The sequence below is a fragment of the Burkholderia sp. M6-3 genome (assembly GCF_050858985.1).
GTDB lineage: Bacteria > Pseudomonadota > Gammaproteobacteria > Burkholderiales > Burkholderiaceae > Paraburkholderia > Paraburkholderia caledonica.
The window spans coordinates 229,031-459,716 of record NZ_CP110090.1 but is presented as its reverse complement, the minus strand read 5'-3'; the positions used below and the strand labels follow the sequence as shown (position 1 = coordinate 459,716).

Here is a 230,686-nt window from a genome sequence, read left to right as displayed (position 1 = left end):
CATGAAGTGCTGGTCGATCACACGGTGCGCGAACGCAGTGAGATGAAACAGCAACGGGCTCGAAATGTTGTACGGCAAGTTGCCGACAATGCGTAGCGACGGCTCGTCGCCCGGCGCGGCGAGCGAGCCGAAGTCGAACGCGAGTGCGTCGCCGGCGTGCAGCTGTAGCAGCTCGCCGAACTTGTTCTTCAGACGCCCGATCAGATCGCGGTCCAGTTCGACCGCGTGCAAGGGCGCCTCGGGCGTCGCGAGACGCTCGATCAACGGTTCGGTCAGTGCGCCGAGCCCCGGCCCGATTTCGACCATGCGCTGGCCGCGCTGCGGCCCGATCACATCGACGATCGAATCGATCACGCCCATGTCGACCAGGAAGTTTTGCCCGAAACGCTTGCGCGCGATATGACCTTGGTGCCGGCCCTGCTGCTGTCTGCTGGTGGACATCGAAGAAACGCTAAAGAAAGAAAACTGCCTGGAAATGATTACGCGCGAGGCGCCGATGTGACGTTGAATCAGCCCGCGCGGCGATGTTGCGCCATGAGAACGGCTGTGTCGATGGCGGCGATCAGGCTGCCCGCATCCGCGCGGCCCGTGCCGGCGAGATCGAGCGCGGTCCCGTGATCGACCGACGTGCGGATGATCGGCAAGCCAAGCGTGACGTTAATGCCTTCGCCGAACGTCGCGTATTTGAGCACCGGCAAGCCCTGATCGTGGAACATCGCGAGCACGCAGTCGGCCTGGTCCAGATAACGCGGTTGAAACAGCGTGTCCGCCGGGTACGGTCCGCGCGCGTCGATACCTTCAACGTTCGCGAGCTTGAGCGCCGGCGAGATCACGTCGATCTCCTCGCGACCAAGATAACCGTTCTCGCCGGCATGCGGGTTCAGACCTGTAACGAGAATGCGCGGCGCGGGCAACCCGAAATGATGCCGTAAATCGTGATCGATAATCCGCAGCGTTTCGACGATACCCTCCACCGACAGCGCGGACGAAACGTCCTTCAGCGGCAGATGCGTAGTGGCGAGCGCAACCCGCAACGGACGCTCGCCGGTGCCCGCCAGCATCATCACCACGCGCGGCGTGCGCGTGCGCTCGGCGAGATACTCGGTGTGGCCGGTGAATGGCACGCCCGCGTCGTTGATGGTGCTCTTTTGCAGCGGCGCGGTAACGATCGCGTCGAATGTGCCGGCCATTGCGCCGTCGATTGCGCTGTCCAGCAGATCCAGCACGTAGCGTCCATTGGCCACGTTGAGCTTGCCCGCGACAGCCGGCGCACCGAGCGGCCGGTGCTGCACCCGAATGTGCGACGCGTCGGCCACGAGCGCCGGCCAATCTACCCCGACTGAGCGCGCCCGTTCCGCGACAAGAGCCGCATCGCCCAGCACGGTGAACCGCGCGCCGGGCCAGTGTGCCGCCGCGCCCGCAAGCGCCTGCGCGGTCAGCTCCGGACCGACGCCGGCGGGTTCGCCCGTCGTGATCGCGATCTGCAACGGCAAGCTGGCTGACGGGGCGGCGGAATTCATGAGATTTATTGAACGCGAGACAGATCGGGCTTTACTTCGACGTAGGCGGTGTCGCGCAGTTCGCGCAGCCAGTCGGCGTAAGCCTGCTCCGCCTTGCGCTGACCGATGGCCTGGCGCGCAAGATCCATTTGCTGCGCGATGGAGCCTTCAGACTCGCGGCGTTCCAGCACCTGAATCAGGTGATAGCCGTATTCGCTGCGCACCGGGTCGCTGATCTGACCGTCCTGCAAGGTGTTCATCGCGCGCTCGAATTCCGGTACCGTCTCGCCGGGGCTGATCCAGCCCAGGTCGCCGCCTTGCGACGACGAACCGTCTTGCGAATACGTGTGGGCAAACTTCGCGAAGTCGCCGCCCGCAGCGATTTCCTTCTTGATTTCGAGCAGCTTCTGGCGCGCTTGCGGCTCGGACATACCGTCGCCCACGCGCAGCAGGATGTGCCGCACGTGCGTTTGCACGAGCTTCGGCGCGTCCGAACTCGTGCCCTGACCGCTGCGACGGTCGACGAGGCGCACGACTTCAAAGCCGTCGTTGGTGCGGATCACTTCGGGATTGACCTCCCCCGGACGCAATGCCGAGGCGGCCTTGACGAATTCCGGCGGCAGCTTCGACGGCGCGGCAAAACCCATGTCGCCGCCCTTCGATGCGTCCGGCGCCTGCGAATTCGATTTCGCGAGCTTCTCGAAGTTTGCGCCGCCCTTGGCTTCGGCGAGCAATGCCTCGGCCTTCTTCTGGGCCGCTTCAATATCCGTTTCCGGCGCGTTCAGCGGCGCCTTCAGGAAAATATGTTGCATGTGCAGGTCGCTCGTCGCGCCGGCATTCGGGCCGCGCTGACTGGCGATGTAGTTCGCGACTTCAGCGTCCGAAACCGTGACCTTGCTGTCCACTTCCTTTTCACGCAGACGCGAAAGCGTGAGCTCGGTGCGCGCGTCGCTCGTGAAGGTGGCCCAAGGCACGCCTTGCGCCTCGATCCGCGAGCGGTACACGTCGAGCGACAGATTGTTCGCCTGTGCGAGCCGCTCCAGCGTTTTCTGCACCGCTGCGTCGTCGATAGTGATGCCGTCTTCTTTCGCCTTCTGCAACTGGATGCGCTCCAGCACCATCTGGTTGAGCACCTGCTGACGCAACTGATCGGCCGGCGGAATCGGGGCGTTCTGCTGGCTCAGACGGCGGGTAATCAGGCCCACGCGCTCTTCGAGCTCACGCCGTGTGATGACACCGTTGTTGACCACTGCGGCGATCGTGTCGACGGTCTGGCCGCCGCGGTTGCCGCCCAGCGCCTGCGCCTGTACCGGCGCAACCGACAGGAAAGACGCCGCGGCGGCAAGACCTGCCGCGAGCGTTGCCAAGCGAAGCTTTTTCATGATTGCCACAGATACTCCAATGATGTCGGGCACGCCTGGCCCGTCTTTTCGCATTCGATGAACGACCGGGCGAGCGTCATTCGTAATTGATGAACCGCGACTCGGGCGGCGGCGGAGGCGGCAGCGGCGTGTAGCCCGCCACGCTGCTGCGGAACGCGGAAATCAGCCCGTTGTCGACGCTCGACAAGCCCTTGAACGTCAACTGCGCGAGAAAACGCGTGCTCGACTGATGCTGCCCCGACGTATTCAGGCCGTTTGCGTAGCGCTGGATACCCGCGCCGAGCGTCCAGCAGTCCGCGTCGTATTGCAAGCCCACGAGCCCGTCGACGATCCGATGCCCGCCCAGATCGTAATTGAACCGCCCGACCCCGAATACCCGATGCGTGAGCGGCCATTGCCCCGACACCAGTACCTGATTGATAGGCTGGTTTTCCAGCGTGGTGTTCGCACGCGTGTAGCGATACCCGACGTTGAGCACCTTGCCGGTCGCCGGACTGAACCCGAAACCGACGCTCGTCTTGACCAGCTGATTGTTGTCGGCATTATATTGGAACGCGGTTTCCGACGCGAAACCAGCCCCGAGCTTGAGCGACGCGCCGACGATCAAGTCTGAATGCGTGGCTTGCGTGCTCGTCTGATTCGGGAGCAGCGTGACACGCTGATCCTGGAAGTAGTACTGCTGCGCGATCACGAAACGCGCGCGTTCGTCGCCCGTTGCCGGATTGATGAAGCGCGTGGTGATGGCCGCGGTCAGACGGTTCGCGTCCGCAATGCGGTCGTTGCCGACGAAGGTGTTCGGCGTGAAGATTTCCGCGAGCCCGAAGTCCGATTCGGCGGTGTCGAAGAGCGGCGCCGACTCCTGATTGCGATACGGCGTGTACACGTAATACAGGCGCGGCTCGAGCGTCTGGATGTAATCCTCGCCGAAGAGCCGGACCGAGCGGTCGAAAATGAGCCCGGTGTCGAAACTCAGCGTCGGGATAGATTCAGTGAAATTCTTCGGCGTGCCGACCGGCACGTCGCTGCTGATGTTGCGCAGGTTATACGACGCGAAATGCCACTGCACCTTCGGCGTGACGAAGTAGCCGGGCCCGACGACCGAGTACGCGATGTACGGGTTGAACACCACCCGCTGACCTTCGGTCATGTCCGCGGTCGTGATGCGGAAGTTCGTATAGTCCGCTTCGGCGCCGAAGTCGAACCCACCCACGTTGTACTTCGAGTACTTCACGTTCAACTGCGGCTCGCGGCCATACGGCGCGACCGACGGCGTCAGCGTCTGCCAGTGCTGCTCGCGCGCGAGCACCGACCACGGGCCGTTGTTGTACGTCAACCCGGCTTCCTGTTGATACAGGAGCTGGGTGCCGTTCATGAACTGATTGACCGACGACGACAGGTCTTCCGGATACGTGTTGTCCGAAACCTTGTTGTAGTAGATATAGCCGCCGAACCCGTTGCCGAAGTTCTGGTTGTGCTGGATGTACAGCGCGTAGCGGTTCGTTTTGGTCAGCCGGTCGTTCGGCAGGAACTCGCCGGTGATCGACCCGGAATACGTGGGCGACAGATAGCGGAACGTGCTCTGCAACTGCACACCGCGCTTCGAAATGATGCGCGGTGTGACCGTCAGATCGCGATTTGGCGCGATGTTGAAGTAATACGGCACCGACAGTTCGAAGCCGTTCGTCGAACTGAGCGAAAACGTGGGCGGCAGGATACCGCTACGCCGCTCGCCGGACAGCGGAAACGACAGCCACGGCGACGCGAAAACCGGCACGCCCTGGAAGAACAGCACGCCGTTGTGGGCCACGCCTTCGTCGGCGCCGGTGTCGAAGTCGAATTCACTGCCCTTGATGTACCACGCCGGATCGTCCGCGCACGCGCAGGCGGTGTAAGTACCCTTGGTGAACACCGAGCGCTCGTTATCGAGCAGGTCGACGCGCTCCGCACTGCCCGAGCCGCCCGTTACGTTGAAGTGGTACTTCGGCGCGGTCATGAAGCCTTCGCTCGAATCCACGCGCATGTGCGCTTCGGGTCCGGCGAACGTGGTGCCGTTGTTGTTCATGCGGACCTGGCCGTATGCGTCGGCCATGTCCGTGTCCTGATCGTAATGGAGCGCGTCGGCCTTGATCACGACAGTATTGCGGCGCACTTCAGCCGAGCCCTTGACGGCCATGTCCTGATCGGTCGTGCCGTTGGTCGAATCGCCGAGGACGAACGTGGCCGGCTTCTGCCCCGGCTGCAGCACATGATCTTCGAGTTGCGGGGCGAGCTGCATGCCCCAGGGCGGGTCGATGGGCTGCGGCTGCGCGGCCTCGCCCGCCAGTTGGGCGTGAGCGAGCGCGGGCATGAGACCCGGAACGGCGATCAACGCCGCGACGAGCCGCCTTTTGCGCGGCACCGCGGCACAAGAGGGAATCGTTTGGGAAAGCTGTCTAGGCGGCATGTATCGTTTGGCGAATCGGCCCGTCCGTCAGCTTCTGCAGTCACGATCCACCGCCTGCACACCACGACCGTGACAGTCGGCTGCACATCAATATTTACAATCTTCGAACGGTGAGGCGGGCGGTAAAGCGGAATACGCGAAAGCTGGCGTGAGTCGCGTCAAAAAAGTCGTGGGGTATTATATGGCAAGACGTTGCCCCCCTGAATTTGCCGCCGGTTTTCATGACGCTGCCCCCTTCCCAAGACTTCACACACCATCCCGCCGACCGCCGCCTCGAACTGCTCGAGGCCTGGCTGCAAAGCCACGCGGCGCGCTATGCGCTCGATCTCCGCACGCTCGCGCCGGCTTCGTCCGACGCCAGTTTTCGCCGCTATTTCCGGCTCGCCGGTAAGGCGGCGCAAGGCGAAAGCGCCGCGACGCTGATCGCGGTCGACGCCCCTCCGCCCGAAAAGTGCCGAGAATTCGTGCAGGTCGCGCATCTGCTCGGCGACGCCGGCGTGCACGTGCCGCGCGTGCTGGAGGCCGACTTCGACGCCGGGTTCATGCTCGTCACCGACCTGGGCACCGAGGCGTACCTCGGCGCGCTCACCGCCGCGCAAAACGACAACGACCCGCGCCGCGCCCGCACGTTGATGCGTGACGCACTCGACGCGCTGATCCGCTGGCAGCTCACGTCGCGCGAAGACGTGCTGCCGCCGTTCGACGAAGCCTTCCTGCGCCGAGAGATGGAGTTGATGCCCGAGTGGTTCATCGGCCGGCACCTTGGCCGCGAAGTGGACGACAACACCCGCGGCCTGCTCGACCGCACGTTCGCATTGCTGATAGCGAGCGCGCGGGCGCAGCCGCAAGCGTTCATGCTGCGCGATTTCATGCCGCGCAATCTGATGGTTTGCGACGCGCCGAATGCGGCGAGCGAAGCAAGTCCCAAAGCCAATCCCGGCGTGCTCGACTTCCAGGACGCGGTGTACGGCCCCATTACCTACGACGTCGCATCGTTGCTGCGCGACGCGTTCCTCAGTTGGGACGAGGAGTTCGAGCTAGATTGCTTCGTGTATTACTGGGAGCGCGCAAAGAAAGCCGGCTTGCCCGTCGATCCAGATTTCGGAGAGTTCTACCGCCAGATCGAGTGGATGGGACTGCAACGGCATATCAAGGTGCTGGGCCTCTTCTGCCGCATCAATTACCGCGACAGCAAACCGCACTACATGACAGATCTGCCGCGCTTCATCGGCTATGCGCGCAAGGTAGCCGAGCGTTATGCGCCGCTGCGTCCGTTCGCGAAGCTGCTCGACGATCTCGAAGGCCGCTCGAACGAAGTCGGCTACACGTTCTGACCCAACACAATGTCTCTGAAGAAAGCGATGATTTTCGCCGCGGGCCGCGGCGAGCGCATGCGTCCGTTGACCGACGCGTGTCCCAAGCCTTTGCTCGAAGTAGGCGGCAAACCGCTGATCGTGTGGCAGATCGAGCGGCTCGCCCGCTCGGGCTTCGAGACGATTGTCATCAATCATGCGTGGCTCGGCGAGCAGATCGAAGCCGCGCTTGGCGACGGTTCGCGCTGGCATGTGCAGTTGCGCTATTCGCCCGAGCAGGAAGCGCTCGAGACGGCGGGCGGCATTGTCAACGCGCTGCCGCTTATCGAAGATAACGGCGCGAGCGAGGTGTTCGTAGCAGTAAGCGGCGACGTGTACGCGGATTTCGACTACCGCGCATTGAATGCGCATGCGCAGGCAATGAAGTCGCTGCAGGAGCCCGGCATGCATCTGGTCATGGTGCCGAATCCGGCGTTCCATCCGAACGGCGACTTTGCGCTCACGGGCGGCGTGTTGTCACTCGACGCCGAGCCGCGCTTTACGTTCGGCAATATCGGGCTCTACGACACACGCATGTTCCGCGATCTCCCGCGCGGTACACGGCGCGCGCTCAAGCCGTACTACCGCGAGACGATCGCGCGCGGTCTCGCGACTGGCGAGCTATACGAAGGCCTGTGGGAAAACGTCGGAACGCCGGCGCAGCTTCAGGCGCTGGATCAGCGGTTGGTCGAGCGCTGAGCGACGCCGCGAGGGCACGCTCCAGCTACGCGCCGCCAGCCGCGTCACCCCTCGCCATTGCCCGCCCCAACAATCTCGGCCGACTCCGGGGCTTCGGCCGCGCGTTGCTGCTGCAACGCCCACATCTGAGCGAAGAGGCCATTCGCGCGCAACAGTTCGGCGTGCGTACCGCGCTCGACGATGCGCCCCTTGTCCATCACGATGATCTGCTGTGCGTGCACCACCGTCGAAAGCCGGTGCGCGATGATGAGCGTCGTACGTTCGCGTGCGATCTGATCGAGCTCGTGCTGGATGGCGCGCTCGGAACGCGAGTCGAGTGCCGACGTGGCTTCGTCGAACAACAGGATCGGCGGGTTCTTCAGGATGGTCCGCGCGATTGCGACACGCTGCTTCTCGCCGCCCGAGAGCTTCAGCCCACGTTCGCCGACGGGCGTGTCATATCCTTTCGGCAGTCCTTCGATGAACTCATGAATGTGCGCGGCGCGCGCCGCCGCGATCACTTCGTCGCGCGTCGCAGAAGGCCGTCCATAAGCGATGTTGTAGTAGATCGAATCGTTGAACAGCACCGTGTCCTGCGGCACGATGCCGATCGAAGCGCGCAGCGAAGCCTGCGCCACGTCACGAATGTCCTGACCGTCGATAGTAATTGCGCCGCCCGTCGCGCGGTCCAGGTCATAGAAGCGGAACATGAGCCGCGCAAGCGTCGACTTGCCCGAGCCGCTATGGCCGACCACCGCCGTGGTGGTGCCGGCTGGAATCGTAAAGCTCACGTCGTGCAGAATCTGCCGCGCCGGTTCGTACGAGAAGTTCACCCGGTCGAAGCGCACTTGCGCGCCGCTCACTTGCAACGCGGGCGCGTCGGGAAGGTCCGGCACTTCCTGCGCGGCCCCGAGGAGCGTGAACATGCGGTCCATGTCGGTGAGGCTTTGCTTCAGTTCCCGATACACCACGCCAAGAAAATTCAGCGGAATATAAAGCTGCAGCATGAACGTGTTGATCAGCACGAGATCGCCGAGCGTGAGGCGTCCAGCCATCACGCCTTCGGTCGCGCGCCACAGAATGAACACGAGCCCCGTGCCGATAATCGCCTGCTGTCCAAAATTCAGCGCCGACAGCGAACGCTGTGACTTGATAGCAGCCGTGCGATAGCGCTTCAGGTTTTCGTCGTAGCGGCTTGCTTCCCACTCTTCATTGCCGAAGTATTTGACGGTCTCATAGTTGAGCAGCGAGTCGATTGCGCGCGAGTTCGCTTTCGAATCGAGTTCGTTCATCGTGCGGCGAAAATGCGTGCGCCACTCGGTGACCTTCACCGTGAACACGATGTACACCGCAAGCGCCACGAACGTGACCACCGCGTAATACGCTTCGTATTTAACGACGAAAAACCCGAGCACGAGCCCGACTTCGACGAGCGTCGGCAGAATGCTGTACAACGAATAGGAAATGAGCTGCGTGATGCCGCGCGTGCCGCGTTCGATGTCGCGCGACATGCCGCCCGTTTGCCGGTCCAGATGAAAGCGCAACGACAAGCCATGCAGATGCCGGAACACCTTGAGCGCAAGCTGCCGCACCGCGCTTTCGGTCACTTTCGAAAACAGGATTTCCCGCAATTCGGTGAAGAGCGACGTGGAAAGCCGGACCACCGCATATGCGACCACCAGCAAGCCGACGCCGCCGAGCAGTACGATGCCCGGCGAATCGTGCGCGCGGCCGAGTGCGGTCAGATGCTGCACCGACGCGAGGCTGTCGACGATACGCTTCATCACGATCGGCACGCCAAGATTGGCAATCTTCGCGCCGATCAGGCAACTGAGCGCGAAGATCACGCGCCACTTATAGGTCGCAAGGTAAGGCAGCAGCGACAGGATCGTCTGCCAGTCGTTGCGCGGTTGGGTGGAGATGGGCGAGGGTTCTGACGGAAGCGAGCGGCGCATGGATTCGGCTGGGGAGGAGGTGGAAATGCCGGAGTTCACAGCGGTACGCCGGCCATTGTGTGCACGTGGGCACGTTGCCTGGCGGCGCAACCTCGCTGGGCGCTTTCCCGTACAATTCCTGATCTTCCTATTGTCGCAGAAGCCGGCCGGCGCCGCTTTTCGTGGGCTATCCGAGCATTCGGTCGAAGGCGGACCGGGCGGGCTTGCCGTCTGGCGATGTCCGCAGCTCGAATGAAGCGGTTGCCGCGTAGTCCACCTGCTGGGCGGGCCGACAGAGCCAAACAGATCAACACGCGTTTCCAGGGTACCAATGACCGATATTCTCCAACTCCCGCAAAAGCCTTGCGCACTGCGCGTCATGCCGCAACCGTCGGACGCGAACGTTCACGGCGACGTGTTCGGCGGCTGGATCATGGCGCAAGTGGACATTGCCGGTTCGATTCCGGCGAGCCGCCGCGCGAATGGACGGGTCGCGACCATCGCGGTCAACTCGTTCGTGTTCAAGCAGCCAGTGTTCGTCGGCGATCTGCTGAGCTTTTACGCGGACATCGTCAAGACGGGCAATACGTCGGTCACCGTTTCCGTCGAGGTCTACGCGCAACGTATGAGCCTCACGGAAGATCTCGTCAAGGTAACCGAGGCGATCCTTACCTACGTCGCTACCGACAGCGACCGCCGTCCGCGCGCGCTGCCCCCACTCGATTGAACTCGACCGGGTTCACTGAGGCTTAATCTATTGCCCTGAAGCGCGCCATGCCGCACCGGCGGGCAGATGCACTGCCCCGGGGAGCGCCCGCGCATCGCGATAAAACTTCTATCGGGAGCAACATGAAACTGATCGGAATGCTGGACTCGCCTTACGTGCGCCGGGTGGCTATCTGCATGAAGATGCTGAAGCTGGATTTCGAACACGCGCCCATTTCCGTATTCAGTACCTACGACCAGTTCGCGGCCATCAATCCGGTTGTCAAGGCGCCGACGCTCGTCGCCGACAACGGCAAGACGGTGATGGATTCGACGGTGATCCTTCAATATCTGGCGTCGCTCGCCGGTCCCGGGCAGCGGCTATTTCCGTCCAATCCCGACGACTGCCTGCGCGCCGCGCGCCTGACGGGCCTCTCGCTCGCCGCGTGCGACAAGACGGTGCAGCTCGTCTACGAACGCAATCTGCGGCCGGTGGACAAGCAACACGAGCCGTGGATGGAGCGGGTGCGCGGGCAGATGCTCGCCGCGTATGCCGAGCTCGAACAGGAAGCCGCGGCCGCGCCGTTGCCAACCGAGGCGGACCGCTTCGGCGCGGCGGAGGTGACGCTCGCGGTCGCGTGGAACTTCACACAGGCGATGCTGCCGCAGATGGTGAGCGCCAGCGCGCATCCGCATTTGCAGGCATTTTCGGCTGCGGCGGAGCAGTTGCCGGTTTTCGCGAGCACACCGGCAGTGTGAGATCAGCGGCGCTAACGCAGGCGTAGGTGTATCGCGAGCGATCCAGCAGCAGCGAACGAACGCGCCGCCGCATCAAACCAGCGCGAGTTCGCGCGCCGCGCCGCCTTGCATCAAGTCGTAAATTGCCTCGGTGGACAAAGGCTTCGCGAAGTAGAAGCCTTGCATCTCGTCGCAAGCACGCTCCTTCAGGAAGTCGAGTTGCGCCGACGTTTCGACGCCTTCGGCTATCACCTGCAACTTCAACGAATGAGCGAGCGCGATGATGGCCGAGGTAATCGTCTCGTCGTCGCCGGATATGCCGATGTCGGACACGAACGAGCGGTCGATCTTCAGCCGGTCCACTGGAAAACGCTTCAGGTAGCTGAGGCTCGAATAACCGGTGCCGAAGTCGTCGATGGCAAGGCCAATGCCGAGCGCGTGCAGCTCGTTGAGCATAGACACCGCTTCTTCGGCGTTGCGCATGATCGCGCTCTCGGTCAGTTCCAGTTCGAGGTATTGCGGCTCGAGGCCGGTCTCGTCAAGCACCTGCATGACGAGTTTTGCAATATCGCGCTGCTGGAACACGCGCGCCGACAGGTTGACCGACACACGGGCCGGCGGCAAGCCAAGGTCTTGCCAGGCCTTGTTTTGACGGCACGCCTCGCGCAGCACCCACTCGGACAGCGGGCCGATGAGACCGCTTTCCTCGGCAACCGGAATGAACGACGATGGCGGCACGAGCCCCACTTCAGGATCGCGCCAACGCACCAGCGCCTCGGTACCGACGATCTGTCCGCTGTCGATATCGACCTGCGGCTGATAGTGCAGCAGGAACTCGTTGTCGCGCAGCGCGCGGCGCAAGCGCCTTTCGAGATTCAGACGCGCGCCCGCGCTCGCGTTCATCTCCGGCTGATAGAACTGGAACGTGTTGCGGCCCATGTCCTTCGCGCGATACATCGCGAGGTCCGCCTTTTTCATCAGCGTTTCGGCATCGTCGCCGTCTTGCGGGAACAGACTCGCGCCCATGCTGCACCCGACGTACAGCTCCGTGCCATCGAGCCAGACCGGCTCCGAAATCGAAGCACGCACGCGCTCCATCCACGCAATCAGCGATTGTTCGTCGACAGTATCCGTCATCACGATCACGAACTCGTCGCCGCCGTGACGCGCGACCGTATCGCTCGTGCGAGTGCAGCGTGCGAGCCGCTCCGCCACGACACCGAGCAGCCGATCGCCCACGCTGTGGCCCAGGCTGTCGTTGACGTTCTTGAAACCGTCGAGGTCCATGAACACCACCGCTACGCCCTTGTGCTGCCGCTGCGCGACGATCAGCGCATGCTGCAGACGGTCGCGCAGCAGATTGCGGTTCGGCAGGCGCGTAAGGCTGTCGTAGTTGGCCTGATATTCGAGCTGTTCCTGATAGCGCATCAGGTCGGTGACGTCGTTGATCACGCCGATGTGATGCGTAATCACGCCTTCCGCGTTCGGCACGGGCGCAATGAACAGCTGATTCCAGAACAGCGCGCCGTCCTTGCGATAGTTGCGCACCACCGCGCTCACTTCGCGATTCGCGGCGAGCGCCTTGCGGATCGACGCAACGCCTTCCTGCTCGCGATCGTCGCGTTGCAAGACCCGGCAATCGTGGCCGATCACCTCGGCGGGATCGTAGCCTGTGATCCGCATGAACGCAGGATTCACGTATTCGATCAGATTGCCCGACGGCGAGGGCGCCGTAATCAGAATTGCGTTGACGCTCGCGTCGAGCGCGCGGCTTTGCAGACGCAGCGCGAGATCGGCGCGCTTGCGCTCCGTGATGTCGGTGTATGAGCCGAGCACGCCGATCACGCGGCCTTCGCCGTCGGTGAACGGCAGCTTGCTCGTCACCGTCGTGCGATGCACGCCGTCGATCACCATATCGACCTCGAAGTTCATCTTCGGCACGCCGGTGTCGATCACTTCCTTGTCGTGCGCGCTCAGCAGTTCGGCGAAGGCGCGCCACGGCATGTCGGCGTCGCTCTTACCGACCACCTGCTCTGGATACGCGAGGCCGCCGTCACGCGCGAACGCCATGTTGCAGCCCAGATAGCGTGACTCCAGATCTTTCCAGAAAATGCGCTGCGGAATGTTGTCGATCACCGCTTCGAGCATCTGATTGGAACGCTGCGCCTCGGCTTCGGCGTTGATCTGTTCGGTGACGTCGTCGGCGAGAACGAAAAACGCGGCGCGTCCCATGAAGTTCAGCGCGTGATACGAGATGTCCGCGCTGATGGTCGAGCCGTCCTTGCGCCGGTGATGCCAGATGCCCGCCATCGTGCGGCCGTGCTGCACGCTGTCGGCGCGCTGCAGATGCGACTCGAGGCGCGCGATCTCCACATTCGGCCGGATCGCGCGAATCGTCATGTCGAGAAACTCGGCCTCAGAATAGCCGTATTGCTGAATCGCCGCAGAATTGACGGCGAGAAAGCGCAGCGTCTCGCGGTCGAAGATATACATGGGCACCGGATGATCGTCGAACAGGCTGCGAAAACGCTCGTCGTTGCGGCCAAGCGCCCGCGCGCTGTGCAGCTTCTTGCGCGCACTGCTTTCGCGCACGCCGAAAGTGAAAATGAGGAGCGCACTGCCCGCGATCATGGTCACGACCAACATGAACATGGCGTGCTTCGCCCGTTTTGTCGAAGCCGCGAGCGACTCTTTGAACGCACGGTTTTCGGCATCGCGCAGCGCGGCTAGGCCCGCTTCGACACGTTGCAGCCCGAGCCCGACATGCATATACGACGCGGCCGCCCATGCGCGTGACGCGGCCGGTTCGGCGGCATCGCCGCCCCGCAGCGCATCGTCGATGTCACGTTGCAGCGCACGGCTGTCGGCGTCGACCTGCGCGAGCGTGGCGAGCATGGCCGGCTCGCCGGCAAGTTCGTCGCGCAACTCGCGCTGAAGACTGGCGAGCGTAGCGCTCATCGTCGCGGCGGCGTTTCCCGGCGACGGTTCAGCGGACGCTTCGAACCGCGCGAGCGCGGCGAGACCGGCGTCGAGCGCCGTCTGGTAGGCGTCGAGACTCTGGCGAACATGCGTCGAATGCAGCATGCGGGCGTCGGCGTCGCGCTGCCCGCCGATCTGCAGATACGCGACGAACACGTTTGCGCCGAGCGCGGCGGCCACGACCGCGATATTGATCAGCAGCCGCTTCGAGATGAAATGGGTCATGGGTTCCGAACGTCGATCGTTCTTCAGGCGGGAGCGCGAGGCCGCTTCCGATGCGTCCGGCCGCATCGATGCGAGATCTTTTACGCGCCAACCCATGGATAACGGCAGCGTTCGGAACAGGTTGAGGGTTGGGAGTGAAAAAAATTTCGGTGGTGGGGCTGGGTGGTGGGTTCCGGTTGGCCGTGTCTGGCCGCTCTGGCCGGCCGCGCCTAGCCGGCCGCACCTAGCCGGCCGCGCCTAGCCGGCCGCGCCTAGCCGGCGGCACCAAATTCCTTCATCGCCGGGATGAAGTCGTGGTTGATTTCCTGCTTGCGCGAAAGCTTGGCCAGCACGTAGCGCTTGAACGGATCGAGCTGCCCCCACAGCGCGGCGCTCGGCGCCGCCAGGCCGGCCTGTTTCGCCTGACGCAGGACGCTCTCGGGCACGCCGTCCGTGTTGCGCCAGGCTGGCGCCTCGTCGGGCGTAAACCACTCCGGCTCGACGTTCGCGTGAGTGCGCAACATTTCAAACAGCGCGTGATCGAAGTTGGGCTCGATCTCCGCGTCGTCCTCGACGGGGAAACGTGCGAGCAGCTTGCGGTCTTCAAGCGGCAGCATTTGCCACTGCGCGAGCGAAATGCGCAGGCCGAAACGATCGAGATTGAAGCGAACCGACATCGGGATGTAAGTGAAATTCTCCGACGACTTCACCTCGAAGTTGAACAGCAGCGGTGCCTCGTTGAGTCCCATGACAGTGTTCCTCATTGTTGACGGGCAACGCACAAGCCCGGCTTGAGGTATTTTAGAACCTTATTCGCACACCGGCGGCGCAGTCCGGAACGGTGCGCGCAGCATAAATGGAGTGAATCAGCTTGAACGAACTGGAAACAGCCGGCCAGCCAGGCGCGGTGGAGCGTCAGGTGCATCGCCATCGCGGTGCGGCGGTCGAAACGGTCACCGACCACGTCGGTCAGGAGTGGCCGGTCGCGCTCGTCTTCAACGGCATTTCGCATGCGGTGATGATGTGCACCCCGCGCGACCTCGAAGCGTTCGCGGTGGGCTTCGCGATTTCGGAAGGAATTGTCGGGCGTGGCAGCGACATTCAGGACATCGAGGTCGAATTGCATGACGACGGCGAATTGCCGCACGCCGAAGTGCAGTTGCAGGTCGTGCAGCAGGCGTTCGTCGCGCTGAAGGAAAAGCGCCGCGCGCTCGCTGGCCGCACCGGATGCGGCGTGTGCGGCATCGAAAGCATCGACTTGCTCGATCTGAAACCCGAACGCGTGCCGGACACTGGCTTTCTGCAGCGGCTCGCGCCGGACGCGATTGCTCGCGCCGCTCGCGAGTTGCCGCAGCATCAGGCGCTCACGCGCCTCACGGGCGGCTTGCACGCCGCCGCATGGTGCGACGCGGCGGGCTCGATACGCTACGCGTTCGAAGACGTGGGCCGCCACAATGCGCTCGACAAACTGATCGGCCAACTCGTGCTCGATCGCGTGGATACGAAAGAGGGCTTCGTGTTCCTGTCGAGCCGGGCGAGTTACGAGCTCGTGCGCAAAGCTGCTCGCGTCGACGTGCCGATGGTCGCGACGATCTCGGCGCCCTCGTCGCTTGCAATTGCGATTGCCCGCAAGGCGGGCGTGCGGCTCGTCAGCTTCTGCCGTGAAACGAGTTACGTCGATTACGACACCGCGCAGCCGTCACAAAACTGAGCAGCCGCTCAGTCGAATTGCCGGAAGTCAGGCTTGCGCTTTTCGAAAAATGCCTTGAATGCCTCGCGCGCTTCGGGCGCGATCAGCATCTTGCCGAAATGTACGGCTTCTTCCGACATCTGCGTTTGCAGTTCCTGGTGGCTCGCGCGCTTCATCAGACTCTTCGTCACCCGCAATGACGACGCAGGCAGCGCGGCCAGCTTCGCTGCCTGCGATGCCGCGAACGCATCGACTTCCGCAGCCGGCAGTACGCGGTTCACAAAGCCCATGCGCTGTGCCTCCGCGACGTCGAACGCCTCGCCGAGAAGCAGTTTTTCAGCTGCCGCCTGGTAGCCGGCGACGCGCGGGAGCAGCAAGCTCGACGCCGCTTCCGGGCACAACCCGAGTTGCGCGAACGGCAACGAGAAGCTGGCGGAATCGGCGGCATAGACAAGATCGCAATGCAGCAGCAGCGTCGTACCGATGCCCACCGCCGGCCCCGCCACTGACGCGACCACCGGCTTCTCGGCCGAACTGATTGCACGCAGGAACTGGAACACCGGCGCGTTTTCGCCCATTGGCGGCGACTTCATGAAGTCTTCGAGGTCGTTGCCGGCGCTGAAGATGTTCGCGCTGCCGCGAATCAGGATCGCGCGCACCGACGCGTCGCCTTGCGCCTGTGCCAGCGTGTCGGCCATCGTTTGGTACATTGCCGCCGTGATTGCGTTCTTCTTCTCCGGCCGGTTGAAGGCAATTGTCAGCACGCCATTTGCGCGCTCGACCAGAATATCCGTCGTCATTTTGTCTCCTCGACTGCTGCGGAAACTGCTGGAAAACTGCTGCTGCGAATGCGAAAACGGTTCGCAAGCGGCAAGCCTGCGAACCGTTCTGCGCGCCTTAACGGCTTGCCGCTAACACCGGCGGGGGCTGTGTCACAGTCGCTCGATAATGCCGGCTGCACCCATGCCCGTGCCCACGCACATCGTGACCATGCCGTACTTGTAGTTGCGACGGCGCAGGCCGTGCACGACCGTGGACGCACGAATCGCGCCCGTCGCGCCGAGCGGATGACCCAGCGCGATTGCGCCACCAAGCGGGTTGATCTTCGACGGATCGAGACCGAGGTCCTGAATCACCGCGAGCGACTGCGCGGCGAACGCTTCATTCAGCTCGATCCAGTCGATGTCGTCCTGTTTGAGACCTGCAGCCTTCAGCGCCGCCGGAATCGCTTCCTTCGGCCCAATGCCCATGATTTCCGGCGGCACGCCTCGCACCGCGAAGCTCACGAAGCGTGCGAGCGGCGTCAGATTGAATTGCTTCAGGATCTTTTCCGACACGACGATCAGCGCGCCCGCGCCGTCCGACGTCTGCGAGCTGTTGCCCGCCGTCACTGAGCCCTTGTTCGCGAACACCGTGCGCAGCTTCGCAAGACCTTCGAGCGAAGTGTCCGGGCGCGGGCCCTCGTCGAGCGCGACTTCACGCGTTTTGACGCGCACTTCGCCGGTAGCCAGATCCGGGAAGCGTTCGGTGATCGTGTAAGCGGCGATTTCGTCGTTGAACTCGCCGGCTTGCTGCGCGGCGATTGCGCGGCGATGCGATTCGACCGAGAACGCATCTTGCGCTTCGCGGCTGATCTTCCAGCGCTCCGCGACTTTCTCCGCGGTCAGGCCCATGCCGTACGCGATGCCGACGTCTTCGTTGCGATCGAAGATGTGCGGCGACAGCGACGGCTTGTTGCCCATCATCGGCACCATGCTCATGGATTCGCAGCCGCCCGCGATCATCGCGTCGGATTCACCCACGCGGATGCGGTCCGCGGCCATAGCGAGCGCGGTCAAGCCCGACGCGCAGAAGCGGTTCACCGTGACGCCGCCGACCGAATTGGGCAAACCGGCCAGCAATGCGCCCATCCGCGCGACGTTCAAGCCCTGTTCCGCTTCGGGAATCGCGCAGCCAACGATGGCGTCTTCGATCACCTTGGTGTCGAGCCCAGGCACCTGAGCAACGGCCGATCTGATCGCGTGAACCAGCAGTTCGTCGGGGCGCGTATTCTTGAACATGCCGCGCGGCGCCTTGCCGATCGGCGTACGGCTCGCGGCGACGATGTATGCGTCTTGCAATTGCTTTGTCATTTGAAGCTCCAATGTAGGCGGCGGTGACGCTTTCGCGCTTACTCCCGCCCCATGCAAATGTATTTGCGCTAGTCGCTCAATTCCGCACCGGCTTGCCGGTCTGCAGCATGCCCATGATCCGTTCCTGGGTCTTCTGCGTGCCCAGCAGATCCACGAATGCGCGACGCTCCAGATGCAGCAACCATTCTTCGTCGACGAGACTGCCTGCTTCGACGTCGCCGCCGCAGACGGCTTCCGCGATACGGCTCGCGATCAGGAAATCGTGCTCGCTGATGAAGCGCCCGTCGCGCATGTTCACGAGTGAAGCCTTGATCGTCGAGATCGCCGAACGTCCGGCGACCGGCACTTGCGTGACGCGCAGCGGCGGACGATAACCCGCACCGGCCAGCGCGCGCGCTTCTTTCTTCGCGACGTCGAGCAACTCGAACACGTTGAAGACGATCGTGTCGGACGGCTTCAGATAACCCATTGCGCGAGCATCGAGCGCGGAGGCGGAGACCTTCGCCATCGCCGCATTTTCGAACGACTTCTGCACGAACTTCAGCAGGTCGTTGGTCGCGCCGACTTGCGTCGCGGCTTCCGCTGCGCGCAGCGCCGCTTCCTTGAGGCCGCCGCCCGCGGGCACCAGACCCACGCCGACTTCGACCAGACCGATATAGCTTTCGATGTGCGCGACCCGCTTCGCGCTATGCAGCAGCAGTTCGCAGCCGCCGCCAAGCGCGATGCCCGACACCGCGGAAACGACCGGCACGCTCGCATACTTCACGCGCAGCATGCCTTGCTGGAATTTCTTCACGAACGGCTCGATGCCCTTCGCGCCGCCCATCATGAACGCGGGCATCGCTTCTTCAAGGTTGGCGCCCGCGGAGAACGGGCCGCCCGGTGTGCCGAGCTTCAGCGATGTCGGCTGCCACACGACGAGACCTTTGTACTCTTTCTCAGCTAGTTCGATTGCCTGCGTGAGACCGTCGATCACCGACGGTCCGATCGTGTTCATCTTGCTCTTGAACGACACGATCAGCACGTCGTTTTCGCCGGCGCGGTCGTCCACCCAGGCGCGCACGGCGTCGGTTTCGAACAGCGTCTTGCCGTAGGTCTTCGGGTCAGCCGCCGTTTCGCCGACGAGCGGTGCACGAAACACCTGCCGGTCATACACACCGAGCGAAGAGCGCGGCACGAAAGTCTTCGAAGCGGGCGACCATGAACCTTCGTTCGTATGCACGCCGCCCTTCTCGGCGACCGGGCCGTCGAGCACCCACGACGGCAGCGGCACGTTAGAAAGCGCCTTGCCCGCTGCGACATCTTCCTGCACCCATTCGGCGACCTGCTTCCAGCCCGCAGTCTGCCAGCCTTCGAACGGGCCTTCGTTCCAGCCGAAGCCCCAGCGGATTGCCAGATCGACGTCGCGGGCGTTATCGGCGATCGATTCCAGATGCACGCCGATGTAGTGGAACACGTCGCGGAAAATCGACCACAGGAACTGAGCCTGCGGATGCTGCGATTCGCGCAACAGTTTGAGGCGCTCGGCCGGCGGGCGCTTCAGGATGCGGCCGACCAGTTCGTCCGCCTTCGCACCGCCATCCACGTAGTCGCCCGTTTTCGGGTCGAGCACCTTGATCGCCTTGCCTTCTTTCCGGTAGAAGCCGCCGCCGGTCTTCTGACCGAGTGCGCCCTTCTTCACGAGTTCGGCGAGCACGGTCGGCGTTTCGTAGACGGGGAAGAACGGATCGTCCTTCAGGTTGTCCTGCATCGTCTTGATGACGTGCGCCATTGTGTCCAGACCGACCACGTCAGCGGTCCGGAACGTGGCCGACTTCGCACGGCCGAGACGCGAGCCGGTCAGATCGTCCACTTCGTCAAAACGCAGGCCGAATTTCGCGGCTTCGGTAACGACGGCGAGAATCGAGAAAATGCCGACGCGATTCGCGATGAAGTTCGGCGTGTCCTTCGCGCGCACGACGCCCTTGCCGACCACGCTCGTCAGGAACGTTTCGAGCTGATCGAGAATTTCCGGGCGCGTCGTCGCGGTCGGAATCAATTCCACCAGATGCATGTAGCGCGGCGGATTGAAAAAGTGCACACCGCAAAAGCGCGCCTTCAGCTCGTCCGCGAAACCTTGCGAGAGTTCGGTGATCGACAGGCCCGACGTGTTGGTCGCGAATATCGCGTTCGGCGCGATATGCGGCGACACCTTCTTGTACAGGTCGTGCTTCCAGTCCATGCGCTCGGCGATCGCTTCGATCACGAGGTCGCATTCGGCAAGCTTCTCGATGTCGTCGTCGTAATTCGCCGGCTGAATGTATTGCGCGTCGTCTTTCACGCCGAACGGCGCCGGCGACAGCTTCTTCAGATTCTCGATCGCCTTCAGCGCGATTGCGTTCTTCGGACCTTCTTTGGCGGACAGGTCGAACAGCAGCACGGGCACCTTGGCGTTGATCAGGTGCGCGGCGATCTGCGCGCCCATCACGCCGGCGCCGAGCACGGCTACCTTGCGAATGATCAGATTGCTCACGTCGTTCCTCCGGGGAGTTATGCGGTGTCGCGAATGTGTCGGCTGGTTCGCGACATGTGTGGCTGGCGAACGCGTCGCGCTGTTCGAATGAGCGCGACGCGTTCCGTGAGATGGCTTAGAACAGCGCTTCTTCGACTTCCATGAGCGGCTTCGAACCTGCGCGCGCCTGACGGATCGTCATGGCCGTCTCAGGCAGCAGCTTCGCGAAATAGAAGCGCGCGGTGGCGAGCTTTGCCTTGTAGAACGGATCACCCGACGCTTCCTTGTCCAGCGCGATGCGCGCCATGCGCGCCCAGAAGTACGAGAACACGAGATGGCCGACAGTGCGCAAGTACGGCACGGCAGCGGCGCCGACTTCGTCCGGGTTCTGCATGGCCTTCATGCCGATTTCCATGGTCAGCTTCTGCACCTTTTCGCCGATGTCGGCGAGCGGGTTGATGAATTCCTGCATTTCCGGCTTCACGCCTTCCGCTTCGACGAACTCCGTGACGAGCTTGCCGAACTTCTTCATCTTCGCGCCCATGTCGCCGAGAATCTTGCGGCCGAGCAGGTCGAGCGCCTGAATCGCGTTCGTGCCTTCGTAGATCATGTTGATACGCGCGTCGCGCACGTACTGTTCCATGCCCCACTCAGCGATGAAGCCGTGGCCGCCGTAGATCTGCATCGCGTGATTCGTGCCTTCGAATGCGTTGTCCGACAGGAACGCTTTCAGGATCGGCGTGAGCAGCGCGACGAGGTCGGCGGCTTCCTTACGCACCGGTTCGTCGGCGTGCGACAGTTCCTTGTCGATGTGCAGCGCGGACCAGTACGAGAACGCGCGCGCGCCTTCCGCATAGGCCTTCTGCGTGAGCAGCATGCGACGCACGTCGGGGTGCACGATGATCGGATCAGCGGCCTTCTCGGGCGCCTTCGGGCCGGTCAGCGAACGCATCTGCAGACGCTCTTTCGCGTACGTCAGCGAGTTCTGATACGCAACTTCGGTGAGGCCGAGACTTTGCATGCCGACGCCAAGGCGAGCCGCGTTCATCATCACGAACATCGCGTTGAGGCCCTTGTTCGGCTCACCGACGAGCCAGCCCTTCGCGTTGTCGAGATTGATCACGCAGGTCGCGTTGCCGTGAATGCCCATCTTGTGTTCGATGGAGCCGCACTTCACGCCATTGCGTTCGCCCGGCTCGCCAGCTTCATTCGGAACAAACTTCGGCACGATGAAAAGCGAAATGCCTTTGGTGCCCTTGGGCGCATCCGGCAAACGCGCGAGCACGAGGTGGACGATGTTCTCCGCGAGATCGTGTTCACCGCTGGAGATGAAAATCTTCGTACCGCTGATCGAGTACGAACCGTCGCTGTTCGGCTCGGCCTTGGTGCGCAGAATGCCGAGATCGGTGCCGCAATGCGGTTCGGTCAGGCACATCGTGCCGGTCCACACGCCGGAGACGAGCTTCGGCAGATAGCGCTGCTGCAACTCGGGCGTGCCGTGTGCGTGCAGACATTCGTAGGCGCCGTGCGAGAGACCCGGATACATGGTCCACGCCTGATTCGCCGAGTTCAGCATTTCGTACAACGCGTTGTTGACGAACGCGGGCAGCCCCTGGCCGCCGTATTCCGGATCGCAGCCTAGCGCCGGCCAGCCAGCCTCCACATACTGCTGATAGGCTTCCTTGAAGCCTTTCGGCGTGGTGACGACGCCGTCGCCGACGTACGTGCAGCCTTCCTGGTCGCCGCTGTGATTGAGCGGGAACAACACTTCGGAGCAGAACTTGCCGGCCTCTTCGAGCACGGCGTTGATCGTCTCCGCGTCGAGATCCGCGTGCTTCGGCATCTGCTTGATCTCGGCTTCGACGTTGAGCAGTTCGTGCAACACGAATTGCATGTCGCGCAGCGGCGCGGCGTACTGTCCCATGACTCTCTCCAAAGTTTGACAAGAAGCCAGGCCGTTAGCGCGAGTGCGTCACGCGGAGGTTTGTTCGCGTTTTCGCCGCTGAACCTTGTTCAGGTTCGCGGTGTGCACTAACGGCTTTCGCTCTGATACGAAACAATCAATTTTTCCAGCGCGGCCCACGTGAGACGCACCGCATCCGGCAGATGCAGGAAGCGCGCGTCGTGATGCAGACCGAGCGTGAAGCTGTACAGTTCGAAGAGCATCAACTGCGGGTCCGTATCGGCACGCAAATGCCCTTCCTCTACCGCCTGCGAAATCGCGCGAGTCAGTGCCGCGCGCCAGATCGTCACGCTCGACACAAGTTGCTCGCGCACCTGGCTATCCGCGCGGTCGTCGTACTCGACGGCGCCGCTGATGTAGATGCACCCGGTCGTGACTTCCTGAATGCGCTTCTCGATCCAGCGGGAAATCATCGCTCGCAAGCGCGGCAGTCCGCGAGGTTCGCGCAGGCTCGGAAAGAACACCTCGTCTTCGAAACGACGGTGATACTCGCGCACCACTTCAACCTGCAAGTCTTCGCGAGATCCGAAATGCGCGAACACACCGCTTTTGCTCATCTGCATGCGCTCGGCCAAGAGGCCAATCGTCAGACCTTCAAGTCCGTCGCGGCTTGCGAGATCAAGTGCTGCATCGAGAATCGCGACTCGCGTCTGTTCGCCTTTTCGCATAGCTTTTTTACCGTTCTAATGTGACCGAAATGAAAATCGAACGGCCGTACTATTATTGAGTGGCGCCGTCCGCGAAACAAGGACTTTATTAGAAACCGGTTTCTAACCAGGTTTCAATTCTGCGACATCTGGCAATCGGAGGAAGCTGATTTTTTAGAGGCGTTCGCCTTGAGGCAATTGTTGCCCGAGGGACGCCCGTTTGATTGCTGCTTCCGTTGCCGTTTTCGCCGTAAGGCCGGCATGATGCCGTACAAACGCCGCCATCAGGAAGGGGCGGGCGCGATGTCGGCGATGTCTTGGGCGATGAGCGCGTGCGCCACGATTGGGGCCATCGATTCGGCCCCTTCAATCGTAGCCGCCCACCGTGAGCAGCTTCATCACCGCCCGGTAGGTCGTGTAGGCGAGCCAGTTGAGCAGGCGTTCGCCGGCCGGACGCGCATCGTAGTGCGCTTCGTCGATACGCCGTGCGTCTTTGAAGGCGGCCAGAATCGCTTCGCGAAGCGCGTCGATCGACGGATCGTTCACGAGCACGACATTGGCCTCGTTGTTGAGCATCAGGCTCAGCGCGTCGAGATTGGACGAACCCACGGTCGCCCAGTTCGAGTCGACCACCGCGACCTTGCCGTGCAGTAGGGTTTTCTCGTACTCGGCGATCTGCACCCCTGCTCTAAGCAACGCGCGGTAGAGAAACGGCACCGCGTAATCGAGCGCCTTGAATTCCTTGCGCCCGATGATCAGTTTCACCACCACGCCCCGCCGGGCCGCATACACCAGCGCGCGGCGGAGCTTGCGGCCCGGCATGAAGTACGGGTTCGCCAGCAGCACCTCCTCGCGAGCCTGGCCAATCGCCGTCAGATACGCCTTTTCGATCGCCCGGCGATTGATCAGGTTGTCGCGTGCGACGAAGGCCACACAGGGTTCGCCGCCCGCCCACAACTCCTCGTTGCGGCGTCGGCGGCGACGTCTCAGGTTGCCGAGCGACGCTGCCGTCTTCGGAGTCAGATCCGGCTCCAACGAATCGAGCGGCCGATGACCGACGCGAATCCGGCGCCACTGCACTTCGAAGGCCTCGCGGATGTCGCTGACCACCGGCCCGTGCAATTCCACCGCGAAATCCCAGCGTCGATAGGGCAGCCTTTCGCCGTCGTTCTCGTAATCGTCGACGATGTTGATGCCGCCGCAGTACCCGAATTGATCGTCGATCACGGCGAGCTTGCGATGCGTGCGCGAAAAGCCGAAGCGCCCGAAGATATGCGGGTTGTAGATCCGATGCTCGATGCCCGCGCTGGCCCACTCGTCGAACATCGACAGGCGTGCAGTGCCGATGCCGTCGGTAATCACTCGCACGCGCACGCCGCGCGCCGCCGCTCGCAGCAACGCTGCGCCGACCGACTGGCCGGCCTCGTCATTGCAGAAGATATAGGTTTCGAGAACGACGTCGCGCTCCGCGGCATCGATGCGCTCGATGAGCGCGCTGAAGTACTCGCCGCCCGAGCGCAGCAGCTTGACGTCGTTGCCGCTCGTGAAGCGGTAGCGCTGCCAATAGCGGCGGCCGAGCAGCGATTGCCGCAGGCGGGCGAAACGGCGTGCGCCGCCGACGCTCATCCGCGAGACTCCGAACGCTCGCGCAGCCTCTTGGGCAATTGCAGAATCGCATCCGCATTCGACGAAGAGAAACAACGCGACGCCGCCTCTTCATATGGCAGCCAGAGAAATGCGGTGTGTTCGCGCGGCGCCAATGTCACCTCGAGTTGCTCGGGCACTTGTACGCTGAACCAATGCTCGGTGTTATGGATCACGCCTTCGCCGTAACGATGCAGGAACTGCGGATAGATCTCGTACTCGATCGAGTATTGCCAGTCGAACAAGGCGCTCTCCGGCACCAGTGTGCTGCCGATCACGATGCCCGTTTCTTCGGCCACTTCACGGATCGCCGTCTCGGCGAGCGGCTCATCGAGCCGGTCTTTGGAACCCGTCACCGATTGCCAGAAGCCCGGAATATCGGCGCGCTCGATCAACAGCACGTCGAGCGAGGGCGTATGAATGACGACAAGTACGGACTGCGGGATCTTTGGCGGTTTCGGCATGGCGTGGAAACTGGGCGCAACGCTTGCGCGGTACATGTCGGCGAGTGGTCCAATGAGCGAGCAGAAGCTGTTGCATGGACTGTAACGCAAAAAGCAAAAAAGGCGCGTGACGCGCCTTTCTCGTTTTGCTATTTCATCAAGCGTATCTTGCTCGACGTTCCTTATGCTAGCTTGCGTGCTAGCCCGCGTTGCCGTTCACAGGCAGCCGCGGGTCGCCTCGATTACGCCTTCGGTTCCGGCGTACGCAAGCGGATGTGCAACTCGCGCAACTGGCGCTCATCCACTTCGCTCGGCGCTTGCGTGAGCAAGTCTTGCGCGCGCTGCGTCTTGGGGAACGCGATCACGTCGCGGATCGAGTCGGCGCCGGCCATCATCGTGACGATGCGGTCCAGGCCGAACGCAATGCCGCCGTGCGGAGGCGCGCCGTATTGCAGCGCGTCGAGCAGGAAGCCGAACTTGGCTTGCGCTTCTTCCGCGTTGATCTTCAGCGCGCGGAACACCTTGCTCTGCACTTCTTCACGATGAATACGCACCGAGCCGCCGCCGATTTCCCAGCCGTTCAGCACCATGTCGTAAGCCTTTGCGAGGCAGCGCGCCGGGTCCGTTTCCAGATACTCGAGGTGCTCGTCTTTCGGGCTCGTGAACGGGTGATGCGCGGCGACGTAGCGGTTGTCTTCCTCGTCGTATTCGAACATCGGGAAGTCGACCACCCACAGCGGCTTCCAGCCCGATTCGACGAGGCCGTTTGCCTTGCCGAATTCCGAGTGGCCGATCTTCAGGCGCAGCGCGCCGAGGCTGTCGTTCACCACCTTCGCGCGGTCCGCCGCGAAGAAAATAATGTCGCCGTCTTGCGCGCCGGTGCGCTCGATGATCGCCTTGACCGCTTCGTCGTGCAGGTTCTTGACGATCGGGCTTTGCAGGCCGTCACGGCCCTTCGCCACTTCGTTGACCTTGATCCACGCGAGACCCTTGGCACCGTAAATGCGCACGAATTCGGTGTAGCTGTCGATGTCGCCACGTGAAAGCTCGCCGCCCTTCGGCACGCGGATCGCCGCGACGCGGCCGTCTTTCGTATTGGCCGGCGTGCTGAACACCTTGAAGTCGACGTCTTTGACCGCGTCGGTCAGGTCGGTGAACTCGAGCTTTACGCGCAGGTCCGGCTTGTCCGAACCAAAGCGGCGCATGGCTTCCGAATACTGCATAACCGGGAATTTCTCTTCCAGCTCGACGCCGATCGTTTCCTTGAACACGTGACGGATCATCGCTTCGAACAGATCGCGGATTTCCTGTTCCGACAGGAACGAGGTCTCGCAGTCGATCTGCGTGAATTCCGGCTGACGGTCGGCGCGCAGGTCTTCGTCGCGGAAGCACTTGACGATCTGGTAGTAGCGATCGAAGTTCGCCACCATCAGCAGCTGCTTGAAGAGCTGCGGCGATTGCGGCAGCGCGAAGAACTGGCCGGGGTTGGTGCGCGACGGCACCAGGTAGTCGCGAGCGCCTTCCGGCGTGCTCTTGGTGAGCATCGGCGTTTCAATGTCGACGAAGCCCTGCGCGTCCAGATACTTGCGCACTTCGATCGCGACGCGGTAGCGCAGACGCAGGTTGTGCTGCATCTGCGGACGGCGCAGGTCCAGCACGCGATGCGTGAGACGCGTGGTTTCCGACAGGTTGTCGTCGTCGAGCTGGAACGGCGGCGTGATCGACGCGTTCAGCACGATCAACTCATGGCACAGCACTTCGATCTTGCCGCTTTTCAGCGCGGCGTTCGTCGTGCCTTCCGGACGGCTGCGCACCACGCCCTTGATTTGCAGACAGAATTCGTTGCGCACGCCTTCGGCTGCCTTGAACATCTCCGCGCGGTCCGGGTCGCAGACGACCTGGACGAGGCCTTCGCGATCGCGCAGGTCGATGAAGATAACGCCGCCATGGTCGCGGCGGCGGCTTACCCAGCCGCACAGCGAGACGGTTTGGCCCAGCAGTTCTTCGGTCACCAGACCGCAGTATTCAGATCTCATCGACATGATGTTTGACTTTCGTTTTGCATTAGTTGAACGGCGCGCCGCAGCTGAACACTGCGTGAAACGTTGCGCGCCGGCATTACAGCGGAGGCTCGACTGTCGTGCGGCGCACCGGCGCCGGCGGCGCGGACGGCGCCACCACGCCCATCGAGACGATGTACTTGAGCGCGGCGTCGACGGTCATGTCGAGTTCGATCACTTCGCTCTTCGGCACCATCAGAAAGAAGCCGGACGTTGGGTTCGGCGTAGTCGGCACGTAGACGCTGACGTGATCTTCCTTCAGGTGATTGATCACGTCGCCACCCGGAATTCCGGTGAGAAACGCGATCGTATAGGAGCCACGGCGCGGATATTCGATCAGAAGCGCCTTACGAAAGGCGTTGCCGCTGCTCGACAGCAGCGTGTCGGACACCTGCTTGACGCTCGTGTAGATCGGTCCGACCACGGGAATGTGCGCGACGACGACTTCCCACCACTTCACGAGCTTCTGCCCGACGAAGTTCTGCGTCAGCAGGCCGACGACAAAGATGAACGCCAGTGTCAGCACCGCGCCGAGACCCGGCAGCCGGAAGCCGAACACACGCTCCGGTTGCCATGCGCGCGGCAGCAGCAACAGCGTCTGGTCCATCGTGCCGATGATCAGACCGAGCACCCACAGCGTGATGGCCAAAGGCACCAGCACCAGCAGGCCAGTCAGAAACACCGATTTGAGTGTCGTTTTTTTCGTCGTCATGTGTACCGCCAGAAAGCCGCGCCGCCAAAGCGCTGCGCGGCGTGTGCGCCGCCCCCGAGGGCGGCAGTCCCACTAGGCGCTGCCTGAACTGCTAGCGCCTGCGCTAGCCGCCGGCGCCGCAGCGGGCGCGGCCGGCGTGGCGGCTGCGCTGCTGGCCGTGGCCGTGTCGGATTTCGCGGTGCCATTGCCGGCAGGTGCGGCAGTCCCGGCCGGGCTGCCGTTGGACGCACCGTCTGCGTCCGCCTTCGCCGGCGCGCTCGTGCCGCTATTGCCGCCGCGGAAGTCGGTCACGTACCAGCCGGAGCCCTTCAACTGGAAGCCCGCGGCCGTGACCTGTTTCCGAAAAGTGTCTTTCCCGCATTCGGGACATTGCGTCAACTGGGCGTCGCTCATCTTCTGAAGCACGTCTTTCCCGAAGCCGCATGACTCGCAACGATAAGCGTAGATCGGCATGACCTGTTCCCTACTGAAATCTTGTAAACGCTTGCAAAGCCTTGAATTATAGCCGCAAACGATAACGCTCCCCGCATTTTGGGGATAAGCGTCCGACGCGACCGCCGATGCGCCAGATGAGGGCGGCTATCGGGAAAATCAAGGGCCGCGCTGACGCCGGAAGCGCGCTACACCTCCCGCACGTAGCCGCTTCCAGTTGCCGCCATAGCCGCCCGCCGATTCCCCTCGCACCACGCTCACGCGCGGCGGCGCCAGGTTAGCCAGCGCTCGCGCCCCGCGAATACGGCGATCGAATCGGCCACGGGTTCGTCTTCGAGCAGTTCGAAAAAAGGCGTCAGCAGCGCTTCCAGTTCGCCACGCACGATGCCGAACGGCGGCCCCTTCGGCGTCGTGCCGAAAAAGAAGAATCCGGCGAGCAACGCGCCCGCCGGCAACAGATCCGCCATTCGACGCGCATAGTCGACGCGCCGCGCCAACGGCAACGCGCAGAGGAACGCCCGCTCGTAGATCCACGCCGGCCTGAACGGAGGCTCGTAGGTGAAGAAATCGGCTTCTTCCACGAGTTCTGCATGTTTCTCGCCCAATTGCGCCCGTGCCGCCGCGACCGCTGCCTGCGAGAAATCGATTGCCCGAACCGGGCTGCCGTGCTCTGCCAGCCAGGCGGCTTCATATGCGCTGCCGCAACCCGGAATCAGCACCGCCTCTCCGGTGTGCCGGCTCGCAAACGACTGAAACGCCGACGGCACACCCGCCTGATCCCACGGCATGAAATGCTGCTCGAACCGCTCGTTCCAGAACGCCGGCGAATTCGGATCACGGTTTTCGAAATCGGGGACTGGGGATTGGGTAGTGTCGCTCATCACGCGCCTCGCAAACTTATTAACTGCCGTAAGCCAGCGCGAGGACCACACGCGCAAGCGCCGCGCCGACGCCGACCGCTACGCCAAACAGCAGCAAGCCCTGCAGCAGCCGGTTAGTACGCTTCTGTTCGAGCAGGATCTGCCGGATCATGTCGTCGTTGCCGACCCGTCCGTGATCGTGCCGCTCGGCCAGCACATGATGGATCAGGCGCGGCAACTGTGGCAGCGTCTTGCTCCATTGCGGCGCTTCGATCTTGAGCCGCTCGTACCAGCCGCGCAGACCGATCTGCTCGTTCATCCAGCGCTCGAGATAGGGCTTCGCCGTTTTCCACAAATCCAGTTCGGGATCGAGCGATCGGCCGAGACCTTCCACGTTGAGCATGGTCTTTTGCAACAGCACCAGTTGCGGCTGAATTTCGACGTTGAAGCGGCGCGACGTAGAAAACAGACGCATCAGCACCTGACCGAGCGAGATGTCCTTCAGCGCGCGGTCGAAATACGGCTCGCACACCGCGCGAATGGCGCTTTCGAGTTCCTCCACGCGCGTGGTCGGCGGCACCCAGCCCGATTCCAGATGCAGCGTCGCGACTCGGTGGTAGTCGCGCTTGAAAAACGCGAGGAAATTTTGTGCGAGGTAGTTCTTGTCGAAGTCCGACAGCGCCCCGATGATCCCGAAATCCAGCGCGATATAACGGCCGAAGTGCGCCGGATCGAGGCTCACCTGAATGTTGCCAGGGTGCATGTCCGCGTGGAAAAAGCCGTCGCGGAACACCTGAGTGAAGAAAATTTCGACGCCTTCGCGCGCCAGCTTCGGGATATCCACGCCCGCCGCGCGCAATGTATCCACCTGGCTGATCGGCACGCCGACCATGCGCTCCATGACGAGCACGGTTGGCGTGCAGAACTCCCAATACATTTCCGGCACGAGCAGCAGATCGAGCCCGGCGAAGTTACGGCGCAACTGGCTGCCGTTGGCCGCCTCGCGCATCAGATCGAGTTCGTCGTGCAGGTACTTGTCGAATTCAGCGACCACCTCGCGCGGCTTCAGGCGCTTGCCGTCTGCCCACAAACGCTCGGCCCACACGGCGATGTCGCGCAGCAACGCGAGGTCCGAATCGATAACAGGCAGCATGTTCGGACGCAGCACCTTCACAGCGACGGCCTTGCCGGCATGCTGCCCGGCCTTCACCGTCGCGAAGTGCACCTGCGCGATGGACGCGCTCGCCACAGGCACCCGCTCGAAATCGTCAAACAGCACGTCGACAGGCGCGCCCAACGACTTTTCGACCAGCCCTATCGCCACCGCCGAATCGAACGGCGGCACCTGGTCCTGAAGCTTCGCAAGTTCGTTGGCGATATCGACCGGCAACAGGTCGCGCCGCGTCGACAATACCTGCCCGAACTTGACGAAGATCGGCCCGAGGCTTTCAAGCGCGAGCCGTAAGCGCACGCCGGGCGGCGCGTCGAACTTGCGGCCGATCGTGGTGATACGCAACAGCATGCGCACGCGCCGGTCGTTGACGCGGCCGAGCATCATCTCGTCGAGACCGAAGCGGATAACCGTGAAAAATATCTTGAGGAAACGCAGAAAACGCATGGTTGTGCCCGGTGACTAGCGCGTGCCGCGCAACGTGGCGGCGCCGCCCGGCACAACTGCGCCGTGGGCTTCGACCTTCTGTTCAAGACGCTGGATACGTTTTTCCACTCGCGCCAACGCGTCGCGGGCCCGCGCCAGCTCGGCATTGAAGTCTTCCAGCGCGGCGCGGCGCACGAGCTGGGGATTCTCGTCGAGCAGATACTCGGTGGCCGTATCGAGCAGATTGCGGCCGGTGCGCTGGACATGTTCACCGACGGTGCGCACGATCGACGCAACGCGCCACGCGGGGCCGTCGCCGATCAGCTTTGCGAGATCCTCTTCCGGCTCCCAGCGCAAATGCTCGGCAAGATGGGCAATGACCGTGGCGAACTCCGCGTCGCCTTCAATCTTCACGTGTTTCATGACGGCCGCCTGGCCGCCCTGCACGAAAGCAGGCAACGCGTCGGACGGGACCGAGATGGTCACGTCGAACTGTTGTGCGTCGCTTGCGCCGAGCGTAGTCAGATAGCCGTCCGGCTGCACCAGCAGCATCAGCACGACAGGTGGCGACGACAGTCTGGCGGTCCTGCCCGCATAAGGGGCGAGGCGCTCACGGGCCCACGATTCGCGGGCGAGCAGATGATTGACAGCAGCAGCGAAAGGCTTGGCGGCGAGGGTCATTGAAAGTGGCAAGAAAAAACCCGCGCAAGCGAGTGCTCGCGCGGGTTCCTATTGTAACGTCCGTTCGCTTCGCGGCTTGCTCGGCCGAACGGCTAACTGCGGGCCGGCCGCAGGCCAACGTTGCACGCGGACGCGGGCCAAGCAGCGCCGCGAGCCCGCGCCATCTCAATGCTGCGCGAGCTGCTGAATGCCCGCCAGCAGCCAGCCTTCGCCCGGACGGTTCGCCTTCGACAGGTTCCACACTTCGACGAACGGCTGCGCCGCCGCACCCGGCGTTTCGCGAATCAGGCCGGAGAAGCGCACGCTCGCGAAGTATTCGTTCGCACGTTCTTCCACGCCCAACAGATCGGCGTTGAGCTGAACGACGTCTGTCTGATTCGTTTCGGCGCCGCGTGAAGCGAGGTCGACGCGGATCTCCGCGAACATTTCCGGCGTGGTGAATTCGCGGATATCGTCGATATTGCCGACGTCCCACGCGGCCTGCAGACGAACGAAGTACACCTTCGCGTTACGCAGGAACGCTTCGGAATCGAAGCCCGCCGGCACACTCGGCGTTGTATTGATGGACGGCGTGGTCAGCGGATTGCCCTGCGGTTCCAGATACGAGCCCGTAGGCGGCGCGGTGTAGCGCGGCTCCTGCGTATAACCCGTGGCACCCGAATTCAGCGACGGCGACTGACCTGCGTAAGCCGGCTGCGACGTATCGCGCTTGCGGCCCATGAAGCGGCGGATCAGCCAGATGCCGACCATGGCGAGCAACGCAATGACGATGATATTGGCCATTGCGCCAGCAAACGCACCGCCCAGACCGAAGTGCGACAGCAGTGCTGCGATACCCAGACCGGCCGCCAGACCCGCGATCGGGCCGAGCCAGCGCGACCGGTTAGGTTGCGGGGCAGGCGCCGGCGCAGGTGCGGGCGCCGGTTGCGCGCGCTGCATGCCCTGCAGATTGGACGGGGAAGGCTGCGACGGCGCAGCTTGTTGCTGAACGGTGTTCGACTGACGGCCAAAACTACGGCCACCGCCCATGCGGCGAGCTTCCGCATCGAGCGAGGCGACGGAGCCGGCCACGATCAGGCCGACCATCGCGATCAGTCCGATTCGTCTCGCCAGCGACCGCTTCACCTTACGGGGAGATAACACGGCTGAATCGGACATTTTGGCACTTTCCTTTAAAAACGATGGGTTAGGAACCCTAGTATTTGGTCCCCACATGTAAAGCTACCACGCCAGCTGACAAATTGTAATATTTGACGCCGTCAAGGCCGGCTTGTTCCATCATTGTTTTCAAGGTTTCCTGATCCGGATGCATCCGGATCGATTCCGCGAGGTAACGGTAGCTTTCCGCGTCTTTCGCAAAGCGCTCGCCAAGCCACGGCAAGACCTTGAACGAATAGACATCGTAGGCTTTTTTCAACGGATCCCATACCTTCGAGAATTCGAGAACGAGCAGACGGCCTGCCGGCTTCAGGACGCGACGCATTTCCGCCAGCGCAACGTCCTTATGCGTCATATTGCGCAAGCCGAATGCCACGGTCACGACGTCGAAGTAATTGTCCGGGAAAGGGATCTTCTCGGCGTCGCAGAGCAGCGCCGGCGTGATCACGCCCTTGTCGAGCAAACGGTCGCGGCCTACGCGCAGCATGGATTCGTTGATGTCCGTGTGCCAGACCTCGCCGGTTTCGCCGGCCTGCTTTGCAAACGCTTTGGACAGATCGCCCGTGCCGCCCGCGATGTCGAGCACCTTGTAGCCCGGCCGCACGTTGGCTTGGGCGATCGTGAACATCTTCCACGCCCGGTGCAATCCGCCCGACATCAGGTCGTTCATCAAGTCGTAGTTGGCGGCAACCGAGTGGAACACGCCCGCCACCTTCTGCGCTTTTTCCTGTTCGTCGACCGATTGAAAGCCGAAGTGGGTTTTGCTCATCGCGCTTGTCCTTTCGCGTATTCTCAAATGTTGCGCCGCATCAGTGCAGCGGGTCAGGCGAATCGTATCAGTGACGGTGGCCGTGCGCAGCGCCAGGTGTAGGCATTGGCGCGTCGCGGTCGACGCCCGCCGCCGCGAGTCTGTCGAGATACGCGCGCCAGAGTTCGTCCTGACGCCGCGCCATGTCATAGAGCAGGTCCCACGAATAGATGCCGGTGGAGTGCCCGTCGGAGAATGTCGGCTGGATCGCGTAGTTGCCCACGCCCTCGATCATCGTGATCGTGACGTCGCGCTTTCCGGTTTGCAGCGTTTCCTGGCCGGGGCCGTGGCCCTGCACTTCCGCCGACGGCGAATACACGCGCAGCAGTTCGAACGGCAGCCGATACGATTCGCCGCCTGCGTACTGCAGTTCCAGCACGCGCGACTTGGAATGTACGACGACACCGGTCGGCACCGGGGTATCGGGAGTCAATCCGCTCATCATGGCCTCATTAGAAAGCGCCGCCGCACCACAAGTCGCCTTTGAAACGGCGCGGCGCGAAGGAATGGTTAGTGGCGCTCAGCCAAGAGCCTGTTCGATTTCCTGGCGCACCGCTTCGCGCAACAGGGTGGCTTGTGCACGGCGTGACGACAGCATTGCCTCGGACACCGTGCGCTGACGCGGCGCCCAGATGGGCAGCGGGAAATGCGCGTCGTTCGAGAAACGCGGAATGACGTGCCAGTGCACATGCGGCACCTGGTTGCCGAGGCTCGCGAGATTCACCTTGGCCGGATGCAGGATGCGCCGCATTGCGCGCTCCACGGCGTACACAGCCTTCATCACGCGATCGCGGCCAGCAGCGTCGAGGTCCGAGAACTCCGCCACATGCTCATTCCAGATCACGCGGCAAAAGCCAGGGTAATCGTGTTCGTCGGCAAGGACGACGCGCAAGGTGTCGTCCTGCCACAGCACATCGCCGCCATCTTCACGGCAAAAAACGCAGTCCATCGTCGTCCTCAGGCAAAAATCGTCAGTCGTGCCATTAAACCAGCACGCGCTCGATTCCGCCATTGTTCGCCCGCTGCACGTAGTCGACCATCCAGTCTTCTCCGAGCACATGACGCGCCATTTCGACGACGATGTAATCAGCCTCGATGCCCGCGTCTTCGTTGTAACGCGACAAGCCTTGCAGACAGGACGGGCAGCTCGTCAGGATCTTCACGTCGGTAGCGCCCTTGGGCTGCGGACCGTCGCCGGCCTTCAGCACCGAGCCGTTCCCCGCGCCCGCCGTGCCGGCCGATGCATTGGCCGGGTTGATCGCGTTCGCGCCGGCTTCGGCGAGCAGAGGAATGCCGCGCAACTTCGCAGCGCCCTTGCGGATTTCCTCTTCCTTGCGGAAACGCACCTGCGTCGAAATGTCAGGACGCGTGACCGCGAGCGTGCCCGACTCACCGCAGCAGCGATCGTTCTTCTCGATCTTGTAGCCGTCTTTCTCGGAACCCATCAGCGAGTTGACGAGTTTGACCGGATCCATGGTCTTGATCGGCGTGTGGCAAGGGTCGTGGTACATGTAACGCACGCCGTTCACGCCGTCGAGCTTCATGCCCTTTTCCAGCAGGAACTCGTGAATGTCGATGATCCGGCAGCCCGGGAAAATCTTGTCGAATTCATAACCGGCGAGCTGGTCGTAACACGTGCCGCACGACACCACCACCGTCTTGATGTCGAGATAGTTCAGCGTGTTCGCCACACGGTGAAACAGCACGCGGTTGTCGGTGACAATCTGTTCGGCCTTGTCGTACTGCCCGGAGCCGCGCTGCGGATAGCCGCAGCACAGGTAGCCCGGCGGCAACACCGTTTGCACGCCCGCTTCCCACAACATGGCCTGCGTCGCGAGGCCGACTTGCGAGAAGAGCCGCTCGGAACCGCAGCCGGGGAAGTAGAACACCGCTTCTGTATCGGCCGTGGTCGTCTTCGGATTGCGGATGATCGGGACGATCTTGTTGTCCTCGATATCGAGCAACGCGCGCGCGGTTTTCTTCGGCAGATTGCCCGGCATCTTCTTGTTCATGAAGTGGATCACCTGCTGCGTGACCGGCGGTTTGCCGACGGTTGCGGGCGGGTGCGCCGTCTGCTTCTTCGCAAACTTTTTCAGCACGTCGTTGCCGAGGCGCTGCGCCTTGTAGCCGATACCCATCATCGCCGTACGTGCGAGGTTGATGGTCTGCGGATTCGTTGCGTTGAGGAAGAACATGCCGGCCGCATTGCCCGGATTGAACTTCTTCTTGCCCATCTTGCGCAGCAGGTTGCGCATGTTCATGGTCACGTCGCCGAAGTCGATCTTCACCGGACACGGCGTCACGCATTTGTGACACACGGTGCAGTGATCGGCGACGTCGTTGAACTCGTCCCAATGCTTGATCGACACGCCGCGGCGCGTCTGCTCCTCGTACAGGAACGCCTCGACCAGCAGCGAAGTCGCAAGAATTTTGTTGCGCGGGCTGTACAGCAGGTTCGCGCGCGGCACGTGCGTTGCGCACACCGGCTTGCACTTGCCGCAGCGCAGGCAGTCCTTGATCGACTCGGAAATCGCCCCGATGTCGGACTGCTGCATGATCAGCGATTCGTAGCCCATCAGGCCGAAGCTCGGCGTGTAGGCATTGCGCAGATCGGCGCCTTCGAGCAGCTTGCCCGCGTTGAAGCGGCCGTGCGGATCGACGCGCTTTTTATACGCGCGGAATTCGCCGATTTCGTCGTCGGTCAGGAATTCGAGCTTGGTAATGCCGATGCCGTGCTCGCCGGAAATCACGCCGTCGAGCGAGCGGGCGAGCTTCATGATGCGCGCGACCGCCGTGTGGGCGTCCTGCAGCATCTCGTAATTATCGGAGTTCACCGGCAGGTTCGTGTGCACGTTGCCGTCGCCCGCGTGCATGTGCAGCGCGACGAACACTCGGCCGCGCAGCACCTGCTTGTGGATCGCCTGTGCTTCGTCGAGGATCGGCTTGAATTCGCCGCCATTGAAGATCTGCCGCAACTCGGCGCGAATCTCCTGCTTCCAGGACACGCGGATGGTGCGGTCCTGCGTGACGTCGAACACCGTGGCGCCGGCCTGTGTGTCGACGCGGTCGGCAAATTTCTCCGCGAGCGCTTCGTAGCCCAGACCGACCAGATAGTGCTGCGCTTCACGCAACGACAGATCGAGCTTGTCGCGCAGGAATTCCCAACGCGTGCGGACGCGCTTCAGCAGATCCAGCGCCTGCTGAACGCGGTCTTCCAGCAGTTCCGCACTCGGGATTTCATTGGCGTCGTCGCTCTTGCCGAGCGGCAGCTTGCCAGCCTGGAAGAACGCTTCGAGCGCGTCGACCAGTTGAAGCTTGTTCTTGATCGACAACTCGATGTTGATACGCTCGATGCCGTCCGTGTACTCGCCCATGCGGTCTAGCGGAATCACCACGTCTTCGTTGATCTTGAACGCGTTCGTGTGCTTTGCGATTGCGGCAGTACGGCTGCGGTCGAGCCAGAAGCGCTTGCGCGCCTCGGCGCTCACCGCGACGAAGCCTTCGCCGCTCTTGCCGTTGGCCATGCGCACCACTTCGGACGTGGCTTGCGCGACCGCGTCCGCGTCGTTGCCGACGATGTCGCCGATCAGCACCATCTTCGGGAACGCGTTGCGCTTGCTCTTGGTCGCATAGCCGACCGCGCGCAGATAGCGCTCGTCGAGGTGTTCGAGACCGGCGAGAATCGCGCCGCCCTGCTTCGACGTTTCGAACAGGTAGTCCTTGATTTCGACGATGCTCGGAATCGCCTCGCGCGCCTGGCCGAAGAATTCAAGGCAGACGGTGCGCGTATGCGCGGGCATCTTGTGCAGCACCCAGCGTGCGGACGTGATGAGACCGTCGCAGCCTTCCTTCTGCACGCCGGGCAAGCCGGCGAGGAACTTGTCGGTGACGTCCTTGCCGAGCCCTTCCTTACGGAAGACGCGACCTTTGATGTCGAGCGACTCGGTACGCAGCAGCTTCTCTCCCGGCGCATGGTTGCCGTCGAACCATTTCAGTTCGAAGCGCGCGACCTCGATATCGTGAATCTTGCCGAGGTTGTGATCCAGACGCGTGACTTCGAGCCAGTTGCCTTCCGGGTCGACCATGCGCCACCAGGCGAGGTTGTCGAGCGCCGTGCCCCACAACACTGCTTTCTTGCCGCCCGCGTTCATCGCGACGTTGCCGCCGACGCAAGACGCGTCGAGCGAGGTCGGATCGACGGCGAACACGAGCCCGGCCTGTTCGGCCGCCTCGGTCACGCGCCGCGTGACCACGCCTGCGCCCGAAAAAATGGTCGGCACCTTGCGGTCGACGCCCGGCAGTTCGGTCATTTCCACCGCGCCGAGCTGTTCGAGCTTTTCGGTGTTGATCACGGCGGAGAACGGCGTGAGCGGAACTGCGCCGCCCGTGTAGCCGGTGCCGCCTCCACGCGGAATCACCGTCAGCCCGAGCTCGAAACACGCCTTGATCATGCCGGCAATCTCGGCTTCGGTATCCGGCGTGAGAACGACGAACGGATACTCGACGCGCCAGTCTGTCGCGTCGGTCACGTGCGAAACGCGGGACAAACCGTCGAACTTGATGTTGTCTTTTTCGGTGACGCGGCCGAGCACCTTCGTTGCGCGGCGACGCAGATCGTAAGTCTTCTGGAATTCGCTTTCGAATTCGTCGACGGCGCGGCGCGCGGCCTGCACCAGCGTTTCGACACGCGCGGCACGGTCGACGCCCGCTTCATCGCCATGTTCGATCAGATCGGCGCGGCGGCGCTTCTCGATCTCCGACAGACGGTGATGCAACGCCTCGATCAGCATTGCGCGCCGTTTCGGGTTGTCGAGCAGATCGTCCTGCAAATACGGATTGCGGCGCACCACCCAGATGTCGCCGAGCACTTCGTACAGCATGCGCGCCGAGCGGCCGGTGCGGCGCTCCGCACGTAGTTCGGCAAGCGCCGCCCATGCGTCGTCGCCTAGCAGGCGGATGACGATCTCGCGGTCGGAGAACGACGTGTAGTTGTAGGGAATTTCGCGCAGGCGCGCTTCGGGATCGGCGACCACCGCAGCGGCGGCTCCGTGCGGATCGAAAACTTGAGGTGCGTTCATGTTTGGACGACTCGGTGGGTCAGTCCTGCGCGCTCATGGCGAGGCGCCGGCTGACGGTGCGCGTGGGGCGCAATGCTTGGAAATCTTCTTGGGGAGCGAAGCGCCACCGACGGCCTGCCCACGTCGGTCGCTTCGCGGCGCTCAGATACAGCTACACGATCGTGCGTGGCGGACAAGACGCTCCGCCGCGGGACAAGACTCACGCGGGGCGGGCATCAAGTGGGCGATCCGAGGCTGCCAGTGCATCTTCCGATCCTTATTCCAAAATGGAATTCTACCGCATCGGCCCGCCACGCGTTGCAGGCGGAAATCGGAGCGCGGCGGGTTCGACGGCGCCCAAGCCGCGCTGCGGCGCGGGCCGCGCGGCGTCGATGGTCCTCTATCGATCAGGCGACTTTTGTCATCATCAGCCAGAAGATGCCGACGAACGCAAAGAACGCGGCATGCGGGATGCTGACCGGCTACAAGGAACAGCGATCCACGGAGCTCATGATGTCCGACTCCGACACGAAGAACGCCGAGCATATCGAGCAGCAACCGGTGCCCGGCCATACCGAGAACATTCCCAGCGACGGCTCGGACGACCGGCGCGACGGGGAATCCGGGACTCATCGCCTGGAAGACGTCGCACCGGACGCGGGCCCCGACACGAAACCCGGCACGCCGCCCGGCACGCAAAGCGACGCCGACCGCACGCGCTCGCCGGACTGAGCACGACTTTCACCGATCAACATGACCAGGAGCCAATGATGACCAGCGAATCCGCCCGCCCGACGCCGCCGCGTCAAACGCCCAACGACCCGACTGCCGGCGACCGTCGCCTGTCCGACGAACAGAAGCAATCGGCCAGGAACGAACCCGCGCCGCCTAAGCCCGGTGGCGGCGCGAACCTGCCCGACCCGAAGGAAGTCGGGGAAGCCGGCTGAATCACATCTGCGACACGAAATCATAAGGAGAATCGCGATGGCAACCAAGCAACCCGCCGCATCCGCGGCGCTTCGGGCCACGTTCAGGCTGTTCGCCAACGGCGAGCGCGTCATTGCGCAAAATCCCGACGGCAAGCTGATCGACGTCGGCGCCATGGAAACGAAAGGCGACCGCTACACCGTGCGGCTCGACGTCGATCCGCTGGACCTGCAACCGTCGCATTCGGTCGACGCGGCGTTGCGCGCCGTCTCATCGCAGCTGAACTTCGATTACCTCGATGGGCTTTTCACGAGCGAGGGCCCGGTCGAATTTCACGGCGACCTGTTCGCGCTGCCGCATGTCGAATGGCAACTCGACGAACCGCTGCCGCGCGAACTCACCGACGGCAGGCCGCCGCATATCTTCTAGACCGCGCGCGGCGGGGCGCTGCCCGGCGACCTGTCAGGGCAGTGCGTGCGGCGTTGGCGCTATCATTGATGCTTTTCCGCCTTCCAGAGCGCATCGCGCCACCCGCATGGCCTCCCACGACTATCTGAAGAAAACCCTCACCGCACGCGTCTACGACGTGGCGCGCGAGACCGAACTCGAACGTGCGCCGCAACTGTCGGCGCGCCTGCGCAATCCGGTCTATTTGAAGCGCGAGGACAACCAGCCGGTGTTCTCGTTCAAGGTGCGCGGCGCGTACAACAAGATGGCGCATATTCCCGCCGAGGCGCTCACGCGCGGCGTGATCACCGCGTCGGCGGGCAATCATGCGCAGGGCGTCGCGCTATCTGCCGCGCGCATGGGCGTGAAGGCGATCATCGTCGTGCCGGTCACCACGCCGCAGGTCAAGGTCGACGCGGTGCGCGCGCACGGCGGCCCGACCGTCGAAGTCGTGCAGTTCGGCGAGTCGTATAGCGACGCCTACGGCCACGCAGTGCAACTGCAGGAAGAGCGCGGGCTGACCTTCGTGCATCCGTTCGACGACCCGTATGTAATCGCCGGGCAAGGCACGGTTGCCATGGAAATCCTGAGCCAGCATCAGGGCCCGATTCACGCGATCTTCGTGCCGATCGGCGGCGGCGGACTCGCGGCGGGTGTCGCGGCGTATGTGAAATCGGTGCGTCCCGAGATCAAGGTGATCGGCGTGCAGACCGACGACTCGTGCGCGATGGCCGCATCGCTGAAAGCCGGCGAGCGCGTCACGCTAAACGAGGTCGGCCTGTTCTCCGACGGCACCGCGGTGAAGCTCGTCGGCGAAGAAACCTTCCGCCTGTGCAGCGAATATCTGGACGACGTGCTGCTCGTGGACACCGACGCGCTGTGCGCCGCGATCAAGGACGTCTTTCAGGACACCCGCAGCGTGCTCGAACCGGCGGGCTCGCTCGCTGTGGCGGGCGCCAAACAGTATGCGGAGCGCGAAGGCATCGAGAACCAGACGCTGATCGCGATCACCTCGGGCGCGAACATGAACTTTGACCGCATGCGTTTCGTGGCCGAGCGCGCGGAAGTGGGCGAGGCGCGCGAGGCGGTGTTCGCGGTGACGATTCCCGAAGAGCGCGGCAGCTTCAGGCGCTTTTGCGAACTGGTCGGCACGCGCAGCGTCACGGAATTCAATTACCGGATCGCGCAGGCCGAGTCCGCGCACATTTTCGTGGGCGTGCAGATCAGGAACCGCAGCGAATCGGCGCAGATTGCGGGCGCGTTCGAGGCGCACAACTTTGCCACCGTCGATCTGACGTTCGATGAACTCTCGAAGCAGCACATTCGTTACATGGTCGGCGGCCGCTCGCCGCTCGCGCACGACGAGCGGCTATTCCGCTTCGAGTTTCCCGAGCGGCCGGGCGCGCTGATGAAGTTTCTTTCGTCGATGGCGCCTGACTGGAACATCAGCCTTTTCCACTACCGTAATCAGGGCGCGGACTACAGCTCGATTCTCGTCGGCATTCAGGTGCCGCAGACGGACAACGCGGAGTTCGAGCGCTTCCTCGCCACGCTCGGTTATCCGCATTGGGAAGAGACGCACAATCCGGTGTATCGGCTGTTTCTTGCCTGAAGTTCTGGATTAGAACGCGCATATGGCTCTCTCGCTTGTCGACAAACTGGTGGTGGCGATATCGTCGCGCGCACTCTTCGATTTCGAAGAAGAGAACCGCGTGTACGAAGAAGGCGACCTACAGACGTATGAAGCGCTGCAGCGCGACCGGCTGACGGTGCCCGCCAAACCTGGCGTCGCGTTTCCTCTGATCCGCAAACTGCTGGCGTTGAACACAGGCGGTCATCATGTGGAAGTGGTGATCCTGTCGCGCAGCGATCCAATCAGCGGACTGCGCGCATTTCATTCGTGCCGCGAACACGGGCTCGCCATCGAGCGCGGCGTCTTCACGCGCGGCCGTGCGCCGTTCGGATATCTGAAGCCCTTGAACGCGTCGCTGTTTCTCTCGGCTAATCAGGACGACGTGCGCGACGCGCTGGCCGCAGGTTTCCCGGCTGCACGCGTCCTGCCGGAATCGGCGAAAATGGCGAGTAAGTATCCGGACGAAATCCGCATTGCTTTCGACGGCGACGCGGTTCTGTTTTCCGACGAAGCCGAGCGCGTGTTTCAGAAGGACGGCCTGCGGGCGTTCGTCGGCCACGAGACGCACAACAAGGATTTGCCGCTCGCCGACGGGCCGCTCAAACCCTTGCTCGAAGCGCTTCACCGGCTGCAAAAACTCGCGGATCAAGCCGCGCCCATGCATATTCGTACGGCATTGGTGACGGCCCGCTCGGCGCCCGCGCACGAGCGCGCGATCCGAACCCTGATGGCCTGGAACATCGAAATCGACGAAGCGATGTTCCTCGGCGGCCTCGACAAGAGCGCATTTTTGCGCGAGTTCGAGCCGGACTTTTTCTTCGACGACCAAATTGGCCATTGCGAATCGGCCCGCGTCGTGACGGCGACCGGGCACGTGCTGAGTGGCATCGTGAATGCATCATGACACCCGAACAATCACCGCTGGGTAAGGCTTCCACTTACACCGAACAGTACGACGCCTCGCTGCTCTTTCCGATTGCGCGCAGCAACGCACGCGACGCGATCGGCATTGGCGCGCAACTGCCGTTCTTCGGCACGGACATCTGGAACGCGTATGAATTGTCGTGGCTGAATCAGCGCGGCAAACCGCAAATCGCGGTGGCGACCTTCTTCGTGCCCGCCGAGTCGCCGAACATCGTCGAGTCGAAGTCGTTCAAGCTTTATCTCGGCTCGTTCGCGCAGACTGCATTTGAGTCGATCGACGTGGTGCGCGATACGATCAGGCGCGATGTGTCCGCGTCTTGCGGTGCGACCGTTTCGGTTTATCTGACTGCGCCACACGATTTCGGCAAATTACAGATGGAAGAATTCGAGGGCATGTCGCTCGACCGGCTGGACCTGGACACGGACATCTACCACCCCGACGCCTCGCTGCTGAAAGCAGCGCTAGACGAAGCGCCTGTCGAGGAGACGCTGTTTTCGAATTTGTTGAAGTCGAATTGTCCGGTGACCGGCCAACCCGATTGGGGCAGCGTGCAGATTCACTACGTCGGCCCGCAGATCGATCACGCGGGCCTGCTGCGCTACATCATTTCGTACCGTAATCACACGGGTTTTCACGAGCAGTGCGTCGAGAAAATCTTTATCGATGTTCTGAAGGCGTGCAAGCCGGTCAAGCTCGCGGTCTATGCGCGTTATACGCGGCGCGGCGGGCTCGATATCAACCCGTTCCGCACCAACTACAACCTGCCGATGCCGGACAACATGCGGCTCGCGCGTCAGTAAGGCAGCGCGGTATCGCCGCGGGTTCTCACAGTCACGCGACCGCGGCGAATCCGATGCTTTACGCCGTCGGCTTCTTGTATGCGACGCAATCCACTTCGACCTTGCAGTCGATCACCATCGACGAAACGACACATGCGCGCGCCGGCGGATTGTCGCCGAAGTATTCGCGGAACACCTTGTTGAACGACGCGAAGTCGCGCGGATCGTCGAGCCACACGCCGCAGCGGACCACATGCTCCGCGCCGTAGCCTGCTTCCTTCAGAATCGCAAATACGTTCTGGATCGCCTTGTGCGATTGCTCGACAATTCCGCCGTTGATCACTTCGCCGTTTTCCATCGGCGTTTGCCCAGAAACGAACAGCCAGCCATCCGCTTCGACTGCACGCGCAAACGGCATATGTTGACCGCCCGTTCCCTTCCCGCCTTCAACGCCATATCGCTTCATCGTCATGCTCCTTAAAAGTTGGGCGCGCATGCTCGTTGCAGCGCGCGCCCTGGTAGATCGTTCGATCGGATAATCAGAATGCGCCCTGCGCGTCGCCTTTCGACGCCGCGCCGCGCGCGACGAAGTGCCCGGCGCGGTCGCCCGTCACTTCGCCGTTGCGGTAAGTCAGCACGCCGTTCACCCATACTGCGTCGATGCCGTCGGCCGCCTGTTGCGGCTGTTCGAACGTCGCTGCGTCGCGCACCTTGGCCGGGTCGAACAGCACGAGGTCGGCGTGATAGCCGATGTGCACCTCGCCACGTTGCGCAAGCCCGAAGCGCCGCGCCGACAGACTCGTCATCTTGCGCACCGCTTCTTCGAGCGGCAGCAAACCAGCGTCGCGCGCGTAATGGCCGAGCACGCGCGGAAACGCGCCCCACAACCGCGGATGCGGCAACGGATCGTTCGGCAAGCCATCCGAGCCGACCATTGTCGCGGGATGCGACAGGATGCGCCGCACGTCTTCCTCGGACATGTTGTGATAGACCGCGCCCGCGGGCTGCAGGCGCTTACCCGCTTCCTGCTGCGTAACGCCCCACTCGGCCGCAATCTCTTTGACGAGCTTGCCGGCCATTTCCGGATGCGGTTCCGACCACGTAATTGTGATGTCGATGTCGCCGGTGACCTGCTTCAGGTCGAGCGTCGACGAACTGCGGTTGTACGGATAGCAATCGCAGCCGATGGGCTGCATGCGCCGCGCGCCTTCGAGCGAGTTCAGCACTTCGGTGCTGCGTCCCCAGTTTGACGGGCCCGCGCATTTCAGATGCGAGATGATCACCGGCACGTGCGCGTGACGGCCCACGCGATACGCCTCGTCCATCGCGTCGAGAATCGCGTCGAACTCCGTGCGCATATGCGTGGTGTACAGCGCGCCGGCGGCGGCAAGCGGTTCGGCAAGCGCCATGACTTCTTCGGTCGGCGCGGCGAACGCGGAGCCGTAGGCGAGCCCCGAACTCAGTCCGAGCGCGCCGTTGGCCAGCGCTTCTTCGAGTTGCGCGCGCATGCCTTCGATCTCTTGCGGCGTGGCCGCGCGGTCGAGCCGGTCCATCTGGTTGTTGCGCAACGCGGTGTGCCCGATCAGCGCGCCGACATTCACGGCCGGACGCGCCGCGTTCACGGCTTTCACGTAGTCCGCGAAGCTCGGGTACTGGAACGCGTCGCGCTCGCCAAGCAGATTCATCGGGTCGGGTGGATCGCCCTTCAGCGCAACCGGCGACGCGCTAATGCCGCAATTGCCGACGATCACCGTCGTCACGCCTTGCGTGATTTTCGGCAGCATTTGCGGCGAGCGGATCACGTGCGTGTCGTCGTGCGTGTGAACGTCGATGAAACCCGGCGCCAGCGCCCGGCCTTCGGCCTCGATCACTTCTTCGGCGAGCCAGTTCGACAGATTGCCGATCGCGACGATGCGCCCGTCGCGGACCGCGACGTCGCGCTCGACAGGCGGCGCGCCTGTGCCGTCGTACAGCTGCGCGCCAACGATCAGCGTGTCGGCGGCTTCGGGATGCGAGTGCATGAATCAGTCTCCTAACGGTTGTCGATCGCCGCCGCCGCGGTGCGTGTCGAGCGCGTGCTTCATGCGGCGTAGCAATTCGCGGCTCTCGTCACCTTGACTGACGGCAAGTTCGGTGACGAGCACATCGAGTGCCATCATCATTGCGTAACGCGACGACGACGGCTTGTAAATGAAGTCTGTCTCAAACGCGACGATCGGAATGACCCAGTCGGCCAGCTTCGCCAACGGCGACGCCGGGGCGGTCAGTGCGATCACCGTTGCGCCGTAGCTGCGCGCGATCTTGCAGTTCTCTACCATCTCCGGCACGCGGCCCGTGGTGGACAGCGCGATCACGACGCTGTCGCGCGACACAGTGCTCGCGACCATGCGCTGCAACAAGCCGTCCTGATAAGTGGCCGCAGGCCGGCCCAGCCGCACCAGTCTAAAACGCATTTCGTCGGCGAGCGCGGTCGAGCCGCCGCCCATGCCGAACACATAGATCATGCGCGCGGCCCGCAGCGCTGCTGCGGCGCCCCCAAGCGGCGCCTGGCGCAACAGTTGATGATTGTGCGCGAGCGCCGTCTGCAATTCGTCGAACACGCGGGTTGCGATGTGCTCGGGCGCGTCGTTCGCGGTGCCCGGCTGCAAGAAGCGCTGACCAACGGCCGCCGCCTGTGCTAGCCGCAACTTCAGTTCGCGGACGTCGCGGCAGCCCACCGCCTTGGCGAACCGCGTGACGGTCGCGACGCTCACCTGCGCCTGCTGCGCGAGCGCGCCGATGCTGGCGCGCGATGCGCTCATCAGATCGTCGAGGATCAGCGCGGCGACTTTGCGTTCAGCCGAACGCAGCCCCGGCGCGCATTCGGCGATGCGTGCGACGATGTCGAATGCCAGCGGTTCGGCGGTTGAGTTCATTGCAGCCCGGTGAGCACCGCTGCCAAGGCTCGCAACGGCTGCAGGTAAATCACAGCACGAGTGCGGGCCCTGGCGTGGTACTAAATAACATTTCTTCGCCCATCGTACTTTCGGTAACATGTTAAAGTCAACTTCGATGCAATTTAACCGGACGATGGAGCAGGAGACATGAAAGTTACAAACTATCAGGGCGCTACGATTGATCCTTATAGCAAGGGCTTGGGCATGGTTCCGGGCGCCAGCATCCAGCTCACAGATGCTGCGCGTCTCGAGTGGAATCTGCTGAACGAAGACGTGAGCCTGCCCGCCGCTGTGCTCTACGCCGATCGCGTCGAGCACAATTTGAATTGGATGCAGGCGTTCGTTGCCGAATACGGCGTCAAGCTCGCGCCGCACGGCAAGACGACAATGGCGCCGCAACTGTTCCGCCGTCAGCTGGAAACCGGCGCGTGGGGCATCACGCTCGCCACCGCGCATCAGGTTCGCGCGGCTTATCACGGCGGCGTCTCGCGGGTGCTGATGGCGAATCAGCTGGTTGGCCGCCGCAACATGATGATGGTCGCCGAGCTGCTGAGCGATCCGGACTTCGAGTTCTTTTGCCTCGTCGATTCAGTCGATGGCGTCGAGCAGTTGGGGCAGTTCTTCAAGTCTGTGAAAAAGCCATTGCAAGTCCTGCTCGAGCTCGGCGTGGTGGGCGGCCGCACGGGCGTGCGCGACGAAGCGCAGCGCAACGCGGTGCTCGAAGCAATCGCGCGTTATCCCGATGTGCTCAAGCTGGCCGGCGTAGAGCTATACGAAGGCGTGCTGAAGGAAGAACACGAAGTCCGCGAGTTTCTGCAAAGCGCGGTCGCGGTCACACGCGCGCTCCTCGACGAAGGACGTTTCGATCGCACGCCGGCTATCCTGTCGGGCGCGGGTTCCGCATGGTACGACGTGGTCGCCGAGGAATTCGTGAAGGCGTCGGAGACAGGCAAGGTCGAGGTCGTGCTGCGTCCCGGCTGCTATCTGACACATGACGTCGGCATTTACCGCAAAGCGCAGACCGATATCTTCGCGCGCAATCCGGTCGCGAAAAAGATGGGCGAAGGCTTGCTGCCTGCATTGCAATTGTGGGCCTATGTGCAGTCGATTCCCGAACCGGATCGCGCGATCATCGGTCTCGGCAAGCGTGACTCCGCATTCGACGCGGGCCTGCCCGAACCGGCCCGCCATTATCGGCCGGGCAATCCGGCGCCGCGCGACATAGCGGCGAGCGAAGGATGGGAGGTTTTCGGCCTGATGGATCAGCACGCGTACTTGCGGATCCCCGCGGGCGCCGATGTGAAAGTCGGTGACATGATCGCGTTCGACATCTCGCACCCGTGCCTGACTTTTGATAAGTGGCGTCAGGTGCTGGTGCTCGACTCCGCTTATCGCGTTACCGAGGTGATCGAAACGTTCTTCTGATTGTTCTGGTGTTTCGAGGGCGGCGAGCGGCGTTGGGATGGGACCCGCCGCTTGGGCTCTTAACTGTCTGCTCGCTGCGTCAATCGACAACCGTCAAGCACGTTGCTTCACGGCGAGCCGATCGACCGGCGGCTGCCTGTCGTCAGCAGTGACGTCGTCGGTTGCTTCTCCGGCGTTTGCTGCCGACACCACTTCGCCAATTCTCGCCTCCAGCATTTTCAGCGCGCCGGACAGCGCGTTCAGCGCATCGTCCGGCAGCGCGGCCATTGTGTCGTGCAAAAAAGCGTTGCGGCGCGGCAAGCTCGCTTCGGTTGCGGACAAGCCCGCTTCGGTCAGGCGTACGTTGGTCACGCGGTTATCGCGCGAGTCCATGCTGCGCGCGATCCAGCCCAATCCTTCGAGCGCTTTCAACTGGCGGGTCAATGCGCCGGGATCGACCCGCAAGCGTTCCACAAGCCGCTTCTGCGACGACTCGCCAGACTGCTCATGCAGCGCGAGCATGATGCGCCAGCGCGGCAGCGGATGGCCGACTTGCGCCTCGAACGCCGACATGAACGTACGGTACGTGCGTCCAAATTGCTGCATGACGGCTATGCGGTCCTGTTCTTCCATGATGGTTCAGTGAAACTCAAAAGCTGAAATCAGTCGGCGTGAATCACCGGCTCCAGTTTGCGCTGAAGCTTGATCGGCGGAACACGGCGGCTTTGCCATACCGACACCACGGCGATGATGGCCGCCATCGCCAAACCTAAATGAATTGCGGCGACGAGCGTTTCGCGCGCGCTCTCCAGAAGCATGGCACCGTTGTGCCCGGCTTGTGCGAGCTCGCTGAGCAAGCGTGCCTGTGCTTCGTGATTGATCAGAATCTGTGGATCGCCCAGGTCTGAGAACCATTGCGATGCGCGCTCGCTGTCAAGCGCGCTGCGCACGCCGCTCGCGTACATATGACTGACGAGCGTTCCGGTGAGCGCCGTGCCGATCATGCCGCCGATCATCCGCAGCGATTGCAGCAGCGCGGTTGCGATGCCGAGATGCTCGCGACCGGCCGTCTGCTGCGCGAAGATCGTCAGGTTCGGCATCACGAAACCGAGGCCGAGCCCGCCGAGCACCATGAACGACATGAGTAGCCACTGCGGCATGGAACGGGTTGCGACGACCACGCCCAGACACGCGAGCGCGAGCAGCGCGAAGCCGACATACAGCATCAGATTCGGATTGCGCACGCGCGAAATGACGCGCCCGTTGGTAATGCTGCCGATCGTGATGAACACGACGAGTGGCGTGATGACGAGGCCCGCCTCCTTCGGCGACATGCCAAAGCCGCCCTGGAACAGCAGCGGCGCGTAGAAGAGCAGCGAGAACATCGTGAAGCCACCGAGCACCGCCAGCGTAAATAGCGCGGCGAGACTCGGATTGCGGAACATGTCGACGGGAAGGATTGCCGTTGGGCAGCGCTTCTCCCATTGCCACAGTGCATACGCCGAGGCGATGCTCAGCACGAGCAACGCGCATGCGCTCAATGTGAACCCATGCTTCGGCAGCAATTCGACGAACAGTTGCAGCGAGCCGAGCGCCACCGCGATCAGCACGGCGCCGGGCCAGTCGAGCCGCATCTTGCCTTCATGCTCCACATGTCGCAGATGCGGCAGAAAGCGCCACACGAAGAACAGCGACAGCAGGCCGACCGGCAGATTCACGTAGAAGACGGAGCGCCAGCCGTAGTACTGCGTCAGGAAGCCGCCAAGCGATGGACCGATAGCATTGGCAATGCCGAATGCCGAACTCATCAGCACCTGCCAGCGCAGACGCACGACGGAGTCCGGAAAAAGATCGGCAATACACGCGAAGGCTGTGCCGACCAGCATGCCGCCGCCGATGCCCTGCAAGCCGCGGGCGAGAACGAGAAACAGCATGTTGTTCGCGACGCCACACAACACGGACGCGCCGGTGAACACGATGATCGACGCGATCACGAAGGGCTTGCGTCCGTAATAGTCGCCGAGGCGCCCGAAAATCGGCACGGTGATCACCGACGTGAGCAGATACGACGTCGCGACCCACGCATAAAGCTCGAAACCCTTGAGTTCGGCGACGATCGTAGGCAGCGCGGTGCCGACCACGGTCTGGTCGAGCGCGACCAGCATGGTGACGAACGAGATGCCGAGCATCGCGAGAAGCGATTCCCGGAACGGTAAGACTTGCCCACTCGAATGGTGGGCTGCGGTGTGCACGGCCATTTTTGATGGAGCAACAGTTGACTCGTCAAACGATTGGGAATCATACCATGCGTTCGCGCTCTAAGCAGGACGGTCCGGCGCGCGACGCGGTGCCCCGATTGACCTGAAGAACGCACATAAACGACGCCAGGGAGGCACATGCAGCCGAGTTCGCTCGCAACACAATCGTTGTCCGACGAGGACCTCCGCGCGCTGCGACGCGCGAAACACAAGTTGGAAAGTCCTGCGCTGGCAATGAAGCTGGCAAGCATCGTCGGGGCGCCGCTAGAGAAGCTGATTTCGCGCATGCCCGCGTTTGCAAACGAAAAGGTCACGGACGCGACCGAACTGGCGTTGCGCAAGTGTCTGTCGATTGCGATGCGCACGCTCGGCCGGCGCGACAGCGCGTCGCCTTTGGTTGTGCCGGACAAACCGAGCAACTTGCTGCACAAGTTCGCAGTGGCCACGACGGGCGCAGCCGGCGGCGCGTTCGGCCTCTTTGCGCTGCCCGTCGAATTGCCCGTGACCACCACGCTGATGTTTCGCTCGATCTGCGATATAGCGCGCAGCGAGGGCGAGGATCTGACGGCTGTCGACACCCAGCTGCAGTGTCTGACCGTGTTGGGCATGGGGGGCACATCCGCCTCGGACGACGACGCCGACTTCGGCTACTTCATCATGCGCGGCGCGCTGGCGCAGGCGGTGTCGAAAGCGTCGTCGGAAATGGCAACGAAAGGATTCACCGCACACGGTTCGGCCGCCTTGGTGCGCCTGCTGCACTCGATCGCCGCGCGCTTCTCGGTGCAGGTCAGCGAACAGATCGCCGCGAAGTCGATTCCGGCGATCGGCGCCGTGCTCGGCGCGATGGTCAACACTGTGTTTATCGACCACTTCCAGCAGGTCGCGCATGGCCATTTCACCGTGCGGCGGCTCGAACGGCAATACGGCGAGCAGACAGTAAAGGCCGCCTATCAGACTATCGACGTCGCCCTGGATGCCTGAGCCGCATTGGCCGCGCGGCTCGTCACACGCCCAACGAAGGCCGCTGCGCGATCGAGCGCACGGTTCCCCTCGGGGATGAACGGCGCGAAGATGGGCCACACATGCGGCATCTTCTTCCACACCTCGAGTTCACAATCGACGCCGGCCGCGCGCGCGTTAGCGGCCACGCGCCGCGAATCGTCGAGCAGCACCTCGGTGCTGCCCGCCATCATGAAGAGCGGCGGCAAGCCGCGCAGGTCCGCATAAACCGGCGACGCATACGGATGCGTGGCAGGCATATCGCCCAGATAGACTTTCGCTGCTTTCGCAATTGCCGGTCCGCTGAACATGGGATCGGCGCCGTCGTTGTCGACAATGCTGGCGCCCGTTGCCGCGAGGTCGGTCCACGGCGAGAACAGCACGGCGCCTGCGGGCATTGGATCGCCCGCGTCGCGCAGCGCGACCAGCGTAGCGAGCGCAAGACCGCCGCCTGCTGAATCGCCGGCAATCACAATCGATTCGGGTGCCGTGCCTTCGGCAATCAGGTAACGGTAGGCGGCAGTCGCATCGTCGAGTGCCGCTGGAAAGCGATGTTCAGGCGCGAGGCGGTAGTCGAGGGAAAAGACCGGCGCGTTCGCGCGGGTTGCGAGGCCGAAGACAATCGAGCGATGAGTGCGCGACGAGCAGAAGTAATAGCCACCGCCGTGGAAATACAGCACCGTGGGTCGCGCGCCAATCGAGGGCTCGCCGGAGCGCTCGATCCATTCGCCACGCAGCGGTTTGCTGTCCGCGCCGTCCAGCTCCCGAAGACGCCAGCCACGCGGCACGTTTGGCGACCACGCTCGCTTCGCGGTCAATGCGCGCGCTTTCTCGACATCGATATGCGGCTTCAGGGTTTGAGGGCGAAACTGCCTGCGCAAAAACCAGCACGCGACTACGCTTTGCCAACTCATTGGGACATCCTCCCTGGAAAATGTCCCACCATGGTACGTGCGTGGCCGCCATGCCGGTGGACGGCGGCTTCTAATTTTGTTGAAGGCCGCGGCGCCGCGTTAGCGACGCGCCGCTTCAGGGATTTTCTTACCTAGTTGGCGGGCATCACTTGCCCACGAATTTCGCCCGTCGGGTTTTGCGCGGTATGAATGTTGAAGTACCACTGGCCCGCCAGCAAATCGGTTACCTGCTGCTCGGTGAGGGCGGCAGCCCCTTTCATTGGACTTGCGAGCGCGCCTTTGTCGATCGGCACCTGGACCTTTGCATTTTGTCCGACCGGCGCCGGGCCGTGAAAATGCGCGGCAGTTACTGGGCCGCTGAGGCCTTCATAGCTGACGGTCCATTGCAGGGATTTCGTCGACGTATCGAACGTTGCGTTCAGCGTGCCATGCCCGTGACTGACACGCGGCGGCACTTCGCTTGAAGGTTCGAGAGCCGCTTTTAGCGCGACCGTGTCCGCAAACGCGACACCCGCCGTTACGGCCCACAACACCACAGCCAGGTTGAGTTTTTTTAGCGTGATCATGGTCTTCTCCGACTAGATGTGCCGCCGCGCCGACACCTCGGCCACGCGCGAAGCCATCACATACTAGTGCAAATCTTCGAAAGGCGTTCATGGCGGACGACGCGCCCGTCTGCGCGCCTAAATCACGCCGTTGATTTCGCTTGTAACGAATTTCCAAACAATTATTTGCAGATTCTGCACTGAATCATCCGCGTTTTCCCGAGTATGCTTTGGGCTCGCGAGAAGTGACTCCTTCATCGAGGGATGTCTCCAAATCTTTAACGCGGCTTCGGCCGCGTTTTTTTTCGTCCGTCGATTGCGGTGCGGGCGAGCAACGCTGCTTTGGGCGTTGATCCAGCTAATGGCCGCGCTCAGGCGAGCAATGCCGCCTGGTGTTCGATGCCGTCAAGCATCGCGTTGCATTTGTCGATCACCGCGAGTCCGTTATAGCGCACGCGCTCGGGTCCGTCCGAGATATCGCGACGATATTCGTCAAGCACGCTAATGAGCGGCGGGTATTGCAGTACGCTCGCTGCGCCCGCTACCCGGTGAAGCCACTCGCGCACGCGCACAGTGTCCGCGTCTTCCAGCAACAACGACAGTGCCTGAATGTCTTCGCGCACTGAAGAAACGAACGAATCGAGCAACGCCTTGACTGTCGATTCACTACCCCATAATTGCGTCATCTGATTCAGGTCGACCGGAACGAAGGCCGGGGCGCCCGCCGCCGACGAGTCTGTCGCCTCCTCGATATCAGCGCTATCCGCCGGTGTTGTCTGCCGTGCGCTGTCAATGCCGAACCAGCGGCTCAGATATTCACGCAACGTTGCGAGGCGCGTCGGCTTGACGAGGTTGTCGTCCATGCCTACCTCGCGGCAAAGGCTCAGATCTTCAGGCGCCGTGTTGGCTCGGCAGACGGTCTGAGCGGCCTTGCTCGCGCTCACGTTCCCGGATACGCCGCGTCAGTTCATAGCCAGATACGTTGGGCATATGGCAGTCCGTGATCAGACATCCGTAACTGGTGTGTTCGAGCGCGGCTAGCGCTTCGGCACCGTCGTTCGCGACGTCGCACGCGAAACCGAGCAGCGCCAGTTGATGGCGAATGAGTTCCTGATTTACCGGATGATCTTCAGCGACGAGAATCAGGCGGCCACTCGCGATCGCCCGCTCCCGGTCCGGCGGCGCGGTGATGTTTTCATGCGTGCGCGGCACGCCGACCGACGGCGCCGGTGCGGACTGAAGGCCCGTCATGGCCGCAGCACACGCAGCACCGAGTCCGCGCCACGATATCGGATTGATGCTCAGGCGAACGTTGTCTTCGAGAATGCGGTAGCCCGTAGGCTTCGGCTTTTCGGTGAGGGATATCACACGGAGCTTGCCTGTGACGTTGGCGGGCAGCACCACGTCCTCGCTCACGAAGAGCACATGCACGCCGCTTAGCGCGGCGCGGCAACGCAACTGCGCAAAGTCGGCCGGAACCCGACGCAGCTCTAATCCCAGCGCTTTTCCGAAGTCGACGAGAGCCTGACCGACTCGCGCGTCGATAGTCGCCACGAGACAACGCTTGCCGCGCAAACCGCTCACCGAGTAATGCTGCGTTTCGACGGCCATGCTGAGCCGCACCGTCATGCGCGTGCCGCGGTTCAGTTCGCTGTCGAGCGTGAGCGATCCGTTCATCAGTTCGATCAATTTGCGGCAGATGGTGAGGCCAAGGCCCGTGCCGCCGAAGCGACGCGTGGTGGACGACTCCGCCTGGACGAACGGTTCGAACAATTTCGCCTGCACGTCCGCCGCTATGCCGATGCCGGCGTCCTCGACGACCATCTCGATTGTCTGAACATCGCCCTTTTGCGCGAGCACCGCCACGCTCACGTCTACTTGACCTTCGGGAGTGAATTTGATCGCGTTGCCGAGCAGATTGAACAGGACCTGACGAAATCTCACACTGTCGCCCTGCAGCGTGGCCGCCACGTCCGATGCAATATTCACCCTAACTTTCAGGCCCTTCTCATGCGCGCGGCCCGCTAGCAAGCCGACGGCGTTGTCGACCAGTTCGCGCAAGTCGATAGGCTCTGCTTCGATGGTCAACCGTCCCGCGTCGATTTTCGAGTAATCGAGCAAGTCGTCGAGAATTTGCAGCAACGCGCCCGCCGACTCGTGGATCATGCCGAGCATTTCGCCCTGATCCGCGTTGAGCGGCGTGCGCTCGAGCACTTCCACAAGCCCGAGTACACCGTTCATAGGAGTGCGGATTTCGTGACTCATCATTGCGAAGAAGTCGTCTTTCGCGCGCGACGTCGCTTCAGCCGCATCTCGCGCGCGGGCAAGTTCTTCGGCGCGCGCATGCTCGATGCTCGCGTCGACCCAGTAGCCGCTCCAAACGACGCTTGCGTCCGCTTCGCGACGCGGCACCAGTTCCGCTCGCGCCCACTTGACGTTCGAATGGCAGCGCATGCGGAATTCGATCAGCACCGGCGATTCAAGACGAGCCGAGCGTTCGAGTTCCGCAATGACGAGCGGACGGTCTTGCTCGTGGATACGGTCGAAGTCGGCATGATCGCGGCTGCCCGCCAGCCCGCTGCCGTGTCCGAGCAAGAGCTTCGCGTCCCCACCGATCTAAGGAAACGAATAAGCACCGTCTGACGTGCGGCGCAGTTGGAACACCACGGCCGGCAACGAGCGCGTGACGTCGAAGAGCCTCCGCTCGGTGTCGCGCGCGCATCTCCGCACGCCGTATGTTGGTGATGTCGACCATGGTGCCGAGTACGCAAACCGGCTCCCCGTCGTTGCCGCGACAGATGCTCGTCCAGAAAAGACCGTGACGCACATCTCCGGCACGGGACTCGAACTGCAGCTCGACCTGGGCCATGTCGCCGCCTCGCAGCAGGTCACGGGTCATATCGGCGAGTACCCGGCTGTTGGCCTCGCCCCATGTGTGAACCTCCATCGTGCTGCGTCCGATAACCGCCTCGCGGCTTAGCCCGCACGCTCGCTCATACGCGCCATTGACTGCGATGTAGCGGCCTTGCAGATCCTGGGCGACGAGTGGATAGAGCACCATCTTCATCATCGTTTCCTGGAAATTCAGCTGCAGCGCGAGCTCGCGCTCGGTCTCCTTGCGGCGCCTGACTTCGCGTTGCAAAAGCAGATAGGCGCGCAATGTAACGAGCAGTACCGAGGCGATGCCGATCAGCACAGGCAGCAGACGCACTGCGGAAACGCTCCATGTACCGCCTTCCGGCGTGTCGCCGGTCACCCATTTCTGCCGGATGCGCTGCTTTTCCGCTGGCGGCATTGCTAACAACGCGCGGTCGATCAGTTCGGCGAGCAGACCCAGGTCCGGACGCACAGCGAAGTCGAGGGCGTCGGATTTGCCCACTGTGCCGACTACCTTCAGCACGCCGGTGTATTGCCGCTTGAGCACAATGTCGACGGCTGCCACGTTTTCCACGACGACATCTGCTTCGCCGGAAGCGACCATGCGCAGCGCGTCGTCAAGGCTTGGCGCAGTTGCGAGGTGGTCTTTCGGAATGCCCTGGAATGCGAGCGGGTCGACCCCGGCAACGTGAGAGGACACCACGACGCGCCGCGCGGCGAAATCGTTGAGTGAGCGGGCGGCCGGCTCGTCGTCGCGGCCCACCATTACCAGCGGATAACTTTCGTACGCATGGGTATGACGTGCCTTCTGGAGACGCGGGTCGTTACTCGAGCCCGTGGTGAGAATCGCCAGTTCACCGCGCTGGAACGCGTCGATAGCGGACGGCCAGTCGGGCTGCCGCGCGCGGTTGAACACGACACCCAGCGTGCGGCTCAGGTACGCGAGGTAGTCGGCGGTCACGCCGGCAGGACGGCCCGATGCATCGACATAGCTGAAAGGCGGCCAGTTGCTGTCGAAGCCCACCTGCAACGGCGGAAGCGAACGAAGCCACGCCTGCTCCTGCTGCGTCAGTTCGAGACGGGATGTGGCGGGCTCCGGCTTTGCATCGAAATTGCCTGAGAGCCAGCGGACCCGAATCGCCGTGTCGTCGGTCTGGTTCATCGAGGCTAATGCGCGGTCCAGCCGGTCACGCAAGGCCACCTGACTCCGCGGCACGCCAAAGCGCAGTTCAGCGGAGCGAGTGCTTTCCTCGAAGGCGACGCGCAGATTGTGGAACTCTTCTGTCGCAAGCGCATATTCGACGACTGGTGTGAAACCCATGTATGCGTCCGCGTCGCCATCGGCGACGGCAGCGAGCGCCGCGTGCGTCGATGTGAACACGCTGATGCGGGCGCGCGGGAAGCGCTCGCGCAACGACCGCTCAAGCGCAAAGCCTTTCTCTATGGCAATGGACGCGCCCGCAAGACGCGCCGGTCCTTCGTAAATGTCGCCGTCCCTGCGTACAACCGTTGAGGTGGACGCTCGAAAATACGGCGCGGTGAAACTGACACAGCGCTCCCGCTCCGGCGTGCGCGCGAGACTCATCAACAGATCGACGTTGCCCGCGCAGGCGGCGGCAAGTAGCTGCAGCATGTCGGGATATGGCTTTGCCTCGATCGCAACACCCGGCCCAACCAGTGCACGCAGATAGTCGACGCTCAGTCCTGTGAGTTGCCCGTTTTGCAGCGCGTCGAATGGCAACCAGCTATCCGCAAGTACGCCGACGGTCAACTTCTCTGGGAAGGCACTAACGACCCGGCTGGAACCGGACTCCACGAAAGCGCGGCCGGCAGCCGCCACTTGAGTCGCGGCCAATAAAGAGAGCCCTGCCAGCACGCACGCCGACACGCGCCGCCGCACGCGCGCTATCGCAGCGCGTTGGAAACGTGTGACAAGGAATGAGAAAAACGTCACGGCACAACTCACGCGGCTTCGCTGTGGCCATCGGCGAGCGCGCCCGCGGCCTGGTCGGACCTGCCACTGAGGAACGAGAACACGAAGCCGGCGACGACGCCGCCGGACATAGGCGCCGCCCAGAATAGCCACAATTGGTCGAGCGCCCAGTCACCCACGAACAGCGCTTGCGCCGTGGAACGGGCCGGGTTGACCGAACCGTTCGTGACCGGAATCGACACGAGGTAGACGAGCGCGAGGCATCCGCCGACGACCATTGGTCCGCCCGGCTTCGTCTCGTACCGTGCGGCTACGAGAAGGCTCGCCATCACGAATGCAAACGACAGCACGAACTCAATGGCCAACGCCGAGTGCAACTGATAGTCGGAAGGAGAGTGATCGCCAAAGCCATTAGCCGCGAATTCGCTCGCACCGATCTCGAAGCCCGGCCGGCCGCTCGCCACATAAACAAGCAGTGCTCCGGCGACGACTCCACCAACAATCTGCGCGGCAATGTAGGGCAACAGGTCTTTGACCGGGAATCGTTGTGCGGCAGTGAAACCTACCGTGACAGCGGGATTGAAGTGAGCGCCCGACGTGTCGCCAAACCAGTAGCTCGCGGTGGCAAGCGCGAGACCGAACGCGAGTGATACCTCGAGCACGCCGTAGCCTTGCTGAACGGCGCCGGTATTCAATACGATGCTGCCGCAGCCGATGAACACCAGCCATGCCGTACCCACGCTCTCGACCAACAACCGCTTACCTAGCACGGCCATGCCGCCTCCCCGTCGCTATACAAAGCGCATGGCGCTATGCAATTTCCGCGAACATCTGCCTGAACTTCCCCAGCTTTGAGCGGCGCCGTCTCAAGACATAACTGTTCTAAAGAGGCCAACGTCAGCAAAAGCCGAAGCTAATTCAGAACTATGGAGTGGCAAGGTCTCCCGACCAATCAGAAGAGTCCTAATTTCGGGACCGTGAGTTGCCGGTATATATGCGCAGCGTTACCGAGTGTTAAATCAAGCCAATCTGCCGTGCGTAGACAATAAGATCGGACTCCGTTTCGAGGCCTAGCTTGCGCATTGCGGTACGCTTCTGAGTGCTGATTGTCTTACCGCTGCGCTGCAACCGTTTCGCGATTTCGTGTACCGCGACACCCTGCACATAAAGCTGGAATATCTCCCATTCGCGCGCACTCAAAACGCTGGCGCGCAGTTGCGGCGGAGTGTCAGTCGTTTCCATCGCAATGCGCACGTGCTCCGACAGATACACCCCTCCTGTCAACGCTGCCTGGATTGCGTCGATCAATGCAGCCGTCGTGTCGCGTTTATCAACTATCGCGCTGACGCCAACATGCAGCAGCCCCGACAGCATATGCGCATGACAAATCATGGTGAGCACAACGACAGCGGGATGCGCATGTCCTCTCAATACCCTTCGTAGGAAAGGAACAGCGTTGCTCGCTCCGTCCAGACCCGGCATGCCAATGTCGGAGATGACGATGTCGCATTCGCAGACGTCGAGCAGTTCGGCAAGGTCATGCGTGTTGCAGGCCTCGCCAACAACTTCGATATGCGGCGTGGCGTGCAACAACCTCCTCACGCCGGCGCGAACGCAGTCGTGGTCGTCCGCCACGATGACGCGGATCTTGTCTTTCATATTTTTTGTTGTCTTATCGATTGGCATGTCCAGTACAAGATGTACTTCCCCGGACAACACCAACACATCTTATGTTTGTCACGCCGGCCCGGCGCGACCTCGTGTGTTCTTCAGCGCCCTTCGACGCGGGCCTCGGTTACCACGCCGTGCTCAACCGCAAAGCGAAATAGCTCAGCGTCGCTGTGCAACGCCAGCTTGCGCATGGCGGTGCACTTTTGCGCACTAATTGTCTTCACACTGCGCCCCAGCCGCCCGGCAATTTCAGTGACGCCGAATCCCGACGCGTACTGCGTGAACACTTCAAGCTCGCGCCGCGACAACACCGAACGAACGAAGTCGAGCCGTTGCATTGCCGTGGCGTCCGCAATGACTGCGCGCACGGCGGGCCCGAGATAGCATTCGCCCGCGAGCGCGGTGATGATCGCCACGTGAATCAGGTCGATGCGGTCACGCTTACTGATAAGCGCGTGAACGCCGAGCGAGATCACGCTTTGCAGCGCTGTTGCCTCGGTCTCCATGGTGAGCACGACGAGGGCCACGTCGGGGTAGCGGCTCCTGAACTGCCGCACCGCGTCGATCCCACTGCCATCTGCGCCGCCTGGCATGTAGAGGTCCATGAGCACCAGGTCACAACCGGTTCGGTCGACCTCGGCAAAGAGATCGGTTGCATCGGTCGCGCGGCCGACCACCTCCATATTCTGGTAACCGCCCATCAAGTTCTCGATTGCAAACAGGACGAGCGGATGATCGTCCGCGATGATCGCCCGGACCGGCGTGCTTATTTCAGCGGTGTCGCCCATCGTCTATCTCTCCTCCATATCCTGACTCCCTATCACCATCTCACTCCAAACCGGCCCTGCCCCATCATCAGACATTGTGGCGGCGTTAAACATAAGATCGCTCCGAAATAACTTCAATAACTCGGCCAATTAATTTACTTAGATATGCGATTCAAATTTAAGAATTTCACCAGCTCGAACGCACGAGAATAAACCAGGATCATTAGTAACGCCAAGTTTTACCATTGCTTCACGCTTTTGCCGACTAACGGTGCGGCGATGACATCCGAGAGTGGCCGCAATTTCAGCAATAGAACGTCCGTCGACGAACATCCTGACGACCGTCTTCTGCATTACCGACAGAGGGAGCGCGAGCGGCCGTTCGCACCCAGCTTCGGGCGGCGTTGCGAGAAGTGCGGCGATTGAGTTGCCGATGTATGGCTCACTGCTTTCATGCTGCTCGATCGCACGCCACAACTCGTGCATGGATTCAGTTTTGCCGAGCAAGCTCACGGCGCGCTCCGATGCGAGTACCCGGAGCAACGCAGAATTGGTCGTCGTCGACATCACGACGATGCGCAGTCGCGGCCACTCAGCGTGGATCTGTCGGATCAGGCTCAGTTCGTCTTCCAAGGCGGCGCCGGGATCAGGCATCGACAGGTCGGTAATCAGCACGTCACATGGCGTGCGCCGCAGCAGTTTGATTAACGACGTCGGGCTGACGGCCTGGCCGACGATGGCGACACCGGCTCTGGTTTCGAGCATAGCTCTAACGCCAAGCAGAACGAATGGATGATCATCCGCGAGAATGATTCGGAGGTTCACTAGATTGATCTCGTTTGTTGTAGGAATAGTCGTCAGATACGCAGGACAAGTCGACATGCTCCGCACCTGCGTCGACGCGCAATCGTTTTTAATCATCGCGCGTCGACGCGACCATAAAATCATCGCGGTGCGCGAAACGAAAATCGGAGTGTTCCGAATCAAGTGTTGAATTCACCGGCAAATACGGTGCACGGACAACAAAAAGCCCCCAATTATTCAAAATGAATAAATTGAGAAAATCGGCGCGGCAAGGTTCGCGGGGAAATCACGTCTGAATTAACCTTGCCCGCGCGGCATTTCGATAAAACTCGTGCAAAGACTGCATCGCGCTCGCCGGCAATCGTCAAGCCGTGTCACAGGCGCGCGGCGCGCGTGTGGTGACCTCACGCAGTGCGCGCGGAAAAACCGGCACCGCGATCAACGCGCAGAAACTTGCCACCGCCCACACCATCGGCCATGACCCGAGCGATAGCAGCGACGGAATCGCGAGCGGCGTCAGGAAAAGCGAGAGGAAAACGCAGGTATTGCCGAGCGCCAGCGCAGTGCCGGCGCGGCTCGTTCCGGCGAGCATCGCGAGTTCGGTGAAGGCGACGCCGTGCCAGGCGGACGCACACACCCCGCCAAGCACGATGATCGGCACGAGAAACATCGTCATCATTGTCGTTGGGGTGTGCTGCATGCCGGCGACACCGCTCATGAGAGTGAGCGCAGCGAACAGCACCGCCGTCAGCAGACTGCAGCCGCGCATGTATGCCCGGCGATTGCCGCGCTGATCCGTCCACCGGCCGCTCCAGATACGGGCGATGGCAGCGCCTGCCTGCACCGCGGCCATCGCGACGCTGATTGTCAACACGGCGGCGCGTCCGAAGTCGTGGAGGAATACGGTTCCGAACGTGATCACGGCGAGTTGCGGCACGCAAAGCGCACCCGCGCCGAGTGCCACGCGCCAGATGCGGGCGTCGCGCAGCGGCGAGCGACTACGGGCACGCGCGCCGTTTATATCGTTTGCACTGCTCATGCCGCTTGCGCCGTTTACGCTGCTTGCACCGCTCGTACCGTTTGCGCCGCTCACACCGCTCACACCGTTCACACCATTCGCGCCGTTCACACCATACGCACCACCCACACTGCCCACAGCGCCCGCACCATTCGCCCCATGCCCGCCGCAGACATACGCCGCGCGCACATCGCCATTCTCGACATGCGTCGGCTCCTGCAACCAGCGCCATGCCAACCCCGCGGTTATCGCGCAACTCAGCGCCAGCAACGCATACACACTGACGAAACCGAATCTCGTTGCAAGCGCCGGCAGCAACAGCGCGCCGAGTCCGCCACCTGTCGGGACAGCCGTCTGGCGAATGCTCATGGCCAGTCCGCGCTCGCCCTCGCGAAACCACGCCATTACCGCGCGGCCGCTCGAACCGTTGACGCTGCCGCCGAGCAAACCGACGAGCAACAGGCCGAGGGCAAGCGTCGTCACGCGAGGCACATGCGACCCGGACGGTGCTGCGAACAACGCGAGGCCGGCCAGCGCCGCGGCGGTGGACAGCAGACCCAGCAGCAACACGCGACGGTCGCCCCACCTGTCGGTCAAGAGCCCCCACGGCAATTCACTCACCGCGATGCCCAGGCCGAGCATGCCCAGCACAAGCCCGAGCCCTTCATTGCCGAGGTGATAACCCGCGCGCAAGTAAACCGCCGTGGTCGGAATACCCGAGAATGCTGCCGAAAAGCTCGCGTTGGCGGCAAAGCCCACGCCCAATACCTTCCACCGGTGGCTCGCCCCCAAGCCGCCCTTTATCCCGGCGCCTGCCCGTAGTGCGTTTTCCATGTTTCCTCCGCAATGAATTCGGAGGTATCCTACGGCGGCGCCTTCCATCGGAAAAGCCGGAAATGCAGATGTCATCCATCGGGTAAAACGAAACATGAGTCAGCGCGGATTCGACCTCACGCAACTACGGACCTTCGTCGCCGTCGCCGAGTCGGGCAGCGTTTCAGCGGGTGCGGAGCGCGTGTTCCTGTCTCAATCGTCGGTGAGCGAGCAGTTGAAAAAACTCGAGGAGCGTGCGGGCCAGCCGCTCTTCGTGCGCAGCAAGCAGGGCGTGAGCGCGACGCCCGCGGGCAGCCGCCTGCTGGAGCATGCGCGGCGCATCATCGCGATGAGCGAAGCAGCGTTCGAAGACCTCCAGGGCCGCTCGCTCGATGGCGAACTGCGCATCGCGATTACCGACTACTACCGCCCGCACGACATCGCTCGCATCCTCAAGACGTTTTCGGAGCAGCACCCGCGTCTGAAGCTACATGTCACCGTACTGCCGAGCGCCGTGATCGACAGCAGCGCCGGCGACGACGCATCGTTCGACATCGGCCTCTCGTTGCGGCTCGTCACGGGCAACTCTCGCGCGTCGAGCGGGCGCAGCAGCGCGCAGAGCACCGTCGTGCGGCGCGAGAAATTGCTGTGGGCAAGCGCATCAGATGCGAGCCCGCGCCCGGTCGCGCCGTATCAACTGGTGCTGTTGCCGTCGAGTTGTCAGTTGCAGCGCTTCGTCGTCAAGCTGCTCGACGAAAACAAGGTGCCTTATGTCGTGTCGCACTCCGCCTCGGGCGTAGCCGGATTGCAGCTCGCGTTGAAGGCCGGACTCGGCATCTCGTGCCTGAACGAATCATCGATTGGAGCAGGTGTGGTCGCATGCCCACCGGGCATTGGCCTACCCGCATTACCCGCCGTCGAGTTTCATTTGCTGCCCGGGCGGATCGGCGAGAGCGAACGTGTGACCAATGCGCGCACCGCGTTGATGAGGCTCTTCAATTGACTACATCAGACCATCACATTCGTGCGCTAACGTCCATTTGCATGCGGCGTGAATAGAAGTGTTGAAAGCGTTCTGAACGCCGCCTATGATGATCAGAGACGAAGTCGGCCAGCCTTATTGTTTCGCCATTGACGCTCCGAATGGATTGCTGCAGTCTGCCATATGCAGTCGGACATCAACGCGCCGATCCAGCCACGGGAAAGCTGCCGTCCTTCGCGCTTACGTGTGTCAACGCGTTCTTTGACGAGCCATTGAATCGCAGCGGCGAACCAACGTTTCGCCATCCACTACAAGTGCACTTCCATTTGCAGTTTGCGCTGTCGCGATAGAGAAAAAAGGTAGACCCGCTGAGCATGGCGAACCAGGCTGGAAGTGAATCCAGCCATCAATGCGGGCGAAGCAGATCGACAAAAGAAGGTTCCCCAGCGAGGCCCGATGTGCATCGTAGACCTATGGGATTTGCGCTTCTGTTCGTGCTTTACGTCTTATGGAACGGCACGGCGCTCGCGGCTACCAGCGCGCCCGGCCCCATGCCCTCGGCCATGGACGAACGCGTGCGCGCCTGCACCTCCTGTCATGGCGTGCAGGGCCAAGGCCTCAACAACGATTACTTCCCGCGCATCGCCGGCAAACCGGCCGAATATCTGTTCAATCAGCTAACCGCGTTTCGCGATGGCGGCCGCACCTATCCGCCGATGGGTTATCTGGTCGCGTTTCTCCCCGACGACTATCTGCGCAAGATCAGCCAGTACTTCGCCGATTTGCAGCCGCCCTATCCGAATGCCGATCAATCGAACGTCGCGCCCGCGGTGCTCGCCGCGGGTCAGCGACTCGTCATGCAGGGCGACCCGGCGCGCAAGATTCCCGCGTGCATCGCATGTCACGGAGCGCGCATGACAGGCCAGCAACCTGGCATTCCCGGTCTGCTCGGTTTGCATGCGAGCTATATAGCCGGGCAGATGGGAACCTGGCGCTCCGGCACACGTCACGCGCTCGCGCCGGATTGCATGCGTTCAATCGCCGTGAAGCTGACCGACAAGGACATCACCGCCGTCTCGACCTGGCTTGCGCGGCAACCGCGTCCGGCCGACCCGCGGCCCGTGCCGGCGTCCGCGGAGCGCTTGCCTCTCGCATGCGGGAGCCAACCGCAATGAAAACGATACTTCGTTCGCTGCGCGTGCTCTCACGTAAGTTGCACAGCCCGCTCCTGCCACTGGTTGCCGCCGCAGCGCTGGTGACCGGCAGCGCGCCACTGCCCTCGCTTGTCGCCGAAGCTCGCGCCGCCGACAGCACCACAGAAGCCAAGGCCAATACCTCCGTCGACAACCGCACGGACATCGTCAAGCGCGGTGAATACCTTGCGCGCGCAGGCGACTGCGTGGCCTGCCACACCGCACCTCGCGGCAGACTGTTCGCCGGCGGCCTCGCGATGGAAACGCCGTTCGGCACGCTCTATTCGCCGAACATCACGCCAGATGCGCAGTACGGCATCGGCACCTGGAGCGAAGACGCGTTCTTTCGGATGATGCGCACCGGCATCACGCCGGACGGCAAGCTGCTCTATCCCGCCATGCCGATCGCACAGTACACCAAGGTCACGCGCGAGGACTCGAACGCGATCTTTGCTTATCTGAAGTCGATTGAACCAGTGCGTGAAGCGAACCGGAAACACACGCTGCGCTTTCCGTACAACCAGCGCAAACTGCTCTACGGCTGGCGCACGCTGTACTTCCGCGAAGGCGAATTCAAGCCCGATCCGACCCGCTCCGTCGAATGGAATCGCGGTGCGTATCTCGTGGAAGGGCTCGGGCACTGCACGATGTGCCACACGAAGATCAACATGCTCGGCGGTTCGTCACAAAGCGAGCAGTTTGCCGGCGGGCTGATTCCGGTGCAGAACTGGTACGCGCCGTCGCTCACTTCCGACAAGGACGGCGGACTCGGCGACTGGAGCATCAAGGACATCGTCGACCTGTTGCAAGCGGGCATTTCCGATCGCGGCGCAGTGTACGGCCCAATGGCCGAAGTCACTTATCACAGCCTTCAATACATGACCGACGAAGACGTCAAGGCAATGGCGGTCTACCTGAAGACGTTGCCCGACAATCCCGGCCGCAAGTCCGGGCCGACAGCGCCGACCGCCACCAACGTGTTCGCGCTCGGTGAAAAGATCTACGCCGACAAGTGCGCGCTGTGTCATGGCGCAAAAGGCGAAGGACAGTTGCAGCACTATCCGCCGCTCGCGGGCAACCAGTCGATCGAAATGAACTCCGCGGTCAATCCCATTCGCATCGTGCTGAACGGCGGCTTCCCGCCTGGCACGAAGCGTAATCCGGAGCCCTACGGCATGCCGCCTTTTGCGCAGGAACTGAACGACACCGACGCGGCCGCCGTCATTACGTATATCCGCACAGCGTGGGGCAATCATGGGATGCCGGTCACCGCCCGCGATGTCAACGAACTGCGCAACGCGCCGCTGCACTAGCCGCCGCACCGGCAACAGGAGAAGCCCTAGATGGAAGCGAACGATACGCGCGCCGCGCTCCCTCCCACCGACGACGAAGTAGAACGCGTGGTCGTCGCGGGTCCGCATGGTGCGATCGCCGTCGCAGGCGTGGCCACGCTGATCGTCATGGCGATCTGGTTCGGCTTCTACTTCCTCGTGTTTCTGCCGCGCGGCGTCGTGCACTGATCATGTCCACTCATTCCCCCGACTCCCAACACCAACCGGGCAGCGGCCACACCGTCGCGCTGCGCGCCGAGCGCCGCTGGGCGATCTTCGTCGGCGCGCTGATCGTGCTGATGCTGGCCGTGATCGTGTACTCGGGGCTCCATTGGGCGATGATGCCGCCATCGCGCGTGGAAACGATCGACCCGTCCCGCCTGCAACTGTCGGGCGAATTCGTCGAAGACAATCTGGGCAGCGCGGTCGAGCCCGACGGCTCCGTGGTCGTGCGATTCATCGCACAGCAGTACTCGTTCACGCCGCAATGTCTGCTCGTGCCCGCCGACACCCCTGTCACGATCCGGACCACCAGCGCGGACGTCGTGCACGGTCTGCTCGTCACCAACACCAATATCAACACGATGGTCGTGCCCGGCTACGTGGCTACGTTGAGCACGCGCTTCGACGCGCCCGGCGATCACACCATGCCCTGTCACGAGTTCTGCGGCTTTGGCCATCAAGCCATGTGGGCGCATGTGAAAGTGATCGACAAAGCCGCCTTCTTCGAGCAGGCCCGACAATCACGGAGGCTGAGCTGTGTTTCACGCTAAGCGACTCGTTCTCGCGCATTTCTGGCTCGCCTTCATCGCGTTTATCGTCGCGCTGTTTCTCGGCGCCTGGCAGATGCTCGTGCGCAGTCCACTCGCGCCGTGGATCGGCGACCCCGAGCTGTACTACCGCTCAGTCACCGCTCACGGTTCAGTGATGGCCTACGTGCTGCCGACCCTGGTGTCGATGGGCTTTGGCTATGCAATCGTCGAGCTGGCGCTCGCGCAGCGCCTCGCGGGCCTGAAGTGGGCATGGGCCGCATTCATCATGCTGGCGGTTGGCGCGGTGATGGCGATGGTGCCCGTAGCGCTCGGCAAGGCCTCGGTGCTCTACACGTTCTATCCGCCGATGATCGGCAGTCCCTTCTATTATCTCGGCGTGGTGCTAGTGGTAGTCGGCTCGTGGATCTGGGTCGCGCTGATGCACGTGAACCTCGCCATATGGCGTCGCGCGAACCCCGGAAAGCCGGTGCCGCTCGCGATGTTCGCCAATGTCGCCGGCGCCTATCTATGGGCATGGACGGCCGTCGGCGCGGCGCTCGAAATCCTGCTTCAGATTTTGCCGGTTGCTTTTGGTCTCAAGAATACGATCGACGCCGGCCTGTCGCGTGTCCTGTTCTCGTGGACTTTGCATGCCATCGTCTACTTCTGGCTGATTCCAGCCTATATCGCGTACTACACGCTCGTGCCGCGAGCCATCGGCGGGCGGCTCTATAGCGATTCGATGGCGCGCGTGTCGTTCATCCTGTTCCTCGTTTTCGCTATGCCGATCGGCATCCACCACCTGTTTGCCGACCCGCAGATCGGCTCGGGTTTCAAGTTCCTCCACGCAGTGTTCACGGGGATGGTGTCCGTGCCCACGCTGCTGACGGTGTTCACGATTTGCGCTTCGGTGGAAATTGCCGGCAGGCTGCGCGGCGGCAAGGGTGCATTCGGCTGGCTCACCGCATTGCCCTGGCAGAACCCCATGATGCTCGTCGTGGCGTTTTCGTTCGTGATGCTGGGGCTCGGCGGCGCAGGCGGTCTGATCAACATGAGCTATCAGTTGAATACCACCGTGCACAACACGCAGTGGGTGACCGGACACTTCCATCTGATCTTCGGCGGCGCAATCGTCATTATGTATTTCGCGATTGCTTATGAACTGTGGCCACAACTCACCGGCCGCGCGATCGTGTCGATGAAGCTCGTGCGCACGCAACTGTGGCTGTGGTTCATCGGCATGCTGGTGGTCACGCTGCCGTGGCATTACGTCGGCCTGCTCGGTGCGCCGCGCCGCATGGCTTACTACGACTACAAGATGCCGGGCCTCGAATCGCAGGCTTTCTGGGTCAGCATGTCGGCGGTCGGCGGCGTGGTTCTCGCCTTATCGGGCGTGCTCTTCATCTACATTCTCGCGAAGTCGCAGTTCGGGCCGGCGGTTCCGCAGCAAGGCTTCCGTTTCGCGAGCGCGGTGCATCCGGTCGAACGCGTGCCCGCGGCGCTCAATAGCTTCGGCTTGTGGGTCGCGTTGATGATCGGCCTGACCGTCGTCAACTACAGCGTGCCCATCGTCCAATTGCTCAAGCTGCCGCAGACGTCCGTGCCCGCGGTGGTGATTGGAGCACAGCGATGAATCAGGAACGCGTCTTCAGCTTGCGCAATCCGTGGTTCACGGTAAGCGTAGCCGGCACGCTGGCGCTGGCCATCGTGTCGATGCTGATAGGTTTCATCTGGCTGCCTTCGGCGAATAGCGCATTCGCGAACCGCAGCTTATGGGCGACGATCTGCAGCGCTGCGGGCGCGCCGTCGAGCTGGTACAGCGGCACCAACATCGCAGGCCGGGCACCGAGCGACGTAGTCGTCTTGCCGCCGCTGCGTCGCGTGCGGGCCGACGCCGATTCGATCGGGCGCGGCGCGACCCTCGCCACGCAAAAATGCTCGATGTGTCACGGCGTGCTCGGTACGGTGCAGGTCACGGCGCCCGCGCTGGCCGGACAATATGCGGATGCCGTCTACAAGGAGTTGCGCGATTATCAACAAGGCGTGCGGCAGAACGCGGTAATGCAGCCGATCGTCGCCGCTCGCAGCGATCAGGATTTGCACGATCTCGCGGCGTACTACGCGTCGCTGCCACGCGGTCCCGCCGCGGAAGTTGCGCCCACCGGCAGCACGCCCGATGCGAACGCCGTCCGGTTGGCGATGCAGGGCGATCCGCAGCGCAACATCGCGCCATGTGCGGCATGTCACGGGCAGCTCGATCGCAAGGGTTCGGCGCCGTGGCTTGGCGGCCAGTCGTCGATTTACCTAGCGGCGCAGATGCGGGCGTTCGCTTCGGGCGCACGCCGCAACGACATCAACGAGCAGATGCGCAATGTCACCCGGCAGATGACATCGGCGGAGATTGACAGTGTCGCGAAGTACTACGCGGGCATGCAGTAGAGCGAATGATTTGGGCGGGGTGCACTGTGGTTCGCTGGGACGCGCGACCGTGCGGCGCGATCCGCGAGACCAGCACTGCCCCGCAGTGATGTGAAGCGCGCCTGCCGCGTCACGGCACGCGCCGCGAAATTAAACGCAACGCGAACCTAACGCAACGCCGCTTCCGAATGTATCAAGCGACCACCAGTTCGTCCGCACTGTTCGCTGCACGTGTGGTTGCAACGCTCTGACCGTTGCATGAGCCGGCCAGGCCCCGCGACGACGAACCGCCTTCCGTCTGGAACACTGCCACGGCGGATGTAAGCCTTCTCGCCTGCTCCTCCAGCGAGCTTGCCGCCGCCGCGGCTTGTTCGACCAGCGCGGCGTTCTGCTGCGTCACCTCGTCCATTTGCGCGACGGCCAGGTTGACCTGGTCAATGCCGGTGCTCTGCTCGGTCGCCGCCGCGGCGATCTCGCCCATGATCGAACTGACCCGCGAAATGGCCTGGACGATCTCGGTCATCGTCGAGCCCGACCGCTCGACCAGTTGTGAGCCGTTTTCGACGCGCGTAGTCGACGCTTCGATCAACGCCTTGATTTCCTTCGCGGCGGCGGCGCTTCGCTGGGCCAGCGAACGCACCTCACTCGCGACGACCGCAAAGCCGCGGCCCTGCTCGCCGGCGCGCGCCGCCTCGACTGCCGCGTTCAACGCGAGGATATTCGTCTGAAAAGCGATCCCTTCGATCACGCCGACAATATCCGCAATGCGCCGTGAGTCGTCGACGATCTCGTGCATTGTGCCTACCACCTGCTCGGTCAATTCGCCGCCCTGAGCGGCGAGCGTCGACGCGCCTTGCGCGAGCGAACTCGCCTGCTTCGCGTTGTCCGCGGTCTGTTTCACCGTCGACGTGAGCTGCTCGATGCTCGCCGCCGTTTCTTCAAGCGACGCCGCCTGTTCTTCCGTACGTTGTGACAGATCCGTATTACCCGCGGCGATTTCGCTCACGCCGCTGTCGATCGATTCGGTGCCCTGACGGACCGAATTCACCGTCGCGATCAGCGACTCCTGCATCTTCCGCAGCGCGGCGGCGAGGCGTCCCATTTCGTTGCTGCTCGTGACGACGATCTGCCCGGTCAGGTCGCCATTGGCGATCCGCTGAAACTGGGCGATGGTGGCATCGACCGGACTCACGATTGCGCGCACCAGCACCGCGCGACCGAGCAGCGAACCAAGCAGCGAGATGACGATGCCGACCGCCACCGTCACGCAGATCGCGTAAAAGAGGTCCTGTGCGCTCTGATAGCGCTGTTCGGCGTGGTCGAGCTGCAGCTGTTCGAGCGCGAGCATCGCCTTTTCGAACGAACTGTACAGAGACGGCAGCTTTTTCGCCTGCAATTGCTGGAACGCGGTCCGGTCGCCCGCCTTGAGTGCGGCCAACGCCGGCTCGACACCCTCCCGAAGGAACGTGTCGCGCTTGTCCTGCATATCCTTGATGAGGCGCTGCTCCTCGGCCTCGGCGCTCGCACGGCTCACATAGTGGGCAAGCCGTTCATTCGATGCTTTCTGGTACTGATCGAAACGCTTCAGCACCGCATTTGCGCCGTCCTGGTCGTTGAGATCGACGAGCGACGCATAAGTGGCCAGTGCCAGGCGCAGGCGCAACAGTTGGCCGGCGCTGCCTTCGAGATCGGCGACGGCGGGCGTGTCCACGGTGTACATCTGTTGCAGGGACGCGTTGCTCGAGCGCAGCGACAGCAGCCCGGCTGCAGCACCCAGCAGCAGGGCGGCGGCAAAGAACGCGATCATCAGGGTAAGGCAACTGCGAATCGACAGATTTTTCAGCATCGGGCTAGTCTCCATTTGGGCCGCCTGACCGAATATTCAGTGAAATTTGCGTCGGCCATGCATGCTGCGCCCAGCCCATTTGGCATGGTCCGCAACCGTTTTTTCAAAAATTAAGCGAATACCACAGATAGGGACTACGGCTGAATCGCTAAAAACTTTATGGTGGATGGCGTACGCTTTTGCGTCACATCAAATTACAAGCGGCGCGAAGCCGCCCGCACGCCGGCGATAGCCGGACTGCCGAGTTTCAGGCGTCCTACCTAAGCCGGTTGGAAGTCGATGCAAATGTCATAGGAGCATTTCTATGTCCGAAATTGGCTCGGCTCTCGTGGTTTTCATTCTCCTGCTCGCGACCACCGGCATCGGCGTGTGGGTGCGCCCGCTCCTGCCCGAGGAGCACAAGGCACACGAGACAGTGCAACTCGTGCAACTGGTCATCGGCATGCTGGTGACGTTTGCCGCACTGGTGCTCGGCTTGATGACCGCGTCGGCGAAATCCAGCTTCGACACGGCGTCAAATGACTTGCGCACCTTTGCCGCCGACATCATCGAACTGGACACGACGTTGAGGGATTACGGCAGCGACACCGAACCCGCGCGCAATCTCTTGCGCGTTTACACGGCTGCAGCGATTGCATCGACGTGGCCGAATGAACCGGCTCCTACCGGCGACTACCCCACCCACCTCGGCTCGCCGGACAACTCGCAGAGGCTGGAAAACGTGCGGCTCGGCGATTTGCTGACGTCGGTAGGCCGGCAATTGCGGCAGTTGCGCGCGCATGACCCGCTGCAGCAGCATTCGCTCGACGATGGCCTGGCGCAGTTTCGCCGCGTGGTGGACGCGCGCTGGAAGATCATCGAGGAAGCGCACAGCTCCATCTCGCAGCCCTTCCTCAAGACGCTGACGTTCTGGCTTTGCGTGATATTTCTGAGCTTCGGGCTCATCGCGCCTCGCAATGCGCTGGCGCTCGTGACAATTTCGCTTGGGGCTGTGTCGATTGCGTCGGCGATCTATGTAATCGTCGATCTTGATACGCCGCTCACCGGGCCGATCATGATCTCCAGCTTGCCGATGCGAGATGCGCTGGAGCATTTGAGGCGATAACGACTGCTGAAAAGAAAAAACCCCGCTGAGGAAGCGGGGTTTTCGCTGGTCTTGCGCTACGAGCGGATCAGAAGGGAATATCGTCATCCATCTCATCAAAGCCGCCGCCGGCCGGTGCGCTCGGACGGCTGGAACCACCACCGCTCGCGCCGCCACCGCTGCCGCCGCGTGAGCCGCCACCCGACATAGCGCGGCCGCCGCCACCGCCGCCGCTGCGCTCCGACGGCTCGCCACGGCTGTAGCCGCCTTCGTCGCCGCCGCCCATGGAGCCGCCACGACCGCCCAACATTTGCATCTGCTCGGCGACGATTTCCGTCGAGTAACGGTCGGTGCCGTCCTGTGCCTGCCACTTACGGGTGCGAATGCGCCCTTCGAGGTAGACCGACGAGCCCTTCTTCAGGTATTCGGAGACGATCTCGGCGAGGCGGCCGAAGAACGACACGCGGTGCCATTCAGTCGCTTCCTTCATTTCACCGGACGCCTTGTCCTTGTACCGATCCGTCGTTGCAAGGCGGATATTCGCCACTGCGTCGCCGCTCGGAAGATAACGGACTTCCGGATCGGCTCCGAGATTGCCGACGAGAATGACCTTGTTCACGGATGCCATGAGTTTCTCCTGTTGATTCCATTTCGGGCGGCCCGGCAACACAGTTCGCCTCTCACGCCTAGCCGGCCCGAGATCAGAAGTGCGCCTCTGCCCGCCGCCGGGTGAGTTCTGGGTGATGCCGGGACACGCCCGAGTCGCCGCGTATGTTCTGCGAGTGTTCCGCGCGTGTCACGAGGACGCTTTACGCGGCGGCTGTTTCATCTTTGCGGCGATTATAAGCCAGCAAAAGACGAGCCCCGAGCAAGTAAAGAAGACCGCGCTCTGACCATCCGCTTTGAGCAACCAGCCGCCGATCATGCCACCCAGCGCAAGACCGATGGACTGGGTGGTGTTGTACACGCCGGCTGCCGCGCCTTTGCGGTTGCCCGGCGCCAGTTTCGACACCAGCGAAGGCTGCGACGCCTCGAGAATGTTGAAGCCCAGAAAGTACACAAAAAGGATGGCCGCCACACTCAGAATCGTATGCGGAGCCACGCCCAATAACAACTGTCCGATCAGGATAAGAGCGATGGCCGAGAGCAGTACGATCTTCATCTTGCCGCGCTTTTCAGCTGCGATGATCGCGGGCACCATCATCACGAACGACAAGCCCATGACCGGCAAATACACTTTCCAGTGCGACGCGACCGGCAGGCCGCCGGCTTCGAGAATGCGCGGCACGACGAGGAACAACGCCGTCTGCGTGGCGTGCAGCACGAGCACACCGAAGTTCAAACGCAGCAGCTCGACGTTGTGCAGTACTTCGGCGAACGGCGCCCGCACATGCACGGGTTTCGGCGCATCGGGCACGACCCACAGCACCACGCCGACGGCGAGAATCGAGAAGACGCCCACCAGCGCGAAAAGACCGCTCATGCCGACCCAATGGAAAACGATCGGCGCGCCGACAATCGCCACCGCAAAGGAAATGCCGATGCTGCCGCCGACCATCGCCATCGCCTTCGTGCGATGCTCTTCGGCGGTCAGGTCGGCGATGAATGCAATCACCGCGGACGACACCGCGCCCATGCCTTGAATCACGCGGCCGACGATAATCCACGTCATGTCGTGCGCGCCCGCCGCGACAAAGCTGCCGAGCGCGAAGATCAGCAGGCCCGTAGCAATGACCGGTTTGCGGCCGATCTTGTCGGAAACCCAGCCGTAGAAAATGTAGAGCATCGACTGCGTCACGCCGTAAGCGCCCAGCGCGATGCCGACGAGCAGCACGTTTTCGCCGCCGGGAATGGTCTTCGCGTAGATCGAGAACACCGGCATGATCATGAAGAGCCCGAGCATGCGCAGCGCGAAGATGGCGGCAAGCGACACGGTCGCGCGCAGTTCAGGCGCGCTCATGCGTGAAGAGGTGGCAGACGGATTGGACATCGGAAGCGTTCTTTGAATGAGCTGGGTGACGCACCGGGGCGCCACGACCGGACGGCTTTCCATAGGACAGCCTGCAGACGGTGCGGCACCGCCGCTTGAGCCAACCGGGCAGCCTGCAGCGTTCCCGCTCCGCGCTGACCGCGCCCCTGACCCTTCGGCTCTCATGCCTTTGCGGCCGCGGCGCGCTTCGCGGCGCCTTGTACTTGCCGGAAACGGCCCCAGTTAGACCTTTTCCCGCTAGCGCTGAACCGCGTTCTTACAGCTTGCCTGAGGCGCTGTTCGGGCCTGTTCGGGCCGTCAGGCAGCCGTAACGGCGGCCTTGAAAAGTCGTTATAGTAGCAGGTTTAGCCTCTTCCTCTTTCCGCAGTTCATGGAATAAATCCGTGGAACAAATCCGTATTCGTGGGGCTCGCACCCACAACCTGAAGAACGTCAATCTCGACCTACCACGTCACAAGCTCGTCGTAATTACCGGTCTTTCCGGCTCGGGAAAATCGTCGCTCGCGTTCGACACGCTGTATGCGGAAGGACAGCGGCGCTACGTCGAAAGCCTGTCCGCTTACGCACGCCAATTCCTGCAGTTGATGGAAAAACCCGACGTCGATCTGATCGAAGGCCTGTCGCCGGCGATCTCGATCGAGCAGAAGGCCACGTCGCACAATCCGCGCTCCACCGTGGGCACCGTCACCGAAATTCACGACTACCTGCGGCTATTGTTCGCACGGGTCGGCACGCCTTACTGTCCGAATCACGACATCCTGCTCGAAGCGCAAAGCGTGTCGCAAATGGTCGACGCGGCGCTCGCGCTGCCGGAAGAAACCAGGCTAATGATCCTCGCGCCGGTCGTCGCCGACCGCAAGGGCGAGCACGTCGAACTGTTCGAGGAGATGCAGGCGCAGGGCTTCATCCGCTTCCGCGTGCGCTCGGGCGGCGGCACGGCCAATGAAGGCGCGGCGAAAATCTATGAAGTCGACTCCCTGCCCAAGCTGAAGAAGAACGACAAGCATACTATCGACGTCGTGGTCGACCGCCTCAAGGTGCGGCCGGACATGAAGCAGCGCCTTGCAGAATCGTTCGAAACCGCACTGCGTCTCGCCGACGGCCGCGCGATCGCGCTGGAAATGGACACCGACAAGCAGCACCTGTTCAGTTCGAAGTTCGCGTGCCCGATCTGTTCGTATTCGCTGCAGGAACTGGAACCGCGGCTCTTCTCGTTCAACAATCCGATGGGCGCGTGTCCGGAATGCGACGGCCTCGGACAGATCACCTTCTTCGATCCGAAGCGGGTGGTCGCGCATCCGTCGCTGTCGCTCGCGGCAGGCGCGGTGAAGGGCTGGGACCGGCGCAACCAGTTTTACTTCCAGATGCTGCAAAGCCTCGCGGCGTTCTACGACTTCGACATCGACACAGCCGTCGAAGACCTGCCTGAAAAAGTCCGCAAAATCCTGCTGTTCGGCTCCGGCAAGCAGGAAATTCCGTTCTCGTACATTAACGAGCGCGGCCGCACGTCGGTCCGCGAGCATGTGTTCGAAGGCATCATCCCGAATCTGGAGCGGCGGTATCGCGAGACGGATTCAGCCGCAGTGCGTGAAGAGCTTGCGAAGTATCAGAACAATCAGCCGTGCCCCGCCTGCGCGGGTACGCGGTTGCGCCGGGAAGCGCGCTTTGTGCGCATCGGCACGGACGGCGACGCGCGCGGCATCTACGAAATCAGCGGCTGGCCGTTGCGCGACGCGCTCGGTTATTTCCAGACGCTGCGGCTCGAAGGCTCGAAGCGCGAGATCGCCGACAAGGTCGTGAAAGAGATCGTCGCACGGCTCATGTTCCTGAACAACGTCGGGCTCGATTACCTGTCGCTGGAACGTAGTGCCGAAACGCTGTCGGGTGGCGAGGCGCAACGCATCCGCCTCGCGTCGCAGATCGGCTCGGGTCTGACCGGCGTGATGTACGTGCTGGACGAGCCGTCCATCGGCCTGCACCAGCGCGACAACGACCGGCTCATCGCCACGCTCAAGCATCTGCGCGACCTGGGCAACTCGGTGATCGTCGTCGAACACGACGAAGACATGATCCGCATGGCCGACTACGTGGTCGACATGGGCCCGGGCGCCGGCGAGCACGGCGGCATGGTGATCGCCGAGGGCACGCCCAAACAGGTGCAGGGCAACCCCGCCTCCATGACGGGGCAGTACATGTCCGGCGCGCGCACCATCGAGTATCCGGACGAGCGCAAGGACCCGGACGAGCGGCATCTGCGCATCGTCGAGGCGCACGGCAACAACCTGCGGCACGTCACACTGGACCTGCCGGTCGGCCTGCTTACGTGCGTGACCGGCGTTTCGGGCTCGGGCAAGTCGACGCTCATCAACGACACGCTGTATCACGCGGTCTCGCATCATCTGTACGGCTCTTCCACGGAGCCGGCGCCGTATGAGTCGATCGAGGGTCTCGAGCACTTCGACAAGGTCATCAACGTCGACCAGTCGCCGATCGGCCGCACGCCGCGCTCGAATCCGGCCACTTATACGGGACTTTTCACGCCGATCCGCGAACTGTTCGCGGGCGTTCCCGCAGCCAAGGAGCGCGGCTACGACCCGGGCCGTTTCTCGTTCAACGTGAAGGGCGGGCGTTGCGAGTCCTGCCAGGGCGACGGCGTGCTGAAGGTCGAGATGCACTTTTTGCCGGACGTCTACGTGCCGTGCGACGTCTGCCATGGCAAGCGCTACAACCGCGAAACACTGGACGTGCAGTACAAAGGCAAGAACATCAGCGAGGTGCTCGACATGACGGTCGAGCATGCGTATGAGTTCTTCAAGCCGGTGCCGGTCGTCGCGCGCAAGCTGAAAACATTGCTCGACGTGGGCCTCGGCTATATCCGGCTGGGCCAGTCCGCGACCACCTTGTCGGGCGGCGAGGCGCAGCGGGTCAAACTATCTTTGGAACTGAGCAAGCGCGATACGGGTCGCACGCTATACATTCTCGACGAACCCACGACCGGGTTGCACTTTCATGACATTGCGCTGCTGCTCGAAGTTATTCATCGGTTACGCGACCAGGGTAATACCGTCGTGATCATCGAGCATAATCTCGATGTAATCAAAACTGCCGACTGGGTCATCGACATGGGTCCGGAAGGCGGCGCGGGCGGTGGCCAGATCATCGCGCAAGGCACGCCCGAGCAGATCGCGAAGTCCAAAGCAAGTTTTACCGGTAGATATCTGGCGCCCTTGCTCAAGCGCGCGGCCAGTAAAAAGTAACGCTGCACAACACGGGTTGGAGACGGATAAGCCATGGCCAAGCGGAATCAGGCGCGCGAAGACGGGCAAGTTGAGGACCTACGTCCACGCCCGGTCAGGCTGACCAGCAACATGAGCCTGCCGAAGCTCTCGGCAGTCGAGATCGGCAGTTACGTGCTGATGCTGTTCGGCATGTGGGCGGTGATCGAACTCCGGCTGCTCGGCGCCCTGCTCGCCGGGCTGCTGGTGTTTCAGCTGGTGCATACGATCGCGCCGCGCATCGAGCGTCATATGTCCAGCAAACGGGCGCGCTGGCTCGCGGTGGTGTTTCTGTCGGCCGTGATCGTGGGCGCGCTCACGGGCCTCACGCTCGGCATCATCGAGCACTTCGAGAACGATGTGCCCAGTGTGCAGAGGCTGCTCGACCAGGCCATGCAGTTGATCGATCAGGCGCGCGGGCGGATTCCGCAATTCATCGCGAGTTCGCTGCCGGTCGACACCGAGCAGATGAAAACCAAAGCCGCCGAGCTGATGCAGACCCACGCCAACATGCTGCAGCAAAGCGGCAAGAGCGCGGCGCGCGCGTTCACGCACATTCTGATCGGCATGATCATTGGCGCGATCATCGCGGTGAGTGCGCAACAGCACATGCACCGGCTGCCGCTGTCCACCGCGTTCGTCACGCGCGTGACCCGTTTTGCCGACGCCTTCCGCCGCATCGTGTTTGCGCAGGTGAAAATTTCTGCGATCAACGCGGTGTTCACCGGCATTTTCCTGCTGCTGTTTCTGCCGATCTTTCACGATCAGTTGCCACTTTCGAAAACGCTGGTACTGGTCACGTTCATCGTCGGCTTGCTGCCGGTCATCGGCAATCTGATCTCGAACACGATCATCGTTGCGGTGGCGCTGTCGGTGAGCTTTCCGGCGGCGGTCATGTCGCTCGCGTTTCTGATCCTGATTCACAAGCTCGAGTACTTCCTGAACGCGCGGATCGTGGGCGGGCAGATCGAGGCGCGCGCCTGGGAACTGCTCGTGGCAATGCTCGTCATGGAAGCCGCGTTCGGTCTGCCCGGCGTGGTCGCAGCGCCGATTTTCTACGCGTATATCAAGCGCGAGTTGATCTATCTCCGGCTGGTTTGAATCTGTTGCACGCAGGAGAATGCAAAGAAAAACGGCACCGCGGTGCCGTTTTTTTTACTCAGAAGTCGATGCGCGCGTTCAATGACAGCGTGCGAGGATCGCCCGGCGTCACGTAATCGGCGTATTGGTACTCCCAATAGCGGCGGTTGAGCAGATTGTCGATCGCCGCGCGGAACGTCACGTCATAGCCGGCAATGCGGGTCGCGTAGCTCGCGCCCAGATTCACCAGCAAATAGCCCGGCGCATTCAGATTGTCCGACGGGCGCACATTGGTGTTGCCCGTGAACTTCGCGTCCGCGCCGATGCGCAGCCCCGGCACGTACGGCACCGAGTAAGTCGCATGGCCGGCAACCACAAACTGCGGCGCGCCCGCCACGCGGTTGCCGTTATTGGCCGCGCCGCGTTCGTACTTCGTGTTGATCCACATCAGGTCGCCGCCCACGTTCCAGTCGCGGCCGAGACGTACATCGCCGCCCATCTCGACACCCTGGAAGATCGACTCGCCGTCTTGTGTGTAGACGTTCGCGCTATTCGCATACGCCGAGCCGCGCTCGATGCGGAACAAGGCAGCCGTCGCGCTCCAGCGTCCCTGCCCGGTTTTGACGCCCACTTCGTATTGCTTGCTGCGCAACGGTTTGAGCAGTTCGCCGCGATTCACATACGTATCGCCGACAACGGTCCCCGCCTCGAGCGACTCGACATAGCTCGTGTACAACGTCGTGGTCGGCGCGAGCTTGAACATCAGCGCGACGGTCGGCGTCAAAACGCCGTTCTGGCTATAGGTCGAGGTCGTCGCGCCGGTCGTCGAGTAACCGTGCTGCTCGTAGTTCGTGTAACGCACACCGCCGAGAACCGACCAGCGCGGCGTCAACTCGATCGTATCGCTGGCAAAGAGCGCCTTCTGCGTGATATCGCTGTCGCGGTAGGTGTAGTAGTTGGACGCGCCGCCGAACGTGTTGGTGTTCGGCTGGTAGATGTTGCCCGTGCCGATCTGGCCGAAGAAGCTGTTCGCACCGTAGTCGTTCGTCTGACGTTGATAGGCGGCGCCCAATACCAGTTGATGTTGCAACGGTCCTGTCTTCAGGCGGCCTTCCGCCGACACCTGCCACAGGCTCAGTTGATGGCCTTCCTTGCCGGCGAAGCGGCTGTCGGTGTAGTCGCCCGTGCCGTTCAGCAGGTAGTACGTGCTTTCGTTGCGGTCACGCGAACTCTTGCTGTAGCTGTAACTTGCGTTGAGTGTCCAGTCCGGGCCGAGGTTGTACTGCAGGCCGGCGGTGTAAAGCTGCAGGTTGGTGTTCAGATGCTGGTCGGGCCCGGAAAGATCGCCGGTACCGCCGCTTATCGTGTGCGGCAGGCTGGTGCCGGTGTATTGCGCCGTCGAGATCGCGCCCGTAATGCCGGTCGAATGGCGCTCCTGATATAACGCGCCGAAGGTCGCCTTCAGGTCGCGCGTGATGCGGGCGTCGAGTGCGACTGAAACCGAATCGCGGCGCACGTTGCCGTCGTTATAGGTTTTGCCTTCCTCGTGCGTGGCGTTCAGGCGATAGCCGAACATGCCGTCCGGACCCACGCGACCGCCAAGGTCCGCGTGCTCGGTCCATACACCGTCGGTGTAGTAGCCGACGTCGACGCTGCGTATTGGCGTCGTCGACACGGGCGGCTTTTTCGTCACGTAGTTGACGACGCCGCCGGGCGCGCCAAATCCGTACATGAAGCCGGTCAACCCTTTGAGCAGCTCCACTTTTTCGAGTTGCTCGTAGGGCATCGTGATGCCGTAGCTGTTGAACGGCATGCCGTCGATCTTGAATCCCGACTGCCAGTCCAGCTGCATGCCGCGCACGGTCAGATACGTGGCCCACGCGTTGTAGGCGTTGCCGTTGTCGGATACGGAGGCGTCGGTGGCAAACACGTCGCCGAGTTTGGACGGCTGGCGATCCTGCAACTCTTCACTGGTGACGACGGTGGTCGAGAACGGCGTATCGAGCTGCGAGCGGGTGCCGAGTGCGCCGCTGCCGACCTCCTCTTTCAGATGTTGGGCCGTGTCGTGTGCCGCCGTGACCTTGACAGTCGGCAACGCGTTTTCACCACTTTCCGAAGATGAAACTGGATTCGGCACCTGCTGCGCCAGCGCCGCGTGACTTGCTGTTAATGCCAGGCACGCGGCCCAATGCAACCGGTGCATTGTGCGAGTCTTTCGTGAACGTCCTACCCCGCTGTGTTTCTTCATTGTCGGTCCCGTTTCTCTATCTCACCTATCAAATGAGAATCATTACTATTTGTACGGGACGGGATAATGCCCAAAAACTTAGACAATTGTAAGGGTGAAGATGCGGCATTTTGTCGCAGTGACGCTGTGAAGGGGCGTTGGCGGCGTTAGTGGGCACGGCAGCGCGCGCCGATCAGTCGAGCCGCCCGGAAGCTGATCCAACGCTGACCGCCGAACTTTCAAGAAACTTGCGACTTATGAGACTCTTCGCATGAGATGCGAACAATTCCCATTTACATCTCTGCTACCGCTGTGATCCGTCGTTTGCAATTCCGCTTCGCATTTCCGGTACGCCCATGAGGCGCCAGCTCGTCCGTCTGCATCGCTGGTTTGGTGTCGCCACTGCGCTGTTCCTGTTCGTCGCGGGACTGACCGGCGCGATCATCGCGTGGGATCACGAACTCGATGCCGCGCTTAATCCTTCGTTTTTCAAGGCGCGCACCGAGGGATCTGCCCTGTCCGGCCTGGAACTCGCGCGACGCGTCGAAGCCGCCGATCCGCGCTTGCAAGTGACGTATCTGCCGCTCGCGGCAGAGCCCGGTCATACGCTGCAGATGATGGTGCTTCCACGCACCGATCCCGTCACGCGGCAGCCGTACAAGCTCGACTTCAACCAGATCGCCGTCGATCCCGCCACCGGCAAGATTCAGGGACAGCGGCAGTGGGGCGCGTTTTCGCTAGCGAGGATCGACCTGATTCCGTTCATCTACAAGCTGCACTACACGCTGCATCTGCCGTTCACCGGCGGCATCGACGTGGGCGTCTGGCTGATGGGCATCGTCGGGATCATCTGGCTGTTCGATAGCGCGATCGCGCTGTGCCTGTCGTTTCCGAGCCTCAATACGTGGCGCAAGTCGTTCGCGTTTCGCTTCGGGCGCGGAGGTTACGCGCTCACGTTCGACTTGCACCGCTCGGGCGGCGTGTGGATCTGGGGACTGCTGATGATCGTCGCGGTGACGTCGGTGTCGATGAACCTCGCGTCACCCGTTGTGCGCCCCATCGTCTCGATGTTTTCGACGCTCACGCCGGACCCGATCAACAACCCGGAGATTCTTCGCGCGCCGAAACCCGGCGACAGCCTGCTCACCCGCGAGCGCGTCTTGCAACTGGCGCAAGAAGCTGGCAAAACGCTGCACCTGCAGGCGTCTCCAGGGGGAATCTATTACGCGGAATTCCTGCATGCGTACGGTGTCGGTTTCTATGAGACCGGCAACGATCACGGCGACATGGGCCTCGGCAATCCGTGGATGTATTGGGACGCGGCAACCGGCAAGTTGCTCGGCCAGCAGATTCCGGGTAGAGGCACAGCGGGAGACGTCTTCATGCAGGTGCAGTTTCCGCTGCACTCGGGGCGCATCCTCGGCCTCGGGGGGCGGATCCTGATTAGCGCAGTCGGCATCGCGGTCGCCGTGCTGAGCGCGACGGGGCTGTTGATCTGGCTGAAAAAGCTGAATGCGCGCCGCCGCTCATCGCAGAACGCGCAAAGGATGCACAAAGCGCCAGTGACTAGGGACGACGGCCGAGCACCGGCACGTCCTGAGCCAAACGTCGCGCCCGAATGAACGGGTACCTGTGTGCAGCGGCAGGCGAAGCGCGCTTCAATAAAGGATGCCGCTCGTTGCGAGCGTTCACCGCAGCGCCCGGGGAGCCGCTGCGGCAAGCCCTCACCGGTTTCTAACGGAACACCACCGTCTTGCTGCCGTTGAGCACCACGCGGTGCTCAACGTGCCATTTCACAGCACGCGCCAGCGTCACGCACTCGACGTCGCGGCCGATGGCCGTCAACTGCTCCGGCGTCATGCTGTGGTCCACGCGCTCCACTTCCTGCTCGATGATCGGACCTTCGTCCAGATCGGTGGTCACGTAGTGCGCCGTTGCGCCGATCAGTTTGACGCCGCGATCGAACGCCTGGTAGTAGGGCTTCGCACCCTTGAAGCTCGGCAGAAACGAGTGATGAATGTTGATTGCGCGACCGGCAAGCGCTTCGCACAGCTTCGGCGACAGAATTTGCATGTAACGCGCGAGCACGACGAGATCTGCCTGATGCTCGTCGATCACTTCGAGCACGCGCGCTTCCTGCGCGGCCTTCGCTTCGGGCGTGCCGCCCAGCAGCGGGAAATGATGAAACGGAATGTCATAGCTCGCTGCGAGCTGATAAAACTCCTTGTGGTTCGAGATGATCGCCGGGATCTCGATGTTCAGCTGACCGGTACGGTAGCGGAACAGCAGGTCGTTCAGGCAATGTCCAATTTTCGAAACCATGATGACGACGCGCGGCTTCACCGATGCATCGTGCAATTCCCAGCTCATGCCGAACTGCTCGGCGAGCGCCCCGAAGGACACGCGCAGTGCCTCGAGCCCCGGATCGCCGCCCACCTGCTGGAAATGCACGCGCATGAAGAACTCGCCGGTGCGGCTGTCGCCGAACTGTGCGGAGTCGAGAATATTGCTGCCACGCTCGAACAGAAAGCCCGACACGGCGTGAACAATGCCGGGCCGATCGGCGCACGACAGTTTGAGGATAAAGCTGTGATCGGTCGACATGACCTGGGTGACTCCCTTCTTCAATGCGTGGTTTGTTCGGTGTTGCTGTATGGTGTGCGGCGCAAGGCGCTTTGGCAAGGTCCGCGATGACGTGCTTACGCGAGCGCGGGCGGCGCGAACAACGCTTCGATTCCCGCGCACGCCTCTTCGTCGATCCAGCGGCGGCGCAGCAGGCAATCCAGCGTGGCAAGACTCGCGTCGACCGTCATTGCGCCTTCCTCGATCCAGCGCGCCACTTCGTCGATGCGCGCAAGCCGGTGCTCGCCGACTTCGCCGTCCTGATTGCGCGGCGCGAAGTCCGCCGGCAGCGCGAGGTCGTAGATAAAGATCTGTTCGGCCTGGGTGCCTTCGGGCAGCGATTGCAGCACATATGCAGTGCGGCCCGCCACCGCCCGCACGGCAATTTCTTCCGGAATGCCGGCTTCTTCCCAGCACTCTTTGACGATCGTCGCCTCGACGCCGAAACCCCAACCGATTCCGCCCGCCACTACGTTGTCGAGCATGCCTGGATCGGTCGCCTTCGTGTCGCTGCGGCGCGCGATCCACAATTTCGGCGCGCCGCCGTCCGCATATTCTACGACGCCGTTCAGATGCACCGCGTAGGTCAGCGTGCCGAAAAAGCGCGACGCCGCACGTTCGATGTAGGCGAGCGGTGGCGCGTCGAACGCATTGCGGATCGCATAGGTCTCGTTGCGCCAGCCGGGAATGCGGCCTTCGGCGGCAAGCGCGCCGATCACCGATCCGAGCGCCGCGCTCCGCAAGTCAACGGTGTTGAACGACGGGGCAAGGTTCACGCGCACATCGTCGATGTCGAATACGTCTGGCCAACGCGCGAGTAATCGCACATCGCTCGAACGGATCCAGCCGACCTGGTCGCTGTCGATGCAGAACGGCAGATGCGCACTAACGTCGAAGCGGCGCGCGGCGATAAGGCAAGGCAAACTCATTCGAAACTCCAAACTGTCGGCGGCGAGCGGAGGCAAGCGGCGATGAGCCAGATCAGTCACGCAACGCGACTCGGATCCCGATCGCAATGAAGGTGGCGCCGGCAAGACGGTCGAGCCACACGCCGACACGCGGCCGGCGCTTCAACCACCCGCCGATGATTCCCGCACACACGCCAAACAGCGAAAACACCGCCAGGGTCTGCAACATGAAGAGCGCGCCGAGTTCGAGCATTTGCACGGTGACGCTTTGCGCGCCGTGCGGCTGCACGAATTGCGGCAGAAATACGATAAAGAACAGCGTCACTTTAGGATTGAGCAGATTGCCGAGCACGCTTTGGCGGAACACGGTTGTCAACGGTTGCGGCGCGCGTTCGTGCGCGGTCGCGAGGCCCTGACTGCGCAGCGCCTTGACGCCGATCCAGACGAGATACGCCGCGCCGGCCAGCTTGATCGCCTGGAACGCGAACGGCGATGAGCGTAACAGCGCTGCCACGCCGAGTGCGGCGAGCGTCGTGTGAAACGTGATGCCCGCGGCAAAGCCGAGCGCGGCCACCAGACCAGCCGCACGGCCCTGCGAGATGCCGCGCGCGAGCACTTGCAGATTGTCCGGACCGGGCGCCATCGTGATCGCAATCGACGTGGCAAGGAACAACATGAAGTTGGGCATCGTTCTTACCTTCTTTATTGCACAAGGCGAAGTGCGTAGCGGCGAGTTTGCCGCGCGCTCAATGACCGTCGAATCTCGTCACTGTATAGAGCGACAGCCCGCCCTCGGCGAGCAGTTTCGAGCCGCCGAGTTCAGGCAAGTCGATAATCGCCGCACCTTCCACGACGATCGCGCCGAGCCGCTCGAGCAGAATCTTGCCGGCCATCATCGTGCCGCCGGTTGCGATCAGATCGTCGATGATCACCACGCGGTCGCCCGGCTTGCAAGCGTCTTCGTGAATCTCGACGGTGGCCGTGCCGTATTCGAGTTCATAAGATTGCGACGCGCGCTTGTAGGGCAGTTTGCCCTCCTTACGAATCGGAATGAAGCCCAGATTCAACTCATACGCAAGAATTGGCCCGATGATGAAACCGCGCGCATCAAGCCCCGCAATGTAGTCGAGCTTCGCATCGATATAACGCTGTACGAACAGGTCGATAAGCACCCGCAGCGACTTCGGCTCCTGAAGCAGCGGCGTGATGTCGCGGAACTGCACGCCGGCCTGGGGCCAGTCGGGCACGGTGCGAATATGACTCTTGATGTAGTCGGCCGCATCGAGCGGCGCGCTCGCGAGCGCGTTTGACATGATGTCTCCGGATGGACCTCGACAGGTCCAATGAAAAGCTGAATCTGTGCAGCCGCACGAACGGTGCAGCAATTGCTACGCCGCTGCGGCGCCCGCGCGGCGGTGTTTCGAGAGGCATTCCTCGGCCTGCGCCAACTGTTCGGGCAAGCCGCGCAACACGACAATGTCGCTCGCGCGCAGCTTGGTGGACGGGTCTGGCTCTACGCCGCGAATGCCGTGACGGCGAATCGCCGTCACTTCGACACCCAGTTCGTACAGACCGAGGTCCGCGAGCGTGCGGCCAACCGCGTCGGCATTCTCGTCGACCGGGACCGATTGTAGCCGCACCTGTTCGTGGCCGTCGTCGTCGTCCATGTCGTCGGCGCCGTGGAAATAGCCGCGCAGCAGCGCATAACGTTCGTCGCGCATTTCTTCCACGCGGCGCACCACGCGGCGCATCGGTATGCCCATCACCACCAGCGTGTGCGAAGCGAGCATGAGGCTCCCCTCCACGATCTCGGGAATCACCTCGGTCGCGCCGGCGGCCAGCAGCTTTTCCAGATCGGCGTCGTCGACGGTACGAACGATCACCGGCAGCGTCGGTTCCAGCTCGTGGATGTTGTGCAGCACGCGCAATGCCGACGGCGTGTTCGCATACGTAATCGCGATCGCCGCGGCGCGATGAATCCCGGCCGCGAGCAGCGATTCGCGGCGGCCCGCATCGCCGAACACGACCGACTCACCTGCGGCGGCTGCCGCCTGCACGCGGTCCGGGTCGAGGTCCAGCGCGACATACGACAAACCTTCGTGTTCGAGCATGCGCGCAAGGTTCTGTCCTGCGCGCCCGTAGCCGCAAATGATCACGTGGCCGCTTTGCTTCAGGCTCTGCGTGGCGATGCGCGTCATTTGCAACGACTGCATCATCCATTCAGTCGAAGAAAGCCGCAGCACGATACGGTCCGCGTTCTGGATCAGGAACGGCGCGGCGAGCATCGACAGCAGCATCGCCGCAAGAATTGCCTGCAGAAGCGTCGCGTCGACGAGATGTTTGTCGAGAATCAGATTCAGCAGCACGAAACCGAACTCGCCCGCTTGCGCGAGGCCGATACCGGTGCGCATGGCGACGCCCGGCGACGCGCCGAACAGACGCGAAAGTCCCGTGATCATGACCGCCTTGAGCAGGATCGGACCAATCAGGAAGCCGAGCACGATCAGCGGATGCTCCCAGATCACGCGCGGATTCAACAGCATGCCGGTCGTGACGAAGAATAGCCCGAGCAGCACGTCGCGAAACGGCTTGATGTCTTCTTCCACCTGATGCCGGTACGGCGTTTCCGCGATCAACATGCCTGCGATGAATGCGCCCAGCGCGAGCGACAGCCCGAACTTGTCCGTGATGAACGCCGAGCCGAGCGTCACGAGCAGCAGATTGAGAATGAACAGTTCCTGCGAGCGGCGCCGCGCGACCACATTGAACCAGCGCGTCATGAAACGCTGTCCGACGATCAGCAGCAGCGACAAAGCGACGACGATCTTGATGGCCGCGACGCCGAGCGCGTTGACGAGGTCTTTCGAATCGCCGCCCAGCGCCGAGATAATGATCAGGAGCGGCACCACCGCGAGATCCTGGAAAAGCAGCACACCGAAGATATTGCGGCCATGCTCGGTTTCTATCTCGAGCCGCTCCGCGAGCATCTTGCTGACGATCGCCGTCGACGACATCGCCAGCGCGCCGCCGAGCGCAACGCTCGCCTGCCATTTGATATGCACCCAACGCTCGAACACAAAACCGAGCGTGACCGCGATCGCGATCGTGCCCAACACCTGCAAGAGACCGAGACCGAACACGAGCCGGCGCATGGAGCGCAGCTTCGCGAGCGAAAACTCGAGGCCGATCGAAAACATCAGGAACACGACGCCGAACTCCGCGAGGTTCTGCGCGCCCACGGAATCGGGAACGAGGCCCAACGCATTCGGCCCAACGACGATGCCGACGCTCAGGTAGCCGAGCATCGGCGGAAGGTTCAGAAAGCGAAAAATCACCACGCCCGCGACCGAGGCCAGCAGCAGGAAAAGCGTCATTTCGAGCGGGGAAATCATCGGCAAAAACGCATGAGTAAAGCGTCCTCGTTCGTCAGCGGAACCGCGCACGCAACACGCCGTGCGACAAGGTTGAGGGGCCGTTATAGGGGGCGATAAAGGGGCCGTTGAAGGGGCTGATGAAGGCAGCGGCTTTGCACAGCAGGCCCGGCGCGGCGAACAAGCGCCTTTGCTATACTTCGCGAATGATAGCGAAAATCAATGGCGACCGGGCACTTGCGCTCGCTCGTGACGTGCTCGACATCGAAGCGGACGCCGTGCGCGCGCTTCGCGATCAACTCGACGGCGCCTTCGTCGGCGCGGTCGAACTCATCATGGGTTGCCGCGGGCGAGTGGTCGTCTCGGGCATCGGCAAATCCGGGCATGTGGCGCGCAAGCTCGCGGCCACGTTGGCCAGCACGGGCACACCGGCGTTCTTCGTGCATCCCGCTGAAGCGAGCCATGGCGATCTCGGCATGGTCACCGCCGACGACGTATTTCTCGCGTTGTCCAATTCCGGCGAAACCGAAGAACTCGTGGCCATCCTGCCGCTCATCAAGCGGATCGGCGCGAAGCTGATTGCAATGACCGGACGCCCGTCGTCGAGTCTCGCGAAACTGGCCGACGTCCATCTGAATTCTGCCGTAGCGAAAGAAGCCTGTCCGATGAATCTTGCGCCTACGGCGAGCACCACGGCGGCGCTCGCGCTCGGTGACGCGCTCGCGGTCGCCGTGCTCGACGCGCGTGGCTTCGGCCGCGACGACTTCGCGCGTTCGCATCCGGGCGGCGCACTCGGCCGGCGCCTGCTTACTTATGTCAGCGACGTGATGCGCACGGGCGACCAGGTGCCGAAGGTCACGCCCGAAGCGACCGTTCGCGACGCGTTGTTCCAGTTGACGGCCAAGCGCATGGGCATGACCGCGATCGTCGATAGCGAAGACCGCGTGAAGGGCATTTTCACCGACGGCGACTTGCGCCGCGTGCTGGAGCGTGACGGCGATTTTCGCGCGCTGTCGATCGCTTCGGTCATGACCGCCGACCCGCGCACCATCGGTCCGGATCATCTCGCAGTGGAAGCCGTGGAACTGATGGAGCGCCATCGCATCAATCAGATGCTGGTCGTCGACGAAGCGGGCAAGCTCATCGGCGCACTCAACATGCACGACCTGTTCTCGAAAAAGGTGATCTGATGGCCGTCGCGCCCCCTACCGCTACCGAACGCGCAAGCCGCGTGAAGCTGATGATTTTCGACGTCGACGGCGTACTGACCGACGGCGGCCTGCTCTTCACGGCGGAAGGCGACACGATGAAGGCTTTCAATTCCATGGACGGCCACGGCATGAAGCTGCTGCGCCAGGCCGGTATTGAAACGGCGATCATCACCGGGCGCAAGTCGGGCATCGTCGCCGCGCGCGCGAAAGAGATGCATATCACGCACGTGTATCAGGGCATCGAGAACAAGCCGCAGGCGTTCGCGGAGTTGCTCCAGGCGACCGGCATGAGTGCGGAACAATGCGGCTACATGGGCGACGACTGGGTCGATCTCGGCGTGATGCTGAAGGTCGGCTTCGCGGCTGCGCCGGCTAATTCGCATCCTGAAGTGATCGCGCGAGCCCACTGGGTCAGCGAGGCGCGCGGCGGCCACGGCGCGGCCCGTGAAGTGTGCGACACGCTGCTGCGCGCCCAGCACAAGTACGAGGCGCTGCTCGCGGCCGCCTGTAGCGGCGAACAGCGGGGCCTCGTCGGATGAATCAGTTTCGCCTGACTTCGCTGATCCCGCTCGTCGCGATGGCCGCTCTCGCGGGCATCACGTGGTGGCTTCTGCAAGCCACGTTGCCGCGGCAAAACGAAGGCGCGGTGCGTCCCAAGGAGCATACGCCCGACTACTTCGCCGACAACTTTTCGGTTTCCGAACTCGATCAGTCGGGCTCCACGCAATATCGCCTGACCGCGCAGTCGCTGGTTCACTACGAAGACGACGAGCTGAGCGATCTGGTCAAGCCCGCGATGCGCGCGTTCCAGCCGGGCAAGCCGATCGTCACTGCAACCGGCGACACCGGCAAGGTCAACGGCGACGCGTCCATCGTTGACCTGTATGGCAATGCACGCATTTTGCGCGCGCCAGGCTATGGCGATCCGCAGATGCAAGCCGATTCCGAGCATTTCCGCGTGCTGGTCAACGACGATGTGATCGAGACGGAAAAGCCGGTTAAACTTCAGCGCGGCGTCTCCGTAATGACTGCCAGCGGCATGAACTACAACAACGTCACCCGGGTAATGCAGCTCTTCGGCAATGTGAAAGGCGCGATCGCCGCGTCCGACGCCGGCGGCAGCTCGCCCAAGTAACCCGGGTAAATCCATTCCAGGCGTGACTGCATGAACGAATCGTTCCCCCGTTTTCATACCGGCCGCTCGCGAACCCTGTCCGCGTGCCGCGCCGGACTTGCTGCGCTGATTATCGCGTTGCCGCTCGCCGGCTTCGCGCCGCTCGCGCACGCAGACCGCGCCGACAAGGACAAGCCGCTCAATATCGAAGCGGACAACATGACTTACGACGACCTCAAACAGGTCAACATCTTCACCGGCCATGTGGTCGCGACCAAAGGCACGATCGTGATCAAGGCCGACCGTGTCGACGTGACGCAAGACCCGCAAGGCTATCAGTACGCGACCGGCACTTCGACCGGCGGCAATCTGTCGTATTTCCGCCAGAAGCGCGAAGGTCTCGATGAATACATCGAAGGCACGGCCGTTCGTATCGACTACGACGGCAAGCAGGACCTCACCACGCTCACCACGAATGCGACCGTCAAGCGTCTGCAAGGCCTTTCCACGGTGATGGACCAGGTGCACGGCAGCGTCATCACATATGACGGGCAGAAAGACTTCTATACCGCAAAGGCAGGCAAGGACGTCGCGGGACCGGGCAATCCGAGCGGCCGTGTGCGCGCAATGCTTTCGCCGCGAAACGGCGGCGCGGCGCCGCTGAACGGTGCGTCGGCCACGCTCGCGCCGTCCACCACGATTCAGGGAGCGCCGAATCAGTGAGCACTTCCGCGTCCCTCCCCAATCGCAAGCCGGCCGGCACCAGTAGTTCGCTGGTCGTACGCAATCTGAAGAAGCGCTACGGTTCCCGCACAGTCGTCAAAGACGTCTCGCTCGACGTGAAAAGCGGCGAAGTGGTCGGGCTGCTCGGGCCAAACGGCGCGGGCAAGACCACGTCGTTTTATATGATCGTCGGCCTCGTGCCGCTCGACGCAGGCGAAATCGATCTGGACGGTAAGTCCATCAGCTTGTTGCCGATCCACAAGCGTGCTTCGCTCGGGCTCTCGTATCTGCCGCAGGAAGCTTCAGTGTTCCGCAAGCTTTCGGTCGAGCAGAATATTCGCGCGGTGCTGGAATTGCAGCACGAAGACAACGGCAAGCGCCTCACAAAAGACGCAATCACGAGCCGCGTGGAAGCCTTGCTGGACGAGCTGCAAATTTCGCATTTGCGCGACAATCCTGCGTTGTCGCTGTCGGGCGGCGAACGCCGCCGGGTGGAAATCGCGCGGGCGCTCGCCACTAATCCGAGCTTCATTCTGCTGGACGAGCCGTTCGCGGGCGTCGACCCGATTGCGGTGCTCGAAATCCAGAAGATCGTTAAATTTCTGAAGCAGCGCAATATTGGTGTGCTAATCACCGACCACAACGTGCGTGAAACGCTCGGTATCTGCGATCACGCCTACATCATCAGCGACGGCAGCGTGCTGGCCGCCGGCGCGCCGAGCGAAATCATCGAAAACGAAAGCGTGCGGCGCGTCTATCTGGGCGAGCATTTCCGCATGTAAGTGCTCGCGGGAATCGGCGGCGCCGCGCGCGTCAGCCGGTTCTTCCGTGGCAAGCGCCCGGCCTGTTCCTGTCGCGGGCGGCCCCCGCCCGGCGTCGCCGGGACCGGCGCAGCGTAATTTGCGAATTCGCAAGGTATCGCGGTCGTGGCAAACTCTCTACAATGAATCTGAACTTGCCATGAAAGCCAGCCTCCAACTCCGCCTATCGCAGCATCTTGCGTTGACCCCGCAACTGCAGCAGTCCATCCGGCTGCTTCAGCTGTCCACGCTCGAACTGCAGCAGGAAGTGGCAACCGCGATCTCGCAGAATCCGCTCCTCGAGAACGAGGACGACTGGATCGCGAGCCCGCTTCGCGTGGCGGCCGACGGTTCCCTGATTACCCAGGCACCCAGTTCGTCAGCGCCGCCCGACCAGATGGGCGGCAACGGCTCGTCATCGTCCAGCAGCAGTGAGCGCGCGGAAAACGGCGAGCCGCAAGGCGTAGACGAGTACAACGGCCTCTCGGGCGACAGCAACGGCGACGCGTCGCAATGGAATCTCGACGACTACGGCCGCTCCGGCAACGCCTCCGACGACGACGATCTACCGCCGCTGCAAATTCACGAATCGAGTACTTCGCTGCGCGATCACCTGATGGCGCAACTCCGCGTTACGCAGGCTGGTCAGCGTGACCGGGCGCTGATTACCTTCCTGATCGAGTCGCTAGACGACGACGGCTACCTTGCCGCCACGCTCGACGAAGTGCTCGCGGATCTGCCCGAAGAACTCGAAGTCGACCTCGACGAACTGAATGCGGCGCTCGCGCTGCTGCATAGCTTCGACCCGGCGGGCGTCGGCGCACGTTCCGCCTCCGAGTGTCTCAGGCTGCAACTATTGCGGCTGCCGCCCTCGCCCACGCGAACGCTCGCGCTCGAAATCGTCGCCCATTATCTGGAACTGCTGGCCGCGCGCGATTTCACGCGTCTGCGCAAGCATCTGAAAGCAAACGACGACGACCTGCGCGACGCGCACATGCTGATCCGCTCGCTCGAACCGTTCCCCGGCGCAGCGTACGGCAAGGCCGAAGCGGACTACGTGGTGCCGGACATCATGGTGCGCAAAACCGCCCAGGGGTGGCAGGCCGAACTCAATCCCGAAGTGGTGCCGAAGCTGCGCATCAATCACCTGTACGCCAATATTCTGCGCAACAACCGCGGCGATCCGGGCAGCGGTTCGTTGCGCCAGCAACTGCAGGAAGCGCGCTGGCTCATCAAGAATATCCAGCAACGTTTCGAAACAATTTTGCGCGTTGCGCAGGCCATTGTGGAGCGCCAGAAGAGCTTTTTTGTGCACGGCGAAATTGCTATGCGCCCCTTGGTTTTGCGGGAAATTGCTGATACGCTGGGCCTACACGAGTCGACTGTCTCGCGTGTGACAACCGGCAAGTACATGCTCACCCCGTTCGGGACGCTAGAGTTCAAGTACTTCTTCGGATCACATGTTTCGACAGACACGGGCGGCGCGGCCTCTTCCACGGCCATTCGCGCGCTCATCAAGCAACTGATAGGAGCGGAAAACGCAAAAACGCCTCTTTCAGACAGCCGCATAGCCGAACTGCTGGCGGAACAGGGCTTCGTGGTCGCGCGGCGCACCGTCGCGAAGTATCGCGAAGCACTCAGGATTCCGGCAGTCAACCTGCGCAAGTCTCTGTAGCCCGTCGCCTTCCGTGGCGGGCATTTACCGGCCGCTCCGCAAGTTGGCGGACAGGCCGGCCGATGCGACCTGCCAGAAGTCAGTCACCGGGGGGCGACTCAGGCAAGCCGACAGATCGACCGGACCTACGTCATCGTGCGGACCAAGCGGCCATTAGCTTGGAGAAGCACTATGAATCTGCAGATCAGTGGACACCACCTCGAAGTAACGCCTGCGTTGCGCGAATACGTGATCACCAAACTGGATAGGGTGCTAAGACATTTCGATCAGGTCATCGACGGCAGTGTGGTCCTCTCGGTCGACAACCACAAGGAAAAGGAAAAGCGGCAAAAGGTTGAAATCAACCTGCATCTGAAGGGCAAGGACATTTTTGTCGAGAGCTGCGACAGCGACCTCTACGCTGCGATCGATCTCATGATCGACAAGCTCGACCGGCAAGTGATACGTCACAAGGATCGCCTGCAAGGCCATCAGCACGAAGCGATCAAGTATCAACCGGCGCCGCAACTTGACGTGCCGCCGCAGTAAGCGAAATTAGAAGACTTACTTCATTTCGCTTCACCTCAACCGCCCGCATTCGGGCGGTTTTTCGTTGGGATCGCGGTTTGTTTGCCGAATGCTTGTCGATTGCTTGGCGGTTTTCACCGGACGATCGGCAACGTTGCCGCGGCGCGAATCACCCTTGGAAAAGAACCTATTGAGCATTGATGGCGCGCCGCACCATACGCCGCCGCCCTGTTCTATAATGTTCCGGTTACCATCGGGGTCTAGGTCGCATGCACGCGGTCTGCCGGAGTACTGTGCTTTCGGACTCCAACGCACATCGCGGTGAGCATCAAACGAATGGAACGCCAATCAATCGCCCCAGCGAGGAGAACCCAGGCCACGTTTCCGCCTGTCAACATGAATCGTTTAGCCAAATTTCTTCCCCTCGAGAACGTCGTCGTCGGACTATCGGTCACCAGCAAAAAGCGCGTGTTCGAGCAAGCGGGCCTCATCTTCGAGAACCAGAACGGCATCGCCCGTAGCACGGTCACAGACAATCTGTTTGCGCGAGAGCGCCTCGGATCGACAGGGCTTGGCGAAGGCGTCGCGATTCCGCACGGCCGCATCAAAGGACTCAAGCAGCCGCTCGCCGCGTTTGTCCGTCTGGCCGAACCCATTCCTTTTGAATCGCCCGACGGCCAGCCGGTCTCGCTGCTGATCTTCCTGCTCGTGCCTGAACAGGCCACGCAGCAGCATCTCGAAATCCTTTCGGAAATCGCGCAACTTTTGTCCGATCGCGAGGCCCGCGAGCGCCTGCATACGGAAGTAGACCGCGAATCATTGCATCGCCTGCTCACTCAGTGGCAACCTTGATGCAACGGCGGTCATCCGCACGCCGCCTATCCGCACGTCCCACCGCCCGCGTGCGGATATAGCCAGGCTCGGCGCACGGCCCGCATCAGCGTGGCCAGCGGTTTGCCCGGCAAGCGGCCAACACTGGAGTCACTGACTCATGGATACGTCCAGCATCAACGCCCAGAGCATTTTCGACGATAACGCCGCCACGCTGAAGCTAAGCTGGCTGACAGGGCATGAAGGCTGGGAACGCGGCTTTTCTTCAGAATCGGTCGCGAATGCCACGTCGAGCGCCGACCTCGTCGGCCACTTGAACCTGATCCACCCGAACCGGATCCAGGTGCTCGGCGACGCCGAAATCGACTATTACAAGCGCCAGACCGACGAAGACCGCTCGCGCCACATGGCCGAACTGATTGCGTTGGAACCGCCGTTCCTCGTGGTGGCGGGCGGCGTCGCGGCTCCGCCGGAACTGGTGCTTCGCTGCACGCGCTCGTCCACACCGCTTTTTACGACGCCGATGTCGGCGGCCGCGGTGATCGACAGCCTGCGCCTCTACATGTCGCGCATTCTCGCGCCGCGCGCCACGTTGCATGGCGTGTTTCTCGACATTCTCGGAATGGGCGTGCTGCTCACCGGCGACTCGGGTCTCGGCAAGAGCGAACTCGGTCTTGAACTCATTAGCCGCGGCCACGGCCTCGTCGCCGACGACGCGGTCGACTTCGTCCGGCTAGGCCCGGACTTCGTCGAAGGGCGGTGCCCGCCGCTGCTGCAAAATCTGCTGGAAGTGCGCGGCCTCGGGCTGCTCGACATCAAGACGATTTTTGGTGAAACCGCCGTGCGCCGGAAAATGAAGCTCAAGTTGATCGTGCAACTGGTACGCCGTCCTGACGGTGAATTCCAGCGGCTGCCGCTGGAGAGCCAAACCGTCGACGTGCTTGGCCTACCCATCAGCAAGGTCACGATTCAGGTGGCCGCAGGCCGCAACCTCGCGGTGCTGGTCGAAGCTGCGGTGCGCAATACCATCCTGCAATTGCGCGGCATCGACACACTCCGTGACTTCATGGACCGGCAGCGCCTCGCCATGCAGGACCCGGATAGTCAGTTCCCCGGCAAACTGATCTGAGTCGGTCGTACATCGAGTACTTGCAGCCCACGCCAGTGGCCGCTGCAGGTACGCGCGAGAGCAGTCAGATGCTATGATGAAACGGACCGATTTCACGACTCCATGCGCATAATCCTCATCACCGGCATATCCGGCTCTGGCAAATCCGTCGCGCTCAACGCGCTTGAGGACGCGGGCTATTACTGCGTCGACAATTTGCCGCCGCGCTTTTTGCCCGAACTCGCCTCCTACCTCGCCGAAGACGGAAATGACCGTCTCGCGGTCGCGATCGACGCGCGCTCGAGTGCGTCACTCGACGACATGCCCGCGATGATTCGCGACCTCTCGCGCGCTCACGACGTGCGGGTGCTGTTCCTCAACGCGAGCACGCAGTCGCTGATTCAGCGCTTCTCGGAAACGCGTCGCCGCCATCCGTTGTCGGGCTCGACCGCGCATGACGCAGATGTCGGCTTGCTCACGTCGCTTGCGGAAGCAATTGAGCGCGAGCGTGAGCTCGTCGCGGGACTGGCCGAATTCGGCCATCAGATCGACACGAGCAATCTGCGCGCGAACGTGCTGCGCCAGTGGGTGAAGCGTTTCATCGAGCAGGAGCATGCAGGTCTCGTGCTGATGTTCGAGTCGTTCGGCTTCAAACGCGGCGTGCCGCTCGACGCCGATTTCGTGTTCGATGTACGCACGCTGCCGAACCCGTACTACGACCATGAGTTGCGACCACTGACAGGTCTCGACAAACCGGTGATCGATTTTCTGGACGCGCTGCCGGTCGTTCATGAAATGATCGACGATATAGAGAAGTTTCTCGCCAAATGGCTGCCGCATTTCCGCGACGACAATCGCAGTTATCTAACAGTCGCGATTGGTTGTACGGGTGGCCAACATCGCTCGGTGTTCATTGCGGAGACGCTTGCCGCGCGTCTCGCCAATGCAGCGAATGTAATCGTGCGGCATCGCGACGCACCGGTCGACGCCGGGGCGTCATCGAAGTTAGTGGCTTAACCGGCCGCATCGCGCGGCCTTAACTCGAAGCGTTGCGCCATGTCCTCTACTTCTACTGTGCTTGCCGATGTGCCGCTGTTCCCGCTGCATACCGTTCTGTTTCCTGACGGCATTCTGCCGCTGAAAATCTTCGAAGCGCGCTACCTCGATATGGCGCGCGACTGCCTCCGCGAAAAGACGCCGTTCGGCGTGTGCCTGTTGAAAAGCGGCGCGGAGGTCGCGCGGGAACACGAGCCTTCGGTGCCCGAATCAATCGGCTGCCTCGCCGAAATTGAAGAATGCGACGTTGAGACCTTCGGCATGCTGTTGATCCGCGCGCGCGGCACGCGGCGCTTCCGGCTGCTGTCGCATCGCGTGGAAAGCAGCGGTTTGCTGGTCGGTATGGCCGAGCCGCTCGGCGAAGACCGGCCGCTGGAAGGTAACCAGCAACTCGCCAAGTTCGGCGCCTGTGCAGAGGTGTTGGAGCGCATCATCGCGACGATCCAGGAGCGTGATCCGGAAAGCTTGCCGTTTGCGGAACCGTTCAAACTCGAAGACCCGTCGTGGGTGTCCAACCGTCTCGCCGAAGTACTGCCGATCGCACTAAAAGCGCGGCAGAAACTCATGGAAATGCTGGATGCCGGCGCGCGCATCGACGTGGTTCATCACTATATGCAGCAGCATCAACTGCTGTAAGCAGCGACTCTGAGCGCGACCGCTCAGATCAGCGAACCCTGCAAACTTTCCAGAAGTTTCCGTACGGGTGCGGGCACGCCGAAAGAATCGAGGTCGCTCACCGACACCCAGGCCGTGTCCGCATCGCCTAACGCCGCGAGAGCGCCGACACTGCGATCGAACTCTGCGAGCCGTGGCTCGATTTCCAGCTTGAAGTGCGTGAATACATGTGTGAGCGGCGCGAGCGGCGACACCGCACCGTCGCCGCCGGATTTTCGCGCTCGCGTGGCGAGCGCCGCTTCGTCCGCAGCCTCGGGCAAGCTCCACAAGCCGCCCCAGATACCGGACGGCGGGCGCTTTTCGAGCATTACCGCGTCGCCGTCGCGCAGCACGAGCATCCACGTGCGACGCGTCGGCACCGCTTTCTTCGGACGCGCGGTGGGCAGTTCGCGTTGACGTCCCGTCACGTTCGCAACACAGTCGGCGGCGAACGGACAACGCAAACAGTCGGGCTTGCCGCGCACACATAATGTGGCGCCGAGGTCCATCAGACCTTGCGTGTACGCGCTGACTTCGTCGTCAGATGCATTCGACGGCAGCAGCGATTCAGCCAGCGTCCACATAACATTCTCGACCTTCTTCTCGCCGGGGAACCCTTCGACGCCGAACACTCGCGCGAGCACACGCTTGACGTTGCCGTCGAGAATCGTCGCTCGGGCGCCGAACGCGAACGACGCGATCGCCGCCGCCGTCGAACGACCGATGCCAGGCAGTTCCGCAAGTTCGTCCACCGAAGCCGGGAACTCGCCGCCGTGCCGCTCGACGACCGCCTGCGCGCAGCGATGCAGATTGCGCGCGCGCGTGTAATAGCCGAGGCCGGCCCAGAGCGCCATTACGTCATCGACAGGAGCCGCGGCAAGCGCGGCAACATCCGGAAAGCGCGCGAGGAACTTCGCGTAGTACGGAATCACCGTCGCGACTTGCGTCTGCTGCAGCATGATTTCCGACAGCCAGATGCGATAGGCGTTGCGCGTGTTCTGCCATGGCAGATCATGGCGCCCATGCTTACGCTGCCACGCGACCAGCCGGGCGGCAAACCCGGACGTCAGTGCAGATGCGGACGCTGCGGATACAGCGGGCGCGGCGGACGGTGCGGAACGCGGACCGGAGTTCGGAGTTAAGCGGGAAGGCATTGAAAATTAGCGCTGACAGGTGGGACAAAAGTAAGTGGAGCGCTGACCTTGCACGATCTGTCTGATCGGCGTGCCGCACACGCGGCACGGCTGCCCCGCGCGGTCATAGACGAAATAATCGAGCTGGAAGTACCCGCTTTCGCCATCGCTGCCGACGAAATCACGCAGCGTGCTGCCGCCTTTCTCGATCGCCGCTGCAAGCGTCACGCGTACCGCATCTGCCAACAAGCCGTAACGTACGAGCGAGACGCGGCCTGCCGCAATGGTGGGCCGGATACCCGCGCGAAAGAGGCTTTCGGATGCATAGATATTTCCCACGCCGACCACGATTTCGCCGGCCAGCAGAGCTTGCTTCACCGACACCTTGCGCCCGCGCGTGAGCCGGTGCATGAGCGCGCCTGAGAATGCGGGCGAAAACGGCTCAACGCCAAGACTCGCAAGCAACGGATGATCGAGCACGTCGCCGGCTTCACGCGGATGCCACAGCACCGCGCCGAAGCGTCGCGGATCGCGGAAGCGCAGAATGAAATCGTCGAAAATCCAGTCGACGTGGTCGTGCTTCGCCGCAGCCGGAGGATGCGGCACATGACGCAATACACGCAGTGTGCCGGTCATGCCAAGATGCACGATGAACCACCCGGCGTCGATTTCGAACAGCAGATATTTGCCGCGCCGCTCGACGTTGCGCACGACGTGCCCTCGCAAGGTCTTCGCAAGGTCCGCGGGAATCGGCCACCGCAGCGCGGGCGTACGGACATCGACGCGCTGCACCTTGCGGCCGGACACATACGGCTCGATACCTCGTCGGGTAACCTCAACTTCTGGCAGCTCTGGCATGTCTAACTGGTCTGCAACTTGCGTGAGTGATTGTGCGCGTATTGTAGCGAGCGCGTTACAATCGTCCGAAACATTGAACGGATTTCCATGAACTTGTCCTTCGTGAAGCTGTTTTCGAAGCGCCCGGCTAGCGCGTCCCGCGTGCCGCACGCAGTGTCCGCGCGGCGCTCGCTGGGCGTGGCCGCGCTCGCGCTCTGGGCGTTCGCCGCGCTGCCCGCGCACGCGCAGGACCCATCGCCGGAGTCGGACGATACCTCGGTCACGCTGTCCGACCCGCTCGGCCCGCCGTCAGCGGAAGAACAGAAAGCGCTGCCGAACGTGCAACTGACGAGCCAGATCGTATTCCAGGTGCTCGCCGCCGAAGTCGCGCTGCAGCGCAATCAGCCTGCGCCTGCTTATCAGACGTATCTCGCGCTCGCGCGCGACACGCACGATCCGCGCATGGCGCAGCGCGCCACTGAAATCGCACTGGCCGCGCAAAGTCCGTCGGACGCGCTGGCGGCCGCGCAATTGTGGCAGCAGTATGCGCCGAGCTCGGAGCGCGCCGCACAACTCGACGCGTCGCTGCTGGTACTGTCAGGCAAGCCGGATGACGCGGCGCCGCTACTTGCGCGTGAGCTCGAGAAGGTGCCCGCGCAGAATCGCGGCAGCGCAATCCTTGCGCTCCAGTTGCTGATTTCTCGCGGACCGAATCGCATCGGCGGCCTGCATGTGTTGCAGGACCTGCTAAAGAACGATATGAACCGGCCGGAAGCGCAGCTGGCCGTCGCACGTCAGCAACTCGTTTCCAATGACGCGCCGGGTGCTCGCAAGTCGCTGGAACAGGCGCTCGCGCTTAAGCCTGACTATTTGCCCGCCGCGCTGATGTTGTCGCAAATGGGCCCCGAGGAACGCAAGGAAGGAATTGCGTCGCTCGAAAAATACGTGCAGCAAAACCCGAAATCGCATGACGCGCGTCTCGCGCTCGCTCAAATGTATCTGGCGAGCGACCGCCTGGACGACGCGCAAAAGCAGTTCGAGATCATGCACAAGGCGAATGCGAACGACCTCACGCCGCTCATGGCGCTCGCGCTCATCAAGATCCAGCAGAAGAATTTCAACGAGGCGCAAACCTATCTCACGCAGTACGCGCAGCAAGCCGAGAAGACGCCTGGCGCGGACGCGGGGCAAGCGTATATCTATCTCGCGCAGTTGTCGCTCGAACAGAAGAACGAAGCGGCCGCCGCCGACTGGCTCGACAAGATTTCGCCGTCGAGCCAGCAGTACATGCCCGCGCAGATCACGCGCGCGCAACTGCTCGCGAAGCAAGGCAAGCCTGACGACGCACGCCGCCAATTGGCTAACCTGCGGCCGGCCGATCCGCGCGACCAGGCGTTGGTCGCACGCACCGACGCAGCCATCCTGTTCGACGCGAAGCGCTACCCTGAGGCGGAAACGCGCCTGCAACAAGCCACGGCGGCATTTCCGGACGACCCGGATCTGAGCTACGACTACGCAATGGCCGCCGAAAAGAACGGCCACTTCGACGTCATGGAAGCGCAGTTGCGCAAGCTCATTCAAACGCAGCCAGACAATCCTCAGGCGTACAACGCGCTTGGCTATTCGCTTGCCGATCGCAATCAGCGTCTCGCGGAAGCGGACAAGCTCGTCGAGAAGGCGTCGTCGCTTGCGCCGAACGACGCGTTCATCATGGACAGCGTCGGCTGGGTCAAGTACCGCATGGGCAATACATCGGACGCGATCAAGGTGCTGCGCAAAGCCTACGACATTCAGCCGAACGCTGAAATCGGCGCGCATCTCGGCGAGGTGCTGTGGAAAGCCGGCGATCAGGACCAGGCCCGCGCCGCTTTCCGCGAAGCTCGCAAGCTCGAACCCAACAACGAAACGCTCGTCAAAACGCTGCAACGTCTTCAGGTGAACGATCTTTGATGCGTATTTCACGTTTCAATTCTTTTCCGTGGGCGCCGCCTCGCGCGGCGCTCGGGCTCGCTGCAGCAGCCGTCGTAACACTGGTGGGCTGCGCCTCGGTGAAACCACAGGGACCGTCCACGTCGAATGCGGCGACTGCGGTGACCACGCAAACGAGCCGTGCTTACCAGGGCCGTTTCGCCGTCCAGTACAACGATCAGAATGGCCAGCAGCGCAACGCGTACGGCAATTTCTCGTGGCAGGAAACGGGCGACACGGTGACCCTGCAATTGCGCAATCCGCTTGGGCAGACGCTCGCGATCGTCACGTCGTCGCCGGCTTCGGCCACGCTTGAATTGCCGAACCGCCAACCGCTCACCGCTGACAACGTCTCCACGTTGATGCAGAACGCGCTCGGCTTCGCACTTCCCGTCGAAGGATTGCGTTACTGGCTGCAGCCTTCGCCCGCGCCCACCTCGCGTGCGAAGACGGAACGGGACCCGGAACAGCCGTCACGCTTCAAGGAAATCACTCAGGACGGCTGGACGATCGACTATCTTGCCTACGCCGAAGCGCCGGCCACTGGCGTAAAACGGGTGAATCTGACGCGCTCGGAGCCGCCGCTCGACATCAAGCTTGTACTGGACCAGTAAAACGCGCGCCTCGCGCTCTTGCCGCTTATTCGGCGCCACCTCGGCGCATGCAGCCTCGACATGATCGAAACGACCGACTCGCTGCGCGATTGCCTCGCGCCGGCGAAACTCAATCTCTTCCTGCACATCACCGGACGCCGGCCGGACGGCTATCACACGCTGCAAACGGTCTTCCAGCTCCTCGACTGGGGCGACACGTTGCACTTCAAGCGTCGCGCCGACGGCCTCATCACGCGTAGCACCGAAATCGCCGACGTGCCCCCCGAACACGATCTCACCGTGCGCGCCGCCACGCTTCTGAAAGCGCATACGGGCTCGCCGGAAGGCGTCGACATCGAAATCGAAAAGCGCCTGCCTATGGGCGCAGGGCTTGGCGGCGGCAGTTCGGACGCCGCCACCACGCTGCTCGCGCTGAACCGGCTTTGGAAATTGAATGTGCCGCGGCTGGAATTGCAGGCGCTGGCGTTGAAGCTCGGCGCCGACGTGCCATTTTTCGTTTTTGGAAAAAATGCGTTTGCCCAGGGTGTCGGTGAAGCTTTAGACGTTGTACAATTGCCGCCGCGTCATTTCCTGGTAGTGACGCCGAGGGTTCATGTTCCGACTGCAGCGATTTTTTCCGAAAAAGCGTTGACAAGAGATTCAAAAGCCCTCACAATTACGGACTTTCCTGCAGAACTCAGCTGCAACACTGAATGGCCAGAAAGCTTTGGCCGTAATGACATGCAGCAGGTTGTCGTCGGAAAGTACGCGGAAGTAGCGCAAGTGCTGCGATGGTTTGAAAACGTTGCGCCGGCGCGGATGTCTGGATCCGGTGCAAGTGTCTTTGCAGCGTTCCGTAGTAAAGCTGAAGCAGAAGCGGTGCAAGCTAAACTGCCAGGCGAATGGAACAGCGCAGTGGCCGCCAGTCTGGAGCAACATCCACTCTTTGCTTTCGCGTCATAGGTTTTGCATCGTCGAACGAAACTCCACGTTCGGCGGAGCTCAAAGTTAGTGTAGGGGAGTCGCCAAGCTGGTTAAGGCACCGGATTTTGATTCCGGCATGCAAAGGTTCGAATCCTTTCTCCCCTGCCAATAATTCTCGCATTTCCCCTCGCCCCCAGCCTGAAGCAGGTGCACGATGAGCAGCCATGACGGCCTGATGGTTTTTACTGGCAACGCAAATCCCGCGCTTGCACAGGAAGTCGTCAAAATCCTCGGTATTCCCCTCGGCAAAGCAATGGTTAGCCGTTTCTCGGACGGTGAAATCCAAGTCGAGATTCAGGAAAACGTGCGTGGCAAAGACGTCTTTGTTCTGCAGTCCACGTGCGCACCGGCGAATGACAACCTGATGGAACTGATGATCATGGTCGACGCGCTCAAGCGCGCATCGGCCGGTCGGATCACTGCAGCCATCCCCTACTTCGGTTATGCACGTCAGGATCGCCGCCCTCGTTCGGCGCGCGTCGCCATCTCGGCGAAAATCGTGGCGAACATGCTGGAAATCGCAGGCGTCGAGCGGATCATCACGATGGATCTGCACGCCGACCAGATTCAAGGCTTCTTCGACATCCCCGTCGACAACATCTACGCTACGCCCGTGCTGCTCGGCGATCTGCGCAAGCAGAACTACGAGAACCTGCTGGTCGTTTCGCCGGACGTCGGCGGCGTGGTGCGTGCCCGGGCGTTGGCGAAGCAGTTGAACTGTGATCTCGCGATCATCGACAAACGCCGCCCGAAGGCGAACGTTGCCGAGGTGATGAACATCATCGGTGAAGTGGAAGGCCGGACCTGCGTGATCATGGACGACATGGTCGACACCGCCGGCACCCTTTGCAAGGCGGCTCAGGTTTTGAAGGAACGTGGCGCGAAGCAGGTTTTCGCTTATGCCACTCACCCGGTTCTGTCGGGCGGCGCCGGCGAGCGCATTGCCGCATCCGCACTCGACGAACTCGTTGTCACGGACACGATCCCGCTCGGTGAAGAAGCCCGCTCGTGCGCGAAGATCCGTTCGTTGACCAGCGCCGGCCTGCTTGCCGAAACGTTCTCGCGGATTCGCCGCGGCGATTCGGTCATGTCGCTGTTTGCTGAAAGTTAAGTATTTGCGAAGGCGCGGTGTATCGCTTCATGCGACACACGCGCTTTTGCACAATCGGCGTGAACGAACGAAGGTTCATGCCGCAGCTCTGGGGCCTCAGCCATAACGGCTTGCGGGCCCCGTTTTTACTGCCTGGTCGCGGGCAGTGCATTGGAGATTCAAGATGAAAGTTGTCGCTTTCGAGCGTTCTTTGCAAGGTACGGGTGCGAGCCGCCGCCTGCGTAACTCGGGCAAGACCCCGGGCATCGTATATGGCGCTGGTGCTGAAACGCAATTGGTCGAACTGGACCACAACGCGCTGTGGCACGCGCTGAAGAAAGAAGTTTTCCACTCGTCGATCCTCGATCTGGAAGTTGGTGGCAAGTCGCAACAGGTTCTGCTGCGCGACGTGCAATATCACCCGTTCCGTCAGCTCGTGCTGCACGTGGACTTCCAGCGTGTCGACGCATCGAAGAAGCTGCACACCAAGGTGCCGCTGCACTTCATGAACCAGGAAAGCAACCCGGCTGTGAAGCTGGCGAGCGCGGTGATCTCGCACGTCGTCAATGAACTGGAAATCGAGTGCCTGCCGTCGGCACTGCCTGAATTCATTGAAGTCGACCTGGCCAAGATCGAAGCTGGTCAATCGGTTCACGCTAAGGACATCCCGCTGCCGGCAGGCGTGTCGCTGGTTGCTCACGTCGAAGCAGAAAACCCGGTGGTCGCTGCTGCAACGATCCCGGCTGGCGCAGTGTCCGAAAGCGACGCCGCCGCTGGTGAAGGCGAAACGCCGGCTGCTTGAGTGCACCTCGCGCAATGAGCAAGTAATCCTCTCGATTCGTTTCAATGAGACGATCGATGTGACCCGCCGAGGTTCGCCCCGGCGGGTTTTTTTTCGGTTATTTCGGCCCGGCCGCGTTTGGCTTACGGGCCAGATGGACCCACGCAATCATGATCAAGCTGATCGTCGGCCTCGGCAATCCGGGCGCTGAATACACTGCGACGCGCCATAACGCTGGCTTCTGGCTGGTGGATCAACTGGCGCGCGAGGCGGGCACGACGCTGCGCGACGAGCGGCGCTTCCATGGCTTCTACGCGAAGGCACGACTCCACGGCGAGGAAGTGCATCTGCTGGAGCCGCAGACTTATATGAACCGCTCGGGTCAGTCCGTCGTCGCGGTGGCGCAGTTCTTCAAGATTCTTCCCGACGAGATCCTCGTCGCGCACGACGAGCTCGACATGCCGCCCGGCAGCGTAAAGCTCAAGCTCGGCGGGGGGAGCGGCGGACATAATGGCTTGAAGGACATCACCGCGCATTTGTCGTCGCAGCAATATTGGCGGCTGCGCATCGGCATCGGGCATCCACGCGACCTGATTCCTGAAAGTGCGCGTGCGGGCGCCAAGCCCGACGTCGCGAACTACGTGCTGAAACCGCCGCGGCGCGAAGAGCAGGACGTGATCGACGCGTCCATCGAGCGCGCGTTGGCAGTCATGCCGCAGATCATCAAAGGCGAGCTTGAACGGGCAATGATGCAACTGCATCGCAATTCTTAAGCTGTGTTGCTCGGCGGCGCAGGTTGGGATGAAGTAGCGCGGCCTCGTGCCGGAGTAGCAAGAGCGGCCGGAGCGCCAACCCAATCAACCGCATTGCAACGATAGGAGAGCGCTTTGAGCCGATACTGGAGTGACATTGTTCACCGCCTGACGCCGTATGTGCCGGGCGAACAGCCCCTGCTCGCCCATCCGGTCAAGCTGAACACCAACGAGAATCCCTACCCTCCGTCGCCCCGCGTGCTTGAGGCGATTCGTCAGGAACTCGGCGACACGGGCGAGTCGCTGCGCCGCTATCCGGACCCCACCGCGCTCAAGTTGCGCGAAACGGTCGCCGCCTATCACGGCATCCGTGTGGATCAGGTCTTTGCGGGCAACGGCTCAGATGAAGTGCTTGCGCTCACGTTCCAGGCTTTGCTGAAGCACGACAAGCCTTTGCTGTTCCCTGACATCACGTACAGCTTCTATCCCACGTACGCGAGACTTTTCGAGGTCGCCTACCAGACGATTCCGCTCGACGACAGCTTCGCGATCAACGTCGACGACTACGCCGTTGCGAACGGCGGCATCCTGTTTCCGAACCCGAACGCGCCTACCGGACGTCCATTGCCGCTTGCCGATATCGAGCGTCTCGTAACAAAAAACGCTGATTCCGTTGTGGTAATCGACGAGGCCTATGTGGACTTCGGAGCCGAATCGGCGATCCGACTGGTCGATCGTTATCCGAATCTGCTCGTCGTGCAGACAGTGTCCAAGTCGCGCTCGTTGGCTGGCATGCGCGTCGGCTTCGCCTTTGGCAACGCGGAACTGATCGACGCGCTCAATCGTGTCAAAGACAGCTTCAATTCGTATCCGCTCGACCGCCTCGCACAAGTCGCCGCCCGAGCGGCTTACGAAGACGACCGGTGGTTTCGCGACACCTGTGCAACAGTGATTGCAAGCCGAGAGCGACTGAGCGCCGGGCTAACGGCGTTAGGTTTCGATGTCGTGCCGTCGGCAGCTAATCTGCTGTTCGCGTGCCACGAAGCGTACGACGCGGCAATGCTCGTGTCTCTCCTTCGTGAAAGAGAGATTTTCGTGCGCCACTTCAACGCACCGAGAATCGACCAGCACCTGCGCATTTCGGTCGGTACCGACGCGGAATGCAGCCTTCTGCTCGACGCATTGCGCGACATATTCAGCGCTTACATCGGCTGAGCGGATCTGCGCAAAAAAAACGGCGAGGCTGGTGCCTCGCCGCTTCACACTCCACCGCAAAAACATCACGCGCTCTTTGCCGCCTGCAATGCGTGATATTTCGCCATCAAGCCTTCCGGCGTTTCGAGGTGCTCGGGATCGCGCGGAATGCACTCGACCGGGCACACCTGGATGCACTGCGGTTCGTCGAAATGACCGACGCACTCAGTGCACTTCTTCGGGTCAATCACGTAGATTTCCGGGCCCATCGAAATCGCGTCGTTCGGGCACTCGGGCTCGCACACGTCGCAATTGATGCACTCGTCGGTAATCATCAAGGCCATACTTCTCTCACTTCGCGCCGGCCGGAGCCGGCTTTGATCCGTCAAACCGACAGTTTACGCCGGTTACGGCTGCGCCGCCGAAGCACCGTTATCCGGGTCCAACGCCGCAACCTTCTCCTTCAGCCATTTTTCGACCGACGGAAAAACGAACTTGCTCACGTCGCCGCCCAGCTGCGCGATCTCGCGCACGATCGTGCCCGAAATGAACTGGTACTGATCGGACGGCGTCATGAACATGGTTTCGACGTCCGGCAACAGATAGCGGTTCATACCGGCCATCTGAAACTCATACTCAAAGTCGGACACCGCGCGCAGCCCGCGCACGATCACTCGCGCGTTGTTGCTGCGAACGAAGTCCTTCAGCAGCCCTTTGAAGCTCATGACCTGAACATTCGGGTAATGGCCCAGCACTTCATGAGCGATATCGAGCCGCTCTTTCAGCGTAAAGAACGGCTTTTTGTTGCGGCTGTCGGCGACGCCGACCACCAGCGTGTCGAAGATGCTCGACGCGCGCCGAACGAGGTCTTCGTGACCGCGCGTTAGCGGATCGAACGTGCCCGGGTACACGGCGACTACCATGAGATTTCTCCTCTCTTCAGACAGATGGGCACGTCAAAGCGTCCACGCGACGCATTTGGCACCGGCCGCGCGCGTGACGGAGAACCGTCCGGCGCTTGTTATGGAAGGCGCATTATTCCTCATTTTCGCGCTGCAGCAAATGGAAGTGGACAGCGCCCGCTTTGCCCTGCCGCACGATTTCCCACCCGGCAAGCGCTTCGTTCGCGCCGGGCTCAATCGCCACGCCAGCTTCCACATACAGGAAACCGTCGTCGCTCACGAGCGGAGCCGCCAGCGCGAGCGCTTTGTCCAGTACATCCGAGCCAAACGGCGGGTCGAGGAATACCACGTCGAACGAACCGGGCGGCAGACTCGCTGCAAGACGCAAACCGTCGGCCTCGGCAATTTCGATCATGCGCGCCCCGAGTCGTTCCTGGTTAGCCCGCAACTGGCTCGCCGCTCGCGAGTTACGCTCGACCATCAGTACGCGTGCGGCGCCGCGCGACGCCGCTTCGAAGCCGAGCGCGCCGCTGCCGGCAAACAGATCGAGGCAGCGCTGACCATCCAGACGTTGCCCGAGCCAGTTGAACAGCGTTTCGCGGACCCGGTCCGGCGTGGGGCGCAAGCCGTCGAGGTCGAGCACGGGCAGCGGTGTGCGTTTCCAATCGCCGCCAATAATCCGGATGGCGTGCGGCTTGCCGCCTTTAGAGGAAGCGCCATGGGCGCGGGAAGAGGCTGAACGGGGCATGCAGTTTTGATCGCGTTGACAGAAGCGTCCGCTGCATCGAAGCAAGCGGACCGGAGCGCCAACGTTACCACAGGGGCGCGACGCGTCCAGCCTGGCCGTTCGGCCTATACAACGTGCGACGGCGCGCCTGATAAAATGTGCGGCTTCCAGCGCCTTGCATCCCGCATCGCAACGCTGCCTGCCGCTTTCGCCGGTGCTGTACCGGCCGCGCGCATCGGCGCGCGCTCTCACCACGCCAGATCATGTTCAGCTTTTTCAAACGATTCAAGGGTTCGAAAGAGTCCGAAAACGCGCCAGACGAATCGCAAATCGCGCCTGAGGGGCTAATCGACGAGCCGGCTGCAGCGCCGGCCGAGCCGCCTGTGCCCGCGAAAGCCGGGACGGCCGCAAGTGCCAGCGTGCCGGCGAACATTGTGTCGCCGCCCGCCGCCTCGCCCGAACCGCAGCCCCAGCCCGATTTCGAGGAATCGACGCTAGAGACCGTCGAAATCGTGCCTCCGCCGTTGCAGGATGCGACCGCGAAACGCTCGTGGCTGACTCGCCTGAAAACCGGCTTGTCGAAGACCAGTTCGAGCCTCACCGGCATTTTCGTCGGCACCAAGATCGACGAGGATCTTTACGAAGAACTGGAAACAGCGCTGCTCATGTCCGACGCGGGCGTCGACGCAACCGAATTCCTGCTTGAAGCGCTCCGCGAGAAGGTACGCACCGAGCGTCTTACGGAGCCGCAACAGGTCAAGACGGCGCTGCGCACGCTACTGGTCGAGTTGCTCAAGCCGCTCGAAAGCTCGCTCATGCTCGGACGCGCGCAGCCGCTCGTCATGATGATTGCGGGCGTCAACGGCGCGGGCAAGACGACGAGCATCGGCAAGCTCGCCAAGCATCTGCAAAGTTTCAACCAGTCGGTGCTGCTTGCCGCCGGCGACACGTTCCGCGCCGCCGCGCGCGAGCAGTTGGCAATCTGGGGGCAACGCAACAACGTCACCGTGGTGTCGCAAGAAAGCGGCGATCCGGCGGCCGTGATTTTCGACGCGGTCGGCGCCGCGCGGGCGCGCAAGATCGACGTGATGATGGCGGACACGGCCGGCCGTCTGCCTACCCAGTTGCATCTGATGGAAGAGCTGCGCAAGGTCAAGCGCGTGATCGGCAAGGCGCAGGACGGCGCGCCGCACGAGGTGTTGCTCGTGATCGACGCCAATACCGGGCAGAACGCGCTTGCGCAGGTCAAGGCTTTCGACGACGCGCTCGGCTTGACCGGCCTGATCGTCACCAAGCTCGACGGTACGGCCAAAGGCGGCATCCTTGCAGCCATCGCGCGCCAGCGACCCATCCCGGTGTACTTCATCGGCGTTGGCGAAAAAGTGGAGGACTTGCAGCCTTTCAGCGCTGAAGAGTTCTCCGACGCATTGCTAGGCGGCTAAGCGGAAGCCACGCCACTATCGGCGCGTCGCCGGCAAGTCACAAAAAAAGGGCACTCTCCGGAGTGCCCTTTTCACACCGGCAACGCGGTGCGGCTCATTCGGCGTCTGGTTGCACGCCGGGCGCGGCCCGCGCGAATGCGTCGATTTGCATCGCGTGGTCGTAGATGCGCTGTATGGTCGGATATTTCGACGTATCGACGTTGAAGCGCTGCGCGTTGAACACCTGCGGGATCAGGCACGCGTCCGCGAGTGTCGGTTCGTCGCCGAAACAAAGCTTGCCGGTGCGCGCGTCGCTCCCAAGGTGAGCCTCCAGCGTCGCAAAGCCTGTGTCCACCCAGTGCCGGTACCAGGCGTCTTTCGCGTCGTTCTCCACGCACAGCGTGTGTTTCAGATATTTCAGCACACGCAGATTGTTGAGCGGATGAATCTCACACGCCACCTGCAACGCGAGCGAGCGCACATATGCACGGTCGGCAGGCGCCTTCGGCAAAAGCGGCGGCTCTGGATGCGTTTCCTCCAGATATTCGATGATGGCGAGCGACTGCGGCATCACCTCATGGCCGTCGATCAACGTGGGCACGATGCCGTCCACGTTGACCGCGCGATATTCCGGCTTCAGCTGCTCCCCACCATCCCGCACGAGATGTACCGGCACATACTCGTACGGCAGGTTCTTCACGTTGAGCGCGATCCGCACCCGATACGACGCCGAGCTGCGAAAATAGCTGTAGAGCTTCATGTCGTTGTCTCCTCCCAAAACTACCTCAGACGACGCGCACGCTGAATTCGCCCAGTCCGTCCACGCCGCCTTTCATCAGATCGCCCTGCACCACCGCGCCGACGCCTTCTGGCGTGCCGGTGAAAATCAGATCGCCCGGCTGCAACTCGAACAACGTCGAAAGGTAGGCAATGGTCTCGCCCACGGACCAGATGAGTTGCGACACGTCCGAGCGTTGCTTCTCGTCACCGTTCACGGACAGCCAGATCGCGCCCTTGCCAATGTGGCCGACGCTCGACACCGGATGAATCGGGCCGAGCGGCGCGGATTGATCGAAACCCTTTGCGGTGTCCCACGGACGACCCAGCTTCTTCGCCTCGGCCTGCAGGTCGCGGCGCGTCATGTCGAGACCGAGCGCGTAGCCGTAGATGTGATCCAGCGCGCTGTCCGCGGAGATATTTTTGCCGCCTTTACCGACCGCCGCGACGAGCTCCATCTCGAAGTGGACGTTTTTAGACAGCGTCGGATACGGGAATTCGCCGGTCTCGCCCGGCGCGACATACAGGACGGCATCCGCCGGCTTGCTGAAGAAAAACGGTGGCTCGCGGTCGGGATCATGACCCATCTCGCGGGCATGCGCCTCGTAATTGCGGCCGACGCAATAAATGCGACGCACAGGGAACTGCTCGCTGGACCCGACAACCGGCACTGCGACCACCGGTGCCGGTGCAAATACGTAACTCATCCGGTTCTCCGTTCTTCGATATGAGCCGCAGTGCGGCGATAAAACAGCGAGTGTAACGCGCGGTAGAACGCGACGCGCGCAAGTCCGGCAAGGGTTCCGGACAGCGGCGCGTCAATGCGCGCGTCTCGCCGGACGGCCATAGATGCGATACTCACACTAGACAACGTCCCTTGAATACCGTGGCGGCCGCCCCGACGGCGGCACGCCAGCACGTCAATTTGCGCTCATGACAGATTCCGCCGACACCGCCAACCCTTTCCCCTGCGCCCGCTTCATCAAGGAAATCGGCCGCGGGCCGAACGGAGCCCGCGCGCTCACCGCCGAGGATACGCGCGCGCTCTACACCGCCATGCTCGACGGCCGCGTCGGTGAACTGGAACTGGGCGCGGTGCTGCTCGCTTATCGTGTGAAAGGCGAAACCGCCGACGAACTCGCGGCGATGCTGGCAGGCGCCCATGCGTCGTTCGAGCCGGTTCATCTGCGTCCCGGCGAGTTCCGGCCAGTGTCGATCCCCAGCTACAACGGCGCGCGCAAGCAGCCGAACCTCGTGCCGCTGCTTGCGCTGCTGCTGGCGCGTGAAGGGGTGCCGGTTCTCGTGCACGGCATTACCGATGATCCTGGCCGCGTGACGAGCGCCGAAATTTTCACGCATCTGCGGATACCGCACGCAGCCTCGCACGACGACATTGAAGACGGCCTCGCAGAGCGCCGGCTCGCGTTTGCGCCGATCGACGTGCTCGCGCCAAAGCTTGCACGTCTGCTCGCGCTGCGGCGGCGCATGGGCGTGCGCAATTCGACGCATACGCTCGTCAAGATTCTCCAGCCATTTGCGCCCGCCGGGCTGCGTCTCGTGAACTACACGCATCCGCCGTATCGGGACAGCCTCACGCAGCTATTTAGCACTCATCCCGACGCGGCGGCCGGCGGCGCTTTGCTCGCGCGCGGCACGGAGGGCGAAGCAGTCGCCGACACCCGGCGTCAGGTGCAGGTGGACTGGTTGCACGACGGGATCTGTGAGACGCGAGTGCCGCACGAGCGCTCGTCGCGCGACGCACCCGAGGTCGAGTTGCCCGAAGCGCGCGACGCCGCGACGACAGCGGCATGGATCGGCGCCGTGCTGCGCGGCGAGGCGCCCGTGCCAAGCGCGATAGAGAGGCAAGTCGAGTTGATTGCCGACGTCGCGCGAACGCCCGCGCACTGAGGCTCACTCAATAGCGCAACGCGTCGCCTGCCATGCAATGAGGCGCCACTGGCCGTCTTCCTGCGTGTGGATCGCCGTGTAGGCAATCGGAAAAAGCAGTGCGCCGCTATTCGCTTCCATCTCGATCAGCGCGCGGCCGGTCACGACGCAGGTTTCGCGGCCGACCGGCAGCACATCTTGCGACTGCACTTCGATTTGCCGATAGCGGCGGCGCCCCGCGGTAATGCCGTCGATGAACTGCCGCTTCGTCTCGCGCTTGCCGTTCGTGTGCACGTAGCTCACGTTCTCTGCGAGCAGCGCGTCGAGCGATTGACCGTCGCCGTCGACCATCGCGCGGAAGCGTTCGCGTTCCAGCCCGCGGATCGCTTCGATTGTCTTTGCCGCCATTGCTCAGCCCCTTGCACCGGTGAGCCAGACGCGGCCACGGTCGTCAGAAGTTATATTGCAGGTATAGCTGGTGGAAATTTATACCAGGATTCGGCTCTTTGATACCGCCATTCGAAACATGCTGGAAGCGGTAGCCTGCCTGATACTGCTGATGACCGCCGAACTGCATGCCCACGCCCGCCATATCGGCGAACTGGAACGCAGTGGACAGTGTGAAAGTCGAAGAAATTCTCGGGCTCGACAACAAGCGCACACCCACGCCTGCCTCGACGAAAGGCCGGATAGACCCGGACCCTTTAATGAAGCGAATGATAGGCGTCACACCGATCTCGCCGATGTTCTCATGCACATTGCCTTCGTTCGTGTGCCACCAGGCAACGTGGGCCTCGCCGATCAGCGCGAAATGCCAGTCGCCGACCTGCCACCACGTGAGATTCGGGTCCCACACGAGGCCGAGGTCGAGTTTTTTGACATGATGATCTCCCAGAGCCCCGGTGACCTGGACTCCGAACTGGTCGGCGGCAGCAACGCCGGAAAGAGTAAGCAGCAGAGCCGCGCATGCAGCTTTTAGAGCCAGACCACGGAAGACATTCTTTTTGTTGTCCATCTGATACCCGAGCTCAGCAAGTTGAACATTCTGTAACAGTTTGCGTATTCTAAAGACAATCTCGCGGCGGTGGATCCTGTTAAGAAATTTAAATTTTCGCAATTACATACATCATAAATTGAAAAAATCGGTCGAAAGTAAGAATGAATGGACTTTGTCAGGTAATTTCTACGGCACCAGCGCTGGCCGCCAAAGGCGAGTATGATGGCTATTGAAACTTGAATTTCAATAGGAAACAACGGAACTTGGAAGTCCCTATGGGCTCTAAGTATTAGCACTCGGAAATCGAGAGTGCTAACATCCAACGCTGGAGTCGTTACCTGAACAAGCTTTTGCCTGATTCCAAAGGAGTTTTAAACGTGAGCCATGCTTTGACCCTTCCGAGTACTCTGAGCCCGTCGTCGGCTAAGGCCGCTCCGGCAGGTGCGCTGGCGCTCTCGCATTCCTCCCTGCTGCCCGGTCAACTGGGCAACATCGACGCCTACATCCAGGCCGTAAATCGGATTCCGATGCTGACGCCGGCAGAAGAACGCCAGTTCGCCACAGAATTCCGCGAGCACGACAACCTCGAGGCTGCACGCCGCCTCGTGCTGTCGCACCTGCGGCTGGTCGTCTCAATCGCGCGCAACTATCTGGGCTATGGGTTGCCGCACGCCGACCTGATCCAGGAAGGCAACATTGGCCTGATGAAGGCCGTGAAGCGCTTCGATCCAGAGCAGAACGTACGTCTCGTGTCGTACGCCATGCATTGGATCAAGGCCGAGATCCACGAATACATCTTGCGCAACTGGCGCATGGTGAAGGTCGCCACAACCAAAGCGCAGCGCAAGCTGTTCTTCAATCTGCGCAGCCACAAACAAGGCTTGGGCGCTTTCACGCCGGACGAGATCGAAGGTCTCGCCAAAGAGTTGAACGTCAAGCGCGAAGAAGTAGCCGAGATGGAAACGCGCCTCTCTGGCGGCGACATCGCGCTGGAAGGCCAGGTTGAAGACGGCGAAGAGTCGTATGCGCCGATCGCGTATCTCGCCGACTCGCACAGCGAGCCGACCGCGGTACTGGCCTCGCGTCAACGCGACAAGCTGCAAAGCGACGGTATCGCGACGGCACTGGAGGCACTCGACGCCCGTAGCCGCCGCATCATCGAAGCTCGCTGGCTGAAGGTGGAAGACGACGGTTCGGGCGGCTCGACGCTGCACGAACTGGCCGACGAGTTCGGCGTATCGGCTGAGCGTATCCGTCAGATCGAAGCTAGCGCAATGAAGAAGATGCGCGGTGCGCTGACCGAATACGCGTAACGCTCGTCAACGGTCAGATCGGCGCGGTGCAAGCCGGTTAGCCCAAAAAGAAGCACTGAAGTCAGAAGCCCTGCCTCGCAAGACGGCGGGGCTTTTTTATGCGTCGTTCCCGCGCTGAGACAAATGAGCACGCGCGCCAGCTGCGCGAGAAGGGTCGGCGTACACCACGCTAACGAGTAGTTTGTCCGGCATGGCGCCGGTAAACGCAAATCGGCACCTCGAATCGAGGTGCCGCTTTCTTATTGCGCTGCCGGTCGGGCGTTCAGTTGACCCGCGCTAACCGCATCGCCGTATCGCGTGGCATGCAGCGCCTTAAGCGCTTCTCCGCCGCGCCTGTTCGGTCACGCAGGCAAAGGCGCCGCCCCGCCGCTGGCCGGCATGCGCGCTGCCAGTGCTTCTGCGTAACGCCGCGCCGCATCGCCGACGACGATATGGAACGTATCCGCCGCGACCCACGCCGTGTCGAGCGTCGCGAGACGCTGACGATCCACTGCCGACGGATCCTGAACGACGATACGCAGACGCGTCGCCGCCACTGCGTCGAGCGACTTCACGTTGCCGGCGCCGCCAAACACCGCCAGCCAGCGCAATGGATCGGGATCGAGCGGACCGCTTGCGGCAGCCGAAGCACCACCCGCACCGCCCGTCGCCGCCGAAGTTGCAGCCGGGGTCGAAATCGCAGCCGGCACAGCAGCGGAGGCAGCCGGCTTCACCGCACCTGCATCGTTGCCATCCCGCTCCATCGCAGTGCGAATTTCATCAGCGATGATGTCCGCTTCCGGTCCGATAATGACTTGCACGTTCGTCGCGCCGCGCTTGAGCACGCCGCGCGCGCCGATGGTCTTCAGTTCGTTCTCCGACACTTTGCTGGAGTCAACGACGGACAGACGCAGACGAGTCGTGCACGCATCCACCACCGAGAGATTCGCCGCGCCGCCGAGCGCCGCGATATAACGCTGCGCGCGCGGGACGGCAGCGCCGGCCACGGGCGAAACGAAACCGCCGGCCGCGAACGAATCGACTTGCTCGTCGGCAGCGGCGGGTTCGCGGCCCGGCGTCGCCATGTTGAACTTGCGGATGAAGAAGCGGAACAGCCCGTAGTACACCACCGCATACACGATGCCGACCGGAATGGCCAGCCAGCCCTTGGTCGAAAGACCGTAGTTCAACACGTAGTCGATCGCGCCCGCGGAGAACGTGAAGCCGAGGTGAATGCCGAGCGCCGAACAGATTGCGAGGGCAAGACCCGTCAACAGCGCATGGATCACGTACAGCACCGGCGCGAGGAACATGAAGCTGAACTCGATCGGCTCCGTGACGCCCGTCAGAAACGACGTAAGCGCCATCGAAAACAGTAGACCGCCCACGATCGCGCGGCGCTCCTTCGGCGCTTCATGGAACATCGCGAGACATGCGGCCGGCAAGCCGAACATCATGACCGGGAAGAAGCCCGTCATGAACGTTCCGGCAGTCGGATCGCCGGCGAAGAAGCGATGCAGGTCGCCCGTCACAGCGGCGCCGCCCGGCGGCGTAAAGGTGCCGAACACGAACCACGTCAGCGAATTCAGGATGTGATGCAAACCCGTCACGAGCAGCAGCCGGTTCAGCACGCCGAACACGAACGCGCCGAGCGCGCCCGCCGTGGTCAGCCAATGGCCGGCTGTATCGATTACGCTTTGCACCGGTTGCCATACATAGCCGAACAGAATGCCGAGCGCGAGACAGACCACGCCCGTGACAATCGGCACGAAGCGTTTCCCTCCGAAGAACGCCAGGTAGTCGGGCAGCTTGATGTCCTTGTAGCGGTTGTACAGCAAGCCGGCCACGATACCCGCCACGATCCCGGACAACACGCCCATGTTGAGCTTGTCGTTGATGTCCTTCATCACCGCGACTTCGATCAGATAACCGATCGCGCCCGCGAGACCCGCGACGCCGTTGTTATCTTTCGCGAAGCCGACCGCCACGCCGATTGCAAACAGCAGCGGCAAGTTGTCGAAGATTGCGCCGCCGGCGTCGGCGATCATCTTGATGTTGAACACATCGGGCTGGCCGAGGCGCAGCAGCAGGCCGGCAACCGGCAGCACCGCGATAGGCAGCATCAGCGCGCGTCCCAGGCGCTGAATCTTCAGAAACGGATTCCCATCCATTGATACCTCCAATCCTTGTCTCGTTGTCGACGGACGTCGTTGAAATATGTAGCGCTGCGGACCGTGCGGAGTTCAGTCCAACGGCCACGTTTCGCGGCTTACTGCTCTTACCGCCTGCGCCGATTCGAGCGCCAGCGCATCCTGGGCGCGTTGACGGCACAGTTGATAATCGAGGTTGCGCACCCGCGCCTTGATGCCCGGCACCGAAACCGGGTCCACCGAAAGCTCGGTTACGCCGAGGCCGACAAGCAGCGGCATCGCAAGCGGGTCGCCCGCCAGTGCACCGCATACGCCGACCCATTTGCCATGCTTGCTCGCGCCTTGCACGGTCGCTGCGATTAGCCGCAGCACAGCCGGATGCAGACCGTCGGCCTGTGCGGCGAGATCGGCCTGGCAACGGTCCATGGCAAGCGTGTATTGCGTCAGGTCGTTCGTGCCGATCGACAGGAAATCCGCGTGTTGCGACAGTTGGTCGGCAAGCAGCGCCGCCGACGGCACCTCGATCATCACGCCGACCTCGATCGGTTCCGTGCGGCCCAGCTCGCGAGCGAATTCGTCGATTCGTTTGCGGATTCGAATCAGCTCGCCGACATCGGTCACCATCGGCAGCAAAATGCGCACGGCGCCAAACGGCTTCACGGAGAGCAGGCCGCGCAGCTGGTCGTCGAGCAGGTCCGGACGCACCTGCGCGAGGCGAATGCCGCGCAAGCCGAGCGCGGGGTTCGGCTCCGGCGGCAGCGTGAGGTAATCGACTTCCTTGTCCGCGCCGACGTCGAGCGTGCGGATGATCGCGGTGCGACCGCTCAATGCGTCGACAATGCCCTGATAGCTCTGCCGATGCTCGTCCGTGGTCGGCGCGGCTGCACGGTGAATGAACAGCAGTTCGGTACGCAGCAGGCCGACCGAGTCCGCGCCGTTTTCCACGGCCGTTTTTGCGTCGTCGAGCGTCGCGATGTTCGCGGCGACTTCGATCGCGCGGCCATCGGCCGTGACCGCGGCTTCCTGCGACGTACGGCGATTCGCTTCGCGCACACCCGCGAGGCGGCTGCGCTCGAGCCGCGCGCGCTCGACATCGAGCTCCGTGGGTGCAAACTCCAGCCGACCTGTCGTCGCGTTGACCACGACCTGTGTGCCTTCGGGAATCGCATACAGCGCATCGCCCATGGCCACCAGCGCGGGAATGCCCGCCTGCCGCGCGAGAATCGCCGCATGCGACGTCGCACCGCCGCGCGCCATCACGAGAGCCGTGACACGCGAGCGATCCAATGCGGACAAATCAGATGGCGTGAACTCTTCCGCGGCGAGCACAGCTTCGTCCGGGAGCGTGCGCGCCGCGGCATTCGTATAGCCGAGCGCACGCAGCACGCGTTTCTCGATGTCGCGCAGGTCGGCCGCACGCTCGGCGAGCAACGCGTCTTCGATATTATTAAGGATGGCTATCTGTGCGCGGATCGCCTCGCGCCACGCAAAGCCCGCGCTCTTGCCGAGACTGATCAGATCGCGCGCGGCGTCGAGCAGCGTGGGGTCTTCAAGCAACACACGATGTACCGCGAAAATACCCGCCTCGCCGACCGCGCCGCGTTGCGACGCGTCGCGCACCGTCGTGCCGAGGTCGGCGTCGACGGTCGCAATCGCCTTGTCGAGCAGACGGCTTTCCGCAGCCGACGTGCCGCTTGCCTGTTCGGGCGGATCGATGTCCGCGTCGTCCCAGCGCACCAGCTTGCCGATCGCCACGCCCGGCGCCGCGCAGACACCGGCGAGCGTGTTCGGCGCGAGAGTCTCGCCCTCCGCCGGCGTCACGGTTTGCGGCGCGGGCGAACTTTGCCGCGCAGGCTTCTCTTCGGCTTCGCCGTGCGCCTCGCGAGTCAGTTCGTCAGCAATCGCGTCTACTGCGGCGCGGGCTTGCGGACCCACACCGAGTAGCTCCACCGTCGCGCCTTGACCCGCGCCGAGTCCCAGCAGTCCAACCACGCTTTCGATTGCCGCCTTGCGCCCGTCGTAACGCACCTCGACACGCGCATCGAAACCGCGCGCCACTTCACGAGCACGCGCTGCCGGCCGCGCATGCAGGCCGCCAGCGTGAACCAGTGTGACTTGCGCGCGCGCTTCTTCAGTCACGCTCGTTGCGCTCAACTGACGAGACGCGTCGGCCGCCGCACCGTCGCGAGGACGCAGCAACAACAGCGGCGTTTCACCCGCCTTCAGCATGCCGCCCTGCGCGCGCTCGACGATTTCGAACGCGTCGGAGTTAGCTATAGCGATGACAGAAACAAGGCTCGGGGCATGCAAGGCGATCTGGTCCTGATCGAACTCGATCAGCACGTCGCCGGCATGCACGTATGCGCCCTGCTCGATCATCGGCGCAAAGCCTTTGCCGTTCAGCTCGACCGTGTCGATACCGATATGCAGCAGAATCTCGGCGCCCTCCGCTGTGGCCAGCGTCACAGCGTGGCCGGTGCGCGCAAGATGGGTGACTGTTCCCTCGCACGGCGCGACGAGTCGGCCCTCGAGCGGATCGACGCCGATCCCGTCGCCGAACATGCCGCCCGAAAACACCGGGTCGGGCACGTCCGCGAGCAGCACGACCGGACCGGTCATCGGCGCCAGCAAAACAATATGGCCTTCAGAATGGCTCATTAAACGGGACTCCTCGACACGTCGCATCTGATTTCTCGTCAGTGAGTTTCGGTGATTTTGTTGAGATGGCGCGGCGCATCGGGATTGCGCCCGCGCGCGCCCGCAAGGCCCGCGGCCATCACGTAAAAGGACAGGATGGCGGCGATCGGATCGAGCGCCGCGTGAGCGGTGGTAGCGAGCGGCAGCGTCGCTTCGGGTACATCGGACGGAGCGGCAAGCAATACGCGGGCGCCGCGAGCCTGCATGTCGCGCGCGAGTTGCAGCAGACCGGCCTGCTCCGGCCCTCGCGGTGCGAACACCAGCAACGGATAGTCGCGGTCGATCAGTTCCATCGGACCGTGCCGCACTTCCGCGCTAGAAAACGCTTCTGCCTGAATGCCGGAGGTTTCCTTCAGCTTCAACGCGGCTTCCTGCGCAATGGCCAAGCCGAGACCGCGCCCGATCACGATCATGCGTTCGATGCCGCGCAATTCGTCGACGGCCTTAGACCAGTCGAGCTTGCCGGCGGTCTGCAACGCGTCGGGCAGCGTATTCAACGCAGCCAGCAGTTCCGGATCGCGCTGCCAATGCGCGACCAGTTGCGCGGAAATCGAGAGCATCGCGATGTAGCTCTTGGTGGCCGCAACGCTCAGTTCAGGACCAGCGACGAGCGGCAGATGCCACTCGCACGCGTCGGCGAGCGGTGAAGCCGGTGCATTGACTGCGGCAACGGTCAACGCGCCCGCCTCGCGCAGCGCCTGCATCGTGCCGACCAGATCAGGACTCTTGCCCGATTGCGAGAACGCCAGTGCAAGCTGATCGCGAACCTGTAGCGGCGCCTGTTGCAGCGTCGCGACCGACATGGGCAGCGACGCGACCGGCACGCCGAGGCGGCTCATCGTCAAGCTTGCGAAGTAACTCGCCGCATGGTCGGAACTGCCGCGCGCGACCGTCAACGCGACATGACGAGGTTGTTGCGCGAGCCGGGCGGCCAAGGCCTCGACGCGCGAGGTGTCCGTGAGTTGCGCGGCGACCGTTTCTGCGGACGCCAACGCCTCTTTAAGCATATTCGACAATTGCTTCTCCTTCGACGTACGTCGCGCTCAACGCCAGTTCACGATCGAACACGACGACGTCGGCCCATGCACCGCGCGCGATGCGGCCGCGGTCTTCAATGCCCAGGTAGTCGGCGGCGTAGCGCGACAAACGGTTTGATACATCGGCGATCGGCAGACCGATCGACACCAGATTGCGCAGCGCCTGATCCATGGTCAGGGTGCTGCCGGCGAGCGTGCCGTCGGCGAGACGCACGCCGCCAAGACACTTCGTTACGTGTTGGCTGCCGAGGCGGTATTCGCCGTCGGGCATGCCGGTCGCCGACGTGCTGTCCGTGACCACGTACAGACGCGGAATCGCGCGCAGTGCGGCGCGGATCGCGCCCGGGTGCACGTGCAGCAGGTCGGGAATGATTTCAGCGAATTCGGCATGCGCGAGCGCCGCGCCGACGAGGCCAGGATTGCGGTGATGCAGCGGCGACATCGCATTGAAAAGATGCGTAAAGCCGCACGCGCCGTGTTTGAGCGCGGCAACGGCGTCGTCGTAAGTGCCGAGCGAATGGCCGAGCTGCACGCGCACACCGCGCGCCGCCATCTCCGAGATGATGTCCATATGGCCGGCAATTTCAGGCGCCAGCGTGACGACGCGAATTGGCGCGATGGACAGATACTTGAGCACTTCGTCCATCACGGCAGAGACGGCTGCATCGGGCTGCGCACCCAGCTTGCCTGGGTTGATGTACGGCCCTTCCAGATGCACGCCGAGCACTCGCGAGCAGCCGGGCGTGCGCACGCGCGCGACGTCGCCGAGACCGGCCACCACGCTCATTAGTTCGTCGCGCGGCGCGGTCATGGTGGTAGCCAGCAGACTCGTCGTGCCATAGCGCGCATGGGTGCGTGTGATGGTTTCGATCGCGTTGCCGGCTTCCATCACGTCGGCGCCGCCGCCGCCGTGCACGTGCAGGTCGATGAAGCCTGGCAGGATGTACGGCGCGTCGCTCGTCGCGGGATCGACGCGCTCGCCGGTAATCGCCGTGATGCGGCCGTTTTCGAATTCGAGCGTGCCGTGAATCCACCCGTCGGTGGTGAGTATGTTTCCGGTCAGCATGAGTCTCTCTTGCAAGGCGTGATACGGGGTGTGGCTCAATCGCGCCTGAGCGCGCGGCGCGGGGCGCAGGGGCGCGGCTTACGCGGCCGTACGCCCCACCTGGAAGCGGCGCTCAGGTCCGCAATTCAGCGACGAAGTCGTAGTAGTCGTCGCGGCAATAGGTGTCCGTCAATTCGATTGCGCGCTGGTCGGCGCTATAACCGATACGGGTAATGACCAGCAGCGCCGAGCGCGGTTCGATATCCATGAGTGATGCGATCTCGCTCGAAGCGTTGACCGCCCGAAAGTGCTGCAACGCGCGCACAACCGCTGCGCCGCGTTGCTCCAGATAGCTGTAAAGCGAAACGCCGATTGCCTGCGGATCGGGAACGATGGCGACCGGAAGCGCCGAGTGCTCGACCGCCATCACGATGCCGTCCGCGCGGCGCAGCCGGCGCAAACTCGCCACTGCTGCGCCGGGCGACAAACCGAGGCGCACCAGCTCTTCACGATTGGCGGCGCGGATATCGCGCTCGAGCCAGACCGAGTCCGGACGGAAGCCACGCTGCTGCATCTTCTTGGTGAAGCCGGTGAGCCGCGACAGCGGATCTTCGACGCGTGGCGTGATGAAGCTGCCCGCGCCGCGCGCGCGCCGGATGAGCCCTTGCTCGACCAGCAGTTCGATTGCCTTGCGTGCGGTAATGCGCGACACGCCGATTGCGTCCGAGAGCGTCCGCTCCGAAGGCAACGCTTCACCGGCGGACCACACCCCGCAATGGATCGCGGTCGCCAGATTGCGCGCGAGCTGCAAGTACAGCGGCGTGACGTTGCGAGCGTCAGGCATGAGTGCGGACCAGCGAGTTTCCATGGCGCTCCGGCGGCAGTGGCAGAAGGTTCGGCCTGTAAAAATGAGAGCCCATTATATAACCAACATAATACCAGTCAACGAACTGGTTCTATGCCGGTATGACTTGGCGTAAAGCCTTGTCCATCAAGCCGGAGCGGCCAATGAACATGGTTCGCATGCGGGTTTTGAGAGCCCAGGATTTACCCGTATTCGATCCAAATTAAGCGTGTAGCAGGCCCAATTGCGAACCAGTTCGCGAGGGCTGGAAGGGTGCACGTTCGTCCTTTTTCGAACCCGGCGCGGCTTATGCCAGATGCGTGATTTTGTTAAGGAGGGCGCGTTCCAATATAGTGGTATGCGAATCCATAAAAAAAACGGGAGATCAGCATTTGACCGATTCCGAGACGCTGCGACGGGCCCAGGCAGTCCGCCATTTCAATCGCTTCTACACGCGGCTTATCGGCGCTCTGCACGAGCGCCTGGCTCGCAGCACGTTCTCGTTGACGGAGGTGCGCGTGCTGCACGAACTGTCGCGCGGACGCGCGCAGACGGCGTCGGCGCTCGGCCGCGCGCTTGGACTCGACAGCGGTTATCTGAGCCGCTTGCTCACGAGTTTCGAGCGTCGCAATCTGATTACGCGACGGCCGTCCGAGACGGACGCACGCCAGTCGCTAATCGAACTGACGGCTCACGGCCATGCTGCCTATGCGCCGCTCGACTCGGCAGCTGTTGAGGAAGTACTGGACCTTCTCGGCGGACTCGGCGCGGCCTCACAGGAGCAGTTGATTGCCGCGATGAACCTTATCGAACGACTGCTCGGCGACAAGCCGCAGCAGGACGTCATTGAACTGCGCGCGCCCCGCCCGGGCGAATGCGGCTGGCTCGTGCATCGACAAGCGCAGTGGTTCGCGGCGCAATATGGTTGGGACGGATCGTTCGAAGGGCTGCTTGCGCGCGTGGTCGCCGACTACACGCAACGCAACGATAGCATTCGCGAAACGTGCGTCGTCGCTGATCACAACGGCATGGTGGTGGGTGCGGTGTGCATCGTCGCAGTGTCGACAACGGTGGCCGGCGTGCGCCTCTTGTGGGTCGAACCGGACTTGCAGCGTCTTGGCATCGGCACACGCTTGATGACCGAAGCAACGCGGTTCGCGCGGCGCGCGGGTTACACGAGACTAACGCTGACCACGGCCAGCGCACTGGAAGAGCCGCGGCGCCTGTGCAAGCGCGCCGGTTTCGAACTCGTCAGCACGGCGCCGGAGCGCCGTTTCGGCAAGGATCTGATGATCGAGCGGTGGGAGTTGGGACTGTAAGCCGGGTTAGAACGACGGCACCACCGAACCCTTGAACTGCGTCTTGATGAACTGGCGCACGTCTTCCGACTGATACGCTGCAACGAGCTTTTTCACCCACGGCTTGTCCTTGTCCTGGGTGCGCACCGCGATCAGGTTCGCGTACGGGCTGTGAATGTCTTCGAGCGCGATCGCGTCTCTGGTCGGCTGCAGACCGGCGGAAAGCGCAAAATTCGTGTTGATCGCGGCTGCGTCCACATCCGCCAGCGAGCGCGGCAATTGCGCGGCATCGAGTTCGACCAGCTTGATCTTTTTCGGATTCTCAGCGACGTCGAGCGCGGTCGCATTGTTGCCGTTCGTGCCCGCGCCGGCCTTCAGCTTGATCACGCCCTGCGTCTGCAGGAGCAACAGCGCACGGTTCTCGTTTGACGGATCGTTCGGCACAGCGACCTTCGCCCCTTGCGGCAAATCCTTTAGCGACTTCAGCTTCTTCGAGTAGATGCCGAGCGGCGAGATGTAGGTGAGGCCCGCGTTGACGATCTTGTAGCCGCGCTGCTTGATCTGGCTGTCGAGATACGGCTGATGCTGGAAGCTGTTGGCGTCGAGATCGCCTGCGTCGAGCGCGGCGTTCGGCTGCACATAATCGTTGAATTCGACGACCTTCACGTTCAGGCCTTCACGCTTCGCCACCTTGGTGACGACTTCCCAGATCTGAGCGTCCGGGCCGCCGATGGTGCCGACCTTGATGACTTTGTCGTCGGCATGGGCGCCGAGGCTGGTGACGATCGCCGCGCCGGCGATCACTGCGGAGAGGGCTTTGAGGATATTTCTGCGCTGCATGTAATTCTCGCTGTTTCTAATCGAATCGTTTGCAATGAGATTCGGGTGATAGCCAGACGCGGGCACTGATGACACGCAGGTAGCAGCGGGATCAGAGCGCGCCGCCGGCCGGACCGTAAATCGTCTCATATGCGGTGCGAGATGTGAAATACAGCAATCACATATAGGTATGCGAAGCGCGATCGGGCGACGAAGCGCCGCGCTGTAGCTGATAATTCGAAACGTTGCCGCGAGCATCCGCGGTACGTTCAAACACCTGCGAGGACGCCCATGTATGTCATCAACCTGATCTATACCGCTTCACTCGAACGCATCGACGACGCGCTGGACGCACACCGCGCGTTCCTGACCACGCATTTCGAAGCAGGTGTTTTCGTGGCCGCGGGACCGAAAGTGCCGCGCGACGGCGGCATCATTCTGGCGGTACGCATCGAGCGTGACAGGCTGGATGCGATCCTCGCAACCGATCCGTTCGCCGTGCAGAAGCTGGCGCGTTACGAGGTGACCGAGTTCAAGACGACACGGCTTGCGCCGGGGTTGAATCTGCCGATGCCGGTTTGAGGTTGAGCGGCTCGCGGGTGGCTTGTGTTTGACTCGCGTGCGGCACGACGTCAGTCAAGCAGTAGCTTGATGTCGTGTACCCAAGGTGCGGCGCCCTGGCCGTCGCGCGCGAAAAGGCGCAGCTTGCCCTCGGTGTCGAACACATAGCTCGCCGCCGTATGGTCCATCGTGTAGCTGTCGGGGGTCTTGCCGGGCGCCTTCGCGTAGTAGACGCGGAAGTCTTTCGCCACTTTTTTCAACTGTGCCTCGTCAGCGGGGCGCAGGCCTACGAACGTCGGATTAAACGCGGAGACGTATTGCCCGAGCAGCGCGGCCGTGTCGCGCTCAGGATCGACGGTGACGAACAGTACTTGAACGCGCTTGGCGTCTTCGGGACCGAGTTGCTGAAGCGCTTGCGAGAGCTCGGCCATCGTGGTGGGACAAACGTCCGGGCAATGCGTGTAGCCGAAAAACAGCACTACGACCTTGCCTTTGTAATCCGCCATTGTGCGAATCTTGCCAGACGTGTCGGGCAACGAGAAGTTGCTTCCGAACTGGGTATTGCCGGTTAGGTCCAGATTCTGGAATGCTGGTGGCTGCTTGCCGCAGCCCGCCACGAACAATGCGCTGCCGAGCGCGCAGGCAATCACGGCAGCACGCGCCGCACGCGCGAAGCGGGTATTGAGCATGGTCTTACGCGCCGATCACAACGCGCACATAGTGGTCGACCAGCAGCGCGGCAAACAGCAGCGACAGATAGACGATCGAGTATCGGAAGGTTCGGCGCGCCAGATTGTCGGAGTACTCAAGGTAGATCTTCCACGCGTAGGCGAGAAACACCGCGCCGAGCACCACAGCCGCTGCGAGGTAGAGCACGCCGCTCATGCCGGAGATGAACGGCATCATAGTCACGGCGAACAGAATTACTGTGTACAACAGAATATGCAGCCGCGTGTACTTTTCGCCGTGCGTGTTCGGCAGCATCGGCAAGCCGGCGTTTTCATAATCTTTGCGGCGGTACAGGGCGAGCGCCCAGAAGTGGGGCGGCGTCCATACGAAAATGATCAGCACGAGAATCCATGCGTCGCCCGGCACCTGACCGGTGACGGCGGCCCAGCCGAGCGCCGGTGGCATGGCACCCGACGCGCCGCCTATCACGATGTTCTGCGGCGTGGCCGGCTTGAGCAGCAGCGTATAGATGACGGCATAGCCGACGAACGTGGCGAGCGTCAGCCACATGGTCAGCGGATTGGCGAACGTATAAAGCGTCCACATGCCGAGGCCACCGAGCACGGCTGAGAACAGCAGAATTTGCGTAGTGGTGATTTCGCCGCGCGCCGACGGACGCCACGAAGTGCGCCGCATTTTCGCGTCGATTTTTTGTTCGACGAGGCAGTTGATTGCAAACGCCGCACCGGCGAGCAGCCAGATGCCGACGGTGCCGCCGATCAGAACGGTCCAGGGCACCATGCCGGGTGTCGACAGAAACATGCCGATGACGGCACAGAACACGGCAAGTTGCGTGACGCGCGGCTTGGTCAGCGCAATGTACTGCGAGATCCGGCTGCCGGGCGTATGAGGGAGTGTTGTGCTGTCCATGTGGAGTCACGCTGGCGCGGCATCGCGCGCAGGCAACACGGCGCGGCCGGGACGGCTATAAGCGATTCGAAAGTTTAACATAACGAGCAGGAGCAACAGGATCGCCGCGCCTCCGTTATGAGCTACCGCAACAGGCAGCGGCCATTGCAGAACGATGTTCGACAATCCGGTGACGAACTGGATCAGCACCACCAGCAAAACGCCGTTCGCCGGACGCCGCAGCGACTCGAAGCGGCGCAATTGAAGCGCGAACCATACGAGGTAGCCGACGACCACGAGCGCGAAAGTGCGGTGCGTCCAGTGAATCGCTACCAAGGCATCTTGCGTGATCATGTCGCCGTTGCTTGTCATGCCGAGCGCACGCCACAGGTGAAAGCCGTGCGAGAAGTCCATCGGCGGAACCCATTGGCCGTTGCAGGTGGGGAAATCCGTACACGCGAGCACCGCGTAGTTCGTGCTGACCCAGCCGCCCAACGCGATCTGCACAATCAACAGCACGAGACCCGCGACTGCGGCGACGCGCCAACGCGCTGCTTCCGGCTCGTAGGCGGGCAACGGCGTCTGGCGCGCGGCCAGCCAGCCGAGCGTGCCCAGCAGCGCGAGACCGAGCAGCAAGTGCGTCGTCACGATGACCGGTTGCAACTTCATCGTCACCGTCCATGCGCCGAATGCGCCTTGCACGAGAATCAGCAGCAGCAGCGAAGTCGGCCACCAGGGCGACACGTGCAGCGGACGCCGCTTGATGCGCGCGGCCCATGCAATCACCGTCTGCGCGATGATCAGCACGCCGATTGCCATCGCGAAGTAGCGGTGGATCATTTCGATCCACGCCTTGGTCATGCTGACGGGGCCGGTGGGCATCGCCTGATGCGCGGCGGTGATCGCAGCATGCGCGATAAATGGCGACGACGTGCCATAGCAGCCGGGCCAATCCGGACAGCCGAGCCCCGAGTCGGTCAGACGCGTGAAGCCGCCGAACATCACGAGGTCAAGCGTGAGGAAAGTGGTGAGCCATACGAGCTTGCGGAATTTGTTGTCGTCGGCCTTGACCCACACATAAGACAGCGGCAACAACGCAATACACAAGCCGATCAGACCCAATTGCAGTACGAACATCTTCTCTTACCCTGGTTGCGGCATCAGCCGATGCTCGACCATTTCAGCAGCTTGGTCACGTCGCCCTTGATCTTGCTCGGGTTCGGATCTTTCGGGAAACGCATCATCAGATTGCCGTTTGGATCGACCATGTAGATGTGGTCGGTGACCTTGGTGCCGTTTTCGGTCGGCAGCCACGCCGACACCTGCGCCGGATCGGCAAGCAGCATGTTGGTGTCGGGATAAGCCTTTTGTATCACGTCCGCCACGTTGCCCGCACCTGTACGAAGCCACACTTCTACGACGCGCTCGCGTTCCGGGCCCTGTGCCGCGCGGATTTGCCGCATGAAGTAGAGCTTCGTCACGCACGCTTTATCGCATGCGGTGTCGTCGACGGAGATCAGCAGCCAGTGGCCGCGCAACGTGGCGAGCTTGAGCGGCTTGCCGTCTTCGCCAGTGACGACGAGCGACTCGGGAATCGGCCGCTGCGGTTCGACGAGCGTGCCGTAACTGGTGCTGCCGCCGCTCGGCTTCACCACGTAATACATGAAATACGACACGGCAATGGGCGCCGCGCAGACGATCGCGAGCAGCAGCAGGATCCAGCGGCCGCGCTCCCAGGAGCCCTTGCCGTTGGGCTGACCGGGCATCGGCTTGGCGGCGGTCGGTTTGCGGGCTTGCTGCGAACGGGGAGATGGCGTCGACACTACATAACCTCTTTCAATAATTTGTGCGGCTCGCCCAGGTCGTGGAGAGCCGCGCCGGGCACGCGCTGCATTACACGATGGGCGCCTGCTGTTTTCTGGCGGCGCGGCGCGCGGCGTACAGGCCAAAGGCCAAGGCCGCAGCCGCCATGCCCCACCACTGGAACATGTAGCCGTAGTTGCGCTCGACGCCGTTGGTTGGAGCTGGCCAGTCGCGCACGAGTTTGTCGCCGTCGTCGTTCAATTGCTGGATCACGAACGATTGCAAGGGCAGTCCGGTCTCGGCGGCATACGCGGCGACGTCGAGATTCTGGCGAATCGCCTGATGCGCGGCCGATCCGCCCTGCCCCAGTTCAAACGCGCGCGAAGCATCCGCACGCGCAATCCCTTCTATCTCAATTTCGCCCTGGGGCGTAGTGTACGGCGCGATCGTCTCGCGATTATTGATGTTACGCGGCAACCAGCCCCGATTGACGAGCACATAACCGCCGCCGGTGAGTTTAAGAGGCATCACCACGTAAAAACCCGGCTGGTCGTTATACGGACGATTATCGAGGTACACGACCTTGTCAGCGACAAACGTGCCGCGCGCTTTCACGCGATGGAATTCAATGTCCTTCAATGCCACCGGAGCGCTCGTGACAGCTTGCGCGGGCGCGTTCTCAAACTGCGTGATGCGTGCCTCGAGTGCTTCTTTCTGATGCGCGCGGTCGCGCTGCCAGAAGCCGAGCCGCAAGGTCACCGCGACCACGAGCAGGATCAGCAACGCGGGAACGAGCCGGATCTTCATCGACGACACTCCTCGTGCGGCTTGAAAGGGCTGGCGAACGTGGGGCAAACGCCGGCGCGCGGTGAGATAATGATCATCTTGCCTTCGCGCTTTTCCGTCTTAGCAGCTTCCATGCACATTCTCGTTCCCATCGCCTTCGTCCTGATCATCGCCAGCATGGTGTCGGCGCTGTACTTCATGATGCATGACAAGGGCAAAACCAAGCGGATGGTCTGGTCGCTCGCCACGCGAGTCGGACTTTCGATCTCGCTGTTCCTCTTCATTCTGTTTGCGTACTGGATGGGCTGGATTCATTCAACCGGCATTCCGTACGGGCGCTGAGCCTGGCGTAACCATCACTGCGCTATAAACAAAACGCCGCCCTGACAGGGTCGAGGGCGGCGCTTCATCAATCCTGCTCACTACGCGTGCGCGGTGTTCCGATGAACGCTGCGCGACGGCCCCCGCGCGCTCCGGTATAGCCGGCCGCGGCGCGGGCCAATCAGTCTTACAGCCAGTACACGACCACGTAGAGTCCAAGCCAGACGACGTCAACAAAGTGCCAGTACCAGGCCGCGCCTTCGAACGCAAAATGGTGTTCCGCCGTGAAATGGCCGCGAATCATTCGCACCAGGACCACCGCGAGCATCGTGCCGCCGAGGAACACGTGAAAACCGTGGAAGCCCGTCAGCAGGAAGAATGTAGAGCCGTACACGCCCGAAGCCAGCGTCAGGTTCAGTTCGTTATACGCGTGGAAATATTCGAAGCCCTGCAAGAACAGGAAGCACACGCCCAGCACGAGCGTAGCTGCCAGCCAGACAATCGCCTTCTTGCGATGATCTTCACGCAGTGCGTGGTGCGAGACCGTCAGCGTGGCGCCCGACGAAAGCAGCAGCGCCGTGTTGATGGTCGGCACCGGCCATGGCGTCATGGACTTGAAGGTCGACACGAGCGACGCGGGACCGTTGTTGGGCCACACCGCCGAGAAGTCCGGCCAGATCAGCTTGTAATCGAGACTCGCCAGTTCGTGCAGCGCAATTGCGCGTGCGTAGAAGAGCGCGCCGAAGAAAGCGCCGAAGAACATCACTTCAGAGAAGATGAACCAGCTCATGCTCCAGCGGTATGACTTGTCGACGTTCTTGCCGTACATGCCGCCTTCGGATTCGGCAATCGCGTCGCCAAACCAGTGCCACAACGTAAAGAGCAGCCACAACAGGCCGACGACAACGCCGATCGGCGCCCAGTCATGTTCGTTGATCCACGCCGCAAGCGATCCGAGCATGACCAGCAACCCAGCGGCGGCGCTGATCGGGTGCCGCGACGGATGCGGTACGAAATAGTACGGGCTCTCGTTTTGACCGCTCATTCTTGATTCTCCACTTCAGTCCAGTTGTTCCGGAAGCTCCGGCTGCATCTTCGGCGGCGCGTGTGTACCGCACCGCTTCACTCTAATTCGTGGGCGCTGCTACGCCCGTACCACATGCATGCGCAATGTCAGCCCACCACCGCGCGTACCACCAAAATCAGCACGCCGATGAAAATCGCCGTGCTGATCAACGCCGCGATAATGACGTGCATCGGGTTCAGTTGCGTTGCGTCGGCTTCAAGATCGCGCCGCTTGCGCACGCCGAAAAACGACCAGAACACCGCCTTCATCGACTGGCCGAAACTGCTCTTGCGCGGGCCGCCGCTGTTATCGCTCATTGTTGTCTTCCTTCGCCGGCGGCATGAGCCGTCAGGCGGGATTGGCAGCAGTTGCCGCCGTCTCGGCCGGGAGCGCCGCGCTTCCGACCTTCGCCGTTGCCGGCGTGTTCAACTCGAAAAACGTGTACGACAACGTGATCGTTTTCACGTCTTTCGGCAACTTCGGATCGACGACGAACACGACCGGCATCCGCTTCGTCTGATTCGCCGTCAACGTCTGCTGCGTAAAACAGAAGCACTCGATCTTCTTGAAGTACTCAGTTGCCTGCTTTGGCGCGTAGCTCGGAATTGCTTGCGCCTGGATCGTGCGCGCCTGTTCGTTGCTCACCTCGTACATCACTGTTGTCACTTCGCCCGGATGCACGTCCATGCTGCGCTGTTCCGGCTTGAAACCGAGCGGGCCGCGCGCGTTCGCATCGAATTCGATCGAAACCGTACGGCTCATGTCGACCTGCGTATTCTTCGCCTCGCGCACCGTTGCATCGCGCTGCACCAGGTTGTTGATGCCGGTGATCTGACAGATCGCGCGGTACATCGGCACGAGCGCAAAACCAAAACCGAACATCATCAACGCGACGACGAACAGCTTGACCAGCATCGAACGGTTGAAAGAGCGATCGGCCTGAGCCGGCGGTTGCGTCGACATCTCAATCCTCAACAAACCTGCAAACTACACCTGGACCGGTTCCGTCAGGAAAACCAACCCTGATTGATGATGACGCTCGCGAAAAATACCGCTGCGATTGCGAGCAGCACAAGACCGATCCGTCTGTTGCTCGCCCGAATCTGCTCCGGCGTACGTCTTTCCTGTGAATTGCGCGTCATGCTCGAGTTTCTGAATACCTGGTTACCGCCATTGCCGCGCTTGCGCCGCCGTCCGGTCCCGGCAACGACGCAATCACGTCGCCAAGGAACCGGCTACTTCGCTAAACGACGATTACTCGACGGTCGGCGGGTTTTCGAACGTGTGGAACGGAGCCGGGCTCGGCACGGTCCACTCGAGGCCCGTTGCGCCGTCCCACGGCTTGTCGCCCGCTTTTTCGTGGTCGCCGCCGCCGCGATATGCAGGCAACGCCACCGCGAACAGGAAGTACACCTGCGCGAGACCGAAGCCAAACGCGCCGATCGAAATCACCTGATTCCAGTCGGTAAATTGAGCCGGATAGTCGGCGTAGCGACGCGGCATGCCTGCGAGACCGACGAAGTGCATCGGCAGGAACGCGAGGTTGAAGAAGAACATCGACGCCCAGAAGTGAATCTTGCCGCGCGTTTCGTTGTACATCCAGCCGGTCCACTTCGGCGCCCAGTAGTACCAGCCCGAGAACAACGCGAAGAGCGAGCCCGCCACCAGCACATAGTGGAAGTGCGCGACCACGAAGTACGTACCGTGATACTGGATGTCGAGCGGCGCCATGGCGAGCATCAGGCCCGACAGGCCGCCGAACGTGAACACCAGCAGGAAGCCGACCGCGAACAGCATGGGCGTTTCGAAGGAGAGCGAACCGCGCCACATCGTGGCGACCCAGTTGAACACCTTCACGCCAGTCGGCACGGCGATCAGCATGGTCGCGTACATGAAGAACAGCTGGCCCGTCACCGGCATGCCGGTTGCGAACATGTGGTGCGCCCAGACCATGAACGACAGAATCGCGATCGACGACGTTGCGTACACCATCGAGCTATAGCCGAACAGCGGCTTGCGCGAGAACGCCGGGATGACCTGCGACACGATCCCGAACGCCGGCAAGATCATGATGTACACCTCGGGGTGCCCGAAGAACCAGAAGATGTGCTGGTACATGACCGGGTCGCCGCCGCCCGCCGCATTGAAGAACGACGTGCCGAAGTGGCGATCGAACAGCACCATGGTGATCGCGCCAGCCAGAACCGGCATCACGGCGATCAGCAGGTACGCAGTGATCAGCCACGTCCAGACGAACATGGGCATTTTCATCAGCGTGAGGCCAGGCGCGCGCATGTTCAGGATCGTCACGACGATGTTGATCCCGCCCATGATCGACGAAGCGCCCATAAGGTGGACCGCGAAAATCGCGAAGTCCATACCCGGGCCCATCTGCGTGGACAGCGGCGCGTACAGCGTCCAGCCCGCGGCGGTTGCGCCGCCCGGCGAGAAGAACGAACCGACCAGCAGAACAGCCGCCACCGGCAGAAGCCAGAAGCTGAAGTTGTTCATGCGGGCAAAGGCCATGTCCGATGCGCCGATCTGCAGCGGCACCATCCAGTTCGCGAAGCCGACGAACGCCGGCATGATCGCGCCGAACACCATGATCAGCCCGTGCATGGTGGTCAACTGGTTGAAGAACTCGGGGCGCATGATCTGCAGGCCCGGCTCGAACAGTTCGGCACGAATCATCAGCGCCATCACGCCCCCGGAGAGGAACATGGTGAACGAGAAGATCAGGTACAGCGTACCGATGTCCTTGTGGTTGGTTGCGAACAGCCAACGACGCCAGCCATGCGGCGTTTCGTGGGCATGGTCGCCGTGCACGTGCTCGTGGCCCGCGACTACATCGTGTCCGATGCTAGACATGACAATCTCCTAAAGCGAATACTGCGGTGCTGACCGTGACACGTCAGGCAGCCGGGCTGATCTGAACACGCCGGGCTTCTTTCGCGTCGCTGCCGCCCGTGATCGTTTCCGGCTTCTTCAAAATAATATGGTCTTCGGCGATGCCGGCTGCTTTCAACGCGTCGCGCACGGCTTCCGCACGGCTCTTGGCGAGCTTCGCGTTCGTGTCCGCGGAACCGCTGGCGTCGGTGAAGCCAGACAGCGTGAACTTCGCGTCCGGATGCGCCTTCGCGTAAGCCGCAGCTGCTTCGACCGCCGCTTTCGCGTCGGCCGGCAGCGTGCTCTTGCCGGTGTCGAAGTAGACGCTCGCCGGCAACGCTGCTTGCGATGCAGCCGCGCTTTCCGAACCCGCGGACGCTGCCTGCGCACCCGATGCTTCCGAAGCCGCGGCGCCCGACGCCGCTTCCGCGCCGCTCGCCGCCGCGCCTGCGTCGGCCAGATGGTTGCCGCCTTCCGGCAGTTTGCCGTTACGGGCGTCTGCAACCTGCTTCGGCTGGAGAATGTCGCCGGTGTGGTTGCCCCACGAATTACGTTCGAACGTGACCACCGAGGCAATCTCTACGTCGTTCAGCGTAGGTGCCCACGAAGGCATTGCGTTCTTGCCCTTCAACACGATGCTGACGTGCTCGGCAATCGCGCCGTTGGCAACCTTGCTGCCGTCGAGCGCCGGGAATGCGCCCGCGCCCTTGCCCGTAGGCTGATGGCAGACCGCGCAGTTCGCTGCGTAGACCTTGCCGCCGCGCTCCATCAACTCGGCCATCGTATAAGTCTTGTTCGGATCGTCCTGACCCGCCGCCATTTTCTTCTTCTGCGTATCGACCCACTTCGCGTAGTCGTCGGTGGAAAGCACCTCGACCACCACCGGCATGAACGCATGTTCCTTGCCGCAGAGTTCGGTACAGAAGCCGCGGAAGGTACCGACCTTGTCAGCCTTGAACCACGTGTCGCGCACGAAACCAGGAATCGCGTCCTGCTTCACGCCGAAGGCCGGCACGTACCAGGAGTGGACCACGTCGTTGGCGGTGGTGATGATGCGGATTTTCTTGCCGACCGGCACGACCAGCGGATTGTCGACTTCTTGCAGATACGTAGTGGAAATCGGCTGACGGCCGTCGGTTTCGGCACGCGGCGTGGCCAGCGTGGAGAGGAAGTTGATGCCCTCGCCCGGACCCTTCACGTAGTCGTAACCCCACTTCCACTGGTAGCCCGTGACCTTGATGGTGACGTCGGCATTGGTCGTGTCCTTCATTGCGACAACTGTCTTGGTGGCCGGCAACGCCATCAGCACGACAATGACGAACGGCACGATCGTCCAGATGATTTCGACGGTGGTGCTTTCGTGGAAATTCGAAGCCTTGTGGCCTTTCGATTTGCGGTGGGCAAAGATCGAATAGAACATCACAGCGAACACGCCGATGAAAATCACCGTGCAAAGAATCAGCATGAACGTGTGGAGGCTGTAGAGCTCCTCAGCGATTTTCGTCGCAGGCGGCTGGAGATTGATCTCGTTGACGGCAGGGCCGCCCGGAACATCGCCCACTGCCAGGGCTGCACCGGCGAAAAGCAGTCCGCTCATCGCCAGCACGCCCATGAGCGCTCGCTTGATTGTTTTCATAGCTTCCTTACCCAAAATTTCCATTCAAACCCTCGACCCCGCTGACCCTGTGACGGGCTGCCCGCGCTCCCCGTGAACGCCGCATGACCGGATGCGCCTAACAACGCGCGAGCCAGATACGCAATTCACCGGCAAACTGCGCGCGCCGGTGCTGCGCGAGATGCTGCCCGATCATGATCGTCTCGCCGCGCGAGACCAGCTTGATCTGATCACGCGGTGTTGCGCCAGCCTCGATCCGCACCCAGCGCGGATTGAACTCGAACTGCGTGACCTGCTCGGCGCTCACCTGTTCGATTACAAGCCGGTTCTGAAACAACCGGATGCGTTCGTAATCGACAGCGTGGCGCGCATACATGGCAAACGCGACGCCCACCGCCAGCAACTCGATACCGGTGAACGGCAAGACCAGCCAGGCGCCGACCAGAACCAGCATGAAAGCAATTGCCAACGAGAACAACGCGAGCGACACGTAGAAACACACGAACTGCCGCGGTGACATGGAGCAGTTGCGTTTCATTGTCCAGTCCTTCAGGACCGGTTCTGAATCCGCCAGCAGATCTGATGCATCCATCGCTGCCTCCCGCCGAACGTCACCAACGCGTCAACAACGGCCGCCTGCAATGCCCGACAGTGCCCCAACCCGCGACCTCATATTCCGGCCGCCCAACCGCCACCGCGCAAACTCGTGTCGCAGCCCGTGCCTCGGGCCTGCCGCCCCAAATGTGGGAACTCCGGGCGACAAACTGACGCATTATAGGCGCGATCCATAGCATCCACAAGCAAGCCCCGACAGCCTCACAAGCCAGGCGCGACAAGCCTCCGCGCCGTTTTGCCGCACCTTTTGCACGTCTTTGAAAGCGGTAATTTCAGACATAACAGATGTCCTCTTTACCTCTTTAGCGATTCCTCGACGAGCCTCGCCCAATGTCCTCTATTCGCACGATGCCGTGTCCTTCCGCCGTCGTGCGCGGCACCGCTTTCCATGCGTGTCCGTAGATCACCTCGAAGGTCAGCGCGATGGTTCCGTCGCCGCGCCGACGCGCTTCAAGCGCTGCCAGCAACGCTCTGTGCAACCGCCGTGCCGCCGCGCCCGACGACTCTTCGCGCTCGAACGGATACGCGCCCCAACGGCGCACGTCCGCGAGCAGCGACTCGGGCGACTTATAGGTGATTGTGATGGTTTCCTGGTCCATCACGGGAATTTCGAAACCGCTTTCGACCAGCATGTCCCCAAGGTCATGCATGTCGACAAAGTCGATCACATGCTTGCGCGAGCCGACACCGTGCGCCGCTTCCACTTCCGCGTATGCGCCGCGCAACTCTTTCAGGGTGTCCGGTCCGAGGGTACTGAACATCAGCAGCCCGTTCACCTTGAGCACGCGCTGCCACTCAGGGAATACGAGGTCCGGGCGCGAGTGCCAGTGAAGTGCGAGATTGGACCAGATGAATTCGAAGGCGCCAGCCGCGAAAGGCAGCGCGGAAAAGTCCGCCTGCGCGAAGCGCGGACCGCGTGCGCCAAGCGCCTTGCCCAGCGTGGCCGGCAGGAAGCGCCGCCAGCTCGTATCGCCGGAATCGTGGCGCAGCGCGCGTGTGAGCATGCCGTGCGACAGGTCAGAGCCGAACACCGGCGCTTCCGGAAAGCGCTCACGCAACGCAGGAATGTCTTCCCCTGCACCGCAACCGGCATCGAGCACGCTTGCCGGCGCGACCTTGATGTAATCGAGACGTTCGCGCATGCGCTGCGCAATCTCGCGCGGCAGGAAGGCGACGTCGTCGAAAGTCGTTGCACGGCGGTCGAAAATCCGCCTGAGGCGCTGGGAATCGTAGGCCGGACGGCCTGATTGAGCGGAAGTTGGGGACATGGGTGTCGTACTGGCGTAGAGCCCGAAGTATACTCGTTCGATTCCTCCGCTTCAGTGCGAAAGGCCTTTGTGGCCGCCTGTGCATGACTTTCCGAGCATATTTTTCGTCCTCAGCCCGTCCGTTCACGCGATTCGCGCGCGGCGTGCGTTCGGCTTGGCCGCACGCAATGCACGCGATCCTGCCGAACGCCTGCGCTCTGTGCGGCAATTTGTCGCACAGCACGCTGTGCCCCTTTTGCGACAAATCTTATTGGAATGAGAGTGCCTTGCGTTGTTGCGTCTGCGCCGTGCCGCTGACCTTCGCGCGAAGGGAACAGCCCGCGTCTTATCGTTGCGCAGATTGCGTCGTCGAAAAACCGCCGTTCGACGCAACGTTCGCGCTCGCCGACTATCGCGCACCGCTCGACGCGCTCGCAGTCGGCCTCAAGTTTCGCGCCCAGTTGATGCTGGCGCGCGAATTCTCGCGGCGCCTTGCGCGTCTCGCGCAAGATAGCTGGCAAGAGCCGTCCGACTGCCCCGATGTCATCGTTCCGGTACCGCTCTCAGACCGGCGTCTCAGGGAACGCGGCTATAACCAGGCATGGCAGATCGCCAGAGCGCTGGCTCGCTCGTTGAAGGTGCCGGCCGACCCGACTCTCGTGCGCCGCGTGATCGACACCGCGCCGCAGTCGCGGCTCGATCTCGACGCGCGCCGCCTCAACGTGGGCCGCGCATTCCAGCTTGCTGGAAGAGTCGAAGGGCTGCACGTCGGCATCGTCGACGATGTAATGACGACCGGCGCAACGCTTGAAGCGCTCGCCCGCACGCTGAAAGCAGCCGGCGCGCGGCGCATCACGAACTTCGTCGCGTTGCGTACACCGAAAAACTAGTTTCTACCTGATCACTCTATGTTCAACGTCGTTCTTGTCGAACCGGAAATTCCGCCGAATACCGGCAACGTCATCCGCTTGTGCGCCAACACGGGTGCGCGGCTGCATCTGATCGAGCCGCTCGGCTTTCCGCTCGACGACGCCAAGCTGCGCCGCGCCGGTCTCGACTATCACGAGTACGCGCAAATGAACGTGCATGCCGACTGGGCCGCCTTCATCGCGAAAGAGTCGCCGGATGCGACACGCATGTTCGCGTTCACCACGCGCGGCTCGGGCCGCTTCCACGAGCACGCGTTCCAATCGGGCGACTGGTTCGTGTTCGGCGCGGAAACGCGAGGCTTGCCCGACTCGGTGCTCGACCAGTTTCCCAACGAACAGCGCGTGCGTCTGCCGATGCGTCCCGGCAATCGCAGTTTGAACCTGTCGAATACCGTCGCGATCGTGGTGTTCGAAGGGTGGCGTCAAACAGGTTTCGACGGCGGCGCCTGACGACGCTGCAACTCCGTCTGATAGCGCTCGAACATCTCGTGATCGAAGCAGGCGAAGATCACCTGCTCGAGCTGCGGCATGCGAGGTAGATTTTCGATTACCGTTTGGACCGCGATACGAACTGCTTCGTCGGCAGGAAAACGGTAGATGCCGCAACTAATCGCGGGGAATGCAATGCTTGCGCAGTTCGCCTCGCGTGCTACTTCAAGCGAGCGCTGATAACAGGAAGCCAGCAGATCCGCTTCGCCATGCGTGCCGCCGCGCCAGACCGGGCCCACCGCGTGAATCACATAGCGCGCCGGCAGATGGTAGCCGCGCGTGAGCTTCGCGTCGCCTGTCGCGCAGCCGTCAAGCGCTTCGCATTCGCCCAGCAATTCCTTTCCTGCGGCGCGATGGATCGCGCCGTCCACGCCGCCGCCGCCGAGCAAGGACGTATTGGCTGGGTTGACAATGGCGTCCACGTCGAGAGTCGTGATGTCGGCCACCCGTGCCTCCAGCGTGCAACCACCGATATTGAGCATATGAGCCTCGCTGATCCGTAGCGTCGATAGACGATGGACAGCGAGTGCAGACAGCCGTTCAGCGTCGTTACACGCCAGACGGCTGACAGACAGCGCGCCCGTAACCCGGGCGGCGGCTTATTCGGCCTTCGAATCGCGCCGCAGCAGGGCGCTGACGGCGTCGCGCGGCGCAACGCCGTCGAACAGCACGGCACAGACCGCCTGGGTGATCGGCATTTCAATTGCATGAGCACGCGCGATCGCGAGAACCGCTTGCGCGCAGCGCACGCCTTCGGCCACATGGCCCAAGCCGCCGAGAATATCGGCAAGCGAACGGCCTCCGGCGAGCTGCACGCCAACGGTGCGGTTGCGCGACAGGTCGCCGGTCGCGGTGAGAATCAGATCGCCGAGCCCCGTCAGACCGGTGAACGTCTCCGCGCGTCCGCCGAGCGTCACGCCGAGACGCGACATTTCCGCGAGTCCGCGCGTGATTAGCGCCGCACGCGCGTTCAGGCCGAGACCCAGACCGTCAGCGATACCCGTTGCAATCGCCAGCACGTTCTTCACCGCGCCGCCCACTTCTACGCCGACGATGTCGTCGCCCGTATAAATGCGCATCGCGCCGTGATGAAACGCCGCAACCGTACGCTCGCGACAGACCGCCGAAGCACTCGCGATAGTCAGCGCAACCGGCAAGCCCTGGCCGACTTCCCGCGCGAAACTCGGCCCCGACAACACGCCATTGCTGCCGTGCGCGGGCAGCTCGGCCGCGACTACCTGATGCGGCAACAACTGCGACTCCGCCTCGAAACCTTTGCAAAGCCACACGATATGCGCGGGTACTTTGCCCGCATCGCGCATCGACTGAAACAGGGCGCGCAGTCCGGCCACGGGCGTTGCCACGACGCATAGCGCGTCGTCGGCGAGCGCGTGGTCGAGCGCCGCGTTCAGGTCCGCTTCGTAGCGAAGCGCCGACGGCAAGGCAACGCCCGCCAGATAGCGGGCGTTTTCGTGCGAAGCGGAGAGATCTGCGACCAGCGCGGGCTCGCGCGCCCACAGCAGTGTGTCGTGCCTGACGGCCAGATGGCCGGCGAGGGCCGTGCCCCATGCGCCGGCTCCGAGGACAGCGACCTTCATAGCCGGCACTGCCTGCGACACTTAGTGCGTGACGCCGTTTTGCGCTGCGCCGTCCTGGCCGCCCATCTGCGCGAGGCGTTGCTCATAGAGCGCCTGGAAGTTGATTTCGGCGAGGTGAATCGGCGGGAAGCCCGCGCGCGTGATCGCGTCGGCAATGTTCGAGCGCAGGTACGGGAACAGGATGGTCGGGCACGCAATGCCGACGAGCGGATCGACCTGTTCGGCCGGAATGTTGCGAATATCGAAAATGCCTGCTTGCTTGGCTTCGATCAGGAACGCGACCTTGTCCGACACCTTGGCCGTCACGGTCCCCGTCACGAGAATTTCGAACACGGTGTCGGCGAGGCGCTCGGCCTTCACGTCGACTTCCACTTCCACCGACGGCATTTCCTGCTCGAGGAAGATGGCCGGCGAATTGGGCTGCTCGAGCGACATGTCCTTCAGATAAATGCGCTGGATGTTGAAGAACGGCTGGTTGTTCTCGTCGGACATGATTGAGTGATTCCCTGATAGGTATGCGTAGCGGCGGCCCATGAAGTCACGGGCCGCCAGATAGTTGCGGCGCGCCGCCTGCCCTCGCGGGGCGACGATGCGCCGACTTGTATTTCACCCGCCACTTCCCGCGCCCAACGACGCGAGAATTCAGGCGGCTTCGAGCAGGGGCGTCAGACCGCCCGCGCGATCGAGCGCGGAGAGATCGTCATACCCGCCGACGTGCGTCTCGCCGATGAACACCTGCGGCACCGTGCGACGACCGGTCCGGGTCATCATCTCCTCACGACGGGCCGGGTCCTTGTCGATCAGTACTTTTTCGATATTCTCGACGCCGCGCGACTTTAAAAGACGTTCGGCCATCTGGCAATACGGGCACACCTGCGTGCTGTACATGATCACTTTGTTCACTTGGCTACTCCTTGTTTCACAACCGGCATGCCGGCTTTCTGCCAGGCGTCGACGCCGCCTTCCAGAACGTGGACTTCCGCATATCCTGCATCCTGCACGATACGCGCCGCCTTGTTCGACTGCTGGCCGGTCTGACAAACCAGCAGCACGGGGTTGTTCTTATTCTTCACCAGTTGCGCGACCTTTGCTTGCAACTCGGCGAATTCCAGGTGCCGTGCCGCGGGCAAATGCCCTTTGGCGAAGTCAGCCAGCGGACGCAGATCGATGACCGCCGCATTGCGCCGATTGATCAACTGCGTGGCTTCGGCGGCCGACAGGCCACCGCGGCCGCGCCGGCTGATGGTCGGCCACAGCAGCAACCCACCGGAGATGAGGACGATCGCAATGAGGACAAGGTTTGTGTAATCAGTGAAAAACTTCACGGAAGATCCGCCGAAAAAGAGAGAAATCGGAAAGGGCAATCCGGGCATTATAAAATAAGCGTCTGACGCGATGGCGGCGCTCCTCGACGTGCGCCTGGCAGCGCTTACCGCTTCCTTACTACCGACCGGCAATCTTATGTACAAACTCGTTCTCATCCGCCACGGCGAATCGACGTGGAACAAGGAAAACCGCTTCACGGGCTGGGTCGACGTCGACCTCACCGAACAGGGCAACCGCGAAGCGCAGCAGGCGGGCGCGCTGCTGAAGGAATCCGGCTATTCGTTCGACATCGCTTACACGTCCGTGCTCAAACGCGCCGTTCGCACGCTGTGGCATGTGCAGGATCAGATGGATCAGATGTACATACCCGTCGTGCATTCGTGGCGTCTGAACGAGCGCCACTACGGCGCGCTGTCGGGTCTGAACAAGGCCGAAACCGCAGCGAAATTCGGCGACGAACAGGTGCTGGTCTGGCGCCGCAGCTACGACACGCCGCCGCCTGCGCTCGAACCGACGGACGAGCGCGCGCCGTACAACGATCCGCGCTACGCCAAGGTGCCGCGCGAACAGCTACCGCTCACCGAGTGCCTGAAGGATACGGTGGCGCGCGTGCTGCCGCTGTGGAACGAGTCGATTGCGCCGGCCATCAAGTCGGGCCGCAAAGTGGTGATCGCGGCGCACGGCAACTCGATCCGCGCATTGGTGAAGTACCTCGACAACATCTCGGACGAGGATATCGTCGGGCTCAACATTCCGAACGGCGTGCCGCTCGTCTATGAATTGGACGAGAACCTGAAGCCGCTGAAGCACTACTATCTGGGAGACCAGGAAGCGATCGCGAAGGCACAGGCCGCAGTCGCTAAGCAAGGCAAGGCGGGCTGATTCCGCTGCGCAGCTATTTGCAGAGCGACGGCAGCTTGGCTGCCTTTTGTCGCGTCACAGCGCTTCTTTGTTAAAGATGGTTGCGGCGAAGCTGACCGCAAGCGCCGCGGCGCGCCACAAACGGACCACGGCGACCGGCAAGACGGACCGGTCAGCGCGGTCCGCTTTCCTCGATCGCGGCCATTCTGATCGCGATCCACTGTTACGGCACATTACTTCGACGTCGTGCGAGCGTTGCGCCGAACCCGGCACGCTTCGCGCTGTCGAATCACGATTGCCCGCACCGCGCCCTGAGTTGGCGGGTGTGCAGTTATACTTGTCCGTCCCCATCTCTATCGACGCTGCCACGCGCTTCCGACCGCAACAGACTCTATGCGAAAGAACCTGAAAAATATCGGCCTGATCGCCGCGGGCCTTGCTACCGGTGTATTCGCCACTTTGCAACTTTCGGCCTCGGCCCAGCAGCCCGCCAGCGCCGCCGCCAGTCCGTTGCCGCTGGACCAGCTCAGGCTGTTTGCCGAAGTGTTCGGGCAGATCAAGCACGAGTACGTCGAACCTGTCGACGACAAAAAGCTTCTCACCGCTGCAATCAAAGGCATGGTGTCGAGCCTCGACCCGCATTCGTCCTACCTCGACAAGACCGATTACGAGGAACTGCAGGAGCAGACCAAAGGTCGCTTCGCGGGCCTCGGCATTGAAATTTCGTCGGAAGACGGCCTGATCAAGGTGATCTCGCCGATCGAAGACACGCCCGCGTTCCGCGCCGGAATTCGTCCGGGCGATCTGATCACGCGCATCAACGACAAGCCCGTACGCGGCATGACGCTCGACCAGGCGGTCAAGCAGATGCGCGGCGAGCCGGGCACCAAGGTCACGCTCACGATCTTCCGCAAGACCGACGACCGCACTTTCCCGCTCACGGTGACGCGAGCGCTCATCAAGGTGCAGTCGGTCAAGATGAAGATCCTCGCGCCGGGCTACGCGTATGTGCGTATCACCAGCTTCCAGGAACGCACCACGCCGGATCTCGCCGCGAAGCTGCAGGACATCGCGCGTCAGCAGCCGAATCTGAAGGGTCTCGTGCTAGACCTGCGCAACAACGGCGGCGGTCTGCTGCAAAGCGCGGTCGGCGTGGCCGGCGCGTTCTTGCCGCCGAACTCGGTCGTCGTGTCCACCAACGGTCAGATTCCGGATTCGAAGCAGGTCTATCGCGACACTTACGACAACTACCGTCTGCAGTCCTTCGACTCCGACCCGCTGAAAGACGAAGCGCCGATCTTCAAGACCGTGCCCATGATCGTGCTGACCAACGCCTACTCGGCGTCGGCATCGGAGATCGTCGCGGGCGCGCTGCAGGATCAGCATCGTGCGCTGATCGTCGGCAAGACGACCTTCGGCAAGGGCTCGGTGCAGACCGTGCGGCCCATGACCGCCGACACGGCGCTGCGGCTGACCACGGCGTATTACTACACGCCGAGCGGCCGTTCTATCCAGAACAAGGGCATCCGTCCTGACATCGCGGTCGATCAGTACGCGGAAGGCGATCCGGACGACGCACTCGTCACGCGCGAAGTCGACTACTCGAATCACCTTGCCAACACGCAAGACCCGAACGAGAAGAAGGAAGCGGAGAAGCGCGAGCAGGATCGCATGGACCAGTTGCGTCAACTCGAAGAGCAGAACGACAAGAAGACGCCGGAGCAGCGCCAGAAAGACCGCGAGCGCAAGCCGGTCGAATTCGGTTCCGCCGACGACTTCATGCTGGCCCAAGCCTTGAACAAGCTCGAAGGCAAGCCGGTCCAGGAATCGAAGTCGTTGACCGAGCGCCGTCTCGCGCAGAACAAGCCGGCCACGTCAGCGTCCGCGCCGGTCGCAGTTAAGCCGACGCAACCGGTGCCGGGAGCGTCGGGTGCTGCGCCGGCATCCGCACCGGCTACCCAGAGCAAGTAAGCAGCACGACTCACGTGTCTTCGCGGCGCAAGCCGCCGTGAAGACACGCAGCGAAGAAGACACGCTGGCCCCTCATGAATGACGATCAACTCCTTCGCTATTCCCGCCATATTCTCGTCGACGAAATCGGCATCGAGGCGCAACAGCGCTTTATCGATGCGCACGCGATCATTGTCGGCGCGGGTGGACTGGGTTCGCCTGCCGCGATGTATCTCGCGGCAGCAGGCGTCGGACGCTTGACGCTGGTCGATGCCGATACAGTCGATCTCACCAATCTGCAACGGCAGATCCTGCATGTAAGCGCGTCGGTCGGACGCAAAAAGGTGGAGTCCGGCCGCGACACGCTCGCGCAAATCAATCCCGAAGTGACAGTGAACGCGGTGGCCGAACGCGTCGACGACGCGTGGCTCGATCATCATGTGCCGGCCGCCACAGTGGTGCTCGATTGCACCGACAACTTCGCCACGCGCCACGCGATCAATCGCGCCTGCGTGAAGCATGGTGTACCGCTGGTGTCGGGCGCCGCGTTGCGCTTCGACGGCCAGATCAGCACGTTCGACTTCCGCAACGAAGCATCGCCGTGTTACGCGTGCGTATTCCCCGAAGACCAGCCGTTCGAGGAAGTCGCGTGCTCGACGATGGGCGTGTTTGCGCCGACGGTCGGCATCATCGGCTCGATGCAGGCAGCGGAAGCGCTCAAGGTCATCGGCGAAATCGGCACGCCGCTGGTCGGCCGGCTGACCATGCTCGATTCGCTGCGAATGGAGTGGACCACCATGCGCATCGCGCGTCAGCCCGATTGCCCGGTATGCGGACAACCCCACCTGCCTTGAACAGAGGTACAAAGCCCAAATGAAAAACGCCGCACATGTGCGGCGTTTTTCATTTAGAGCAGCGAATCTCGATCAGGCTTGCGCCACACGCTTAAGCGCTGCTTGCACTTCTTCGGGCTCGAACGAAGCGAGCACATCTGCCACCGGCTTTTCCAACGTCTTCAAATGCGAGCGCAAGACTTCCTGCTTGACCACGAGCAATTGACTCGGATGCATTGAAAACTCGGTGAGGCCCATGCCGAGCAGCAGACGCGTCAGGCTCGGGTCGCCCGCCATCTCTCCGCACACCGACACCGGCACCCCCGCCCGCTTCGCTTCGCGCAACGTGAAGGCGATCAGATGCAGCACCGCCGGATGAAGCGGATCGTACAGATGCGCGACCGAGTTGTCCGCCCGGTCGATAGCCAGCGTGTACTGGATCAGATCGTTCGTGCCGATGGACAGAAAATCCAGCCGCTTGAGAAAGAGCGGCAACGCAATAGCCGCTGCCGGAATCTCGATCATCGCGCCGACCTGCACGTTCGGGTCGTACGCAATCCCGGCATCGTCTAGCTGACGCTTGGCTTCGCGGATCAAGTCAAGCGTTTGATCGATCTCCTGCGCATGCGCGAGCATCGGCACCAGAATCTTCACCGTGCCGAACGCCGACGCGCGCAGAATCGCGCGCAATTGCGTGAGGAACATCTGCGGCTCGGACAAGCTCCAGCGAATTGCCCTGAGCCCCAAAGCGGGGTTCGCTGCGGTCTCGTAACCGTCGCCGCCGCTCATCGAATCGAGGGGCTTGTCGGCGCCCACGTCGATCGTGCGAATCGTGACCGGCAGACCGTTCATCAACTCGACCGCGCGCCGGTAGGCTTCGAACTGCTCCTCCTCTTCGGGCATGCGGTGCTTGTGATTCATGAACAGGAACTCGGTGCGGAAGAGGCCAACACCGGTCGCGCCGGCGTCGACTGCGGCGCGCGCATCTTCCGGCAACTCGATGTTCGCGCACAGTTCGATACGCGTGCCGCACAGCGTTTGTGTCGGCGAGAATTTGAGGCGCTGCAGCTTGCGCTGCTCCAGCGCTTTCTCGCTCTGCCGGTATGAATATTCCTCCAGCACGATCGGTGCGGGATCGACGATCACAATGCCATGGTCGCCGTCCACGATGATCAGGTCGTCCTGGCGAATCAGCGCGCTCGCGTGCTGCACCCCGACCGCCGCCGGAATGCCCAGGCTGCGCGCGACGATAGCCGTATGAGAAGTACGCCCGCCGAGATCCGTGACGAAACCCTGAAACGTTTGCGTCTTGAACTGCATCATGTCGGCTGGCGCAATGTCGTGCGCGACCACGATCATTTCGTCGCACGCACCGTGCACGCCATTCACCAGCGAGCTCGAGGCGCCGGCCAGCGCCTTCAGCACGCGCTCCACCACTTGCTCGATGTCGGCTTTGCGCTCGCGCAGATATTCGTCTTCGATGTCGTCGAAATGGCGCGAGAGCCGTTCGAGCTGTTCGGTCAGCGCCCATTCGACGTTGTAGCGGCGGGTGCGAATCAGATCGATGGTTTCCTGAACGAGCATTGCGTCGTTCAGAATCATTGAATGTACGTTGATGAAAGCGCCCATTTCGCTGGGCGCGTCCGCGGCAAGATCGGCGCGCAGCGCATCGAGTTCTTCATGCACGCGTTGCTGGGCCGCGCGAAATCGCTCGACCTCGCTCTCGATTTGCGCGGGTTCGATCAGATAGTGGTCTACGTCAAGTGCAGCCGGGGCGATCAGATAGGCTCGCCCGATGGCAATACCGCGTGACACGGGAATTCCATGCAGCGTGAACGACACGCGCACCTCCTCTAGTTGTGTGATGCCGCGGCAAACCGCTGCAGTGCTCTCAGACTCTCGTCGTCATTATAAATTCCACGCCGTCGCGCACGTGCGTGAATGCTGTGTGCAATGCAGCACGAAAGACCGTAGTCGTTGCGCTCCATGCATCATTGCATTCGCCGAAGAGATCCGCGTATTGTCGCGCGCTAAAAAAAACGCCGCGGACAGCCGCGGCGCTTCACTCATCGGTATATCGATTCGCAAGTTCACTGACCTTCGCCAAATTTATCGGCGATCAGTTTCAACAGTGCGTCCATCGCTTCTTTTTCGTCGGGGCCTTCGGTTTCAATCAACACCGTGCTGCCGATCCCCGCGGCCAGCATCATCACGCCCATAATGCTTTTCGCATTGATACGGCGGCCATTGCGGCTCATCCAGATTTCCGACTGGTAATTGCCCGCCAATTGCGTCAACTTGGCCGACGCGCGCGCGTGCAGCCCCAGCTTGTTCACGATAGTCGTTTCCTGTTGCAGCATGTGATGGTCCGAAGCGCTGGTAAGTGTTGTTGTGAAAGTGAAACTGCCAGTCAGTAGTTATGCAGTTGCAATGCGACGCGCTACAGGCCTGCTGGCCCAGCCTTCTGGACGAGTTCCGCGTCGCAAGGCAACGCGGGCAGACAGTCGGCCGAGGCCGCCGACGACTCAGCGGGCGCGGGCGTTGCCGGTCCGATTGCATGAACGCCTTTGGTCGCGCCGGCGAGCGCTTTGTCCACCAGCGTGTCGAGCGGCGTGGCGCGATAACAGACCGCGCGCACCAGCATCGGCAAATTGACGCCGCACAGCACGCGCACGTCCGGCACCGAGGCAAGCCGCCCCGCAATGTTCGCGGGTGTGGCGCCGAACATATCGGTGAGCACGAGTGCGCCGTTCTCTTCTTTCAGACGCGCGATTTCCGACTCGGCGAAAGAAACCATTTGTGCGGGATCGCAATCGGGCGATACGTCGATCACGCCGATGCGAGCCGGCAAGCCACCGTAGATATGCGAAATACAGTCGCGCAACGCGGTGGCGAACGGAGCGTGCGCAATGATCAGAATGCCTGCCATGTCAGCCTTACTGCAAAAAGACGGCCCCAAACGTGGATCGGAACCTGTCCGAAACGCTCGCGCTCTCGGCCGGCCGTGGGCCATGAGAGCCGGGAATGCACCACTTCATGAGCGGAATCACAAGCATGACGCCGTGCCGGCGCATGCTGAATCCGCTCGTTCCAGGTCCGCTATTCGTGCCGATGGCCCGGTGCAAGAGCCTATTGCCCGAAACAGAAGCGAAGAGCGGGCATTGTAGCAGGCCTGTTTTGGGGCCTAAGCCGGCGTCCCGCTCTGAGCGGACGTGATGCTGATCCTGCCACGTAGTTTGGGGGCCGCTGTCCACATTCAAGCACGACCGCTCAACCCGCAGCGCGCTCCAGTGCGTCGATGAACATCGCCGCGACGTCGAAGCCCGTCTGATCCATGATCTCGCGAAAGCACGTTGGGCTCGTCACGTTGACTTCCGTGAGCCAGTCGCCGATCGCGTCCAGCCCGACGAGCAGCAGACCGCGCGCCGCCAGCACCGGCGCGAGCGTATCGGCGATCTTGCGGTCATGATCGGTCAGCGGACGCGCGACGCCGAGTCCGCCCGCCGCGAGGTTGCCGCGCACCTCGTTGCCTTGCGGAATGCGGGCGAGCGAGTACGGCACGGCTTCGCCGCCAATCAGCAAAATGCGCTTGTCGCCGTCCTTGATCTCTGGGATGAACTTCTGCGCCATCACCGAACGCGTGCCGTCGTGGCTCAGCATTTCAATGATCGACCCGAGGTTCATGCCATCGGGCTTCACGCGGAATACGCCCATGCCACCCATGCCGTCGAGCGGCTTCAGAATCACGTCGCCGTGCTGCTCGTGAAAGGCCCGGAGCCGCGCCGGATCGCGCGTTACCAGCGTGGGGGCGACGAATTCCGCAAACTCGCCAATGGCGAGCTTTTCCGAGTGATCCCGGATCGCCTGCGGCTTGTTGAAGATGCGTGCCCCGGCGCGCTCGGCCATTTCGAGCAGCCACGTGGAGGTGACGTATTCCATGTCGAAGGGCGGGTCTTTGCGCATGACCACCGCGCTAAAGCTTTTGAGCCCGCGCGGCGCGGCGGCTTCCGCCGCGTACCAGATATCGCGATGCAGGTCGGTCACGTCGCCGGTGATCGCGAAGCGCTGCACGTTTGCTTCGACGTCGCCACCCGTCCACGCCAGATGCTTCGGCTCGCACGTGTACAGCGTATGACCGCGGCGCGCGGCCTCGGCCATCATCGCGTAAGTAGAGTCTTTGTAGATCTTGAACTGCGTGAGCGGATCGGCGATGAAAAGAATGTCCATGGAGGTCCCGTTGCGCCCTGCTGGGCCTGGCGTTGATCGTGAAACTGCGCGTGAAATTGCGCGTGAATTTGCGAGTGACGTCGAGCGCGAATGTCGCCGGTGAAAACGGCGCGGGCGGCATGCGCGCCTCCGCGCATCATGCAGGCCGCCCTCGCGCGGCCGAGCTTAAACCTGGATCGCTTCCGGATCGGTCTTTTCCAGCTCGACCGATGCGGCTAGCAGCCCGAGCCGAGCCACCACACCATACATGTAGAAGCGGTTCGGCGGCGCCGCGCCGGGCTTGGCGTGCGCATCGGGCAGCGCCGTGTGCTCGAAACCGAGCGGCACGAAGTGCATGCCCGGCGCGTTCAGATTCTGATCGCGCTCGCGGCTGCCGTGCACACGGTAGAAACCGCCCACCACGTACCGGTCGATCATATAGACGACCGGCTCCGCCACTTCTTCGCCAATGCGCTCGAACGTGTACACGCCTTCCTGCACGATGACGTCGTGCACTTCCAGGCCGTCTTTCGTAGCCGCCATCTTGGCCCGCTCGCGCTTGGTGAGCGCGGCCACTTCCGACGCGTCGTGCACGGTCATCACGCCCATGCCGTAAGTGCCCGCGTCCGATTTGATGACGACATACGGCTTTTCGGATATGCCGTACTCGCGGTACTTCTTGGCGATTTTCTTCAATACGCCGTCGATCGCATCGGCCAGCGCTTCCTCGCCGGTGCGCTCCTGGAAATCCACGCCTTCGACATGCGCGAAGTACGGGTTGATCATCCAGGGATCGATCTCGACCATCTTCGCGAACTTCTTCGCCACGTCGTCATAGCACGAGAAGTGCGTCGATTTGCGGCGAACAGCCCAGCCGGCATGCAGCGGGGGCAGCAAATACTGCTCGTGCAGATTCTCGAGCACCGGCGGAATGCCGCCCGACAGGTCGTTGTTCAGCAGGATCGAGCACGGGTCGAAATTCTTCAGGCCAAGGCGACGCTGCGAGCGCTCGAGCGGTTCGAGCACGAGTTTCTGCCCGTCGGACAGCGCAATGGTGACGGGTCCGTTGATGCTTTCGTCGAGCGTGCCGAAACGCACGTTCAAGCCGGCCTGGCGCATGATCGCGGCCAACCGGGCGACATTCTCGAGATAAAACGCGTTGCGCGTGTGGCGCTCGGGAATCACGAGCAGGTTCTTGGCGTCCGGGCAGATTTTTTCGATCGACGCCATGGCGGCCTGCACGGCAAGCGGCAGCACTTCCTGGGGCAGATTGTTGAAAGCGCCGGGAAACAGATTGGTGTCGACCGGGGCAAGCTTGAAACCTGCGTTGCGCAGATCGACCGAGCAATAGAACGGCGGCGTGTGCTCCTGCCATTCGAGGCGGAACCAGCGTTCGATTGCGGGAGTGGCGTCGAGGATCTTCCGCTCAAGATCGAGCAGCGGGCCGTTTAACGCCGTAACTAGGTGCGGAACCATTGATCACTCGCAGACTGGAGAAAAAAGATTGTAGAGCAAATGCTTTGCCCATTTGGGGACGCTTTCTCCATTCGCAAGCTAACCAGGATGCATTGTCTCTATCGCAATGATAGACAGGAAAAAGAACTGTTAACAAGATAGCGAGCAAGAAAAAAGCCCGCCGTGAAGGCGGGCCGAAGCGCTGTGCTTGTTCGTGCTTGTTCCTGATTCATCGAGCCCGGGAGCACGGGCTCGTCAAGCCACTTCCTTATTCGACGTGTTCGCCGTGCAGGCTGACGTCCAGGCCTTCGCGTTCCTGCTCTTCCGTCACGCGGATACCCATCGTCATGTCGATGATCTTCAGCAGGATGAAGCTCACCACGCCGCTGTAGACGAGCGTCGTCAGCACGCCCTTGGCTTGCAGCAGCACGCTGCCGTCGAAGCCGCCGATGTCCTTGACCGCGAACACGCCGGTCAGAAGCGCACCCACGATACCGCCGACGCAGTGCACGCCGAACGCGTCGAGCGAGTCGTCGTAACCGAGCTTGTGCTTGAGCCACGTTGCCGACCAGAAGCAGACTACGCCGGCCACGATACCGATCACGAGCGAGCCGAGCGTACCGACGAAGCCCGAAGCCGGCGTGATCGCCACGAGACCAGCCACCGCGCCCGACACGATACCGAGCACCGAAGGCTTACCCTTGGCCGCCCATTCAGCGAACATCCAGGCGAGTGCCGCGGCTGCCGTTGCCACTTGCGTTGCGAACATCGCGAAACCAGCACGGCCGTCTGCCGCCACTGCCGAACCCGCGTTGAAGCCGAACCAGCCCACCCACAGCATCGCGCCGCCGATCAACGTCAGCGTGAGGTTGTGCGGAGCCATCGCTTCCTTGCCGTAGCCGACGCGCTTGCCGAGCACCAGACAGCACACCAGACCCGCGATACCCGCGTTGATGTGCACGACCGTGCCGCCCGCGAAGTCGAGGACACCTGCGCTAGCCAGCCAGCCGGTCGGTTCCCAGACCATGTGTGCGATCGGCGAGTAGACGATGATCGACCACAGCGCCATGAACACCAGCATCGCCGAGAACTTCATACGGTCTGCAAACGCGCCGGTGATCAGCGCCGGGGTGATGATCGCGAACGTCATCTGATAGACGAAGTAGACCGTTTCCGGGATCGTCGGGGCCAGGTGGCTGACGGTCAGCGTCGTGGCCTTGTCGCCCTTGATGTAGTTCATGCCGGCCATGAAGACGCGCGAGAAGCCGCCGATGAACGAGCCGCCCGGCGTGAACGCGAGGCTGTAGCCCACCACCGTCCAGATGATCGTCACGAGGCAGGTGATCGCGAAGCTTTGCATCAGCGTGGCGAGTACGTTCTTCTTGCGGACCATGCCGCCGTAGAAGAGCGCCAGACCCGGGATCGTCATGAACAGCACGAGCGCGGTGGAGGTCAGCATCCAGGCGGTGTCGCCCGAATTGATCTTCGACGAATCGACCGAGAACGGCGCGGTCGGTGCGGCCGGCGCGGCGTCCGATGCCGCGGGCGCGGCGGCGGCGCTCGCTGCAGGTGCAGCCGATGCGTCAGCCGCGGGTGCCGAAGCTGCCGCGGCGGCCGAAGCGTCCGGTGCCGGCGCGCTTGCCGTATCCGAAGTAGCGGCCGAGGCGGCTGCGGGAGCGGACGCGTCGTCCGCGAGCGCGGCGCCGACCCCGCCCGCGAGAAGCGAACCGGCCATCAGCAGGGACATCAATAGTTTGCGCATCTTTCGTTTCCTCTTGTCGCTTTATCTGTGTCGCTATCTTTTGGTGTTACAGAGCGTCCGCGCCGGTCTCACCGGTGCGAATCCGGATTACCTGCTCGATCGGCGTGACGAAGATCTTGCCGTCGCCGATCTTGCCGGTGCGTGCCGCGCGCTCGAGCGCCTCGATCGCCTGATCGACGATGTCGTCCGAGACAGCGGCCTCGATCTTCACCTTCGGCAGGAAATCGACGACATATTCAGCGCCGCGATACAGCTCCGTATGGCCCTTCTGACGGCCGAACCCCTTGACCTCTGTAACCGTGATGCCCGAGACGCCGATCGCCGACAAGGCTTCGCGCGCCTCATCGAGCTTGAACGGCTTGATGATTGCGGTGATGAGTTTCATGAAATCCCTCGCTTAGTTGCGTAACCCGTTTGCGTAACCCGTTTCTGTAACCCGTTGCAGCCCTGCTTCGATCCGTCTGCGTTCCGCATGCAGAAGCCGGGCTGGCACTCGTAACCGTCCGCGTGGTCTCGTTTCGCTGCCGGAAAATGGTGCCGGCAGTGCGCGCGGGGCAGTAAAAGCAACTCATATGCCATGTTGTGTCAAACTGCGCCCGCGCGGGCTTTCCGAGCGGCTCGGTCGCTCTTGTCCGAATGGCTAACGCACGCCCCGCCCGGTGGCGCGGTGCGGGGATCGTTGCTAGAGTGTCCGCAGGTTCCGAAACAGGAAGCGCGCACCAAAGGGGCTCACGCCGACGTGAGTTGAAAAGGCCAGCGCACCAACACAGCGCATCGTCAGATGCGAGGCACAGACGTAATGAAACGCTGCACATTTTTTGTGCACCAAGGGGAACACCATGAAACAACCGAACGATGTTTTCAACGACATTCAGGCCCGCATGAGCGAGCTGTTCAAGAATTCGCCGGCCAAAGACGTCGAGCGCAATGTGAAAGCCATGCTGTCGCAGGGCTTCTCCAAGCTCGATCTGGTCACGCGTGAGGAATTCGATACCCAGACACAGGTGCTCGTGCGAACGCGTGCGCGTCTCGAAGAACTGGAGCGTCGCGTCGCAGAACTCGAACAGAAGCTTCCGGTCACGCAGACTTCCTGACGCCTGTCGTTCTGGCAGCGCAGTAGCTGCATCTAGCTGCACATCACAGGCAAGCGAGCCGTGACGTCATCAGCGTATTAAGGGGATTGGAGCGCGTTAGTCGCGCACCGTCCGACGGGAGAAAACATGTCGCTTGCCGTGGTGCGCAGCCGCGCGCCGGCCTCTGGCCGCGCGCCCGAAGTAACCGTCGAGGTGCACCTCGCAAACGGGTTGCCGTCTTTTTCCATCGTCGGACTTCCCGATCTGGAAGTCCGCGAAAGCCGCGAGCGCGTTCGGGCGGCGCTGCAGAACTGCGGCTTCGACTTTCCCGTGCGACGCATCACCGTCAACCTCGCACCCGCAGACTTGCCCAAGGAGTCCGGCCGCTTCGATCTGCCGATCGCGCTGGGCATTCTCGCCGCAAGCGGCCAGATTCCCGTGGAATCGCTGCTTCATCGTGAGTTCGCCGGCGAGTTGTCGTTGACGGGCGCGCTGCGTCCCATGCGCGGCGCTTTCGCGATGGCGTGTGGCACCGCGCGTAGCGCGGCAGCGGGCGACACGTCCGCTGAATGCATGGCCACGCGCGCGCCGCCGGGCACTCGAAGTCGCCGCGGCCGGCGGACATCACGTGCTGCTCATCGGGCCCCCGGGCGCTGGCAAATCCATGCTCGCCGCCCGCCTGCCGGGTCTGCTTCCGCCCATGACCGACGACGAGGCGCTCAGTTCGGCAGCCTTGCTCTCTGCAAGCCGCACGGGGTTCTCGCCCTCGCAATGGCGCCGACGGCCGTTTCGCGCGCCGCATCACTCGTCGAGCGCAGCAGCGCTGGTCGGCGGGCGCAACCCTCCGCAGCCGGGTGAGATCACGCTGGCTCACCTTGGCGTGCTTTTTCTCGACGAGTTGCCCGAGTTCGACCGCGACGTGCTGGAAACACTGCGCGAACCGCTGGAGGCCGGCCGCATCACCATCTCTCGCGCAGCGTTACAGGCCGATTTTCCCGCAGCGTGCCAATTGATCGCGGCGATGAATCCATGTCCTTGCGGCTGGCGCGGCGATCCGAACGGACGGTGCCGCTGCACGCCCGACATCGCGGCGCGCTACCTGCGCAAGCTGTCCGGGCCGCTGCTCGACCGCATCGACATTCAACTCGAAGTGCCTGCGCTTACGTCGGCGGAGCTTTCCGCGCGCTCAAACGCCGTTGGCGAGACGAGCGCCGTTATCGCGAGCCGGGTCAACCTCGCGCGCGAGCGTCAATTGGCGCGGCAAGGCAAAACCAACCGCGAGTTGAGTGGAAAAGAGGTGGACGCCGTCTGCCGGCCCGACGCAGCCGGCGAAGCGCTACTGCGCGAGGCCGGCGAGCGCTTCGGCTGGTCGGCCCGCGCTTACTACCGGGTGTTGAAGGTGGCGCGCACCATCGCGGACCTCGCGGGGACGAATATGCCGAGCGCTGCACAGGTTGGCGAGGCCGTTCAGTATCGACGCGCTTTTGGCTCTGGGTGAGGAGAAAAATATGCTGTCAAGACTTGACTTATGCACATGCGCGCGTTCCAGATAAATTTAGAAACATCTGAAAGGTACATAGAAGCCTCGCGAGCAAAACCGTTGATTTAAAACATTTTTTTATTGCGGCCGCCGGGCGCGCAGAGAGGCGAAATGCCCATGGGGCGGGCATCTGCGCGAAAAAAACAGGAGTTTTCAACAGAGTTATCCACAGGACACGTGGGCAAGTGGAAAACTTCAACGTAAACCGCGAATTAGCGTGCAAATCTGCGACGGAACTTTCACTGCACAAACGGATCCGTCGCGCCTTGCATCGGCCAAAACTACCGCTTTCAATACAGCTGGAAAGACGAAAAAAATTGGTCGACCTGCTCCTGCGGCAGCGGCTGCGAAGCGATGATCGCGGCTTGATATGCATGCCGTCCTCGCGCGACCAGCCGCGCATAGACGGTGCGCTTTTCGTGGTCTGAACCGGCTTGCCCGCTCAGCTTCATTTCCAGACCCAGCACCTTGCCGCCGGCCGCGAGTGGAATTTGCACGGCGCGCGCATCGGGCTCCGCGCCGACGTTGCGCGCCAGACCGTTACGCAGAAAGTCGAGCGCCTTGCGTTGCGTCGCCTCGCTCTCGTCGGGCAGCGTGATGGTGCCGACCGCGAACACAGCGTCGCCGGCTTCGGCCGTTTGCATGGCCATTTGCATCGGCGCTCCGTCTATCTGTACGGCGCGCTGATCGTTGCCCGGCTTGGCCGGCAGATCGATCGTGTAACCGCTGTCGTTATTCATGACGGTGCGCCAGTCGAAAGTCGGCGAGCAGCCGCTCAGAGCCGCGCCTAGGGCGAGCGCGCAAGCCCCAACGCGGACGGCCGAATGCACGCTCGAAACCACTGGCGGTTTCTGGTCCGCTGTATTCCGATTGCGGGGGAAGCCGGAAACGAGACGCGAAAGAAATTGGGTGAACGGACGGAAAACGCGAAAAACGATGTGGAGCATGGGAGCAAGGCGCCCGGGAAACGGGCCAATGACGTGAGCATAAAGCGACATTATCCGCTGGCAGCTTGAGAAGCGTCAGCGGAACCGGCACGCTGCCGGAGAACCGGCCGCAACCGGCCACAACCGGCCACAATCGGCCACGATCGGCCGCAGCCCGCGCGAGGCATGCGTCCAGTGCGGGCGCTCGCTGCCGCTTGGCTCGAATAGGACTACAATACCCACGCTATGGGGCAGCGGGCGCAAAACCCCGGCCCACACGCTGTCCCACGCCATTTCGCGATTTCCGAGGTTCCGTTCATGAGCACCATCACGTCGACTACCGCCGTCAGGCGCACGAATCCGCTTCGCTACGTGATCGCCGCCGTCGTGGCGATTGCGATCGGCGTGGCTGGTTATTTTGCGTTTGCGGGCCAACAGCGCGTGCCCGACGCGACTTTCACGCTGCTCTCGGGCCAGAAGGTGTCGACTGCCGATCTGAAAGGCAAGGTCTACCTGGTTAACTTCTGGGCGACGAGCTGCGATACATGCATGAAGGAAATGCCGCAGATGGTCCAAACCTATAACCGCTTCAAAGGTAAAGGGCTGGAATTCGTTGCGGTGGCCATGAGCTACGACGCGCCCATGTACGTGACCAACTACACGCAGACGCGTCAGTTGCCGTTCAAGGTCGCCATGGACGACGGCTCGGCCGCGAAGCAGTTCGGCAACGTCCAGCTCACGCCGACCACCTTCCTGGTCGACAAGGACGGCAAGATTCTGAAGCGCTATGTCGGCGAGCCGCAGTTTGCGGAACTCGACCAGCTGCTGGAAAAGGCGCTGAATGCTGCTTGAGCCGGGCGAGCGCCACGACGGCTAACTAAGCCTCGTGCTGAAAGTAACGCCAGGCGCTCAGATCAACCGATCCGAAGCCAAAGCCAAGCAGAAAGCCAAACCCAAAGACCAATGAAAAACGCCGGCATGAACTGCCGGCGTTTTTTTCACCTGTCCCCATCCCCTTTGGCCGCGAGGCCATAGCGTTTGATCTTCTCGTAAAGCGTCGCTTTGCCAAGCTGCAGCCGGTCCGCCGCGATTGCCACCGCGCCGCCGCTCTGCTCCAACGCCTCAGCAATCACCGCCCGTTCGAATTGCTCCACGCGCTCCTTTAGCGGCTGTGGCTGGACGCCTTCGTCGCCGAAAGACATGACGGGGTCGTCGGCGACGCCGAGCACGAAGCGGTCCGCCGCATTGCGCAACTCCCGCACATTGCCCGGCCACTCGCGCTGCATCAGGCTCGCGCGCTGACGGTCCGTGAGGATCGGTGCCGGACGCTGATAACGCACGGCCGCGTCCAGCAGAAAGTGTTCGAAGAGCGGCACGATGTCCTCGCGGCGCTCGCCAAGCGGCGGCAGCGCGATCGTCACCACATTCAAGCGGTACAGCAGGTCGCGACGGAACGAACCGTCGGCGACATGTTCCGCCATATCGCCTTTGGCTGCGGCGACCACGCGGCAATTCACGCGAATCGGCTGGTTCGAGCCGAGGCGTTCGAGCACGCCGTCCTGCAACACGCGAAGGAGCTTGACCTGTAACGCAAGCGGCATGCTTTCTATTTCGTCGAGAAACAACGTGCCGCCCGACGCGTGTTCGAGCTTGCCGATCCGGCGTTTCGCAGCACCGGTGAAGGCGCCTGGTTCGTAGCCGAACATCTCCGACTCGAACATCGGCTCCGGAAGCGCGCCGCAGTTGACCGCAATAAACGGCTTGTCACGCCGCGGCGACAACTCGTGCAGACTGCGCGCGATCAATTCCTTGCCCGCGCCGGTGTCCCCGTTGATGAGCACGGACGCATCCGTCGGCGCGACGTTTGCGATCAGCCGCCGCACCTGCTCGATCGCCGGGCTGCGGCCGATGATCCGCGGCGCAACCGGGCTCTGCCCGGCAAGCTCGCGGCGCAGCGCGAGGTTTTCGAGCACGAGCTTGCGCCGCTCCAACGCGCGCCGCACGGTTTCGATCAGGCGCTCAGAAGCAAACGGCTTTTCGATGAAGTCATAGGCGCCGTCGCGCATCGCCTGCACCGCCATCGAAATATCGCCGTGACCGGTGACGAGAATCACCGGCACGTCGGGCGCGCGCTCATGGCATTGCGCGAGCAGATCGAGACCGCTCGCGCCGGGCAGCCGGATATCGCTGACGATCACGCCGGAAAAGTCGGCGCTGATCGACTTCGCCGCCGATTCCGCCGACGCATGACCGACCACGTTGAAGCCCGCCAGTTGCAGACTCTGCACGCTCGCGCGCCGCACGAGTTCGTCGTCTTCGATATACAGCACTTGCAAGCCGTCGTTCAGCATGTTGTTCTCGTCGGATTCACGAGCCCGTGGTGAGTGGGTCCGCGGTGTGACTCGTCTGCACGCGTGCACGGCGCAGTGTCAGTACAAATAATGCACCGCCGTCCTGCACGTTCGACACATTTCGCGCCACCAGTGTGCCTCCGCAATCGCGCGCGATCGACGACGAAATTGCCAACCCGAGCCCGAGCCCCTGCCCCATTTCCTTCGTGGTGAAAAACGGCTCGAACAGGTGCGGCAAGACATCTTCGGCAATGCCGGGGCCATTGTCGCTGACCGCGAACGACAGGCTGTCCGCAGCAACTTCAATCTGCACGGAGATGCGCGGCGGAGTCATGTCGGCGGTCGCGTCGAGCGCATTGCCGAGCAGGTTGATCAGCACCTGCTCGAGACGCAGATCGTCGCAGTGTGCGACCAGTTCGGCATGATCGTCGGCGAGATCGAGCGGCACGCGCGTGCCGTTTTCCGCATCGAACAACGTGAGGTTGAGTTCGACGCCCTTCAAACGTTGTTGCAACAGCGCGAGGGCATTGCGCAGCGCCCGCACGACCGAAGCGCGCGCGCTGCGCGGCCGCGCGCGTCCGACGAACAGCTTGAGCTGATTGGTGATCTTGCCCATGCGTTCGGTGAGCGCCGCGATCGCTTCGAGGTTTTCCCGCGCCGATGCCTGGTCGCCGCGCTCAAGCAGCACGCGCGTGTTGTCAGAAAATCCGCGCAATGCCGCGAGCGGCTGATTCAATTCATGTGTGATGCCGGCCGCCATCTGACCGAGCGCCGCGAGCTTGCTTGCCTGAATCAGTTCGTCGTGCGCGGCGCGCAATTCCTGTTCGGCGCGCGTGCGTTCGGCCACTTCCTTCTGCAATTGCTCGTTCGCTTGCGACAGATCCGCGGTGCGCTCCGCAACGCGCTGGTTCAATTCGGCATACGCCTTTTGCAGCAGCGCGCGGCTACGCATCACCTCGCGCACGCGGGACCGGCGCATTCTCCAGTAGAACGCGAGCAATACGACCGACACATAGCCGAAGCCCGTGACGATGGTCGCGTTGCGCGCGTCGGCGTCGACGGGGCTAACGGGCGCCATGGTAATCAAATGCCAGTCGGGTTCGCCCATGCCGCGCCGCGACGCGAGATAGCGAGGCGCATAGCGTCCGCCGCCGACGCGCACGATCTGCGCGTCGCCTTCGAGCTTGCGCTCGATCGTCACGGGCAGCGGCGCAATAGGCTGCTGCGCATACTGCCGGGCCTGATAGATCGAATCGGCGACCTGACCTGACAGTGGCCGTATCGTGTGATATTTCCACGCTGGGACAGACGACAGAAAGATCACGCCGTGATCGTCGGTGACGAGGAGCGGCTCGTATGCGTCCGCGCCCTGAAACCATTCGAGATCGAGTTTGACGACCGCCACGCCGACGATTTTTCCCTCTCGACGCACCGGCTGCGAAATGTAATAGCCTGGCGCCTGCGAGATCGTGCCGATGCCGAAGAAGCGGCCCACATGGCCTTTGATTGCATCGACGAAATATGGGCGAAACAGATAGCCCGCGCCGATGAAACTGCCCGGCCCTTGCCAGTTGCTCGCGGCGACACAATAGCCGTCGAGCGGAATGATGTAGGTCACCGTTGCGCGCGCGTGGCGATTCAAATCTTCGAGATAGAGGTTCGCGCGCTGGACGTTGGCAGGCGACGGATCGACCAGCACGTCCTGCACGATGGGATGCTCGGCGAGCAGATACGGCAGCGATTCGTAGCGCTCAAGTGTGCTCTTGAGCGAACTGGCGGTGCGATCGACGCGCCCGGCGGCATTGCGCCGCAAGCTGTCGATCCCGCTTTGCCACGCAACGCTGTAGGTCAGCCCGCACGCCGCGACGAGCCCGGCGACGAGCGCGAAGAGGATCAGCAGACGGCGCGTCACGTTGGCAATATCCGGTGAGGTGTGATCGGATATTGTGGCATAAGGCGAAGCGCGGTCGGCGCGAGCTTCCCCGGCCGACGGCACTTCGGTTGGGCGCGCGGTCACCGGTTGCATGTGCTGGTGTCCGCGGCCGCAAACGTCACGCGTTTTCAGATAATGAGCGTCGATGCCCGGCTTAAACGCCGGCCGGCTCTTTGACCGGCACGTCGCCGCGCAACGCCGAGTTCAGCTTGTTGCGGTCCAGTTCCTTTTCCCAAGCCGACACGACCACGGTCGCCACGCCATTGCCGACGATGTTCGTCAGCGCACGGCATTCGCTCATGAAGCGGTCGATACCGAGAATCAGCACCATGCCCGACAGCGGAATGGTCGGCACCACGGCCAGCGTTGCGGCGAGCGTGATGAAGCCCGCGCCCGTCACGCCGCTCGCGCCCTTCGACGTCAGCATCGTCACTGCCAGCAGCGTGAGCTGCTGCGCCCACGTGAGGTCGGTGTTCGTCGCCTGGGCGATGAACAGCACGGCCATCGTCATATAGATGTTGGTGCCGTCGAGGTTGAACGAGTAACCGGTCGGCACCACGAGACCCACCACCGAGCGCGAGCAGCCGAGGTTTTCCAGCTTGAGCATCAGTTGCGGCAGCGCGGCTTCCGACGAGCTCGTGCCGAGCACGATCAGCATCTCTTCCTTGATGTACGCAATGAAGCGCAGGATGTTGAAGCCCACCGCACGCGCGATGATGCCGAGCACGACCACCACGAATACGATCGACGTCAGATAGAACGTGCCGATCAGCTTCAGCATGGGCAGCAGCGAGCCGATACCGTACTTGCCGATGGTGAACGCCATCGCGCCGAACGCACCGATCGGCGCGAGCTTCGTGATGATGCGCACGATGCCGAACAGCACGTGCGAGAGCCCTTCGATGAAGTTCGTGACGACCTTACCCCTCTCACCGGCTGTGGCGAGCACCGCGCCAAACAGCAGCGCGATCAGCAGGATCTGCAGGATCTCGCCCTGTGCGAACGCGGAAACGAGCGTGTCCGGAATCAGGTGCATCAGGAAGTCGACCGTGGTCTGACCGTGCGCCTTGGCGGCGTACGAAGCGACCGCCTTGCCGTCGAGCGTGGCGGGGTCGATATTGAAACCGACGCCCGGCTTCAGCACGTGCGTCGCGATCAGGCCGAGCACCAGCGCAAAAGTGGAGACAATTTCAAAATACAGCAGCGCCTTGCCGCCGACGCGCCCGACCTTCTTCATGTCTTCCATGCCGGCAATGCCGGTCACGACCGTACAGAAGATAATCGGCCCGATCACCATCTTGATCAGCTTGATGAAGCCGTCGCCGAGCGGTTTCATGTCGACGGCGAGATTCGGATAGTAATGTCCGAGCGCGATACCGATGATGATCGCCACGATCACCTGGACGTACAGCACTTTGTGGATAGGTTTCTTCACGATGGTTCCTGCGATGTGGGTGAGCCTATGGCCTGCCACGCTGCGCATCATGCGAACGAAAGATCGTCACGCCTGTGCACGGCATTAGGCCGCGACAAGACGACGAATTCAGAAGTACCGGAAAGGGAAATCGGACATCGTTGTCTCCTTGCTTTAGTTGTCGGACCGTTGCGGCCGCGTTATCTATTTCGCAAGGTCGATGCCAGCTTGAGGCAGGCCGCGCGCCTTTGATTTTTATAGGTTTTCCTGCGCGTGTTCGCAAGTGCCATCCGGGATTCCGGAAATCCGGACGGCCCGCGTCGGGAAAACCGGAATTCGTTCCGGCAGCAGCCTAGGGGAAACCCGAAGCCTTTACTGGCGGGGCTTTGCCGTTTTCTAAGCGCCGCCTTCTTCGAGTACCAGCAGATTCTCATGCGAGAAACCGAGTGACACCGGCTGACCTCGTTCGGGTAAACCGCGATTCGGATCGTTGAACACGTCGAGGGAAATCACTGCGTCTTTCACGCGCGTCCTGATCCGCACCACCGCGCCGAGAAAATTCACTTCTTCGACGGTCGCGCTCAGCGTGTTGCGGCCAGGCGCCGCCGGTTCGAGCACGATCGCTTCGGGGCGCAGCGCGAGCAGGCGCTTCTTGCCCGCATCGCCGGCCGGCAGTTCCTGCGTAGTGGTCAACTCCTGGCCGTCCACGGCCATCTTGCCGGTCGCCGGATCGATCACGTGCCCCGCCAGAATGTTCAGCGTGCCGACGAACGACGCGACGAAACGCGTGCGAGGATAGTTGTAGATTTCCGAAGGCGAGCCGATCTGCTCGACGCGCCCTTCGTTCATCACGACGATGCGGTCGGAAACCGACAACGCCTCTTCCTGATCGTGCGTAACGAAAATCGACGTGATGCCGAGTTCGCGCTGCAGCGCGCGAATGTCCTGCCGCAACGAAATGCGAATCTTCGCGTCGAGCGCGGACAGCGGCTCGTCGAGCAACAATACCTGCGGCTTGCCGGCCAACGCGCGCGCCAGTGCCACACGTTGCTGCTGGCCGCCCGACAGTTGCCACGGATAGCGGCCGCCGAGTTGCGGCAGCTTGATCAGGTGCAGCATCTCTTCGACGCGCCGGCTGATTTCCGCCTGCGGCCGGTGAGTGATCTTCAGTCCGAAGCCGATGTTCTCCGCGACCGTCATGTTCGGAAACAGCGCATACGACTGAAACACCATGCCGACCTTGCGCTGCCGCGTACGAAGATGCGTGACGTCCTTGTCATCGAGCCGGATGACGCCGCGAGTCGGCGTTTCGAACCCGGCAATCATCCGCAGCACGGTCGTTTTGCCGCAGCCCGAAGGTCCAAGGAAAGTAATGAACTCACCGCGCTCGATCTTCATGTCGAAGTGATGCAACGCAATGTTCGCCCCAAAGGACTTATGCAGATTTTCGATCTCGAGAAATGCCATGATTCGCTGCCTCAGTGGATCAAGCTCATTGCATCAAACCTTTTGACCGCTCAACGCGCGGGCCGAGCCGAACACCTGGATCAAGCCCATCGACGCCCATGTAATCATGAACGCGATGATCGCAAGCGCCGACGGCTCATACGCGCGATTCGCGCCGATCAATTGCAGGTAAGGACCGAACGCGGGCCGATCGAGCAGACTCGCCAGCGTGAATTCGCCGATGACCACCGCAAAGGTGAGAAACGCGCCCGACAGAATGCCCGAGCGGATATTCGGGAAGATCACCTTGAAGAGAATCGTCGGCCAGTTTGCGCCGAGACACTCGGCGGCTTCGGTGAGCGAGCGCACGTCGACAGCGCGCAAGCCCGCATCGACCGCGCGGTACATGTACGGCAGAGAAAGCGTCACGTAGCCGAACACCAGCAGCAGGTCGGTCGCGCGCTCGTTGCTCGTGAGCGGCAGAATCGAACTGCTGTTATAGATGCGCAGATAGCCGAACACGATCACGATAGCCGGCACGACGAGCGGCAACAGCGTAATGAATTCGACGACCGGCCGCAGCTTCGGCAAGCGCAGTTGCACCCAGTAAGCGGTCGGCACGACGAGCAATATGCCGACGACGATCGTCAACAGCGCCATCAGAATCGAATAACCAAACGAGGCCTGAAAGCGCGGATCGCCGAGCACTACGCTATAGGCTTCGAAGCTATATGTGCCGCGCTTCATCCGCAGACTGAACTCAAAGGTGGCGATCAGCGGAATCAGGAAGTACAGGGAACCGACCACTATCGCGGTCCACGCTCCCACGCGCGATTGGCTTTTCATCGGCGGCCCCTTTCAGCGCGTGAGCGCAACCAGATATAGCCGCCATTCGACAGACCCGTGACGAGCACCATGCCGAGTGCAAGCGCGTAGCCAAGATTCTGGTTGTGCATGACGTCGCCGCGAATCTGCGCAAAGAGCAGAATCGGCACGATGTTCAGCGAGCTGCCGGTCAGCGCATAAGCGGTGGCGACCGCGCCGAATGCGTTGGCGAACAGCAGCAGCGTCGCGCCCAGCACGCTCGGCCATAGCACCGGCAGCGCGACGTAGCGCCAGTACTGAGACGCGGTGCCGCCGAGGCAATCGCATGCTTCGCGCCATTCGCGCTTCAGGCCGTCGAGCGCGGGCGTGACGATCAGCACCATCAATGGAATCTGGAAGTACAGGTAGGTCAGCGTGAGCCCCGAAAAGCTGAGAATGCTGAAGCCCGTCGAATACAGATTGAAGCCGAGATACTTCTTCAACAATACGGTGACGAGCCCGACGCGCCCCAACGTGCAGATGAAAGCAAACGCGAGCGGCACGCCCGCGAAGTTCGACGCGACACCGGAGAACGTCATCAAGGTCGGACGAATCCAGCCCGGCAGCTTGCCCTGAACCGCCGCCCATGCGAGCAGCGAGCCGACCAGCGCACCGCCCGCCGCGGACGCCGCGCTGACTTTGAAGCTGATCCAGTAAGCGTCGAGCACGGACGGCTGAAACAGGTCGCGCAGGTTGGCGAGCGTGAAGTGACCTTGCGAATCCTGGAACGCGCCGATCATCAGAAAGCCGGTCGGCAGAATCAGGAACAGCAGCGCGAAAGTGAAGAATGGCACGACGCCGATCCAGGCCAGCATCTGCGACGCGCGGCCCGGACCGTCGACGCGCGGCGTTGGAGTGGGCACAGGCGGAACCAGCAAGTCCGGCTGCACCGATCCAGCATCCGATGAAGCGCTCATAGCTCACCCTTTGGGTATTCCCCGCATTGGCCGCATCGCCGGCATGTCCGGCACTCTGGGTACGGCGCGCGCCGTCCGGCTGGGACGACGCGCGCGGCGTGTACGACCTCGCGCTAAGCGTCGAAATAGCGCTTATTTGACGTTCGCGCCGACCGTTTCGTCCCAATGCTTCGTGATGGTTTCCTTGTACGCGTCCTGTTGCGAGAGCGTCGGAAACACGACGTTCTTATACGACGACGGCGGCGGCAACTTGTCGAGGAGCGCCTGCGGCACCTTCTTCGCGGCCACCAGTTCGTTGTAGCGCATCGGGTGGCAATAGCCGGTCAACCAGCCGATCTGGCCTTCGTCGGAATAGAGATATTCCATCCACAGCTTGGCTGCGTTCGGATGCGGCGCATAGGCGCTGATGGCCTGCACATAGACGCCTGCGACCACGCCCGTTTTCGGGATCACCACTTGAACCTTCGGATTGCCCTTCAGCGTGTCGCGATCGGCGAGCGCGTTGTAATCCCAACGGACGACGATCGGCGTCGTGCCTTGCGCGAGCGACGCGGCCTTGCCGATCACCGGCACGAAGTTGCCGCTCTTGTTCAGGTCGGCGAAGAACTTGAGGCCGGCTTTGTCCGCCTTGCTCGCGTCGCCCTTGCTTTGCGCAAGACCCGCCGCGTACACCGCCTGAATCGCCTGATTCGCGGAACGCGGATCGCCCGCGAGGGACACTGCATTCTTGTAGTCTGACTTGAGCAAGTCGCTCCAGTCGGACGGCGCCTTGTCGATCATGTCGGCGTTCACTTCGAATGCGAGCACGCCGTAGTAGTCGCCGTACCAGTAGCCGTCGGCGTCCTTCGATTCCTTCGGAATCGAGTTCCACGTAGAGACCTTATACGGCTGCAGCAGCCCTTCGGCCTTCGCGCTCGGGCCGAACGACAGACCCACGTCGATCACGTCGGGCGCTTGCGGACCCTTGTTGCCCTTGTTCGCCTTGATCGCTTCCACTTCATCGCCGGAGCCCGCGTCGGGATTCAGCTCGTTGATCTTGATGCCGTACTTCTTCTGGAAACCCGCGACGAGTTGCCCATAGTTGCACCAGTCGTGCGGCAACGCGATCACGGTAAGCTGGCCTTCCTGTTTCGCGGCGGCGATCAGTGCGTCGAGCGGCGCGGCGCTAGCGCTGTTCGCGCCGGCGGCTGCGACGCCCGCGGCGGCCGACATCGAAAGTATGCGAGCTAACACGGTGCGGTTCATAGTTTTCCCCATCCTCTGCCGAAGTTGCTACGTTTGGAAAATTTCTAGTTCGACTTCAACGGCGTTACTCGTGCGCCATTGCGTGCGCTCCTGGTCAGCCTTTGGGGCCGCCTTCGCGTGCCTGCCTGCACACTCACGCCCTGCTTTGGCCGGCTTCGCAGCTCAAAGCATGTCGTGCCGCAGCATATCGATGCGATCTGTACAAATCATGTCAACACCCCACTGCGCAAGCAATTGCGCGCGCGCCGGATCGTTCACCGTGTATGCGAGCACATGCAGTCCAGCCTCGCGGATTTCGCCGACGAGCTGCTCCGTCAGATAACGGTGGCTCGCATGCAAGGACACGCAGTCGAGCTCGCGCACGATACGCAACCAGTCCGCGGGCACTTCCTCGAACAGCATGCCGCGCCGCAATGAAGGCGCCGCGTCGCGCGCAGCTGCAAGGGCGTCGAAAGAGAACGATGACAGCAGCGGCGGCGTTTGCCCTTGCCACAACCTGAGCGCACCGTCCGCAACGAGTCGGCCAGTGATCTCTTCACGGCCCGGACAAGGTTTGATTTCGATGTTCGCCGCGATGCCGTCGCGCGCACAACGGGCTGCCGCATCGGCAAGCGTCGGCAGGCGAGTGCCGGCGAATTGCGGACCGTACCAGGCGCCCGCGTCGAGCATGGCGAGCTGCGCCCATGTATAGACGGCAGCGGCACCGTAGCCGTTGGTCGTGCGCTCGAGCGTGTCGTCGTGCAGCAGGAAGAGTTCGTTGTCGGCGGAAAGCTTGGCGTCGAACTCGACCATGCGGTAGCCGTGGCGCACGCAGGCGTCGAATCCCGCTAACGTGTTCTCAGGCGCAAGCGTGCCGCCGCAGCGGTGCGCGACGAGCGGCGGATATGGCCAGTCTGCAGGTGATGCATGATCGATCCCGTTTCCCACGTCCGGTCACCTTTCACCCAGAATAAAGCGGAGAGCGCATTGGATGCGCTCCAACATATGCTGTCTTGTCAAAAAGCGCCACACTAATGCACGAAAGTGCACGAAAGAACAGATCAGACTTTGCCTTCGAACATTCGAGTTTCGAACAAGCGCGGCGCTTCGATTTGCGAAGGCTAAAGTCAAATACACAAACTTGCAAGCTGCCAAAAAAATACAACACAATGCGGCTAAAGTAGTAGGCTTGACATCGTCTGGACACACATTCGTGTCCACGATGTCACTGGCTAAGACACGTTGTGCGAGCGCCTTCGCATCCAAGGAAAATGCATGTGGCAGGAAGACCGTCATCAGAGAATACGCGCGTTGGTGTCGACGCTCCATCGGGTGTCGACCGAACGGATCATGGCGGACCTTGGCGTCTCGCGCGAAACGGTCCGGCGCGATCTGCTCGACCTCGAAGCGCTCGGTGAATTACGGCGGGTACACGGCGGCGCCATCAAGCCCGCCGACGAAGCGCCCATCGCCGAGCGCGCGCAAATGCGCGTCAAGTCCAAAACGGCGATTGCAAAGGCGGCGACCGGCTTGATTGCGAGCGGCCAGACGCTGTTCATCGACGCGGGCACCACGACCGCCGCACTCGCCGAAGAGCTCGCGAAACTCGCCAACCTGACCATCGTGACCAATTCGATCGACGTCGCGTTGAAGCTGCGCGGCGCTGCAGAACAAGCCGACGCGGGCAACGAAGTGATTTTGCTCGGCGGCACGATCAGCGACCGCGCGATGGCAACCACGGGCGCCACCACCGTGCTCGATATTCAGCGCTACCGGGCGGATCTCGCGCTGCTGTCGCCGGTCGGCGTCGATCACCGGCATGGCGCGACGAACTACGACCACGCAGAAACCGAAGTGGCGCGCGCCATGGTCGCGAATGCCGACCGTGTCGTGATCCTTGCGGATTACAGCAAGATTGGTCAGCGCAGCCGGATCTCGTATTGCGCGGTCGAGCGGATAGACGTGCTCGTCACCAACAAGAAGGCAGCAGACGCCGCCGATTTCACGGCGCTAAAAAAGAAGCTCGAAGAGGTCGTGCTGGCCTGAAGCGTGATGCTGCACGCCGAGCACGCAGCTCATTCCTTCACATGCATCGTGTCGAGCGCGCGCTTGCGCAAACGCGTGTCATGCAATGCGCCAGCGGCGTCGAGTACCGGATAAGCCGTCGAGCAGAACAGCGAGTTGAGCCGCTTCATGTCGCTGATCAGATCCAGATGCAATGCGCTCGTTTCAATGCTGCGCAGCGTCTGACCCGTGAGCCGGTCCAGATGCCTGTATGAATACGCGCGCTCCAGATCGCGGAAACGCTCTTTTTCTGCGAGTAGACGTTCGGCGCAGCGCAGATCGTTGTTCAGGAATACGGATAGACCGAGTTGCAGATTACTGACCAGCCGCGTCTGCAGATCGTCCAGTTCGCCGAGTCCTTCTTCTGAAAACGACAGGCGGTGAGCGATCTTCTTCTCTTCGATATCTCCCACGATCCGCTCGATGATGTCGCCAGCATGCTCGAGGTTGATCGTCAGCGAAATGATGTCGGTCCAGCGGCGGCTGTCGGCTTCGTCCAGTTGCTCGCGTGAGATCAACGTGAGGTAGTTTTTGACCGCTGCGTAGAGTTCGTCGACGTCGTCGTCCATACGGATCGTTTCGCGCGCCTTGTCGAGATGATTGTGATGAATCAGTTCCGCCACGTTGTCGAGCATGGCCCGCACGATGTCGCCGATGCGCAGCACTTCGCGCGCCGCGTGCGCAAGCGCGAGCGTCGGCGTGGACAGCGCGGCCTCGTCCAGATGCAGCGGCCGCAGTTCGCCGTTCGGGAGGGGCCGGTCGGGCAACACGCGCACGCAGATGCGCGCCACCGGATCGATCAGCGACAGGCATGCGCAGCAACGCAATGCGTTGTAGATCAGATGAAAACCCACGGTGGCTTCACGCGGATTGGCAATCAGCACCGGGAGTCCGCGCGCGAGCAGCGGTGCAAACGGCAGGATCAGCATCGCGCCCGCCAGCTTGAAGGCGAAGCTGCCCAATGCGAGCCGCCGCGCCGCCGCGTTCTGCGCCACTGTGCCAAGCAGCGCCAGCATGCCGCTGCCGAGGTTCGCGCCGATCACGAGGCACAACGCGACCTTCAACGAAATGACGCCCGACGACGCAAGCGTGGCCGTGAGCAGCACGGCCGCGAGGCTGGAATACGACAGCATCGCGAAGGCCGCACCCACCAGCGCGTCGAGCATGGTGTCGCCGGTCAATGCGCCGAACATCACGCGCACGCCGGCGCCTTGCATCATGGGCTGAGCGGCCTCTACGATCAGATGCAGCGCGAGCAGAATCAGACCGAGACCGATCAACGTACGGCCGGCCTGGCCTGTGCGCGTCTGCTTGCGCGACAGGAACAATGGCACGCCGAACAGGATCAGGATCGGCGACAACCAGGATAGATCGAGGGTAAGAACTCGCGCCATCAGCGCGGTGCCGACGTCGGCGCCGAGCATGATCGCAAGACCACTGGTCAGCGGCAGGAGCCCTTGCGCGGCAAACGACGTGACGATGACCGCCGTGGCGTTGCTGCTTTGGACGAGGCTCGTGACGCCCACTCCTGACAGGAATGCTCGCCAACGACTGCGGGTGCTTCGCCCGAGGATGCTGCGCAGATCTGCGCCGAGTACGCGCAGGATGCCGGTGCGAACGATATGCGAGCCCCAGACAAGCAGCGCCACGCCGGCGAGAAGGTTAAGGAGAATCAACATAAGGCACTGCTCTTATTCTCTGCTGCCATGACCCGAACCGCATGCCGCGCGTACGACACCCGGGGCGTATATGACAGTAGTGTTGCACATTTTTGCCTTATTGTAATTTTGTGCTTTTAAATATACGCTCGGCCAACGATGAGGATCGTCGCGTGACCGTCTGTGCCGTTCATGTGACGCTACCACCACCTGTCACGAGGACAACGGATGAGCCGCAATCTCGCGCTGTTCGACCTGGACCACACGTTGCTGCCGCTCGACAGCGACCAGGCGTGGGCTCACTTTATAGCTGGACTCGGCATAGAGGGCGCGGCGCGCCATGCACAAGACATCGACGAATATTATCGGCAGTACGTGGCCGGTACGCTCGACATGGCCGCCTATCTGGACTACACGTTGGCGCCGCTCGCTCGCCACTCGCGCGAACAGCTCGACACGTGGCATGCGCAATTCATGCGGGAAGTGATCACGCCGGCGATCTTGCCGGCCGCACGCGAACTGGTGCAGCGTCATATCGAGGCGGGCGACCTCTGCTGCATTGTCACCGCAACGAACGTGTTCGTTACCGCGCCTATCGGCAAGGCGCTCGGCTTCGAGCATCTTCTCGGGATCGAATTGGGTACGGAGGGTGATGATCCGCTTGCCCGTTTCACGGGTGCGTCGGTGGGCGTTCCGACTTTCCGTGAAGGCAAGATCGCGCGCACGGAGAGCTGGTTGGCTTCGCTCGGCCACCATTTGAACGACTTTCCTCAAAGCTGGTTCTATAGCGATTCGATCAACGACGTTCCGCTGCTCGAACGCGTCACGCATCCGGTCGCGACGAATCCCGATCCGCGTTTGCGTGCGATCGCGAATGAACGAGGCTGGCCTGTCATCGAACTTTTCAGCTGATGCACGCTTGGTGCAATGTCGGTGTGGCCGTCAAGGGCCGCAACCGCGATGGTGGCGGTTTCGCTCGCCACGCCTGATTATTCGTTTGCCTAACTGATATGCTTTTTGTTCGAGCCGGCGGTACTACGGCGATCAGAGGCCTGCCCACCGTGAAATAAAAAACCCGCAACACGTGCGGGTTTTCTTCAACCTGACCGATCAGCCACCTGACACTCACACTACGCCGGCTCCATGCGCTTGCAAGTCGGCGTGGTAGCTGGAGCGCACCATAGCGCCCACCGCTGCGTGCGTGAAGCCCATTTTGTACGCCTCTTCCTCGTACATCTTGAAGGTGTCGGGGTGCACATAAGAGCGCACCGGCAAATGGTGTTCGGAAGGCTGCAGATACTGACCGATGGTGAGCATGTCCACATCGTGTTCGCGCAGATCGCGCATGACCTGCAGGATCTCTTCTTCGGTTTCCCCGAGGCCGACCATGAGGCCCGATTTCGTCGCGACGTCCGGATGTAGCGCCTTGAAGTCTTTGAGCAGCTTGAGCGAATGCGCGTAGTCCGAACCCGGGCGCGCTTCCTTGTACAAACGCGGCACCGTTTCGAGATTGTGATTCATGACGTCAGGCGGTGCGGCATTCAGAATGCCGAGCGCACGGTCCAGACGACCACGGAAATCAGGCGTCAGAATTTCAATGCGCGTGTCCGGCGACAACTCGCGCGTCTGACGGATACATTCGACGAAGTGCGCTGCGCCGCCGTCGCGCAGATCGTCACGATCCACGCTCGTGATCACCACGTACTTGAGCTTCAACGCGGCAATAGTGCGCGCGAGATTCCCCGGCTCTTCCGGATCGAGCGGGTCCGGGCGGCCATGGCCCACATCGCAGAACGGGCAGCGACGTGTGCACTTGTCGCCCATGATCATGAATGTTGCCGTGCCCTTGCCGAAGCATTCGCCGATGTTCGGGCAGCTCGCTTCTTCACACACCGTATGCAGATTGTGCTCGCGCAGAATCTGCTTGATTTCATAGAAGCGCGAATTGCCGGTCGCCGCCTTGACGCGGATCCAGTCCGGCTTTTTCAGCTTTTCGATCGGAACGATCTTGATAGGAATGCGGGCGGTTTTGGCTTGCGCCTTCTGCTTCGCGGTAGCGTCGTAGGCAGCGGCAGATGCCGGCACGCCTTCAGGCACGGGAGAAGTTGCGAGGTTCGCGGTAACGTCAGTCATTCGTTCAGTCCAGTCAGGCGGTGAGCGCACCGGCCTGCGGTTGGGCGACGGCCGCGGGATTGCCGTCGAGGTTTGCGGTGAGGCACGCTGCAAGGGTGTGGGCCACGTCGTTCCAGCCGGCCACAACGCCTAGCGTTGCCATATCGACTGTTTCGAGCCCCACGTAGCCGCAAGGGTTGATGGCCAGAAACGGTCGCAAATCCATTTTCACGTTCAGGCTAACGCCGTGATAGCTGCAGCCATTGCGGATTTTGAGGCCCAGCGCGGCGATCTTTGCGCCGGCATGCAAACCGGCGTGCGGCCCGGGCGCGACGTAGATACCGGGCGCGCCCGCCTTGCGTTCTCCGGCGAGATTATACGCCGCAAGGGTGTCGATTACGGCCTGCTCGATCCGCGTGACCATCTCCCGCACCATCAACTTGCGACGCCTCAAATCGAGCAGCAGGTAGGCAACCACCTGCCCCGGTCCGTGATACGTGATTTGCCCGCCCCGATCGACTTTCACCAGAGGAATAGCGCTGTCGGCGGCCAGCAGATGTGCCGGATCGCCGGCCTGGCCGAGCGTGAAGACGGGTGGATGTTCGACTAGCCAGATTTCGTCGGGGGTGTCGACGGTACGCGCGTCGGTGAACGCGCGCATCGCATCGAAACTGGCTTCGTAGAGTTCGCTGCCGCGCCAGCGCAGCACGAGCGGCGCCGCGGCGGGCATTGGGGGAGAAGAAACTGGCGGGACAGACATGATCCACGCAGTTTACCGAAATCGGGCGATTCGCGCCGGGAGTCGCCGCGCCCCGGCCGGGGCGGCCACCATCAAACGGTGCGCCAGCCGCCGCGCATTCGCGCCGCCCAACGTTCGACGACTCGCGCAAACCAGTTAAGCGCACGCTCGTCGCAACGCGTGGGCACTGAAAACGCGATCGTCGCGCGCGGTGTGCCTTCCGCACTGATCCACAGCCGTTCGCCGCGCCGCAATCTCAGCGTGTGGCCGGGTTCCAGCCAGTAGTCTTCGGTGTCGTCGCTGCGTGTTACCCAGACCGCGCCGCCGCGCACGACCAGCTTCGTGCTGCGGGCCACCTTCAGGGGAAGCGTTTCGCCGCCGTGGATTTCATACGCGATGCTAGAGGAAACTTCTCGCATAATGCCCTCGCCAAAAGTCGTTTCATGGCTACAATCGTAGGCGTGGCAAGGGGTTACGCAAAACGATCAATTTTCACCTCTATGTGAGAAATATTACGATGGAGCTGCGCCATCTGCCGCCGTTGAATGCGATCAAAGCCTTCGAAGCTGCTGCCCGCCACGAGAGCTTTTCGCGTGCCGCCGATGAGCTTTTCGTTACTCACGGCGCGGTCAGCCATCAGATCCGGGCGCTGGAGGCAGAACTCGGCGTGTCGCTGTTCGCCCGCGACGGCAAGCGCGTGCGTCTGACAGAAACCGGCAGGCGCTACGCCAACCACGTGCGCTCTGCGCTAACCGCATTGTCCGACGCCACGCGCGAACTCCGTGCCGGTGACCGCGAGCGGCGGCTCGTGGTGTCCATGCTGTCGTCGTTTGCGGCGCGGTGGGTGACGCCGCGCGTCGGCAGCTTTATCGAAGCCCATCCGCAATGGGACCTCGAACTGTTGTCCACTAACGCGCTGACGGACTTCGCGCGCGACGACGTCGACGTGGCAATCCGTTTCGGCTACGGAAAATATGTCGGGCTTCACTCCGAACTGTTGCTCGAGGAGATTTTCTTCCCGGCATGCGCGCCGAATTTCAACGGTGGCAACCTGCCGAAAACGCCCGCCGAGTTGGCGAAGCTTCCTCTACTTCGTTCCGACGACGAACTATGGCGGCCATGGTTCGACGCCGCCGGACTTACCGAATGGCCGGAGCCGAAGCGCGGCGTGCTGTATCAGGATTCGTCGAACCTGTTGCAGGCGGCGATCGACGGTCAAGGGATTGCGCTCACGCGCCGTTCGCTCGCCATGCATGAGATCGCGGCCGGCCGACTCGTGCGGCTGTTTGATGTGGACGGACCGAGTCCGTGGCAGTACTACTTCATCTGCCCGCCGCAAATGCTGGAAACAGCACGGGTAAAGGCGTTCAGGGACTGGGTCTTTGCGGAGGTGGGACGGTTCAAGCTGCTGTTCGACCGGGCCTGCGAGGCCGGCTCGGCCGCAAGCGCGGTCCGGGCAGCGGACCCGGCGGACGCATTGCGCGTCGCGCCGTAGTGGGACGCCTTAGAGCACGACCTTGACCATCGGATGACCGGTGAGCGCCCGATAGATATCGTCGAGTTGTTCACGGCTAGTGGCGCGCACCGTCACCGTCAGCCCGGTGTAGTTTCCGCCGCTGGACGGACGCGTCTCGACGCGCGAGGCGTCGACTTCGCTATCGAACTGACGGACCACCGTGACGATCGTCTCGGTGAACTCGGGGTGCGATTTGCCCATGATCTTGATCGGGAAATCGCACGGATACTCAATTAGTGATTCGTTCGCCGGATTCATTTTTTGCTCCTTGCTGCTGCGCCTCTTTTGCCTTGGCTTGCTGATACGCCGCATATAGCGCCGCAAACACCGCGCCCGGCTTGCCGCCGCCGACCGGCTGGCCGTCGAACTGGGTGACAGGCAGCACTTCTTTGGTGGCCGAACTGATGATGATCTCGTCCGCTGCGCGCACTTCGGCTTCGGCGATCTCGCGTACTTCCAGGCGGATACCGCATTCGGCCGACAACTCTTCGATCAGCCCGTAACGGATGCCTTCGAGAATCTTGTGACTGCGCGGCGGCGCGGTCAACACTCCGCCCTTCACCACCCACACATTCGACGACGACCCTTCGGTCAACACGCCATCGCGGAACTGGACCGTCTCGAACGCGTCGTTTTCCGCGGCGTATTGTGCCATCAGCACATTGCCGAGCAATGACACAGACTTGATGTCGCAATTGAGCCAGCGGCGATCTTCCGCGCTGACGCAACGCACGCCCTCCGCGCGCTGTGCGGCATTGGGCAGATGGAGCGGCGTAACCATGACGAACACCGTTGGCTGGACGCCCGCGGGAAACGCATGGCCGCGCTTTGCGACGCCGCGCGTGACCTGAATGTACGCGATCGCATCCTGACTGGCGGCAAGACCGGCCTCGGCTTCGTTGGCCGCGACCACGCGCTCGATCAACGCGCGCCAGCCTGCATTGTCGAATGGATTGGTAATGCCGATCTTCCCGAGCGAACGCGACAGACGCGCCAAATGCTGTTCGAAGCGGAAAGCCGTGCGTCCGCCCGCGTGCGCATACAGCGGCGCGACTTCGTAAATGCCGTCGCCGAAAATAAAGCCGCGGTCGAGCACCGGCACGCGCGCTTCGGACAAAGGCACCACTTCGCCGTTCAGATAAACGATCGGCTCGAGCGAAACATCAGGAAGAGCGGTCATTGCGATCGGTGTTTACTTTTTCTTGTTGAACATGAGCATCAGCGAATCCCACACGCGGCCCACCACGCCCGCTTGCGGCACGGCTTGCAAGGCGACGATCGGGAACTGTGCAAGCACCTTGCCGTCGGCGACGAGCTTCGCGGTACCGACCTGCTGACCGTTCGCGATCGGCGCGATCAGCGGATCCATCTGCTCGATTTGCGGCTTCACCTTGTCGGCCATGCCCTTGGGCACGGTGATGTACTGATCGCTCTTCACGCCGATCTGCACCGAGTCCTGCGCACCCTTGTAGACGCGCGGCGTGCCCACCACCTGGCTCGCCTTGTAGAGGCGCACCGTGTCGTACGCGGAGTAGCCGTAGTTCAGCATCTTCAGGCTGTCCTGCACGCGGTCGTGTTCCTTCGTCTCGCCCATCATGACCGAGACGAGGCGGCGCGATGCGTCCTGCGTGCCCGGCAGCGAGCGCTTCGCGCTCGCGATCAGGCAATAGCCGGCGGCTTGCGTATGGCCGGTCTTCAGACCGTCGACGGTCGGGTCGATCCACAGCAGACGGTTGCGGTTCGGCTGCTTGATCTTGTTGTACGTGAACTCTTTGACCGAGAAGATGTTGTAGTAGTCGGGGAAGTCGCGGATCAGACGCGCCGACAGCACCGCGAGATCGCCAGCCGTGGTGTAGTGCTGCGCGTCGGGCATGCCGTTCACATCGGCGAAATGCGTGTTTTTCATGCCGAGGCGCTGTGCTTCGGTGTTCATCATGTTGACGAACTGCGCTTCGCTGCCGCCCACCAGTTCGGCCAGCGCGATGGCCGCGTCGTTGCCCGACTGCACGATCATGCCGTACACCAGATCGTGCACGGTCACGGGCTTGCTTGCCTCCACGAACATGCGCGATTCGTCGGTGCGCACGCGACGCACCGCTTCGCTCGGCGTCACCGTCTGGTCCATTGCGATCTTCTTCGTTTGCAGTGCTTCGAAGACGAGATACGCAGTCATCAGCTTGGTCAGCGATGCCGGTTCCACGCGCTCATCGGGATTGCCCGAAGCCAGAACCTGGTTGCTGGTCGCGTCCACGAGCACCCACGAACGCGCATTCACCGCCGGCGGCGGCACTTGCGCGAACGCAGTGCTGGCCGCCAGCGTGGCGGGCAGCACGACACCGAGCGTCAATGCGCGGCTTAGCGTGGGAGAAACAAAACTTGCAACGGAGGGAAAAGACGTGCGGCCGGAGGTGGAAAAACGCATAAGGTCGGTTTGGGCAGAAAAATTCAACGCGCGCAGGGCGCAGAGTTTGGAAGAGCCGGTCGGCGGGCGACTGGCCGTAACGACTAAACGTAACGGCTTGAGCGCCCATTGGACTTCCGGCCACGCGATCGGTTCGCGCAGCACACTCGTAGCCGGCACCGCTGCGCGCGTGAAAAGAAGTTACGCGTCGCGCGAACTGCCGGACAGGCCGTGCTGCGCCCAAAAAAGAGCGCCCATTATACGCGCGGTATTCCCCGAACTTCGCGCAATGACTGGTGAATAGCCAGGCGTTTGCGCGTACCTGTACCCCGGAAAACGCGCGCCGCGCGGCAACTTACCGCCAGGCGTCGACGATGATCCGCTTCAGGATATGCAGCTTGCGATGCAGAAAATGCTCTGCGCCCGGAATCACGACCACGGCCAATTCCTGCGGCTGCGCCCAGTCGTAAACGGATTGAATGGGAACGGTCTCGTCAGTCTCGCCGTGAATCACGAGCGTGTTTTCCGGCACGGGCGCCACGTCCCAGCGGCTCGCGGCGGTGCCCACGAACACCATCCGCTCGATCTCCTTGCCTTCGTCGCGCAGCTTGGCGGCCACATGCGACATCACGAAAGTGCCGAACGAGAAGCCTGCCAGCACCAGCGGCAAATCGGCGTGCCCCGGTTGCGCGCGCATGTGGTCGAGCACAGCACGCAAATCGTCGCGCTCGCCGATGCCGGCGTCATGCTCGCCATGCGTTTGCCCGACACCGCGAAAATTCGAGCGATACGTCACGTAGTTCAACTGGACGAGCGTGCGTGCAAGCGTCTGCGCGACCTTGTTGTCCATCGAGCCGCCAAAGAGCGGATGCGGATGTGCGACGAGCGCAATGCCGCGCGGCGCCGCGCCGTTTTCGCGCATCTCGTCGGGCAGATCGAGCGCGACCTCGATTTTGCCTACCGGGCCGTCGATCAGATACTTCTTCGTATGTACGTTCATCGCGGCGCCTATTGATCGATCTTCAGACGCTCGACAACCTTGCCGTTCGCCAGATGCGAGTCGACGATTTCGTCGATGTCGCTCTCGTCGACATACGTGTACCAGACGCCTTCCGGATAGACGACGAGCGCCGGGCCGAGTTCGCAGCGGTCGAGGCAACCTGCCTTGTTAATGCGCACCTGGCCGGGGCCGGCGAGGCCGAGTTTCTTAACGCGCTTCTTCGCGTATTCCTGCATTGCCTGCGCGTTGCAGTTCGCGCAACTCGGACGCTCTGCGCCAGGTTCACGCTGATTGAGGCAGAAGAAGACGTGGTACTTGTAGAAGGAGTCCATGTTGTACGAAGAGCGAGGCTGTCAGAAGGGCAATATTGCAGCAGAAGGCAGTCGGGCGCAGCGGCGCGCGCTTTGTTGCGGAGGCGCCGTTGGCCGCGCCGCTTGCGGATGTCGTTTACGAAGGACCGCTTGCGAACGATTATAGCGAGCCAGAGGCCAGCATCGCTGACGCGGCAGGAGCGCCTACTTCGACTCAAGCCTCGTGCGCCGCCTGAGCCAGACCCGTTCGACGACGAACGCGAGCCACACGAGCGCCGCGTACGGCCACACCCACGCGAGCCAGCGCGCGAGGCCATTGAAGTGCAGATAACGTCCTTGCCGCCAGTCGGCCAGTACGACATCGAAATAAGGATTCACCGGCAACAGGTTGACGAACACGAGCGTCACGACGAGTGCGCCGGCCGCCAGCGCGGCGCGCGATCTGCGCCGCAGACGCAGCACAAGGAGCCCGAGCGCCCCGCCGCAGCCGATGCCCGCGAGCGCGCCTGGCGTCGCCCAGTCGAAGGCAAGGCCGGATTGCGATTGCAAGAACGTAGCGCCCGCCTTCACTGCAAGAGCCACGACGATAAACAGCAGCAACAGCCGCACGCGCGGCGCATGACGACGTATCGTCAACGACGCGAGCGCAAGCGCGGCAAACAGATTGAGCGTGGTGATGAGGGCTTCCCAGGCATCGTCAGGCAACCAGGCCGCGACCCACGCGGGCCATGCGCCGACGTGCCAGCCGGCCGGCGTCCATGCGAAAAGGGCATCTTGCGTCGTGGAATCGACTCGCGTCCACAGCGCGCGCGGCCAGTTACCGAGCCCAAACAGACGTGGCGACGGATACATCGTCGCAAAGGGCCATGCCGCAACAAGACACGCGAGCGCGGCACTCTCGCGGTGGAACCACATGAGCCGTAAGCGTCGCAACAACCCGCGGTCGAGCAGCGCGCCGGTGGCCGGCGACATGATCGCCGCGCCAAGCAGCGCGCCGAGCGCGTTGGCCGCGAGGTCGAGGTTGGACGCGACCCGCGTCGGCAAATACGTTTGCACGGCTTCCATCACGCCCGACAGCAGGCCGCCGAGCACGAACGCCAGCGCGACCGCGAGCGGCCCGCGCCAGCGCGGATAGAGCGCAAGCACCATTAGCGCGCCAAACGGCATATAGCCGAGCACGTTCGTGACGACATCGAATGCCGTCAGATACTGCGGCATCGGATCAGAAAGGAAGGCGAACGGCGTAAGGCCGAGCGAGCGCCAACCTGAAAACGGATACCACGAACCGTAGACGATCAGCACGGTGTAGAGCAGCAGCGCTTGCCGCGAAAGCACCGACGGACGGCGCAGCCACGATCTTTCGCTCATGCAGCGCTCCGTTGCGTGCGCTGCGCGCCGGTCATTGCGCGGCGACCAGCGCCTGAACGCCGAGCCAGGCGGCGATTTGCGCGACGAGGTCGTCGCTGGCGGTGGCGAGCGCTTGCGCGCCGCCCGCAGCGTCGGCGGTACTGGACGGCGCCCTGGAGATGAAGGTGCGCTGACTCAGCACCTTGCCGTTTTGCGTCAGCGTGGCGCGCGCAGTCACCGCTGCATGGCTTTGCGACTGGCTGTCGAAGACCTGTTCGAACTCGCCCAGATCCACCTTCAGCACGGGCGCGGCGACGCCGTCGGCACCCGTCAGCACCGTGCCGCGAGAACTGAGCGCGCCGCGCAGACGCTGTGTGAGCAACTGCGAAGGCGGCATCGTCCAGTGGCTGTTCGCGTACGCGGCCAACTGCTGCGCGTCGGCATAGCCGAGCCGGTACACGAGCTTGTCGGACTGGAGCATTTCCGGCGCGCTGACGTCGAGCACCTTGACCGCCGATTGCGTGCCCGCGGACGCTGCAGGCTTCGGCGGCCCGAAGTCGTAGCGAATGTCCGCAAGCGCGGCCGGCGTGCTGGAGCAGCCTGCCGTCAGCAGACCGAGCGCAAGCAACGTCGCGCAAGCAGCGCCCGTGCGCGCGACACGCGAGGACAACAAGCGGTGAATGGAGCGTGACATGACGATGTTCCTTTCTTCAAACCTTCAGATTCATTGTGCGGCGCGCGCGGCAGGCCACGTAAAACCAGCCTCGCCGGGCCCCGGCGCGGCTGCCGGCGCACCGAACAGCACGCTGCGCGGGCTGGTGCTGAACGTGTCGGCGGCGCGGTCCACGGAGCGCGCGGCGGAGCGCACGTCTTCAGCAAGCGAACTGACCCGCGGCAACGTGTCGTAACCGACCCGCGCCGACAGATCCTGCAATGAGCCGTTCATCGCCGTGAGCGCGTCGCCCGCTTGCTGAGCTGCGGTGCCCACCTTGTTCAGATTGGTCTGGAGCGGACCATCCGCACGATTCAGGCTCGTGATCAACTGGTTCGTCGAGACGAGCGTGCTATCCAGCTTGTCCATGGTGGCGGGCAGCTTGCCGGCCACCGGCGCCATCTGCTGCGTGAGCGTGGCGACGCCGTCCGCGGCTTTCTGGATGCTGGCCGCCGTGCCGTGCAACTGGTCGACCATTTCCTGCGACAACAGATTGTCGACGTCGTCCGTGACCTTTTCGAGTTTCTTCAACAACACGTCGCCGCGTTGTTGCAATTGATCGAGCAAGCCCGGACGCATCGGCAACTGTGCAACCTGTTTCGCCGACGATGCGAGCGGCGACGGATCGTGCCCCGTGTCGTCGAGCTGGATGAACGCAATGCCCGTCACGCCTTGAAAGCCGAGACTGCCGAACGTGGAATGCGTGATCGGCGCATGCGTGTCGACGAGAATACGGATCAGGATCTGGCCCGGATGATCGCGGTCGAATTTGATCGACTGCACTTTGCCGACGTCGAGGCCTCTATAGCGCACGGCCGCGTCGGTAAAAAGGCCCGTTACGTTAGTGCGCGCAATCAGATCGTACGGCACGCGCACCGCGCGGTCGACATTGAACAAAAAAGCCGCCGTGGCGATCGCGGCCAGCAGGACGACCGTAAAGAGTCCTGCCCAGAACGCATGCGATTTGTTTTCCATTGCCAGGTTCCCTAGTTTCCCTGATTCACAGCGGCAATTCGGACGATGCCGGCTCGAGCGCCGCGCGCGGCAGCTTCGCGCGGCGCTCGGGCGGCAACGCCTGCAAGGCGCGGCGCCCGCGCAAGCCGAGAAAATATTCGCGGATAAACGGATGATCAACGCCGGCGGCTTCTTCGACGGGCGCAGCGACCAGCACCTTGCGATCCGCCAGCACGGCCACGCGCGTGGAAAGCGCGACCATCGTGTCGAGATCGTGCGTGACCATCACGACCGTCAAACCGAGCGCGCGATGCAGCGCCGCAATCAGTTCGACGAACTCGTCGGACGCTTCCGGATCGAGCCCGGCGGTCGGTTCGTCCAGAAAAAGCAGCTCGGGTTCGAGCGCAATCGCGCGCGCAATGCCTACGCGCTTGATCATGCCGCCGGATAGCGCCGCCGGCATTTTGGACGCGTGCTTGCACGGCAGCCCGACCATCTCCAGTTTCAGCATGACGATGTCGCGCAGCAGATCTTCGGGCACCTGGCCGAGTTCGCGCACCGGCTGTGCGACGTTGTCGAACACCGACAGCGAGGAAAACAGCGCGCCCCGCTGGAACAGCATGCCGGAGCGGCTGCGCATCAGCAGTGCGGTTTCGGGCGAAATGGTCGCGAGGTCTTCGCCGAACAGCTTGATGGTTCCCGAAGATGGCCGCTCCAACCCGAGAATCTGCCGCACGAGCGTGGTCTTTCCGGAACCCGACCCGCCGACGATCGACACGATCTCGCCGCGCCGCACGTCCAGATTCACATGCTGATGCACTACGTTACGGCCATAGCGCTTCGTGACGTCGATCACTTCGATTACCGGCTCGGCAATGGAAGGCATCGGCTGGCCGCGTACGGCCTGAGTTAGCGGTGCAATCATCCGAGCCCCACGTTCTGGAACAGAATCGCGAACACGGCGTCCGCGAGAATCACGATCGTGATGGACGTCACCACCGAGGTCGTCGTGCCTTCGCCAAGACTCTGCGAATTGGCTTTGATACGGAACCCGAAGTGGCAGCCGACAATCGCGATCAGCATTCCGAAGACGACGCCCTTGCCAAGACCGATCCACAGGTTCGCAGCCGGCACGACGCCGGGCAACGCGCGCGCGAAATAACTCATGTCGATGCCGAGCACGATCTTCGCGGCGAGCGCCCCACCGCTCAGCGCGATGATGTTCGTCCACATCACGAGTAGCGGCATCGCTACGCCGAGCGCCACCACGCGCGGCAGGATGAGCCGCAGACCGTGCGGAATGCCCATCACGCGCATGGCGTCGAGTTCCTCGGTCACGCGCATCACGCCGATCTGTGCGGTGATTGCGGAGCCGGAGCGGCCCGCCACCAGAATCGCCGAGAGCACCGGCCCGAGTTCGCGGATCACTGAGAGCCCGAGAATATTCACGATGTACTGATTGGCGCCGAAGAGCCTCAATTGCTGCGCGGACAGATAGCTCAGCACGATGCCGATCAGAAACGCGACCAGCGCGGTGATAGGCAACGCCTTGGTGCCGGCGTTGTAGATATTCGCCGAGATTTCGGTCCACGGCGTAAGGGCCGGCTTGCGCGCGATCGCCAGCAGATCGAGCACGACCCGACCCAGCATAGCCACGCCGCCGTACAAATGCTCGAAGAACGAAAACAGCCCGAGGCCGAGCCGCGTGAACGGATCGAATCTGGCGACCGGCTCCGCCGTCTCGCGGACGGTGTCGAGCAACGCAATGCGCTCGAAGATATCGCGCTGCGTGTCGGTGAGTTCGGTGTCGGGCGGCATTCTGTGGCCCCACACTCGCCACAGCGCCTGGCCGCCTACGTGGTCCATCCGTTCGATGCGCGAGAGATCCCACCGGCCGATGCCTTCGGCGCCTTCGAGCGAACGCAGTTGCGGTATCACATGTCCGGTTGCACGATCGCGCGCGAGCGCGAGCGCCGTCCACTGGCCCGAGAGCCGGACGATCTTGCCTTGGCTGCCAGCCGCGACTTCAAGGCCGGGCGGAGTGTCGTAGTTCAAGGATCGTTGCAATGTGGTGATCGGAGTAGGGGTCATTGTAACGAACGCGCAGCGGATGGACCGCGCTGGCGGGCTCAGGCGGTTCGCTGTCGTTACACGCTGTCGCTACAATATGGGACATGAACGCTTCCACTCCTCCCAAAGGACCGGCCGCTGCCGCGAACGCAGCCGACTGGCGTATCGACCGTGAACGCGCCGTCGCTCTTTTCGGCGCGCATGCGCATGACTGGCCGATCGAAATCGTCGAGGAAACCGGCTCGACCAACGCCGACCTCATGTCCCGCGTGAAGGCGCTACCGCGCAAGGCGGGCGCGCTGCCGCGGCCGATCGTGCGGGTGGCTTACCTGCAGACCGCCGGACGCGGCCGGCGCGGGCGTCCGTGGTACGCGGAGCCGGGCAATGCGCTGCTGTTTTCGGTCGCCTGCGTGCTGCCGCGTCCGCTAGAAGGACTGGCGGGATTGAGCCTCGCGGTGGGCGTCGCGCTCGTCGACGGACTGCGCTCGTTGCCTGTCGCGGGCCCCGGCCAGATTGCGCTGAAGTGGCCGAACGACATATTGCTCGAAGGCGACAAGCTCGCCGGCATCCTGATCGAGACCGCCTGGAGTACGGAGGACGCGAGCGCCGTTGTGATCGGCATCGGCACCAATGTAAAGGGCGCCGACGAACTCGCCGCGAAAATCGGCGCGCTCAACACCGGGTCGCCGCCGCAGGTGCGCGGCACGGCACCGACCGCGCTGCAGCGCGCGCTGCCCAACGCGAACCTCACGGATACGCTCGCCGCCGAGCTCAATGCACTGGAGCCCGCGTTGCAGCGCTTCGGCGCGGAAGGATTCGCGCCGTTCCAGGCGCGCTGGAACGCAATGCATGCGTACGCCGGCCGTGAGGTCGTGCTGCTCGAACAGGGCGCGGAAGTCACGCGTGGCGTCGCTGCGGGCGTCGATGAGCGCGGCCAGTTGTTGCTCGATACAGACGCGGGCCGGCAGAGCATCGCGACCGGCGACGTATCGCTGCGTCTGGCCGACGGTGCTGCATGACGAGCGGCGCGCGTCATCTTTTGATCGACGCGGGCAATAGCCGCGTCAAATGGGCGATGGTGGAGGCTGACGGGACGCAGATCGCCGGTGGCGCGCTGGCGCATGGCGGCGCAGATCAGTCTCAATGGGTTACTGAGGGAGTGACGCAGTGGGCGAACTTGCCCGCGCCTCGCGGCGCATGGTTATCGAACGTCGCCGGCGACACCGCGGGTGAGCGAATCGCGGCGTTGGTCGACGCGCAATGGCCGCATCTGCCGCTCACCACGATCCGCGCACGCGAGCAGCAATGCGGCGTGACCAACACGTACACGACGCCGCACGCGCTCGGCAGCGACCGCTGGGCCGGCATGATCGGCGCGCACGCGGCATTTCCCGGCGAGCATCTGCTCATTGCGACCTTCGGAACCGCGACCACGCTCGAGGCGTTGCGCGCGGACGGCCGCTTCGTGGGCGGACTCATCGCGCCAGGCTGGACGTTGATGATGCGCTCGCTCGGCGAGCACACGGCTCAATTGCCGACGCTCGACGCTAACGCCGCGCGCGGCCTTCTGGCGAGTTCCGCTGTTAAGCAGGACGCAGCCCGACGTGGCCCGTTCTTCGCGACGGATACGCCAAGTTCGCTATCCGCCGGCTGCACGCTGGCACAAGCAGGACTCGTCGAGCGGACATGGCGCGACCTGACGGACGAATGGCAGGTGCCGGTGCGCCTCGTGGTCGGCGGCGGTGCTGCAGACGAAGTGGCGAGCGCACTCAAAGTGCCGCATACTCGCCACGATTCACTGGTTTTGTCTGGGCTTGCACTGATAGCTTCCGAGCGCGCTTCTGAACACGGCGTGTAGAACACCGGATAAATGTGATGGCTGAGCTTCGCGTCTGAGCCACATCGGCGGTCAACTTCTGGAAGGGAAAATATAACGATGCTGCGCTGGCTGATCGCCATACTGTTCCTGGCTAACCTTCTGGCATTCGTCGCAGTGCGCGGCGTGTTCGGCCCGACGCCCACCGCGAGCGGGCGCGAACCCAATCACCTGAGCCGTGAAGTCCATCCGGACTGGTTGAAGGTGCGCCCGGTCACTGCCACGGACGCCGCTGATCAGGCTGTTGTCGGTGCGGCGGCACCGGTGGCGCCGATCGCGGCGTCGGCGTTGCCGCAATAAAGCGAAAAATCGAAGCTGAGAGTTGGTGCCGGATATTGCAGCGGCGCGTCGGGGGCGCATCTAACTGTGCAAGCGCAAGCCCAGGCCATACAGACTTTGCGCCGTGCTCGCCCGCTCGTGCTTAGCCGTGCGTACGAACCTTCTTGAGCAGCGCCGTGGTCGAGCGGTCATGCTCGAACGGAATCGCCAACGCCTTGCCGCCCCAGCCGCGCACGATCGCCGACTCCGGCAACGTATCCATGTCGTAGTCGCCGCCCTTGACGAGCACATCCGGACGTAGCGCCGAGATCAGTTCGACAGGCGTCTTTTCCCCGAAGCAAACCACGTAGTCGACGCTCTCCAGCGCCGCGAGCAAAGCCATCCGGTCGGCTTCGTTGTTGATCGGCCGGTCATCGCCCTTGCCCAGCATACGGACCGACGCGTCGCTGTTCACGCCGACGATCAGGCAAGCGCCCTGCGCTTTGGCATCCGCGAGATAGGTCACATGCCCGCGATGCAGGATGTCGAACACGCCGTTCGTAAATACGACCGGCGCGTTCAGCGAAGGGCGCAGCGCGACCAGCGCGTCGCGAGTAAGAATCTTGCGTTCGAAAATAGCGGCCATTTGGAGATATGGAAGATACAGAGATTTGCCGTCGCGATACGGCGTATGCAACGTGGGCCATGACGCTCGCGCAGCCTGGTCAAGCGTAAAGGGCGAGCATCGAAATCACGCGCAAACCAAACAAAACGGTCCGGCAAGCTCGCGCCTGCCAGACCGTTTTAGAGCGCCGAACCGCAGCGCGGCGCTAGCTTTGCATTATGCGCGACCCGCGAACCCGGATCCACGAGGCTACATTCAAGCCGGCTGTTCGGCAGACTTCTGGTCGGCCTGCAGCCGCGTCACCACTTCCTTGCGGTAGCGGTTCAGTTCCTGCGCGGTAGTGAACGTGCGCTCGAACAGCAGCGACAGGTTATGCAGAATACGCTCGACAACCTTCTTTTCCCAACCGTCGTCGAAGCGGATCTGCTCGTCGAGCCAGCGTTCGAGCCATTCGGGGTCGGGCAGGCGGGACTGGATCGTGTCGCGCGGAAACAATGCCTGATTGACGTGCAGATTCGTGGGATGCAACGGCTTTTCAGTGCGACGCGCCGACGCCATCAGCACGCCGATCTTTGCAAAAGCGGCCCGCGCGATATCGCCCGTTTGCACCATGGCTTTCTTCATGTAGCGCAGGTAAGCGCCGCCATGCCGCGCCTCGTCGCGCGAAATGGTTTCGTAGATGTGCTTGATGACCGGCTCGGTATGCCATTCCGCAGCACGGCGGTACCAGTGATTCAGGCGGATCTCGCCGCAGAAGTGCAGCATCAGCGTTTCAAGCGGCGGCGCCGGGTCGAATTCGAAGCGCACGGCGTGCAGCTCTTCTTCGGTGGGGCACATTTCCGGCTTGAAGCGGCGCAGATATTCCATCAGCACCAGCGAATGCTTCTGTTCTTCAAAGAACCACACGCTCATGAACGCGGAGAAATCGCTGTCGTGATGGTTGTCACGCAGAAACATTTCCGTGGCGGGCAGCGCCGACCATTCGGTGATCGCGTTCATCTTGATCGTCGCAGCCTGCTCGTCGGTCAATAGCGATGCATCGAACTTGTCCCAGGGAATGTCTTTCTCCATGTCCCATCGAACGGATTCGAGCGATTTATAAAGTTCCGGGTAAAGCATGGTGTTCATAGTCCCACCCCTGTTCTGCACATACTGTTTGTGTCTGTCACTACTACGTGTAGCACTTTCCTGACCACGAACGAAACGCGCCGGGTGCTGTACCCGAATGACGCGCCGTTCGCCGGCCAAGCCTTCAATTTTACGCGGTAACCGGCCGCCTGGATGCACGGCCAGCGAAGAAGTCCGGGCGTTCACGCGGGGAGCGGCTAACGCAAAGTTACACGCTCAAAGTCACGCACTGCGCGGCCAACCGTGGGTGAGGGATACCCTAAGCCTGAGGTCGAGCCAGTTTGCGATGAAAACCGCACCGTCCAGCCCTGCGCCGGTGATGCCGGCGGTGAATGGAGCCTGGGCGGCTGGTTGGTTGTTTTCAGCGCACGCCCAAAACCAAACAAATGCCTTCCAATGATAGCACGCTGACTTCCTCAAACCCGCGCGATAGGGGACGCAATTCCGATGCCTGGTTGACCTGTCTCAACGACTGTGCAATCGGCGGAGTGTGGCTCGCGACGGGGTCAAAACGGTGACAGCCGGCGATTTTTCTGGCCGGTTGCCGGCGACAGCGGGCGCGGCCGCCTCCCGCCGCCTGCCTCCGGCAGCACATCGTCACAGGGATTTTTTTGGCGGCTTCGCCCCGCTGCTTGCCGTACCGGCCGCTGCGCGCTTTGTGGTTGACGGCGCGCGCTTCGCCGCCGGCCGCTTCGCCGCAGACTGTCCAGCAGATCCAGCGCCTTCAGCCGAACTTGCCGACGCTGCGGTGGCTTCGTCCTCGGGCGACGGTCGCGGAACATCGGTCGCCCCGCCAACTGCCTCGCTCGCCTCGTCGGCAGCGTCCTCGTCAGTCCCGGCTTGCGTGCCGCCGCTCCCGGCCGCTCCCGCGGCACTCGCCGCCGGCTGAGTCATCGCGAATTGCGCGATCTGGTTGAATTGCGATTGCAGCAGATTCCACCATGCCGATGCGTCGAACGGCGGAGTGGCAGGTGTGCCTTCATCGTCGTCCGACGATCCGGCGGTAGCCGAGTTTTCAGCCGAAGCCGCCGGCTCCGGATGAGGCCAGCCGCTAGTCGGCGACGGGCTCGGCGACGGGCTCGGCGCGGGGGCCGGCGCCGGCGACGCCGCCGGCTGACTCATCGATTGCTGCGCAAACGCGCCGAATGCACGCAGCGTCGCAAGCGTCGCGCGCTGCACTTCGAGCGCCTGAATCGCGGACTGCAGCATGCTCAGGTTCAGCTTCAGCCATTGCTCGACCGCGCGCATGTCGGTGATGCGCTTATCGAGTTCTTCGACGTTGGTAAGCGGCGCCATCATGTCGGACATCATCGACAGCGACGGGCCCATGCCCGCGCCCACCCCCGCGCCCGATGATGCGCCGGAGAACGCGGAGCCGAACGGCGACATGCGCATCATGCCCCACATGTGTTCGAGCATCTCGGCGGGCGGAAAACCGGGGAAGCCAGGGAACGGCGGCGTTGAACCAGATGTGTCAGTCATGCTTGTCGCCTCGCTGCATTAACAAAAAAGCGCGGAAGGAAAAACGCGAACCCAAGAGCGCATTGAGCGCGCCTGAAACTGATCATACAGCGCGGGTGCACCGGAATCGCACTGCATCCGTTACCGTGCGCGCCAAGGGTCTGCGCCGCCAAAATCCGGCGCACGCCGCTCGCGCAGCGAGTTCACGCCTTCACGCACGTCCGGTCCGGCGAACCCCATGAACTCCAGCGCAAGCGACGCATCGAAAGTGGGGCCTGCCGAGCGCAGCCAGTTGTTCAACGCGTACTTCGTCCAGCGGATCGCGGTTTGCGAACCGTGCGCGAGCTTCTGCGCGACTTCAAATGCTTTGGGCAGCAGATCGTTTTCGTCGACCGCAAGCGACACGAGCCCGATGCGCTCCGCCTCCGCGCCGCTCACCGGCTCGCACAGCATCAGGTAGTACTTGGCCTTCGCCATGCCGCACAGTAGCGGCCAGACTATTGCCGCGTGGTCGCCGGCGGCTACGCCGAGTCGTGTGTGCCCGTCGATAATGCGCGCAGTCTTCGACGCGATCGAAATATCGGCAAGCAGACCCGCGACCAGACCCGCGCCGACGGCCGGACCGTGCATTGCCGAGACGATCGGTTTGCTGCAGTTGATGACGTTGTAGACCAGATCGCGAGCCTCGCGCCACACGCGCGCGCGCACGTCGAAGTCGGTAGCCATGTCTTCGACCAGTTGCAGATCGCCGCCCGCCGAGAAGCCCTTGCCCTCGCCGCGAATGATGGCGACGCGCGTGTCGGGATCGCGATCGATGTCGCGCCAGATTTCCGCGAGTTCGTAATGCATGCGCGCGTCGGCAGTGGCAAGCGCGCTCCTGTTCGCGCCTTCGCCGCTCATCACGACTTCGAGTACCCCGTGCGGACGACGATGCAACTTGAGCGACTGGTAACGTGCGTAGAACGCATCGTTGCTGTGAGGATGTTCAGTCATGGTGATCGATCCGTGTGTGCGTGATGCGCGCATCGCTTAGCGCGGCTGATAAACCCATTTGCCGCCGCTGATTTCGACCATGACGCGCGCACGTTGGTCGAGCCCCAGGTGGTCCCCGGCGCTCATGTTGACGACGCCGTTGGTATCCGCGAGACCGCGCGTGCCTTCGAGTGCGTCGCGCAGCGCGCGGCGAAATTCCGGCGTACCCGGCGCGGCTGTTTTCAACGCGATCGGCACGGCGTGGCTGAGCAACATGCCCGCGTCCCACGTGTAGGAGCCGAATGCCGAGACGCTGCCCGGCCCACGCAGCGCTTCGAAGCGCGCGATGTAATCGAGCGCGAGGCGCTTCGCCGGATGATCGGCGGGCAATTGCGCCGCGACCAGCACTGGGCTTGCGGGCAGGAAGGTGCCGTTGCAGTCGGCGCCGCACACGCGCAGGAAGTCGTTATTGCCCACGCCGTGATTGTGATAGATCAGCCCTTTGTAGCCGCGCTCGCGCAGCGTCTTCGGGGGCAGCGCCGCGGGCGTGCCGGCCGCGCCCACCACCACTGCATCGGGATGCGTTGCAAGGATTTTCAGCACCTGACCCGTCACGCTGGGGTCGGTGCGATTGAACCGCTCGCTCGCCACCATCTGCATGTGATGAAGCTGCGCGAACTTCGCGACTTCGGCGTAGAAGGTCTCGCCGAGCGCATCGGCCTGACCGATGAACGCGACAGTTTTCACGCCGCGTGTGCTTGCGTGCTCGGCGATTGCCGAAGCCATCATCGCATCCGTTTGCGGAGTCTTGAAGACCCAATGGCGCTTGGCATCAACGGGTTCAATGATTTTCGCCGACGACGCAAGCGAGATCATCGGCGTGGCTCCGTCGGCGACCACGTCGATCATTGCCAGCGAGTTCGGCGTAATAGATGAACCGATGATCGCGTCGACATGATTTTCGGAAATCAGCTTCTTGGTGTCCTGGACAGCCTGGGTCGTGTCCGACGCATCGTCGAGCACGATGTATTCGACGCTCTGGCCGCCGATCTGTTTCGGCAGCAACGTCGCCGTATCGCGCGCAGGAATGCCGAGCGACGCGGCGGGCCCGGTCAGCGAGAGCACGAGCCCGATCTTCACCTGAGCCAGCGCCGCCGCGGGCGACAGGCATACAAGCGCCGTACACAATGCGGCGACACGAGCCGCGGCTCTGGCGAGCCGCCTGCTCGGCTTCAACTTTTCCAGCCCATTCAGCCGCGGCCGCCATGCGCTCGCATGCAGACCGCGCGCGCCAGCGCTCCCCAATCCCGCGTCAATCGATCCAGCTCGCCGCATGGTGTCTCCTCACATGAGTTTTTCGTTTTGATATGCCGCCGATGCCGCCGCGCCAGTCAGTGTAGCGGCGCGCGATGGCAGCGGCATCGGGCGAAACCCTTTCGGACGATGCGCCGTGCCGCTTCAGTCGAGCGGTGCGATGCTCTGCTCGATGGAGCCGAAAATCGACTTGCCCGCTTCATCGAACATTTCGATCTTCACCGTGTCGCCGTACTTCATGAACTCGGTCTGCGGCGCGCCATGCTCAATCGTTTCGAGGCAGCGTTTTTCGGCGATACAGCAATAGCCGCGCTTCGCGTCCTTGTTGGAGACCGTGCCCGATCCGACAATCGCGCCCGCTCGCAAATTGCGCGTTTTCGCCGCATGCGCGATCAGCTGGCCGAAGTGGAACACCATGTCCGTGCCGGCGTCTGGCTGGCCGACTTTCTTGCCATTCCAATGGACGATCATTGGCCGGTGCACCCGGCCTTCGCGCCAGTGTTCGCCGAGTTCGTCGGGCGTCACGGCGACCGGTGCGAACGAAGACGCCGGCTTGCTTTGGAAAAACCCGAAGCCCTTTGCGAGTTCGGCGGGAATCAGGTTGCGCAGCGAGACGTCGTTGACGAGCGTAATCAGACGCACGCTTTTGAGCGCCTGCTCGGGCGTCGCGCCCATCGGCACGTCCGTGGTGATAACGGCAACTTCTGCCTCGAAGTCGATGCCGAACGCTTCGGATGCACAGACCACGTCGTCTTTCGGACCGATGAAGTCGTCGCTGCCGCCCTGGTACATGAGCGGATCGGTCCAGAATTCCGGCGGCATTTCCGCGCCGCGAGCGCGCCGTACCAGTTCAACGTGATTCACATACGACGACCCGTCCGCCCATTGGAAAGCGCGGGGCAGCGGCGCCATGCAGTCGCTTGCGTCGAATGAAAATGTATTGCGCGCCCGCCCCTGGTTGAGCGCGTCGTACAGGTCGTGCAGTTGCGGCGCGTAGAAGGTCCAGTCGTCGAGCACGCGCTGCAACGTGGGCGCGATCGCGTCGGCAACGGCCGCCGTGTGCAGGTCGCGGGACACGACAATCAGTTGGCCGTCGCGCGTGCCGTCTTTCAGCGTGGCAAGTTTCATGGATGATGAACCGGGTTAGTGACGATAGAGGGAATCTATTCTACGATGGTGAATCGGCGCTGCCCAAGCCCGCCTTGCCGAAACCGCTGTCGGGCGCATCGCGCGGGCTCTGCGGCCGGCTTTCTTTCATCGCTTCTGAACGCGCTTCGCGCGCCTTGCTCATGCCGAACACTGCCCGCTCCGGCACAATTCCTAACCGCGCGGACGCCGACGCCGCCGAAGCGTCCGACATCGACGACGAGACCGCCGAAACCACCGACGCAGCCGACGCCGGCGAGGAAAAGCTGCGCTCGGGCATCCAGTCGATCGAAGTCGGTTTCAAGCTGCTCGACGTGCTGACCCGCGAACCGCGCGCCATGATGCTGCGCGATCTCGCTCAGCGCGCCGGCATGAGTCCAGCCAAGGCGCATCGCTATCTGGTGAGCTTTCTACGTCTCGGCGTCGTCTCGCAAGACCCGCTCTCCGGCCGATACGAACTGGGCGGCTTCGCATTGCAACTCGGACTCGCGCGACTTGCCCGCGTCGACGGCGTGAAGCTCGCGCGGATCGCGCTCGCGGAATTGCGCGACCGGCTGGACCTGACCGTCGGCATCGCCGTTTGGGGCAATCAGGGGCCGACCATGGTTCACTGGATGGAATCGAGCCATCCGGCGAAGGCGTCGTTGAAACTCGGCGACGTGATGCCGCTCCTCAGTTCCGCCACGGGCCTGCTCTTTGCGGCCTATCTGCCCGCGGGCAAGACCGGCGCAATGCTGGAGCGCGAACTGGCCGACACCCGCCGCTCATCGCATCTGGGCGTGCCGTGTACCCGCGAGGAAGTTGAACGGGTGCTGGCGGACGTGCGCGAGCATGAAGCGGCGCGTGTCGAAGGCATGTTGCTGCCGACCATTCACGCGTTCTGCATGCCGGTGTTCGACTCGACTGGCGAACTGGCGCTCGGCCTCGTCGCGCTCGGTCACGAAGGCGCGTTCGACATCGGCTGGGGCGGCGAAATCGACACGGCGCTGCGGGAATGCGCGCAAAAGCTGTCGTACGAGCTGGGATATAGTCCGACGCCGCGTTGAGACTCGCCGCCGCATCCATTCATTCGCACTTTGCGCCCTCACTGCACGCATTCAATCGCCGATGGCCCTACCTTCCGCCGCACGCCAGTCCGATCTGACGCTCGCTGACGAGCCGCGCGTCCGTTGGCGTACGTGGCGCTGGATCGCGGTCCTGCTCGTGGTCGGCGTTCTCCATTGGATCGCCGCGCAATGGGTTGAGCGCCACCGCGCGACGCTGAATCCATCCGACGACGAACATGTCCCAGTGCAGGTTGCGCTTCTTAAACCGGAACGTATCGAGCGCAATCCGGCTGCCCCGGCCCCGGCGACGTCCGCGCCCGAGCGAAAACGCAAGCCCGCCGCCGGCAAGCCGCGCGAGCATGTGTTGACCGCGTTGCGACCGGCCGAGAAGCCCACCGTCGACGCCGCTATCGCCGCATCGGACACCGCCGCCAGCGCGCCTGCCGCAAACACAGTGGCGGCGAGCGCCGCAAACTCCGCGCCCGCGAGCGCGACGGCAAGCGCGGTGCAAGCGGCCCCAGCGGCGCCCGGCGTCAAGTTCTCGGTCCCGCCGTCCGGCGAACTCCAGTACGACACGTTTTACAACGGCGTGCGAAACCAGCCCGGCACCATTCATTGGACCAGCAGCGCGCAAAGTTACGAAATGGTGGTTTCGGTGCCCTTACCGTTTGTCGGCACCTTCGTGTATTCGAGCCATGGCCGTATTGATGCATTCGGCCTCGCTCCTGAGCAATACGTGGAAAAGCGCGGTCACCGCGTGGAAGATGTTTCCATCTTCAACCGCGCCGACAAAAAGATCGCCTTCACGCGAACACCCGCCACGCTGCCATTGCCCGACGGCGCGCAGGACCGCTTCAGCATGATCATGCAGCTGGCAAGCCTGGTGCGCGGCGACCCCGATGCCTACAAGCCGGGCGTGACGCGGCAGTTTTTTGTCGTAGACAGCGACAGTGGTGAAAACTGGCCAGTCGAGACCATCGGCGATGAAACCATTCGCGCCGCGCAGGGCTATCTGCAAACGCGTCATTTCAAGCGGCTGCCGCGCCGCCAGGGCGACCAGCGCCGCATCGACGTATGGCTCGCGCCTTCACTCGGCTGGCTACCCGCGCGACTCGTGCAGACGGAGCCGAACGGCACCCAGTTCGAACTGGTGTGGCGTGGCAAGACCAGTGTCGATAACAACGCGGGCTCGTCCGATATATCGCCGGATGCATCACCTTCAGCCGCGCCGACAGCCGCCTCAGACGCAGCGCCAGCCGCGCCGGTGGCGTCGCCGCCAGGCCCACCTGTCAATCCGACCGGTACCGACGACACGTCCGGCAACATCAAGCCCTGATACAAAGCCCGCCGGCACCGGCGGCAATGCGGGCATGCACTCGAATAGTGCCTCGCACATACTCGCGAAACTTCCGTCTCGACGCCGACTCTGCATCATCTGATGCAACCGTTGGCGGGCCACATACGTATGTGCGTATATGCGCATACACGTCAGGCCTCGACCAATTCTTCCACTGCGATCCCCTTAAAGGAGCCCGCATGCAAGTGAACATCAACGGAATCGAGACGCGCTACGTGCTGAGCAATGAAGGCGGCGGCCCCTGGCTTACGTTCATTCATCAATTAGGCGGCGATCTATCCGTGTGGGACCAGCTCGCAGGCTATTTTCGCGACGACTATACGGTTCTGCGCTACGACGTGCGGGGTCACGGCCAAGCGGCATTGTCAAAAGAACCGTTCTCGGTTGGCGATCTTGCCGGCGACCTTGCCGCGCTGCTCGATGCGCTGGGCGCGCCGAGCACGCACCTCGTAGGTATGTCGATGGGCGGCATGATCGCGCAGCAGTTCGCGCTGGACCACTCGTCGCGTGTGGACTCGCTCACCATTGCCGACAGCGTTGCCGCGAATCCGCCAGAGGCCCGCGCCACATGGGACCAACGCGCTGCCAGCGCCCGCCGGGACGGCATGGCGCCGCTTGCGGCCGCCACGCTCGAACGCTGGCTCACCGAGGATTTTCGGGTCGCGCATCCCGAAGCAGTGGAGCCGATACACGAGGCGCTGACGCGGACGTTGCCAGAAGGCTACGCCATGGCGTGCGAAGCGCTGCGCGACTTCGACGTACGCGGTAAGCTGGGAGCGATTCACTGTCCAACCCTGGTCGTGGCAGGGCGCCACGATACGGGCACGCGGCCTGCTGCTAGTCAGGAGATAGCAGATGCCATTGAAGGCGCTCACTTCGAATTGCTCGACGCCGCTCACCTTGCGCCAGTCGAGCAGTCTCAACGTTTTGCCGCACTGCTTGAAACGTTTCTTGAAAGGCCGGTCTAACCGGTAGGTTCGGAACTTTTACAAGCGTCAATCCGGACCCACCCCTTGAATTCCACACCAAAAGCTCCACGTATGGCGCAGGAATGGCCAGGAGCCAACGGAAATAAGGAGTGTCGCCATGCAAATGATCTACAACAGCCCTAACTATTGTGTCGTCGAATTTCCGCCGCAAGAAGGCCCGCTGGCCATGAAATCGGGTGGCTACGAGATCGTCGACAAAAACATGCAGCGTGAAATTTACATTGACGGTGCAATGGCGGCGCGGTTTCGCGAGAACGTGCAAAAGCTGATCGAAGAAGAACCGTCGCTAGACGAAGTCGACGAATTCCTCGGCCAGTTCGACAGCCTGATGCATCAGCCGGTAATCCTCCACTGACCTTAAGGTCGCGCCGATGCTCTCGGCGGTAGGACCGTTTGTATAGTTTTCAACCTATTGGCGACATATATCGACCACGCCGTCCGGCACCCCGGCGGCATTTGTAAGAGGGTCGGCAATCATGAAAGCGGTTCAGCGGGCCTCAGCCTGCTGAACCGTTTTTCTTCTTGTGGTGTCCCTTCGCCGCGACGTGTTGCGCGTAGTTCCATGAGATTCGCGCGCAGTCGTGCGTTGCGCGGTCTCTCGATGCCTTTGTCCAGACCTGAATTGCACTTCGCGCGACATCCAGTCAGCGCCACGTCGCCCGCGCCCGGCGAATAAGCCCGGCTGCGGCTACAATGACTGGTTCTCAAAAAAAGCCGGCGCAAGCCCTTGTCCGCCATGAACCAGACTGCCCAAACTGCCAAGCCTGTCCGTCCCGAGCTCGCCTATACCCGCGGCACGGCGCTGCCCGCGCTGCTCAAGTCGCGCATTCTGATTCTGGACGGCGCAATGGGCACGATGATCCAGCGCTACAAGCTCGACGAAGCGCGCTATCGCGGCGAGCGCTTCAAGGACTACGGGCGCGACATCAAAGGCAACAACGAACTGCTGTCCATCACGCAGCCGCAGATCATCAGCGAGATTCACGAGCAGTATCTGGCTGCGGGCGCCGACATCATCGAGACGAACACGTTCGGCGCGACCACGGTCGCGCAGGCGGACTACGGCATGGAAGCGCTTGCAGTCGAGATGAACCTGCAGTCGGCAAAGCTCGCGCGCGCCGCATGCGACAAGTATTCGACGCCGGACAAGCCGCGCTTCGTAGCAGGCGCGATCGGACCGACGCCGAAGACTGCGAGCATTTCGCCCGACGTGAACGATCCCGGCGCGCGCAACGTCACGTTCGACGAACTGCGCGCGGCCTATTACGAGCAGGCAAAGGCGCTGCTAGAGGGCGGCGCGGACCTGTTTCTCGTCGAAACGATCTTCGACACGCTCAATGCAAAGGCCGCGCTTTTCGCGCTCGACGAACTGTTCGAAAACACCGGCGAACGTTTGCCGATCATGATCTCCGGCACGGTTACCGACGCCTCGGGGCGCATTCTCTCGGGCCAGACCGTCGAGGCATTCTGGAACTCGCTGCGGCATGCAAAGCCGCTCACGTTCGGTCTGAACTGCGCGCTGGGCGCGGCGTTAATGCGCCCTTACATCGCCGAACTTGCAAAGCTCTGCGACACGTATGTGTCGTGCTATCCGAACGCGGGCTTGCCGAATCCAATGAGCGATACGGGATTCGACGAATTGCCGGCCGACACGTCCGGACTGCTCAAGGAATTTGCCGAAGCGGGTCTCGTGAACATCGCGGGCGGCTGCTGCGGTACGACGCCGGAGCACATCGCTGCGATAGCGAAGGCGCTGGCCGAAGTGAAGCCGCGCAAATGGCCGACGCAGTATCGCGACGCCGCCTAAGCGGCGTCCATGCAGACGCACCGCAGACGCAACCGAGCCGCACCTAACGCACGCAATCGACTCGCATATACGCCATGACAGATCACACCATGCGCCTTGCCGGCCTAGAGCCGTTCAACGTCACGTCCGGGACGCTTTTCATCAACGTTGGTGAGCGCACCAACGTGACAGGATCGAAGGCGTTCGCACGAATGATCCTGAACGACCAGTTCGACGAAGCCATTGCCGTCGCGCGCCAGCAGGTGGAGAACGGCGCGCAGGTGATCGACGTGAACATGGACGAGGCGATGCTCGACTCCAAGGCGGCGATGGTCCGCTTCATGAATCTGATCGCGTCGGAGCCGGACATCGCGCGCGTGCCGATCATGATCGACTCGTCGAAGTGGGAAGTGATCGAAGCGGGCCTGAAGTGCGTGCAAGGCAAAGCGATCGTCAACTCCATCTCGCTCAAGGAAGGCGAAGAAGCGTTCCGCCATCACGCGAACCTGATTCGCCGCTACGGCGCGGCCGCCGTCGTCATGGCTTTCGACGAGCAGGGTCAGGCCGACACCTTCGAGCGCAAGACGCAGATTTGCAAGCGCTCGTACGACTTCCTCGTGAACGAAGTGGGCTTTCCGCCGGAAGACATCATCTTCGACCCGAACATCTTCGCGATTGCCACCGGTATCGAAGAACACAACAACTACGCGGTCGATTTCATCAACGCGACGCGCTGGATCAAGGAAAACCTGCCGTACGCGAAGGTGAGCGGCGGCGTGTCGAACGTGTCGTTCTCGTTCCGCGGCAACGATCCGGTGCGCGAGGCGATTCACACCGTGTTCCTGTATCACGCAATTCAGGCCGGCATGGACATGGGCATCGTCAACGCGGGGCAGCTCGGCGTGTATGCCGACCTCGATCCGGAACTGCGCGAACGCGTTGAAGACGTAGTCCTGAACCGTCGCGAGGACGGCACCGACCGCCTGCTCGAAATCGCCGACAAATTCAAGACCGGCGCGGCGAAGAAAGAAGAGAACCTGGAGTGGCGTAACCAGCCGGTCGAGAAGCGCCTGTCGCATGCGCTCGTGCATGGCATTACGAACTTCATCGTCGAAGATACCGAGGAAGTGCGCGCGAAGATCGCGGCCGCAGGCGGCCGTCCGATCAACGTGATCGAAGGCCCGCTGATGGACGGCATGAACATCGTCGGCGACCTCTTCGGTCAGGGCAAGATGTTCCTGCCGCAGGTCGTGAAGTCGGCGCGCGTCATGAAGCAGGCGGTTGCGCACCTGATCCCGTTCATCGAAGAAGAAAAGAAGCAACTTGCGGCCGCGGGCGGCGACGTGCGCGCGAAGGGCAAGATCGTCATTGCGACCGTTAAGGGCGACGTGCACGACATCGGCAAGAACATCGTGTCGGTGGTGCTTCAGTGCAATAACTTCGAAGTGGTCAACATGGGCGTGATGGTTCCATGCAACGACATTCTCGCGAAGGCGAAGGTCGAAGGCGCGGACATCATCGGGCTCTCGGGACTGATCACGCCGAGTCTCGAGGAAATGGCCTACGTCGCGTCGGAAATGCAGCGCGACGACTACTTCCGGGTGAAGAAGATTCCGCTGCTGATCGGCGGCGCAACCACCTCGCGCGTGCACACCGCAGTGAAGATCGCGCCGCATTACGAAGGCCCCGTGGTGTACGTGCCGGACGCGTCGCGTTCGGTGTCCGTCGCTTCGAGTCTGCTGTCTGACGAAGGCGCGACAAAGTATCTCGACGAATTGAAGTCCGACTACGAGCGCATTCGCAATCAGCACGCGAATAAAAAGGCGCTGCCGATGGTCACGCTTGCCGAAGCCCGCGCGAACAAGACGCCGATCGACTGGAAAGGCTATCAGCCGGTCAAGCCCAAGTTTATCGGGCGGCGCGTGTTCAAGAACTTCGATTTGAACGAGCTGGCCAACTACATCGACTGGGGGCCGTTCTTCCAGACTTGGGACCTCGCCGGTCCTTATCCGGCGATCCTGAACGACGAGATCGTCGGCGAATCGGCGCGGCGCGTGTTTTCCGACGGCAAGTCGATGCTCGCGCGCCTGATCCAGGGTCGCTGGCTGCAGGCAAACGGCGTAATCGCGCTGCTGCCCGCCAACACGGTCAACGACGACGACATCGAAATCTACACGGACGAATCGCGCACCGAAGTCGCGCTCACATGGCGCAACCTGCGGCAGCAAAGCGTGCGGCCGGTGGTAGACGGCGTGATGCGCCCGAACCGCTCGCTAGCCGACTTTATTGCGCCGAAGGATTCGGGCGTGGCGGACTACATCGGCATGTTCGCGGTCACGGCGGGTCTCGGCGTCGACGTGAAGGAAAAGCAGTTCGAAAAGGATCACGACGACTACAGCGCAATCATGCTGAAGGCGCTTGCTGACCGTTTCGCCGAAGCCTTTGCCGAAGCGCTGCATGCGCGCGTGCGGCGCGACCTGTGGGGTTACGCCAGCACCGAAAACCTGTCGAGCGACGACCTGATCGCGGAAAAATATCGCGGCATTCGCCCGGCGCCCGGCTATCCGGCGTGCCCGGACCATCTGGTGAAGCGTGACATGTTCGAGGTGCTGCAAGCGGGCGACATCGGCATGAGCGTGACCGAATCGCTCGCCATGCTGCCGGCGGCCAGCGTCTCCGGCTTCTATCTCGCGCACCCGGACAGCACGTATTTCTCGGTGGGCAAGATCGGCCAGGACCAGCTGGAAGACTACGCACAGCGAATGTCGCTTTCGAAGGCGGATGCCGAGCGGGCGTTGGCGCCGTTGCTCTAAGCCGGTAAGAGCCGATCTGCCGGCGTGGCGGGAAACCCACTATATCGGGCGAGAAAGACTGAATATTTGCGGCAACGTAATTTTCGGCTTTGTAGACTGAGGCGGCTTGACCCGCCAGACGCGGCCAAAACGCGTCGGCTCAACTAATTGCAACCGTCGACGGAGAAAATCCTATGAAGAAGCTGGTGCTGTTATTGACTGCTGTTTCGCTTGCCGCGGGCGCTTCGGCGGCGCTCGCGCAAACTGCCGCTCCCGGCGGTTCGAGCGCGGTCAGTTCGTACTCCCCGCCCACGGTCAAACACGTCAAGAAACCGAAGAAGCAAAAAATGAAGAAAGGTGAGTCAGCTTCCGCAGCCGCTCCGGCAGCCGCCAGTCAGTAAGCACGCTGCACGGCCGCTGCGCTTTCGGCCTCGCAACAAAAAAGAGCCCGCGTCAAGCGGGCTCTTTTTTCATTCAGACATGAGGCGCGGGCCGCCGGGCATCAGGTCTGCGGCAGATACAGCGCGCGCATAGCCCTCGCGGTCCGATCGCGTTGGCGCGGCTCGCTCGCGAAATCACAGTCCCCAGACAATGTCTGCGTTCTCTTTTTGCGCTGCGCGCAGCATGTCGAGGAACGGGTAAGCGCGCTGTGCGAGTCCAGGCGGAATCTCGTGATGCTCGTGGCCCTCTTCGCCTTCGTGGAAATGGCCGTCGTGCTCGGCGCGTTCCTGCTTGTCCAAGGTGATGGCCGCTTCGAGTTTGGTGATAGCGTCCGCGAGTTCGGCGTGCGTAATGACGCCTCGTTCACCTAGACGTTTGCCGACAATGCCGACCAGATGCTGTGCCAGATTATTGAGCATGATCACGTCTGGGCAAGCGCGACATTTGAAAGTAATCAGCATGACTGTTCCCTTTTTCGTTATGTTCGATTGACGCGCGAGCGGCGCTCAATGCAGCCGTCAGCACGCGCTCCGTCAGCTCGCCAAAGAGACGCGGCGGCATGGGCCCTTGCTGGGCATCTGATTGAACATATTAGCACCTGCTAAAATCCGTCTGGACGGAAAAGCGCGCCTTGCTGCGCCGAGCGCACAGGTGCAAGCGGCGTAGCCAGCCCGGCCGGTTCGCGCCTGCACGCCGCCGCGGCCATGCCTTTGCAGGGCGTCGCGCAACTCGCTTATTGTGTTGCAGGCTGCGTGCCCGATGGCGCGTCCGTCATGCCGATGCGTTGACGAGCGAACCGCCGCTTTCCACGCTTCTGACGAATCGGCCGTGCCTGCCGCGCGGCCGGCGCCTCTTCCGCATCACCGGATTGCCTCACTGGACTCGCAACAAGCATGCTGCCCGCACATAAACATACTCTTGAAACACTGCTCGCCGACACGGTGAAGCAGGTAGCTCTTGCCACGCAAGGTGCGGCCGAAGCCGCGTTCGTGTCGCCCACCATCGCGCTGGAGCGACCCAAAGTCGCTGCCCATGGCGACGTCGCGTGCAATGTGGCGATGCAACTCGCCAAGCCGCTGCGCGCCAATCCGCGCCAGCTCGCGCAACAGATCGTCGACGCGCTGCTCGCGCAGCCGCAAGCGCGCGGACTCATCGAAGCCGCCGAAGTCGCGGGTCCCGGCTTCATCAACCTGCGCCTCGCCGCCACGGCGAAGCAGGCCGTGATCGCCGCCGTGCTCGCCGAGAAAGAGACATATGGCCGCTCGCAACGCGACGCCGGCAAGCATGTGCTCATCGAATTCGTGTCGGCGAACCCGACCGGACCGCTGCACGTCGGCCACGGCCGCCAGGCCGCGCTCGGCGACGCGCTGTCGAACGTGCTCGCGTCGCAAGGCTGGGACGTGCATCGCGAGTTCTATTACAACGACGCCGGCGTGCAGATCGCAACGCTCGCGCTGTCCACGCAGGCGCGCGCACGCGGTCTCGCTCCGGGCGACGAAGGCTGGCCGGCTTCGGCGTACAACGGCGAGTACATTGCCGACATCGCGAAAGACTATATGAACGGCGTCACGGTATCCGCGAGCGACGGTGAACCCGTCACCGGCGCGGGCGACGTCGAAAACCTCGACGCGATCCGCCGTTTCGCGGTCGCCTACCTGCGCCGCGAGCAGGACATGGACTTGCAGGCGTTCGGCGTGAAGTTCGACCAGTACTATCTGGAGTCGTCGCTTTACACCGAAGGCCGCGTGGAGAAGACCGTGCAAGCGCTGATCGCCGCGGGCAAGACCTACGAGCAGGAAGGCGCCCTCTGGCTGCGCACGACCGACGACGGCGACGACAAAGACCGGGTCATGCGCAAAACCGACGGCACGTACACGTACTTCGTGCCGGACGTCGCGTATCACGTCGCGAAGTGGGAACGCGGCTTCACGAAGGTCATCAACATTCAGGGCTCCGATCACCATGGCACGATCGCGCGTGTGCGCGCCGGCCTGCAAGGCCTCGGCATCGGCATTCCGAAAGGCTACCCGGACTACGTGCTGCACAAGATGGTCACGGTCATGCGCAACGGCGAAGAGGTGAAGATCTCTAAGCGCGCGGGCAGCTATGTGACGGTGCGCGATCTGATCGAATGGTCGGGCGGCGCGACGCCGGGGTCTGAAGCCGCTGTCGATCTGATCGACGAAGAAACGATTCGCCGTGGCCGCGACGCTGTGCGTTTCTTCCTGATTTCGCGCAAGGCGGATACCGAGTTCGTCTTCGACATCGACCTCGCGTTGAAACAAAATGACGAAAACCCCGTGCACTACGTGCAATATGCACATGCCCGGATCTGCTCCGTGATAGCCGAATGCAAGGCCCGCTACAGCGGCGATCAAAGTACTGACGAAAGCGCGCTTGCCAGCGTCGACCTCGCGCCGCTCACGAGCGAGCGCTCAATGGCTTTGCTGAACAAGCTCGCCGAGTTCCCGGACATGCTCCAACATGCCGCCGACGAACTCGCGCCGCACGCGGTCGCGTTCTATCTGCGCGACCTCGCCGGGGAATTCCACTCGTTCTACAATGACAAAGCCGAGCGCGTGCTGGTCGACGATGCCGCCGAACGCAATGCACGCGTCGCGCTGCTGGCGGCCACGCGTCAGGTGCTCGCCAACGGTCTTGCAATCATCGGCGTCTCCGCTCCAGTCAAGATGTAAGTCCTCCGGCGCAACATGTATGCGGCCGTCGTTATAATCGGCGGCCGTTCCAGGATTCTTTTTGCAGGTAATTCGTACGATGGCAAAACCACGCCGCACAACAAAGCAATCGAAACAAACCGGGGGCACTTTTCTCGGCATCGTGCTGGGCCTCATCGTCGGCCTTGCGATCGCGGTAGTGGTGGCGCTTTATATCACCCGTGCGCCTACGCCGTTCGTCTCGAAGGTGGCGCCGCCTGCTGCATCCGATTCGGGCGCAAGCCAGGCGCAATACGATCCGAACCGTCCGCTGCAAGGCAAGACGCCGGGTCAGCCGGTGCCGCAAGCGGCACAACCCGCGCCGCCGAATACCGCGCCTGGCCAGACCAACTCGCAGACGCAGTCGGGCATGCTGGAGCAGCCTCAGATCATCGAAGTGCCGCCGACCATCGGCAATAATCCGAACGCCAACTCGAACGGCACCGCGGTCGCTCCGAAGCCGGCTCAGGATAACGGCAGCAGCACCACCGCCGCCGCGCCCGCGAAGAAGCCGCAAGCTACCAGCGCGCCAGCAGCCACGGCTGCGGGTTCGGCGCCGAAAAGCACGTCGTCGGCCACGGCCGCAAATGGCAAACCGGGTTCGGGCCCAGCCCCGGCGCCGGCCGACGCGAACACCGGCTACTTCCTGCAAGTGGGCGCGTACAAGACCGCTGCCGACGCCGAACAGCAACGCGCGCGTCTCGCGTTCCAGGGCTTCGAGTCGAAGGTCACGCAGCGCGACGCAGGCGGCGTCACGTACTATCGCGTACGTATCGGACCGTTTTCGAAGTTCGAGGACATGAACGCGAACCGTCAGCGCCTGTCCGACGCGGGCGTGGACACAGCGGTCATCCGTTTCACCAAACAATAACAGCGAGCGATCCGCCGGCTGCGCCGCCGCCGAACTATCGGTGTGCGGCGCCTGTCACAGGAATCGCGAGCAAGATAAGCATGATTGAGCACGACGGACGATAGAACCGTCGAACGCCGATTTTAAAAACGGTGACGGGCATTTGCGTGGCGCCACTGTTTTACGCCTACCTGGGTCAACAAAACATGAAAAAACTGCTGAGCATTCTGTTCCTCTCGCTTGGGCTCGTTGCAGCCACGGCGCACGCATCGCCGACGGCGCCGGTCGCGGGCAAGGACTACACGGTGTTGCCGAGCGCGCAGCCCACCGACGTGCCCGCCGGCAAGATCGAAGTCACCGAATTCTTCTGGTACGGCTGCCCGCACTGCAATGAATTCAACCCGTACCTCGAAGCATGGGTGAAGAAGCAAGGTGCCGACGTGGTTTTCAAGCGCGTGCCGGTTGCCTTCCGCGACGATTTCATTCCGCACTCCAAGATGTATCACGCGCTCGACGCACTGGGTCTCGCCACGCAACTCACGCCGAAAGTCTTCAACGAAATCCACGTCAATAAAGACTATCTGCTGACGCCGGAAGATCAGGCCAAATTCCTCGCGAAAAACGGCGTCGATCCGAAGAAGTACATGGACGCGTACAACTCTTTCTCGACGCAAAGCGCGTTGCAGAAAGACAAGAAGCTGCTCGACGACTACAAGATCGACGGCGTGCCGACTATCGCGGTCCAGGGCAAGTATGAAACCGGCCCGGCCGCCACCAATAGCCTGCCTGGCACCGTACAGGTGCTCGACTACCTGGTCCAGCAGGTTCGCGCAAAGAAGATGTAAAACCCGAGGCGCCGGAATGAGTTCACCGTTGAAAGTTTTCATTACCGGCGCGTCAAGTGGAATCGGCCTCGCGCTCGCCGCCGAATATGCGCGGCGCGGCGCGATTCTCGGCCTCGTTGCCCGCCGCGGCGACGCCCTTGCTGCCTTCCAGCGGTCTCATCCGCAGAACCCCATTTCCATCTATTCCGTCGACGTCCGCGACGCCGAGGCGCTCGCCGATGCCGCCGCGCAATTCATCGCGCAGCACGGCGTGCCGGACATCGTGATCGCCAATGCAGGCGTGAGCCGCGGCGCGGTCACCGGACAAGGCGACCTGCGCACGTTCCGTGAGGTGATGGACGTCAACTACTTCGGCGTGGTCGCCACATTCGAGCCGTTCGCCGCGCCCATGATCGCGGCCAGGCGCGGAACGTTGGTCGGCATTGCCAGCGTAGCTGGCGTGCGCGGTTTGCCCGGCTCGGGTGCGTATAGCGCGTCGAAAACCGCGGCGGCGAAGTATCTTGAAGCGCTGCGCGTCGAGATGCGTCCGCTCGGCGTCGGCGTGGTCACGATCGCGCCCGGCTATGTCCGCACGCCGATGACCGCGCACAATCCGTACAGCATGCCCTTCCTGATGGACGCGGATCGTTTTGCCGCCAAGGCCGCGCATGCGATCGAGCGTCGCACGGCTTACGCTGTGTTCCCCTGGCAGATGCGCGTGGTGGCAATGCTGCTGCATATAGCGCCACGCTGGCTCTATGACCGCGTGTTCGAACGCGCGCCGCGCAAGCCGCGCGCCGTCGCCGAGTAAATCATGTCACTGCGTGCGGTCGATGCAACCGGCGTCGCGCACGAGAAAGCGGGTGCCGGCGCGCGCATCGTCTCGCTAGTGCCGAGCATCACCGAATTGCTGTTTGCTCTCGGCCTCGAACGGCAAATCGTTGGGCGCACCGGCTTCTGCGTGCATCCGCACGACAAGGTTCGCAACGTACCCAAGGTCGGCGGCACGAAAGCGGTAAATATCGAAACGATTCGCGCGCTGCAACCTACGCATCTGATCGTCAATATCGACGAGAACGAGCGCGACACCGTCGAGCAGTTGCGCGCGTTCGTGCCGCATGTCGTCGTCACGCATCCGCAGACACCGCACGACAACCTTTCGCTATACGCGCTCCTAGGCGCGATTTTCGATCGGGATAAGGAAGCGCAGCGTCTCGCCGCAATGCTCGAAGCGCGTCTGCGCGAGGCCGCTTCACGCGCGTTTGCTGTGCAGAACGTGCTGTATCTGATCTGGCGCGAACCCTGGATGACCGTCGCGCGCGACACTTACATTTCCGCGATGCTGAGCCTCGTGAACTGGCACACGCTACCCGCCGTGCAAGGCGGAAGCGCGGGCGCGGCCCGCTATCCGGCGTTCGATTTCGACCGCTCGCCGTGGCTTGCCGGCGTCGACCGTATTCTGCTCTCAAGCGAGCCATATCGCTTCACGCAAGCGCATTGCGATGCGCTCAAACGAGATCCGCGAATGGCCGGCAAGCGCATTGAGTTGATCGATGGCGAGATGGTGTCGTGGTACGGCGTGCGCGCTATCGACGGCATCGCTTATCTGGTGAAGCAGGCCGGGTCTGCGTGAACCCGCGGCGCCGATTCCATATGAATATGCGGATTATGTTGTTGTCGCCGCAACGGCCCTTCGATAAGCTTTCGCGAAGGCCGGCGCGCGCCTGGTCCGTCAGTTGATCGCGTGGTTGATCCCGACTGATGCCGGTCATGCGCGAGCGCTGGAAACGTATCAAAATGAAGTCGACGGCCACGCCGCCGTCGCCCGTCAACGGAACATAACCAGAAACCAGACGCACTGCCTGACTGCGCTTGTTATCGGAGATCTTATGCGCTTCAAACTGCTCGCAGCCGCCGTACTGTTCACAGCGCCCGCGCTCGTGCTCGCCAAACCGCTGACCGTCTGCACCGAGTCGAGCCCCGACGGCTTCGATGTCGTGCAGTTCAACTCGCTCGTCACGACCAATGCGTCGGCTGATGTAATTTTCAATTCGCTGGTCTCATACGACGAAGCCGCAAAGAAAGTGGTGCCGTCGCTAGCCGACAAATGGGACGTGAGCGCGGACGGCCTCACCTACACGTTCCACCTGCGCCCGAACGTGCAGTTTCAGACCACGGACTACTTCAAGCCGAGCCGGCCGCTGAACGCCGACGACGTCGTCTTCACGTTCGACCGCATGCTGAACGACAGCAACCCGTGGCATAAGGTGGCGGGCGCGAGCGGCTTCCCGCATGCGCAGTCGATGGGATTGCCGAAGCTCATCAAGTCGATCAGCAAGGTCGACGACAACACCGTCAAGTTCGAACTTAACGCGCCGGACGCGACCTTCGTGTCGATCCTCACCATGGGCTTCGCCTCGATCTATTCCGCCGAGTACGCGGATCAGTTGCTTAAAGCCGGCAAGCAGGTCGATCTGAACTCGAAGCCTATCGGCACGGGTCCGTTCGAGCTCAAGAGCTACACGAAAGACGCGGTGATCCGTTATGACGCGAATCCGTCCTACTGGGGCACGAAACCGAAGATAGACCGTCTGATCTACTCAATTACGCCAGACGCCACGGTGCGCGCGCAGAAGGTGAAGGCGGGCGAATGCCAGATTGCGTTGTCGCCGAAGCCGCAGGATCTTGCCGACGCAAAAGGCGACAAGTCGCTCGCCATCGTGCAGACGCCTGCATTCATGACCGCGTTCGTCGCGTTGAACACGCAGAAAAAGCCGCTCGACAATCAGAAAGTGCGCGCCGCTTTGAACATGGCGTTCGACCGCACCACGTATCTGAAGACCGTCTTCGACAACACCGCGACGCCCGCGGTCAATCCGTATCCGCCGAATACGTGGAGCTATGACAAGGCAGTGAAGGCGTGGCCGTACGATCCCGCGAAGGCCAAAAAGCTGCTCGCCGACGCGGGCTATCCGAACGGCTTCGAAACGACGATCTGGGTGCGCCCGAATGGCAGCGTGCTGAATCCGAATCCGAAGGCGGGCGCCGAACTGCTTCAAGCGGACTTCGCCAAGATCGGCGTGAAGGCGGACGTGAAAGTGATCGAATGGGGCGAACTGATCAAGCAGGCCAAGCAGGGCCAGCATGATTCACTATTCATGGGATGGGCCGGCGACAACGGCGACCCGGACAATTATCTGTCGCCGCTCTTTAGCTGCAACGCGGTGAAGTCGGGCATCAACTTCGCGCGCTTCTGTAATGAGGATCTGGACAAGCTCATCGCCGACGGCAAGGCCACGCCCGATCAAGCCAAACGCGCGAAAGCGTATCAGGCCGCGCAGCAGATCATCCACGATCAGGCGCTGTGGATTCCGCTCGGCTATCCGACCGCCTCGGCTATCACGCGAACCAACGTGAGCGGTTATCACGTGAGTCCGTTTGGACGACAGAACTTTGGAACGGTGGCGGTGCAGTAGTCACTCGCTGCGCTCTGAAACGTAGAAAAAGCCCGGATGCGAAAGCACCGGGCTTTTTTATCGACATCTCAAACGAGGCGAACCATCACGCCGAAAAGCGCATCACCCCATCCGCATCCAGCCTGCGCTTCAACGCGCCCGCCAGCCACAGTAGATGCAAGTGTGCGAGCGCCTCGCCCATCGCGAACGTCAACTGGTGGATATCGAGTTCGCGCTTGAACATCAGCGGAACGATATCTGCCGCGCTTTGCGGCTTTTGCGCACACGCTTCGCGGACTTCGGCGAGACGCGCATCGTGATGTTCGCGCAACTGCCTCACGCGCGTACGCACGCCGCGAAACGGCTTGCCATGCGACGGCAGCGCGAGCGTGTCCTCGGGCATTGCTTCGTAGCGCGCAAGCGATTCCAGATACAGCGCGAGCGGCGAGCCCTCCGGTTCCATCGCGAACACTGACACGTTCGTCGATATGCGCGGCAAAACCATGTCGCCGGAGATCAGCACGCCGATCTCCTCGCAATGCAACGCGCAATGCTCCGGCGAGTGACCGAAGCCCGTCACCACGCGCCACGTCTTGCCTCCGATCCTGACGGCATCCGCTTCGCGCAAGCGCCGGTATTGGTCGGGGACTTCAGGCACCAGATTCGCGTAGTAGCTTTGTCGGCTGCGCAGCTTGTCGAGCGACGCCTCGTCGGTCACGCCATGCAGCGCAAAGTGGCGCGCAGCGCCCTCGCCGCCCGCGTTCGAGCCGTCGCCCGCCGCCATCACGCGAGCCTGCATGTATTCGCCGAGCGTCATCCATAGCCGGGCGTCCCAGCGCTTCTTGTCCCCGCCGCTGCAAACCCAGTGCGCAAGACCGACGTGGTCCGGATGGCAATGCGTGACGATCACGCGCAGCACCGGCAAACCGCCGAGCACGGACTCGAACACTTTCTCCCAGTTTTCCTTGATCGCGTCGGACGCGATCCCGCAATCGACCACCGTCCATCCGTCCTGACCGTCGATCTGATCGCGCAGCAGCCAGAGATTGATATGGTCGAGCGCAAACGGCAGCGGCATGCGTAGCCAGAAGACGCCGGGCACGACTTCCTGCGCGTGGCCGGGTTCGGGCAATGTGTCTTTGAACGGATAGTCGAGTTGATGTTCGAGCGCATTCATTTCGGATGTCTTCCTCCACGCGTTCCGCGTACTTGCCGCAGGTTGCATTCAACCCAAGTTGACGATAACGTAAACGTCGATTCTATCGTTCAATCCGATTTTTTGCCCGGCTACTGAATGTCCCGATGAACACGCAATACACGATCACCGAGCTCGCCCGGGAGTTCGACGTCACACCGCGCGCGATCCGTTTCTACGAAGATCAGGGTTTACTCTCACCGAGCCGCGAAGGTTCGAGCGGCTTGCGGCGCGTCTACTCGGGCCGCGACCGCACGCGGCTCAAGCTCACGCTGCGCGGCAAACGGCTCGGTTTCACGCTCTCCGAGATTCGCGATCTGCTGGACGTATATGAATCGCCGACTGACACGGTGCCGCAACTGCAAGCGTTTCTCGCCACGGTCGCCCGTCATCGCGACGTGCTGGAGCGCCAACTGGAAGACCTGAACGCGACGCTCGAAGACCTCGCGCAATATGAAGCTCAGGCGCGGGCGCTGCTCGAGAACGGCACGCACAAAGCAAGTGAAGCCAAGCCCGCGTAAGCAGGCGGAGAACCGCCGCCGAGCAGTTTTTTTACCGCAAGTTGAGCCGTGTAACGATGAGGAACAGGAGCATTGAGCGGAGTTAGTCGGAAAAGTCGGCGAATGCCCTGCAACGCTCCCGTGGCGGCGGGTCATCAACCGGTTGGCGCAATGCGTTGAGGGCGCACTCGAACGATACAATCACGGGTGTCTTCACGACATGAGACGAATGCACGGTCGACATGAATCACTTCCCCAAACTGTTGTCGTCGCAAATCGGCTTTGACGTCGCGGAAACGCTGCTCGAAGGATTCAACCGGCACTACCGGATCTTTCGCGACGCGGCGATCCACGCCAAGGCGCTGTTCGAAACCGGCGACTGGCACGGTCTACAAAAGCTGGCCCGCGAGCGCATTACGTCATACGACGATCGCGTGGAAGAATGCGTCGCGCTGCTCGAAGACGAGTACGACGCGGAGAATATCGACAGCGAAGTGTGGCAACAGATCAAGCTGCACTACATTGGGCTGCTGACCACGCATCGTCAGCCCGAGTGCGCGGAAACGTTCTTCAATTCCGTCTGCTGCAAAATCCTGCATCGCTCGTATTTCAACAACGACTTCATCTTCGTGCGCCCGGCGATCTCGACCGAATACATCGAGAACGACGAACCCGCGGCAAAGCCTACCTACCGTGCGTACTATCCCGGCAAGGACGGCCTCGCCGCCACGCTCGAGCGCATCGTCACGAATTTCCAACTGGAGCCGCCGTTCGAAGATCTGACGCGCGACGTCGGCTGCGTAATGCAGACCATTCACGACTCGTTCGGTACATTCGACGAAGCACCGAACTTCCAGATTCATGTGCTTTCGTCGCTGTTCTTCCGCAACAAGTCGGCGTATATCGTCGGCAGAATTATCAACGGCGATATGCTGCTGCCGTTCGCGGTGCCGCTGCGCCATGTGCAGCCCGGCTTGCTCGCGCTGGATACCGTGCTGCTCAAGCGCGAACAGTTGCTGATCATTTTCAGCTTCTCGCACTCGTACTTTCTGGTGGATATGGAAGTACCGTCCGCCTACGTGGAATTCCTCGGCACCATCATGCCGGGCAAACCGAAGGCCGAGATCTACACGTCGGTCGGCTTGCAGAAGCAGGGCAAGAATCTGTTCTATCGCGACTTGCTGCATCACCTGTCGCATTCGAGCGATCAGTTCATCATCGCGCCGGGCATCAAAGGGCTCGTGATGCTGGTGTTCACGCTGCCTTCGTTTCCATATGTGTTCAAGCTGATCAAGGACAACTTCCCGCCGCCGAAAGAAACCACGCGCGCAAAGATCCAGGAGAAATATCAGCTCGTCAAACGGCACGACCGCCTGGGCCGCATGGCAGACACGCTCGAATATTCGAGCGTCGCGCTGCCCCTTTCGCGGCTCGACGAAGCGCTCTTACGCGAACTGGAAAAGGAAGTGCCGTCGCTGCTCGAATACGACGGCGACAATCTCGTGATTCGCCATATGTACATCGAACGTCGCATGGTGCCGCTCAATCTGTTCCTGCAAAACGGCAGCGACAACGACGTCGATCACGGCATCAAGGAATATGGCAACGCGGTGAAAGAACTGATGCAGGCGAACATTTTCCCCGGCGACATGCTGTACAAGAACTTCGGCGTGACGCGCCACGGCCGTGTCGTGTTTTACGACTACGACGAGATCGAATATCTGACCGATTGCAACGTGCGCGCGGTGCCCGCGCCGCGTAACGAAGAAGACGAGATGTCGGGCGAGCCGTGGTACTCGGTCGGCCCGCACGACATTTTCCCGGAGACGTATGGCACTTTCCTGCTCGGCGACCCACGCGTGCGCCGCTCGTTTCTGCAGCATCACGCCGACTTCTTCGATCCCGCGCTGTGGCAAACGCACAAAGACCATCTACTGAAGGGCGAATTGCCCGATTTTTTCCCGTACGACAGCAACGTGCGCTTCTGTATCCGCTATCCGGAACGCTTTGCCGATACGGCATTCAACGCACCGAATGCTCGGGACGCCGCGCAAGCGCCAGAGAACGAGCGCAGCGTAAGAGTCGCATAACGGCTCGCACGCCGCACGAATGACGCTCGTACGACACCGAAATCAACGTAACGACCCGGCCGCTCAAACGGTCGAATAACCGCCAAGACGCTTTATGAACACGAACGCTTCTAACCCCGCTCACCCGCTCGCTCATCTGTTCGACAACAACGACGCGTGGGTTGCCCGCAAACTGTCCGAAGACCCCGAGTACTTTTCGCGCCTTGCGCACCAGCAGACGCCCGAGTATCTGTGGATCGGCTGCTCCGATTCGCGCGTGCCGGCCAACCAGATCATCGGCTTGCCGCCGGGCGAAGTGTTCGTGCATAGAAACATCGCAAACGTAGTGGTGCACACCGATCTGAACTGTTTGTCGGTGATCCAGTTCGCCGTCGATCTGCTGAAGGTCAAGCACATCATGGTGGTCGGCCACTATGGCTGTTCGGGCGTGGGCGCGGCATTGCACGGCCGCCGCGTGGGCCTCGCCGATAACTGGCTGCATCACGTGCAGGACGTGCGGGCGAAGCATGCCGCGCTGCTCGACGAATGGCCGCTCGGCGAAGCGCGTCACCGGCGTCTAGTCGAACTGAACGCTCTCGAACAAGTGGTGAACGTGTGCCGCACGACCATCATCAACGATGCATGGGCGCGCGGCCAGGAACTCACGGTGCACGGCTGGGCGTACGGCGTGCACGACGGCAAGGTGCGCGACCTCGGCATGACGATCAACAACGCGGCCGCGCTCGATGAAACTTACCAGCGTTGCGTCGCCGCCGTGTCGGCAAGCCGCGCGCATCAGGCGGACAACGACGTGGTCGCCGCCGATGCGGCCCAGCTTGGCGACGTGCCGGCTATCGTCGAAGGTGTGATCAAGGAGCTAAAACATGAGTGAGACAAACATGAACGGCACAACGGCTGATCCCGTTGTAATCGTGAGCGCTGCGCGCACGCCGATGGCCGCGTTCCAAGGCGATTTCGCGTCGCTGACTGCGCCGCAACTCGGCTCGGTGGCGATCGAAGCCGCGGTTCAACGCGCGGGCCTCAAGCCCGAGCAGATCGACGAGGTGGTGATGGGCTGTGTGCTGCCGGCCGGCCTCGGCCAGGCGCCCGCACGACAGGCCGCGCTCGGCGCCGGCTTGCCCCTTGCAACCGGCAGCACCACGGTCAACAAGATGTGCGGCTCCGGCATGCGCGCGGCGATGTTCGCGCACGACATGCTGGCCGCCGGCTCGGTCGACGTGATCGTCGCGGGCGGCATGGAGAGCATGACGAATGCGCCGTACCTGTTGCCGAAGGCGCGCGGCGGCATGCGCATGGGCCACGGCCAGGTGATTGACCACATGTTCTACGACGGCCTTGAAGACGCGTACGAAAAAGGCCGCCTGATGGGCACGTTCGCGGAAGAATGCGCGGCTTCGTTCGACTTCACGCGCGACGCGCAAGACGCATTCGCCGTCGAATCGCTGAACCGCGCGAAGCGCGCGAACGAAGATGGCTCGTTCGCCTGGGAAATCGCGCCGGTGAAGGTTGAGAGCCGCAAAGGCGAAGTCACCATCGACCGTGACGAACAGCCGTTCAAGGCGAACCTCGAAAAGATTCCGACGCTTAAGCCCGCATTCAGCAAAACCGGCACGGTGACGGCAGCAAACTCGTCGTCGATTTCGGACGGCGCCGCGGCCCTTGTGATGATGCGCGAATCGACGGCAAAGCGTCTCGGCGTCACGCCGATTGCGCGCGTAGTCGGCCACTCCACTTTCGCGCAGGAGCCGGCGAAATTCACCACTGCGCCGGTCGGCGCGATCCGCAAGCTGTTCGAGAAGAACGGCTGGCGCGCCGACGAAGTCGATCTGTACGAAGTCAACGAAGCGTTTGCCGTGGTGACCATGGCGGCAATGAAAGAGCACAAGCTGCCGCACGACAAGGTCAACGTGCACGGCGGCGCATGCGCGCTCGGCCATCCGATCGGCGCATCGGGCGCACGTATTCTCGTCACGCTGATCGGCGCGCTGAAACAGCGCGGCGGCAAGCGCGGCGTCGCGACCCTGTGCATCGGCGGCGGCGAAGCGACTGCAATGGGTATCGAATTGATTTGACGCGTAGTACGCACGTTCAAGCGTGTCACTTGGTCTGAGGTGAATCATGAAGACAGTGTTGATCGTCGGTGCATCGCGCGGCATCGGCCAGGAGTTTGTCCGGCAGTACAAACATAGTGGCTGGCGGGTGCTCGCCACAGCGCGCGACGGCGCCGCGCTCGACAACCTCACTCAGCTTGGCGCGCAAACCTATTCCGTCGACGTGACCGAGCCGGAGGATATCGCCGCGCTCGGCTGGAAGCTCGATGGCGAGCATGTGGACGTTGCCATCGTCGTGTCGGGCGTGTACGGCCCGCGCACCGAAGGCATCGAAACCATCACCGCCGAAGACTTCGACCATGTCATGCACACCAACGTGCGCGGCCCGATGCAGCTCATGCCGATCCTGCTGCCGCTCGTCGAAGAATCAGGCGGCGTGCTCGCGGTGATCTCGAGCAAGATGGGCAGCATCGGCGAAACGAGCGGTACGAGCGGCTGGCTGTATCGCGTGAGCAAGGCGGCGTTGAACGACGCGCTCAAACTCGCGTCGCTCGACGCGCAGCGCGCCACGTGTGTGTCGTTGCATCCCGGCTGGGTGCAAACCGACATGGGCGGCGCGCAGGCGGCGATCGACCCCACGCGCAGCGTCGCCGGCATGCGCGAGGTGCTCAAGCAGGCCGCCGCGTCGCGCGAAGCGTTCAATGGCCGTTTTTATCAATACGACGGCACGCCGCTGGAATGGTGAGGAGACACGCTCATGGTGCTTGATCAGGACCACCTGATGGTCCGCGACGCGCTGCGCACATTCGTGCGTGAAGCAGTCACGCCGTACGCGGCGACGTGGGATCGCAAGCGCACGTTCCCGAAGGACGTTCACCGCCAACTCGCGGAACTTGGCGCATACGGCGTGCTGGTGCCCGAAACCTACGGCGGCGCCGGCATGGACGCGCTCGCGCTCGCGCTGATTCTCGAAGAAATTGCCGCGGGCGACGGTGGTACATCCACGGCGATCTCCGTGAACAATTGCCCCGTATGCAGCATCCTGCTGACTTACGGCAACGACGCGCAAAAGCGTGACTGGCTCACGCCGCTCGCGCGCGGTGAAATGCTCGGCGCGTTTTGTCTGACCGAACCGCAAGCCGGCTCCGACGCATCGGCGCTGCGCACCACCGCTACACGCGATAAAGACGGCGACGCGTACGTGCTGAACGGCGTCAAGCAGTTCATCACGAGCGGCAAGAACGGCGACGTCGCGATCGTGATGGCCGTCACCGACAAGGCGGCGGGCAAGCGCGGCATCAGCGCGTTTATCGTGCCGACCGACAGCAAGGGTTACGTGGTCGCGCGAGTCGAAGACAAGCTTGGCCAGCATTCGTCGGACACCGCGCAAATCATCTTCGAAGACTGCCGCGTGCCGGCCGCGAATCTGATCGGCGCGGAAGGCGAGGGTTATCGCATCGCGCTGTCGGGGCTCGAAGGCGGGCGCATCGGCATCGCTGCGCAAAGTGTCGGCATGGCCCGCGCCGCATACGAAGCCGCGCTGACGTATGCAAGAGAGCGCGAGAGCTTCGGTCAGCCGCTTTTTTCGCACCAGGCGGTGCAATTCCGCCTCGCCGACATGGCGACGCAACTCGAAGCCGCGCGTCAGTTGATCTGGCACGCGGCGTCGCTGAAGGACGCCGGTCAGCCGTGTCTCACGGAAGCCGCCATGGCGAAACTGTTTGCGTCGGAAGCTGCCGAGCGAATCTGTTCGGCGGCGCTGCAGATCCACGGCGGCTATGGGTATCTCAGCGACTTTCCGGTCGAGCGGATTTATCGCGACGTACGCGTGTGCCAGATCTACGAAGGCACGAGCGACATTCAGAAAATATTGATCGCGCGCGGTCTCGGCTAGGGTTCGATGAGTTCGATGAGTTCGAAAAACAGTCACAAGTCGTCCGCGCAGCGGCCCGCCGACTGTCCATGCGGCGGCGCGGTTCCGGGCCAGGCAAGCGCCGCAAAAGCGCCGCGCTTCGAGCAGTGCTGCGGCCGTTACATCGACGGCGGCGAGGTCGCGCCGCGCGCACTGGAACTGATGCGCTCGCGGTACAGCGCTTATGTAGTCGGCGCAACGAACTATTTACGCGCGACCTGGGCGCCACAAACCTGCCCCGCCGAACTGGACGTCGACGTGTCGGCGCCCGACGCTCCTCGCTGGCTCGGGCTGCAAATCAAGACGTTCGCGGAGATCGATCCGCGTCATGCGACGGTCGAGTTCGTCGCCAGATACAAGGTTGCAGGCCGCGCGCACAGGCTGCACGAGTTGAGCCGCTTCATTTGCAACGACGAAGGACGCTGGCTCTACGTCGACGGCGATGTAAGCGAGTAGCTTTCAGCGCCTTTCTATTATCTGGCCGCGCGGCCGCAGGTAATGCGCCGCCATCGCATATGGCCCCATAGAAGCGTCGTTTTCTTCCGTTGGCTCGGCGCCACAGGCCGCGCCTTACCTTTGCTCACTTCGCCCGCTGCGGTGCCGCGCAACGGCTGCCACGCCGGCTCCAGAACCCATCTGCCACCGCCCCCAGCCCCGCGCTGCGCCGAGTCCACGCGCAGCCAAACAAGCCCTCGCGCGATGCAGCAATTTTTTCGTCGCGGGTTCTCCTTGATTGCACAAAACAAAATTGTCGTGCCAGGATGAGGTCGTTGCTTCGTGACGCCGCGATGCGAGGACCAGTTGGTAAGGGTTCCGCAAGCCGTGCCGGTGCCTGCCCGATAACCAGATAGAAACGGTTACGGCCGCGGCGCCCGGCGGCAGACGTGGCGTTCATCATCGGCGCGTGGGGTCGCGTCGGCCGTTGGGTTTATCCCGTGCGATCTCGATTGACGTGCGTGCGCTTCGCGCAATGCGTACGTGAGCATCTTTTTGTTTGTCGCAAACGTGCACGAAAGGCGAATGTCGGCCGCGTGTTTCGATGAACGGACCCAAGATGTCCAGGCAGTCTTTTCAGGCAGGTGCGTGAATGGTGTTGAGCAAGGTCCTTACGAAGTGTGCGGTGATTTGTGCAGCGGCCACGTGCGCTGTCGCAGTCGCGCAGGCGAATCCGCTCGCGGACGCCCAGCCCGGACCCCTCGCCCGCGCGCAGGTGCCGCGCATCGCGCTCCAGGACGACGTTTATCTGCCCACCGCGCGCCTGAACGAACAGATTATCCGCATACCCGTCGATGCCGACGGTGACATCACGCTTCAGACAACGGTCTACAAACCGGACGGCGCAGGCCCGTTTCCGATGATCGTCTTCAATCACGGCAAGATTCCGGGCGATCCCCGCATGCAGGAGCGCAGCGACCCGCTGCCGCTCGCGCGCGAATTCGTGCGCCGTGGCTATGTGGTCGTAGCACCGAACCGCCAGGGTTTTGGCCAGTCGGGCGGCGTCTATCATCAGGACGGTTGCGACGTCGAACGCAACGGCATGTCGCAGGCCGGCGACGTTGCGGCCGCCGTTGATTACATGTCGAAGCAGCCCTACGTCGACGCGTCACACATCGTGGTGGCCGGCACGTCACACGGCGGTCTCGCAACGTTGGCCTACGGCACCGAGGCCGCACCGGGCGTGCGCGCGTTGATCAACTTTTCGGGCGGCTTGCGGCAGGACGCGTGCGGCGACTGGCAAGGCAACCTGACGCGCGCATTCGGCGCGTATGGCGACAAAACGAAAGTGCCGTCGCTGTGGATGTACGGCGATAACGACTCAGTGTGGAATGCGCCACTCGTGGCCGGCATGTACGCGGCGTACGTAGCGCACGGCGCGAGCGCAAAGATGGTCGACTACGGCAGCTACAAGAACGACGCACATCGGCTCGTCGGCGACCGCGACGGCGTGCATGTGTGGTGGCCCGCCGTCGAGGCCTTCCTCGCCCGCGTCGGCATGCCTACGGGCGTGCAGTACCGGGTATCGGATCCTTCGGCGCCCAAAGCGAGCGGCTTTGCGTCAGTAGATGCCGTAGACGCGGTGCCCTATGTCGACGAAGCTGGACGCAACGGCTATCGCAACTTCCTGCATCAGTATCCGAGCCGCGCATTTGCGGTGTCCGACACGGGTGCGTGGTCGTGGGCCGAGGGCGGCGACGATCCGATGTCGGTTGCGATTGCTAACTGCCAGAAACAGAGTTCCGCGCCTTGCCGGTTGTATGCCGTCGATAGTTCTGTCGTCTGGGGTGATCAGGGTTCGCGGACGGCGGATAGTGGTGCTACCAGCGGGTCAGGATCTTCTGCCGACGAAGCACGGCGGGCTATTGCCAGTCGCGAATGATGTCGCGGTTGGATTCTGGTTTAGATGCGCAGCGGTTTAGGGCATAGGCAGGGCATTGGTTTTTAAGTACCGCCAACGTTCAAGAGCCGTTAGCCTGTTCTTTGCTGCCCCTCCTTTGAATTTCTTAGAGGCCCGCCTGACGGGCCTTTCTTGCATTCCTCTGTGCTGCCAATCCAGCGAAGTGGCTGCACTTGCCATCGTGCAGACCGGACTTCCAGGCTGACGTGTCACCACGACGACTCCGTCTGATTTCGGTCCGTCATGCTCAACTATTTGCCAGCCTCAAGTCTTCTCTGATCATGTGACCCGATAGTCACATCTCCCCGCTCGCCGCCCCTTCCCCCGAATCTCGCCCACTACTCCCAATTACTTTGCCGTCGTCAACTCCGGCGATTTGCGAGCTCCAGATTCAAACGCAAATCACCTGTCGCGAACAGCGCTGAACCCCGCGGCGGCCAGCGAAAAGCACGGTCAAAGGCCTAGTGCAAAGGCCGAAATAAACCGCTAATCTCGACCCCGCACGCTAGCCGAGGGCTGCGCGCAGCGTCGCCAACGCGCACGCGCCGCGCCGCGCCCGGAAAAACCATAAAAACAAACCACGGCAGCAGCAAGAAAAGCTTCTCTGGAGTACCTCTTGGAAAATTCAGCAACACCTTCAACATCGACCGAAGACTGGGTGGCCCGCAGCCTGCGCGCGGTCTGGCATCCCTGCACGCAGATGAAGCACCACGAGCGCCTTCCGCTCGTGCCGGTCGCGCGCGGTCAAGGCGCGTGGCTGTACGACCGCGCCGGCCATCGTTATCTGGATGCGATCAGTTCGTGGTGGGTGAATCTCTTCGGCCACGCAAACCCGCGCATCAACGCGGCACTCAAGGACCAGCTCGATACGCTCGAGCACGCCATGCTCGCCGGTTGCACGCACGAACCCGCGATCGAACTCGCGGAGCGCCTCGGTGCGCTCACACACGGCACGCTGGGTCACGCGTTCTTCGCGTCGGACGGCGCATCGGCAGTCGAAATTGCGCTCAAGATGAGCTTCCACTCGTGGCGCAATCGCGGTTTCGCCGACAAGCAGGAATTCGTCTGCGTCGCGAACAGCTACCACGGCGAGACCATCGGCGCGCTCGGCGTCACCGATGTAGCGCTGTTCAAAGACGCCTACGATCCGCTGATCCGCAACGCGCACGTCGTCGCGTCACCCGACGCGCGTCTGGCGAAACCAGGTGAGACGGCTGCGGACGTCGCACGTCGCGCGCTCGACCATGTACGCGCGCTCTTCGAGGCCCGCGCCACGAAGATCGCAGCGCTAATCGTCGAGCCGCTCGTACAGTGCGCGGCCGGCATGGCCATGCACGACGCTTCGTATATCGCCGGCCTGCGCGCGCTGTGCGATCAATATGGCGTGCATCTGATCGCCGACGAAATCGCCGTTGGCTGCGGACGCACGGGCACCTTCTTCGCGTGCGAACAGGCTGGCATCTGGCCGGACTTTCTGTGCCTGTCCAAAGGTATAAGCGGTGGCTATCTGCCGCTTTCCATCGTGCTCTCGCGCGACGAAATCTTCGAAGCCTTCTATCACGACGACACCGCTCGCGGCTTCTTGCACTCGCATTCGTACACCGGCAATCCGCTCGCGTGCCGCGCGGCGCTCGCCACGCTCGATCTATTTGCGACTGACAACGTGCTCGCAGCCAACGCGCAGAAGTCGGCGAAGCTGATGGCGGCGCTCGCGCCGCTCGCGGAGCATGAACAGGTGCGCAACCTGCGGCAGTGCGGCACCATCGTCGCCTTCGACGCAGCAATCGAAAACCCTCAGCATGCCAAAACATTCTCGCGCCGCTTCTTCGAAAACGCGTTGCAACGTGAACTGCTGCTGCGCCCCATTTCGACCACGGTTTATCTGATGCCTCCATACATTCTCGACGACGACGAAATCGCGCTGCTCGCCTCGCGCACTCGCGAAACGTTCGACGCAACGCTCGCGCAGGTCCGCTAATGCATCTCCTCGACAGACTCTCAGCGGGGCTGAAGGAAATCGACGAACGCGGCCTGCGCCGTCGACGCCGCACGGCCGACACGCCCTGCGCCGCGCACATGACGGTCGACGGACGCGAGATCATCGGCTTTGCGAGCAATGACTATCTCGGGCTCGCCGCGCATCCGCAACTGATTGCCGCCATTGCCGAAGGCGCGCAACGCTATGGCGCGGGCAGCGGCGGTTCGCATCTGCTCGGCGGCCACTCGCGCGCGCATGCGCAGCTCGAAGACGACCTTGCCGAATTCGTCGGCGGATTCGTGGATACACCGCGCGCGCTCTACTTCAGCACCGGCTACATGGCGAATCTGGCGACGCTCACCGCGCTCGCGGGCCGCGGCACGACGCTCTTCTCCGACGCACTGAATCACGCGTCGCTGATCGACGGCGCCCGTTTATCGCGAGCAGATGTGCAGATCTATCCGCACTGCGATATGGAAGCGCTGAGCGCGATGCTCGACGCGTCGGACGCGGATGTGAAAGCAATCGTCTCCGACACGGTGTTCAGCATGGACGGCGACATTGCACCGCTGCCGCGTCTGCTCGAACTCGCGGAACAACATGGCGCATGGCTGATCGTCGACGACGCGCATGGTTTCGGCGTGCTCGGCCCGCAAGGTCGCGGCGCCGTCGCGGACGCCGCGTTGCGCTCGCCAAATCTGATTTCCATCGGCACACTCGGCAAGGCGGCGGGCGTGTCGGGCGCGTTCGTCGCCGCGCACGAGACGGTGATCGAATGGCTCGTACAGCGCGCGCGTCCTTATATTTTCACCACGGCATCCGTGCCCGCAGCGGCGCATGCGGTTTCGGCGAGTCTGCGCATTATCGGCGGCAATGAAGGCGATGAACGTCGCGCGCATTTGCGGCAATTGATCGAACGCACGCGCGCGATGCTCAAGAGCTCGCCTTGGATTCCGGTCGATTCGCACACTGCCGTTCAGCCGCTCGTGATCGGCGCGAACGAGGCGACGCTGGATATTGCGGCCTCGCTCGACCGCGCCGGTTTGTGGGTTCCCGCAATCCGTCCGCCGACCGTGCCCACCGGCACATCGCGCCTGCGCATATCGTTGTCTGCTGCGCATTCGCATGCGGATCTCGACCGGCTGGAAGCCGGCTTGCAACAGGCGGGAGCGCAAGCCATATGACCGCCACGAACTCTGCCCTGTCGCTCTTCGTCACCGGCACCGATACTGAAATCGGCAAGACGTTCGTCTCTTGTGCATTGTTGCGCGGCTTCGCGCGCGAAGGTCTGCAAGCCGCCGCAATGAAGCCGATCGCTGCGGGCGCATTCGAGCTGAACGGCGAACTGCATAACGAAGACGCGGATCAGCTCGACGCCGCTTCGACCGTGCTGCTGCCTCCCGCGATGCGCACGCCGTATCTGCTGAAGGAACCCGCGGCGCCCCATATCGCGGCCGCGTTGGAGAACGTCGCCCTCGATATCGACCATATCGTCGCTTGCCATGCGCAGGCGTTGACGCGCGCGGACGTCGTGGTAGTGGAAGGTGTCGGCGGTTTCCGCGTGCCGTTGACCGCTACACATGACACCGCCGATCTCGCCGTCGCGCTGAAGCTGCCGGTCGTGCTGGTGGTCGGCATGCGCCTCGGCTGCATCAGCCACGCGTTGCTCACCGCTGAGGCCATCGCCGCGCGCGGGCTTACGCTTGCTGGCTGGGTAGCGAATCGCGTCGACCCGGACATGACTTTCCCCGACGAAAACATCGCGTCTATCCGCGAGCATCTCGCACGTGAACACGGCGCGCCGTTGCTCGGCATCGTGCCGCATCTGCGCCCAACGGCGCCGGAACTTGCGGCTGATCAACTCGACATCAACCGGCTATTGCAGACGCTGCGTGACGCGCAGCGCTGAATCAACCAACACATCCATTCATGAGGATTGAACACATGACGCAACTGAACATCGCCCCCGCGCGTGCTGAAACGGCCGCCAGCAACTCCAATGCAAATGCCAATGTCGATGCAGCGGGCAAGCAGCTCGCGCGCTGGCGCGTTGCCGATATCGTCGCGTTGTATGAACTGCCGTTCAACGATCTGATGTTTCGCGCGCAGCAAACGCATCGCGAGCATTTCGATGCGAACACGGTCCAACTATCGACACTGCTTTCCATCAAGACCGGCGGCTGCGAAGAAGATTGCGCGTACTGCCCGCAGTCCGTGCATCACGATACGGGCCTGCAGGCCGACAAGCTGATGCCGGTCGACGAAGTGCTCGCCGCCGCAAAGGCCGCCAAGGAAAACGGTGCGACGCGCTTCTGTATGGGCGCCGCGTGGCGCAATCCGAAAGACCGGCACCTCGAGCCGATCAAAGACATGATTCGCGGCGTCAAGGCGATGGGTCTGGAAACCTGCGTGACGCTCGGTATGCTCGAAACGCATCAGGCGCAGCAATTGCGCGAAGCAGGCCTCGACTACTACAACCACAACCTCGACACGTCGCCGGAGTTCTACGGACAGATCATTTCGACGCGCACTTATCAGGACCGTCTCGACACGCTTGAACGCGTGCGCGACGCCGGCATCAACGTGTGCTGCGGCGGCATCGTTGGACTGGGCGAGTCGCGCCGCGAACGTGCGGGCCTGATCGCGCAACTGGCGAACATGGACCCGTACCCCGAGTCGGTGCCCATCAACAATCTGGTGCAAGTGGAAGGCACGCCGCTGACAGGCACCGAATCGATCGATCCGTTCGAATTCGTTCGGACGATTGCGATTGCACGCATCACCATGCCGCGCGCGATGGTGCGCCTGTCGGCCGGCCGCGAGCAGATGGACGAAGCGTTGCAGGCGATGTGTTTCCTCGCGGGTGCGAATTCGATTTTCTACGGCGATCAGTTGCTCACCACGAGCAATCCGCAAGCGGAAGCGGACCGCAAGCTACTCGAACGCCTCGGCATTCGCGCCGAAGCGGCGCAGCACATGCCGCTCGATAAAAGCGGCTGCGAGCATGGTTGCGAACATGAGCAACCGGCACAGGCCACGACGAACTAAGTACACTGACCGCGCGCTGTAAATGCCGCGCAATGAAAAAGGCCGCTTCAATACGAAGCGGCCTTTTTTATCTTCAGCCCGAAAAGTTACTTCTTGTCGACGATGATCTGATCGAACGTTCCGCCGTCCGAGAAATGCGTTTGCTGCGCTTTCTGCCAGCTGCCGAACATTTCTTCGACGGTGAACGTCTTGATCGGCTTGAACTCGGCGGCGTGCTTCGCGAGCACGTTCTTGTCACGCGGACGCAGATGATGTTGGGCGATGATCTCCTGCGCGGCCGGCGACCACAGATAGTCCAGGTAAGCCTGCGCCTCCTTGCGCGTGCCGCGCTTGTCGACCACCTTGTCGACGATCGATACCGGCGGCGCCGCAAGCAGGCTCACCGACGGATAGACCGCTTCGAAATTGCCCGCGCCCACGCCGGTATTCATCAGCGCGACTTCGTTTTCGAATGTCACCAGCACATCGCCGACGCCACGTTGCGTGAACGTCGTCGTTGCGCCGCGGCCGCCCGTGTCGAGCACCGGCACGTTCTTGAAGATCGCTTTTTCGAAGTCGAGCGCCTGTGCGTCGCTGCCGCCGTGCTGCTTGCGATAACCCCACGCGGCCAGATACGTATAACGTCCGTTGCCCGAAGTTTTCGGATTCGCGATCACCACTTGCACGCCGGGCTTCGCCAGATCGTCCCAATCCTTGATGTGCTTCGGATTGCCCTTGCGCACGAGGAACACCATCGTGGTCGTGTACGGTGCGCTGTCGTCCGGCAGACGCGCGCGCCAGTTGGCTGGGACCAGTTGGCCTTTTTCCGCGAGCAGGTCGATGTCGTTCGGCTGATTCATCGTCACGACGTCCGCCTGCAAACCCTGCAATACCGACAACGCCTGCGCGCTCGACGCGCCATGCGACTGGCGAATCGATACGCTCTCGCCGCTCTTCTGCTTGTACGCGGCGATGAAGCCGGCATTGATGTCCTTATACAACTCGCGTGTCACGTCGTACGACACGTTCATCAACGACGTCTCCGCGTGCGCTGCCGACACGCCGCCGAGCGCAAGCGCGGCTGCCGTAAAACCGGCCGCCAGCCAGCGCGTTGTCCCCGTCCTGTATGCCATGTTGTCCCCGCTATCGATGATAAAAACCTGTGGCCGCGCAATTGCGCAGCGTGAAGCGGGATTCTAGCGGATCGCCTGTGCGCGCCTCGGCCGAAGTCGGGACGCGCGATAGCCGTCGCATGACGGGCATCGAGCGGCGCACGATAAGAAGCCGAACAGGTCTGCGGAACCAACGGTCCGCAGCCAGCGCGTCAAACCAGCGCCTGCTGGCCAAGCTCTAACGCTTCGTCGCGAAAGCGCAGCGGCGCCGCGCAATGCACCAGTGTGTCGACGAAATACTTCGCCCTTGGCCACGGGCCGAAACCGGCTGCGGTGTTGATATGCCCTGCGTCGCCCAGATTGACGAACGCACTGCCGAAGCGCTGCGCGAGTTCGCGAGCGCCGGCGAGCGGCATCCACGGATCGGTTTCGCTGCCGATCAGAATGGACGGAACGCCGACACGCCGAGCCTCGAACGGTCCCGCGAAAGCGAATTTCTGCGGGCTTGCGGGCGCAACGAACAGCACGCCGACTACCTCGTTTGCATACGACGCCTGCTGCAACGCGTGCGCAGTCGCAAGGCAGCCGAAGCTATGCGCGGCGAGCACGAACGGCCCCCGTTCACGCGCGAGCAATTCGCGCAGCGAATTCGCCCAACCTGCGACGTCCGGTGAATCCCAGTCGGCCTGCTCGACGCGCAACGACCGCGCGAACTGGCGTTCCAGCCAGGTTTGCCAATGTGCGCCCTCGCTGCCATGCAGGCCGGGAACGGTCACGAGCCGCGGCGGCCACGGCGCTGTGGTGCATGAAAGCATGTCTGTCCCTCGCTACGGGAAACCGGGAGGCCATTGTCCCGCCGTGCGACGCGTGGACGAACCAAGTTTTTGTGCTTTGTTTATGGAGTGGATCACCGCAACGGGCGGCACACGGGTCTGCGACGCGCACGGTCGTGCGCAACCGCGCGGGATTGCCGGCGAAAAAGTAGAATGAAGCCTATCCATAAAAGGAGGAGCCCTCATGTTGCCAGCGTCGTGCGCCGTGCCGCAGCCGCCGGAAGCCTCGCAGCCATGCTGCCGCGCGTCTCGCGCGAAACGGCGCGATCGCGCATCCAGCGGCGAGGCCGCATGAAAATCCTCTTTTACATGCCGAACGCCGAAGCCGCCGCCTGGCTGCACGACTTCGCCCGTGCGCTGCCGGAGGCCGATTTGCGCGAATGGCAGCCCGGCGACACCGCGCCCGCCGATTTTGCCGTCGTATGGCGCCCGCCTCGCGACATGCTGGCCGGCCGCGGCGATCTGCGGGCGATCTTCAATCTGGGTGCGGGCGTCGACGCGATTCTCGCGCTCGAACGCGAGCAGCCCGGCACGTTGCCCGGCAACGCGCAGTTGATCCGTCTCGAAGACAGCGGCATGGCGCCGCAAATGGCCGAATACGTAACGCATGCGGTGCTGCGCTATCTGCGGCGCTTCGACGAATATCAAACGCTGCAACGCGAGGGTCGCTGGCAAGTACTCGATCCGCATCCGCGCGAGACGTTCACGGTGGGTGTCCTCGGACTCGGCGTGCTCGGCGCACATGTCGCACAAGCTGTCGCCGCGTTCGGCATGCCGGTGCGCGGTTATAGCCGTAGCGCGCGCCACGTCGAAGGCATTACGACGTTTGATGGCGCGGCGCAATTCGACGCGTTTCTCGACGGCGTGAAGGTGCTCGTGAATCTGCTGCCTCATACGCCGGACACCGCCGACGTGCTCGGCGCGCGCACGTTTTCGCGGCTTGAGCGTGGCGCGTATCTGATCAACGTTGCACGCGGCGCGCATCTCGTCGAAGCAGATCTGCTCGACGCGCTGGCAAGCGGTCAGCTGGCCGCAGCCACGCTCGACGTGTTTCGCGAGGAACCGCTACCCGCCGATCACCCGTTCTGGCAGGAGCCGCGCATTGCCATTACGCCGCACATCTCCGCGCTAACGTTGCGCGAAGAAAGCGTCGCGCAGATCGCGGAAAAAATGCTGGCGCTGGAGCGTGGGGAAGCGGTCGGGGGCGTGGTGGACATCGAACGCGGATATTGACATCGTCGAATTGCATGAGCAGGAGCAGGTTCCAAACCGCCAACTCCAATCGACTACTGTGTATGAGGAGACAATCATGGCCGTACCGCAGCAAGTGAAGATCGTCGAAGTGGGCCCGCGCGACGGTCTCCAGAACGAGAAGGAGTTCGTCCCGACCGCCACGAAGATCGAACTGATCAACCGGCTCTCCGCAGCGGGTTTTCGCAACGTCGAAGCGGCGTCGTTCGTGTCGCCCAAATGGGTGCCGCAGATGGCCGACGGCGCGGAAGTCATGTCCGGCATCGAGCGCCGCCCCGGCACCATCTATTCGGTGCTCACGCCTAACCTGCGCGGCTTCGAAGGCGCGCTTGCCGCACGCGCGGACGAGATCGTGATCTTCGGCGCCGCGAGCGAAGCGTTCTCGCAGAAGAACATCAACTGCAGCATCGCGGAAAGTATCGAACGATTCGCGCCGGTCGCGCAGGCAGCCAAGGAGCACGGCCTGCGCATTCGCGGCAGTGTGTCGTGTGCGCTCGGTTGTCCGTATCAAGGCGAGGTGCCGGTCGCGTCGGTGGTCGACGTGGTGCAACGCTTTGCAGCGCTCGGCTGCGACGAAATCGACATCGCCGACACAATCGGCGTAGGCACGCCGAAGCGCACGCGCGAAGTCTTCGAAGCGGTGACGCAAGTGTTTCCGCGCGAGCGTCTGTCCGGGCACTTTCACGACACGTATGGCCAGGCGTTGGCCAACATCTACGCGGCGCTGCAGGAAGGCATCGAAATCTATCACGCGTCGGTGGCGGGGCTCGGCGGCTGTCCGTATGCGAAGGGCGCAACCGGCAACGTCGCGACCGAAGACGTGCTGTATCTGATGAACGGCCTAGGCATCGAGACCGGCATCGACCTTGCTCAAGTCGTGGCAATCGGCGATTTCATTTCCACGTCTATCGGTCGGCCGAACGTTTCGCGCGCGGGCAAGGCGCTGCTCGCGAAGGCGCGCAGCGAAGCGGCCAACTGCGTTTGAGCCTGCGTCGAACATCTTCCTCAAGACATTGCCGGACACCAGACTATCAGGACCTGACACGATGACGGACCACGCTTCTCTCGACCCGGACGATCTCACCGCATTACCCGACTCTGCACGCCGCGTTGCACTGCTGCTGCGCGAGCGCGGACACAGTGGCCGGATCGTCATGCTGCCGGAGACCGGCAAGACTTCAGCCGAAGCCGCCGCCGGCCTTGGCTGTTCAGTCGCGCAGATCGCAAAATCGATCCTGTTTCGCCGTCGCGAAGACGATGCGCCGGTGCTGGTGGTCGCGAGCGGCGCGAATCGCGTCGATGAAAAGAAGGTGGCGGCGCAGGTGGGCGACATCGGCCGCGCCGACGCGAAGTTCGTCCGCGAAAAGACCGGGTATGCGATTGGCGGCGTGTGTCCGGTCGGTCATGCGGTCGAGCCGGTCACGCTGATCGATGAAGACCTGCTCGCGCTGGACAGTCTGTGGGCGGCCGCCGGACACCCGCATGCGGTGTTCAATCTGAGCGCCCAGGAACTGGTTGCATTGACGGGCGCGCCGGTGGTCGACGTGGCGCTGCGCGAGACGGCCTGACGCGATGACAGCGGTAATCAACAAAGCAACGGATGCCGAGGGCGTGCCGTCGCCGTGCATCAACGTGTGCCGGATGAATGCATCGACCGGATGGTGCGAAGGTTGCCTGCGCACCATCGACGAAATCGCCGGCTGGTCGATCTACGACGATCACGAGAAGCGCGCCGTATGGAACGAACTGGAGGCCCGGCGCGCCCGGTTGATCGCAGAACAGGCAAAGGTGCAGCCATGAACGCGCCGCCGCGCATTGTCACCATCGGCGAGACGTTCAGCTCGACGCTCACGTTGTCGGTGGATTCGGTGAAGTCGTTCGCAACGCTCGTCAACGACATGAACCCGCTGCATCACGACGAAGCCTACGCGGCGCAAAGCCGCTTCGGTGGTCTCATCGCGTCGGGCACGCAGCCCACCGCGCATTTCATGGCGCTGCTCGCGACGCATTTTTCGACGTACGCGCAGCCCCTCGGGCTCGACTTCGATATCAAGCTGAAGAAGGCCGCGCACGCGGGCGACACGCTCACCATGACCTGGCGCGTGCGCGACGCTTACTGGAAGCCGAGCCTGAACGGAGACCTGACGCACCTCGAGGGCTCGGTCAAGAATCAGCGTGGTGAGGTTGCAGTGGTCGGCACGTCGACCATTCTCGTGATGCCGAAGGCCGAGACCTCCGTGAGCGCAGGCGTAGCAGCCGACTCGGGCACGGGCACGCTATGAACCGATTGCCCGCGTTGCCTGCATCGATCCGCGTCTTCGAGCGCGGCTGGCTTTCGTCGAACAATGTGCTGCTCGTCGACGACGACTGCGCCGCCATCGTGGACACCGGTTACGCGACGCATGCACATCAAACGTTGGCGCTCGTCCAGCAGGCGCTCGGCGAGCGGCCGCTCGATTTGATCGTCAACACGCATCTGCATTCCGACCATTGCGGCGGCAATGCGCTGCTGCAGTCTTCGTGGCCGTGCCGCACGCTCATCCCCGCCTCCGAAGCCGGCGCCGTGCGCGACTGGGACGAGACGCGGCTGAGCTTCCGCGCGACCGCGCAGACCTGCGAGCGCTTCGGCTTCACAGGCACCATCGCACCGGACGCAACGCTGCGCCTGGGCGCACTCGACTGGCAGGTGCTAGGCGCGCCCGGCCACGATCCTCATTCGCTGATCCTGTACTGCGCTGACGAACGCATCCTGATCAGCGCCGACGCGCTGTGGGAGAACGGCTTCGGCGTGATCTTTCCAGAACTGGAAGGCGAAAGCGGCTTCGCGGAGGAGCAGGCGGTGCTCGAAGCCATTGCAGCACTCGACGTGCGCCTTGTGATTCCCGGTCATGGGGCGCCGTTCACGAACGTGGGACAGGCACTGGACCGGGCTTTCTCCCGCGTGGCGTGGTTGCGCGCCGACCCGGCCCGCAATGCGAAGAATGCGCTCAAGGTGCTGATTGTCTTCAAGCTGCTCGACGTCCGCTCGATGAGCTTTGCCACGCTGCTGCAAATGCTCGACGACGCGGCGGTCATGCGTGCGGCCGCTTCAATGCTGAAGCCGCGCGGTGAATGGCCCGCACTCGTCAAAACGATTGTCGATGAACTGGCTGCCGGAAACGGACCGCTGATGGTGCATGGCGAGCAGATCGTCGCGCGCGCGGCGCAACGGGCGTAAGCGCCTACGTTGCCTGAAGTGATCGAAGTCCGACCATTGGTGGCCAGCGCATGCGCGTTGGCAAGCGCGCCAGCTTCGGCGCGTCGGCAAAAACGCCGCCACAAAAAGAAAGCCGCTCAACCTATAAAGGCGAGCGGCGGAAATTCTGTCGGACGTGATCAGCGTCTGGTCGAATGATACGCGCGCGCGATTTTTGACCGCATCAGTGATTTCCCTACAGACGCTTGACGGCGGCCGTTGACCGCATGCGGTCTGAAAGCAACGGGAACCGTGCCGAGCCTGGCGAACGATTGACCCGCCGATATGAACAAACGTCCGCGCATATGGTTTGCAATCCATAGCATTGCCGCTGGCCGCGCTGGCCGGACGCACGACGCTCAGACAGACGGCACCCGCCTTTGCGGCACGATGCGCCAGCCGAGATTGACGCCCGCAGCCGCAACGAGGATCAGCACCGCGCCCAGCACCTGAATCCACGCTAGTGCCTGACCAAACGCAACGCGGTCGACGATGATCGCCACCACCGGGTAAATGAATGACAGCGCGCCGGTCATGGAGGTCGGCAGCTTCTGGATGGCGCCGTACAGCAACACATACATGAGGCCGGTATTCACGACGCCCAGCACGACCAGTTCGACCCATTGCGCACCGGTGACGGGCAGCGCGTCGAAACGCACGAACGGCGCCAGCATGACCACGCCGAGTAACACCTGGATCAGCGCGATCAGATGCGGCGGCGTGCCCTTCAGGCGCTTCGTGATAATCGAGGAAACCGCATACATCGCCGCCGCGCCCACCGCATAGGCGATACCCACCAGATATTGCCCCGGCACCGCCAGTACGGCCGGTTCGACCTTGACGACAAACACGAGCCCGATAAATGCGATCAGCAGCCACACGACCGTGGACGCGCTGATACGCTCGCGAAACATCAGCGCGCCAAGCGCCACCAGCATGAACGGCTGCGTGTTGTAGACGGCCGTCGCCATCGAGATCGACGCGCGCGAATAGGCGGCGAACAGCAGCACCCAGTTCGCGACAATCGCCGCGCCGCCGAGTAACGCGAGCCCGAGCATTTTCCACGAGAACAGCTTGCGCCTGAAGAAACCGAGCACGGCGCACACCAGCGCGAGCGTTGCGCCGCCGAAAATGCAGCGAAAAAACACCACATTGAACGGACTCTGCTGCGACGACACCACCAGCCAGCCGATCGTGCCCGACATCAGCATTGCGATGCTCATCTCCGCCGCGCCGCGCCGGATTTCGTTTGAAGCCATGATCCGATCCTCGATTCAATTCTGCCTGACGAGCAGTGTAGATAATCCGCTGTCACGAATACATAGCTAAACTTAAGCACTATCGCGTTCCAACCTAATAATCGAAGGCCGTCATGACAAAACGCCTCGCACAGCCCACGCCTGCAGCGCTCGACGAAACGGACCGGGCGCTCCTCGCTGCACTCGCCGAAGACGCGCGCCGTCCAGTCAGCGAACTTGCTCGCCTCGTCGGACTATCGGCGCCGAGCACGGCTGAGCGCATTCGACGGCTGGAAGCGCAAGGCGTGATCGAGCGCTTCACCGTCCAGCTCGATCCGCGCGCGTTGGGTTTCACGCTGCAAGCTATCGTGCGCGTGAAGCCGTTACCCGGCCAATTGCATCTGGTGGAAGAAGTGATCCGGCGCATTCCGGAGTTTGTGGAATGCGACAAAGT

213 protein-coding genes, 1 tRNA gene and 2 pseudogenes (2 of these 216 cut by a window edge) are annotated in these 230,686 nt (G+C 62.5%); 95 read left to right on the top strand and 121 right to left on the bottom strand.

Translation table 11 applies throughout. The features are described from left to right. From rsmA to OH764_RS02015, 4 genes are all read right to left on the bottom strand, one after another. A protein-coding gene (gene rsmA, locus OH764_RS02030) for a ribosomal RNA small subunit methyltransferase A (RefSeq protein WP_498847852.1) crosses the window boundary here: on the bottom strand, window positions 1-441 show its 5' portion. Its footprint begins 390 nt before the window's first position; only the first 441 of its 831 coding nucleotides appear in the window; it begins with the start codon at window positions 439-441; its stop codon lies beyond the left edge, outside the window. Between the two features lie 68 nt (window positions 442-509). Beyond that, entirely contained in the window at window positions 510-1,520 is a 1,011-nt protein-coding gene (gene pdxA, locus OH764_RS02025) for a 4-hydroxythreonine-4-phosphate dehydrogenase PdxA (protein WP_498847851.1), read from the bottom strand. A gap of 5 nt (window positions 1,521-1,525) precedes the next feature. Beyond that, complete coding sequence (locus tag OH764_RS02020) at window positions 1,526-2,890, bottom strand: peptidylprolyl isomerase family protein (RefSeq protein ID WP_498847850.1); 1,365 nt, start codon at window positions 2,888-2,890, stop codon at window positions 1,526-1,528. A 67-nt stretch (window positions 2,891-2,957) separates the two neighbouring features. Continuing rightward, on the bottom strand, window positions 2,958-5,324 hold the full coding sequence (locus OH764_RS02015; protein ID WP_498847849.1) for an LPS-assembly protein LptD: 2,367 nt from the start codon (window positions 5,322-5,324) through the stop codon (window positions 2,958-2,960). Window positions 5,325-5,545: 221 nt separating this feature from the next. Here OH764_RS02015 and OH764_RS02010 point away from each other — a divergent pair, with 221 nt between their 5' ends. Next, window positions 5,546-6,658 (top strand): aminoglycoside phosphotransferase family protein, encoded by a 1,113-nt coding sequence (locus OH764_RS02010; protein ID WP_498847848.1) that lies wholly within the window; start codon window positions 5,546-5,548, stop codon window positions 6,656-6,658. Window positions 6,659-6,667: 9 nt separating this feature from the next. Beyond that, complete coding sequence (murU, locus tag OH764_RS02005) at window positions 6,668-7,375, top strand: nucleotidyltransferase family protein (protein WP_498847847.1); 708 nt, start codon at window positions 6,668-6,670, stop codon at window positions 7,373-7,375. Window positions 7,376-7,419: 44 nt separating this feature from the next. On the opposite strand, the gene OH764_RS02000 is transcribed toward murU, so the two are convergent. Next, the gene (locus OH764_RS02000) at window positions 7,420-9,309 is read right to left on the bottom strand and encodes an ABCB family ABC transporter ATP-binding protein/permease (protein ID WP_498847846.1); all 1,890 of its coding nucleotides are present in this window, start codon (window positions 9,307-9,309) and stop codon (window positions 7,420-7,422) included. A 310-nt stretch (window positions 9,310-9,619) separates the two neighbouring features. Here OH764_RS02000 and OH764_RS01995 point away from each other — a divergent pair, with 310 nt between their 5' ends. Next, window positions 9,620-10,015, top strand: a complete 396-nt coding sequence (locus OH764_RS01995; RefSeq protein WP_498847845.1) for an acyl-CoA thioesterase — start codon at window positions 9,620-9,622, stop codon at window positions 10,013-10,015. A gap of 122 nt (window positions 10,016-10,137) precedes the next feature. Then, entirely contained in the window at window positions 10,138-10,752 is a 615-nt protein-coding gene (locus OH764_RS01990; protein ID WP_498847844.1) for a glutathione S-transferase, read from the top strand. A gap of 72 nt (window positions 10,753-10,824) precedes the next feature. Here OH764_RS01990 and OH764_RS01985 read toward each other — a convergent pair whose 3' ends face one another. Both OH764_RS01985 and OH764_RS01980 read right to left on the bottom strand, forming a co-directional pair. Further along, window positions 10,825-13,935, bottom strand: coding sequence for a sensor domain-containing protein (locus tag OH764_RS01985; protein WP_498847843.1), 3,111 nt, complete (start codon window positions 13,933-13,935; stop codon window positions 10,825-10,827). A 251-nt stretch (window positions 13,936-14,186) separates the two neighbouring features. After that, window positions 14,187-14,663 (bottom strand): nitrate reductase associated protein, encoded by a 477-nt coding sequence (locus OH764_RS01980; RefSeq protein WP_498847842.1) that lies wholly within the window; start codon window positions 14,661-14,663, stop codon window positions 14,187-14,189. Between the two features lie 122 nt (window positions 14,664-14,785). On the opposite strand from OH764_RS01980, the gene fdhD reads away from it, so the two are divergent. Further along, window positions 14,786-15,625 carry a formate dehydrogenase accessory sulfurtransferase FdhD gene (gene fdhD, locus OH764_RS01975; protein ID WP_498847841.1) on the top strand — a complete coding sequence of 280 codons (840 nt, stop codon included), beginning with the start codon at window positions 14,786-14,788 and terminating at the stop codon, window positions 15,623-15,625. 8 nt (window positions 15,626-15,633) lie between these two features. On the opposite strand, the gene OH764_RS01970 is transcribed toward fdhD, so the two are convergent. The 18 genes from OH764_RS01970 to OH764_RS01885 all read right to left on the bottom strand — a co-directional run bounded on the left by OH764_RS01970 (window position 15,634) and on the right by OH764_RS01885 (window position 38,310). Next, window positions 15,634-16,404, bottom strand: coding sequence for an enoyl-CoA hydratase (locus OH764_RS01970; RefSeq protein ID WP_498847840.1), 771 nt, complete (start codon window positions 16,402-16,404; stop codon window positions 15,634-15,636). A gap of 132 nt (window positions 16,405-16,536) precedes the next feature. Further along, complete coding sequence (locus tag OH764_RS01965; protein ID WP_498847839.1) at window positions 16,537-17,736, bottom strand: acetyl-CoA C-acetyltransferase; 1,200 nt, start codon at window positions 17,734-17,736, stop codon at window positions 16,537-16,539. Window positions 17,737-17,812: 76 nt separating this feature from the next. Beyond that, window positions 17,813-20,248 carry a 3-hydroxyacyl-CoA dehydrogenase/enoyl-CoA hydratase family protein gene (locus tag OH764_RS01960; protein WP_498847838.1) on the bottom strand — a complete coding sequence of 812 codons (2,436 nt, stop codon included), beginning with the start codon at window positions 20,246-20,248 and terminating at the stop codon, window positions 17,813-17,815. Window positions 20,249-20,363: 115 nt separating this feature from the next. Continuing rightward, a complete protein-coding gene (locus OH764_RS01955; protein WP_498847837.1) occupies window positions 20,364-22,151 on the bottom strand; it encodes an acyl-CoA dehydrogenase family protein in 1,788 nt (595 codons plus the stop codon). A gap of 107 nt (window positions 22,152-22,258) precedes the next feature. After that, window positions 22,259-22,858: a TetR/AcrR family transcriptional regulator gene (locus tag OH764_RS01950; RefSeq protein ID WP_020069634.1), complete on the bottom strand. Its 600-nt coding sequence runs from the start codon at window positions 22,856-22,858 to the stop codon at window positions 22,259-22,261. Between the two features lie 345 nt (window positions 22,859-23,203). Beyond that, window positions 23,204-24,463 carry a phospholipase D-like domain-containing protein gene (gene clsB, locus OH764_RS01945; RefSeq protein ID WP_498847836.1) on the bottom strand — a complete coding sequence of 420 codons (1,260 nt, stop codon included), beginning with the start codon at window positions 24,461-24,463 and terminating at the stop codon, window positions 23,204-23,206. After that, on the bottom strand, window positions 24,460-24,945 hold the full coding sequence (gene nudB, locus OH764_RS01940; protein WP_498847835.1) for a dihydroneopterin triphosphate diphosphatase: 486 nt from the start codon (window positions 24,943-24,945) through the stop codon (window positions 24,460-24,462). Before nudB ends, clsB begins: the two co-directional genes overlap by 4 nt. A gap of 221 nt (window positions 24,946-25,166) precedes the next feature. Beyond that, window positions 25,167-26,966, bottom strand: coding sequence for an aspartate--tRNA ligase family protein (gene aspS, locus OH764_RS01935; protein ID WP_498847834.1), 1,800 nt, complete (start codon window positions 26,964-26,966; stop codon window positions 25,167-25,169). Window positions 26,967-27,042: 76 nt separating this feature from the next. Continuing rightward, entirely contained in the window at window positions 27,043-27,696 is a 654-nt protein-coding gene (locus tag OH764_RS01930; RefSeq protein WP_020069630.1) for a DUF502 domain-containing protein, read from the bottom strand. Between the two features lie 72 nt (window positions 27,697-27,768). Then, the gene (locus OH764_RS01925; protein ID WP_498847833.1) at window positions 27,769-28,149 is read right to left on the bottom strand and encodes an FmdB family zinc ribbon protein; all 381 of its coding nucleotides are present in this window, start codon (window positions 28,147-28,149) and stop codon (window positions 27,769-27,771) included. A gap of 236 nt (window positions 28,150-28,385) precedes the next feature. Further along, window positions 28,386-29,009: a class I SAM-dependent methyltransferase gene (locus OH764_RS01920; RefSeq protein WP_498847832.1), complete on the bottom strand. Its 624-nt coding sequence runs from the start codon at window positions 29,007-29,009 to the stop codon at window positions 28,386-28,388. Between the two features lie 19 nt (window positions 29,010-29,028). Beyond that, on the bottom strand, window positions 29,029-30,606 hold the full coding sequence (gene ubiB / locus OH764_RS01915) for a ubiquinone biosynthesis regulatory protein kinase UbiB (RefSeq protein ID WP_020069627.1): 1,578 nt from the start codon (window positions 30,604-30,606) through the stop codon (window positions 29,029-29,031). A 15-nt stretch (window positions 30,607-30,621) separates the two neighbouring features. Continuing rightward, the gene (locus OH764_RS01910) at window positions 30,622-31,266 is read right to left on the bottom strand and encodes a ubiquinone biosynthesis accessory factor UbiJ (protein WP_498847831.1); all 645 of its coding nucleotides are present in this window, start codon (window positions 31,264-31,266) and stop codon (window positions 30,622-30,624) included. 165 nt (window positions 31,267-31,431) lie between these two features. Beyond that, entirely contained in the window at window positions 31,432-32,424 is a 993-nt protein-coding gene (locus OH764_RS01905) for a Tim44 domain-containing protein (RefSeq protein WP_498847830.1), read from the bottom strand. 37 nt (window positions 32,425-32,461) lie between these two features. After that, window positions 32,462-33,193: a bifunctional demethylmenaquinone methyltransferase/2-methoxy-6-polyprenyl-1,4-benzoquinol methylase UbiE gene (ubiE, locus tag OH764_RS01900; protein ID WP_020069624.1), complete on the bottom strand. Its 732-nt coding sequence runs from the start codon at window positions 33,191-33,193 to the stop codon at window positions 32,462-32,464. Window positions 33,194-33,260: 67 nt separating this feature from the next. Beyond that, complete coding sequence (locus OH764_RS01895; protein ID WP_498847829.1) at window positions 33,261-33,674, bottom strand: gamma-butyrobetaine hydroxylase family protein; 414 nt, start codon at window positions 33,672-33,674, stop codon at window positions 33,261-33,263. 78 nt (window positions 33,675-33,752) lie between these two features. Further along, on the bottom strand, window positions 33,753-34,181 hold the full coding sequence (locus OH764_RS01890) for an HIT family protein (protein WP_201702232.1): 429 nt from the start codon (window positions 34,179-34,181) through the stop codon (window positions 33,753-33,755). 34 nt (window positions 34,182-34,215) lie between these two features. Continuing rightward, window positions 34,216-38,310: a DUF3683 domain-containing protein gene (locus OH764_RS01885; protein ID WP_498847828.1), complete on the bottom strand. Its 4,095-nt coding sequence runs from the start codon at window positions 38,308-38,310 to the stop codon at window positions 34,216-34,218. A 417-nt stretch (window positions 38,311-38,727) separates the two neighbouring features. Here OH764_RS01885 and OH764_RS01880 point away from each other — a divergent pair, with 417 nt between their 5' ends. From OH764_RS01880 to queF, 6 genes are all read left to right on the top strand, one after another. After that, entirely contained in the window at window positions 38,728-39,021 is a 294-nt protein-coding gene (locus tag OH764_RS01880) for an MARCKS-like protein (RefSeq protein ID WP_498847827.1), read from the top strand. A gap of 38 nt (window positions 39,022-39,059) precedes the next feature. Continuing rightward, complete coding sequence (locus tag OH764_RS01875) at window positions 39,060-39,236, top strand: hypothetical protein (protein WP_020069619.1); 177 nt, start codon at window positions 39,060-39,062, stop codon at window positions 39,234-39,236. A gap of 37 nt (window positions 39,237-39,273) precedes the next feature. Further along, complete coding sequence (locus tag OH764_RS01870; RefSeq protein WP_020069618.1) at window positions 39,274-39,645, top strand: hypothetical protein; 372 nt, start codon at window positions 39,274-39,276, stop codon at window positions 39,643-39,645. Between the two features lie 106 nt (window positions 39,646-39,751). Beyond that, window positions 39,752-41,275, top strand: a complete 1,524-nt coding sequence (gene ilvA, locus OH764_RS01865) for a threonine ammonia-lyase (protein ID WP_498847826.1) — start codon at window positions 39,752-39,754, stop codon at window positions 41,273-41,275. A gap of 22 nt (window positions 41,276-41,297) precedes the next feature. Then, window positions 41,298-42,200 carry a 5'-nucleotidase gene (locus tag OH764_RS01860; RefSeq protein WP_020066925.1) on the top strand — a complete coding sequence of 301 codons (903 nt, stop codon included), beginning with the start codon at window positions 41,298-41,300 and terminating at the stop codon, window positions 42,198-42,200. Next, window positions 42,197-43,021, top strand: a complete 825-nt coding sequence (queF, locus tag OH764_RS01855; protein ID WP_498847825.1) for an NADPH-dependent 7-cyano-7-deazaguanine reductase — start codon at window positions 42,197-42,199, stop codon at window positions 43,019-43,021. The genes OH764_RS01860 and queF overlap by 4 nt, the downstream gene beginning before the upstream one ends. 58 nt (window positions 43,022-43,079) lie before the next feature. Here the strand turns inward: queF and OH764_RS01850 are convergent, their stop codons facing one another. The 3 genes from OH764_RS01850 to OH764_RS01840 form a co-directional block, all read right to left on the bottom strand. After that, on the bottom strand, window positions 43,080-43,466 hold the full coding sequence (locus OH764_RS01850) for a RidA family protein (RefSeq protein ID WP_020066927.1): 387 nt from the start codon (window positions 43,464-43,466) through the stop codon (window positions 43,080-43,082). A 73-nt stretch (window positions 43,467-43,539) separates the two neighbouring features. After that, on the bottom strand, window positions 43,540-45,021 hold the full coding sequence (locus OH764_RS01845) for an N-acyl-D-amino-acid deacylase family protein (RefSeq protein ID WP_498847824.1): 1,482 nt from the start codon (window positions 45,019-45,021) through the stop codon (window positions 43,540-43,542). Between the two features lie 3 nt (window positions 45,022-45,024). After that, complete coding sequence (locus tag OH764_RS01840; RefSeq protein WP_498847823.1) at window positions 45,025-45,915, bottom strand: MurR/RpiR family transcriptional regulator; 891 nt, start codon at window positions 45,913-45,915, stop codon at window positions 45,025-45,027. Window positions 45,916-46,083: 168 nt separating this feature from the next. On the opposite strand from OH764_RS01840, the gene OH764_RS01835 reads away from it, so the two are divergent. Further along, entirely contained in the window at window positions 46,084-47,361 is a 1,278-nt protein-coding gene (locus tag OH764_RS01835) for an amino acid deaminase (protein ID WP_498847822.1), read from the top strand. Between the two features lie 93 nt (window positions 47,362-47,454). On the opposite strand, the gene OH764_RS01830 is transcribed toward OH764_RS01835, so the two are convergent. Both OH764_RS01830 and OH764_RS01825 read right to left on the bottom strand, forming a co-directional pair. Continuing rightward, window positions 47,455-47,973 carry a MarR family winged helix-turn-helix transcriptional regulator gene (locus OH764_RS01830; protein WP_498847821.1) on the bottom strand — a complete coding sequence of 173 codons (519 nt, stop codon included), beginning with the start codon at window positions 47,971-47,973 and terminating at the stop codon, window positions 47,455-47,457. A 29-nt stretch (window positions 47,974-48,002) separates the two neighbouring features. Further along, window positions 48,003-49,598, bottom strand: coding sequence for an MDR family MFS transporter (locus OH764_RS01825; protein ID WP_498847820.1), 1,596 nt, complete (start codon window positions 49,596-49,598; stop codon window positions 48,003-48,005). 138 nt (window positions 49,599-49,736) lie between these two features. Between OH764_RS01825 and OH764_RS01820 the strand changes: the two genes are divergently transcribed. Further along, on the top strand, window positions 49,737-50,579 hold the full coding sequence (locus tag OH764_RS01820) for an EcsC family protein (protein ID WP_498847819.1): 843 nt from the start codon (window positions 49,737-49,739) through the stop codon (window positions 50,577-50,579). On the opposite strand, the gene OH764_RS01815 is transcribed toward OH764_RS01820, so the two are convergent. From OH764_RS01815 to OH764_RS01780, 8 genes and pseudogenes are all read right to left on the bottom strand, one after another. Then, the gene (locus OH764_RS01815; RefSeq protein ID WP_498847818.1) at window positions 50,549-51,511 is read right to left on the bottom strand and encodes an alpha/beta hydrolase; all 963 of its coding nucleotides are present in this window, start codon (window positions 51,509-51,511) and stop codon (window positions 50,549-50,551) included. The two genes, OH764_RS01820 and OH764_RS01815, sit on opposite strands and share 31 nt — an antisense overlap. A 131-nt stretch (window positions 51,512-51,642) precedes the next feature. Beyond that, window positions 51,643-52,077, bottom strand: a complete 435-nt coding sequence (locus OH764_RS01810; RefSeq protein WP_498847817.1) for a CHRD domain-containing protein — start codon at window positions 52,075-52,077, stop codon at window positions 51,643-51,645. Between the two features lie 350 nt (window positions 52,078-52,427). After that, a pseudogene (locus tag OH764_RS01805) lies at window positions 52,428-56,842 on the bottom strand (transporter substrate-binding domain-containing protein). 53 nt (window positions 56,843-56,895) lie between these two features. Then, window positions 56,896-57,642: an MIP/aquaporin family protein gene (gene aqpZ, locus OH764_RS01800; RefSeq protein WP_498847816.1), complete on the bottom strand. Its 747-nt coding sequence runs from the start codon at window positions 57,640-57,642 to the stop codon at window positions 56,896-56,898. A gap of 238 nt (window positions 57,643-57,880) precedes the next feature. Continuing rightward, entirely contained in the window at window positions 57,881-58,525 is a 645-nt protein-coding gene (locus OH764_RS01795; protein WP_498848853.1) for a response regulator transcription factor, read from the bottom strand. Window positions 58,526-58,635: 110 nt separating this feature from the next. Then, on the bottom strand, window positions 58,636-59,325 hold the full coding sequence (locus OH764_RS01790; protein WP_498847815.1) for a response regulator transcription factor: 690 nt from the start codon (window positions 59,323-59,325) through the stop codon (window positions 58,636-58,638). A gap of 138 nt (window positions 59,326-59,463) precedes the next feature. Next, window positions 59,464-60,186, bottom strand: a complete 723-nt coding sequence (locus tag OH764_RS01785) for a response regulator transcription factor (protein WP_498847814.1) — start codon at window positions 60,184-60,186, stop codon at window positions 59,464-59,466. 286 nt (window positions 60,187-60,472) lie between these two features. Further along, on the bottom strand, window positions 60,473-61,960 hold the full coding sequence (locus OH764_RS01780; protein ID WP_498847813.1) for an MFS transporter: 1,488 nt from the start codon (window positions 61,958-61,960) through the stop codon (window positions 60,473-60,475). A gap of 94 nt (window positions 61,961-62,054) precedes the next feature. Here OH764_RS01780 and OH764_RS01775 point away from each other — a divergent pair, with 94 nt between their 5' ends. The 7 genes from OH764_RS01775 to OH764_RS01745 all read left to right on the top strand — a co-directional run bounded on the left by OH764_RS01775 (window position 62,055) and on the right by OH764_RS01745 (window position 68,636). Continuing rightward, a complete protein-coding gene (locus OH764_RS01775; protein ID WP_408415995.1) occupies window positions 62,055-62,942 on the top strand; it encodes a LysR family transcriptional regulator in 888 nt (295 codons plus the stop codon). A gap of 452 nt (window positions 62,943-63,394) precedes the next feature. Continuing rightward, window positions 63,395-64,096 carry a c-type cytochrome gene (locus OH764_RS01770; protein ID WP_020066942.1) on the top strand — a complete coding sequence of 234 codons (702 nt, stop codon included), beginning with the start codon at window positions 63,395-63,397 and terminating at the stop codon, window positions 64,094-64,096. After that, window positions 64,093-65,427, top strand: coding sequence for a c-type cytochrome (locus tag OH764_RS01765; RefSeq protein ID WP_498847812.1), 1,335 nt, complete (start codon window positions 64,093-64,095; stop codon window positions 65,425-65,427). Before OH764_RS01770 ends, OH764_RS01765 begins: the two co-directional genes overlap by 4 nt. A 30-nt stretch (window positions 65,428-65,457) precedes the next feature. Beyond that, a complete protein-coding gene (locus tag OH764_RS01760; RefSeq protein WP_020066944.1) occupies window positions 65,458-65,634 on the top strand; it encodes a hypothetical protein in 177 nt (58 codons plus the stop codon). Window positions 65,635-65,636: 2 nt separating this feature from the next. Further along, entirely contained in the window at window positions 65,637-66,218 is a 582-nt protein-coding gene (locus OH764_RS01755; protein ID WP_498847811.1) for a cupredoxin domain-containing protein, read from the top strand. Further along, entirely contained in the window at window positions 66,205-67,830 is a 1,626-nt protein-coding gene (locus OH764_RS01750) for a b(o/a)3-type cytochrome-c oxidase subunit 1 (protein WP_498847810.1), read from the top strand. The genes OH764_RS01755 and OH764_RS01750 overlap by 14 nt, the downstream gene beginning before the upstream one ends. Further along, window positions 67,827-68,636 (top strand): c-type cytochrome, encoded by an 810-nt coding sequence (locus OH764_RS01745; protein WP_087754756.1) that lies wholly within the window; start codon window positions 67,827-67,829, stop codon window positions 68,634-68,636. The genes OH764_RS01750 and OH764_RS01745 overlap by 4 nt, the downstream gene beginning before the upstream one ends. Window positions 68,637-68,808: 172 nt before the next feature. Here the strand turns inward: OH764_RS01745 and OH764_RS01740 are convergent, their stop codons facing one another. Beyond that, complete coding sequence (locus OH764_RS01740; protein WP_498847809.1) at window positions 68,809-70,461, bottom strand: methyl-accepting chemotaxis protein; 1,653 nt, start codon at window positions 70,459-70,461, stop codon at window positions 68,809-68,811. Window positions 70,462-70,765: 304 nt separating this feature from the next. On the opposite strand from OH764_RS01740, the gene OH764_RS01735 reads away from it, so the two are divergent. Then, window positions 70,766-71,566 (top strand): bestrophin-like domain, encoded by an 801-nt coding sequence (locus OH764_RS01735; protein ID WP_498847808.1) that lies wholly within the window; start codon window positions 70,766-70,768, stop codon window positions 71,564-71,566. Between the two features lie 67 nt (window positions 71,567-71,633). Here the strand turns inward: OH764_RS01735 and OH764_RS01730 are convergent, their stop codons facing one another. Together OH764_RS01730 and OH764_RS01725 are read right to left on the bottom strand one after the other, a co-directional pair. Next, on the bottom strand, window positions 71,634-72,173 hold the full coding sequence (locus OH764_RS01730) for a single-stranded DNA-binding protein (RefSeq protein WP_088173164.1): 540 nt from the start codon (window positions 72,171-72,173) through the stop codon (window positions 71,634-71,636). Window positions 72,174-72,341: 168 nt separating this feature from the next. Continuing rightward, window positions 72,342-73,535: an MFS transporter gene (locus OH764_RS01725; RefSeq protein ID WP_498847807.1), complete on the bottom strand. Its 1,194-nt coding sequence runs from the start codon at window positions 73,533-73,535 to the stop codon at window positions 72,342-72,344. Window positions 73,536-73,918: 383 nt separating this feature from the next. Here OH764_RS01725 and uvrA point away from each other — a divergent pair, with 383 nt between their 5' ends. Both uvrA and OH764_RS01715 read left to right on the top strand, forming a co-directional pair. After that, window positions 73,919-76,792: an excinuclease ABC subunit UvrA gene (uvrA, locus tag OH764_RS01720; protein ID WP_498847806.1), complete on the top strand. Its 2,874-nt coding sequence runs from the start codon at window positions 73,919-73,921 to the stop codon at window positions 76,790-76,792. Between the two features lie 33 nt (window positions 76,793-76,825). Further along, entirely contained in the window at window positions 76,826-77,911 is a 1,086-nt protein-coding gene (locus OH764_RS01715) for an AI-2E family transporter (RefSeq protein ID WP_020066953.1), read from the top strand. A 58-nt stretch (window positions 77,912-77,969) separates the two neighbouring features. On the opposite strand, the gene OH764_RS01710 is transcribed toward OH764_RS01715, so the two are convergent. Continuing rightward, window positions 77,970-80,093, bottom strand: a complete 2,124-nt coding sequence (locus OH764_RS01710) for a TonB-dependent siderophore receptor (protein ID WP_498847805.1) — start codon at window positions 80,091-80,093, stop codon at window positions 77,970-77,972. A gap of 380 nt (window positions 80,094-80,473) precedes the next feature. Between OH764_RS01710 and OH764_RS01705 the strand changes: the two genes are divergently transcribed. Then, window positions 80,474-81,739: a PepSY-associated TM helix domain-containing protein gene (locus OH764_RS01705; RefSeq protein WP_498847804.1), complete on the top strand. Its 1,266-nt coding sequence runs from the start codon at window positions 80,474-80,476 to the stop codon at window positions 81,737-81,739. A gap of 112 nt (window positions 81,740-81,851) precedes the next feature. Here OH764_RS01705 and purU read toward each other — a convergent pair whose 3' ends face one another. From purU to OH764_RS01680, 5 genes are all read right to left on the bottom strand, one after another. Continuing rightward, window positions 81,852-82,721: a formyltetrahydrofolate deformylase gene (purU, locus tag OH764_RS01700; RefSeq protein WP_020066956.1), complete on the bottom strand. Its 870-nt coding sequence runs from the start codon at window positions 82,719-82,721 to the stop codon at window positions 81,852-81,854. Window positions 82,722-82,816: 95 nt separating this feature from the next. Beyond that, window positions 82,817-83,668 carry an NUDIX hydrolase gene (locus OH764_RS01695; protein ID WP_498847803.1) on the bottom strand — a complete coding sequence of 284 codons (852 nt, stop codon included), beginning with the start codon at window positions 83,666-83,668 and terminating at the stop codon, window positions 82,817-82,819. Window positions 83,669-83,720: 52 nt separating this feature from the next. Then, the gene (locus OH764_RS01690) at window positions 83,721-84,335 is read right to left on the bottom strand and encodes a LysE family translocator (protein ID WP_498847802.1); all 615 of its coding nucleotides are present in this window, start codon (window positions 84,333-84,335) and stop codon (window positions 83,721-83,723) included. A gap of 58 nt (window positions 84,336-84,393) precedes the next feature. Further along, window positions 84,394-84,960 (bottom strand): purine phosphoribosyltransferase family protein, encoded by a 567-nt coding sequence (locus tag OH764_RS01685; protein ID WP_498847801.1) that lies wholly within the window; start codon window positions 84,958-84,960, stop codon window positions 84,394-84,396. A gap of 75 nt (window positions 84,961-85,035) precedes the next feature. After that, entirely contained in the window at window positions 85,036-87,039 is a 2,004-nt protein-coding gene (locus OH764_RS01680) for a monovalent cation:proton antiporter family protein (protein ID WP_498847800.1), read from the bottom strand. Between the two features lie 185 nt (window positions 87,040-87,224). Here OH764_RS01680 and kdsD point away from each other — a divergent pair, with 185 nt between their 5' ends. The 11 genes from kdsD (at window position 87,225) to OH764_RS01625 (ending at window position 96,679) form a co-directional block, all read left to right on the top strand. Next, window positions 87,225-88,208: an arabinose 5-phosphate isomerase KdsD gene (kdsD, locus tag OH764_RS01675; protein WP_027804461.1), complete on the top strand. Its 984-nt coding sequence runs from the start codon at window positions 87,225-87,227 to the stop codon at window positions 88,206-88,208. Then, on the top strand, window positions 88,208-88,768 hold the full coding sequence (locus tag OH764_RS01670; protein ID WP_020066962.1) for a KdsC family phosphatase: 561 nt from the start codon (window positions 88,208-88,210) through the stop codon (window positions 88,766-88,768). Before kdsD ends, OH764_RS01670 begins: the two co-directional genes overlap by 1 nt. Next, window positions 88,765-89,364 carry an LPS export ABC transporter periplasmic protein LptC gene (lptC, locus tag OH764_RS01665; RefSeq protein WP_020066963.1) on the top strand — a complete coding sequence of 200 codons (600 nt, stop codon included), beginning with the start codon at window positions 88,765-88,767 and terminating at the stop codon, window positions 89,362-89,364. The genes OH764_RS01670 and lptC overlap by 4 nt, the downstream gene beginning before the upstream one ends. A gap of 30 nt (window positions 89,365-89,394) precedes the next feature. Beyond that, entirely contained in the window at window positions 89,395-90,066 is a 672-nt protein-coding gene (lptA, locus tag OH764_RS01660; RefSeq protein ID WP_310356667.1) for a lipopolysaccharide transport periplasmic protein LptA, read from the top strand. Then, the gene (lptB, locus tag OH764_RS01655; RefSeq protein ID WP_020066965.1) at window positions 90,063-90,848 is read left to right on the top strand and encodes an LPS export ABC transporter ATP-binding protein; all 786 of its coding nucleotides are present in this window, start codon (window positions 90,063-90,065) and stop codon (window positions 90,846-90,848) included. Before lptA ends, lptB begins: the two co-directional genes overlap by 4 nt. A gap of 178 nt (window positions 90,849-91,026) precedes the next feature. Further along, a complete protein-coding gene (locus OH764_RS01650) occupies window positions 91,027-92,541 on the top strand; it encodes an RNA polymerase factor sigma-54 (protein ID WP_498847799.1) in 1,515 nt (504 codons plus the stop codon). A 171-nt stretch (window positions 92,542-92,712) separates the two neighbouring features. After that, window positions 92,713-93,069, top strand: a complete 357-nt coding sequence (gene hpf / locus OH764_RS01645; protein ID WP_027801235.1) for a ribosome hibernation-promoting factor, HPF/YfiA family — start codon at window positions 92,713-92,715, stop codon at window positions 93,067-93,069. Window positions 93,070-93,384: 315 nt separating this feature from the next. Next, window positions 93,385-93,900, top strand: coding sequence for a PTS sugar transporter subunit IIA (locus tag OH764_RS01640; protein ID WP_498847798.1), 516 nt, complete (start codon window positions 93,385-93,387; stop codon window positions 93,898-93,900). Between the two features lie 139 nt (window positions 93,901-94,039). Beyond that, window positions 94,040-95,008 carry an HPr(Ser) kinase/phosphatase gene (hprK, locus tag OH764_RS01635; RefSeq protein WP_007179412.1) on the top strand — a complete coding sequence of 323 codons (969 nt, stop codon included), beginning with the start codon at window positions 94,040-94,042 and terminating at the stop codon, window positions 95,006-95,008. 102 nt (window positions 95,009-95,110) lie between these two features. Further along, window positions 95,111-96,004, top strand: a complete 894-nt coding sequence (gene rapZ / locus OH764_RS01630; protein WP_027777801.1) for an RNase adapter RapZ — start codon at window positions 95,111-95,113, stop codon at window positions 96,002-96,004. Between the two features lie 39 nt (window positions 96,005-96,043). Beyond that, window positions 96,044-96,679, top strand: a complete 636-nt coding sequence (locus OH764_RS01625) for an LON peptidase substrate-binding domain-containing protein (RefSeq protein WP_027777800.1) — start codon at window positions 96,044-96,046, stop codon at window positions 96,677-96,679. 23 nt (window positions 96,680-96,702) lie between these two features. On the opposite strand, the gene mutY is transcribed toward OH764_RS01625, so the two are convergent. After that, window positions 96,703-97,851 (bottom strand): A/G-specific adenine glycosylase, encoded by a 1,149-nt coding sequence (gene mutY, locus OH764_RS01620; RefSeq protein ID WP_498847797.1) that lies wholly within the window; start codon window positions 97,849-97,851, stop codon window positions 96,703-96,705. Between the two features lie 6 nt (window positions 97,852-97,857). Continuing rightward, window positions 97,858-98,688, bottom strand: coding sequence for an Fpg/Nei family DNA glycosylase (gene mutM, locus OH764_RS01615; protein WP_498847796.1), 831 nt, complete (start codon window positions 98,686-98,688; stop codon window positions 97,858-97,860). An 87-nt stretch (window positions 98,689-98,775) separates the two neighbouring features. Here mutM and OH764_RS01610 point away from each other — a divergent pair, with 87 nt between their 5' ends. From OH764_RS01610 to hisC, 8 genes are all read left to right on the top strand, one after another. Beyond that, window positions 98,776-100,617 (top strand): tetratricopeptide repeat protein, encoded by a 1,842-nt coding sequence (locus OH764_RS01610; protein ID WP_498847795.1) that lies wholly within the window; start codon window positions 98,776-98,778, stop codon window positions 100,615-100,617. Further along, the gene (gene lolB, locus OH764_RS01605; protein ID WP_498847794.1) at window positions 100,617-101,249 is read left to right on the top strand and encodes an outer membrane lipoprotein LolB; all 633 of its coding nucleotides are present in this window, start codon (window positions 100,617-100,619) and stop codon (window positions 101,247-101,249) included. The genes OH764_RS01610 and lolB overlap by 1 nt, the downstream gene beginning before the upstream one ends. Before the next feature lie 60 nt (window positions 101,250-101,309). Further along, window positions 101,310-102,191, top strand: coding sequence for a 4-(cytidine 5'-diphospho)-2-C-methyl-D-erythritol kinase (gene ispE, locus OH764_RS01600; protein WP_204522745.1), 882 nt, complete (start codon window positions 101,310-101,312; stop codon window positions 102,189-102,191). 52 nt (window positions 102,192-102,243) lie between these two features. Further along, window positions 102,244-102,320, top strand: a tRNA-Gln gene (locus OH764_RS01595). 46 nt (window positions 102,321-102,366) lie between these two features. Then, a complete protein-coding gene (locus OH764_RS01590) occupies window positions 102,367-103,323 on the top strand; it encodes a ribose-phosphate pyrophosphokinase (protein WP_006048037.1) in 957 nt (318 codons plus the stop codon). A gap of 163 nt (window positions 103,324-103,486) precedes the next feature. Next, window positions 103,487-104,104: a 50S ribosomal protein L25/general stress protein Ctc gene (locus tag OH764_RS01585; protein ID WP_020066979.1), complete on the top strand. Its 618-nt coding sequence runs from the start codon at window positions 103,487-103,489 to the stop codon at window positions 104,102-104,104. 149 nt (window positions 104,105-104,253) lie between these two features. Further along, a complete protein-coding gene (gene pth / locus OH764_RS01580) occupies window positions 104,254-104,856 on the top strand; it encodes an aminoacyl-tRNA hydrolase (protein ID WP_087754772.1) in 603 nt (200 codons plus the stop codon). Window positions 104,857-104,970: 114 nt separating this feature from the next. Further along, entirely contained in the window at window positions 104,971-106,050 is a 1,080-nt protein-coding gene (gene hisC, locus OH764_RS01575; protein WP_498847793.1) for a pyridoxal phosphate-dependent aminotransferase, read from the top strand. Window positions 106,051-106,115: 65 nt separating this feature from the next. Here the strand turns inward: hisC and OH764_RS01570 are convergent, their stop codons facing one another. The 3 genes from OH764_RS01570 to rsmD all read right to left on the bottom strand — a co-directional run bounded on the left by OH764_RS01570 (window position 106,116) and on the right by rsmD (window position 107,679). Continuing rightward, complete coding sequence (locus OH764_RS01570; RefSeq protein WP_013337947.1) at window positions 106,116-106,373, bottom strand: YfhL family 4Fe-4S dicluster ferredoxin; 258 nt, start codon at window positions 106,371-106,373, stop codon at window positions 106,116-106,118. 63 nt (window positions 106,374-106,436) lie between these two features. Beyond that, window positions 106,437-106,952: a pantetheine-phosphate adenylyltransferase gene (gene coaD / locus OH764_RS01565; protein ID WP_020067005.1), complete on the bottom strand. Its 516-nt coding sequence runs from the start codon at window positions 106,950-106,952 to the stop codon at window positions 106,437-106,439. A 112-nt stretch (window positions 106,953-107,064) separates the two neighbouring features. Further along, window positions 107,065-107,679: an RsmD family RNA methyltransferase gene (gene rsmD / locus OH764_RS01560; protein WP_498847792.1), complete on the bottom strand. Its 615-nt coding sequence runs from the start codon at window positions 107,677-107,679 to the stop codon at window positions 107,065-107,067. A 242-nt stretch (window positions 107,680-107,921) separates the two neighbouring features. Between rsmD and ftsY the strand changes: the two genes are divergently transcribed. Continuing rightward, entirely contained in the window at window positions 107,922-109,100 is a 1,179-nt protein-coding gene (gene ftsY, locus OH764_RS01555) for a signal recognition particle-docking protein FtsY (RefSeq protein WP_498847791.1), read from the top strand. 94 nt (window positions 109,101-109,194) lie between these two features. Here the strand turns inward: ftsY and maiA are convergent, their stop codons facing one another. Together maiA and OH764_RS01545 are read right to left on the bottom strand one after the other, a co-directional pair. Then, complete coding sequence (gene maiA / locus OH764_RS01550; protein WP_498847790.1) at window positions 109,195-109,839, bottom strand: maleylacetoacetate isomerase family protein; 645 nt, start codon at window positions 109,837-109,839, stop codon at window positions 109,195-109,197. 25 nt (window positions 109,840-109,864) lie between these two features. Continuing rightward, window positions 109,865-110,563, bottom strand: coding sequence for a fumarylacetoacetate hydrolase family protein (locus OH764_RS01545; protein ID WP_498847789.1), 699 nt, complete (start codon window positions 110,561-110,563; stop codon window positions 109,865-109,867). A 226-nt stretch (window positions 110,564-110,789) separates the two neighbouring features. Between OH764_RS01545 and ybiB the strand changes: the two genes are divergently transcribed. Continuing rightward, the gene (ybiB, locus tag OH764_RS01540; RefSeq protein WP_498847788.1) at window positions 110,790-111,764 is read left to right on the top strand and encodes a DNA-binding protein YbiB; all 975 of its coding nucleotides are present in this window, start codon (window positions 110,790-110,792) and stop codon (window positions 111,762-111,764) included. 3 nt (window positions 111,765-111,767) lie between these two features. Here the strand turns inward: ybiB and OH764_RS01535 are convergent, their stop codons facing one another. After that, window positions 111,768-112,151 carry a nuclear transport factor 2 family protein gene (locus OH764_RS01535; RefSeq protein ID WP_020067011.1) on the bottom strand — a complete coding sequence of 128 codons (384 nt, stop codon included), beginning with the start codon at window positions 112,149-112,151 and terminating at the stop codon, window positions 111,768-111,770. 43 nt (window positions 112,152-112,194) lie between these two features. After that, the gene (locus OH764_RS01530) at window positions 112,195-112,758 is read right to left on the bottom strand and encodes an acyloxyacyl hydrolase (RefSeq protein ID WP_498847787.1); all 564 of its coding nucleotides are present in this window, start codon (window positions 112,756-112,758) and stop codon (window positions 112,195-112,197) included. A gap of 359 nt (window positions 112,759-113,117) precedes the next feature. On the opposite strand from OH764_RS01530, the gene rpoH reads away from it, so the two are divergent. Next, window positions 113,118-114,053, top strand: a complete 936-nt coding sequence (rpoH, locus tag OH764_RS01525) for an RNA polymerase sigma factor RpoH (RefSeq protein ID WP_020067013.1) — start codon at window positions 113,118-113,120, stop codon at window positions 114,051-114,053. Between the two features lie 341 nt (window positions 114,054-114,394). Here the strand turns inward: rpoH and nagE are convergent, their stop codons facing one another. The 5 genes from nagE to OH764_RS01500 all read right to left on the bottom strand — a co-directional run bounded on the left by nagE (window position 114,395) and on the right by OH764_RS01500 (window position 121,829). Beyond that, window positions 114,395-116,203 (bottom strand): N-acetylglucosamine-specific PTS transporter subunit IIBC, encoded by a 1,809-nt coding sequence (gene nagE / locus OH764_RS01520; RefSeq protein ID WP_498847786.1) that lies wholly within the window; start codon window positions 116,201-116,203, stop codon window positions 114,395-114,397. A gap of 72 nt (window positions 116,204-116,275) precedes the next feature. After that, window positions 116,276-118,840 carry a phosphoenolpyruvate--protein phosphotransferase gene (ptsP, locus tag OH764_RS01515; RefSeq protein WP_498847785.1) on the bottom strand — a complete coding sequence of 855 codons (2,565 nt, stop codon included), beginning with the start codon at window positions 118,838-118,840 and terminating at the stop codon, window positions 116,276-116,278. 38 nt (window positions 118,841-118,878) lie between these two features. Beyond that, window positions 118,879-119,886, bottom strand: coding sequence for an SIS domain-containing protein (locus OH764_RS01510; protein WP_498848852.1), 1,008 nt, complete (start codon window positions 119,884-119,886; stop codon window positions 118,879-118,881). Further along, the gene (nagA, locus tag OH764_RS01505; RefSeq protein ID WP_498847784.1) at window positions 119,879-120,982 is read right to left on the bottom strand and encodes an N-acetylglucosamine-6-phosphate deacetylase; all 1,104 of its coding nucleotides are present in this window, start codon (window positions 120,980-120,982) and stop codon (window positions 119,879-119,881) included. The genes OH764_RS01510 and nagA overlap by 8 nt, the downstream gene beginning before the upstream one ends. A 112-nt stretch (window positions 120,983-121,094) precedes the next feature. Beyond that, the gene (locus OH764_RS01500) at window positions 121,095-121,829 is read right to left on the bottom strand and encodes a GntR family transcriptional regulator (protein ID WP_020067018.1); all 735 of its coding nucleotides are present in this window, start codon (window positions 121,827-121,829) and stop codon (window positions 121,095-121,097) included. Between the two features lie 368 nt (window positions 121,830-122,197). Here OH764_RS01500 and OH764_RS01495 point away from each other — a divergent pair, with 368 nt between their 5' ends. Further along, window positions 122,198-123,124, top strand: a complete 927-nt coding sequence (locus tag OH764_RS01495; protein WP_498847783.1) for a bifunctional helix-turn-helix transcriptional regulator/GNAT family N-acetyltransferase — start codon at window positions 122,198-122,200, stop codon at window positions 123,122-123,124. A gap of 6 nt (window positions 123,125-123,130) precedes the next feature. On the opposite strand, the gene OH764_RS01490 is transcribed toward OH764_RS01495, so the two are convergent. After that, window positions 123,131-123,943: a MetQ/NlpA family ABC transporter substrate-binding protein gene (locus tag OH764_RS01490; RefSeq protein ID WP_481368647.1), complete on the bottom strand. Its 813-nt coding sequence runs from the start codon at window positions 123,941-123,943 to the stop codon at window positions 123,131-123,133. Window positions 123,944-124,213: 270 nt separating this feature from the next. Here OH764_RS01490 and OH764_RS01485 point away from each other — a divergent pair, with 270 nt between their 5' ends. Beyond that, window positions 124,214-124,504 carry a YciI family protein gene (locus OH764_RS01485; RefSeq protein ID WP_498847782.1) on the top strand — a complete coding sequence of 97 codons (291 nt, stop codon included), beginning with the start codon at window positions 124,214-124,216 and terminating at the stop codon, window positions 124,502-124,504. Between the two features lie 50 nt (window positions 124,505-124,554). Here OH764_RS01485 and OH764_RS01480 read toward each other — a convergent pair whose 3' ends face one another. The 5 genes from OH764_RS01480 to OH764_RS01460 all read right to left on the bottom strand — a co-directional run bounded on the left by OH764_RS01480 (window position 124,555) and on the right by OH764_RS01460 (window position 128,671). Then, on the bottom strand, window positions 124,555-125,172 hold the full coding sequence (locus OH764_RS01480; RefSeq protein WP_204522737.1) for an SCO family protein: 618 nt from the start codon (window positions 125,170-125,172) through the stop codon (window positions 124,555-124,557). A gap of 4 nt (window positions 125,173-125,176) precedes the next feature. Continuing rightward, window positions 125,177-126,082, bottom strand: a complete 906-nt coding sequence (gene cyoE / locus OH764_RS01475) for a heme o synthase (RefSeq protein WP_020067023.1) — start codon at window positions 126,080-126,082, stop codon at window positions 125,177-125,179. 6 nt (window positions 126,083-126,088) lie between these two features. Then, on the bottom strand, window positions 126,089-127,198 hold the full coding sequence (locus tag OH764_RS01470; protein WP_498847781.1) for a COX15/CtaA family protein: 1,110 nt from the start codon (window positions 127,196-127,198) through the stop codon (window positions 126,089-126,091). A 23-nt stretch (window positions 127,199-127,221) separates the two neighbouring features. Next, window positions 127,222-127,884 (bottom strand): SCO family protein, encoded by a 663-nt coding sequence (locus tag OH764_RS01465; protein ID WP_498847780.1) that lies wholly within the window; start codon window positions 127,882-127,884, stop codon window positions 127,222-127,224. A 70-nt stretch (window positions 127,885-127,954) separates the two neighbouring features. Beyond that, window positions 127,955-128,671, bottom strand: a complete 717-nt coding sequence (locus tag OH764_RS01460) for an SURF1 family protein (RefSeq protein ID WP_498847779.1) — start codon at window positions 128,669-128,671, stop codon at window positions 127,955-127,957. A 111-nt stretch (window positions 128,672-128,782) separates the two neighbouring features. Here OH764_RS01460 and OH764_RS01455 point away from each other — a divergent pair, with 111 nt between their 5' ends. Beyond that, entirely contained in the window at window positions 128,783-128,992 is a 210-nt protein-coding gene (locus OH764_RS01455) for a twin transmembrane helix small protein (RefSeq protein WP_020067028.1), read from the top strand. Between the two features lie 166 nt (window positions 128,993-129,158). Here OH764_RS01455 and OH764_RS01450 read toward each other — a convergent pair whose 3' ends face one another. The 8 genes from OH764_RS01450 to OH764_RS01415 form a co-directional block, all read right to left on the bottom strand. Next, complete coding sequence (locus OH764_RS01450; protein WP_498847778.1) at window positions 129,159-130,016, bottom strand: cytochrome c oxidase subunit 3; 858 nt, start codon at window positions 130,014-130,016, stop codon at window positions 129,159-129,161. Window positions 130,017-130,144: 128 nt separating this feature from the next. After that, on the bottom strand, window positions 130,145-130,354 hold the full coding sequence (locus tag OH764_RS01445; RefSeq protein WP_498847777.1) for a DUF2970 domain-containing protein: 210 nt from the start codon (window positions 130,352-130,354) through the stop codon (window positions 130,145-130,147). A gap of 31 nt (window positions 130,355-130,385) precedes the next feature. Continuing rightward, window positions 130,386-131,000, bottom strand: a complete 615-nt coding sequence (locus OH764_RS01440) for a cytochrome c oxidase assembly protein (RefSeq protein WP_020067031.1) — start codon at window positions 130,998-131,000, stop codon at window positions 130,386-130,388. Window positions 131,001-131,044: 44 nt separating this feature from the next. After that, window positions 131,045-131,179, bottom strand: a complete 135-nt coding sequence (locus OH764_RS01435; protein ID WP_020067032.1) for a cytochrome oxidase small assembly protein — start codon at window positions 131,177-131,179, stop codon at window positions 131,045-131,047. A 112-nt stretch (window positions 131,180-131,291) separates the two neighbouring features. Continuing rightward, window positions 131,292-132,905, bottom strand: a complete 1,614-nt coding sequence (gene ctaD / locus OH764_RS01430) for a cytochrome c oxidase subunit I (protein WP_020067033.1) — start codon at window positions 132,903-132,905, stop codon at window positions 131,292-131,294. Window positions 132,906-132,948: 43 nt separating this feature from the next. Further along, window positions 132,949-134,583, bottom strand: coding sequence for a cytochrome c oxidase subunit II (gene coxB / locus OH764_RS01425; RefSeq protein WP_088173191.1), 1,635 nt, complete (start codon window positions 134,581-134,583; stop codon window positions 132,949-132,951). Between the two features lie 73 nt (window positions 134,584-134,656). Further along, on the bottom strand, window positions 134,657-135,130 hold the full coding sequence (locus OH764_RS01420) for a DUF2244 domain-containing protein (RefSeq protein ID WP_027777770.1): 474 nt from the start codon (window positions 135,128-135,130) through the stop codon (window positions 134,657-134,659). A gap of 325 nt (window positions 135,131-135,455) precedes the next feature. Next, window positions 135,456-136,421, bottom strand: a complete 966-nt coding sequence (locus OH764_RS01415) for a methyltransferase domain-containing protein (RefSeq protein WP_204522736.1) — start codon at window positions 136,419-136,421, stop codon at window positions 135,456-135,458. An 83-nt stretch (window positions 136,422-136,504) separates the two neighbouring features. Between OH764_RS01415 and OH764_RS01410 the strand changes: the two genes are divergently transcribed. Together OH764_RS01410 and trmL are read left to right on the top strand one after the other, a co-directional pair. Next, window positions 136,505-137,290: a phosphoribosyltransferase family protein gene (locus tag OH764_RS01410; protein WP_498848851.1), complete on the top strand. Its 786-nt coding sequence runs from the start codon at window positions 136,505-136,507 to the stop codon at window positions 137,288-137,290. Window positions 137,291-137,308: 18 nt separating this feature from the next. Next, entirely contained in the window at window positions 137,309-137,779 is a 471-nt protein-coding gene (gene trmL / locus OH764_RS01405; RefSeq protein WP_498847776.1) for a tRNA (cytidine(34)-2'-O)-methyltransferase, read from the top strand. On the opposite strand, the gene OH764_RS01400 is transcribed toward trmL, so the two are convergent. The 5 genes from OH764_RS01400 to OH764_RS01380 form a co-directional block, all read right to left on the bottom strand. Next, on the bottom strand, window positions 137,752-138,300 hold the full coding sequence (locus OH764_RS01400; RefSeq protein ID WP_498847775.1) for a macro domain-containing protein: 549 nt from the start codon (window positions 138,298-138,300) through the stop codon (window positions 137,752-137,754). The two genes, trmL and OH764_RS01400, sit on opposite strands and share 28 nt — an antisense overlap. 117 nt (window positions 138,301-138,417) lie before the next feature. Continuing rightward, window positions 138,418-139,416, bottom strand: a complete 999-nt coding sequence (locus tag OH764_RS01395; protein WP_498847774.1) for an NAD(P)H-dependent glycerol-3-phosphate dehydrogenase — start codon at window positions 139,414-139,416, stop codon at window positions 138,418-138,420. Window positions 139,417-139,437: 21 nt separating this feature from the next. Then, window positions 139,438-139,908 carry a protein-export chaperone SecB gene (gene secB, locus OH764_RS01390; protein WP_027804472.1) on the bottom strand — a complete coding sequence of 157 codons (471 nt, stop codon included), beginning with the start codon at window positions 139,906-139,908 and terminating at the stop codon, window positions 139,438-139,440. A 150-nt stretch (window positions 139,909-140,058) separates the two neighbouring features. Beyond that, window positions 140,059-140,319 (bottom strand): glutaredoxin 3, encoded by a 261-nt coding sequence (gene grxC / locus OH764_RS01385; protein ID WP_027777763.1) that lies wholly within the window; start codon window positions 140,317-140,319, stop codon window positions 140,059-140,061. After that, window positions 140,316-140,741, bottom strand: coding sequence for a rhodanese-like domain-containing protein (locus tag OH764_RS01380; RefSeq protein ID WP_498847773.1), 426 nt, complete (start codon window positions 140,739-140,741; stop codon window positions 140,316-140,318). The genes grxC and OH764_RS01380 overlap by 4 nt, the downstream gene beginning before the upstream one ends. A 136-nt stretch (window positions 140,742-140,877) precedes the next feature. Here OH764_RS01380 and gpmA point away from each other — a divergent pair, with 136 nt between their 5' ends. The 3 genes from gpmA to OH764_RS01365 all read left to right on the top strand — a co-directional run bounded on the left by gpmA (window position 140,878) and on the right by OH764_RS01365 (window position 144,407). Continuing rightward, on the top strand, window positions 140,878-141,624 hold the full coding sequence (gpmA, locus tag OH764_RS01375; protein ID WP_214875776.1) for a 2,3-diphosphoglycerate-dependent phosphoglycerate mutase: 747 nt from the start codon (window positions 140,878-140,880) through the stop codon (window positions 141,622-141,624). A 372-nt stretch (window positions 141,625-141,996) separates the two neighbouring features. Continuing rightward, complete coding sequence (locus OH764_RS01370; protein WP_498847772.1) at window positions 141,997-143,574, top strand: S41 family peptidase; 1,578 nt, start codon at window positions 141,997-141,999, stop codon at window positions 143,572-143,574. 74 nt (window positions 143,575-143,648) lie between these two features. Beyond that, complete coding sequence (locus OH764_RS01365) at window positions 143,649-144,407, top strand: HesA/MoeB/ThiF family protein (RefSeq protein ID WP_498847771.1); 759 nt, start codon at window positions 143,649-143,651, stop codon at window positions 144,405-144,407. A 72-nt stretch (window positions 144,408-144,479) separates the two neighbouring features. Here the strand turns inward: OH764_RS01365 and ptsP (OH764_RS01360) are convergent, their stop codons facing one another. From ptsP (OH764_RS01360) to OH764_RS01330, 7 genes are all read right to left on the bottom strand, one after another. After that, window positions 144,480-146,228 (bottom strand): phosphoenolpyruvate--protein phosphotransferase, encoded by a 1,749-nt coding sequence (gene ptsP, locus OH764_RS01360; RefSeq protein ID WP_498847770.1) that lies wholly within the window; start codon window positions 146,226-146,228, stop codon window positions 144,480-144,482. Between the two features lie 248 nt (window positions 146,229-146,476). Beyond that, complete coding sequence (locus OH764_RS01355; protein WP_020067048.1) at window positions 146,477-146,746, bottom strand: HPr family phosphocarrier protein; 270 nt, start codon at window positions 146,744-146,746, stop codon at window positions 146,477-146,479. An 80-nt stretch (window positions 146,747-146,826) separates the two neighbouring features. Continuing rightward, on the bottom strand, window positions 146,827-147,315 hold the full coding sequence (locus OH764_RS01350; protein ID WP_020067049.1) for a PTS sugar transporter subunit IIA: 489 nt from the start codon (window positions 147,313-147,315) through the stop codon (window positions 146,827-146,829). Between the two features lie 341 nt (window positions 147,316-147,656). Beyond that, window positions 147,657-148,613, bottom strand: a complete 957-nt coding sequence (gene gshB, locus OH764_RS01345) for a glutathione synthase (RefSeq protein WP_498847769.1) — start codon at window positions 148,611-148,613, stop codon at window positions 147,657-147,659. Window positions 148,614-148,778: 165 nt separating this feature from the next. Then, the gene (gene gshA, locus OH764_RS01340) at window positions 148,779-150,068 is read right to left on the bottom strand and encodes a glutamate--cysteine ligase (protein ID WP_013586995.1); all 1,290 of its coding nucleotides are present in this window, start codon (window positions 150,066-150,068) and stop codon (window positions 148,779-148,781) included. A 247-nt stretch (window positions 150,069-150,315) separates the two neighbouring features. After that, window positions 150,316-151,809, bottom strand: a complete 1,494-nt coding sequence (locus OH764_RS01335) for an ammonium transporter (RefSeq protein WP_498847768.1) — start codon at window positions 151,807-151,809, stop codon at window positions 150,316-150,318. A 46-nt stretch (window positions 151,810-151,855) separates the two neighbouring features. After that, on the bottom strand, window positions 151,856-152,194 hold the full coding sequence (locus OH764_RS01330) for a P-II family nitrogen regulator (RefSeq protein ID WP_006048089.1): 339 nt from the start codon (window positions 152,192-152,194) through the stop codon (window positions 151,856-151,858). Window positions 152,195-152,648: 454 nt separating this feature from the next. Between OH764_RS01330 and OH764_RS01325 the strand changes: the two genes are divergently transcribed. Both OH764_RS01325 and OH764_RS01320 read left to right on the top strand, forming a co-directional pair. Continuing rightward, on the top strand, window positions 152,649-152,903 hold the full coding sequence (locus tag OH764_RS01325; RefSeq protein WP_020067052.1) for an accessory factor UbiK family protein: 255 nt from the start codon (window positions 152,649-152,651) through the stop codon (window positions 152,901-152,903). 126 nt (window positions 152,904-153,029) lie between these two features. Continuing rightward, window positions 153,030-154,380 (top strand): annotated as a pseudogene (locus OH764_RS01320) (YifB family Mg chelatase-like AAA ATPase). Window positions 154,381-154,712: 332 nt separating this feature from the next. Here the strand turns inward: OH764_RS01320 and OH764_RS01315 are convergent. After that, window positions 154,713-155,420: a hypothetical protein gene (locus tag OH764_RS01315; protein ID WP_498847767.1), complete on the bottom strand. Its 708-nt coding sequence runs from the start codon at window positions 155,418-155,420 to the stop codon at window positions 154,713-154,715. A 246-nt stretch (window positions 155,421-155,666) separates the two neighbouring features. On the opposite strand from OH764_RS01315, the gene OH764_RS01310 reads away from it, so the two are divergent. Beyond that, window positions 155,667-156,200: a TlpA disulfide reductase family protein gene (locus OH764_RS01310; RefSeq protein WP_027780122.1), complete on the top strand. Its 534-nt coding sequence runs from the start codon at window positions 155,667-155,669 to the stop codon at window positions 156,198-156,200. Window positions 156,201-156,346: 146 nt separating this feature from the next. On the opposite strand, the gene OH764_RS01305 is transcribed toward OH764_RS01310, so the two are convergent. The 8 genes from OH764_RS01305 to ugpQ form a co-directional block, all read right to left on the bottom strand. After that, the gene (locus OH764_RS01305) at window positions 156,347-157,699 is read right to left on the bottom strand and encodes a sigma-54-dependent transcriptional regulator (RefSeq protein WP_498847766.1); all 1,353 of its coding nucleotides are present in this window, start codon (window positions 157,697-157,699) and stop codon (window positions 156,347-156,349) included. A gap of 16 nt (window positions 157,700-157,715) precedes the next feature. Next, on the bottom strand, window positions 157,716-159,725 hold the full coding sequence (locus OH764_RS01300) for a sensor histidine kinase (protein ID WP_498847765.1): 2,010 nt from the start codon (window positions 159,723-159,725) through the stop codon (window positions 157,716-157,718). A gap of 61 nt (window positions 159,726-159,786) precedes the next feature. Then, window positions 159,787-161,067, bottom strand: a complete 1,281-nt coding sequence (locus OH764_RS01295; protein ID WP_027804477.1) for a dicarboxylate/amino acid:cation symporter — start codon at window positions 161,065-161,067, stop codon at window positions 159,787-159,789. A gap of 375 nt (window positions 161,068-161,442) precedes the next feature. Further along, window positions 161,443-162,513: an ABC transporter ATP-binding protein gene (locus tag OH764_RS01290; RefSeq protein WP_498847764.1), complete on the bottom strand. Its 1,071-nt coding sequence runs from the start codon at window positions 162,511-162,513 to the stop codon at window positions 161,443-161,445. 33 nt (window positions 162,514-162,546) lie between these two features. Beyond that, entirely contained in the window at window positions 162,547-163,338 is a 792-nt protein-coding gene (locus OH764_RS01285; RefSeq protein WP_498847763.1) for an ABC transporter permease, read from the bottom strand. Then, a complete protein-coding gene (locus OH764_RS01280; protein ID WP_498847762.1) occupies window positions 163,335-164,273 on the bottom strand; it encodes an ABC transporter permease in 939 nt (312 codons plus the stop codon). Before OH764_RS01280 ends, OH764_RS01285 begins: the two co-directional genes overlap by 4 nt. A gap of 132 nt (window positions 164,274-164,405) precedes the next feature. Then, entirely contained in the window at window positions 164,406-165,518 is a 1,113-nt protein-coding gene (locus OH764_RS01275; protein WP_498847761.1) for an ABC transporter substrate-binding protein, read from the bottom strand. A gap of 162 nt (window positions 165,519-165,680) precedes the next feature. Then, entirely contained in the window at window positions 165,681-166,445 is a 765-nt protein-coding gene (gene ugpQ, locus OH764_RS01270) for a glycerophosphoryl diester phosphodiesterase (protein ID WP_498847760.1), read from the bottom strand. A 327-nt stretch (window positions 166,446-166,772) separates the two neighbouring features. Between ugpQ and OH764_RS01265 the strand changes: the two genes are divergently transcribed. Next, window positions 166,773-167,543: a DeoR/GlpR family DNA-binding transcription regulator gene (locus tag OH764_RS01265; protein ID WP_498847759.1), complete on the top strand. Its 771-nt coding sequence runs from the start codon at window positions 166,773-166,775 to the stop codon at window positions 167,541-167,543. Between the two features lie 29 nt (window positions 167,544-167,572). On the opposite strand, the gene OH764_RS01260 is transcribed toward OH764_RS01265, so the two are convergent. Then, window positions 167,573-169,240 carry a Na/Pi cotransporter family protein gene (locus tag OH764_RS01260; RefSeq protein ID WP_498847758.1) on the bottom strand — a complete coding sequence of 556 codons (1,668 nt, stop codon included), beginning with the start codon at window positions 169,238-169,240 and terminating at the stop codon, window positions 167,573-167,575. Between the two features lie 207 nt (window positions 169,241-169,447). Between OH764_RS01260 and OH764_RS01255 the strand changes: the two genes are divergently transcribed. After that, on the top strand, window positions 169,448-170,131 hold the full coding sequence (locus tag OH764_RS01255) for an HAD family hydrolase (protein WP_498847757.1): 684 nt from the start codon (window positions 169,448-169,450) through the stop codon (window positions 170,129-170,131). A gap of 213 nt (window positions 170,132-170,344) precedes the next feature. Here OH764_RS01255 and lipA read toward each other — a convergent pair whose 3' ends face one another. From lipA to OH764_RS01240, 3 genes are all read right to left on the bottom strand, one after another. Continuing rightward, window positions 170,345-171,352 (bottom strand): lipoyl synthase, encoded by a 1,008-nt coding sequence (lipA, locus tag OH764_RS01250; protein ID WP_128587933.1) that lies wholly within the window; start codon window positions 171,350-171,352, stop codon window positions 170,345-170,347. A 13-nt stretch (window positions 171,353-171,365) separates the two neighbouring features. Continuing rightward, window positions 171,366-172,091 carry a lipoyl(octanoyl) transferase LipB gene (gene lipB, locus OH764_RS01245; protein WP_214878224.1) on the bottom strand — a complete coding sequence of 242 codons (726 nt, stop codon included), beginning with the start codon at window positions 172,089-172,091 and terminating at the stop codon, window positions 171,366-171,368. A 71-nt stretch (window positions 172,092-172,162) separates the two neighbouring features. Then, window positions 172,163-172,489, bottom strand: coding sequence for a DUF2917 domain-containing protein (locus tag OH764_RS01240; protein WP_498847756.1), 327 nt, complete (start codon window positions 172,487-172,489; stop codon window positions 172,163-172,165). A gap of 98 nt (window positions 172,490-172,587) precedes the next feature. Here OH764_RS01240 and OH764_RS01235 point away from each other — a divergent pair, with 98 nt between their 5' ends. After that, on the top strand, window positions 172,588-173,565 hold the full coding sequence (locus OH764_RS01235; RefSeq protein WP_498847755.1) for a transcriptional regulator GcvA: 978 nt from the start codon (window positions 172,588-172,590) through the stop codon (window positions 173,563-173,565). 9 nt (window positions 173,566-173,574) lie between these two features. Here OH764_RS01235 and OH764_RS01230 read toward each other — a convergent pair whose 3' ends face one another. From OH764_RS01230 to OH764_RS01185, 10 genes are all read right to left on the bottom strand, one after another. Then, window positions 173,575-173,844, bottom strand: coding sequence for an HP0495 family protein (locus OH764_RS01230; protein ID WP_020067087.1), 270 nt, complete (start codon window positions 173,842-173,844; stop codon window positions 173,575-173,577). Continuing rightward, window positions 173,816-174,766 (bottom strand): D-amino acid aminotransferase, encoded by a 951-nt coding sequence (locus tag OH764_RS01225; RefSeq protein ID WP_498847754.1) that lies wholly within the window; start codon window positions 174,764-174,766, stop codon window positions 173,816-173,818. The genes OH764_RS01230 and OH764_RS01225 overlap by 29 nt, the downstream gene beginning before the upstream one ends. A 12-nt stretch (window positions 174,767-174,778) precedes the next feature. After that, window positions 174,779-176,008, bottom strand: a complete 1,230-nt coding sequence (locus tag OH764_RS01220; protein WP_498847753.1) for a D-alanyl-D-alanine carboxypeptidase family protein — start codon at window positions 176,006-176,008, stop codon at window positions 174,779-174,781. A 334-nt stretch (window positions 176,009-176,342) separates the two neighbouring features. Continuing rightward, window positions 176,343-176,987, bottom strand: coding sequence for an alpha/beta hydrolase (locus tag OH764_RS01215; protein WP_498847752.1), 645 nt, complete (start codon window positions 176,985-176,987; stop codon window positions 176,343-176,345). An 8-nt stretch (window positions 176,988-176,995) separates the two neighbouring features. Then, window positions 176,996-177,319, bottom strand: coding sequence for a (2Fe-2S) ferredoxin domain-containing protein (locus OH764_RS01210; protein WP_027804480.1), 324 nt, complete (start codon window positions 177,317-177,319; stop codon window positions 176,996-176,998). Window positions 177,320-177,502: 183 nt separating this feature from the next. Beyond that, window positions 177,503-178,666 (bottom strand): VanZ family protein, encoded by a 1,164-nt coding sequence (locus tag OH764_RS01205; protein ID WP_498847751.1) that lies wholly within the window; start codon window positions 178,664-178,666, stop codon window positions 177,503-177,505. Between the two features lie 31 nt (window positions 178,667-178,697). Further along, complete coding sequence (locus tag OH764_RS01200; protein WP_498847750.1) at window positions 178,698-179,339, bottom strand: ABC-type transport auxiliary lipoprotein family protein; 642 nt, start codon at window positions 179,337-179,339, stop codon at window positions 178,698-178,700. A gap of 30 nt (window positions 179,340-179,369) precedes the next feature. Next, window positions 179,370-180,332, bottom strand: a complete 963-nt coding sequence (locus tag OH764_RS01195; RefSeq protein ID WP_498847749.1) for an MlaD family protein — start codon at window positions 180,330-180,332, stop codon at window positions 179,370-179,372. A 25-nt stretch (window positions 180,333-180,357) separates the two neighbouring features. Further along, window positions 180,358-181,236 (bottom strand): ABC transporter ATP-binding protein, encoded by an 879-nt coding sequence (locus tag OH764_RS01190; protein WP_498847748.1) that lies wholly within the window; start codon window positions 181,234-181,236, stop codon window positions 180,358-180,360. After that, window positions 181,233-182,366 carry an MlaE family ABC transporter permease gene (locus tag OH764_RS01185; protein WP_498847747.1) on the bottom strand — a complete coding sequence of 378 codons (1,134 nt, stop codon included), beginning with the start codon at window positions 182,364-182,366 and terminating at the stop codon, window positions 181,233-181,235. The genes OH764_RS01190 and OH764_RS01185 overlap by 4 nt, the downstream gene beginning before the upstream one ends. 119 nt (window positions 182,367-182,485) lie before the next feature. Here OH764_RS01185 and OH764_RS01180 point away from each other — a divergent pair, with 119 nt between their 5' ends. The 3 genes from OH764_RS01180 to OH764_RS01170 all read left to right on the top strand — a co-directional run bounded on the left by OH764_RS01180 (window position 182,486) and on the right by OH764_RS01170 (window position 184,557). Continuing rightward, on the top strand, window positions 182,486-183,400 hold the full coding sequence (locus tag OH764_RS01180) for a biotin--[acetyl-CoA-carboxylase] ligase (RefSeq protein WP_498847746.1): 915 nt from the start codon (window positions 182,486-182,488) through the stop codon (window positions 183,398-183,400). Beyond that, window positions 183,397-184,239: a type III pantothenate kinase gene (locus tag OH764_RS01175; protein WP_498847745.1), complete on the top strand. Its 843-nt coding sequence runs from the start codon at window positions 183,397-183,399 to the stop codon at window positions 184,237-184,239. Before OH764_RS01180 ends, OH764_RS01175 begins: the two co-directional genes overlap by 4 nt. 78 nt (window positions 184,240-184,317) lie before the next feature. Next, window positions 184,318-184,557, top strand: coding sequence for a hypothetical protein (locus OH764_RS01170; protein WP_020067099.1), 240 nt, complete (start codon window positions 184,318-184,320; stop codon window positions 184,555-184,557). A 121-nt stretch (window positions 184,558-184,678) separates the two neighbouring features. Here OH764_RS01170 and rfaE2 read toward each other — a convergent pair whose 3' ends face one another. The 6 genes from rfaE2 to OH764_RS01140 all read right to left on the bottom strand — a co-directional run bounded on the left by rfaE2 (window position 184,679) and on the right by OH764_RS01140 (window position 191,143). Continuing rightward, window positions 184,679-185,161 carry a D-glycero-beta-D-manno-heptose 1-phosphate adenylyltransferase gene (gene rfaE2, locus OH764_RS01165; protein WP_498847744.1) on the bottom strand — a complete coding sequence of 161 codons (483 nt, stop codon included), beginning with the start codon at window positions 185,159-185,161 and terminating at the stop codon, window positions 184,679-184,681. Between the two features lie 234 nt (window positions 185,162-185,395). After that, window positions 185,396-186,268, bottom strand: a complete 873-nt coding sequence (locus OH764_RS01160; protein ID WP_027780097.1) for a ferritin family protein — start codon at window positions 186,266-186,268, stop codon at window positions 185,396-185,398. Window positions 186,269-186,865: 597 nt separating this feature from the next. Continuing rightward, window positions 186,866-187,750: a PhaM family polyhydroxyalkanoate granule multifunctional regulatory protein gene (locus tag OH764_RS01155; RefSeq protein WP_498847743.1), complete on the bottom strand. Its 885-nt coding sequence runs from the start codon at window positions 187,748-187,750 to the stop codon at window positions 186,866-186,868. Between the two features lie 120 nt (window positions 187,751-187,870). Further along, window positions 187,871-188,722 carry an enoyl-CoA hydratase/isomerase family protein gene (locus OH764_RS01150; RefSeq protein WP_498847742.1) on the bottom strand — a complete coding sequence of 284 codons (852 nt, stop codon included), beginning with the start codon at window positions 188,720-188,722 and terminating at the stop codon, window positions 187,871-187,873. Window positions 188,723-188,758: 36 nt separating this feature from the next. Then, on the bottom strand, window positions 188,759-190,036 hold the full coding sequence (locus OH764_RS01145) for an ABC transporter substrate-binding protein (protein ID WP_498847741.1): 1,278 nt from the start codon (window positions 190,034-190,036) through the stop codon (window positions 188,759-188,761). Between the two features lie 123 nt (window positions 190,037-190,159). Further along, window positions 190,160-191,143: a fumarylacetoacetate hydrolase family protein gene (locus OH764_RS01140; RefSeq protein WP_087751018.1), complete on the bottom strand. Its 984-nt coding sequence runs from the start codon at window positions 191,141-191,143 to the stop codon at window positions 190,160-190,162. A gap of 161 nt (window positions 191,144-191,304) precedes the next feature. Between OH764_RS01140 and OH764_RS01135 the strand changes: the two genes are divergently transcribed. The 7 genes from OH764_RS01135 (at window position 191,305) to OH764_RS01105 (ending at window position 199,532) form a co-directional block, all read left to right on the top strand. Beyond that, entirely contained in the window at window positions 191,305-192,207 is a 903-nt protein-coding gene (locus tag OH764_RS01135) for an IclR family transcriptional regulator (RefSeq protein ID WP_498847740.1), read from the top strand. A gap of 61 nt (window positions 192,208-192,268) precedes the next feature. Beyond that, a complete protein-coding gene (locus OH764_RS01130; RefSeq protein ID WP_498847739.1) occupies window positions 192,269-193,543 on the top strand; it encodes a DUF3108 domain-containing protein in 1,275 nt (424 codons plus the stop codon). Between the two features lie 200 nt (window positions 193,544-193,743). Next, window positions 193,744-194,532 (top strand): alpha/beta hydrolase, encoded by a 789-nt coding sequence (locus OH764_RS01125; RefSeq protein WP_498847738.1) that lies wholly within the window; start codon window positions 193,744-193,746, stop codon window positions 194,530-194,532. 118 nt (window positions 194,533-194,650) lie between these two features. Continuing rightward, window positions 194,651-194,908 (top strand): BTH_I0359 family protein, encoded by a 258-nt coding sequence (locus OH764_RS01120; protein WP_013337859.1) that lies wholly within the window; start codon window positions 194,651-194,653, stop codon window positions 194,906-194,908. A gap of 381 nt (window positions 194,909-195,289) precedes the next feature. After that, window positions 195,290-196,360 (top strand): homocysteine S-methyltransferase family protein, encoded by a 1,071-nt coding sequence (locus OH764_RS01115; RefSeq protein WP_498847737.1) that lies wholly within the window; start codon window positions 195,290-195,292, stop codon window positions 196,358-196,360. Window positions 196,361-196,434: 74 nt separating this feature from the next. Then, window positions 196,435-199,152, top strand: coding sequence for a homocysteine S-methyltransferase family protein (gene metH, locus OH764_RS01110; RefSeq protein WP_498847736.1), 2,718 nt, complete (start codon window positions 196,435-196,437; stop codon window positions 199,150-199,152). Window positions 199,153-199,325: 173 nt separating this feature from the next. After that, window positions 199,326-199,532, top strand: coding sequence for an acid-shock protein (locus OH764_RS01105; protein WP_498847735.1), 207 nt, complete (start codon window positions 199,326-199,328; stop codon window positions 199,530-199,532). A gap of 174 nt (window positions 199,533-199,706) precedes the next feature. On the opposite strand, the gene OH764_RS01100 is transcribed toward OH764_RS01105, so the two are convergent. Beyond that, window positions 199,707-200,033 carry a DUF1840 domain-containing protein gene (locus OH764_RS01100; RefSeq protein ID WP_498847734.1) on the bottom strand — a complete coding sequence of 109 codons (327 nt, stop codon included), beginning with the start codon at window positions 200,031-200,033 and terminating at the stop codon, window positions 199,707-199,709. A 432-nt stretch (window positions 200,034-200,465) separates the two neighbouring features. Between OH764_RS01100 and argS the strand changes: the two genes are divergently transcribed. From argS to OH764_RS01070, 6 genes are all read left to right on the top strand, one after another. After that, window positions 200,466-202,268: an arginine--tRNA ligase gene (gene argS / locus OH764_RS01095; RefSeq protein ID WP_481368573.1), complete on the top strand. Its 1,803-nt coding sequence runs from the start codon at window positions 200,466-200,468 to the stop codon at window positions 202,266-202,268. A gap of 61 nt (window positions 202,269-202,329) precedes the next feature. Continuing rightward, entirely contained in the window at window positions 202,330-203,157 is an 828-nt protein-coding gene (locus OH764_RS01090; protein WP_498847733.1) for an SPOR domain-containing protein, read from the top strand. A 185-nt stretch (window positions 203,158-203,342) separates the two neighbouring features. After that, window positions 203,343-203,981: a thiol:disulfide interchange protein DsbA/DsbL gene (locus OH764_RS01085; protein ID WP_498847732.1), complete on the top strand. Its 639-nt coding sequence runs from the start codon at window positions 203,343-203,345 to the stop codon at window positions 203,979-203,981. 16 nt (window positions 203,982-203,997) lie between these two features. Next, complete coding sequence (locus OH764_RS01080; protein WP_498847731.1) at window positions 203,998-204,771, top strand: SDR family oxidoreductase; 774 nt, start codon at window positions 203,998-204,000, stop codon at window positions 204,769-204,771. 3 nt (window positions 204,772-204,774) lie between these two features. After that, window positions 204,775-205,593, top strand: a complete 819-nt coding sequence (locus OH764_RS01075) for a cobalamin-binding protein (protein ID WP_498847730.1) — start codon at window positions 204,775-204,777, stop codon at window positions 205,591-205,593. A gap of 256 nt (window positions 205,594-205,849) precedes the next feature. Continuing rightward, entirely contained in the window at window positions 205,850-207,436 is a 1,587-nt protein-coding gene (locus OH764_RS01070; RefSeq protein WP_498847729.1) for an ABC transporter substrate-binding protein, read from the top strand. An 85-nt stretch (window positions 207,437-207,521) separates the two neighbouring features. On the opposite strand, the gene OH764_RS01065 is transcribed toward OH764_RS01070, so the two are convergent. Next, a complete protein-coding gene (locus OH764_RS01065) occupies window positions 207,522-208,592 on the bottom strand; it encodes an MBL fold metallo-hydrolase (RefSeq protein ID WP_498847728.1) in 1,071 nt (356 codons plus the stop codon). A 125-nt stretch (window positions 208,593-208,717) separates the two neighbouring features. Between OH764_RS01065 and OH764_RS01060 the strand changes: the two genes are divergently transcribed. From OH764_RS01060 to bioB, 12 genes are all read left to right on the top strand, one after another. Beyond that, window positions 208,718-209,131, top strand: coding sequence for a MerR family transcriptional regulator (locus tag OH764_RS01060; RefSeq protein WP_498847727.1), 414 nt, complete (start codon window positions 208,718-208,720; stop codon window positions 209,129-209,131). Window positions 209,132-209,352: 221 nt separating this feature from the next. Further along, the gene (gene aceK, locus OH764_RS01055; RefSeq protein ID WP_498847726.1) at window positions 209,353-211,200 is read left to right on the top strand and encodes a bifunctional isocitrate dehydrogenase kinase/phosphatase; all 1,848 of its coding nucleotides are present in this window, start codon (window positions 209,353-209,355) and stop codon (window positions 211,198-211,200) included. Window positions 211,201-211,294: 94 nt separating this feature from the next. Further along, a complete protein-coding gene (gene can, locus OH764_RS01050) occupies window positions 211,295-212,071 on the top strand; it encodes a carbonate dehydratase (protein ID WP_027780080.1) in 777 nt (258 codons plus the stop codon). Continuing rightward, the gene (locus OH764_RS01045; RefSeq protein ID WP_027780079.1) at window positions 212,064-213,272 is read left to right on the top strand and encodes an acetyl-CoA C-acetyltransferase; all 1,209 of its coding nucleotides are present in this window, start codon (window positions 212,064-212,066) and stop codon (window positions 213,270-213,272) included. The genes can and OH764_RS01045 overlap by 8 nt, the downstream gene beginning before the upstream one ends. Window positions 213,273-213,318: 46 nt before the next feature. Beyond that, complete coding sequence (locus OH764_RS01040; protein WP_498847725.1) at window positions 213,319-213,996, top strand: SDR family oxidoreductase; 678 nt, start codon at window positions 213,319-213,321, stop codon at window positions 213,994-213,996. A 12-nt stretch (window positions 213,997-214,008) separates the two neighbouring features. Continuing rightward, window positions 214,009-215,145, top strand: coding sequence for an acyl-CoA dehydrogenase family protein (locus OH764_RS01035; RefSeq protein ID WP_498847724.1), 1,137 nt, complete (start codon window positions 214,009-214,011; stop codon window positions 215,143-215,145). Window positions 215,146-215,151: 6 nt separating this feature from the next. Next, complete coding sequence (locus tag OH764_RS01030; protein WP_498847723.1) at window positions 215,152-215,619, top strand: YchJ family protein; 468 nt, start codon at window positions 215,152-215,154, stop codon at window positions 215,617-215,619. 631 nt (window positions 215,620-216,250) lie between these two features. Further along, complete coding sequence (locus tag OH764_RS01025; protein WP_498847722.1) at window positions 216,251-217,540, top strand: dienelactone hydrolase family protein; 1,290 nt, start codon at window positions 216,251-216,253, stop codon at window positions 217,538-217,540. Window positions 217,541-218,174: 634 nt separating this feature from the next. After that, window positions 218,175-219,536: a PLP-dependent aminotransferase family protein gene (gene bioA / locus OH764_RS01020; RefSeq protein WP_498847721.1), complete on the top strand. Its 1,362-nt coding sequence runs from the start codon at window positions 218,175-218,177 to the stop codon at window positions 219,534-219,536. Further along, window positions 219,536-220,720 (top strand): 8-amino-7-oxononanoate synthase, encoded by a 1,185-nt coding sequence (bioF, locus tag OH764_RS01015; protein ID WP_498847720.1) that lies wholly within the window; start codon window positions 219,536-219,538, stop codon window positions 220,718-220,720. The genes bioA and bioF overlap by 1 nt, the downstream gene beginning before the upstream one ends. After that, entirely contained in the window at window positions 220,717-221,445 is a 729-nt protein-coding gene (gene bioD / locus OH764_RS01010; protein ID WP_088173233.1) for a dethiobiotin synthase, read from the top strand. The genes bioF and bioD overlap by 4 nt, the downstream gene beginning before the upstream one ends. A 35-nt stretch (window positions 221,446-221,480) precedes the next feature. Then, window positions 221,481-222,584: a biotin synthase BioB gene (bioB, locus tag OH764_RS01005; protein ID WP_498847719.1), complete on the top strand. Its 1,104-nt coding sequence runs from the start codon at window positions 221,481-221,483 to the stop codon at window positions 222,582-222,584. Window positions 222,585-222,670: 86 nt separating this feature from the next. On the opposite strand, the gene OH764_RS01000 is transcribed toward bioB, so the two are convergent. Continuing rightward, complete coding sequence (locus OH764_RS01000; protein WP_498847718.1) at window positions 222,671-223,696, bottom strand: sulfate ABC transporter substrate-binding protein; 1,026 nt, start codon at window positions 223,694-223,696, stop codon at window positions 222,671-222,673. A 191-nt stretch (window positions 223,697-223,887) separates the two neighbouring features. After that, a complete protein-coding gene (locus OH764_RS00995) occupies window positions 223,888-224,490 on the bottom strand; it encodes an RBBP9/YdeN family alpha/beta hydrolase (protein ID WP_498847717.1) in 603 nt (200 codons plus the stop codon). Window positions 224,491-224,799: 309 nt separating this feature from the next. Here OH764_RS00995 and OH764_RS00990 point away from each other — a divergent pair, with 309 nt between their 5' ends. The 6 genes from OH764_RS00990 (at window position 224,800) to OH764_RS00965 (ending at window position 228,976) form a co-directional block, all read left to right on the top strand. Continuing rightward, window positions 224,800-225,741, top strand: a complete 942-nt coding sequence (locus tag OH764_RS00990) for a 2-hydroxyacid dehydrogenase (protein WP_498847716.1) — start codon at window positions 224,800-224,802, stop codon at window positions 225,739-225,741. A gap of 76 nt (window positions 225,742-225,817) precedes the next feature. Further along, complete coding sequence (locus tag OH764_RS00985) at window positions 225,818-226,744, top strand: hydroxymethylglutaryl-CoA lyase (protein ID WP_114196400.1); 927 nt, start codon at window positions 225,818-225,820, stop codon at window positions 226,742-226,744. 61 nt (window positions 226,745-226,805) lie between these two features. After that, complete coding sequence (locus tag OH764_RS00980; protein ID WP_087751682.1) at window positions 226,806-227,327, top strand: YbaK/EbsC family protein; 522 nt, start codon at window positions 226,806-226,808, stop codon at window positions 227,325-227,327. A 4-nt stretch (window positions 227,328-227,331) separates the two neighbouring features. Continuing rightward, the gene (locus tag OH764_RS00975; RefSeq protein ID WP_498847715.1) at window positions 227,332-227,559 is read left to right on the top strand and encodes a DUF1289 domain-containing protein; all 228 of its coding nucleotides are present in this window, start codon (window positions 227,332-227,334) and stop codon (window positions 227,557-227,559) included. After that, entirely contained in the window at window positions 227,556-228,041 is a 486-nt protein-coding gene (locus OH764_RS00970; RefSeq protein WP_498847714.1) for a MaoC family dehydratase, read from the top strand. The genes OH764_RS00975 and OH764_RS00970 overlap by 4 nt, the downstream gene beginning before the upstream one ends. 5 nt (window positions 228,042-228,046) lie before the next feature. Further along, the gene (locus OH764_RS00965) at window positions 228,047-228,976 is read left to right on the top strand and encodes an MBL fold metallo-hydrolase (protein ID WP_498848850.1); all 930 of its coding nucleotides are present in this window, start codon (window positions 228,047-228,049) and stop codon (window positions 228,974-228,976) included. Window positions 228,977-229,353: 377 nt separating this feature from the next. On the opposite strand, the gene OH764_RS00960 is transcribed toward OH764_RS00965, so the two are convergent. Next, window positions 229,354-230,253: a DMT family transporter gene (locus tag OH764_RS00960; protein ID WP_498847713.1), complete on the bottom strand. Its 900-nt coding sequence runs from the start codon at window positions 230,251-230,253 to the stop codon at window positions 229,354-229,356. A 113-nt stretch (window positions 230,254-230,366) separates the two neighbouring features. Here OH764_RS00960 and OH764_RS00955 point away from each other — a divergent pair, with 113 nt between their 5' ends. Further along, window positions 230,367-230,686, top strand: partial view of an Lrp/AsnC family transcriptional regulator gene (locus OH764_RS00955; RefSeq protein WP_498847712.1) — the 5' portion only. 151 nt of this gene lie beyond the right edge of the window; 320 of the gene's 471 nt are visible here — the first part of the coding sequence; it begins with the start codon at window positions 230,367-230,369; its stop codon lies beyond the right edge, outside the window.

Coding starts and splice junctions, on each gene's coding strand:
- OH764_RS01735 (WP_498847808.1), top strand. CDS start 70,766: ATGTCCGAAATTGGCTCGGCTCTCGTGGTTTTCATTCTCCTGCTCGCG.
- OH764_RS01445 (WP_498847777.1), bottom strand. CDS start 130,354: ATGAGCGATAACAGCGGCGGCCCGCGCAAGAGCAGTTTCGGCCAGTCG.
- OH764_RS01235 (WP_498847755.1), top strand. CDS start 172,588: ATGGAGCTGCGCCATCTGCCGCCGTTGAATGCGATCAAAGCCTTCGAA.
- OH764_RS01155 (WP_498847743.1), bottom strand. CDS start 187,750: ATGACTGACACATCTGGTTCAACGCCGCCGTTCCCTGGCTTCCCCGGT.
- lipB (WP_214878224.1), bottom strand. CDS start 172,091: ATGTCTGTCCCGCCAGTTTCTTCTCCCCCAATGCCCGCCGCGGCGCCG.
- bioB (WP_498847719.1), top strand. CDS start 221,481: ATGACGCAACTGAACATCGCCCCCGCGCGTGCTGAAACGGCCGCCAGC.
- OH764_RS01730 (WP_088173164.1), bottom strand. CDS start 72,173: ATGGCATCCGTGAACAAGGTCATTCTCGTCGGCAATCTCGGAGCCGAT.
- OH764_RS00985 (WP_114196400.1), top strand. CDS start 225,818: ATGGCCGTACCGCAGCAAGTGAAGATCGTCGAAGTGGGCCCGCGCGAC.
- OH764_RS01160 (WP_027780097.1), bottom strand. CDS start 186,268: ATGAACACCATGCTTTACCCGGAACTTTATAAATCGCTCGAATCCGTT.
- OH764_RS01415 (WP_204522736.1), bottom strand. CDS start 136,421: ATGTCCCCAACTTCCGCTCAATCAGGCCGTCCGGCCTACGATTCCCAG.
- OH764_RS01030 (WP_498847723.1), top strand. CDS start 215,152: ATGAGTTCGATGAGTTCGAAAAACAGTCACAAGTCGTCCGCGCAGCGG.
- OH764_RS01370 (WP_498847772.1), top strand. CDS start 141,997: ATGCGAAAGAACCTGAAAAATATCGGCCTGATCGCCGCGGGCCTTGCT.
- trmL (WP_498847776.1), top strand. CDS start 137,309: ATGTTCAACGTCGTTCTTGTCGAACCGGAAATTCCGCCGAATACCGGC.
- OH764_RS01080 (WP_498847731.1), top strand. CDS start 203,998: ATGAGTTCACCGTTGAAAGTTTTCATTACCGGCGCGTCAAGTGGAATC.
- OH764_RS01200 (WP_498847750.1), bottom strand. CDS start 179,339: ATGTCACGCTCCATTCACCGCTTGTTGTCCTCGCGTGTCGCGCGCACG.
- OH764_RS01025 (WP_498847722.1), top strand. CDS start 216,251: ATGGTGTTGAGCAAGGTCCTTACGAAGTGTGCGGTGATTTGTGCAGCG.
- OH764_RS01310 (WP_027780122.1), top strand. CDS start 155,667: ATGAGCACCATCACGTCGACTACCGCCGTCAGGCGCACGAATCCGCTT.
- OH764_RS01365 (WP_498847771.1), top strand. CDS start 143,649: ATGAATGACGATCAACTCCTTCGCTATTCCCGCCATATTCTCGTCGAC.
- OH764_RS01870 (WP_020069618.1), top strand. CDS start 39,274: ATGGCAACCAAGCAACCCGCCGCATCCGCGGCGCTTCGGGCCACGTTC.
- OH764_RS01910 (WP_498847831.1), bottom strand. CDS start 31,266: ATGACCCTCGCCGCCAAGCCTTTCGCTGCTGCTGTCAATCATCTGCTC.
- secB (WP_027804472.1), bottom strand. CDS start 139,908: ATGTCCGACGAGAACAACCAGCCGTTCTTCAACATCCAGCGCATTTAT.
- ctaD (WP_020067033.1), bottom strand. CDS start 132,905: ATGTCTAGCATCGGACACGATGTAGTCGCGGGCCACGAGCACGTGCAC.
- queF (WP_498847825.1), top strand. CDS start 42,197: ATGACACCCGAACAATCACCGCTGGGTAAGGCTTCCACTTACACCGAA.
- OH764_RS01920 (WP_498847832.1), bottom strand. CDS start 29,009: ATGAGCGACACTACCCAATCCCCAGTCCCCGATTTCGAAAACCGTGAT.
- rapZ (WP_027777801.1), top strand. CDS start 95,111: ATGCGCATAATCCTCATCACCGGCATATCCGGCTCTGGCAAATCCGTC.
- OH764_RS01965 (WP_498847839.1), bottom strand. CDS start 17,736: ATGACAAAGCAATTGCAAGACGCATACATCGTCGCCGCGAGCCGTACG.
- OH764_RS01135 (WP_498847740.1), top strand. CDS start 191,305: ATGCCGAACACTGCCCGCTCCGGCACAATTCCTAACCGCGCGGACGCC.
- OH764_RS01715 (WP_020066953.1), top strand. CDS start 76,826: ATGGCCAAGCGGAATCAGGCGCGCGAAGACGGGCAAGTTGAGGACCTA.
- OH764_RS01315 (WP_498847767.1), bottom strand. CDS start 155,420: ATGTCGCTTTATGCTCACGTCATTGGCCCGTTTCCCGGGCGCCTTGCT.
- mutY (WP_498847797.1), bottom strand. CDS start 97,851: ATGCCTTCCCGCTTAACTCCGAACTCCGGTCCGCGTTCCGCACCGTCC.
- OH764_RS01400 (WP_498847775.1), bottom strand. CDS start 138,300: ATGCTCAATATCGGTGGTTGCACGCTGGAGGCACGGGTGGCCGACATC.
- OH764_RS01685 (WP_498847801.1), bottom strand. CDS start 84,960: ATGTCAAACGCGCTCGCGAGCGCGCCGCTCGATGCGGCCGACTACATC.
- OH764_RS01435 (WP_020067032.1), bottom strand. CDS start 131,179: ATGACGCGCAATTCACAGGAAAGACGTACGCCGGAGCAGATTCGGGCG.
- OH764_RS00975 (WP_498847715.1), top strand. CDS start 227,332: ATGACAGCGGTAATCAACAAAGCAACGGATGCCGAGGGCGTGCCGTCG.
- OH764_RS01840 (WP_498847823.1), bottom strand. CDS start 45,915: ATGAACTCAACCGCCGAACCGCTGGCATTCGACATCGTCGCACGCATC.
- cyoE (WP_020067023.1), bottom strand. CDS start 126,082: ATGGACAGCACAACACTCCCTCATACGCCCGGCAGCCGGATCTCGCAG.
- OH764_RS01420 (WP_027777770.1), bottom strand. CDS start 135,130: ATGGATGCATCAGATCTGCTGGCGGATTCAGAACCGGTCCTGAAGGAC.
- OH764_RS01140 (WP_087751018.1), bottom strand. CDS start 191,143: ATGAAACTTGCCACGCTGAAAGACGGCACGCGCGACGGCCAACTGATT.
- aceK (WP_498847726.1), top strand. CDS start 209,353: ATGAATCACTTCCCCAAACTGTTGTCGTCGCAAATCGGCTTTGACGTC.
- OH764_RS01670 (WP_020066962.1), top strand. CDS start 88,208: ATGGCCGTCGCGCCCCCTACCGCTACCGAACGCGCAAGCCGCGTGAAG.
- OH764_RS01995 (WP_498847845.1), top strand. CDS start 9,620: ATGACCGATATTCTCCAACTCCCGCAAAAGCCTTGCGCACTGCGCGTC.
- OH764_RS01305 (WP_498847766.1), bottom strand. CDS start 157,699: ATGCTGAACGACGGCTTGCAAGTGCTGTATATCGAAGACGACGAACTC.
- ubiE (WP_020069624.1), bottom strand. CDS start 33,193: ATGAGCAAAACCCACTTCGGCTTTCAATCGGTCGACGAACAGGAAAAA.
- OH764_RS02015 (WP_498847849.1), bottom strand. CDS start 5,324: ATGCCGCCTAGACAGCTTTCCCAAACGATTCCCTCTTGTGCCGCGGTG.
- OH764_RS01755 (WP_498847811.1), top strand. CDS start 65,637: ATGTCCACTCATTCCCCCGACTCCCAACACCAACCGGGCAGCGGCCAC.
- OH764_RS02010 (WP_498847848.1), top strand. CDS start 5,546: ATGACGCTGCCCCCTTCCCAAGACTTCACACACCATCCCGCCGACCGC.
- OH764_RS01470 (WP_498847781.1), bottom strand. CDS start 127,198: ATGTTCGTACTGCAATTGGGTCTGATCGGCTTGTGTATTGCGTTGTTG.
- OH764_RS01590 (WP_006048037.1), top strand. CDS start 102,367: ATGAGCAGCCATGACGGCCTGATGGTTTTTACTGGCAACGCAAATCCC.
- OH764_RS01455 (WP_020067028.1), top strand. CDS start 128,783: ATGCACATTCTCGTTCCCATCGCCTTCGTCCTGATCATCGCCAGCATG.
- mutM (WP_498847796.1), bottom strand. CDS start 98,688: ATGCCAGAGCTGCCAGAAGTTGAGGTTACCCGACGAGGTATCGAGCCG.
- OH764_RS01570 (WP_013337947.1), bottom strand. CDS start 106,373: ATGGCCTTGATGATTACCGACGAGTGCATCAATTGCGACGTGTGCGAG.
- OH764_RS01625 (WP_027777800.1), top strand. CDS start 96,044: ATGTCCTCTACTTCTACTGTGCTTGCCGATGTGCCGCTGTTCCCGCTG.
- OH764_RS01000 (WP_498847718.1), bottom strand. CDS start 223,696: ATGGCATACAGGACGGGGACAACGCGCTGGCTGGCGGCCGGTTTTACG.
- OH764_RS01105 (WP_498847735.1), top strand. CDS start 199,326: ATGAAGAAGCTGGTGCTGTTATTGACTGCTGTTTCGCTTGCCGCGGGC.
- OH764_RS00980 (WP_087751682.1), top strand. CDS start 226,806: ATGACGGACCACGCTTCTCTCGACCCGGACGATCTCACCGCATTACCC.
- OH764_RS01830 (WP_498847821.1), bottom strand. CDS start 47,973: ATGGAAGAACAGGACCGCATAGCCGTCATGCAGCAATTTGGACGCACG.
- pdxA (WP_498847851.1), bottom strand. CDS start 1,520: ATGAATTCCGCCGCCCCGTCAGCCAGCTTGCCGTTGCAGATCGCGATC.
- OH764_RS01850 (WP_020066927.1), bottom strand. CDS start 43,466: ATGAAGCGATATGGCGTTGAAGGCGGGAAGGGAACGGGCGGTCAACAT.
- nagA (WP_498847784.1), bottom strand. CDS start 120,982: ATGCTGACCGGAAACATACTCACCACCGACGGGTGGATTCACGGCACG.
- OH764_RS01880 (WP_498847827.1), top strand. CDS start 38,728: ATGCCGACGAACGCAAAGAACGCGGCATGCGGGATGCTGACCGGCTAC.
- clsB (WP_498847836.1), bottom strand. CDS start 24,463: ATGAGCGTCGGCGGCGCACGCCGTTTCGCCCGCCTGCGGCAATCGCTG.
- OH764_RS00995 (WP_498847717.1), bottom strand. CDS start 224,490: ATGCTTTCATGCACCACAGCGCCGTGGCCGCCGCGGCTCGTGACCGTT.
- OH764_RS01040 (WP_498847725.1), top strand. CDS start 213,319: ATGAAGACAGTGTTGATCGTCGGTGCATCGCGCGGCATCGGCCAGGAG.
- OH764_RS01460 (WP_498847779.1), bottom strand. CDS start 128,671: ATGAAGATCCGGCTCGTTCCCGCGTTGCTGATCCTGCTCGTGGTCGCG.
- murU (WP_498847847.1), top strand. CDS start 6,668: ATGTCTCTGAAGAAAGCGATGATTTTCGCCGCGGGCCGCGGCGAGCGC.
- OH764_RS01680 (WP_498847800.1), bottom strand. CDS start 87,039: ATGATTTCCCCGCTCGAAATGACGCTTTTCCTGCTGCTGGCCTCGGTC.
- ptsP (WP_498847785.1), bottom strand. CDS start 118,840: ATGAGCCATTCTGAAGGCCATATTGTTTTGCTGGCGCCGATGACCGGT.
- OH764_RS01705 (WP_498847804.1), top strand. CDS start 80,474: ATGAGGCGCCAGCTCGTCCGTCTGCATCGCTGGTTTGGTGTCGCCACT.
- OH764_RS01265 (WP_498847759.1), top strand. CDS start 166,773: ATGTGGCAGGAAGACCGTCATCAGAGAATACGCGCGTTGGTGTCGACG.
- OH764_RS01100 (WP_498847734.1), bottom strand. CDS start 200,033: ATGCTGATTACTTTCAAATGTCGCGCTTGCCCAGACGTGATCATGCTC.
- OH764_RS01510 (WP_498848852.1), bottom strand. CDS start 119,886: ATGCTTAAAGAGGCGTTGGCGTCCGCAGAAACGGTCGCCGCGCAACTC.
- OH764_RS01120 (WP_013337859.1), top strand. CDS start 194,651: ATGCAAATGATCTACAACAGCCCTAACTATTGTGTCGTCGAATTTCCG.
- OH764_RS01175 (WP_498847745.1), top strand. CDS start 183,397: ATGACGAGCGGCGCGCGTCATCTTTTGATCGACGCGGGCAATAGCCGC.
- OH764_RS01300 (WP_498847765.1), bottom strand. CDS start 159,725: ATGCAACCGGTGACCGCGCGCCCAACCGAAGTGCCGTCGGCCGGGGAA.
- ispE (WP_204522745.1), top strand. CDS start 101,310: ATGATCGAAACGACCGACTCGCTGCGCGATTGCCTCGCGCCGGCGAAA.
- OH764_RS01985 (WP_498847843.1), bottom strand. CDS start 13,935: ATGACCCATTTCATCTCGAAGCGGCTGCTGATCAATATCGCGGTCGTG.
- OH764_RS01045 (WP_027780079.1), top strand. CDS start 212,064: ATGAGTGAGACAAACATGAACGGCACAACGGCTGATCCCGTTGTAATC.
- OH764_RS01330 (WP_006048089.1), bottom strand. CDS start 152,194: ATGAAACTCATCACCGCAATCATCAAGCCGTTCAAGCTCGATGAGGCG.
- OH764_RS01930 (WP_020069630.1), bottom strand. CDS start 27,696: ATGACGACGAAAAAAACGACACTCAAATCGGTGTTTCTGACTGGCCTG.
- OH764_RS01820 (WP_498847819.1), top strand. CDS start 49,737: ATGCAGCCGAGTTCGCTCGCAACACAATCGTTGTCCGACGAGGACCTC.
- bioD (WP_088173233.1), top strand. CDS start 220,717: ATGACCGCCACGAACTCTGCCCTGTCGCTCTTCGTCACCGGCACCGAT.
- OH764_RS01815 (WP_498847818.1), bottom strand. CDS start 51,511: ATGAGTTGGCAAAGCGTAGTCGCGTGCTGGTTTTTGCGCAGGCAGTTT.
- OH764_RS01610 (WP_498847795.1), top strand. CDS start 98,776: ATGAACTTGTCCTTCGTGAAGCTGTTTTCGAAGCGCCCGGCTAGCGCG.
- OH764_RS01480 (WP_204522737.1), bottom strand. CDS start 125,172: ATGCTCAATACCCGCTTCGCGCGTGCGGCGCGTGCTGCCGTGATTGCC.
- coxB (WP_088173191.1), bottom strand. CDS start 134,583: ATGGAAATTTTGGGTAAGGAAGCTATGAAAACAATCAAGCGAGCGCTC.
- OH764_RS01970 (WP_498847840.1), bottom strand. CDS start 16,404: ATGACGACGGATATTCTGGTCGAGCGCGCAAATGGCGTGCTGACAATT.
- ubiB (WP_020069627.1), bottom strand. CDS start 30,606: ATGCGTTTTCTGCGTTTCCTCAAGATATTTTTCACGGTTATCCGCTTC.
- OH764_RS01790 (WP_498847815.1), bottom strand. CDS start 59,325: ATGGGCGACACCGCTGAAATAAGCACGCCGGTCCGGGCGATCATCGCG.
- OH764_RS01145 (WP_498847741.1), bottom strand. CDS start 190,036: ATGCGGCGAGCTGGATCGATTGACGCGGGATTGGGGAGCGCTGGCGCG.
- bioF (WP_498847720.1), top strand. CDS start 219,536: ATGCATCTCCTCGACAGACTCTCAGCGGGGCTGAAGGAAATCGACGAA.
- OH764_RS01285 (WP_498847763.1), bottom strand. CDS start 163,338: ATGAAAAGCCAATCGCGCGTGGGAGCGTGGACCGCGATAGTGGTCGGT.
- OH764_RS01545 (WP_498847789.1), bottom strand. CDS start 110,563: ATGAGTTACGTATTTGCACCGGCACCGGTGGTCGCAGTGCCGGTTGTC.
- OH764_RS00990 (WP_498847716.1), top strand. CDS start 224,800: ATGAAAATCCTCTTTTACATGCCGAACGCCGAAGCCGCCGCCTGGCTG.
- OH764_RS01035 (WP_498847724.1), top strand. CDS start 214,009: ATGGTGCTTGATCAGGACCACCTGATGGTCCGCGACGCGCTGCGCACA.
- OH764_RS01410 (WP_498848851.1), top strand. CDS start 136,505: ATGACTTTCCGAGCATATTTTTCGTCCTCAGCCCGTCCGTTCACGCGA.
- OH764_RS01085 (WP_498847732.1), top strand. CDS start 203,343: ATGAAAAAACTGCTGAGCATTCTGTTCCTCTCGCTTGGGCTCGTTGCA.
- OH764_RS01770 (WP_020066942.1), top strand. CDS start 63,395: ATGGGATTTGCGCTTCTGTTCGTGCTTTACGTCTTATGGAACGGCACG.
- OH764_RS01485 (WP_498847782.1), top strand. CDS start 124,214: ATGTATGTCATCAACCTGATCTATACCGCTTCACTCGAACGCATCGAC.
- OH764_RS01125 (WP_498847738.1), top strand. CDS start 193,744: ATGCAAGTGAACATCAACGGAATCGAGACGCGCTACGTGCTGAGCAAT.
- OH764_RS01535 (WP_020067011.1), bottom strand. CDS start 112,151: ATGGCGGCAAAGACAATCGAAGCGATCCGCGGGCTGGAACGCGAACGC.
- OH764_RS01775 (WP_408415995.1), top strand. CDS start 62,055: ATGAGTCAGCGCGGATTCGACCTCACGCAACTACGGACCTTCGTCGCC.
- OH764_RS01740 (WP_498847809.1), bottom strand. CDS start 70,461: ATGCTGAAAAATCTGTCGATTCGCAGTTGCCTTACCCTGATGATCGCG.
- OH764_RS01905 (WP_498847830.1), bottom strand. CDS start 32,424: ATGTCCGATTCAGCCGTGTTATCTCCCCGTAAGGTGAAGCGGTCGCTG.
- OH764_RS01215 (WP_498847752.1), bottom strand. CDS start 176,987: ATGAACGTACATACGAAGAAGTATCTGATCGACGGCCCGGTAGGCAAA.
- aqpZ (WP_498847816.1), bottom strand. CDS start 57,642: ATGGCCGTGCTAGGTAAGCGGTTGTTGGTCGAGAGCGTGGGTACGGCA.
- OH764_RS01990 (WP_498847844.1), top strand. CDS start 10,138: ATGAAACTGATCGGAATGCTGGACTCGCCTTACGTGCGCCGGGTGGCT.
- nagE (WP_498847786.1), bottom strand. CDS start 116,203: ATGGATGGGAATCCGTTTCTGAAGATTCAGCGCCTGGGACGCGCGCTG.
- OH764_RS01760 (WP_020066944.1), top strand. CDS start 65,458: ATGGAAGCGAACGATACGCGCGCCGCGCTCCCTCCCACCGACGACGAA.
- lipA (WP_128587933.1), bottom strand. CDS start 171,352: ATGACTGACGTTACCGCGAACCTCGCAACTTCTCCCGTGCCTGAAGGC.
- can (WP_027780080.1), top strand. CDS start 211,295: ATGAACACGAACGCTTCTAACCCCGCTCACCCGCTCGCTCATCTGTTC.
- OH764_RS01955 (WP_498847837.1), bottom strand. CDS start 22,151: ATGGGACAGTACGCCGCGCCGCTGCGCGACATGCAATTCGTGTTGCAC.
- OH764_RS01115 (WP_498847737.1), top strand. CDS start 195,290: ATGAACCAGACTGCCCAAACTGCCAAGCCTGTCCGTCCCGAGCTCGCC.
- rfaE2 (WP_498847744.1), bottom strand. CDS start 185,161: ATGGCCGCTATTTTCGAACGCAAGATTCTTACTCGCGACGCGCTGGTC.
- OH764_RS01395 (WP_498847774.1), bottom strand. CDS start 139,416: ATGAAGGTCGCTGTCCTCGGAGCCGGCGCATGGGGCACGGCCCTCGCC.
- OH764_RS01210 (WP_027804480.1), bottom strand. CDS start 177,319: ATGGACTCCTTCTACAAGTACCACGTCTTCTTCTGCCTCAATCAGCGT.
- OH764_RS01950 (WP_020069634.1), bottom strand. CDS start 22,858: ATGCGAAAAGGCGAACAGACGCGAGTCGCGATTCTCGATGCAGCACTT.
- hprK (WP_007179412.1), top strand. CDS start 94,040: ATGGATACGTCCAGCATCAACGCCCAGAGCATTTTCGACGATAACGCC.
- lptC (WP_020066963.1), top strand. CDS start 88,765: ATGAATCAGTTTCGCCTGACTTCGCTGATCCCGCTCGTCGCGATGGCC.
- hpf (WP_027801235.1), top strand. CDS start 92,713: ATGAATCTGCAGATCAGTGGACACCACCTCGAAGTAACGCCTGCGTTG.
- OH764_RS01205 (WP_498847751.1), bottom strand. CDS start 178,666: ATGAGCGAAAGATCGTGGCTGCGCCGTCCGTCGGTGCTTTCGCGGCAA.
- OH764_RS01640 (WP_498847798.1), top strand. CDS start 93,385: ATGGAACGCCAATCAATCGCCCCAGCGAGGAGAACCCAGGCCACGTTT.
- OH764_RS01895 (WP_498847829.1), bottom strand. CDS start 33,674: ATGAGCGGATTGACTCCCGATACCCCGGTGCCGACCGGTGTCGTCGTA.
- OH764_RS01070 (WP_498847729.1), top strand. CDS start 205,850: ATGCGCTTCAAACTGCTCGCAGCCGCCGTACTGTTCACAGCGCCCGCG.
- OH764_RS01180 (WP_498847746.1), top strand. CDS start 182,486: ATGAACGCTTCCACTCCTCCCAAAGGACCGGCCGCTGCCGCGAACGCA.
- OH764_RS01290 (WP_498847764.1), bottom strand. CDS start 162,513: ATGGCATTTCTCGAGATCGAAAATCTGCATAAGTCCTTTGGGGCGAAC.
- OH764_RS01190 (WP_498847748.1), bottom strand. CDS start 181,236: ATGATTGCACCGCTAACTCAGGCCGTACGCGGCCAGCCGATGCCTTCC.
- pth (WP_087754772.1), top strand. CDS start 104,254: ATGATCAAGCTGATCGTCGGCCTCGGCAATCCGGGCGCTGAATACACT.
- OH764_RS01980 (WP_498847842.1), bottom strand. CDS start 14,663: ATGGGACTCAACGAGGCACCGCTGCTGTTCAACTTCGAGGTGAAGTCG.
- OH764_RS01230 (WP_020067087.1), bottom strand. CDS start 173,844: ATGAATCCGGCGAACGAATCACTAATTGAGTATCCGTGCGATTTCCCG.
- OH764_RS01240 (WP_498847756.1), bottom strand. CDS start 172,489: ATGCGAGAAGTTTCCTCTAGCATCGCGTATGAAATCCACGGCGGCGAA.
- OH764_RS01725 (WP_498847807.1), bottom strand. CDS start 73,535: ATGTCCAATCCGTCTGCCACCTCTTCACGCATGAGCGCGCCTGAACTG.
- gpmA (WP_214875776.1), top strand. CDS start 140,878: ATGTACAAACTCGTTCTCATCCGCCACGGCGAATCGACGTGGAACAAG.
- OH764_RS01785 (WP_498847814.1), bottom strand. CDS start 60,186: ATGTCGACTTGTCCTGCGTATCTGACGACTATTCCTACAACAAACGAG.
- maiA (WP_498847790.1), bottom strand. CDS start 109,839: ATGAAGCTCTACAGCTATTTTCGCAGCTCGGCGTCGTATCGGGTGCGG.
- OH764_RS01170 (WP_020067099.1), top strand. CDS start 184,318: ATGCTGCGCTGGCTGATCGCCATACTGTTCCTGGCTAACCTTCTGGCA.
- OH764_RS01810 (WP_498847817.1), bottom strand. CDS start 52,077: ATGATCACGCTAAAAAAACTCAACCTGGCTGTGGTGTTGTGGGCCGTA.
- OH764_RS01260 (WP_498847758.1), bottom strand. CDS start 169,240: ATGTTGATTCTCCTTAACCTTCTCGCCGGCGTGGCGCTGCTTGTCTGG.
- OH764_RS01220 (WP_498847753.1), bottom strand. CDS start 176,008: ATGCGTTTTTCCACCTCCGGCCGCACGTCTTTTCCCTCCGTTGCAAGT.
- OH764_RS00970 (WP_498847714.1), top strand. CDS start 227,556: ATGAACGCGCCGCCGCGCATTGTCACCATCGGCGAGACGTTCAGCTCG.
- purU (WP_020066956.1), bottom strand. CDS start 82,721: ATGTCGACCGATCACAGCTTTATCCTCAAACTGTCGTGCGCCGATCGG.
- ilvA (WP_498847826.1), top strand. CDS start 39,752: ATGGCCTCCCACGACTATCTGAAGAAAACCCTCACCGCACGCGTCTAC.
- OH764_RS01780 (WP_498847813.1), bottom strand. CDS start 61,960: ATGGAAAACGCACTACGGGCAGGCGCCGGGATAAAGGGCGGCTTGGGG.
- kdsD (WP_027804461.1), top strand. CDS start 87,225: ATGATAGCGAAAATCAATGGCGACCGGGCACTTGCGCTCGCTCGTGAC.
- OH764_RS01255 (WP_498847757.1), top strand. CDS start 169,448: ATGAGCCGCAATCTCGCGCTGTTCGACCTGGACCACACGTTGCTGCCG.
- OH764_RS01585 (WP_020066979.1), top strand. CDS start 103,487: ATGAAAGTTGTCGCTTTCGAGCGTTCTTTGCAAGGTACGGGTGCGAGC.
- OH764_RS01885 (WP_498847828.1), bottom strand. CDS start 38,310: ATGAACGCACCTCAAGTTTTCGATCCGCACGGAGCCGCCGCTGCGGTG.
- OH764_RS01530 (WP_498847787.1), bottom strand. CDS start 112,758: ATGGACAACAAAAAGAATGTCTTCCGTGGTCTGGCTCTAAAAGCTGCA.
- OH764_RS01350 (WP_020067049.1), bottom strand. CDS start 147,315: ATGGCAGGCATTCTGATCATTGCGCACGCTCCGTTCGCCACCGCGTTG.
- OH764_RS01440 (WP_020067031.1), bottom strand. CDS start 131,000: ATGTCGACGCAACCGCCGGCTCAGGCCGATCGCTCTTTCAACCGTTCG.
- OH764_RS01710 (WP_498847805.1), bottom strand. CDS start 80,093: ATGCACCGGTTGCATTGGGCCGCGTGCCTGGCATTAACAGCAAGTCAC.
- OH764_RS01225 (WP_498847754.1), bottom strand. CDS start 174,766: ATGACCGCTCTTCCTGATGTTTCGCTCGAGCCGATCGTTTATCTGAAC.
- OH764_RS00960 (WP_498847713.1), bottom strand. CDS start 230,253: ATGGCTTCAAACGAAATCCGGCGCGGCGCGGCGGAGATGAGCATCGCA.
- OH764_RS01130 (WP_498847739.1), top strand. CDS start 192,269: ATGGCCCTACCTTCCGCCGCACGCCAGTCCGATCTGACGCTCGCTGAC.
- OH764_RS01150 (WP_498847742.1), bottom strand. CDS start 188,722: ATGACTGAACATCCTCACAGCAACGATGCGTTCTACGCACGTTACCAG.
- lptA (WP_310356667.1), top strand. CDS start 89,395: ATGAACGAATCGTTCCCCCGTTTTCATACCGGCCGCTCGCGAACCCTG.
- gshB (WP_498847769.1), bottom strand. CDS start 148,613: ATGGACATTCTTTTCATCGCCGATCCGCTCACGCAGTTCAAGATCTAC.
- OH764_RS01845 (WP_498847824.1), bottom strand. CDS start 45,021: ATGCACTCGCATCCCGAAGCCGCCGACACGCTGATCGTTGGCGCGCAG.
- OH764_RS01490 (WP_481368647.1), bottom strand. CDS start 123,943: ATGCAGCGCAGAAATATCCTCAAAGCCCTCTCCGCAGTGATCGCCGGC.
- nudB (WP_498847835.1), bottom strand. CDS start 24,945: ATGCCGAAACCGCCAAAGATCCCGCAGTCCGTACTTGTCGTCATTCAT.
- OH764_RS01825 (WP_498847820.1), bottom strand. CDS start 49,598: ATGGCCGTGCACACCGCAGCCCACCATTCGAGTGGGCAAGTCTTACCG.
- lolB (WP_498847794.1), top strand. CDS start 100,617: ATGCGTATTTCACGTTTCAATTCTTTTCCGTGGGCGCCGCCTCGCGCG.
- OH764_RS01450 (WP_498847778.1), bottom strand. CDS start 130,016: ATGAGCGGTCAAAACGAGAGCCCGTACTATTTCGTACCGCATCCGTCG.
- OH764_RS01745 (WP_087754756.1), top strand. CDS start 67,827: ATGAATCAGGAACGCGTCTTCAGCTTGCGCAATCCGTGGTTCACGGTA.
- OH764_RS01835 (WP_498847822.1), top strand. CDS start 46,084: ATGAAAGTTACAAACTATCAGGGCGCTACGATTGATCCTTATAGCAAG.
- OH764_RS01355 (WP_020067048.1), bottom strand. CDS start 146,746: ATGCTGCAACAGGAAACGACTATCGTGAACAAGCTGGGGCTGCACGCG.
- aspS (WP_498847834.1), bottom strand. CDS start 26,966: ATGTCGATGAGATCTGAATACTGCGGTCTGGTGACCGAAGAACTGCTG.
- OH764_RS01325 (WP_020067052.1), top strand. CDS start 152,649: ATGAAACAACCGAACGATGTTTTCAACGACATTCAGGCCCGCATGAGC.
- OH764_RS01795 (WP_498848853.1), bottom strand. CDS start 58,525: ATGAAAGACAAGATCCGCGTCATCGTGGCGGACGACCACGACTGCGTT.
- OH764_RS02000 (WP_498847846.1), bottom strand. CDS start 9,309: ATGCGCCGCTCGCTTCCGTCAGAACCCTCGCCCATCTCCACCCAACCG.
- ybiB (WP_498847788.1), top strand. CDS start 110,790: ATGACAGATTCCGCCGACACCGCCAACCCTTTCCCCTGCGCCCGCTTC.
- OH764_RS01335 (WP_498847768.1), bottom strand. CDS start 151,809: ATGCGCAAACTATTGATGTCCCTGCTGATGGCCGGTTCGCTTCTCGCG.
- OH764_RS01875 (WP_020069619.1), top strand. CDS start 39,060: ATGACCAGCGAATCCGCCCGCCCGACGCCGCCGCGTCAAACGCCCAAC.
- OH764_RS01890 (WP_201702232.1), bottom strand. CDS start 34,181: ATGGACTGCGTTTTTTGCCGTGAAGATGGCGGCGATGTGCTGTGGCAG.
- OH764_RS01195 (WP_498847749.1), bottom strand. CDS start 180,332: ATGGAAAACAAATCGCATGCGTTCTGGGCAGGACTCTTTACGGTCGTC.
- OH764_RS01925 (WP_498847833.1), bottom strand. CDS start 28,149: ATGCCGATCTACGCTTATCGTTGCGAGTCATGCGGCTTCGGGAAAGAC.
- OH764_RS01065 (WP_498847728.1), bottom strand. CDS start 208,592: ATGAATGCGCTCGAACATCAACTCGACTATCCGTTCAAAGACACATTG.
- OH764_RS01060 (WP_498847727.1), top strand. CDS start 208,718: ATGAACACGCAATACACGATCACCGAGCTCGCCCGGGAGTTCGACGTC.
- OH764_RS01650 (WP_498847799.1), top strand. CDS start 91,027: ATGAAAGCCAGCCTCCAACTCCGCCTATCGCAGCATCTTGCGTTGACC.
- metH (WP_498847736.1), top strand. CDS start 196,435: ATGACAGATCACACCATGCGCCTTGCCGGCCTAGAGCCGTTCAACGTC.
- argS (WP_481368573.1), top strand. CDS start 200,466: ATGCTGCCCGCACATAAACATACTCTTGAAACACTGCTCGCCGACACG.
- rsmD (WP_498847792.1), bottom strand. CDS start 107,679: ATGCCCCGTTCAGCCTCTTCCCGCGCCCATGGCGCTTCCTCTAAAGGC.
- OH764_RS01500 (WP_020067018.1), bottom strand. CDS start 121,829: ATGGAAACTCGCTGGTCCGCACTCATGCCTGACGCTCGCAACGTCACG.
- gshA (WP_013586995.1), bottom strand. CDS start 150,068: ATGGTTCCGCACCTAGTTACGGCGTTAAACGGCCCGCTGCTCGATCTT.
- coaD (WP_020067005.1), bottom strand. CDS start 106,952: ATGGTAGTCGCCGTGTACCCGGGCACGTTCGATCCGCTAACGCGCGGT.
- OH764_RS01275 (WP_498847761.1), bottom strand. CDS start 165,518: ATGAACCGCACCGTGTTAGCTCGCATACTTTCGATGTCGGCCGCCGCG.
- OH764_RS01075 (WP_498847730.1), top strand. CDS start 204,775: ATGTCACTGCGTGCGGTCGATGCAACCGGCGTCGCGCACGAGAAAGCG.
- OH764_RS01695 (WP_498847803.1), bottom strand. CDS start 83,668: ATGAGTTTGCCTTGCCTTATCGCCGCGCGCCGCTTCGACGTTAGTGCG.
- OH764_RS01280 (WP_498847762.1), bottom strand. CDS start 164,273: ATGAGCGCTTCATCGGATGCTGGATCGGTGCAGCCGGACTTGCTGGTT.
- OH764_RS01860 (WP_020066925.1), top strand. CDS start 41,298: ATGGCTCTCTCGCTTGTCGACAAACTGGTGGTGGCGATATCGTCGCGC.
- ftsY (WP_498847791.1), top strand. CDS start 107,922: ATGTTCAGCTTTTTCAAACGATTCAAGGGTTCGAAAGAGTCCGAAAAC.
- OH764_RS01690 (WP_498847802.1), bottom strand. CDS start 84,335: ATGCCCAACTTCATGTTGTTCCTTGCCACGTCGATTGCGATCACGATG.
- OH764_RS01765 (WP_498847812.1), top strand. CDS start 64,093: ATGAAAACGATACTTCGTTCGCTGCGCGTGCTCTCACGTAAGTTGCAC.